The 230,686-nt window shown below is 41.5% G+C and carries 200 protein-coding genes, 3 tRNA genes, 1 other RNA gene, 2 pseudogenes and 1 other annotated feature (2 of these 207 only partly in view); of the genes and pseudogenes, 68 read left to right on the plus strand and 138 right to left on the minus strand.

The genetic code is table 11. The features are described 5' to 3' along the window. From PR709_RS07495 to tkt, 5 genes are all read right to left on the minus strand, one after another. A protein-coding gene (locus PR709_RS07495) for a hypothetical protein (protein ID WP_004927262.1) crosses the window boundary here: on the minus strand, positions 1 to 318 show its 5' portion. Its footprint begins 87 nt before the window's first position; the window shows 318 of its 405 coding nt (coding positions 1-318); it begins with the start codon at positions 316 to 318; its stop codon lies beyond the left edge, outside the window. A gap of 158 nt (positions 319 to 476) precedes the next feature. After that, positions 477 to 1,553: a class II fructose-bisphosphate aldolase gene (gene fbaA / locus PR709_RS07500; RefSeq protein ID WP_004927260.1), complete on the minus strand. Its 1,077-nt coding sequence runs from the start codon at positions 1,551 to 1,553 to the stop codon at positions 477 to 479. Between the two features lie 59 nt (positions 1,554 to 1,612). Further along, complete coding sequence (gene pgk / locus PR709_RS07505; protein WP_004927258.1) at positions 1,613 to 2,776, minus strand: phosphoglycerate kinase; 1,164 nt, start codon at positions 2,774 to 2,776, stop codon at positions 1,613 to 1,615. 85 nt (positions 2,777 to 2,861) lie between these two features. Then, the gene (gene epd, locus PR709_RS07510) at positions 2,862 to 3,881 is read right to left on the minus strand and encodes an erythrose-4-phosphate dehydrogenase (protein ID WP_004927255.1); all 1,020 of its coding nucleotides are present in this window, start codon (positions 3,879 to 3,881) and stop codon (positions 2,862 to 2,864) included. A gap of 308 nt (positions 3,882 to 4,189) precedes the next feature. Next, complete coding sequence (gene tkt / locus PR709_RS07515; RefSeq protein ID WP_004927251.1) at positions 4,190 to 6,184, minus strand: transketolase; 1,995 nt, start codon at positions 6,182 to 6,184, stop codon at positions 4,190 to 4,192. Between the two features lie 550 nt (positions 6,185 to 6,734). Here tkt and PR709_RS07520 point away from each other — a divergent pair. After that, a pseudogene (locus tag PR709_RS07520) lies at positions 6,735 to 7,143 on the plus strand (DUF6122 family protein). 108 nt (positions 7,144 to 7,251) lie between these two features. On the opposite strand, the gene PR709_RS07525 reads toward PR709_RS07520, so the two are convergent. The 14 genes and pseudogenes from PR709_RS07525 to dnaQ form a co-directional block, all read right to left on the minus strand. Further along, positions 7,252 to 7,935 carry a TenA family transcriptional regulator gene (locus tag PR709_RS07525; RefSeq protein WP_004927246.1) on the minus strand — a complete coding sequence of 228 codons (684 nt, stop codon included), beginning with the start codon at positions 7,933 to 7,935 and terminating at the stop codon, positions 7,252 to 7,254. A gap of 363 nt (positions 7,936 to 8,298) precedes the next feature. Beyond that, positions 8,299 to 8,681, minus strand: a pseudogene (locus PR709_RS07530) (transposase); the annotation flags it as partial. Positions 8,682 to 8,964: 283 nt separating this feature from the next. Beyond that, complete coding sequence (locus tag PR709_RS07535) at positions 8,965 to 9,999, minus strand: hypothetical protein (protein WP_004927238.1); 1,035 nt, start codon at positions 9,997 to 9,999, stop codon at positions 8,965 to 8,967. A gap of 226 nt (positions 10,000 to 10,225) precedes the next feature. Next, a complete protein-coding gene (locus PR709_RS07540) occupies positions 10,226 to 10,750 on the minus strand; it encodes a fimbrial protein (protein ID WP_225829620.1) in 525 nt (174 codons plus the stop codon). A 35-nt stretch (positions 10,751 to 10,785) separates the two neighbouring features. Further along, the gene (locus PR709_RS07545; RefSeq protein WP_004927234.1) at positions 10,786 to 11,310 is read right to left on the minus strand and encodes a fimbrial protein; all 525 of its coding nucleotides are present in this window, start codon (positions 11,308 to 11,310) and stop codon (positions 10,786 to 10,788) included. Next, positions 11,310 to 11,834 carry a fimbrial protein gene (locus PR709_RS07550; RefSeq protein WP_223854850.1) on the minus strand — a complete coding sequence of 175 codons (525 nt, stop codon included), beginning with the start codon at positions 11,832 to 11,834 and terminating at the stop codon, positions 11,310 to 11,312. The genes PR709_RS07545 and PR709_RS07550 overlap by 1 nt, the downstream gene beginning before the upstream one ends. Before the next feature lie 14 nt (positions 11,835 to 11,848). Beyond that, positions 11,849 to 12,538, minus strand: coding sequence for a fimbrial protein (locus PR709_RS07555; RefSeq protein ID WP_004927229.1), 690 nt, complete (start codon positions 12,536 to 12,538; stop codon positions 11,849 to 11,851). Further along, the gene (locus PR709_RS07560; RefSeq protein ID WP_042117401.1) at positions 12,522 to 13,271 is read right to left on the minus strand and encodes a fimbria/pilus periplasmic chaperone; all 750 of its coding nucleotides are present in this window, start codon (positions 13,269 to 13,271) and stop codon (positions 12,522 to 12,524) included. Before PR709_RS07560 ends, PR709_RS07555 begins: the two co-directional genes overlap by 17 nt. A 78-nt stretch (positions 13,272 to 13,349) precedes the next feature. Further along, entirely contained in the window at positions 13,350 to 15,884 is a 2,535-nt protein-coding gene (locus PR709_RS07565; RefSeq protein ID WP_272570843.1) for an outer membrane usher protein, read from the minus strand. Between the two features lie 67 nt (positions 15,885 to 15,951). Beyond that, entirely contained in the window at positions 15,952 to 16,476 is a 525-nt protein-coding gene (locus PR709_RS07570; protein WP_004927221.1) for a fimbrial protein, read from the minus strand. 74 nt (positions 16,477 to 16,550) lie between these two features. Beyond that, positions 16,551 to 17,111: a fimbrial protein gene (locus PR709_RS07575; RefSeq protein ID WP_004927218.1), complete on the minus strand. Its 561-nt coding sequence runs from the start codon at positions 17,109 to 17,111 to the stop codon at positions 16,551 to 16,553. A 221-nt stretch (positions 17,112 to 17,332) separates the two neighbouring features. Next, positions 17,333 to 17,641 (minus strand): helix-turn-helix domain-containing protein, encoded by a 309-nt coding sequence (locus PR709_RS07580; protein WP_272570844.1) that lies wholly within the window; start codon positions 17,639 to 17,641, stop codon positions 17,333 to 17,335. A 1,389-nt stretch (positions 17,642 to 19,030) separates the two neighbouring features. Continuing rightward, positions 19,031 to 19,107, minus strand: a tRNA-Asp gene (locus PR709_RS07585). A gap of 114 nt (positions 19,108 to 19,221) precedes the next feature. Beyond that, positions 19,222 to 19,983 (minus strand): DNA polymerase III subunit epsilon, encoded by a 762-nt coding sequence (gene dnaQ / locus PR709_RS07590; protein ID WP_004927092.1) that lies wholly within the window; start codon positions 19,981 to 19,983, stop codon positions 19,222 to 19,224. Between the two features lie 54 nt (positions 19,984 to 20,037). Here dnaQ and rnhA point away from each other — a divergent pair, with 54 nt between their 5' ends. Beyond that, on the plus strand, positions 20,038 to 20,508 hold the full coding sequence (gene rnhA, locus PR709_RS07595) for a ribonuclease HI (RefSeq protein ID WP_004927090.1): 471 nt from the start codon (positions 20,038 to 20,040) through the stop codon (positions 20,506 to 20,508). Between the two features lie 78 nt (positions 20,509 to 20,586). Here rnhA and PR709_RS07600 read toward each other — a convergent pair whose 3' ends face one another. Further along, the gene (locus PR709_RS07600) at positions 20,587 to 21,312 is read right to left on the minus strand and encodes a class I SAM-dependent methyltransferase (protein ID WP_004927087.1); all 726 of its coding nucleotides are present in this window, start codon (positions 21,310 to 21,312) and stop codon (positions 20,587 to 20,589) included. 33 nt (positions 21,313 to 21,345) lie between these two features. On the opposite strand from PR709_RS07600, the gene gloB reads away from it, so the two are divergent. The 4 genes from gloB (at position 21,346) to PR709_RS07620 (ending at position 24,736) form a co-directional block, all read left to right on the plus strand. Then, entirely contained in the window at positions 21,346 to 22,101 is a 756-nt protein-coding gene (gene gloB / locus PR709_RS07605; protein ID WP_004927081.1) for a hydroxyacylglutathione hydrolase, read from the plus strand. Positions 22,102 to 22,179: 78 nt separating this feature from the next. Next, entirely contained in the window at positions 22,180 to 23,517 is a 1,338-nt protein-coding gene (mltD, locus tag PR709_RS07610; RefSeq protein WP_004927077.1) for a murein transglycosylase D, read from the plus strand. 567 nt (positions 23,518 to 24,084) lie between these two features. Beyond that, positions 24,085 to 24,453 carry an Hha toxicity modulator TomB gene (tomB, locus tag PR709_RS07615; RefSeq protein ID WP_004927067.1) on the plus strand — a complete coding sequence of 123 codons (369 nt, stop codon included), beginning with the start codon at positions 24,085 to 24,087 and terminating at the stop codon, positions 24,451 to 24,453. A gap of 79 nt (positions 24,454 to 24,532) precedes the next feature. Continuing rightward, positions 24,533 to 24,736, plus strand: coding sequence for an HHA domain-containing protein (locus PR709_RS07620; RefSeq protein ID WP_004927064.1), 204 nt, complete (start codon positions 24,533 to 24,535; stop codon positions 24,734 to 24,736). 376 nt (positions 24,737 to 25,112) lie between these two features. Here PR709_RS07620 and ffs read toward each other — a convergent pair. Together ffs and PR709_RS07630 are read right to left on the minus strand one after the other, a co-directional pair. Next, positions 25,113 to 25,209: signal recognition particle sRNA small type (ffs, locus tag PR709_RS07625), an RNA gene on the minus strand. A gap of 132 nt (positions 25,210 to 25,341) precedes the next feature. After that, complete coding sequence (locus PR709_RS07630) at positions 25,342 to 25,800, minus strand: YbaY family lipoprotein (protein ID WP_004927062.1); 459 nt, start codon at positions 25,798 to 25,800, stop codon at positions 25,342 to 25,344. A 322-nt stretch (positions 25,801 to 26,122) separates the two neighbouring features. Between PR709_RS07630 and tesB the strand changes: the two genes are divergently transcribed. After that, positions 26,123 to 26,989, plus strand: coding sequence for an acyl-CoA thioesterase II (gene tesB / locus PR709_RS07635; RefSeq protein ID WP_004927058.1), 867 nt, complete (start codon positions 26,123 to 26,125; stop codon positions 26,987 to 26,989). A gap of 236 nt (positions 26,990 to 27,225) precedes the next feature. Here the strand turns inward: tesB and amtB are convergent, their stop codons facing one another. From amtB to PR709_RS07660, 5 genes are all read right to left on the minus strand, one after another. After that, a complete protein-coding gene (amtB, locus tag PR709_RS07640; protein ID WP_014656764.1) occupies positions 27,226 to 28,509 on the minus strand; it encodes an ammonium transporter AmtB in 1,284 nt (427 codons plus the stop codon). A 10-nt stretch (positions 28,510 to 28,519) separates the two neighbouring features. Then, positions 28,520 to 28,858, minus strand: a complete 339-nt coding sequence (locus PR709_RS07645; RefSeq protein ID WP_004927053.1) for a P-II family nitrogen regulator — start codon at positions 28,856 to 28,858, stop codon at positions 28,520 to 28,522. A 193-nt stretch (positions 28,859 to 29,051) separates the two neighbouring features. Next, complete coding sequence (locus tag PR709_RS07650) at positions 29,052 to 30,836, minus strand: SmdB family multidrug efflux ABC transporter permease/ATP-binding protein (protein ID WP_004927051.1); 1,785 nt, start codon at positions 30,834 to 30,836, stop codon at positions 29,052 to 29,054. Continuing rightward, positions 30,833 to 32,578 (minus strand): SmdA family multidrug ABC transporter permease/ATP-binding protein, encoded by a 1,746-nt coding sequence (locus PR709_RS07655; protein WP_272570845.1) that lies wholly within the window; start codon positions 32,576 to 32,578, stop codon positions 30,833 to 30,835. Before PR709_RS07655 ends, PR709_RS07650 begins: the two co-directional genes overlap by 4 nt. An 89-nt stretch (positions 32,579 to 32,667) precedes the next feature. After that, the gene (locus tag PR709_RS07660; protein ID WP_004927047.1) at positions 32,668 to 33,129 is read right to left on the minus strand and encodes an Lrp/AsnC family transcriptional regulator; all 462 of its coding nucleotides are present in this window, start codon (positions 33,127 to 33,129) and stop codon (positions 32,668 to 32,670) included. Between the two features lie 200 nt (positions 33,130 to 33,329). Between PR709_RS07660 and queC the strand changes: the two genes are divergently transcribed. Continuing rightward, positions 33,330 to 34,028 carry a 7-cyano-7-deazaguanine synthase QueC gene (gene queC / locus PR709_RS07665; RefSeq protein ID WP_004927045.1) on the plus strand — a complete coding sequence of 233 codons (699 nt, stop codon included), beginning with the start codon at positions 33,330 to 33,332 and terminating at the stop codon, positions 34,026 to 34,028. Positions 34,029 to 34,080: 52 nt separating this feature from the next. Here queC and PR709_RS07670 read toward each other — a convergent pair whose 3' ends face one another. The 9 genes from PR709_RS07670 to bolA all read right to left on the minus strand — a co-directional run bounded on the left by PR709_RS07670 (position 34,081) and on the right by bolA (position 44,981). Further along, positions 34,081 to 34,512 carry an acyl-CoA thioesterase gene (locus PR709_RS07670; protein WP_004927043.1) on the minus strand — a complete coding sequence of 144 codons (432 nt, stop codon included), beginning with the start codon at positions 34,510 to 34,512 and terminating at the stop codon, positions 34,081 to 34,083. A 208-nt stretch (positions 34,513 to 34,720) separates the two neighbouring features. Next, complete coding sequence (locus tag PR709_RS07675; RefSeq protein WP_004927040.1) at positions 34,721 to 35,089, minus strand: ComEA family DNA-binding protein; 369 nt, start codon at positions 35,087 to 35,089, stop codon at positions 34,721 to 34,723. 145 nt (positions 35,090 to 35,234) lie between these two features. Beyond that, positions 35,235 to 37,091 carry a peptidylprolyl isomerase gene (gene ppiD / locus PR709_RS07680; RefSeq protein ID WP_014656768.1) on the minus strand — a complete coding sequence of 619 codons (1,857 nt, stop codon included), beginning with the start codon at positions 37,089 to 37,091 and terminating at the stop codon, positions 35,235 to 35,237. A 172-nt stretch (positions 37,092 to 37,263) separates the two neighbouring features. Then, complete coding sequence (hupB, locus tag PR709_RS07685) at positions 37,264 to 37,539, minus strand: nucleoid-associated protein HU-beta (RefSeq protein WP_014656769.1); 276 nt, start codon at positions 37,537 to 37,539, stop codon at positions 37,264 to 37,266. Positions 37,540 to 37,752: 213 nt separating this feature from the next. Further along, positions 37,753 to 40,197, minus strand: coding sequence for an endopeptidase La (gene lon, locus PR709_RS07690; protein ID WP_004927032.1), 2,445 nt, complete (start codon positions 40,195 to 40,197; stop codon positions 37,753 to 37,755). 210 nt (positions 40,198 to 40,407) lie between these two features. Then, positions 40,408 to 41,685, minus strand: coding sequence for an ATP-dependent protease ATP-binding subunit ClpX (clpX, locus tag PR709_RS07695; RefSeq protein WP_004927031.1), 1,278 nt, complete (start codon positions 41,683 to 41,685; stop codon positions 40,408 to 40,410). Positions 41,686 to 41,796: 111 nt separating this feature from the next. Beyond that, on the minus strand, positions 41,797 to 42,417 hold the full coding sequence (clpP, locus tag PR709_RS07700; protein WP_004927029.1) for an ATP-dependent Clp endopeptidase proteolytic subunit ClpP: 621 nt from the start codon (positions 42,415 to 42,417) through the stop codon (positions 41,797 to 41,799). A 563-nt stretch (positions 42,418 to 42,980) separates the two neighbouring features. Beyond that, positions 42,981 to 44,285, minus strand: coding sequence for a trigger factor (gene tig, locus PR709_RS07705; RefSeq protein ID WP_004927024.1), 1,305 nt, complete (start codon positions 44,283 to 44,285; stop codon positions 42,981 to 42,983). A gap of 357 nt (positions 44,286 to 44,642) precedes the next feature. Continuing rightward, entirely contained in the window at positions 44,643 to 44,981 is a 339-nt protein-coding gene (gene bolA / locus PR709_RS07710) for a transcriptional regulator BolA (protein WP_004927022.1), read from the minus strand. A 245-nt stretch (positions 44,982 to 45,226) separates the two neighbouring features. Between bolA and PR709_RS07715 the strand changes: the two genes are divergently transcribed. From PR709_RS07715 to PR709_RS07755, 9 genes are all read left to right on the plus strand, one after another. Beyond that, the gene (locus PR709_RS07715; RefSeq protein ID WP_014656771.1) at positions 45,227 to 45,805 is read left to right on the plus strand and encodes a YajG family lipoprotein; all 579 of its coding nucleotides are present in this window, start codon (positions 45,227 to 45,229) and stop codon (positions 45,803 to 45,805) included. 127 nt (positions 45,806 to 45,932) lie between these two features. Continuing rightward, entirely contained in the window at positions 45,933 to 47,444 is a 1,512-nt protein-coding gene (ampG, locus tag PR709_RS07720) for a muropeptide MFS transporter AmpG (RefSeq protein WP_004927019.1), read from the plus strand. A gap of 253 nt (positions 47,445 to 47,697) precedes the next feature. Next, a complete protein-coding gene (locus tag PR709_RS07725; RefSeq protein ID WP_004927017.1) occupies positions 47,698 to 48,480 on the plus strand; it encodes a nucleoside-specific channel-forming Tsx family protein in 783 nt (260 codons plus the stop codon). 441 nt (positions 48,481 to 48,921) lie between these two features. Next, positions 48,922 to 49,869 (plus strand): cytochrome o ubiquinol oxidase subunit II, encoded by a 948-nt coding sequence (gene cyoA / locus PR709_RS07730; protein ID WP_004927013.1) that lies wholly within the window; start codon positions 48,922 to 48,924, stop codon positions 49,867 to 49,869. Positions 49,870 to 49,873: 4 nt separating this feature from the next. Beyond that, entirely contained in the window at positions 49,874 to 51,865 is a 1,992-nt protein-coding gene (gene cyoB, locus PR709_RS07735; protein WP_004927011.1) for a cytochrome o ubiquinol oxidase subunit I, read from the plus strand. Continuing rightward, positions 51,855 to 52,469: a cytochrome o ubiquinol oxidase subunit III gene (locus tag PR709_RS07740; protein ID WP_004927009.1), complete on the plus strand. Its 615-nt coding sequence runs from the start codon at positions 51,855 to 51,857 to the stop codon at positions 52,467 to 52,469. Before cyoB ends, PR709_RS07740 begins: the two co-directional genes overlap by 11 nt. After that, on the plus strand, positions 52,470 to 52,802 hold the full coding sequence (locus PR709_RS07745) for a cytochrome o ubiquinol oxidase subunit IV (protein WP_004927007.1): 333 nt from the start codon (positions 52,470 to 52,472) through the stop codon (positions 52,800 to 52,802). Positions 52,803 to 52,814: 12 nt separating this feature from the next. After that, a complete protein-coding gene (gene cyoE / locus PR709_RS07750) occupies positions 52,815 to 53,702 on the plus strand; it encodes a heme o synthase (protein WP_004927005.1) in 888 nt (295 codons plus the stop codon). Between the two features lie 151 nt (positions 53,703 to 53,853). Next, on the plus strand, positions 53,854 to 55,221 hold the full coding sequence (locus PR709_RS07755; protein ID WP_004927003.1) for an MFS transporter: 1,368 nt from the start codon (positions 53,854 to 53,856) through the stop codon (positions 55,219 to 55,221). 44 nt (positions 55,222 to 55,265) lie between these two features. Here the strand turns inward: PR709_RS07755 and PR709_RS07760 are convergent, their stop codons facing one another. Beyond that, positions 55,266 to 55,757 carry a YajQ family cyclic di-GMP-binding protein gene (locus PR709_RS07760; protein WP_014656773.1) on the minus strand — a complete coding sequence of 164 codons (492 nt, stop codon included), beginning with the start codon at positions 55,755 to 55,757 and terminating at the stop codon, positions 55,266 to 55,268. A gap of 241 nt (positions 55,758 to 55,998) precedes the next feature. On the opposite strand from PR709_RS07760, the gene panE reads away from it, so the two are divergent. Next, positions 55,999 to 56,910 carry a 2-dehydropantoate 2-reductase gene (panE, locus tag PR709_RS07765; protein WP_004926998.1) on the plus strand — a complete coding sequence of 304 codons (912 nt, stop codon included), beginning with the start codon at positions 55,999 to 56,001 and terminating at the stop codon, positions 56,908 to 56,910. Beyond that, the gene (gene yajL, locus PR709_RS07770) at positions 56,873 to 57,466 is read left to right on the plus strand and encodes a protein deglycase YajL (RefSeq protein WP_004926996.1); all 594 of its coding nucleotides are present in this window, start codon (positions 56,873 to 56,875) and stop codon (positions 57,464 to 57,466) included. The genes panE and yajL overlap by 38 nt, the downstream gene beginning before the upstream one ends. Positions 57,467 to 57,525: 59 nt before the next feature. Here yajL and thiI read toward each other — a convergent pair whose 3' ends face one another. Beyond that, the gene (thiI, locus tag PR709_RS07775) at positions 57,526 to 58,977 is read right to left on the minus strand and encodes a tRNA uracil 4-sulfurtransferase ThiI (protein ID WP_004926994.1); all 1,452 of its coding nucleotides are present in this window, start codon (positions 58,975 to 58,977) and stop codon (positions 57,526 to 57,528) included. A gap of 219 nt (positions 58,978 to 59,196) precedes the next feature. Between thiI and xseB the strand changes: the two genes are divergently transcribed. From xseB to dxs, 3 genes are all read left to right on the plus strand, one after another. Continuing rightward, positions 59,197 to 59,448 carry an exodeoxyribonuclease VII small subunit gene (gene xseB, locus PR709_RS07780; RefSeq protein WP_004926992.1) on the plus strand — a complete coding sequence of 84 codons (252 nt, stop codon included), beginning with the start codon at positions 59,197 to 59,199 and terminating at the stop codon, positions 59,446 to 59,448. Positions 59,449 to 59,451: 3 nt separating this feature from the next. Then, positions 59,452 to 60,369: a (2E,6E)-farnesyl diphosphate synthase gene (ispA, locus tag PR709_RS07785; RefSeq protein ID WP_004926990.1), complete on the plus strand. Its 918-nt coding sequence runs from the start codon at positions 59,452 to 59,454 to the stop codon at positions 60,367 to 60,369. A 252-nt stretch (positions 60,370 to 60,621) separates the two neighbouring features. Beyond that, positions 60,622 to 62,490, plus strand: a complete 1,869-nt coding sequence (gene dxs, locus PR709_RS07790; protein ID WP_004926988.1) for a 1-deoxy-D-xylulose-5-phosphate synthase — start codon at positions 60,622 to 60,624, stop codon at positions 62,488 to 62,490. A gap of 588 nt (positions 62,491 to 63,078) precedes the next feature. Here dxs and thiL read toward each other — a convergent pair. The 10 genes from thiL to queA form a co-directional block, all read right to left on the minus strand. After that, positions 63,079 to 64,068: a thiamine-phosphate kinase gene (gene thiL, locus PR709_RS07795; RefSeq protein ID WP_014656776.1), complete on the minus strand. Its 990-nt coding sequence runs from the start codon at positions 64,066 to 64,068 to the stop codon at positions 63,079 to 63,081. Between the two features lie 135 nt (positions 64,069 to 64,203). Next, complete coding sequence (nusB, locus tag PR709_RS07800; protein ID WP_004926984.1) at positions 64,204 to 64,620, minus strand: transcription antitermination factor NusB; 417 nt, start codon at positions 64,618 to 64,620, stop codon at positions 64,204 to 64,206. A gap of 26 nt (positions 64,621 to 64,646) precedes the next feature. Beyond that, positions 64,647 to 65,117 (minus strand): 6,7-dimethyl-8-ribityllumazine synthase, encoded by a 471-nt coding sequence (gene ribH / locus PR709_RS07805; protein ID WP_004926982.1) that lies wholly within the window; start codon positions 65,115 to 65,117, stop codon positions 64,647 to 64,649. A 102-nt stretch (positions 65,118 to 65,219) separates the two neighbouring features. After that, positions 65,220 to 66,335 carry a bifunctional diaminohydroxyphosphoribosylaminopyrimidine deaminase/5-amino-6-(5-phosphoribosylamino)uracil reductase RibD gene (ribD, locus tag PR709_RS07810; protein ID WP_088499025.1) on the minus strand — a complete coding sequence of 372 codons (1,116 nt, stop codon included), beginning with the start codon at positions 66,333 to 66,335 and terminating at the stop codon, positions 65,220 to 65,222. Between the two features lie 4 nt (positions 66,336 to 66,339). Next, the gene (nrdR, locus tag PR709_RS07815) at positions 66,340 to 66,789 is read right to left on the minus strand and encodes a transcriptional regulator NrdR (RefSeq protein ID WP_004926977.1); all 450 of its coding nucleotides are present in this window, start codon (positions 66,787 to 66,789) and stop codon (positions 66,340 to 66,342) included. Positions 66,790 to 66,967: 178 nt separating this feature from the next. Next, positions 66,968 to 67,936 carry a protein translocase subunit SecF gene (gene secF, locus PR709_RS07820; protein ID WP_014656778.1) on the minus strand — a complete coding sequence of 323 codons (969 nt, stop codon included), beginning with the start codon at positions 67,934 to 67,936 and terminating at the stop codon, positions 66,968 to 66,970. Between the two features lie 10 nt (positions 67,937 to 67,946). Then, positions 67,947 to 69,794 (minus strand): protein translocase subunit SecD, encoded by a 1,848-nt coding sequence (gene secD / locus PR709_RS07825; RefSeq protein WP_014656779.1) that lies wholly within the window; start codon positions 69,792 to 69,794, stop codon positions 67,947 to 67,949. Between the two features lie 28 nt (positions 69,795 to 69,822). Beyond that, positions 69,823 to 70,155, minus strand: coding sequence for a preprotein translocase subunit YajC (gene yajC / locus PR709_RS07830; protein WP_004926971.1), 333 nt, complete (start codon positions 70,153 to 70,155; stop codon positions 69,823 to 69,825). A 93-nt stretch (positions 70,156 to 70,248) separates the two neighbouring features. Beyond that, on the minus strand, positions 70,249 to 71,376 hold the full coding sequence (gene tgt, locus PR709_RS07835; RefSeq protein ID WP_004926970.1) for a tRNA guanosine(34) transglycosylase Tgt: 1,128 nt from the start codon (positions 71,374 to 71,376) through the stop codon (positions 70,249 to 70,251). Between the two features lie 89 nt (positions 71,377 to 71,465). Then, positions 71,466 to 72,536, minus strand: coding sequence for a tRNA preQ1(34) S-adenosylmethionine ribosyltransferase-isomerase QueA (gene queA, locus PR709_RS07840; protein ID WP_036941828.1), 1,071 nt, complete (start codon positions 72,534 to 72,536; stop codon positions 71,466 to 71,468). 297 nt (positions 72,537 to 72,833) lie between these two features. Between queA and PR709_RS07845 the strand changes: the two genes are divergently transcribed. From PR709_RS07845 to ggt, 4 genes are all read left to right on the plus strand, one after another. After that, the gene (locus PR709_RS07845) at positions 72,834 to 73,442 is read left to right on the plus strand and encodes an acyl carrier protein phosphodiesterase (protein WP_014656782.1); all 609 of its coding nucleotides are present in this window, start codon (positions 72,834 to 72,836) and stop codon (positions 73,440 to 73,442) included. Between the two features lie 299 nt (positions 73,443 to 73,741). Next, the gene (locus PR709_RS07850) at positions 73,742 to 74,344 is read left to right on the plus strand and encodes a peroxiredoxin C (protein WP_004926964.1); all 603 of its coding nucleotides are present in this window, start codon (positions 73,742 to 73,744) and stop codon (positions 74,342 to 74,344) included. Between the two features lie 290 nt (positions 74,345 to 74,634). Then, positions 74,635 to 75,255 carry a hypothetical protein gene (locus tag PR709_RS07855; protein WP_004926962.1) on the plus strand — a complete coding sequence of 207 codons (621 nt, stop codon included), beginning with the start codon at positions 74,635 to 74,637 and terminating at the stop codon, positions 75,253 to 75,255. A gap of 233 nt (positions 75,256 to 75,488) precedes the next feature. Then, complete coding sequence (gene ggt / locus PR709_RS07860) at positions 75,489 to 77,255, plus strand: gamma-glutamyltransferase (protein WP_004926960.1); 1,767 nt, start codon at positions 75,489 to 75,491, stop codon at positions 77,253 to 77,255. A gap of 181 nt (positions 77,256 to 77,436) precedes the next feature. Here the strand turns inward: ggt and PR709_RS07865 are convergent, their stop codons facing one another. From PR709_RS07865 to phoB, 4 genes are all read right to left on the minus strand, one after another. Beyond that, positions 77,437 to 79,155 (minus strand): thiamine pyrophosphate-dependent enzyme, encoded by a 1,719-nt coding sequence (locus PR709_RS07865; RefSeq protein ID WP_060560965.1) that lies wholly within the window; start codon positions 79,153 to 79,155, stop codon positions 77,437 to 77,439. Positions 79,156 to 79,369: 214 nt separating this feature from the next. Continuing rightward, on the minus strand, positions 79,370 to 80,695 hold the full coding sequence (brnQ, locus tag PR709_RS07870) for a branched-chain amino acid transport system II carrier protein (protein WP_272570846.1): 1,326 nt from the start codon (positions 80,693 to 80,695) through the stop codon (positions 79,370 to 79,372). 540 nt (positions 80,696 to 81,235) lie between these two features. Beyond that, positions 81,236 to 82,552: a phosphate regulon sensor histidine kinase PhoR gene (gene phoR / locus PR709_RS07875; RefSeq protein ID WP_004926950.1), complete on the minus strand. Its 1,317-nt coding sequence runs from the start codon at positions 82,550 to 82,552 to the stop codon at positions 81,236 to 81,238. Between the two features lie 19 nt (positions 82,553 to 82,571). Continuing rightward, positions 82,572 to 83,261 (minus strand): phosphate regulon transcriptional regulator PhoB, encoded by a 690-nt coding sequence (phoB, locus tag PR709_RS07880; RefSeq protein ID WP_014656785.1) that lies wholly within the window; start codon positions 83,259 to 83,261, stop codon positions 82,572 to 82,574. Between the two features lie 283 nt (positions 83,262 to 83,544). Between phoB and sbcD the strand changes: the two genes are divergently transcribed. From sbcD to PR709_RS07900, 4 genes are all read left to right on the plus strand, one after another. Further along, a complete protein-coding gene (gene sbcD, locus PR709_RS07885; RefSeq protein WP_102957334.1) occupies positions 83,545 to 84,762 on the plus strand; it encodes an exonuclease subunit SbcD in 1,218 nt (405 codons plus the stop codon). Then, on the plus strand, positions 84,759 to 88,436 hold the full coding sequence (locus PR709_RS07890) for an AAA family ATPase (protein ID WP_272570847.1): 3,678 nt from the start codon (positions 84,759 to 84,761) through the stop codon (positions 88,434 to 88,436). Before sbcD ends, PR709_RS07890 begins: the two co-directional genes overlap by 4 nt. A gap of 275 nt (positions 88,437 to 88,711) precedes the next feature. Further along, positions 88,712 to 89,311, plus strand: coding sequence for a nitroreductase family protein (locus PR709_RS07895; protein WP_004926931.1), 600 nt, complete (start codon positions 88,712 to 88,714; stop codon positions 89,309 to 89,311). 464 nt (positions 89,312 to 89,775) lie between these two features. After that, positions 89,776 to 90,078: a hypothetical protein gene (locus PR709_RS07900; RefSeq protein ID WP_004926928.1), complete on the plus strand. Its 303-nt coding sequence runs from the start codon at positions 89,776 to 89,778 to the stop codon at positions 90,076 to 90,078. Positions 90,079 to 90,167: 89 nt separating this feature from the next. On the opposite strand, the gene PR709_RS07905 is transcribed toward PR709_RS07900, so the two are convergent. The 7 genes from PR709_RS07905 to mak all read right to left on the minus strand — a co-directional run bounded on the left by PR709_RS07905 (position 90,168) and on the right by mak (position 99,785). Next, positions 90,168 to 91,328, minus strand: coding sequence for a fimbrial protein (locus PR709_RS07905; protein ID WP_076914498.1), 1,161 nt, complete (start codon positions 91,326 to 91,328; stop codon positions 90,168 to 90,170). Between the two features lie 227 nt (positions 91,329 to 91,555). Continuing rightward, complete coding sequence (locus PR709_RS07910) at positions 91,556 to 94,024, minus strand: fimbria/pilus outer membrane usher protein (RefSeq protein ID WP_014656788.1); 2,469 nt, start codon at positions 94,022 to 94,024, stop codon at positions 91,556 to 91,558. 14 nt (positions 94,025 to 94,038) lie between these two features. Beyond that, complete coding sequence (locus tag PR709_RS07915) at positions 94,039 to 94,788, minus strand: fimbrial biogenesis chaperone (RefSeq protein WP_014656789.1); 750 nt, start codon at positions 94,786 to 94,788, stop codon at positions 94,039 to 94,041. Positions 94,789 to 94,874: 86 nt separating this feature from the next. Beyond that, positions 94,875 to 95,387, minus strand: coding sequence for a fimbrial protein (locus PR709_RS07920; RefSeq protein WP_004926913.1), 513 nt, complete (start codon positions 95,385 to 95,387; stop codon positions 94,875 to 94,877). Positions 95,388 to 95,498: 111 nt separating this feature from the next. Beyond that, on the minus strand, positions 95,499 to 95,774 hold the full coding sequence (locus PR709_RS07925) for a helix-turn-helix domain-containing protein (protein WP_004926910.1): 276 nt from the start codon (positions 95,772 to 95,774) through the stop codon (positions 95,499 to 95,501). Between the two features lie 935 nt (positions 95,775 to 96,709). Then, entirely contained in the window at positions 96,710 to 98,659 is a 1,950-nt protein-coding gene (locus PR709_RS07930) for a bifunctional 2',3'-cyclic-nucleotide 2'-phosphodiesterase/3'-nucleotidase (RefSeq protein ID WP_272570848.1), read from the minus strand. Positions 98,660 to 98,879: 220 nt separating this feature from the next. After that, the gene (mak, locus tag PR709_RS07935) at positions 98,880 to 99,785 is read right to left on the minus strand and encodes a fructokinase (RefSeq protein ID WP_014656791.1); all 906 of its coding nucleotides are present in this window, start codon (positions 99,783 to 99,785) and stop codon (positions 98,880 to 98,882) included. Between the two features lie 196 nt (positions 99,786 to 99,981). Between mak and rdgC the strand changes: the two genes are divergently transcribed. Further along, entirely contained in the window at positions 99,982 to 100,887 is a 906-nt protein-coding gene (gene rdgC, locus PR709_RS07940; RefSeq protein ID WP_014656792.1) for a recombination-associated protein RdgC, read from the plus strand. A gap of 227 nt (positions 100,888 to 101,114) precedes the next feature. Further along, on the plus strand, positions 101,115 to 101,627 hold the full coding sequence (locus PR709_RS07945) for a GNAT family N-acetyltransferase (protein WP_004926889.1): 513 nt from the start codon (positions 101,115 to 101,117) through the stop codon (positions 101,625 to 101,627). 241 nt (positions 101,628 to 101,868) lie between these two features. Here the strand turns inward: PR709_RS07945 and yedF are convergent, their stop codons facing one another. The 4 genes from yedF to exbB form a co-directional block, all read right to left on the minus strand. Next, entirely contained in the window at positions 101,869 to 102,108 is a 240-nt protein-coding gene (yedF, locus tag PR709_RS07950) for a sulfurtransferase-like selenium metabolism protein YedF (protein ID WP_004926886.1), read from the minus strand. Continuing rightward, complete coding sequence (yedE, locus tag PR709_RS07955) at positions 102,105 to 103,316, minus strand: selenium metabolism membrane protein YedE/FdhT (RefSeq protein ID WP_014656793.1); 1,212 nt, start codon at positions 103,314 to 103,316, stop codon at positions 102,105 to 102,107. The genes yedF and yedE overlap by 4 nt, the downstream gene beginning before the upstream one ends. Before the next feature lie 1,453 nt (positions 103,317 to 104,769). Continuing rightward, positions 104,770 to 105,195, minus strand: coding sequence for a TonB system transport protein ExbD (gene exbD / locus PR709_RS07960; RefSeq protein WP_004926875.1), 426 nt, complete (start codon positions 105,193 to 105,195; stop codon positions 104,770 to 104,772). A 5-nt stretch (positions 105,196 to 105,200) separates the two neighbouring features. After that, a complete protein-coding gene (exbB, locus tag PR709_RS07965) occupies positions 105,201 to 106,133 on the minus strand; it encodes a tonB-system energizer ExbB (protein ID WP_004926872.1) in 933 nt (310 codons plus the stop codon). A gap of 361 nt (positions 106,134 to 106,494) precedes the next feature. On the opposite strand from exbB, the gene metC reads away from it, so the two are divergent. Together metC and PR709_RS07975 are read left to right on the plus strand one after the other, a co-directional pair. Next, positions 106,495 to 107,682 (plus strand): cystathionine beta-lyase, encoded by a 1,188-nt coding sequence (metC, locus tag PR709_RS07970; RefSeq protein ID WP_014656794.1) that lies wholly within the window; start codon positions 106,495 to 106,497, stop codon positions 107,680 to 107,682. 170 nt (positions 107,683 to 107,852) lie between these two features. Beyond that, positions 107,853 to 108,524, plus strand: a complete 672-nt coding sequence (locus tag PR709_RS07975; protein WP_004926866.1) for a DedA family protein — start codon at positions 107,853 to 107,855, stop codon at positions 108,522 to 108,524. Positions 108,525 to 108,577: 53 nt separating this feature from the next. Here the strand turns inward: PR709_RS07975 and PR709_RS07980 are convergent, their stop codons facing one another. After that, positions 108,578 to 109,594, minus strand: coding sequence for a MerR family transcriptional regulator (locus PR709_RS07980; protein WP_004926864.1), 1,017 nt, complete (start codon positions 109,592 to 109,594; stop codon positions 108,578 to 108,580). 172 nt (positions 109,595 to 109,766) lie between these two features. Here PR709_RS07980 and PR709_RS07985 point away from each other — a divergent pair, with 172 nt between their 5' ends. Next, positions 109,767 to 110,165 (plus strand): hypothetical protein, encoded by a 399-nt coding sequence (locus PR709_RS07985; protein WP_014656796.1) that lies wholly within the window; start codon positions 109,767 to 109,769, stop codon positions 110,163 to 110,165. 69 nt (positions 110,166 to 110,234) lie between these two features. Here the strand turns inward: PR709_RS07985 and carB are convergent, their stop codons facing one another. From carB to PR709_RS08060, 15 genes are all read right to left on the minus strand, one after another. Continuing rightward, a complete protein-coding gene (gene carB / locus PR709_RS07990) occupies positions 110,235 to 113,456 on the minus strand; it encodes a carbamoyl-phosphate synthase large subunit (RefSeq protein WP_272570849.1) in 3,222 nt (1,073 codons plus the stop codon). Positions 113,457 to 113,470: 14 nt separating this feature from the next. Then, on the minus strand, positions 113,471 to 114,634 hold the full coding sequence (gene carA, locus PR709_RS07995; protein WP_014656798.1) for a glutamine-hydrolyzing carbamoyl-phosphate synthase small subunit: 1,164 nt from the start codon (positions 114,632 to 114,634) through the stop codon (positions 113,471 to 113,473). Positions 114,635 to 115,080: 446 nt separating this feature from the next. Continuing rightward, on the minus strand, positions 115,081 to 115,902 hold the full coding sequence (gene dapB / locus PR709_RS08000; protein ID WP_272570850.1) for a 4-hydroxy-tetrahydrodipicolinate reductase: 822 nt from the start codon (positions 115,900 to 115,902) through the stop codon (positions 115,081 to 115,083). Positions 115,903 to 116,148: 246 nt separating this feature from the next. Beyond that, a complete protein-coding gene (locus tag PR709_RS08005; protein WP_272570851.1) occupies positions 116,149 to 117,651 on the minus strand; it encodes a helix-hairpin-helix domain-containing protein in 1,503 nt (500 codons plus the stop codon). A 30-nt stretch (positions 117,652 to 117,681) separates the two neighbouring features. Beyond that, entirely contained in the window at positions 117,682 to 119,220 is a 1,539-nt protein-coding gene (locus PR709_RS08010) for a PP2C family serine/threonine-protein phosphatase (RefSeq protein WP_272570852.1), read from the minus strand. Beyond that, positions 119,220 to 120,260, minus strand: coding sequence for a TerY-C metal binding domain-containing protein (locus tag PR709_RS08015; protein WP_272570853.1), 1,041 nt, complete (start codon positions 120,258 to 120,260; stop codon positions 119,220 to 119,222). The genes PR709_RS08010 and PR709_RS08015 overlap by 1 nt, the downstream gene beginning before the upstream one ends. A 106-nt stretch (positions 120,261 to 120,366) precedes the next feature. Further along, a complete protein-coding gene (locus tag PR709_RS08020; RefSeq protein ID WP_004926837.1) occupies positions 120,367 to 121,005 on the minus strand; it encodes a vWA domain-containing protein in 639 nt (212 codons plus the stop codon). Further along, a complete protein-coding gene (locus tag PR709_RS08025) occupies positions 121,006 to 121,644 on the minus strand; it encodes a TerD family protein (RefSeq protein ID WP_004926835.1) in 639 nt (212 codons plus the stop codon). It abuts the gene before it with no gap. Between the two features lie 13 nt (positions 121,645 to 121,657). Continuing rightward, a complete protein-coding gene (locus PR709_RS08030; protein WP_014656804.1) occupies positions 121,658 to 122,296 on the minus strand; it encodes a vWA domain-containing protein in 639 nt (212 codons plus the stop codon). Between the two features lie 306 nt (positions 122,297 to 122,602). Next, positions 122,603 to 123,076: a hypothetical protein gene (locus PR709_RS08035; RefSeq protein WP_004926830.1), complete on the minus strand. Its 474-nt coding sequence runs from the start codon at positions 123,074 to 123,076 to the stop codon at positions 122,603 to 122,605. 257 nt (positions 123,077 to 123,333) lie between these two features. After that, positions 123,334 to 124,284: an HpcH/HpaI aldolase/citrate lyase family protein gene (locus PR709_RS08040; protein ID WP_004926828.1), complete on the minus strand. Its 951-nt coding sequence runs from the start codon at positions 124,282 to 124,284 to the stop codon at positions 123,334 to 123,336. Further along, positions 124,284 to 125,363 (minus strand): cysteine protease StiP family protein, encoded by a 1,080-nt coding sequence (locus PR709_RS08045; RefSeq protein ID WP_004926823.1) that lies wholly within the window; start codon positions 125,361 to 125,363, stop codon positions 124,284 to 124,286. The genes PR709_RS08040 and PR709_RS08045 overlap by 1 nt, the downstream gene beginning before the upstream one ends. After that, the gene (locus PR709_RS08050; protein ID WP_004926821.1) at positions 125,356 to 126,138 is read right to left on the minus strand and encodes a hypothetical protein; all 783 of its coding nucleotides are present in this window, start codon (positions 126,136 to 126,138) and stop codon (positions 125,356 to 125,358) included. Before PR709_RS08050 ends, PR709_RS08045 begins: the two co-directional genes overlap by 8 nt. Beyond that, positions 126,131 to 127,276 (minus strand): phosphoribosyltransferase domain-containing protein, encoded by a 1,146-nt coding sequence (locus PR709_RS08055; protein WP_004926817.1) that lies wholly within the window; start codon positions 127,274 to 127,276, stop codon positions 126,131 to 126,133. Before PR709_RS08055 ends, PR709_RS08050 begins: the two co-directional genes overlap by 8 nt. A 2-nt stretch (positions 127,277 to 127,278) precedes the next feature. Continuing rightward, a complete protein-coding gene (locus PR709_RS08060) occupies positions 127,279 to 128,346 on the minus strand; it encodes an ATP-grasp domain-containing protein (RefSeq protein ID WP_014656809.1) in 1,068 nt (355 codons plus the stop codon). Positions 128,347 to 128,666: 320 nt separating this feature from the next. Between PR709_RS08060 and PR709_RS08065 the strand changes: the two genes are divergently transcribed. From PR709_RS08065 to PR709_RS08090, 6 genes are all read left to right on the plus strand, one after another. Beyond that, the gene (locus tag PR709_RS08065) at positions 128,667 to 129,260 is read left to right on the plus strand and encodes a TerD family protein (RefSeq protein ID WP_004926810.1); all 594 of its coding nucleotides are present in this window, start codon (positions 128,667 to 128,669) and stop codon (positions 129,258 to 129,260) included. Continuing rightward, positions 129,257 to 130,441 carry a TerD family protein gene (locus tag PR709_RS08070; protein WP_061064686.1) on the plus strand — a complete coding sequence of 395 codons (1,185 nt, stop codon included), beginning with the start codon at positions 129,257 to 129,259 and terminating at the stop codon, positions 130,439 to 130,441. Before PR709_RS08065 ends, PR709_RS08070 begins: the two co-directional genes overlap by 4 nt. Before the next feature lie 25 nt (positions 130,442 to 130,466). Then, on the plus strand, positions 130,467 to 130,922 hold the full coding sequence (locus tag PR709_RS08075; protein ID WP_004926805.1) for a tellurite resistance TerB family protein: 456 nt from the start codon (positions 130,467 to 130,469) through the stop codon (positions 130,920 to 130,922). Positions 130,923 to 130,953: 31 nt separating this feature from the next. Further along, a complete protein-coding gene (locus PR709_RS08080) occupies positions 130,954 to 131,997 on the plus strand; it encodes a TerC/Alx family metal homeostasis membrane protein (protein WP_004926804.1) in 1,044 nt (347 codons plus the stop codon). A 48-nt stretch (positions 131,998 to 132,045) separates the two neighbouring features. Further along, positions 132,046 to 132,624, plus strand: coding sequence for a tellurium resistance membrane protein TerD (gene terD / locus PR709_RS08085; protein WP_004926803.1), 579 nt, complete (start codon positions 132,046 to 132,048; stop codon positions 132,622 to 132,624). Between the two features lie 72 nt (positions 132,625 to 132,696). Continuing rightward, complete coding sequence (locus PR709_RS08090) at positions 132,697 to 133,272, plus strand: TerD family protein (RefSeq protein WP_004926799.1); 576 nt, start codon at positions 132,697 to 132,699, stop codon at positions 133,270 to 133,272. A 110-nt stretch (positions 133,273 to 133,382) separates the two neighbouring features. Here the strand turns inward: PR709_RS08090 and PR709_RS08095 are convergent, their stop codons facing one another. From PR709_RS08095 to ribF, 6 genes are all read right to left on the minus strand, one after another. Next, the gene (locus PR709_RS08095; RefSeq protein ID WP_004926796.1) at positions 133,383 to 134,042 is read right to left on the minus strand and encodes an HAD family hydrolase; all 660 of its coding nucleotides are present in this window, start codon (positions 134,040 to 134,042) and stop codon (positions 133,383 to 133,385) included. Between the two features lie 93 nt (positions 134,043 to 134,135). Beyond that, the gene (ispH, locus tag PR709_RS08100; protein WP_004926791.1) at positions 134,136 to 135,089 is read right to left on the minus strand and encodes a 4-hydroxy-3-methylbut-2-enyl diphosphate reductase; all 954 of its coding nucleotides are present in this window, start codon (positions 135,087 to 135,089) and stop codon (positions 134,136 to 134,138) included. Beyond that, positions 135,070 to 135,540: an FKBP-type peptidyl-prolyl cis-trans isomerase gene (gene fkpB / locus PR709_RS08105; RefSeq protein WP_004926787.1), complete on the minus strand. Its 471-nt coding sequence runs from the start codon at positions 135,538 to 135,540 to the stop codon at positions 135,070 to 135,072. Before fkpB ends, ispH begins: the two co-directional genes overlap by 20 nt. 65 nt (positions 135,541 to 135,605) lie before the next feature. Beyond that, complete coding sequence (gene lspA, locus PR709_RS08110) at positions 135,606 to 136,106, minus strand: signal peptidase II (protein ID WP_004926783.1); 501 nt, start codon at positions 136,104 to 136,106, stop codon at positions 135,606 to 135,608. Then, positions 136,106 to 138,916, minus strand: coding sequence for an isoleucine--tRNA ligase (ileS, locus tag PR709_RS08115; RefSeq protein ID WP_004926779.1), 2,811 nt, complete (start codon positions 138,914 to 138,916; stop codon positions 136,106 to 136,108). The genes lspA and ileS overlap by 1 nt, the downstream gene beginning before the upstream one ends. A 27-nt stretch (positions 138,917 to 138,943) precedes the next feature. After that, positions 138,944 to 139,882: a bifunctional riboflavin kinase/FAD synthetase gene (ribF, locus tag PR709_RS08120; RefSeq protein WP_004926774.1), complete on the minus strand. Its 939-nt coding sequence runs from the start codon at positions 139,880 to 139,882 to the stop codon at positions 138,944 to 138,946. Positions 139,883 to 140,483: 601 nt separating this feature from the next. Between ribF and rpsT the strand changes: the two genes are divergently transcribed. Further along, complete coding sequence (rpsT, locus tag PR709_RS08125; RefSeq protein WP_014656814.1) at positions 140,484 to 140,744, plus strand: 30S ribosomal protein S20; 261 nt, start codon at positions 140,484 to 140,486, stop codon at positions 140,742 to 140,744. 52 nt (positions 140,745 to 140,796) lie between these two features. Here the strand turns inward: rpsT and nhaR are convergent, their stop codons facing one another. Both nhaR and nhaA read right to left on the minus strand, forming a co-directional pair. Then, entirely contained in the window at positions 140,797 to 141,720 is a 924-nt protein-coding gene (gene nhaR / locus PR709_RS08130; protein ID WP_014656815.1) for a transcriptional activator NhaR, read from the minus strand. A 183-nt stretch (positions 141,721 to 141,903) separates the two neighbouring features. After that, entirely contained in the window at positions 141,904 to 143,076 is a 1,173-nt protein-coding gene (nhaA, locus tag PR709_RS08135) for a Na+/H+ antiporter NhaA (protein ID WP_072502531.1), read from the minus strand. 392 nt (positions 143,077 to 143,468) lie between these two features. On the opposite strand from nhaA, the gene PR709_RS08140 reads away from it, so the two are divergent. After that, positions 143,469 to 144,317: an EamA family transporter gene (locus PR709_RS08140; protein WP_104873003.1), complete on the plus strand. Its 849-nt coding sequence runs from the start codon at positions 143,469 to 143,471 to the stop codon at positions 144,315 to 144,317. A 59-nt stretch (positions 144,318 to 144,376) separates the two neighbouring features. On the opposite strand, the gene dnaJ is transcribed toward PR709_RS08140, so the two are convergent. Both dnaJ and dnaK read right to left on the minus strand, forming a co-directional pair. Next, on the minus strand, positions 144,377 to 145,513 hold the full coding sequence (gene dnaJ, locus PR709_RS08145; protein WP_004926754.1) for a molecular chaperone DnaJ: 1,137 nt from the start codon (positions 145,511 to 145,513) through the stop codon (positions 144,377 to 144,379). 110 nt (positions 145,514 to 145,623) lie between these two features. Beyond that, positions 145,624 to 147,543 carry a molecular chaperone DnaK gene (gene dnaK / locus PR709_RS08150; RefSeq protein WP_154625260.1) on the minus strand — a complete coding sequence of 640 codons (1,920 nt, stop codon included), beginning with the start codon at positions 147,541 to 147,543 and terminating at the stop codon, positions 145,624 to 145,626. 335 nt (positions 147,544 to 147,878) lie between these two features. On the opposite strand from dnaK, the gene satP reads away from it, so the two are divergent. Next, positions 147,879 to 148,445, plus strand: a complete 567-nt coding sequence (gene satP / locus PR709_RS08155) for an acetate uptake transporter (protein ID WP_060560957.1) — start codon at positions 147,879 to 147,881, stop codon at positions 148,443 to 148,445. 55 nt (positions 148,446 to 148,500) lie between these two features. On the opposite strand, the gene mog is transcribed toward satP, so the two are convergent. Together mog and tal are read right to left on the minus strand one after the other, a co-directional pair. Continuing rightward, positions 148,501 to 149,079 (minus strand): molybdopterin adenylyltransferase, encoded by a 579-nt coding sequence (mog, locus tag PR709_RS08160; RefSeq protein WP_004926746.1) that lies wholly within the window; start codon positions 149,077 to 149,079, stop codon positions 148,501 to 148,503. Between the two features lie 309 nt (positions 149,080 to 149,388). Next, positions 149,389 to 150,342 (minus strand): transaldolase, encoded by a 954-nt coding sequence (gene tal / locus PR709_RS08165; RefSeq protein ID WP_014656817.1) that lies wholly within the window; start codon positions 150,340 to 150,342, stop codon positions 149,389 to 149,391. A 284-nt stretch (positions 150,343 to 150,626) separates the two neighbouring features. Here tal and yaaA point away from each other — a divergent pair, with 284 nt between their 5' ends. The 4 genes from yaaA to PR709_RS08185 all read left to right on the plus strand — a co-directional run bounded on the left by yaaA (position 150,627) and on the right by PR709_RS08185 (position 153,737). Then, positions 150,627 to 151,403 (plus strand): peroxide stress protein YaaA, encoded by a 777-nt coding sequence (yaaA, locus tag PR709_RS08170; RefSeq protein WP_004926740.1) that lies wholly within the window; start codon positions 150,627 to 150,629, stop codon positions 151,401 to 151,403. A 192-nt stretch (positions 151,404 to 151,595) separates the two neighbouring features. Further along, positions 151,596 to 152,591 (plus strand): aldo/keto reductase, encoded by a 996-nt coding sequence (locus PR709_RS08175; RefSeq protein WP_272570854.1) that lies wholly within the window; start codon positions 151,596 to 151,598, stop codon positions 152,589 to 152,591. A 308-nt stretch (positions 152,592 to 152,899) separates the two neighbouring features. After that, positions 152,900 to 153,118 (plus strand): hypothetical protein, encoded by a 219-nt coding sequence (locus tag PR709_RS08180; RefSeq protein ID WP_150375995.1) that lies wholly within the window; start codon positions 152,900 to 152,902, stop codon positions 153,116 to 153,118. Positions 153,119 to 153,179: 61 nt separating this feature from the next. After that, a complete protein-coding gene (locus PR709_RS08185) occupies positions 153,180 to 153,737 on the plus strand; it encodes a hypothetical protein (RefSeq protein WP_004926724.1) in 558 nt (185 codons plus the stop codon). Positions 153,738 to 153,859: 122 nt separating this feature from the next. Here the strand turns inward: PR709_RS08185 and thrC are convergent, their stop codons facing one another. From thrC to thrL, 4 genes are all read right to left on the minus strand, one after another. Beyond that, a complete protein-coding gene (thrC, locus tag PR709_RS08190) occupies positions 153,860 to 155,152 on the minus strand; it encodes a threonine synthase (RefSeq protein ID WP_004926722.1) in 1,293 nt (430 codons plus the stop codon). Positions 155,153 to 155,155: 3 nt separating this feature from the next. After that, positions 155,156 to 156,085: a homoserine kinase gene (gene thrB, locus PR709_RS08195; RefSeq protein WP_150375997.1), complete on the minus strand. Its 930-nt coding sequence runs from the start codon at positions 156,083 to 156,085 to the stop codon at positions 155,156 to 155,158. Between the two features lie 3 nt (positions 156,086 to 156,088). Next, on the minus strand, positions 156,089 to 158,548 hold the full coding sequence (gene thrA / locus PR709_RS08200; RefSeq protein WP_014656818.1) for a bifunctional aspartate kinase/homoserine dehydrogenase I: 2,460 nt from the start codon (positions 158,546 to 158,548) through the stop codon (positions 156,089 to 156,091). Between the two features lie 24 nt (positions 158,549 to 158,572). Then, positions 158,573 to 158,694, minus strand: a sequence feature (Thr leader region). Beyond that, positions 158,633 to 158,701, minus strand: coding sequence for a thr operon leader peptide (thrL, locus tag PR709_RS19565; protein WP_071599685.1), 69 nt, complete (start codon positions 158,699 to 158,701; stop codon positions 158,633 to 158,635). It overlaps the preceding feature by 62 nt. Positions 158,702 to 159,355: 654 nt before the next feature. Here thrL and arcA point away from each other — a divergent pair. Then, a complete protein-coding gene (arcA, locus tag PR709_RS08205) occupies positions 159,356 to 160,072 on the plus strand; it encodes a two-component system response regulator ArcA (protein ID WP_004926714.1) in 717 nt (238 codons plus the stop codon). Positions 160,073 to 160,176: 104 nt separating this feature from the next. Here arcA and creA read toward each other — a convergent pair whose 3' ends face one another. Then, positions 160,177 to 160,653, minus strand: coding sequence for a protein CreA (gene creA / locus PR709_RS08210; protein WP_014656819.1), 477 nt, complete (start codon positions 160,651 to 160,653; stop codon positions 160,177 to 160,179). 254 nt (positions 160,654 to 160,907) lie between these two features. Here creA and robA point away from each other — a divergent pair, with 254 nt between their 5' ends. Next, positions 160,908 to 161,804, plus strand: a complete 897-nt coding sequence (gene robA, locus PR709_RS08215; protein WP_004926707.1) for an MDR efflux pump AcrAB transcriptional activator RobA — start codon at positions 160,908 to 160,910, stop codon at positions 161,802 to 161,804. Between the two features lie 173 nt (positions 161,805 to 161,977). Here robA and gpmB read toward each other — a convergent pair whose 3' ends face one another. Next, a complete protein-coding gene (gene gpmB, locus PR709_RS08220) occupies positions 161,978 to 162,625 on the minus strand; it encodes a 2,3-diphosphoglycerate-dependent phosphoglycerate mutase GpmB (RefSeq protein ID WP_004926704.1) in 648 nt (215 codons plus the stop codon). Positions 162,626 to 162,677: 52 nt separating this feature from the next. Here gpmB and yjjX point away from each other — a divergent pair, with 52 nt between their 5' ends. Continuing rightward, the gene (gene yjjX, locus PR709_RS08225) at positions 162,678 to 163,214 is read left to right on the plus strand and encodes an inosine/xanthosine triphosphatase (protein ID WP_004926699.1); all 537 of its coding nucleotides are present in this window, start codon (positions 162,678 to 162,680) and stop codon (positions 163,212 to 163,214) included. Between the two features lie 182 nt (positions 163,215 to 163,396). Here yjjX and trpR read toward each other — a convergent pair whose 3' ends face one another. After that, on the minus strand, positions 163,397 to 163,717 hold the full coding sequence (gene trpR / locus PR709_RS08230) for a trp operon repressor (RefSeq protein ID WP_004926695.1): 321 nt from the start codon (positions 163,715 to 163,717) through the stop codon (positions 163,397 to 163,399). A 70-nt stretch (positions 163,718 to 163,787) separates the two neighbouring features. Further along, complete coding sequence (gene sltY / locus PR709_RS08235) at positions 163,788 to 165,704, minus strand: murein transglycosylase (RefSeq protein ID WP_272570855.1); 1,917 nt, start codon at positions 165,702 to 165,704, stop codon at positions 163,788 to 163,790. Positions 165,705 to 166,492: 788 nt separating this feature from the next. Here sltY and PR709_RS08240 point away from each other — a divergent pair. Both PR709_RS08240 and ettA read left to right on the plus strand, forming a co-directional pair. Beyond that, positions 166,493 to 167,020, plus strand: a complete 528-nt coding sequence (locus PR709_RS08240) for a bactofilin family protein (RefSeq protein WP_014656822.1) — start codon at positions 166,493 to 166,495, stop codon at positions 167,018 to 167,020. Between the two features lie 921 nt (positions 167,021 to 167,941). Further along, positions 167,942 to 169,609 carry an energy-dependent translational throttle protein EttA gene (gene ettA / locus PR709_RS08245; RefSeq protein WP_014656823.1) on the plus strand — a complete coding sequence of 556 codons (1,668 nt, stop codon included), beginning with the start codon at positions 167,942 to 167,944 and terminating at the stop codon, positions 169,607 to 169,609. A gap of 81 nt (positions 169,610 to 169,690) precedes the next feature. Here ettA and nadR read toward each other — a convergent pair whose 3' ends face one another. From nadR to serB, 3 genes are all read right to left on the minus strand, one after another. Next, positions 169,691 to 170,923: a multifunctional transcriptional regulator/nicotinamide-nucleotide adenylyltransferase/ribosylnicotinamide kinase NadR gene (nadR, locus tag PR709_RS08250; protein WP_004926682.1), complete on the minus strand. Its 1,233-nt coding sequence runs from the start codon at positions 170,921 to 170,923 to the stop codon at positions 169,691 to 169,693. A gap of 79 nt (positions 170,924 to 171,002) precedes the next feature. Further along, complete coding sequence (radA, locus tag PR709_RS08255; protein WP_004926679.1) at positions 171,003 to 172,391, minus strand: DNA repair protein RadA; 1,389 nt, start codon at positions 172,389 to 172,391, stop codon at positions 171,003 to 171,005. A gap of 134 nt (positions 172,392 to 172,525) precedes the next feature. Continuing rightward, positions 172,526 to 173,503 (minus strand): phosphoserine phosphatase, encoded by a 978-nt coding sequence (gene serB, locus PR709_RS08260; protein ID WP_004926677.1) that lies wholly within the window; start codon positions 173,501 to 173,503, stop codon positions 172,526 to 172,528. Positions 173,504 to 173,599: 96 nt separating this feature from the next. Here serB and PR709_RS08265 point away from each other — a divergent pair, with 96 nt between their 5' ends. Next, a complete protein-coding gene (locus PR709_RS08265) occupies positions 173,600 to 174,379 on the plus strand; it encodes an AhpA/YtjB family protein (protein WP_004926675.1) in 780 nt (259 codons plus the stop codon). 43 nt (positions 174,380 to 174,422) lie between these two features. On the opposite strand, the gene PR709_RS08270 is transcribed toward PR709_RS08265, so the two are convergent. Next, positions 174,423 to 175,205 carry an energy transducer TonB gene (locus PR709_RS08270; protein ID WP_004926672.1) on the minus strand — a complete coding sequence of 261 codons (783 nt, stop codon included), beginning with the start codon at positions 175,203 to 175,205 and terminating at the stop codon, positions 174,423 to 174,425. A 179-nt stretch (positions 175,206 to 175,384) separates the two neighbouring features. Here PR709_RS08270 and PR709_RS08275 point away from each other — a divergent pair, with 179 nt between their 5' ends. From PR709_RS08275 to PR709_RS08300, 6 genes are all read left to right on the plus strand, one after another. After that, on the plus strand, positions 175,385 to 175,921 hold the full coding sequence (locus PR709_RS08275) for an RNA polymerase sigma factor (RefSeq protein WP_014656824.1): 537 nt from the start codon (positions 175,385 to 175,387) through the stop codon (positions 175,919 to 175,921). Continuing rightward, entirely contained in the window at positions 175,921 to 176,907 is a 987-nt protein-coding gene (locus PR709_RS08280; protein WP_272570856.1) for a FecR family protein, read from the plus strand. Before PR709_RS08275 ends, PR709_RS08280 begins: the two co-directional genes overlap by 1 nt. Positions 176,908 to 177,024: 117 nt before the next feature. Beyond that, on the plus strand, positions 177,025 to 179,793 hold the full coding sequence (locus tag PR709_RS08285) for a secretin and TonB N-terminal domain-containing protein (protein WP_036941908.1): 2,769 nt from the start codon (positions 177,025 to 177,027) through the stop codon (positions 179,791 to 179,793). 48 nt (positions 179,794 to 179,841) lie between these two features. Then, positions 179,842 to 181,548: an ABC transporter ATP-binding protein/permease gene (locus PR709_RS08290; protein ID WP_004926661.1), complete on the plus strand. Its 1,707-nt coding sequence runs from the start codon at positions 179,842 to 179,844 to the stop codon at positions 181,546 to 181,548. Beyond that, complete coding sequence (locus PR709_RS08295) at positions 181,538 to 184,327, plus strand: M16 family metallopeptidase (protein WP_272570857.1); 2,790 nt, start codon at positions 181,538 to 181,540, stop codon at positions 184,325 to 184,327. The genes PR709_RS08290 and PR709_RS08295 overlap by 11 nt, the downstream gene beginning before the upstream one ends. A 159-nt stretch (positions 184,328 to 184,486) precedes the next feature. After that, positions 184,487 to 184,990, plus strand: a complete 504-nt coding sequence (locus tag PR709_RS08300; protein WP_169342152.1) for a GNAT family N-acetyltransferase — start codon at positions 184,487 to 184,489, stop codon at positions 184,988 to 184,990. Positions 184,991 to 185,084: 94 nt separating this feature from the next. On the opposite strand, the gene deoD is transcribed toward PR709_RS08300, so the two are convergent. From deoD to PR709_RS08350, 10 genes are all read right to left on the minus strand, one after another. Further along, positions 185,085 to 185,801 (minus strand): purine-nucleoside phosphorylase, encoded by a 717-nt coding sequence (deoD, locus tag PR709_RS08305; RefSeq protein WP_004926652.1) that lies wholly within the window; start codon positions 185,799 to 185,801, stop codon positions 185,085 to 185,087. Between the two features lie 157 nt (positions 185,802 to 185,958). Then, complete coding sequence (gene deoB / locus PR709_RS08310) at positions 185,959 to 187,182, minus strand: phosphopentomutase (protein ID WP_014656829.1); 1,224 nt, start codon at positions 187,180 to 187,182, stop codon at positions 185,959 to 185,961. A gap of 61 nt (positions 187,183 to 187,243) precedes the next feature. After that, the gene (deoA, locus tag PR709_RS08315) at positions 187,244 to 188,566 is read right to left on the minus strand and encodes a thymidine phosphorylase (RefSeq protein WP_004926646.1); all 1,323 of its coding nucleotides are present in this window, start codon (positions 188,564 to 188,566) and stop codon (positions 187,244 to 187,246) included. A 53-nt stretch (positions 188,567 to 188,619) separates the two neighbouring features. Then, a complete protein-coding gene (deoC, locus tag PR709_RS08320; RefSeq protein WP_004926644.1) occupies positions 188,620 to 189,399 on the minus strand; it encodes a deoxyribose-phosphate aldolase in 780 nt (259 codons plus the stop codon). 477 nt (positions 189,400 to 189,876) lie between these two features. Further along, positions 189,877 to 191,151 (minus strand): NupC/NupG family nucleoside CNT transporter, encoded by a 1,275-nt coding sequence (locus PR709_RS08325; RefSeq protein ID WP_169342151.1) that lies wholly within the window; start codon positions 191,149 to 191,151, stop codon positions 189,877 to 189,879. Positions 191,152 to 191,455: 304 nt separating this feature from the next. Further along, on the minus strand, positions 191,456 to 192,238 hold the full coding sequence (locus PR709_RS08330; RefSeq protein ID WP_004926638.1) for a metal-dependent hydrolase: 783 nt from the start codon (positions 192,236 to 192,238) through the stop codon (positions 191,456 to 191,458). After that, positions 192,231 to 193,385 (minus strand): patatin-like phospholipase family protein, encoded by a 1,155-nt coding sequence (locus tag PR709_RS08335; protein ID WP_272570858.1) that lies wholly within the window; start codon positions 193,383 to 193,385, stop codon positions 192,231 to 192,233. Before PR709_RS08335 ends, PR709_RS08330 begins: the two co-directional genes overlap by 8 nt. Positions 193,386 to 193,586: 201 nt before the next feature. Next, a complete protein-coding gene (locus tag PR709_RS08340; protein ID WP_004926633.1) occupies positions 193,587 to 193,997 on the minus strand; it encodes a BON domain-containing protein in 411 nt (136 codons plus the stop codon). A gap of 279 nt (positions 193,998 to 194,276) precedes the next feature. Continuing rightward, a complete protein-coding gene (gene prfC, locus PR709_RS08345; protein WP_004926630.1) occupies positions 194,277 to 195,866 on the minus strand; it encodes a peptide chain release factor 3 in 1,590 nt (529 codons plus the stop codon). Between the two features lie 270 nt (positions 195,867 to 196,136). After that, positions 196,137 to 197,204 (minus strand): tartrate dehydrogenase, encoded by a 1,068-nt coding sequence (locus PR709_RS08350; protein ID WP_004926627.1) that lies wholly within the window; start codon positions 197,202 to 197,204, stop codon positions 196,137 to 196,139. 108 nt (positions 197,205 to 197,312) lie between these two features. Here PR709_RS08350 and PR709_RS08355 point away from each other — a divergent pair, with 108 nt between their 5' ends. After that, complete coding sequence (locus PR709_RS08355) at positions 197,313 to 198,236, plus strand: LysR substrate-binding domain-containing protein (RefSeq protein ID WP_053110835.1); 924 nt, start codon at positions 197,313 to 197,315, stop codon at positions 198,234 to 198,236. 21 nt (positions 198,237 to 198,257) lie between these two features. Further along, positions 198,258 to 199,157, plus strand: a complete 900-nt coding sequence (locus PR709_RS08360; protein ID WP_004926622.1) for a helix-turn-helix domain-containing protein — start codon at positions 198,258 to 198,260, stop codon at positions 199,155 to 199,157. Positions 199,158 to 199,189: 32 nt separating this feature from the next. On the opposite strand, the gene PR709_RS08365 is transcribed toward PR709_RS08360, so the two are convergent. From PR709_RS08365 to PR709_RS08375, 3 genes are read right to left on the minus strand one after another with little or no spacing between them, the layout of a single operon-like run. Then, positions 199,190 to 200,143 carry a PDR/VanB family oxidoreductase gene (locus PR709_RS08365; RefSeq protein WP_004926619.1) on the minus strand — a complete coding sequence of 318 codons (954 nt, stop codon included), beginning with the start codon at positions 200,141 to 200,143 and terminating at the stop codon, positions 199,190 to 199,192. A 28-nt stretch (positions 200,144 to 200,171) separates the two neighbouring features. Beyond that, on the minus strand, positions 200,172 to 201,620 hold the full coding sequence (locus PR709_RS08370; protein ID WP_014656832.1) for an NAD-dependent succinate-semialdehyde dehydrogenase: 1,449 nt from the start codon (positions 201,618 to 201,620) through the stop codon (positions 200,172 to 200,174). A gap of 15 nt (positions 201,621 to 201,635) precedes the next feature. After that, positions 201,636 to 202,763: an aromatic ring-hydroxylating oxygenase subunit alpha gene (locus PR709_RS08375; RefSeq protein WP_014656833.1), complete on the minus strand. Its 1,128-nt coding sequence runs from the start codon at positions 202,761 to 202,763 to the stop codon at positions 201,636 to 201,638. Positions 202,764 to 203,054: 291 nt separating this feature from the next. On the opposite strand from PR709_RS08375, the gene PR709_RS08380 reads away from it, so the two are divergent. Both PR709_RS08380 and PR709_RS08385 read left to right on the plus strand, forming a co-directional pair. Continuing rightward, the gene (locus PR709_RS08380) at positions 203,055 to 204,623 is read left to right on the plus strand and encodes a BCCT family transporter (protein WP_004926609.1); all 1,569 of its coding nucleotides are present in this window, start codon (positions 203,055 to 203,057) and stop codon (positions 204,621 to 204,623) included. Positions 204,624 to 204,834: 211 nt separating this feature from the next. Beyond that, complete coding sequence (locus tag PR709_RS08385) at positions 204,835 to 205,887, plus strand: hypothetical protein (RefSeq protein WP_004926606.1); 1,053 nt, start codon at positions 204,835 to 204,837, stop codon at positions 205,885 to 205,887. Positions 205,888 to 205,966: 79 nt separating this feature from the next. Here PR709_RS08385 and rimI read toward each other — a convergent pair whose 3' ends face one another. After that, positions 205,967 to 206,419 (minus strand): ribosomal protein S18-alanine N-acetyltransferase, encoded by a 453-nt coding sequence (rimI, locus tag PR709_RS08390; RefSeq protein ID WP_004926602.1) that lies wholly within the window; start codon positions 206,417 to 206,419, stop codon positions 205,967 to 205,969. Next, the gene (locus tag PR709_RS08395) at positions 206,388 to 206,798 is read right to left on the minus strand and encodes a DNA polymerase III subunit psi (protein ID WP_004926599.1); all 411 of its coding nucleotides are present in this window, start codon (positions 206,796 to 206,798) and stop codon (positions 206,388 to 206,390) included. The genes rimI and PR709_RS08395 overlap by 32 nt, the downstream gene beginning before the upstream one ends. A gap of 208 nt (positions 206,799 to 207,006) precedes the next feature. On the opposite strand from PR709_RS08395, the gene rsmC reads away from it, so the two are divergent. From rsmC to PR709_RS08410, 3 genes are all read left to right on the plus strand, one after another. Next, on the plus strand, positions 207,007 to 208,020 hold the full coding sequence (rsmC, locus tag PR709_RS08400; RefSeq protein WP_036941928.1) for a 16S rRNA (guanine(1207)-N(2))-methyltransferase RsmC: 1,014 nt from the start codon (positions 207,007 to 207,009) through the stop codon (positions 208,018 to 208,020). A gap of 155 nt (positions 208,021 to 208,175) precedes the next feature. Next, a tRNA-Leu gene (locus PR709_RS08405) sits at positions 208,176 to 208,261 on the plus strand. A gap of 69 nt (positions 208,262 to 208,330) precedes the next feature. Beyond that, positions 208,331 to 208,416: transfer RNA gene (locus PR709_RS08410), tRNA-Leu, on the plus strand. An 80-nt stretch (positions 208,417 to 208,496) separates the two neighbouring features. On the opposite strand, the gene PR709_RS08415 is transcribed toward PR709_RS08410, so the two are convergent. The 7 genes from PR709_RS08415 to PR709_RS08445 all read right to left on the minus strand — a co-directional run bounded on the left by PR709_RS08415 (position 208,497) and on the right by PR709_RS08445 (position 216,816). Next, positions 208,497 to 208,757, minus strand: a complete 261-nt coding sequence (locus PR709_RS08415; protein ID WP_004926595.1) for a DUF1435 family protein — start codon at positions 208,755 to 208,757, stop codon at positions 208,497 to 208,499. A gap of 112 nt (positions 208,758 to 208,869) precedes the next feature. Beyond that, complete coding sequence (locus PR709_RS08420; RefSeq protein WP_004926592.1) at positions 208,870 to 209,403, minus strand: GNAT family N-acetyltransferase; 534 nt, start codon at positions 209,401 to 209,403, stop codon at positions 208,870 to 208,872. Then, positions 209,387 to 211,039 (minus strand): Na/Pi cotransporter family protein, encoded by a 1,653-nt coding sequence (locus PR709_RS08425; RefSeq protein ID WP_004926590.1) that lies wholly within the window; start codon positions 211,037 to 211,039, stop codon positions 209,387 to 209,389. The genes PR709_RS08420 and PR709_RS08425 overlap by 17 nt, the downstream gene beginning before the upstream one ends. A 419-nt stretch (positions 211,040 to 211,458) precedes the next feature. After that, a complete protein-coding gene (gene phoA / locus PR709_RS08430; RefSeq protein ID WP_014656836.1) occupies positions 211,459 to 212,898 on the minus strand; it encodes an alkaline phosphatase in 1,440 nt (479 codons plus the stop codon). A gap of 201 nt (positions 212,899 to 213,099) precedes the next feature. Next, a complete protein-coding gene (locus PR709_RS08435; protein ID WP_223854867.1) occupies positions 213,100 to 214,686 on the minus strand; it encodes an alpha/beta hydrolase-fold protein in 1,587 nt (528 codons plus the stop codon). 56 nt (positions 214,687 to 214,742) lie between these two features. Continuing rightward, positions 214,743 to 215,348 carry a DUF3156 family protein gene (locus PR709_RS08440; protein WP_230084732.1) on the minus strand — a complete coding sequence of 202 codons (606 nt, stop codon included), beginning with the start codon at positions 215,346 to 215,348 and terminating at the stop codon, positions 214,743 to 214,745. Next, on the minus strand, positions 215,323 to 216,816 hold the full coding sequence (locus PR709_RS08445) for an APC family permease (RefSeq protein ID WP_004926576.1): 1,494 nt from the start codon (positions 216,814 to 216,816) through the stop codon (positions 215,323 to 215,325). The genes PR709_RS08440 and PR709_RS08445 overlap by 26 nt, the downstream gene beginning before the upstream one ends. Before the next feature lie 398 nt (positions 216,817 to 217,214). Between PR709_RS08445 and PR709_RS08450 the strand changes: the two genes are divergently transcribed. After that, a complete protein-coding gene (locus PR709_RS08450) occupies positions 217,215 to 217,886 on the plus strand; it encodes a LuxR C-terminal-related transcriptional regulator (RefSeq protein ID WP_014656840.1) in 672 nt (223 codons plus the stop codon). Positions 217,887 to 218,125: 239 nt separating this feature from the next. On the opposite strand, the gene PR709_RS08455 is transcribed toward PR709_RS08450, so the two are convergent. From PR709_RS08455 to PR709_RS08515, 13 genes are all read right to left on the minus strand, one after another. After that, positions 218,126 to 218,896, minus strand: coding sequence for an N-acetylmuramoyl-L-alanine amidase (locus tag PR709_RS08455; RefSeq protein ID WP_014656841.1), 771 nt, complete (start codon positions 218,894 to 218,896; stop codon positions 218,126 to 218,128). A 140-nt stretch (positions 218,897 to 219,036) separates the two neighbouring features. Then, positions 219,037 to 219,834, minus strand: coding sequence for a methylenetetrahydrofolate reductase (locus tag PR709_RS08460; protein WP_036941938.1), 798 nt, complete (start codon positions 219,832 to 219,834; stop codon positions 219,037 to 219,039). A gap of 600 nt (positions 219,835 to 220,434) precedes the next feature. Beyond that, positions 220,435 to 221,457: a PapG chaperone-binding domain-containing protein gene (locus tag PR709_RS08465; RefSeq protein WP_101495259.1), complete on the minus strand. Its 1,023-nt coding sequence runs from the start codon at positions 221,455 to 221,457 to the stop codon at positions 220,435 to 220,437. A gap of 18 nt (positions 221,458 to 221,475) precedes the next feature. Further along, positions 221,476 to 222,009: a fimbrial protein gene (locus PR709_RS08470; protein ID WP_004926558.1), complete on the minus strand. Its 534-nt coding sequence runs from the start codon at positions 222,007 to 222,009 to the stop codon at positions 221,476 to 221,478. 14 nt (positions 222,010 to 222,023) lie between these two features. Further along, entirely contained in the window at positions 222,024 to 222,524 is a 501-nt protein-coding gene (locus PR709_RS08475; RefSeq protein ID WP_004926555.1) for a fimbrial protein, read from the minus strand. Next, positions 222,517 to 222,915, minus strand: coding sequence for a hypothetical protein (locus PR709_RS08480; RefSeq protein ID WP_014656844.1), 399 nt, complete (start codon positions 222,913 to 222,915; stop codon positions 222,517 to 222,519). Before PR709_RS08480 ends, PR709_RS08475 begins: the two co-directional genes overlap by 8 nt. A gap of 28 nt (positions 222,916 to 222,943) precedes the next feature. Continuing rightward, positions 222,944 to 223,651 carry a fimbrial biogenesis chaperone gene (locus PR709_RS08485; protein ID WP_004926549.1) on the minus strand — a complete coding sequence of 236 codons (708 nt, stop codon included), beginning with the start codon at positions 223,649 to 223,651 and terminating at the stop codon, positions 222,944 to 222,946. Positions 223,652 to 223,660: 9 nt separating this feature from the next. Then, on the minus strand, positions 223,661 to 226,135 hold the full coding sequence (locus tag PR709_RS08490; RefSeq protein ID WP_004926546.1) for a fimbria/pilus outer membrane usher protein: 2,475 nt from the start codon (positions 226,133 to 226,135) through the stop codon (positions 223,661 to 223,663). A 14-nt stretch (positions 226,136 to 226,149) separates the two neighbouring features. Beyond that, a complete protein-coding gene (locus PR709_RS08495) occupies positions 226,150 to 226,692 on the minus strand; it encodes a fimbrial protein (RefSeq protein ID WP_004926542.1) in 543 nt (180 codons plus the stop codon). 58 nt (positions 226,693 to 226,750) lie between these two features. Further along, entirely contained in the window at positions 226,751 to 227,293 is a 543-nt protein-coding gene (locus PR709_RS08500; protein ID WP_004926539.1) for a fimbrial protein, read from the minus strand. Positions 227,294 to 227,558: 265 nt separating this feature from the next. After that, a complete protein-coding gene (locus PR709_RS08505) occupies positions 227,559 to 227,846 on the minus strand; it encodes a helix-turn-helix domain-containing protein (protein WP_004926536.1) in 288 nt (95 codons plus the stop codon). A 1,258-nt stretch (positions 227,847 to 229,104) separates the two neighbouring features. After that, entirely contained in the window at positions 229,105 to 230,598 is a 1,494-nt protein-coding gene (locus PR709_RS08510; RefSeq protein WP_004926533.1) for an aldehyde dehydrogenase family protein, read from the minus strand. 27 nt (positions 230,599 to 230,625) lie between these two features. Continuing rightward, on the minus strand, positions 230,626 to 230,686 hold the 3' end of the coding sequence (locus tag PR709_RS08515) for a cupin domain-containing protein (RefSeq protein ID WP_004926531.1). It continues 308 nt past the right edge of the window; only the last 61 of its 369 coding nucleotides appear in the window; its start codon lies off the right edge, out of view; the stop codon is at positions 230,626 to 230,628.

Genomic DNA, 230,686 nt, shown 5'->3' on the forward strand with positions numbered 1-230,686 from the left:
TTGTATTTCCCCTGCGATATACGTTTGAGAAATTTTATTTACACCGAAGTAAAGAGATACCTTTTTACCAATATTTTTACTCAGAAGAGAATTAAATCTTTCCGAACATTTAGGTGTTCTATTGATCTCAATATTCAAAACATAGTCATTTTTTAACTGTGAATGTCCCAATTGAAGTACAGAAACACACTCTTTTTCTAAAATAAACTCATCATTTTCAAATTTATAGACGAGCCTATCGTTGTTACCTGCCACTGAACAACCTATTGATAAGACACCAACAATAGCGATTAAAAAATTCTGGATCCATCGACTCACTCAAATATCTCCTTTATAACAAATAAAAAATAATAACTTCCATCTTAGCTTGTTATACATTTAGTTTCAGTGCTCAAAAATACAAAAATCCCCCTGTAAGATAACCCTACTGAGGGATTGATTTAGCGATTAGCTTGGTTAACCAAGCCTAAGCACAATTATAGAACGTCAACGCAGTTCAGTTCTTTGAACGCTTGCTCTAAACGAACAACCATGGATTCTTGACCTTTACGCAGCCATACGCGTGGGTCATAGTATTTTTTGTTAGGCTTGTCATCACCTTCTGGGTTACCCAACTGACCTTGCAGATAACCTTCGTTCTTTTTGTAGTAGTTCAGGATACCTTCCCAAGTTGCCCACTGAGTATCTGTATCGATGTTCATTTTGATAACACCGTAGCTAACAGCTTCTTTGATTTCAGCAGCGCTTGAACCAGAACCACCGTGGAAAACAAAGTCTAGGCTGTTGTGAGGCAGGTTAAATTTCTCAGAAACATAGTCCTGTGAATTACGTAGAATTTTTGGTGTTAACTGTACGTTACCTGGCTTATAAACACCGTGAACGTTACCGAAAGAAGCAGCGATAGTGAAACGAGGGCTGATTGCGCTCAGTTTCTCATACGCGTAAGCAACGTCTTCTGGTTGAGTGTACAGCGCAGAGCTATCCATACCGGTGTTATCAACTCCGTCTTCTTCACCACCAGTACAACCCAGTTCGATTTCCAGCGTCATATCGATTTTCGCCATACGAGCCAGATACTTAGCACAGATCTCGATATTTTCTTCCAGAGTTTCTTCAGACAAGTCAATCATGTGTGAAGAGAACAGAGGCTTACCGGTTTTCGCATAGTGTTTTTCACCTGCGTCTAGCAAACCATCAATCCATGGCAGCAATTTACGTGCACAGTGGTCAGTATGCAGGATCACAGGAACACCATAATGCTCAGCCATTTGATGGACGTGTTGAGCACCTGAAATGGAACCTAAAATAGCCGCTTGTTGGCCTTCCGCTTTTAAGCCTTTACCTGCGATAAAAGCAGCACCGCCGTTAGAAAACTGTACAATAACTGGAGCACGTACTTTCGCTGCCGCTTCAAGTACGGCATTAATTGAGTCTGTACCGACACAGTTCACCGCTGGCAATGCAAAGTTATTTTCTTTGGCAACTGCGAAAACTTTTTGTACATCATCACCTGTGAGAACACCCGGTTTTACAAAATCAAAAATTTTAGACATTTGAAAAGGTCCTGTGTTAAACAGGCTGCATCGGCAGCCTGTTGTTCATGACAAATTAATTACGCTTTAGCACGTTCTTCCAGCATCACAACCGCTGGCAGCTTTTTACCTTCAACAAACTCAAGGAAAGCACCGCCGCCAGTTGAGATGTATGAAATTTTATCCGCGATACCAAACAGATCGATAGCCGCTAATGTGTCACCACCACCCGCGATAGAGAAAGCTTCACTATCGGCGATAGCACGAGCAACGATTTCTGTTCCTTTACGGAAGTTAGGGAATTCAAAGACACCAACAGGGCCATTCCACAGAATGGTTTTGGCATTTTTCAAAATTTCAGCCAGACGCTCAGCAGACTCATCACCTAAGTCCAAAATCTGCTCGTCATCTTTAATTTTTGAACTGGATTTCAGTGTCGCTTCGGCAGTTTCAGAGAACTCTGTCGCCACACGAACATCGGTCGGAACTGGGATATGGCAGTTTGCCAGTAATTTTTTCGCTTCAGGGATCAGGTCCGCTTCATATAAAGAGCGACCAACGTTGTTGCCTTCTGCCGCGATAAAGGTATTTGCAATACCACCACCAACGATTAATTGATCGGCAATTTTAGATAGAGAATCTAATACCGTTAGTTTTGTTGATACTTTTGAGCCACCTACGATAGCGACCATTGGGCGAGCAGGGTTATCTAATGCTTTACCTAATGCTTCAAGTTCAGCACTTAACAGAGGGCCTGCACATGCAATCGGAGAGAACTTCGCCACGCCATGCGTTGATGCTTGAGCGCGGTGAGCAGTGCCGAAAGCATCCATAACGTAAACATCACATAATGCAGCGTACTGTTTTGATAGCGTTTCGTCGTCTTTTTTCTCGCCTTTGTTAAAGCGTACGTTTTCCAAAACGACAAGTTCACCCTCTGCGATATCCACACCACCAAGGTAGTCTTTTACGAGACGAACAGGATAATCGATTTTGTCGGCTAGATAGTCAACAACAGGCTGCAGTGAAAATTCTTCATTGTACTCGCCTTCAGTCGGACGACCGAGGTGAGATGTGACCATGACTTTAGCACCTTGCTTGAGAGCAGTTTCGATTGTTGGTAATGAAGCACGGATACGTGCGTCAGAAGTAACTTTGCCATCTTTTACAGGAACGTTTAGGTCAGAGCGGATGAAAACGCGTTTACCCGCTAGGTCCAAATCGGTCATCTTAATTACAGACATGGTGAATCCTCTTGTTGATTCTCTATAAAGTTTTCATTAATGGCTGTTTGGGTATCAGTTTACCCTACCGTCTGTCAGCCGTTAATTAGTTGAAACCTGTTGCTGCCATCGCTAATGTTGTATCTAGCATCCGGTTAGCAAACCCCCACTCGTTATCACACCAAACAAGGGTTTTAATTAAATGCTTGCCGCTAACTCGCGTTTGCGTCCCATCAACAATCGCACTGTGTGGATCATGATTGAAATCCATCGAGACTAACGGTAATTCAGTATAGTCTACTATACCACGAAAATGACCATGTGCGGCGCTTCGCAACAGTTCGTTTACTGTAGCCACACTAACATCACTGTGCACGGTAACACTCAAATCGATAGCTGTCACATTGGTTGTCGGCACACGTACTGATATCGCCTCAAAATGGTCTTGGAATTTAGGAAAAATCCGCGTAATTCCTGCTGCCAACTTTGTATCAACAGGAATAATAGATTGGCTAGCTGCTCGCGTTCTTCTTAAATCATGATGATACGCATCGATCACCGGCTGATCATTCATTGATGCGTGGATCGTTGTCACCGTACCCGATTCAATCCCAAAAGCATCATCAAGTAATTTAATAATCGGGATAATGCAATTTGTGGTACAAGATGCGTTTGAAACAATTTTATCTTCAATCGTTAAGTTATCATGATTAACACCATAGACAACTGTCGCATCCAAATCATCCGTACCAGGGTGAGAGAACAGTACTTTCTTCGCGCCTGCTTCAAGGTGTGCTAAGCCATCTGCACGGGAACCAAACACCCCAGAGCAATCAAGTACGACATCAACCCCTAGCTCTTTCCAAGGTAAGGCGCCGATATCAGGCTGATGGAAAAGACGAATGTTATCGTCGCCAACCTGTAACAACGCACCATTAAGACGGACATCCCAAGCAAAGCGCCCATGGCTAGAGTCGTACTTGAGCAAATGAGCAATCCCTTCTGGAGTTGCTAGCTCATTGACCGCGACAACGACTATTTCAGCACGTCGCCCTGACTCGTATAACGCCCTTAGTACACTCCGCCCGATCCGGCCAAAGCCGTTAATCGCCACTTTTATTGGCATCCTACACCTTGAATTTCAACAAAATCACACGGCTGATAAGGATAACTGACTCACACAAACTCTACTGCTGATTTTAACTGTCAAACATCAAAAGTGTGCTTCACTCGACATTTTTGAAATTTTTTATCTCAATCACAGCAAAGACTGAAACGGTTCAGCTAATTAAGAATTAGATTAAGGGATATATTCACAGAACGCAATAGTCAAACCCAATGAAATGCACAAAAAAACAACGCCCCTGCACCAAAATTGATACAGAGGCGTATTTTCACTCGTGATTACTGCCTATCTCTAGGCCGTAACCGCAATTATTTCAGCAATGATTTCGCTGCTTTTACCGCATTTTCAACAGTAATACCGAACTCTTTAAATAGCTCTTCGGCAGGTGCAGACTCACCAAATGAGTGCATACCAACGATAGCACCATTCAAGCCTGTATACTTAAACCAGTAATCTGCAATGCCCGCTTCAATCGCAACACGCTTAGTGACGCTTGAAGGTAGAACAGCTTCACGGTATGCCGCATCTTGCTTATCAAATACTTCAGTTGAAGGCATTGAAACAACACGCACTTTATGACCTTCGCCAGATAGTTGATCCGCAGCTTTCACCGCCAACTCAACTTCTGAACCTGTCGCAATAAAGATAAGCTCAGGCTGACCTTCGCTATCTTTCAGGATATAAGCCCCTTTCTCGATTTCAGCTAATTGTTTCGCTGTACGAGGTTGTTGCTCCAGATTTTGACGGGAGAAAATAAGCGCACTTGGGCCGTCTTTACGTTCAATAGCATATTTCCATGCCACCGCTGATTCAACTTGGTCACATGGACGCCATGTATTCATGTTTGGCGTCACGCGCAGGCTAGCTAATTGCTCAACAGGTTGGTGAGTTGGACCATCTTCCCCCAGACCGATAGAGTCGTGAGTGTAAACAAAGATACTACGCACTTTCATCAGTGCAGCCATACGCACCGCGTTACGCGCATATTCAACGAACATTAGGAATGTTGCACCATAAGGAACAAAACCGCCATGCAGAGCGATACCGTTCATGATTGCTGACATACCAAATTCACGGACACCGTAGTGGATATAGTTACCCGCTTTGTCTTCGTTCAGTGGTTTAGAGCCTGACCACATTGTTAAGTTACTTGGTGCTAGGTCAGCAGAGCCGCCTAAGAACTCAGGTAAGACTTTACCGAAGGCTTCTAATGCATTTTGTGATGCTTTACGGCTTGCGATATTCGCAGGGTTCGCTTGCAGATGTTCAATAAATTTTTTCGCTTCTGCATCGAAATTCGCCGGTAGCTCACCCGCCATACGACGTTTAAATTCTTCAGCTAATTCAGGGAATGCTTTTGCATAAGCGGCAAATTTTTCATTCCAAGCATGTTGTTTTTCTTTACCTGCATCACGCGCATCCCAAGCTTTATAGATTTCTTGTGGGATCTCGAATGGGCCATATTGCCAATCCAGAGCTTTACGAGTCGCCGCAATTTCAGCATCACCTAATGGTGCACCATGGACTGATTCAGTGCCTGCTTTATTGGGTGAACCAAAGCCGATCACGGTTTTGCACATAATCAGTGTTGGCTTGTCTGTTTCGCGCTGTGCTTCAGTAATAGCAGCATGAATTTGGTCAGCATCATGACCGTCGATATCACGAATAACATGCCAGCCGTAAGATTCAAAACGCCCTGCCGTATCGTCTGTAAACCAACCTTGTACATGACCATCGATAGAGATACCGTTATCATCGTAAAACGCGATCAGTTTGTTTAACTTCAGCGTACCAGCCAAAGAACAGGCTTCGTGGGAAATCCCTTCCATCATACAACCATCGCCCATAAACACATAGGTGTGGTGGTCGACGATGTCATGGCCTGGACGGTTAAATTGAGCAGCTAATGTACGCTCTGCAATAGCAAAACCAACTGCGTTTGCGATACCTTGCCCTAATGGACCGGTTGTGGTTTCAACACCTGGAGTATAACCATATTCAGGGTGGCCAGGGGTCTTAGAGTGGAGCTGGCGGAAGTTTTTTAACTCATCCATAGATAAGTCATAACCCGTCAGATGCAGCAAGCTATAGATCAACATTGAACCATGGCCATTTGACAGCACAAAGCGGTCACGGTTAGCCCAGTGTGGATCTGCTGGGTTATGATTCATATAGTCACGCCACAGCACTTCAGCAATATCAGCCATGCCCATAGGCGCACCAGGGTGCCCTGATTTTGCTTTTTGAACCGCATCCATACTTAGAAAGCGGATAGCATTAGCAAGGGTTTTACGAGTCGTCATTAGTATACTCCAGGTCGGATAAAAACGTACTTAAACCAATTTTCACAACGCAATATGGAATTGTTGCACTTTTTCACAGACAAGCTATGAAACTAACGCAATTTGCTCCACACAGCAATTATTCGCTACATTCGTGCCCGCGAATCGTCAATAAATTAAACTATTTCAGAGCTGAATCCTTTCCATTGCGCAAAATATCACTTAAAGATGATTTTTTTGCGCAAATCATTACCCTTATTAAACCTGAGTTTACCATCAGGGATCAAGGTGATTTGTCATTCTTATGCATTTAGGGATAACAATAGTGATTATTAGCAAATTTTGCTATGAAAAATTGGTGGATTAGATAAGAGATAAGCATGGCTCTACACATCGAAACAAAAAATCCCTATTCGTTATACGACTTGGTTATAATCTCGATACAACAGGAGCACGCTAGCCGCCAAAAAATGAGTATATTTAGCTCAAAAGTGCTGAATAATCCAATGCAGATAGGAATGAAGAAGAGATATCTGCTAATAAATAAAAATAATGCATTAGAGGTTTAATTGTGGCATTTGAAATTTTTCGCAATAATATTGTGCACTACGGCTTTCATTTTTTAGTGACAATCTTATTTGGCTATCTATTTTGGCGAAACTAGCTGAAAATTAGCAGCATTATTGATGATAACAACCATGACAGTCGATTTAGATCATTTACTGGCCTATCCGATTTTTGAGCCTAATCAATAGAGTATTAGTTTCCATTCGTTACACACTGGTTGGGCGGCGGCTATCGCATATGTGATGATATTTTTACTACCATCATGGAAATTAAAAGCAATTGCGGTGGGGTATTTATTCCATCTTTTTACCGACTCACTGGATTGTTATATGGGAAATTTAAAACAAAATACCACCTATATCGTTCTCATTGAGAAATATCATATGCACAGCCCCCACTATATTAGTGGTTAGCCATATATAAACCAAAATCGGCTATTTATGATAATAAATATCAATAGTCATAAATAGCCAAATTCTACATTTTATTTATATCACTAAAAACAATAAATATCCTTGGAGCTACTTGCCCATGCTCCGATAAAAACCAACATATGCATTAGCAAATAATTGGCAGCCAAATTTGATACCTTCTTTAATCATAAATTGATATTTTGGTTCATCCCAATATTGATTGACTACTTTCAAAAAATCTTCTGAGTGCTCAATATCCAGTTCTCGATGTAAACCATAATGGGTGATCTTATCTTCTGGCAGCCAACCCTCTTTAGTTATAGCTTCAAATATCATGCACGATACATCAACAAACGTTCTCTCAATACCTGCATACATAGAAGCAGCAAAACGAAAATCACAAAAAGCAGAAACTCCACGTAATGCTTCATTAAAGATCCGAGCATTCGGAGGGGGGTTCTGTAAGTCAATACTGGATATATCACCGCCTAAACGTTCGATCAAAGTTAAGATTGTATTTCCATGTACATTTTCCTTGATACCTTGACCATGTTCTTCCCAAAGATTACCCACCAAGGCAATTCGTGAAATGGGGTCGGATATATTGGCAATAATTTGTGCCATTGGCCTACTGAAAAAATAAACCATCGATGCAAATTCTAATTGGCTATTTAAAAATTGTTCATGGGTCATTTCACCAGAAGTCAGAGATTTAAAGTAGGGATTTTCAGGTAGATTTAAATCAAGTATAGATGATTCCAATTGATTTTTTAATTCTATATTCAATGACATACATCAACCTCCAAGTTTATTTTCAGGGAAGAATACGTTTTTTATCAAGCAAGATAAAAGTAAATTAATCATTTCCTTTAAAATAACCATGGCATATTTCAGTTACATTGACTTATATTTAATTATATTAATCATTAATAATTTATTACCCTATTAATTTACCAATAAAAATAACATCATGAAATATACAAATTTAAATAATTCTAATTATTAACAAAGTAAAATAACCATTCTAATTACCAATATATAAATTATATTTTCATCACTTTGTTTTAATTAAAAGTACATGATGATATTTTGTCGCTTTTATGGAAGCTAAAAATAATTACGATGGGGGTATTTTTACCAATTCACTGGATTGTGATATGGAAAGAGTTTAATACTAAACACGCCACATAATATTTGAATACGATAGCTTTGGCTCAATTTTTTAATTATCGCAAGTTGTTCAGGGAGTCTGACATCACCAGAAAAGTAGCCTTCTTTAAGAGCTCGTCATACTTTTCGAGGTGAGCAATTTTCTTTTTTAGTGCACGAATTTCAACTTGTTCTGGTGTCATTGCCGATGCTTTTGGCGAAATACCTTTACGCTCATTTTTGAGTTGCCGACCCCATTATCCAATGGTTGATTTACCCGCGCCCATGGCATTGGCAGCTTCGGCCGCGGAACAATTTTAATCAATGACAAATTGAGCCGCTTCAAGTTTAAATTCAGCACTTAAAAATCGTTTTATACGTTTTGCAATAAATGTCACCTGTTTTTTATGAGGTAATATATCACCTCTGACTTGGTAACCAAATTAACTATACTACTCCAAATTTTCATAAATCCAGTAAATTTCTGAAAAATGGGAACATATTCACTTTCTGTAGCTATTACTGATAAGATTAGTCTAATATGCACTCATTTTTCTGAATAAAAATACCGTTGATAGCACCTGCACATCCAAAATTAGAGCAAATGGCATCACTCAATTTGTAAATAGCAATGAAATTGATGTCGCTTTATTATTTATTGTAAGATGCATTTCAATTAATTGTACCTATTACTACAACACTTGTTTGATATTCCCCTGCTGTAACACTCCCTGTAGACGATTTTAGCTGTCCATCAATTGTGAATGTCACTTCCCCTATCCCCGTATTAACGATCGATGACCCGCCTAATTTCCCATTTATACCAATAGAAGCATTAAAAGGGCCCAGTTTAACTGAATCTCCACCAACCACAGTAAAGGTAATAGATGCATCCTTTGTACAAGATACTGAGCCTATAGATTGAGCCATGTTTCCAGCCCAGTCATTCATGCCTACAGTTCCAAAGTTCAGATCAGGTAAATTCACATTACATACAGCTGGGATGTCAGGAATTAACCCAGAAGGAATATCAGTGCCACGTACAGTATTATAAAATAAAGACCGGCAAGTAGAACTGTTGACTGTATTTGATGTGCAAGCGATTACATCTGCCAAAGCAGTCATAGACCCATTACGAGGTAAAACCCGAGTATGATTATAACTTCCATTTGAGCAAGACTGATTGGCACATATACCAGATATACCCCGCCAAATATAAAATTTGTTGATGCTTGGTAATGGAATATTAACTGTCGGTAAATCGGATAAAATAGCTTGATTACATGGTTTATCAACCTTTATATACAGATTGGGATCATAAAATACATCACCAAACACATCCCAACGCAGATGCCCGTAACTGTAATCATACCAGCCGTCAGACTCAGAAAAGTATAGAGTTCCATACAAATAACATGATGATCCTCCTGATACGTTAGAAAGTGTATTGTATTTAGCATCAATAGTCACTGCTCCACCGGAGTAGCCATAACTTTCAGCGGACATAACTCCAGTATCATACCCAACAGAATTGGTTATAGGACGCCGATCAATATTATCTTGGATTTTATATACTGTTCCAAATATTGAAAAAGACCCTTCACCATATCCTATTGCTCTTTGCGGAGTATTGTTCTGATTGAAGTAAGATGCCCCAATAGAAGTTAATGGAAAAGTGAATAGCAAAAGAGCTAACTGAATGCGCATTTATGGATTCCTTGTGTCGCTTGATAATGAATACTCATCAACGAAATCTATTTTGAAATTGAATACCAAGAAATTTGCCACCGCTTAAACTGTTATTGTGAGATAAATACTAAGCAATAGATGGCAAATAAATCACTACTAAACCTTAGCGAGCATTGACGTATATAGTCTTGCACTAGCCTGATAGAAAACACCCCGTCTCTACCCCGTAAAATGGAGCATCGCTTCACTGATATATCAACATATACGTCAGCGTCGCCGTAAAAAAACCCGGCTGAATGCTCTCTACCGTTGCGTCTTCCACTGCCTGTATATATGACCGTAACCGTATCGTCATATCCCCTTTTTTTATCGGCATTAAAGGCTCTACCTGAGTGTTATTAATGGGTAACGCTACACCACTCGGGGTTTCAAGACCTATCGCAATCCCACTAGCCTGACTTCCAGCATCCACATTCAGTAATCCATTGTCGGTCGTCGAAACACCGCTAAATTTCACTGCAATACTATTTCCCAAAGAAGTATCACAATCCGTCAAATGAAATTGGATGTCTTCCTTGCTATAACGACGTTGTCCATTCAGCAAATCCTTTGAATTAATATTGCCCCCAAAGTCAACTCCGAAGTTCTCATAATTCGGGTCAACCGTGCACGGCAACGCAATCAACGTTCCACTGTACTGAATATCATTACTGTTCGCCGCCTGAGCCACTGACGGTAGAAAACTGCAACACCACAGTATTGCACTCATCGACATCCAGAAAGTTCTCTTGTGATTGAATATCCTCATGGGTAATTCATCTCCACACTGGCCGTCGCGGTAAAATTCCCTTCATATAACATTGCAGACGGGTCAGTATCCTTCACTGGCACCGCATACAAGGGTAAAGTTGCAACGCCATTATCCGACATCGTTATCGGTGTCCCTGTGTTAGGTGGTATGACGACCCCTTGATGGTATAATCGAACCCCCAACCCGGTCTGACTAGCTTGCAAGGCTTTATTATCAAAACTCTCCGCGCCCATCCCGCGATACTCAAGATATAACGCCACGGCATTCCCAAGCCCTGTTCCGCAACTCAGCGTCAAGGTAAAGTCTTGGCGATAGTTTTCGCCATTAATCTTGGTGATCCCCACCTCGCCAAACGGCACGCGGATCGGCTGGTCAACCCCGTCCGGCCCCGCCACATCACACGGCGGGTTTTGGATTAAGTTGGCGGTAAAGTTCACATCTACCGCATACGTCGTCAGCGGCATCAAGCCGCTTAGCCATAATGCCATTGCAGATATCTTAGCTTGTCGGTTCATCATTATTGATACTCCACACTCAACGTCGCGGATGCAGTCATCTGACCGTCATTAATCCCCCCAGTCCCACTGCCAATCGGTATCACACTAAGGGTTGGCTGAGTGCTATAATTAAAATGACGCCAGACGCCTAAATTCAGATTACTGTTACCCGCCATAAGGCGTAATCCTAAGTTCTGGTCCGAGGTGGACAACACATTCGCCGCTTGGCCACTCATGCGGGGGCCATCAAATTTCAGTTTTAAGGCTGGATTACTTGCTGCATCGTCGCAACTTAGAGTATACGGAATGTCAGTTTTTCCGTAGCTAACCCCATCGATATTTTTTATGATCAGGTCGCCCATCGCCACATTGATGGGCTGTCCAATCCCGTCAGGCCCGTAGATATCACAGGTCTTCTCAACTACCGTGACCTTCACGGTTAAGGTATAGGTTTCTGCAAGGGTCGCCGCTGAACACAGCATCAAACTGCTCATCAACAGACTGGTTGCCAGCACTTTCGGCAGTCGACATCGTCTCATTGTCATAATGATGACCACTCCTACTCGTACAACATTTCAAATGCAATCAGCGCCGAATACGCCCCCGGCACAAGCTGCCCCGTTCTCACCGGCGTCACGTAATAGGTCAACTGACTTTGCCCTGAAGGCAATAACTGTGGCTCACTTTCTAACCCCAAAGGTAGCAGTGAACCATTTGGTGTTGTGATAGCCAGCCCCAATCCTTTTACCCCATTGACACGAGCGATATCCGGCATTGATGGCACACTATCTGCTAAAAAACGAATTTTGACTGCTGGTTGACTGGAGCTCCATGCTGTCATTCCCGTTTGTACATTATCTAAACGAGTCTCTGTTTCTAAACAGTCCTCTAACTCAATCTGAAACGGTACGGGTGCTCCTCTACCATTATGCTGCAAGGTACTGGTATCCAAATTCCCCATCTCGACTGATTGGTAACTAGATGTCATCGCTAGCCGACATGGACTTTCCGTTAATGAACCAGACACGTACAACACACCATGCTGTCCATCGACATTCCAGTTATCTACTGGCCGATAGAGATTGCCATTATTATCCGCCGCCATGCCTGATAAACTGACGGTGCTGCTAAACATCGCTAGAAGTAAGCCGTATCGGAAAACGTTTTTTCTTTGTAAGTCTGTCATGCGCACTCCTTCAATATGGGCACCGTCAGTCGGGTGCTTACTCGAATTATTCGCTTTTACCATTTGGAACAACCTGACAGCTCGACACCTGACAGCGGAAGGTCAAATTAGGGCGTCCACCATAATCATTGATGTAAGTCAGTACGGGATTATTTCCTAATTGATTAGCGCTGATGCCTAAATCATCCTGTCCAAACGGTGGCACCATGACTGGTGTAAAATCTTTACCATCCGATGCTTTGCCATTAGTCGTCGCATTAATAATCGTGACGTAATACGGTGTGGGATTTTTCACGATATAACGTTCACCTTGTTTATCTAAGGTTAATTTGTCTTGCCATGGCGCACCGTTTTTTTCAGGTATTATCGCTTTAGGTCGATAAAACAGCTTCACTCGTGTTTGCAGAGCAATTTGTAATGTGTTTGGTTTATCGCTTTTTGGCGGTATTTCTCGTAAATTAAAATAAAATAAAGACTCACGATCTTGAGGTAACGAATTAATAGCAGGTAATGCTTCAATTTTTACTTGGCTTGATTTACCTGGCTCTATACGCTGTACGGGCGGTAATACAACCAATGGCGATTGGATCTTCTGCCCTTCCGCATTTTCAATCCACCCTTGCGCTAAATATGGTAACTGTTTGTTGTTATTTGAAATATTGAGTGAGATTGACTTTTGTCCACCATCAAAAATAACCCGAGTCCTATCCATCGATACCGCGGAATAAGCTGTGCTGCTAAATAATGCCAAACCAATTAACCCCATGGTTGTACGATAAGAAATCGTTAATTGCATAGTTATTTACCTTTTATTTCTGTGTTCTCTCTTGAGCCATGCTTTTCGTGAATTAGGCTATTCTTGTGCTGAATAAAACTATCTTTTCGCTATCACTGTTGATGCTGGTAACGTTGTCGGAATACACGGCAATAGTAATGCTTCCTGTAAAGAACCTAACTGAATAGGAAAGGTGATCTGACAAGCCTTATCTTCTCCCCAAGTCACAGTCATCACACTCTGAGGGTTAATACCACTGATATAAGCACTTCCAGAATCACCCACAATTCCTGTATTTTGCGCTTTACTGTTTTGTATTTGAGCGCCGAATGGCGGGTGGCTACCATCAGGCAATCGCAGTACAGTCATCGCTTTTTGTCCTGATACCACAGCAAAATGACGATAACCTACAGCGCCTTCTGTGAGCGTAGCTTGTACTACCGACTGCTGTGCTTCTACATTGTCTGGTAATGCATTTAAATCAATTTGAGCCTTACTACGGTAGTAACTACTCACATCACCAACAATGGCTTTACCAAACATATTCGAGGTGATCGGTGCACCTATCCCTTTGATCGGTACATCCGAAACACCATCGGTATCGACTAACATTCGCGTTCCTCCTAATGTATTAACACGATGAAGTCCGCCTCCCTCTGGGGTAAAAGTCATTCCACCGCTCATTGATAGACCAAATGCACTATATTGGTTATGCATATAACTCACATTAGCCGTTAAACGTGCGATATCAGCTTGATGGGTGATAAATGCACTTCCCGTTCCTCCTTTTTTGCTACTCCCGGCACTCAACTGGTATGTCGTTCGATCATTGATTCGGTCGTAATAGGTCGCCCGATTTGTCGTATCGTAGCGACTACTATTCAGCGAATACCCTACGTTGGCGCCGTTACTTAAGGGGAATGAGGTCGATAGATATATACTGTCATCCTTGACACCGTTATAAACACTGCGGTTTGCCGATAAGTTAACACTGATATTTTTGAGTGAACCAATATCCATATATTTCGACAGCATAATGCTGTAATAATCATTATCCGGCTGATCCCAATAAGTTTGGTGGTTATAGTTGAGGTATAACGACATTCCTAACTCGCCGAAATTTTTATTCAGCGATATCGTATATAACTCTTTACTCCCTCCATAACGCTCACCGGTTTTCAGTGCATTTAAGAAATCAGACATCGACATAAAGTCACGCTCGGAAAAGCGATAACCTGCAAATTGAATAGTGCTATCAATCGCCTCAAAACGTTTAGAGTAATTAATACGGTAAGAACCTCCGCTTAAATTCCCCATATTTGGTAATCGAGCAAAAGATTGAGTAACATCGAAAGATAAAGCTCCAAATGCCAATAAATCACGCCCAATACCCAGCGATACGGCATTGTAATTTTTACTATTCAGGCTACCGCCAAATAGTGACCAGCCGTTGTTGACTCCCCACGAAAATTCACCCGTGACAAAAGAATCCCCTTCACTGTGACGCTGATAATTAGTTGGCTGGCCTAATGCTAATTTGTATTGCATTTGCCCCGGACGCGTTAAATAAGGCAAGCTAGCTGTATCTATTTGAAAGTCTTGAGTTGTACCATCTTGTTCTTTAACTGTGATATCGAGTTTGCCACTAACAGCATCACTCAAATCCTGAATACGAAACGGCCCTGGAGCGACTTGTGTTTCGTACAACACTCGCCCTTGCTGGCTAACTATTACCGTCGCATTTGTTTTTGCGATACCTGTCACTTCTGGTGCATAACCACGCAAATTTGGCGGGAGCATATTCAATTCAGAACGCACACTGGCGCCAATAAAACGAAATGAATCAAAGATATTAGAAACGAGGTAATCCTCCCCTAATACCAATTTAGCAGCGAGTGACGGCAATGCGCGATAGGCATAAAACCGATTCCAGTCAAAGTCTTTATTAACCGAATCACCAGAACCAGTAGCATGATTTAAACGACCTTGCCAATCAACGCGAAAGCGCCAAGCCCCTAAGTTCACCCCTACAATACCATTTCCATTTAACGCATAACTATCGTGACCACCGTTATATGAATTATTGGCATTACCATTAATGTTATAGTCCAGCATCAACGCAGCAATTCCCTCATCCCAACGCGATGGTGGATCCCAGTTAGGCGCAGTGAATTCGAGATAAGCTTGTGGGATACTCACGTATAATGACGAGGTAGCTAAATCACCATGGATTTGCATCCCTGGTAAACTACTTGCTGTCAGACACTGTCCGTCATGCCACCATGCCAACTCTTTTTTTGCCGATGAAGTCAATCCAAATTGATCCGCTACCTCTGGCGATATACAAGCTGTGCTACCTTGTGGATCATCTTCAGGGGGATAAAAAGGCACTGACACTTCTGAAAACTGCTCGCCATTTACCTTTAATGTTAAAGAATAGGTCCCCGGCATGATGTAACCCGCACGAGAGAACTGCTCTAGATCAATGTTATTTTTATCTTCCAGATCCAGCACATCTGTATTGAATTCAATTGTCTCAGTTGCCCACAATGGCGTTGATAGACCATAGAATGAAAAAACAATGGCTAGGCCTAAGCAACTAAGGCGAAAAAATACAGGTCGTGAAGAAGACATAAATAACATCCCTAAAAATCAGGTTCAGGAAAAACGTAAGCTAAAAAGAAAAAATGACTTTTTATTATTAGTAATAATCCAGCTTAAAACGCAGTGCGCTTTGATATTGCCCCGGACGTAAAGGCTCTTTATCGGCAACTAGCCTTAACCCATAATTCAGTACAGTATTTCCCGGTGCGATAGTTTGTTTCTCTGTGGACTTCCCTGGATAAATAGGCTTCCCATCTGCATCTTGTAATAACAGAGCAACGCCACGCGCATCTCCCGACACCGTAAACCAATTACCAGAAGCAGGACCGTCAAAAGTCACCGTAAAAGCTTGCCAAGGAGAACCGGTATATGGCACTAAAGTGCAACCAATTAGCGTAATAGAGAAAGGGTGAACAGGACCTTGTCCTTGTTGGCGTATTGTTCCAACGGGTAATATTCCCATGTCGACAACCTGTTCATAAGAACCGGTATCAATAGCACATGCAGAATCGACAATACTGCCATTCATGTTGACACTTCCCCATAGTGTGGAAGCTTGTGCTTGTACACTCGGTAAAGTGGCAAATTGACTAACAAGTAACATGACTAAAATAGCTTTCATAACCGAGTTCCCCCTCTTTTATATTTCCCCTAATCACGAAGTGACTTAGGGGAATACTTCATTGACAATAACGATTAGTTATAGGCCAATGTAAAGTTGGTCACAGCTTGGAAACTACCCGGAACAACAGTCGCATCTGACATACCTTGTAGCGCAGCTTGAAAACTCAAAATGTTATTACCTGAGGTATAAGCACGCTCAACGGTTGAATCATTGATATTGATTTTTGCACCTGATTTATTCATCAATACAATACCTGCACCAGACGCATCACCTGTAATTTGAATTAATCCAGTATTGCTACCATTGTTTACCCACTCTGTACCTTCAAATTTCACTTCAACCATATTGTTATATTTTTGGGTAACGCCATCTTTATCTTTATATTCTGCGTTCAACGTGCAACCTTCGAGATGGATCTCAAAAGGCTGAGCTGCGGACATACCACCTTTCTGTAGGGTAACATTAGAAACCTGACCTAAATCAATGGTTTGGCTTTCATCTCCTGGAGCGATTGAGCATGGTGCTTCAATAATAGACCCTGTGAAAGTTACTGTGCCTTTTCCTGCATCCACAGCAAAAGCGGATGCGCTCATTGCACCAGAAATTAAGGTTGCTAAAATAATTTTTTTCATGATTGCCTCTGCAATATAAATATATTGTATTTGAAAAAAGGAATGTATTGACAATCCTTCAGACGTGCGTATTCCTAATTATTTAGAGATAAATAATTTAAAAACCTTTAAATAAAAAGAAATGATAAAATAACTAACCCCATAAGTTAGTTTGGTCATATCGAGAAAATATTTCGAGCTGTTTCTTCAATTCTTCCGATTGGTCAGTAGAGCTAAATACATTATGATATTGCACACAGATTTTCCTTTTCCTTTTCGAATACCTGTAAAAAGACCTGATTAAAGAAATCTGTTAATGAAACATCTAATGCATTTAAAATAACAATCAATGTATCTATTGTTATATTACAAACTCCACATTCATAACGTGATATTTGTTGTTGGGAAACATTAACTAGCTTAGCTAGATCTTTTCCTGTCATCGAACGTTCTTTGCGTAATTTATGTATTTCTTTCCCGATAGCTTTGGTAAAAACAGTTCTTGAATCATCGAGTTTATTTTTCGGCATTTGTACCGCATCTACTCTCACTATTTTTCTCCATGCATTAAATTAATTACACTTACCTATTTAAATGTCACTTACATAAATATATCGAACGAAGATAACTAATAAAAATCGATATGCATAGAAACCCATTCCATTTAAAATTCCATTTTAAAATTGAATAAAAAATCTATCTTCAACATGTTTTATGCAACTTTAAGTCTATAGGTATAAATAATGTTGTATTATGTATTGTCACTGAATCAATGCCTATTAATTTACTTGAGCATTGGAGTAAAATCAAACTTCCCCCCTACCATCTGGCAGCACAGAGATCTCCTGTTTACACCATTAAAGAGTAACTTGAATATCGTAAAACCTAGCTATTTTGCTGGCTTCTAGGGCGAATCATTTTAAGACGGTCTATATAAAATGGACTTTTCAACCATAAAAACACTAATTATGACGCAAATAAAGATGAAAATTTTAAATTTTATAAATAGTCATAATCATTAATGAAAATATAAATTAATTAATTTATTAAACACCTCTTATAAAATAGCAAGAAAAAAAATAAATATATATTTTTCATATAGATACAAAGCAGCCCACATTATTTTAAATAATAACCAATCTTTAAATATCAGATAAGACTCCTTCAAAAGTTAACGTTATCTTTTGATTTAGGTAATAATACTAACCACGATTTCATAATCACTTTTAAAATAATAATCAGCATAACTAAAAATAAGACGTGTTAATTTTTAGTTAATTTCATAATATTGGAAAACGACTACTAATTTACATAATATAAATATGCAAGAAAAATGAATATACTCTTATTATGTTTATTTTATTTGAAATTAAATATACTTATAATGAGTATCATAAAGGGATAAAACAAAATTTAACTTTTAAAACCAATTTAAATTGAAAACCATTATTATTATCAAAAACACTTAAAAGTAACATTAAAAGCCATCAAGAAATGAATAAGTGATTTATAGATTATGAATTGAACGATAGTGTTTTAATCGCCCACTAAAAGAGGATTAAATCAATATCATTTATTCAGGATGGGAAATACTAAAAGGTAGTGAAGCAAAATGATTCACACAAAAGGATGGGAGTTAAAGTTATCTAACTAATTTTCTCATCGTCATACCTCAATAACGATCATTAATGTCATGTTAGCTTTCATCTGTTTATTTAGATTTATAAATTGCTTACGTGTAATAGTAGTCTTAACTCAAGACTTCGTTCTCTATTTCATAAACTTTATTACTGACTCGCTGCAATAGCCATGAACACAGATTGGGATATCAAGAGCATCCCCTATCATTACATTTATGAAGGATTTTTCTTTTGTGTATTTGAGGGAACAAAGGCATAAATGCAAAAAGCCCTGATTCTAAGAATCAGGGCTTCGATATCTGGCGGAACGGACGGGACTCGAACCCGCGACCCCCTGCGTGACAGGCAGGTATTCTAACCAACTGAACTACCGCTCCGAACATTCCCCTTGGGAACGCGATGCATATTACGAATACTTTCAATAACAGTCAATACTTTTTCTTGAAAAAACGTGCATTTGAACAGTTTTTAGCCTTAAAAGCGAATAACTGCTAATGAACCGTCTCCCCTTCCTCAGGCGATTGACGCCAGAGACAAGGCTTACCGCCTTTTTTATCGACGATATCTAGCCGCTTTTCATGTTCAATCAGCTCTTCATCCGTCGCATAAAGTACCCTTAACCCACTGACAGGACGGTCTATCCGTTGTACTTCTTCAACATAACTTTCGTTTGAAGTATCTGCTTCCATTGAAAAAGCCAAAGACGTCTGTCCACCAGTCATCGCTAAATAGACATCAGCCAGTATCTCGGCATCGAGCAAAGCCCCATGGAGAGTTCGTTTCGTATTATCAATCAAATAGCGATCACACAACGCATCCAAGTTATTCCGTTTACCGGGAAATATTTGCCGAGCCATGACTAAACTATCCGTTATTTGGCAAAAATCGGCCGTTGGCGGTATATCTTTATTCAATTTGCTAAATTCGTAATCCATGAAGCCAATATCAAAGGGGGCGTTATGGATAATCAGCTCTGCTCCACGAATAAACTCAATAAACTCATCGGCAATATCAGCGAACACGGGTTTATCTTGTAAAAACTCATCACTGATACCATGAACCTCAAAAGCTTCAGGGTCCACGAGACGATCAGGTTTTATATAGACGTGAAAATTGCGCCCCGTCAGCCTACGATTGATAACCTCGACGGCTCCAATTTCAATAATGTTATGGCCTTCATAATGAACGCCCAGTTTGTTCATACCTGTAGTTTCAGTATCGAGGACAATTTGTCTGGTTATCGCCGTGCTCATAATGGATTTTTGTGTCAAACTAGAGATTGATGAATAAGGTAGAGTTTAACAGAAATGACAAAGCAGGTAGAAATTTTCACTGATGGTTCCTGTCTGGGTAATCCAGGTCCAGGTGGTTATGGCATTCTTCTTCGTTACCAACAGCATGAAAAGACACTCAATGAAGGTTTTTTTATGACAACCAATAACCGTATGGAGCTACTTGCTGCTATTGTTGCCCTTGAATCGTTAAAACGACCATGTGATATTATTTTAACCACCGATAGCCAATATGTTCGCCAAGGGATCACACAATGGATCCACAATTGGAAGCGTCGTCAGTGGCGTAAAGCAGATAAGTCTCCGGTAGTGAATGTTGACCTCTGGAAACGCTTAGATACGGCTATCGCTCGCCATAAAATTGATTGGCGTTGGGTAAAAGGCCATGCAGGCCATCCGGAAAATGAAAAATGTGATGAACTCGCACGCCAAGCGGCTGAATCACCAACAAAAGAAGATACAGGTTACCAACCTACACAAGATTAAACGGGTTCAATCCCAACTTGCCTACATTTGCCCACACAGTGTAGGCCTTAATTCATATCGCGTGTTTATCGCTGAAATTTATAATTTTTTGGTGCTATCAGAAATACGCTTTGTTGCCCCCAGTGCAGTGCCTATTTTAACTTTCGGTTGTTTAAATTTGAGCAATGTCGGAGTTAGAGGGTAAGTTCGCTTTCTCGCAACAATCACATTTAAAGTACCTACCCCTTTTATGCGCTGATTTAACCAATTTTCAGGGCCATGCCATGGAAACACCTGACAATTGCGATGGTAAAGTACTTCATAATTCAATACACTAAGCCAATCAAATACCCTTAACGTAGGAAAAAGACGGCTACAATAAGGTTGCTGTTTACGAAGGAACGGCACCATTTTACCGATCCCTAATAAGCTAAATGGGTTAAAGCCAGAAATAATTAGCCAGCCATCATCAACGAGCACACGGTCAACTTCACGCAATACCCAATGGGGGTCATGGCTATATGCCAACATGTGTGAGATTAGGCATGCGTCGATTGATTTGGCCGTAAAGGGAAGCGCTTGTGGTTCAGCGATAACTTGAAAACGAGGGTCATCATTCCCCAAACAAAACTGATGCGATACCATACACTCTTCGGTATCGACCTCAGTACTGAGGTGCCCAAGCTTAAGCAAATGAAAGCCAAATATTTTTGGCCACCAAGGGCGAAGCTGATATTGCAACGCTTGGCGATAGTGTTCCCCAAAAGGGATATCAGACCAACTCACAGGCATCTGGAACTTTTTTTCAATACGCGCTGGCTTCATCAAATTCCCCTTAATCAAAATAGAGAGGTCATTATGGAGTTAATACGAGTCCCTGCTTTAAATGATAACTATATTTGGATTCTGTCTGATAATAACCAACAGTGTATCATTGTTGACCCCGCGGAGTCAGAGCCAGTCCTCGAAATATTGACGCAAAAAAAGCTTACCCCAACGGCTATCTTACTGACCCATCATCACAATGACCATACTGGTGGTGTAAAAGGTATTCTGAAAAACTTCAGTAACCTACCTGTTTTTGGGCCTCAAGAGACTCAAGTTAAAGGAGCAACACAAATCGTTGAGCAAGGTGATAGTGTCAAAATTAACGATTTTAATTTTGATGTTATTGGCTTACCTGGACATACCCTTGGTCATATTGCTTTTTATCAAGCCCCTTATCTATTTTGTGGCGATACCCTGTTTTCTGCTGGGTGTGGAAGGATATTTGAGGGTACACCGGAGCAAATGTATCAATCCATTCAGAAAATTGCTGCTCTCCCTGATGACACATTAATTTGTTGTGCCCATGAATATACTCAATCTAATTTGAAATTCGCTCACCATATTTGGCCTGAAAACACGCAAATTAGCCAATATCAAGAAGAGGTTGCCGCTAAGCGAAACAAAAATCAACCAACTGTACCTACCACGCTAAAAACAGAACGAAAAGTGAATATTTTTTTACAGTGTGATAATGCACAATTGCAAAGAAAATTAAATATAAATCAAGCTAACCCACCACTTAGAGCTGTTTTTACCGTTCTACGTCAATTAAAAGATCATTATTAACGTTTAATTATTGTCTTCTTTGTGTCGGATAAGTATTATTGTTCGACTTTTACACATACAACAAAGAACCAAGACACAATGAAGACAATAGCGACTATTATCGCCATTGTTCTGCTGGCCGGATGCCAATCTTCGCCTCAACAAACCAAGCAGAACAGGTCTTCAGCAAACCACACTATAGAAACCGTTGCTCCACATAATCAGGCAGCAAGCAGACAAATCTCGACGGTAGATAACGACCTTTGGGGTTATATCAGTGATGAGCTGAAGATGGATATACCTGATAATGCTATCATCAGGGAACAGGCAAGTAATTACTATACAAAACAAAGTTTTCTCTACGACGTCACATTAAGGGCCGAACCTTATATGTACTGGATCGTGGACGAAATCGATAATCGTAACTTACCCATGGAATTGGCCCTGATTCCAATCATAGAAAGTTCATTCAATCCAAAAGCAACCTCACCTGCACAGGCGGCAGGATTGTGGCAAATTGTTCCTATCACCGCACGCTCTTATGGCTTAAAACAAGATCAATGGGTCGATGAGCGCCGTGACTTAGTCACATCGACTAAGGCTGCTTTTGATTTGCTCGAAAATTTAAATATCATGTTTGGACATGATTGGGAATTAACCTTAGCCGCTTATAACTGCGGTGAAGGCTGTGTACTGAATGCGATTAAGAAGAATGAAGAAGCTGGGTTGCCAACTGATTTCTGGTCGTTATCTTTACCTAAAGAAACAAAACAATATGTGCCTAAAATATTAGCGCTTAGCCAAATATTAAGAGCACCTGAAAAATATCAAATTAAATTACCGCGTAGTAACCGAAATAGAGCGTTAACTCAAGTCGATGTTGGGCAGCAAATTACATTAACCCAAGCTGCCGAGCTAACAGGTATTTCGGAAGAGTCGCTGAAAATTTATAATTCTGGCTATAAGCGTGGTGTAACATCACCTAATGGCCCACATTATATTATGTTACCGACAGCAAAAGCGGAGCAATTAAAAGTATCACTTTCTGACCAAGCTGTTTTAGATAATATCCGTCTCGCTGTGGCTAAAAATCAGCATCAGAGATCAACCCAACCCGCCAATAATTTCACTTATAAAGTGGCTAAAGGGGAATCGGTTGCAAGTATTGCCAAAAAATTCAATACGACAAGTAAAGAGATAAAGCGGCTTAATGGAATGAAAACGGCCACTATCTATCCGGGCCAAACCCTTAAGATAAAAGGTTCAGCCCCTACTGCCAATAGTCGTAAAACCAAAACTTATAGAGTGAAGAAAGGTGACTCTTATTACAGCATAGCCAAAAGGCATGGGATCAAACTCAATGATTTAATGAGTTGGAATTCAGGTGTCAAAATGGCAGATCTAAAACCTGGTGTCACATTGAACCTCTACTTATAAAATAAGTCTCTGTCATGTACCTACCGATTAATCGGTAGGTATTACTTATTTGGTATTAAAAATTAATTATGCTTATCAATATTGGTATCATATTCAATTACCGTTAATCTTTTCTCTATTTTGTTAAAAAAACCTCTTCAAATTATTTTGCATATCGTTTTTAAGTTAAAATCATCGTTATTTTTTGTAAACAAACGAAAAGTATCTCTAATTGGATATAAAACTCCTTTAAAACTGCGCTTAATTGATATAAATAGCACTATAAGTCCTTTATCCTGCTTTATTTTTGAAAAAAAACCGCGGTCAGGTGGTGACTTATGTAATAAAAGTGCTATATTATTAGCACAGCGAAAACTGTTAGCGCTGCTAGCCCGTATTTGAATATTACTGATATAATTATTGATAATTCTAAAAATTACACCTACTTTGTTACAAAGTATATATAACCTAATGCGTTGATTAGTAAATGCTTATGTTAATAACCAAGGTGTTTTATTTAGTTTGTACTAGATTATTTAGATATAGAAATACACATAGCAAAGGTTAGTCTCGCCTGCGGAGGTGATTATGGATGAATATTCACCCAAAAATTATGATATATCTGAGTTAAAATACTTGTGTAACAGTTTGAATCGAGAAGCAATGTTAAGCTTACAGAAAACTAATACACACTGGGTCAATGATTTAAGTTCACCACAAAGTGCTAGACTTAATGAACTCATTGAACATATTGCAGCCTTCGTGTGGCAATTTAAGATAAAATATCCCAAAGAGAATCTCGTTATATCATTAGTTGAAGAGTATCTTGATGAGACTTATGATTTATTCGGAAGCCCTGTAATAACTCTAAGTGAAATTATTGACTGGCAGAGCATGAATCAAAATCTAGTTTCCGTACTTGATGATGATTTAAAGTGCCCTGCAAGCAAAACATAAAGATATTATTCGTCGCTATATAAACTATAACATAGCATGTTATAAAGCTTTTTTAATTATCAATAAAAGAAAGGGTATTATGACCAAAACTGATTATCTGATGCGTTTAAGAAAATGCACAACCATCGATACACTTGAGCGTGTTATTGAGAAAAATAAGTATGAGCTTTCTGAAGATGAGTTAGAATTGTTCTATTCAGCTGCTGACCATCGCCTTGCAGAACTCACTATGAATAAACTTTATGACAAAATCCCTGCATCGGTTTGGAAATTTGTTAGGTAACTACTTATTAATATGCACAGATAATAACTGGTTATAGCCGATAATTCATTTTATCGGCTTAATGTGTATATTGTCTTTCATTCTATTATTATACATTGTAAACAATGTATCCATCGCGCTCGTATTTTATCCAATTAAGCTTTGGATATTCATAATTAGACAGCTTCTCAATAGCGCTACGCTTATTCATAAAGAATTTATAAAACCTTACAAATAATCGTCGCTTTATCTTATAAAAATAGCATTAAAATTAATAATACTCATTTCAAATTTACGATTTTGCTATTTTATCTGCCAATGAATATTAGCTTAAGTTATAAGATGAAAGAGGGGGGAAATAAACAGATAGGTTACTTAACTCATAATTGGGTGGGGGCCCTGCCAGCGACATCCCGGCACACACATCTCCTGCTGTGGCTGCTTCTTTCCAGACCTGACCAAATTAACAAGTTAGTGTTGCGGGAGAACCAACAGAGCCCCCATAGATTGCTTCCTAAAAAGCAGGAGGCATTATGCTTGATGACAACTAAAATAGCAAGAAAACTACTGCCAAGTGCTGATTTCTTGCACAAAATACGTAATTAATGATATTTATTAAAAAATAATCAACTGGTGGGTTCAATAACTAACCTAATTTCTTTGCTCGTATCATCACTAGTAGAGAGATTTTCTACTTTGGAAATCAGCAAGATATTACCATCAACAGATACTGTCGCTCTCATCGCAAGATGGGCATCTGGGCGTACTTCATTCTTTTGATAGCTTAATTCAAAAGGAAAAGGAGACTGTTTGCCTAAAGTCTCATAATATTTTTGTGATAAGATCAACGCAGGTAGTTCCGCGATTGAAATATCCGCTAAGGTTACTGTAATCACGGCATTCTGAGGCAATTTGACCTGCTGCGGAATGACAACTTGCCCTCTAATGACGTCAGTGTCTAAATGCTGCTTTGCATTATGGCTGTGATTGTTAACCTTCGTCTCTTTTACATTATTATTATTACCTTCACAACCGACCAAAAAAGCAGGCAGAACAAAGCCAATTATGCATAGGTGTAGTTTCATAATAAATGTCCAAAAAACAATTTGTTGTTAAGTATTTTTATACTAATCAGAGTGTGATTTTTACTGAAGGCGAATTGATTATAGCTAAAAAATACTCACCAACAAAATATTCTTTCAAAATGTAACAAACAACATCAAAATGTAATCAACTGTTGAACATAGCGGCCTAAACGGTAGTCATCGCCTATTTAAAATCATAGCCAGCCATGCTTTCTGCTATTGATATATAAAAGCGATAAGACAAAAAACGCTCTACCTATTTTTATGTATTAATGGGAAAATACCCGCATCTGATAAATATTAATCAACTTTCAAGGTTGCTATGAGCCCAGAATTGCAAAATTTAATCAGCCTATTGGAGCTGGAAAAAATCGAAGAGGGTATTTATCGAGGTCAAAGTGAAGATCTTGGATTACCTCAAGTATTTGGGGGGCAAGTTGTTGGTCAAGCCATGTACGCAGCGGAACAGACTATCCCCGAAGGTCGCGTAATAAATTCATTCCATAGCTATTTCTTGCGTCCTGGTGATAGCCAACGCCCTATTGTCTATGATGTCGAAATATTAAGAGATGGTGGCAGCTTTAGTACACGACGCATCAGCGCAATACAACATGGCAAGCCCATCTTTTTTATGACGGCCTCTTTCCAAGCACAAGAAGAGGGGTTTAATCACCAGAACCTCATGCCAGATGTTCCTTTACCAGAGACACTGGCATCACAGGATGAAATCATTCAACGTTTGGCAACCCAATTGCCCGAGTCGGTCAAAAAGTATGCTTTGCGCCCAAATCCTTTTGAGTTTCGGCCTATTCAATTTTACAGCCCATTTAATAACCCACCGCAAGAGCCTTTTCGTTATATTTGGTTTAAAGCCAAAGGCCAATTGCCTGATATTCCCTCATTACACAACTACTTATTAGGCTATGCGTCTGACTATAATTTTTTACCTGCAACCCTACAGCCACATGGCCGTGGGTTTATGGAGAGAGATTTGCAAGTCGCAACAATCGATCACTCAATGTGGTATCACCGACCATTTAAAATTGATGATTGGTTACTCTATGCCATTGAAAGCCCTTCCGCTTCTGGAGGACGAGGCTTTGTTAAAGGGCAAATTTATGACCGACAAGGGGTCTTAGTGGCAACAGCGGTTCAAGAAGGGGTGATCCGTAAAAGAAGGCCTCGCTAAGTCAACTATAGCTAATTAGTGCGAGTACTCACTAACTATTTTGTGAGTTAAAAAACGCCCCCAGTAATGGGTTATCCAACTATTGGGGGTCATTCACTATTTTCGCTTTAGTTTGGGATATCGTGACCGCACTCATCTATCATTATGTTTATCAAGATATTGAGATGCAGGTGTTGAACAGCTTTAGTTTGATAAACTTCCTTGTATGTTAGTACCAACTCACTTTTTGGCTTCGATCAATTATAGGCACTCTCTCCATGATAAGTGATATCAAGCCCTTCTCGCTCCTGTTCAACATCAACACGTAAGCCTGTTGTCTTATCTGCGATTAAAAATGCAAGGTAAGCAACAATTGAGGTCCAAACAACACAAATAAGTATGCTAAATGCCTGAATGCCAACTTGTTTTATCATTGTTATACCTTCTGCATACCCCATCCCCCCGAGAGCCGCCGAAGTAAACACCCCCGTGAGTAAGCACCCAACCACCCCGCAAACACCATGAACACCAAAGACATCACAAACATCATCAACTTTTAACCAACGTTTTAAAACCACAACCCCCCATAACCCAGCAATACCTGAAAGTAGGCCGATAATTAATGCTCCTGCAACCCCAACCGTTCCTGCTGCGGGTGTAACACCAACCAACCCCGCTAAGCACCCTGAGCAGGCACCTAACAATGAGGGCTTATCCCTAAATATCCATTCAGCAAGTACCCATGAAAGTATTGCTCCGGATGCCGCTACCACCGTATTAATAAATGCCAAGGCCGCGACGGAATTCGCACTTCCCGCTGACCCCGCATTAAAACCAAACCAACCGATAAATAAGATTGCGGTACCCATAAACACCATCGGCAAGTTGTGAGGCTTTATGACTTCTTTACCCAACCCTGTGCGCTTTCCAAGTAAGTAAGCACCAACAAGCCCAGCAACAGCGGCATTAATATGAACGACAGTGCCTCCAGCAAAGTCCAAAGCACCATCTTGGGCAAGGAGTCCTCCTCCCCACACCATATGAGCAATAGGCAAATAAGCAAAGGTTGTCCAAATGACAGTAAATATCAGTATTGCAGAAAATTTAACTCGTTCGCCTAACGCACCAACCACCAACGCAACCGTCAAACAAGCGAAAGCACCTTGGAATGCGACATGAATAAATTGAGGGATGGTGGCAGATAAGCTGTCAATATTGATACCCTTGAGCATAAATTGGCTTAATCCCCCAAAAAAGCTATTGCCCTCACTAAATGAAATACTGTAACCATAGATAACCCAAATCACTGAAACAAGTGCAAAAATAACCATAGTTTGCGCCATCAGTGCGAGGACATTTTTGCTTCTCAGTAACCCGCCATAAAATAAAGCAATACCCGGAACGATCATGAATAGGACTAATGCAGTGCAAACCATCATAAATGCGTTATCCGCTTTATCGACACCATCATCAGATGCAAACACTCTTGCAGGAAAACTTGCTATAAATAGCCAACACAAACGTTGAAACAGTTTACTCATCGCTACTCTCCTATAGTGCTTCATCTTGTTTCTCGCCAGTACGGATACGTATGGCTTGCTCAAGCTCTAATACAAATATTTTCCCATCACCTACTTGCCCTGTATTTGCTGCTTTTTCTATTGACTCAATAACGAGATCGGCAAATTCATCGGAAACAGCAATTTCTAGACGCACTTTTGGTAAGAAGTCGACGGTATATTCTGCACCACGATATAATTCAGAATGTCCTTTTTGCCGCCCAAAACCACGCACTTCAGTCATCGTAAGGCCTTGTATCCCTATATCTGAAAGAGCCTCTCTGACCTCGTCTAACTTAAAAGGCTTAATAATTGCGATGATATATTTCATTTTCCCTCCGGATAATATGATCCCCTACCTATCCAGCTAAAGACGTACGACAACATCATCATTGGCTGCAACTACACTAACAGCAAATAGCATGCCAAAATTAATTATGCTTATAATTCAAATAGTCATCGCAAAAGAAAAGGCCACTCATCCGAGTGGCCTTTTGACGATGCGTTAAAAATGTGCAAACAGGCTAATTCAATAACGCTTCAGGCTCCATATCATCATGCAAATTCAACGATTCACCGACCTGTTGAAGCTGATACATTTGATAATAACGCCCTTTTTGTTGCAGTAGCTGTGTATGACTACCTTTTTCAACAATTGCACCACGATGAAGCACAACAACCTGATCGGCATCGACAATTGTGGATAATCGGTGTGCAATAACCACAAGTGTAGTCGTTTGGCGGATTATACGCAGTGCTTTTTGAATAGCCTGTTCTGTACCTGAATCGATATTGGCTGTCGCCTCATCCAGAATTAATATTTTGGGTGTTGCAACTAAGACCCGAGCCATCGCGAGTAGTTGCCTTTGCCCGACAGAAAGCGTATTCCCCTGTTCTCCTAGTAGCGAATCTAATCCTTCTGGCAGTGATCGAACATGCTCAGCTAACTGTACAACATCGAGAACCTGCCAAACTTTTTCTTGGGTTATCTCACGCCCTAACGCGACATTATCAAAGAAAGATGCCGCTAGAACGACAGGATCCTGTTGCACCATCGCGATCCCATTACGTAAAACTTGATGTGAAAGTGTGTGTAAGGAACGTCCATCAAGTAGGATCTCCCCTTGCTGCCAAGGGTAATAGCCCATAATCAGGTTTGCGATGGTACTTTTCCCACTTCCCGTGTGACCAACTAAAGCAACAAAGCTATTTTCAGGAATATGAAGATTGATATCCGTTAACACTTTTTTGTCATCACGATACGCAAAAGATAACCCCTGAATATCAATAGCACCACTTTGTAATGGCTGTATATTATTGCCATAAGCTTGTTTCGGACTATCCATTAATTCAAACACTCGCTCACCTGAAACGACCGCTTGTTGCAACATAGATTGTTGAGAGGTCAATTCGATGAGAGGCTCATTTAAACGTCCAAGATAGTTGATAAAAGCATATAAAACCCCAACACCAATTGTGCTCGTACCATCAAATCCAAACAATAACAGTAACCCACAAAGCACCGATGCCGAGATCAAGCTAAGCAGAGGTCGAAGTAATAACCCATCCAGTTTTAATGCCTTCATGCGTGCAAGGTAGTGATCTTGACTAGCCTCTAACATTTTCTCGCCAAACCGAGCTTGTTGGCGGAATTGCTGGATCACTGTCATGCCATTGATCACTTCATTAAAGCCATTATTTATTTCAGCAAGATAAGAACGAACGCGGCGCACAATCGGAGTACTTAGCCGTTGATACACGAGCATCACCACCATCACGGCTGGAAAAATCATGACTGCCACTAAAGCCATGCGCCATTCAAGGGTAAACATCGCGATAAGCATCGCACAAATTAGCGCTAAACTACGGAAGACTGTCGGCACAACCATCACAAATAGGTCTTTAATAACTTCGGTATCATTAGTAACACGGGAAATGATTTGACCTACAGGTTGTTTATCAAACGCACTTAATGGTTGTCTTAATGCTGAGTTCATTACGTCGGTACGTAAAGCCTGAACCACGCCAACAGCCGCTTTGTTAAATAAGATCGTTTGATAATAATGTAAGAGTGCAGCAGCAATCTGTAATAACACAAAACCAACTGCTAAATATAAGGTTAACGGCATGATGATCTGTTTCTTAGCCACCATGTTGTCAATAAAATAACTAATCAGCAAAGGCCCACTAACTTCAGCCGCAGCAGCGACCCATAGCATAACAATGGCAACCGACATTGTACCGCGGTGAACTTTGCCATAGCTAAGTAAGCGTTTTAACGCTGGCCACAATGGTTTTTTCTGACTCATAAATCACCATCCAAAGTGGCTTCGATTTGTTGATAATGGTACATATCTTTATACCATCCAGGTTGGACTGATAACGTTGAGTGAATACCTTCCGCCGCAATGCTTCCTTGGGATAACACGAGAATATTATCAGCGTCGACTAACGCAGATAGGCGGTGTGCACTAATGATTAATGTTTTACCCTCTCGCCAGCGACTTAAATTTTGTAAAATAGTAAATTCAGTCTGCCCATCCACCGCCGATAACGCATCATCTAAAATTAAAATTTCGGCATTTTGCAAAATAGCGCGTGCAATAGAAATTCGCTGTTTTTGCCCACCAGACAACATTACGCCACGCTCACCCACTTGGGTTTGGTAGCCTTCAGGTAACCTCAAAATATCATCATGTACGCAAGCAATACGCGCAGCTTCCTCAATCTGCTCTACTGTGGCTTGTGGGTTGCCTAATGCGATATTCCCTGCAATCGTATCAGAGAATAAAAAAGGTGATTGGTTAACAACGGCTAAACGACCTCGCCACTCATCTAACCGAATCTCAGATAACGGTTTCCCCTGATAAGAAATCGCGCCTTCAGTAACATCGAATTGGCGCTGGATCAGCGTAATAAGTGTTGATTTCCCTGAACCTGTCGGGCCACATAGTCCTAAAAATTGCCCCGGTTTGAGGTCAAATTGAATGTCGTGGAGTGCGACTCTATCTGTTTCAGGGTAGCTAAACGTTTTAATTCTCGCGCTCAATGCCCCTTTTTCAGCACCCAGTGATTGATGCCCATCTTCAATATCGAGCGGCTCATCAAGTAAACTTCGGATACGACTATAAGCAGCACTACCACGCTCTACGATATTAAACATCCATGCCAATGCCAGCATAGGCCAAATCATTAGCCCCAAGTACATCACAAAGCTAGTCAGTTCACCGAGCGTCAATGTTCCTTGTAATACCATCCAACTGCCACCGCCAATAGCAAGCAAGTTAGCCATACCGATAGCAATAAAAATGGTTGGGTCAAAGCGTGCATCAACTCTGGCAACATGCATATTACGCCGCCCTGCTTCTGTCGCAACCTGCTCAAATTGGTTTGATTGGTGATCTTCAAGACCAAAAGCTTTAATCATGCGAATACTGGTTAAACTCTCTTGAGCATGATTATTTAGGGATGAAAATGCGCCTTGGGCATGTTTGAAACGATGATGTAATTGGTCGCCATAGCGTTTAATAACTAGTGCCATAATTGGCATAGGAATTAATGCTAATAACGTTAACTGCCAACTGATCTCCACGCTCATCATGATCAATACCGCACATCCCATGACTAAGGAATCAACAAACGTCAGTACCCCTTCCCCCGCTGCAAAAACAACGCGGTCAACATCATTGGTTGTACGCGCTATTAAATCCCCCGTTCGATAGCGTAGATAGAAAGACTGATTTTGTAGGCTTAATTGGCGATAGAATTTTTGTCGCAATTGTACGGCTAACTTATAGGATGCTCCGAATAACCAAATCCGCCACACATAGCGCAGCCCATACACAACGACAGCGATAAATAACATCAAGGCGACATAAGATACTAGCTGGCTCGTAGCCATCGTCTGGTTGCTAATACCATCAACAACAACGCCCACAAGCCGTGGAGGAACAAGCTGTAAAATAGCAATAATAATGAGAAAGCAAACCGCGCCAACATAGCGCCGCCATTCACTAAGAAAATACCAGCTTAATTGTGAAAATAATCGCACTGAGTTACTGCCTTGAATAAGATTTAATATTTGCCATTATGTGGCATCCTAACGATGCAAAACAATTGAGAAAAGCAGAACTAACAACACTAATCAGGAATAGGTAGCGCTGTCGTATACTTGATTTTTTCCATTGCAAAACTAGAGGTTACATCAATCAGGCCATGAACGCCATTAACCAGTTTCTTATAAAATAGATCGTAGGATTTCATATCTTTGACTTCGACTTGCATCAGATAATCATACTCTCCTGCCATACGGTAAAACATAAGGACTTCAGGGAGTTGGCTAACAAAAGAGACAAATTGTTCATACCACTCGCTGTTATGGTGTTGCGTTTTGATCATAACAATAACCGTTAGACCGAGACCTAATTTTTCCCCATCAAGCAAGGTTACTCGGTGGCGAATGTACCCTTCATCCTCCAAGCGTTTCAACCTTTTCCAACAAGGAGTCGACGTCAAGTTAACGGCCTCTGCAAGTGCATTTAAAGATAGACTACTGTCATTTTGCAACAAGCGAAGCAACTTTTTATCTATCTTATCTAACATAGGTATTCTCTTTTTATTTATAAAAAAATATCACTGTCGACTTTATATAATAGAATGATTTTACCTAAATAGATTTACGACAGCATAAATAATTCATCAATAACCACAAAAAGACAAAAATTTCCCTGTTCATCACACGCTAGCATCATTACCATGACCCATCAGTTAAGTATTTATATTTTTGAGTAGGAGAAGTATTTATGAAACGTGCTGTTGTTGTCTTCAGTGGTGGTCAAGACTCGACGACTTGTCTCATTCAAGCTTTAAAAATGTATGATGAAGTCCATTGTGTCACCTTTGATTATGGACAACGTCATCGGCTTGAAATTGAAGTGGCTCAAAAGCTAAGCCATTCACTGGGTGCAGCCGCGCATAAAATCCTTGATGTAAACCTACTCAATGAGTTAGCCGTAAGCAGTTTGACCCGCGACAATATCCCTGTACCCGACTATAACGAAAGTGCAACTAATGGGCTACCTAGCACTTTTGTTCCGGGTAGAAACATTCTCTTTTTAACGCTTGCAGCCATCTACGCTTACCAAGTCCAAGCAGAGGCGGTTATCACAGGCGTATGTGAAACCGATTTTTCAGGCTACCCTGATTGCCGAGACGAATTTGTTAAAGCACTTAACCATGCCGTAAACCTTGGGCTAGCAAAAGATATCCGCTTTGAAACGCCTTTAATGTGGCTCGATAAAGCACAAACATGGGCACTTGCAGACTATTATGGGCATTTAGAAACCATACGTGAGCAAACGTTGACTTGTTATAATGGTATACAAGGTGACGGTTGTGGGGAGTGTGCTGCATGCCACCTTCGCAGTAAAGGCTTGAACTATTATTTAAGCCATAAAGAGTCGGTGTTAGCTTCTCTAAAAAAACTCGCTAATCTCGCTTAGTACTTTGCTTGCTAACCACACCGGAGAGTTAGCAACTTTCCGGTGTTAATGATTAAGCGGCAATAAAATCTTCAGTACTACTTTTGGATAATAACTCAAGTTTTTCGCGCAGTTCCCCTTCAATCTTAATGGATTTATTCAGCGCTAAATCAATAAAGACAAAAGTCACCTTTGCATCTGACACCACTTCTCTCTTACCTTGCCTTTCGCGTGTTATTTGCTGATAGCACAACGCACTTTTAGTACCAATTTTTTCAATACGCGTTGTCACTGTTAGCTCATCGCCAAGTATGGCACCATGAAAATAGTTCACATTGATATTAACCGCCACCATGGCAAGCTGGCTTTTTAGCGCCCAGCCCAGAAAATTGTGCTCATCCATACAAGCCCATCTATCTGATTCATAAAACTCCAGATAACGTGCGTTGTTCACATGTTGGAAAACATCAATATGATAACCACGTACTTTAATTTGCGTTGCCATAACTACTCCGACCAGTTGCTATTCGTTACAAAAATATAACAAACAATCATGCTATTTGCTGAAATGTTCTATTTTCTTCGATACTGATCGCATTTTTTATGTATCAAGGCAAGTATTACAATAATAGGATCGTCTTAGATCACACTATAATATTGGCATTCACCACAAATAAGATTAAGTGCCCACAACAAGGTGGGCACACAGCTCACTATAGCGCTAGCTTGCCTCTGTTTTTCTCTAAAAATGCAGGCCCTATTCCACGTACTTCCAAAATATTTTCAAGAGTATTAAATGCGCCATATTTCTCCCTATACTCAACAATAGCTTTCGCTTTTTGTATGCCAATTCCATGAAGCTTTTTCGCTAACTCTTCGGCACTCGCTTGATTGATGTTCACTTGATTTGTCTCTTTCAAATTCTCCGATGGTTTTTCCTCCTTAGGCTTTTTACTAACCACCGCCGCCACTGGCTTATCAGCTTCTGCTTTTTTTGCTAGCGCCGATTGTGAGCACATTAATATCGTCAGAATAACGGCAGCGCTGCCTAATGATTGCTTTATAAATTTCATCCATGTCATTGATGTTCTCCTGTTTAAATTGAGATGCCACAATGCCAAATTTATTATGCAAAAGCTTTTTTGTGATGATAGAAATGAGAAAGGCCACCCAAAGGTGGCCTCAACTTATTTTTGTTGCACTTAGAATTACGAGCGGCTTCGCAATTTAGTCTAAATTAATCACTTCAATTTTGGCGTTATTACGTAAGTTCTGAATCAAAGCTTCATTTACCGCCATTCCCATCATACCACGGTAGTTTGCGGTTAACTGCTCAAGCTCTTTATCTGAAGCTTTGCCTGGGATCACTTTATCAAGTTGAATAATGACTAAATTATCTTTTTCGTCACGCACTGTTGTATAAGTTGCTTTGCCGTCAGCAGGTTTCGCCATTGCCATTGCCGCGCCAATAACTGGCGTTTGAGGCATCAAGCGTGAAACCTTTTCAGGTGCAGAAAACTGAATATTTGCAGTATCACCTTTACCTTCTTTCAAGGCTGCGACTAATTTCTCGCCTTCAGCTTTTAATGCTGCATTCGCTTTCTGGCGTTTAACGAGTGTTTCAACTTGAGATTTAACAGCTTCTAATGGTTGAGTTTGCTCCGGTGCATATTGTGATACACGGACAACAAATGCACGGTCACCTTGAACGTCGATAACATCTGAGTTAATCCCCGTAGAACCATTTTGATCCACTAAACGTTCACTGAATATTTCGTTGATCACTTTAGGGTAATTAAGCGCTGCTGGCGGATTATTTTTATCAAACCAATCCGTTGCCACCACTTTTAAACCTGATACTTCTTCAACTGAAGCAAGTGACTCATTATCATTTGTGGCCGCTTCACTGACTTTCTGCTGTAAGTCATAAAACTGCTTACTATTTTTGTCCTGAATCAGTTTATTTTTAATCTCATCCTTCACCGAGTCGAGAGGCTTAATACTTTCAGGTTTGATATCATCCAAACGGAAAATCACAAAATTTGAATCTGACTTAATAGGTGTAGAGATTTGCCCTTTTTCCGTTAAGTTAGCGTTAACGATTTCAGAGGGCGTCGAGGCTTCTTCCATCCAACCAATGATACCTTTATTACCCGCACTAAGCTTATCGGTTGATTTCTCAGTCGCTAACGCCACAAAATCAGCACCGGCTTTTAGCTCATCAATGATAGCGTTAGCTTCTTTCTCTGACGCCACTTGGATCATGCTGTAGTGCTTTTGCTCAGCTTGAGTGTAGTTTTTTAGGTTTTGCTCATAATACGTTTTTACCTCTTCATCAGTGACTGATTGTGGAGGTAAAGCTGCCGCGTCTATTTCTACATAGCTAACTTGCACTTTCTCAGGAGCAATAAAGCTATCCTGATTCGCATTATAGTAAGCTTTAATTTCATCTTCAGTCGCCGTCTGCTTTGCTTGTTCATCGGCTAACGAAAGGGTCGCTACACGAATTTCGCGCTCTTGTAAAACGAGCTCTGCATATGTTTTCACTTCTGAAGGTAGCGCAAAATCGGTTTTAATAAATGAATCAGAAAGCTGAGAGAGAATTAAATTAGCACGGACTTGTTCCGCTAAGTTATCAGCACTGTAGTTATTTGCTGCCAATATCTGACGATACTTATCGCCATCAAATTTTCCATTAGTTTGGAACACTGGCATTTCAAAAATTGCATCCTTTACCTGCTGATCACTGGCAGATAAGTTTAATTCATTAGCATACTCAGCCATTAACGTACTGTTAATCAAGTTATTTAAAACCTGATTACGCAAAAATTTCATGCTCTCTTCATTGCCAGCAATTTCAGAGAACTTATCACCCAAGGAATCTTGTAAAGACTGACGCTCTTGCGAGAAAGCCGTTTGGAATTGCTCCCTGCTAATTGACTGTCCATTAACTTTAGCAGCATCATTACTTGAACCGCCAATCATGTAACCAGCAACCCCTGTCAGCACGAATGACAGGATAATAATAGCCAGTAGCACTTTGATAAAAGGACTGTTCGCTTTCGTGCGTAGATTGTCCATCATAAAAAGGCTTAACTCCGCTTGTTAAATTCAATTTCCTAATAATACGCTAATCTTAACCCAGATTGAAAAAAAAGCGCACCATTTCCATGATGCGCCTCTATATTAGCTGATTAATATTATTCAGTCAGTGTGTGTTTTAGAAAAAATAAAACAAAACCAAAAGAAAACTGAATTAGCTATTAACCGCGTCTTTTAAACCTTTGCCCGGACGGAAAGCAGGTACTTTCGCCGCAGCGATCTTAATCTCTTTACCTGTTTGTGGGTTACGTCCTGTACGAGCGGCACGCTCACGAACAGTGAATGTACCAAAGCCAACTAAAGCAACATCGTCACCTTTGCTTAGTGAAGTCGTTACAGATGCAACAAACGCATCAACAACGCGACCAGCTGCAGCTTTAGAAATGTTCGCTTCAGAAGCGATTTGATCAATCAGTTGAGACTTATTCACTCTTATCATCCCCATATTAGTTTTGACTATGATCTTAATTAGGCTATTTAAGCTAATTAATGATGCAGCCGTTATATCAATCCTGAATGCCAATGGCAAGAGAACAGATTACATCCAAATAATTATCAGAATCATCGTTAAATTAGCGACGAAAAAAAAGACTGACAACCCCTAAATTAGCTGTCAGTCTCATTTTTATGTAAACTTCTTGATTCAGCTCACTCTTTTTGACTTATTTTTTACGATTTCCGCACCAAATGGTGGGTTCGCTAGTGCTAAAGAGAGTACCTCTTCAATTGTTTTAACCGGATGAATTTCCAAATCTGCAATAACGTTTTCTGGAATTTCTTCCAAGTCACGTTTATTCTCAAATGGAATTAATACTGTCTTGATGCCACCGCGGTGTGCCGCAAGTAATTTCTCTTTCAGACCACCAATCGGTAAAACAAGACCTCTTAAAGTAATTTCACCCGTCATTGCTACATCAGCTTTAACAGGATTCCCCGTTAAACAAGACACCAACGCGGTTGACATTGCAATACCCGCACTTGGACCATCTTTTGGCGTCGCACCTTCCGGAACGTGTACATGGATATCGCGTTTTTCATAGAAATCGCTATTGATACCCAGTTTTTCTGCTCGAGCACGTACTACGGTTAATGCCGCTTGGATGGATTCCTGCATAACTTCACCGAGTGAACCGGTATACGTGAGTTTACCTTTGCCCGGAACACAAGCTGTCTCGATGGTTAATAAATCACCACCTACTTCTGTCCATGCAAGACCTGTCACTTGACCAACTCGGTTTTCAGTATCTGCTTGCCCGTAATCGAATTTGCGCACACCTAAAAAGTCTTTTAGGTTGTCAGCGTTAATTTCGATATGTTTAAGCTTTTTATCCATCAATAAGGCTTTCACCGCTTTACGGCACAATTTCGAAATTTCACGTTCGAGGCCACGCACACCAGCTTCACGCGTGTAATAACGAATAATACCGATTAATGCACTGTCATCGATGGTTAGCTCACCTTTTTTCAAGGCATTACGCTGAACTTGTTTTGGCAATAAGTGTTGCTTAGCAATATTCAGCTTTTCATCTTCCGTATAACCGGAAAGACGGATCACTTCCATACGGTCAAGTAACGGCGCTGGGATGTTCATTGAGTTCGACGTAGCAACAAACATCACATCTGACAGATCGTAATCCACTTCCAAATAGTGATCGTTAAAGGCGACGTTTTGCTCAGGATCTAATACCTCTAACAATGCGGATGCTGGATCGCCACGCATATCAGAAGACATTTTATCGATCTCATCTAACAGGAATAGTGGGTTTTTTACCCCAACTTTTGCCATTTTCTGGATCAATTTACCCGGCATAGAACCGATATAGGTACGACGGTGACCACGGATCTCCGCTTCGTCACGCACACCACCTAACGCCATACGGGTATACTGGCGCCCTGTCGCTTTCGCAATAGATTGCCCAAGAGAAGTTTTACCAACCCCCGGAGGCCCTACCAGACATAAAATAGGCCCTTTAATTTTGCTAACACGGCTTTGTACTGCCAGATACTCTAAAATACGCTCTTTAACGCGCTCTAAGCCATAATGGTCTTTATCAAGGACTTCTTGCGCCTTAACAAGATCTTTTTTCACTTTGCTGCGCGCATGCCATGGCACCTGCACCATCCAGTCAATATAGCTACGTACGACGGTGGCTTCAGCCGACATCGGAGACATCATTTTTAGCTTCTGCAACTCAGCTTCCGCTTTTTCATGAGCCTCTTTTGGCATCTTCGCTTCTTCAATTTTACGTTTCAGCGCTTCGTATTCATCTGGCGCGTCATCCATTTCACCAAGCTCTTTTTGAATCGCTTTCATTTGCTCATTCAAATAGTATTCGCGTTGGCTTTTTTCCATCTGTTTTTTAACACGATTACGGATGCGTTTTTCAACTTGCAGCAGCTCAGTTTCTGACTCCATCATGGCCATCAGGAACTCAACACGCTCGGCGACATTCGCCATCTCCAATACGCGCTGTTTATCTGCCAATTTCAATGGCATATGAGAAGCTATTGTGTCCGCTAGTTTATCGAGTTGATCTTGTTCAATCGAGTGTAGCGAGGTCAGCACCTCAGGCGGAATTTTTTTGTTCAGTTTGATGTAGCTTTCGAACTGACTGACTATCGTGCGATAAAGAACCTCTTGTTCTTTTTCATCAAGAAGCTCTGCAACTTGCGTTTTAGCACCCGCTTCATTGTAAAAGTTATCAGTTCCCGCAACGTGTTTCACTGATTCAGGCTGTAACAGTTCAGCTTGTGCTAAGAAATATTCACCATTGTCAGTTAAACTGCTTATGCGTGCTCTTCTTAAACCTTCAACTAATACTTTAACTGTGCCATCGGGCAATTTCAGCATTTGAATAACTGAAGCAACGGTGCCAACAGAAAATAAATCGTTAACCCCAGGCTCATCAGTTGAGGCCTCTTTTTGGGCTACCAGCATTACTTGCTTGTCATGATCCATCGCTGCTTCCAGACTGTGAATGGATTTTTCACGTCCAACAAACAGTGGGATCACCATATGTGGGTACACCACTACATCACGCAGAGGCAATACTGGTATTTCTATGCGTTCGGAACGCTCAGGATTCATAAAGCTCTCTCTTCGTTTAGCTTACGCTAGTTTAAGGGTTTCCAACTATTGTTTAGAAAGTAATTATTTTAAAAACAAAGAAACCACACTCAGAATATAAACTATATGGGGATAAGATTTTAGCATTCAATGGGTACTTGAAGATAAAAAGTGAAATGAGGGGAGGATCCCTCATTTCACTGATAACTTTTTGGTGCTAAATCCTAGGCGCTAATTATCACCAGAGGCTTGGGCATCAGGCTTGCTGTAGATCAGTAATGGCTCTGATTGTTCATTAATCACATTCTCATCAACAACGACTTTTTCAACACCTTCCATAGAAGGCAGATCGTACATTGTATTTAGTAATGCGGCTTCAACAATTGAGCGTAAGCCACGAGCCCCGGTTTTACGAGCCATTGCCTTTTTAGCAATCGCTTTTAAGGCTTCTTCACGGAACTCTAACTCTGTCCCTTCAAGGCTAAATAGCGCTTGATATTGCTTGGTTAATGCGTTCTTCGGTTCCTGCAAAATCTGAATCAATGCTTCTTCACTCAATTCAGTTAATGTCGCAACAACAGGCAAACGACCAATAAACTCAGGGATCAGACCAAATTTGATTAAATCTTCTGGTTCTGTTTGCGTTAACAACTCACCTTCACTGATTTTGTCAGATTCGCCTTTGACTTCCGCAGCGAAACCAATACCTGAACGTGTGTTTAAACGCTGACCGATGACTTTATCAAGCCCTGCAAACGCACCACCACAGATAAATAAGATTTTAGAGGTATCAACCTGTAAAAACTCTTGTTGAGGATGCTTGCGACCACCTTGTGGAGGAACCGCCGCCACTGTTCCTTCAATGAGTTTCAGTAGCGCTTGCTGTACCCCTTCCCCTGAAACATCACGGGTAATGGATGGGTTATCTGATTTACGCGAAATTTTGTCAATTTCATCAATGTAAACAATACCGCGTTGAGCTTTTTCTACATCGTAGTCGCATTTTTGCAGTAATTTTTGGATGATATTTTCGACATCTTCCCCCACGTAACCCGCTTCGGTTAATGTGGTTGCATCAGCCATCGTAAATGGCACATCCAAGTAACGAGCCAACGTCTCAGCCAACAGTGTTTTACCGCTACCTGTTGGGCCGATCAGCAAAATATTACTTTTACCAAGCTCTACCCCTTCAGCAGTGGTATCTCCATTACGTAAACGCTTGTAATGGTTATAAACAGCAACAGAAAGTACTTTCTTCGCTTGTTCTTGACCTATGACGTAATCATCAAGATGCTCTCTAATTTCATGGGGAGTAGGCAGTGCACTACGCTCACGATGAGGAGCTAACTCTTTGATCTCTTCACGGATGATATCGAGGCATAAATCGACACATTCATCACAAATATAGACTGACGGACCGGCAATCAGCTTGCGGACTTCATGCTGACTTTTTCCGCAGAAAGAGCAGTACAACAGCTTACCTGACCCCTCTTTGCGTTTTTCTGTCATCAGTTGACCTCACTTATCGTCAAACTACCCTGTTTATTTGCTGGATAAGCAACCTAAAACAGGATAATAAATTTCTTTAATATTAATTAAGTATGGATAAATCCTAGCTAATTAACGGCTAGTATAAATATGGTCGACCAAACCATACTCTTTGGCTTCATCTGCAGACAAGAAACGATCGCGTTCAGTATCACGATTAATCTCTTCAACTGATTTACCTGTGTGCAATGCCATTAATTCATTCATTCGAGTTTTCACTTTCAGAATTTCCTGAGCGTGAATTTGAATGTCTGTCGCTTGCCCTTGATAACCGCCCAATGGTTGGTGGATCATCACACGAGAGTTCGGCAAGCAGAAGCGTTTGCCTTTAGTCCCCGCAGCCAGCAAGAAAGAGCCCATAGAGCAAGCTTGCCCCATACAGATTGTGCTGACATCCGGCTTAATAAATTGCATTGTGTCATAGATAGACATACCTGCGGTGATCACACCACCAGGGGAGTTGATGTAAAGTTGGATATCTTTTTCTGGGTTTTCCGCTTCCAGAAATAGCATCTGTGCGACAATTAAGTTCGCCATATGATCTTCCACCTGACCTGTCAGGAAGATAATACGTTCTTTTAACAGACGTGAATAAATATCGTATGAACGTTCACCCCGAGAGGTCTGCTCAATGACCATTGGCACTAGAGCCATTTGGGATGCTAGATTTTCCTGACCGCCAAAATATGACATCGAAATCTCCTATTAAAAACTATCTGGTGCTTGCGCCTAAATTTGCTGTTTGTTCGACTTTTAAGCATTCTAAGCAGCAAACAAACAGTTTGTCTTTAAAAATTCTCTATCTTGCCTATTTCCACTATTATCTCATCTCGTTATTTCTTTTAAGTTAACTAAAAAGCTGTTAATAGAGATGAGCATGAACACAGCGAATGACGCCGTAGAAAACAAGACCCACTATAAAATAGTTTAACACAAGTCTGTAAGGATTCACGGATTTGTTCTTTCAGATAACCGAGAACCAAACAGCCTATCTTATGTGAATATACCGCAGCGCTTATAATAAAATTAGGGCGAAAATGTGATTTTCAAGACGATTGGTGCGCCTACCTTAAATAATTCGAGTGGTAATAAAGCGACAAGTAAGCCATCTTAGGCAGCACAAATGGCTAATAAACCCCAAGCTCAGCCTCTATCTAGGCACCCTCACCCTAACTTGAAATGTGATAACTCTAATTGGCAAAAAACCCGCAGCGCAATGCCACGGGTTTATTATTTGCACAACTGAAAAAGCGAAATTAACCCGCTTGAACTTGGTTCATCAGTTCTGTGAAGTTAGTTTCTTTTTCAGTCACTTTCGCAACTTCAAGAACTTTCTCAACCGCTTGCTCTTCTAATGCTAAGTTACGAACACTATTCATCAGCTCATTATTTTTGCTGTAGTATTCGATAACTTCTGCTGGATCTTCATAAGCTGACGCCATTTCTTCGATCAATGCTTTAACACGATCTTCATCAGCTTTCAGCTCATTAGCGCTGATCACTTCACCTAACAGCAGACCGATAACAACGCGACGTTTTGCTTGTTCTTCGAACAGTTCACGTGGCAGTTCCATCGCTTGCTTCTCGTTACCACCAAAGCGTTGAGCAGCTTGACGACGCAGAACGTCAATTTCGCCATCAACCACAGCAGCAGGAACTTCGATTTCGTTTGCGTTAACTAGACCATCTAAAACTTGCGCTTTAATACGGTTACGAACTGCATTTTTCAGTTCACGTTCCATATTTTTACGAACTTCAGCACGCAGACCTTCTAAAGTACCATCAACGATACCGAAACGCTTGATGAACTCTTCAGTGAATTCTGGCAGTTCACGTTGCTCAACTTTCTTCAGAACGATAGCAAACTTAGCTGCTTTACCTTTCAGGTTTTCAGCGTGGTAATCTTCTGGGAAGTTAACTTCGATATCAAACTCTTCGCCTGCTTTGTGACCAACGATGCCATCTTCAAAGCCAGGGATCATACGACCTTCGCCCATAACCAGTGCGAAATCTTCTGCTTTGCCACCTTCGAACTCTTCACCATCGATTGAGCCAGTGAAGTTAATAGTGATACGTGAATCCGCAGTTGCCGCTTCAGAAACTTCTTTCCACTGAGCTTGTTGCTTACGCAGCGTTTCCAGCATGTTTTCCAGATCTTCATCTTTTACAGAAACAACTGGTTTTTCAACTTCGATAGTTTCCAGACCTTTCAGCTCGATTTCTGGATAAACTTCGAATTCAACTGAGTAAACAAAATCTTTACCATCTTCCAGCATTTCAGGTTTGTAGCTAGGCGCACCTGCTGGATTGATTTTTTGTTCGATGATCGCGTTGATGAAGTTACGTTGCATCACATCGCCCAGAACGTCTTGCATAACAGACGCGCCGTAACGCTGTTTAACGATGTTCATTGGTACTTTCCCTTTACGGAAACCATCAACACGTACTTTCTTCGCGACATTAACCAGCTCGCTGTTTACTGCTTTTTCAATATCGGCAGCAGGAACGGTGATTGTTACACGACGCCCAAGGCCTTGAGTCGTTTCAACAGAAACTTGCATCTTCTTACCTCAAAAAAAATCTTAGTGATCGGTCTACTCCAGAGTTTGGTCATTAAATCATAACGACCTTCTCCCTTCCAGAACCGGGGGCGTTGCTTACACAACGGTCATCCCTGATATCAGAAGCGTCCCGAAACCTTACTGAAAATTAGACGCGACATTATACCGATGCAGATGCTCCGAGTCGAGAAAAGCTGATAAAAGAAGCGATCAATCCGCTTTATTTGTGACTTTTCCGACTAAAAAATGTCTTCTCCACGCAAATTGGAGAAAAAATGCTCATCGAAATTAATGTCAACATCGTAAAATGATGTGAATCATTTCATCACAATGACAGTAAAACAGAGAATGAGTCAATCAGCCGTTTGTTTTACCACCACCACGACATGCAGGTGAATTTAATGCCGTATCCGCCAATTCCCCCCATTCTGTCGGGGTATACGTATGGAGCGCTAATGCGTGGATACTTCCTGCTAATTCGTCCGCCAAAATAGCATAAATTTCGCGATGACGGCCAACCATACGTTTATTTTCAAATTTTTCACTGACTAAAACCACCTTAAAGTGGCTTTCTGAACCAGCAGGCACATTGTGTTGATAGCTTTCATTGATCACTTCAAGATGAGCAGGTTCAAAGGCTGTATGCAACTTTTGCTGAATACGTGACTGCATATTCTGCGGTGCATTTATCCCCATAAAAATAACTCCTTTCTTCAACCAACATTTACGTTTTTTTTGTTATCTTTTTTTGTCACGGTAGAGGACAATCACTCTACAATGATATGATAAATACCCGCTTTGGCGAATTTTTTCTAAAATGGTTGTCTAACCCTTTAGAAAATCCGTCACAATGGCACTATACCCTATAAAACATAACAGGGTTCGTTAGATTGCACCATAACGGAACAGACTCAATTAGGAAAGATTAACTGGAAAAAATTATGTTAAGAAAACTTTGTTTTCCACTTTTTGCACTATTTCTTCTAGCAGGTTGTGCAACAAGCAATAACACTTTATCGCTCGAACCCAAAATCACGCTACCTGCGCGCAACCCGACACTCAATGCAACCGCAATTAGTGTGAGTAGCGTTGATAACCGACCATCAAAATCACTTACGGAACTCAACCGTAATGGGAGTTTAGTGGTCTTGTCACCTTCGCGTGATCCTCGCTATTTAATGCAAGAAGCGGTTGAGAAACAAATGGCAGCACGTGGTTTTATGGTGTCGTCACCCGCGAGTGTTAACTTAGTCGTACAATTAAATCAATTAAACGCCCAAGTCACTGAAGGCAGTCTACGTCACAATATCACGGTAAACACCAGTGTGACCGTTAATGCGACAGCGCCTAACGGCTCGACGAAATCACGTACTTTTACGCGTAATTACAACAACCAAGAATTACTTGGTGCAAGTAACGATAAAATAGAAAAAGCGATCAATATCGCGTTAACAGATTTAATTAATGATATGGCAAATGACCAAGAATTGACGCAGTTTATTAGACAAAACGCTCGGTAATCGCCCTTACATTATTATACGGTAAGAGCCTATTTCTATAGGCTCTTAAAAGTGTGGTGCTATTACTACAATAAGCAACCAATAACGGAAGTCCTCTATTTTACAAATAACCAATCATAGGAAGATTATGTCCCGTGCCTTTTTACCTAACTCAGTCATTTTAATCCTATTAGGTTTTGTTTCCGGCCTTCCGTTAGCCCTTACCGCAGGTACATTACAAGCTTGGTTAACAGTTGAAAACATCGATATCAAAACAATCGGTTTCTTTTCGCTTGTTGGTCAAGCTTATGTTTTAAAGTTTCTGTGGTCTCCCATGATGGACAGATATACGCCTCCTTTTTTTGGTCGGCGTCGAGGTTGGTTACTCACCACACAGATCCTACTTATTATTAGCATAGGGGCGATGGGTTTTATGAATCCATCCGAACACCTATGGTGGTTAGCAGCACTTGCCGTCATGGTTGCCTTTTGCTCCGCCTCACAAGATATTGTCTTCGATGCCTATAAAACCGATTTGCTCAGTGCAGAGGAAAGAGGTTTTGGTGCCGCCGTGTCGGTGATGGGGTATCGCATCAGTATGTTAGTTTCAGGTGGATTAGCATTATGGATGGCAGATACTTTTCTCACATGGAAACAGCTCTATCTACTCATGGCGGGGTTAATGCTAATCGGTGTTGTAGCGACGCTGCTTGCCAAAGAGCCTGAAGATAATGGCGCACCACCAACTTCACTAAAAAAAGCTATCTATGAACCATTAGCTGAATTTTTCAGCCGTAACAATGCTTGGTTGATCCTGCTGTTACTGGTGTTTTATAAAATGGGCGATGCTTTTGTTATGGCACTTAACACCAATTTTCTACTGCATGGGCTAGGGTTTAGCTTAAGTGAAGTCGGCACTGTCAATAAAACAGTAGGTATGCTGGCGACCATTATTGGGGCGTTATTTGGCGGTTATTTGATGAAAAAAATGAGCTTATTTAACGCGCTCTTTATTTTCGGAATATTACAAGGCGTATCTAATATCGGCTATTGGTTCCTTGCAGTCACGCCACCTAACATCATGACTATGGGAACAATTATTTTCCTTGAGAACCTTTTCTCAGGAATGGGTACCGCCGCCTTTGTTGCCTTATTGATGACCTTATGTAATAAGTCTCTTTCTGCCACACAATTTGCTTTGCTATCTGCACTTTCCGCAGTAGGACGCGTATATATCGGCCCTGTTGCCAGTATTCTTGTGAGTGCTTATGATTGGCCAATCTTTTATTTACTCTCGATTATCGTTGCTCTACCGGGGATCTTGCTGCTACTTGCCTGCCGCACATCGCTTATCTATACCCAAACAACTGGGCTATTCCAGCGCCGTGAACAATATGCAAAAGCCTACAAAATCGCGGTTTACTTATTCTTGCTAGCTATTAGCATCCTTGCTATTTGGCTAATAACGCTCTTAATCAGCTCATTCTCATCTGTCAAAATCTATCTGTTTACAACTCATCTATCACTTTGGCTTTCCTTGCCTGAATATCAAAATAGCATCTTCAATACCGGCGTTGGGATTGGGGCATTAAGTTTGATTATTGGTGGATGCCTTGATTTCTTTGCGGTCAAGAAAGTAGTTAAAAAAGCTATTAATTAATCAAAAAAATTAATAACTAGAGTAATTATCCCGAAATAAGATAAATCTGTTTCGGGTTTTTCTTGACCTTTTAAATTAGATCTGACTAGCAAATATTGATATCCCTCGCGTCATATCGTGATGTATATCACTTATTCAATGAAATATATTTTTTAATTACAAATGAAAAGCCTAATATCTCACACGTTAAGGGCTAATCAGCCTCACGGCTGAATAATAAATATCGTTAATACTCAAACGAAAATAATATATTATGAAAAAACAACTTCTCTGCGCCGCGGCACTCGTATCTTTAGCTGGAACAGCGAATGCAGACGACGGCTTTCTTGGCTATCAGAATGGTTTCGCGGATATCAATGTCAACTATCTAGACTGGTCTCACCGCACCGAAACTAAGTCAGAATACACTTCTCGTAAAAAAGACTTTGCCTACATTGAGTTAGAAGGCGGTGCTAACTTCAATTGGGGGGAATTATACGGCTTCTTTGATGTGGAAAACCCATTCCATAAACGCCGTACTGAACCAGGTCGTAACCAACGTTATACAATCAAAACCACGGGACGTTTCTATTTAGGTGACAGTGGCTTTAACGTATATGGACACGTCTATGGTACTTGGTCACTGCCAGGAGCTAAATATGGTGGTAATTTCCATGAAGTCAATACATTGTATGGTTTAGGATACAACACTGCATTTGGTGACCTGTGGTTCAAACCATTTATTGCAATGCACTATGTCGATCAATCGTTTTATTCAGGTAATAACGGCTATGTCGTCGGCTGGGTTGCTGGTTATGGATTCAAAATGTTTGAAGAGAATTTCATGATCACTAACTGGCACGAAATGGAGTTTGCACGCCATAAACGTTATGGCAGCGGTAACGGTGGTCGTGATGGTGTCAATGGTGCATTAGCATTTTGGTGGAATGCAACACCAAATTTAGCAGCAGGTGTTCAATATCGCTACGCTGATAACAAGTTAGGTGAAGATTTCTATCAAGATGCGATTATTTATACATTAAAATATACGTTCTAAATAGCTCACTTAAGTCAACATGAATACTTATAGAAAAATTTAAAAACTCTCTTTTCTTTTCAAGAAAGTAACAATTTTTCTTAGCTATTTTGGCCGGTAAGGTGGTGCTAGCCGCCTTATCGGCATTAAAAATCGTAATTTCACCTATCATTTTATTTAACAATCATAGCAGTTTCTTCATTTTTTGCTCACTTTTGTACATATTTTTCTTTGAAAAATGACAAAGATATTTTAGTATTACCTTCGTTTTAGCAAAATATACCTATAATCTGCATGACTTTTAACTTTTTAATCATAAGCTCTTTACATGTGATCATATTAACATAAAGAGCTAACAATCCTGCTTCTTTACCTTACAATTGTTTACACTCACATAACCTTACCGTAGAATGCCCCCACTGATGAAACGACAATTAGAATCTTTGTCATTTGGGGTCGTGGATGAGACTTATGAACTACAAAAAAAGCATTGGGGCAATCTCGCTAGTTGTAGCCGCCTTATTATTAGGTGGTTGCGACATGGTGTTGATGGACCCTAAAGGCGCCGTTGGCGTCAAACAAAAAGAGCTGATTCTTATTGCAATCGGCTTAATGCTCGTTGTTGTGATTCCTGTTATTTTCATGGCATTTATCTTTGCAATGAAATATCGTGAATCCAATAAATCAGCAACTTACCGTCCTAACTGGGCTCACTCAAATAAAATTGAGTTAGTCTGCTGGACCGTTCCTATCATCATTATCATCATTCTAGGTACTATTACTTGGAAGACGACTCATGAGCTTGACCCTTATAAGCCATTAGTCAGTGATCAGGAACCTGTCACTATTGAAGTTATTTCGGCTGACTGGAAATGGATCTTCATCTATCCAGAGCAAGGCATTGCAACAGTTAACGAAATCGCATTCCCTACTGGTGTGCCAATCAACTTCAAAATTACGTCTGATTCGGTGATGAACTCGTTCTTCATTCCATCGTTAGGTGGTCAAATCTACGCGATGGCAGGTATGCAAACTAAGCTTCACTTAATTGCTAATGAACCTGGTACTTATAAAGGCTTCTCTGCAAGCTACAGTGGCCATGGCTTCTCTGATATGAAGTTTAATGCTATCGCAACACCTGATCGCCAAGGTTTTGATGAGTGGGTACAAAAGGTGAAAGCGTCACCTAAGACTATGGATACCATGCAAGCGTTTGATGAAGTCGCCAAACCTAGCATGAACGTTCCTGTAACCTACTTCTCTAGCGTGAAACCAAATCTGTATGAAGACATCATTCTCAAGTTTGGTCATGAGCACCATAAAGGTCACGCTCCTGCAGACAAGAAAGATGAAACTGCAGGTCAATCTATGCATATGAGCCATAACGCTCATACAGGCGCTGAGGAATAAGGGCATGTTCGGAAAATTAACACTAGATGCTATTCCGCTCCATGAGCCAATTGTCGTCGTGACACTGATTTGTATCATTATCGGCGGTATTGCGCTTCTTGGTGCGATCACCTACTTCGGTAAATGGAAGTGGTTGTGGAAAGAGTGGTTGACATCCGTTGACCACAAAAAAATTGGTGTCATGTACATCATTGTCGCAATGGTCATGCTATTCCGTGGTTTCGCGGATGCTATCATGATGCGTGGTCAACAAGTACTCGCTTCTGCTGGTCAAGAAGGTTTCTTAAACCCTCACCACTATGACCAAATTTTTACCGCACACGGCGTTATCATGATTTTCTTCATGGCGACTCCATTTGTTGTCGGTCTGATGAACCTTGTTGTTCCTCTGCAAATTGGTGCGCGTGACGTTGCTTTCCCATTCCTGAACTCACTGAGCTTCTGGTTCTTCGTCGTCGGTGTTGTGCTGATTAACATCTCGTTAGGGGTGGGTGAATTCGCACAAACAGGTTGGTTAGCTTATCCGCCGCTTTCGGGCTTGGAGTACAACCCGGGTGTCGGGGTCGATTATTGGCTCTGGAGTCTCCAGATATCCGGTATTGGTACACTATTAACAGGGGTTAACTTTATCGCGACAATTATCCGCATGCGTGCACCGGGTATGTCGATGATGAAAATGCCAGTATTTAGCTGGGCAGCACTCTGTACGAACGTACTTATCGTAGCAGCGTTCCCAATCCTGACTGTTACACTGACGCTTCTGACATTAGACCGTTACCTAGGTACCCATTTCTTTACTAATGATATGGGCGGTAACATGATGATGTACATCAACCTGATTTGGGCATGGGGTCACCCAGAGGTGTATATCCTTGTACTACCTGTATTCGGTGTTTTCTCAGAAATTGCGGCAACGTTCTCCAAAAAACGTCTGTTTGGCTACACCTCGTTAGTGTGGGCAACTATCGTTATTACCGTTATGTCCTTCATCGTTTGGTTGCACCACTTCTTTACGATGGGCTCGGGAGCAAACGTCAACGCCTTCTTTGGTATCGCCACGATGATTATCGCAATCCCAACAGGGGTTAAGATCTTCAACTGGCTGTTCACCATGTATCAAGGTCGTATTGAGTTTAAATCACCGATGCTGTGGACTGTCGGCTTCATTATCACCTTCTCTGTCGGTGGTATGACAGGTGTTCTACTTGCAGTACCTGGTGCAAACTTCGTTCTGCACAACAGTTTATTCCTGATTGCTCACTTCCATAACGTTATCATTGGTGGTGTGGTATTCGGTTGTTTCGCGGGTATGACTTACTGGTTCCCGAAAGCTTACGGCTTTACGCTAAATGAAAAATGGGGTGTCCGTGCCTTCTGGTTCTGGATCACTGGTTTCTTCTTAGCATTTATGCCGCTATATATCCTTGGCTTTATGGGAATGACTCGTCGTTTAAGCCAAAATATTGATCCGGCTTATCACACGATGCTCGTTGTTGCTGCATGTGGTGCTGGACTGATTGCGCTGGGTATCCTGTGTCAAGTTATCCAAATCATCGTGAGTATCCGTGACCGTCATGCAAACCGTGACCTAACTGGTGACCCATGGGGTGGCCGTACACTGGAGTGGGCAACATCTTCTCCACCGCCATTCTATAACTTTGCCATCGAGCCAAACATCCAAACTCGTGATGCTTGGTGGGATATGAAAGAAAAAGGTACCGCTCATAAGCGTCCTGCTAAATATGAAGAAATTCATATGCCGAAAAATACAGGCGCTGGCGTGATCATCGCTGCATTCAGCTTGGTTTTAGGTTTCGCGATGATCTGGCACATCTGGTGGCTCGCAATCGTTGGTTTCGCTGGCATGATTGTTACTTGGATTGCAAAAAGCTTCGACGAAGATGTTGATTATTACGTACCTGTGGCCGAAATCGAGCAAATCGAGAATAAGCACTTTGAAGACTTACGTAAGGCAGGTGTGAACGATGTCAACTAATACAATGACTAATCAAAACTTGGCCCATGCAGAGCATGGGCACCATGATGCAGGCGGAACTAAGGTATTTGGTTTCTGGCTCTACATAATGAGTGACCTGATTCTGTTCGCCTGTTTATTCGCAACTTATGTTGTCTTGGCTGACGGCACTGCCGGCGGCCCTGAAGGTAAAGACATTTTCAGCCTGTCATTCGTTTTAGGTGAAACCTTCCTACTGTTATTCAGTAGTATCACCTACGGCTTTGCAATGTTAGCCATGCATAAAGGTAAAATTGCATCCGTTAACTTATGGCTGTTTGTCACTTTCCTGTTAGGCCTTGGCTTCGTTATCATGGAAGTTTATGAGTTCCATGAGCTAATTGCAGAAGGCTATGGTCCTGACCGCAGTGGCTTCTTGTCTGGCTTCTTTACGCTGGTTGCAACTCACGGTATCCACGTGACTTGTGGTCTAGTTTGGATCATCATCATGATTATCCAAGTTTCACGCCGTGGCCTAACTGAGGTGAACCAAACGCGTCTGAACTGCCTGAGCCTATTCTGGCACTTCTTAGATGTTGTTTGGATCTGTGTATTTACCGTTGTTTATCTTCTGGGGGCAATTTAAATGAGTCACGCAAAAGATGCTCATACTGGAGCAAGCCACGGTAGCATGAAGACTTACGTGATTGGTTTTGTTCTGTCAGTCATATTGACAGTGATTCCTTTCTGGATGGTGATGGAAGGTACAGCATCACAAGCCACTATCCTTTGGACAGTTGTGGGTATGGCTGTTGTACAGATCCTCGTTCATCTAGTATGCTTCTTGCACATGAACACATCATCAGATGAGCGTTGGAACCTGATTGCATTCCTGTTCACTATGCTAATCATCGGTATCGTTGTCATTGGCTCTCTGTGGATTATGTACAACCTGAACATCAATATGATGCTCGACTAAAGAGTTGCCGATATGTTTAAGCAATACCTGCAAGTGACCAAGCCAGGAATTATTTTCGGAAATCTAATTTCTGTGATCGGCGGTTTTCTTCTCGCCTCAAAAGGCTCGATTGATTACCCGCTGTTTATTGCGACTTTGCTGGGTGTATCACTGGTCGTCGCTTCTGGTTGTGTTTTTAACAACTATATCGACCGTGATATCGACCGTATCATGGAAAGAACGAAGAATCGCCCTTTAGTTAAAGGGCTGATTGACCCGAAAATTAGCCTGATTTACGCCGCTGCATTAGGTATTGCTGGCATGCTGCTACTTCTTGTAGCAGCAAATGCTCTGGCAATGCTCCTTGCGGTAATTGGTTTCGTAGTTTATGTAGGTATTTATAGCCTATATATGAAACGTAAATCAGTCTATGGCACGCTAATTGGTAGTTTATCTGGCGCAGCTCCACCGGTTATCGGTTATTGCGCTGTCACAAATGAGTTCGATACAGGTGCATTGATCCTGTTATTGATTTTCAGCTTGTGGCAAATGCCTCATTCGTATGCCATCGCGATTTTCCGTTTTAAAGACTATAAAGCAGCTAATATTCCTGTTTTGCCTGTAATTAAAGGGATCTCTGTCGCTAAGACACATATCTTCTTATACATCTTGGCATTCATGGTTGCCACACTCATGTTAGCTATCAGCGGATACGCTGGTTATAAATATCTGGTTGTGGGTGCTGCGGTCAGTCTTTGGTGGCTTGGCATGGCAATTTCTGGGTTTAAAACCGAAAATGATGACCGTGTTTGGGCTCGTAAACTGTTTATCTTCTCCATTGTGGCGATCACTTCATTGAGTGTCATGATGTCAGTTGACCCAACAGTTTCAACCGATACTGTTATAGCTTTAGTTAGATAATTTCTGACACAATAACTCCCAACGGCAGGCCAGTCCTGCCGTTTTCATTTATAACATCATTATTGATTATTAATAATGATTAAATATTCATTTACCTACCTCTAGGTTCCCCAATAGAATAACCTTTTTCGTCTATACCCGAGGCTTTACCATGAATGATAACAAGATGACCCGCTCCGAATTACGTGCGACATGGGGGCTAGGCTCTGTTTTTTCCCTAAGAATGCTAGGGATGTTTATGGTATTACCCATATTAACCAGTTATGGTATTCACCTTAAAGATTCATCAGAGCTTTTGGTCGGGGTCGCGATTGGTATTTATGGCCTAAGCCAAGCCATCTTCCAAATCCCTTTCGGCTTGATGTCAGATAAAATTGGCCGTAAACCTTTAATCGTAGTTGGGTTGATGATATTTATCATTGGTAGCGTACTCGCCGCACTTAGTGACTCCATATGGGGGATCATTATTGGTCGTGCCTTACAAGGTGCTGGAGCGATTTCTGCTGCCGTTATGGCATTACTTTCTGACCTTACCCGCGAACAGAATCGTACCAAGGCCATGGCTTTTTTAGGGATTAGCTTTGGCATCACTTTTGCTATCGCATTAGTCCTAGGACCAATCGTCACCCACTGGGTTGGATTAAGTGGGTTATTTTGGGGGATCACCCTACTAGCGGGCGGTGCTATTGTGGTCACCCTGTTTGTGGTGCCTAATAGCCATCAGCATATGACTAACCGCGAATCCGCTTTCGTAAAAGAGAATTTGCGTACAGTCATAACGAACCCCCAGTTGCTAAAACTCAACTTTGGCATTTTAAGCCTACATACTTTGCTTATGTCGAGCTTCGTTGCCTTCCCCTTAATCATGACTCATGCGGGATACTTGGCAAAAGATCACTGGAAGGCTTATCTGATTACCATGCTGATCGCCTTTGTATCAGTGCTTCCCTTTATTATCTATGCTGAAAAACACCGAAAAATGAAACAGGTGTTTTTACTATGTATTTTTATCTTGGCGTTAGCTGAGGTCACTTTATGGTTATCGGGAAACCATCTGTGGGTGATCTTTTTAGGATTACAGCTATTTTTTGTCGCCTTTAATATTATGGAAGCCATTCTCCCTTCATTGATCAGTAAAGAAGCTCCCGCTGGCTATAAAGGAACCGCAATGGGGGTTTATTCCACCAGCCAGTTTTTAGGTGTGGCGATAGGCGGCATACTCGGTGGGTGGCTCTATGATATGGATGGAGCGGCAGCCGTATTTATTGGCGGGCTAGCCTTAACAGCCATTTGGTTTATCGTGAGTCTGACCATGCGGCAGCCTCCTTATGTCAGCAGTATTCGTCTTGTTTTACCTCATCGATTTAAAAATATCGACAAGTTACAAGCTCAACTTTCCACGCTGCCGGGTGTATTAGAAGCCGTCATTATTCCCGATGAAATGGGCGTTTATGTGAAGGTGGATAGGAAACTGACAACGCGAGAACAACTAGAAGCAATAATTAAAGGTGAAGATTAATACAAATAGCCCGCGGCAATACCAGCAGCGGGCTGTTGTGCCTATTAGTCACGGAAGTTAGTAAACTGGAATGGCTGGCCTAAGTTGCCAGAACGGACAAGTGCCATCACTGATTGTAAATCATCACGTGATTTGCCTGTCACTCGCACTTGCTCACCTTGGATCTGAGCTTGAACTTTCAGTTTGCTATCTTTAATTAACTTAACAATTTTTTTAGCCGTTGCCGCATCAATCCCCTGCTTTAACGTCACTTCAACACTGTAAGTTTTGCCACTGTGCACAACATCATCGGGAATATTCAAGACAGCGCCATCAATGCCACGCTTTGCCATTTTTTCACGTAAAATGTCTAACAACTGATGAACTTGAAAGTCCGACTCACTCGTTACTTTGATAGATTCACTCTTCTCATTGAGTTCGAAGCTTGCCGCCACATTTTTAAAGTCCCAACGGGTGGTTAATTCGCGCTCGGAATTTTCAACCGCATTACGCACTTCATTCATTTCTACTTCAGATACAATATCAAATGATGGCATGGTTATGACCTCCTGATAATCAATGTGATGCATGATAGCTTCTTTCTATTAAGAGCAAAAGCACTATACTTGATATATGAATTTACAAGCATCTATACTCGTCGAGCTTCAAGCGCAGCACCATTGGCTATGTGTTTACCCATCAGATGACGATTTTAACACCTAGCTGCAATTTGAAAGGGTTAAAACTGACCATTAAATAACTATTGGCTTGAACCTGACTAATACCCAGAGGGGGAATATGAAAATAACGCTTATCGGTTGTGGTGCTATTGGTAAATTATGGCTCGCCGCGTTAAGTCAGCAAGGGCACGATATACAAGGCTGGCTACGTATAGCGCAATCTGACTTATTTGTTGATGTCAACGAACCCGATGGCCGTATTTTTCGTGAATGGATCCCTTGCAACAACCTCAATCATTTACAAAACAGTGAATTAGTTATTGTGTGTTTGAAGGCATGGCAAGTCTCCGATGCGCTACTGCCTTTACTGCATAATATACCAGACGCCTGCCCGATCCTGTTACTTCATAACGGCATGGGGACACTTGATGAGTTAGGCACTTTACGCCATCCTTTTTTATCCGGCATCACCACCCACGCAGCTTGGCAAGAAAACAACCAAGTTTTTCATGTCGCTAATGGTATAACCCATATCGGAGCCGTTAACTCACTGGCTGAAAATTACTACCCCATTGCCGATATTTTGCATGAGGCCCTTCCAGATGTCGCATGGCATAACCAGATCCTGACGACGTGTTGGAAGAAACTTGCCGTCAACTGTGTGATAAATCCTCTCACTATTCTTCATAATTGTAAAAATGGTGATTTACTCAATCATTCACAGCAAATTAATTTGCTAATTGATGAAATATGCCAAGTGATGGCTATTGAAGGACTGCATACTGATAAAGCCCAGCTTGTTGACTATATTTATGGCATTATTCACAGTACGGCGAGTAACTACTCCTCAATGTTACAAGACATTCGTAATAAGCGACGAACCGAAATCGACTACATTACAGGCTATCTCATTAAACAAGCAAGAGCGCATGGCCTAAGCACACCAGAGAATGATCGTTTGTACCATTTTATTAAACAGCGAGAAGAAAAAAATGACGGCTTCCGTACTGATATGCATCGCCAATGGTAGTGAAGAAATCGAAACCGTAACCACTGCTGATTTATTAGTAAGAGCAGGGATCAAGGTTACATTAGCAAGTGTAACTGACGATGGCTCTATTGAAATAACCGCCTCTAGAGGCGTCAGAATTGTCGCTGATACCCCAATTATCAAGGTGGCTGATGAACCTTTTGATGCGATTGTTCTTCCCGGTGGAGTAAAAGGAGCCGAAACCTTCCGCGACAGCCCATTAGTCGTGGAAAAAGCGAGGAGAATGCACCTTGATGGTAAAATTGTAGCCGCGATTTGTGCCGCTCCTGCTTTGGTATTGGAATACCACCAGTTATTTCCAATCGGGAATATGACAGGTTATCCCACGATGAAAAATCAAATTGCGGCAAATAAATGGGTTGATAAGCGAGTCTATTTTGATGAGCGTGTCAACTTATTAACGAGCCAAGGGCCAGCAACAACCTTTGATTTCGCCTTGAAATTGATTGAGTTGCTGGTTGGCCGCGATATCGCCGGCAAGGTTGCATCTCAATTAATTTTACCTAATGGGATTAATGATTATTTAGAGCAGTAATAGTAAAGGCCGATACGATGATACCGTTCGGCCTTTATCTTAGTTATGACATGACTTGGTTACGGGCGATAGACTTTTACATTATTAAACCCCTGCTCTTGCAAATAAAGAGCTTGTAAACGGCTCATCACCCCGCGCTCGCAATATAACAAGTAGGTTTTATCTTTTGGTAAATCGCCAAATTGAGTACCCAAGCGGTAAAACGGGATATGCTTAACCTCAATCCCTTCAATGGATAATGGCTTCTCTTCGTGTTCGTCCGTAGAGCGAATATCTAAAATCACTTCATGCTCAGGCGCAAGCTCACTCACCATTTCCACTTCCATGACTTGTTCACGGCTTTCTTGGGCTATCTGGCGAATATCAATATTTTGTGACTGCTCAACGACTTGATCTAAGATACTAAAGTCAAAATTGGCTTCTTCCGCTTCAATTTTCGCTTTCACTGCTTTAACAGTAGGGCTTTTCGAAATCACACCACAATATTCAGGCATGGTTTTCGCAAAATCTTCTGTGCCAATTTGACGGGCAATTTTGATGATATGCTCTTTGTCATGAGAGATAAGAGGACGCAACACCAAAGTGTCAGACGCATTATCAATCAAACGCAAATTGGTCAATGTTTGACTTGATACCTGCCCTAATGCTTCCCCTGTCACTATCGCTTGAACGCCATAGCGTTCAGCAACCTTTGAAGCGGCACGGACCATCATGCGTTTCAAGACAACGCCCATTTGTCCGTCATCTACTTTTTCTAAGATTTCTGCCACAACAGGCTCAAAATTAACCGCAATAAAACGGACTTTATGGGAACTACCAAAGCGGTTCCAGAGATAGTGGGCAATTTGTTTAACACCAATTTCATGAGCCGCTCCACCTAGATTAAAGAAGCAGTAATGAACACGGCAACCACGGCGCATCAACATATAACTTGATACCCCAGAGTCAAAGCCCCCAGAGATCAGTGATAATACATCTTCTTGCGTCCCAATAGGGAAACCACCAATACCTTCATAGCGTGCTTTTACGAGGATCAAGTTTTCGTCTTCTATCTCTAAATGCACCGTAACATCGGGGGCTGTCAGCTTCACTTTCGCAGAAGGAATATGTTGATTTAAGCCACCACCGATATAGCGCTCCGCCTCAATAGAAGTAAACTCATGCTTCCCTCTTCGCTTGACGCGCACACAGAAAGTTTTATTTTCTAGCGAAGGCGCATAAGAGTCATGCACCATCTCATAAATATGGTGCAAACTGGTGAACGGCTTTTCTTCAACTTCTAACACATGGTGAATACCGGGAATGCGCGTCAGCATGTCACAAATTTCGTCGTGTTTCGTTTCCCCTTTAACACGCACTTCAATGTTATCCCAATGACGGACAACCGCGATTTCTTCGCCCAACGGCTTCAGGACATTACGGATATTGCTGGTAAGGATCTTAATAAAACGTAGCCTAACGGTCTGGCTTTTAATCGTAATTTCTGGGAATAACTTAATGATAAACTTCATAATAGCAGCATGTTAATGTTATAGGGGCAAGTGAACGTATTTTAAAAGTGACACACGTACAGGTTACCAATTGTCAATAAAGAGGCGTATTATAGCACTATCTTGTGTGTTGAATCTAAAAACACCAATAATAAATTGTATCCAGCGCGAGACTAAGTTAGTCTGCTCAATTAATACAATCCTTTGATTGAATGATTAAATATTTGTGGTTAAAGAAAGATGGCTAAAGAAAAATCTCAGCAAGTACCTGTAGTTAGCTTCGAAAACTCACTCAAAGAACTTGAGGAAATTGTTTCTCGCCTTGAGTCTGGCTCACTACCACTTGAAGATGCGCTCAATGAGTTTGAACGAGGCATCCAAATCGCTAAACAAGGGCAAAAAGTCCTGCAACAGGCTGAGCAACGCGTGCAAATCCTGCTTAGCGATGATGAAAATAAAGCTCTTGATGATTTTTCACCAGATACCGAATAAATTATGTCCGAACAACACCCTAATAGCTTCACAATACAGCAACAACAAGCGTATGAGCGAGTTAACCAGTATTTACTAAATGCCTTAGATGCGCTTCCTTTCTCTGATTTACCCCTTGCCGCTGCCATGAAACATGGTGCACTACTTGGGGGGAAACGCCTACGCCCGTTTTTGACCTATACTGTAGGAAGCATGCTGGGTGTCGATTCTGTTAATCTTGATGCGCCAGCGGCAGCGGTTGAGTGTATTCACGCCTACTCATTAATTCATGATGATCTCCCTGCTATGGATGATGATGACCTACGGCGTGGGCAACCCACTTGCCATATCAAATTTGGTGAAGGGAATGCCATTTTGGCGGGTGATGCGCTACAAACATTAGCCTTCCAGCTACTGTCTTCCGCAGAAATGCCTGATGTTACTGACAAAGACCGAATTGCTATGTTGTCAGAACTCGCTTATGCCAGTGGTCTAGCGGGTATGTGTGGTGGTCAAGCACTCGACCTTGAGGCTGAGGGCAAGCGTGTTGATCTTGCAGCCCTTGAACGTATTCACCAACACAAAACGGGTGCATTAATACGAGCAGCTATTCGTATGGGTGCTTATGCCGCTGGAATAAAAGGACATAAGGCACTACCTGCATTAGATAAGTATGCAGAATCTATTGGCCTCGCATTCCAAGTACAAGATGATATTTTGGATGTGATTGGTGATAGTGAAGTGACAGGCAAACGCCAAGGCGCTGATGCTGAGCATGAGAAAAGCACGTATCCATCTTTGCTTGGACTTGAAGCGGCTCAAGAAAAAGCTCGCGAGCTGTATTATAATGCGTTGGAAGCGTTAAAAGCCATTGAAGCAGAAGGCTATAATACACAAACTTTAGTCGCCCTAGCGAATTTCATTATCGAGCGTAAAAGCTAATCTTACATACTCTCAAACGATTAAAGATGCGGCTAGGCGAGAAGCGAACAAGTTGCTAGGATCATACAAAAATCTATGGTCAGCACGCGTGAACATAGTCAATAACGCTGCCATCGAGATCATAACGAGTATACAATGCTGCTTTCTATTCATACTATTGATAATAAAAGTGGCATAATAGCTAAATTCAAACGCTGGAATTAACCAGCGTTATTACCTTATTAACAATTATAAATAGTCGTGGGCCCCCTAATGAGTATTGATATCGCTAAGTATCCAACACTAGCGCTGGCAGAAACACCGGAAGAGCTACGTCTGCTGCCGAAAGAAAGCCTGCCGAAGCTGTGTGATGAACTCAGGCAATTTTTACTTAGTAGTGTTGGTCGATCTAGCGGTCACTTTGCCTCTGGTTTAGGCGCCGTTGAACTCACCGTTGCATTACATTATGTTTATAAAACTCCTTTCGATAACCTTGTCTGGGATGTGGGCCATCAAGCCTACCCCCATAAGATTTTAACAGGTCGCCGAGATCGCATTGATACCATTCGTCAAAAAAATGGTTTGCATCCCTTTCCTTGGCGTGACGAAAGCGAATATGACGTATTGAGCGTTGGTCACTCATCAACCTCAATTAGTGCCGGTTTAGGTATGGCCATTGCCGCTGAAAAAGAAGATAAAAACCGCAAAACCGTCTGTGTCATTGGGGATGGTGCGATTACTGCGGGTATGGCATTTGAAGCCATGAACCATGCCGGTGATGTTGCTCCTGATATGTTAGTCATCCTCAACGATAACGAAATGTCGATTTCTGAAAATGTTGGGGCGCTGAATAACCATCTTGCTCACCTGCTCTCTGGCAAGCTCTACACCACTTTGCGTGAAGGTGGTAAAAAAGTGTTTTCTAATATGCCGCCGATTAAAGAGCTATTAAAGAAAACAGAAGAACATATCAAAGGCATGGTCGTTCCTGGCACCATGTTTGAAGAGTTAGGTTTTAACTACATCGGCCCTGTTGATGGTCACGATGTCGTTGCGCTTGTGCAAACCTTGAAAAATATGCGTGATCTGAAAGGGCCTCAGTTCTTACATATCATGACCAAAAAAGGTCGTGGCTATGAGCCTGCTGAAAAAGATCCGATCAGTTGGCATGCTGTTCCTAAATTTGATCCAAGCACATTTACCCTGCCTAAGAGTAAAGAGACCCGTCCTACATTTTCTAAGATTTTTGGGGATTGGCTATGCGAAGAAGCCCAAAACGATGATAAGCTCATGGCTATCACACCGGCTATGCGTGAAGGGTCAGGAATGGTGCGTTTTTCCAAAGAGTACCCTAACCAATACTTCGATGTCGCCATCGCCGAGCAACATGCCGTTACCTTTGCCGCTGGCTTAGCTATCGGTGGTTATAATCCGATCGTCGCGATTTACTCCACTTTCTTGCAGCGCGGTTACGATCAAGTGATCCATGATGTTGCGATTCAAAAAACCCCTATCTTATTTGCCATTGATCGTGCGGGGATTGTTGGGGCTGATGGCCAAACTCACCAAGGGGCATTTGATATCTCTTACCTACGGTGCATTCCAACACTCGTTATCATGACGCCAAGTGATGAAAATGAATGCCGCCAAATGCTACATACTGGTTACCATTATAAAGATGGCCCTAGCGCGGTACGCTACCCTCGCGGAACAGGCACTGGAGCAGAATTACAACCTCTTGCACCACTACCAATTGGTAAAGGGGTCATTCGTCGCCAAGGGGAAAAAATTGCCATCCTCTGCTTCGGTACATTACTCAAACATGCGCTCGACGCTGCCGAAGCGCTTAATGCAACCGTTGTTGATATGCGCTTTGTTAAACCATTAGATGAAGCACTGATCCTCGATATGGTAAACAGCCATGACATGTTAGTCACGCTAGAAGAGAATGCCATTATGGGCGGTGCAGGCAGTGGTGTTAACGAATTCCTGATGCGCGAACATAAGATGATACCTGTATTAAATCTTGGTTTACCTGATTTCTTTATACCGCAAGGCAGCCAAGAAGAGCTTATTGCGGACTTAGGTCTCGATAGTCAAGGTATTATTCACGCAATCGAACAATATCAGCAGAAATCATAACCTATAGTAAAAAACAGGTATTGTGATAATAACAATACCTGTTTTTCTCAATATTCTTCCTTAATCGATCTTCCATTACAATCCCCGCTTCCTTATGTGAAATTTCATTTTTCTTATTTAAGATAAAATTATTTTGATCATCGATAAGATCAAACTAAGCTAAAATTCTTTTAAAAGGATCTTGCTTTTATCTCAAATAAAGTTCAGTATGAAGTTAATACCCAATTACCCTCATAATAATTTTTGTCATTATTGACATAAATGTCTCATATTTATATGAGATATACGCCTCATTTTTATTTTAGCTGCCTTTTGGCAGCTTTCTTTTGCAAAAAAGAAAATAAATCAAATAGATTCAATAGATTAAGTAATTCCCTCTAATTTTCTAATCGCTATTTTTAATATCCTCTATCTAGAACCTATTATATTTTTCTATAAAAAATCACGGTAATGACCTCTTTGTAACCTATATAAAATAACAACACGGATTATTACGATAACAAAAAGATCTTTTTTGATCGCTTAAAATAAAAAACCCGCCTCAATCACTGACACGGGTTCACTAAACAGCATGATTATTTTATCAACTTAACTATTAACATCCGTTAATGCAAAATGATCAAACCCTTTAAGGGCAACATCAACCGCCTGATTATCACAATAATAACTGATCCCTTCTGATTGCGGTTTTATTTGACCAATACACGTAAAATTAGCGCCTGTATGAGCCAATGCTACTTCTAAAGCACCACGATTAACTTCAGGGATCGTAAAGCAAAGCTCATAATCTTCACCACCACTTAACGACCAAATGCGTGCTTGCTCTACAGAGCAGTTTTGTTGCAACGCCTCGGAAAGTGGTAAAGCATCAAGATTAATACGAGCGCCACAGCCGCTAGCCTTGAGGATATGATTGAGATCGGAAATTAAACCATCAGAAATATCAATCGCGGAAGAAGCTAAGTGGCGTAACGCCTGCCCTTGTAAAATACGCGGCTGAGGACGCAGATGACGCCCAATTAGCCATGACTTTTGGCTCTCATCAGCAATATCTAATTTCCCCTGTAATATTGCTAAACCCGCAGCGCTGTCACCTAGTGTGCCCGTCACGTATATCCAGTCGCCATTACGGGCTCCTGAGCGTGACAATGCTTTCCCACTCGGTACTAAGCCATGTACGGTATAAGTTAGGCTCATTGGTCCACGCGTTGTATCACCGCCAATTAGCTGCATACCGTAATAGTTAATTTGCTCAAATAAGCTATCGCTAAATTGCTCTAACCAATCTGGATCAACATGAGGTAGTGTGATCGCTAGAGAAACCCATGCCGGATCTGCTCCCATAGCAGCAAGATCACTTAAATTAGACGCTAATGATTTGTAAGCAAGATCGGCTGGAGAAATTTCAGGAAGGAAGTGGATACCAGAAACTAATGTATCGGTGCTCACAGCAAGCTGCTGTTTTTCTGGGATGGTCATCAACGCACAGTCATCACCAATACCAATATTCACATCCCGTCTGTTTGTTGTTTGACGGTTAAAGTAACGCGCGATGAGGTCAAATTCGCCATATGACATGGTAGCTTTTCCATTTTCGCTATGCCCAGTTATCAACTTCATCACTGATAATTAGACATAAAAGACAAAGATAGGCCGGAACCCAGCCTACCTCATTACTACTGTAGTATTACAGGAGGGAACCCTGATCAATTTTTATTTTTTACGACGAACAGAAGGCGCAGCCTTATCGAGAACACCATTCACAAATTTATGGCTATCTTCAGCACCAAAAACTTTGGCTAGTTCAATGCCTTCGTTAATTGCAACTTTATAAGGCACATCTTCACGGTAGCTTAGTTCATACATAGCAACACGTAAAATCGCTTTCTCTACCTGCCCCAACTCTTCAAGCTGGCGAGATAGGAAAGGAGCCATTAGCTGGTCAAGCTTAGCAGCGTTATTGGCGACTCCCGACAACAGTTCACGAAAATAAATAACGTCAACGTCAGACATGTCCTGTTCAGCAATAAATTCATATTCCACATCGGAAACATTATTACCGGATAATTGCCATGAATAAATGGCCTGTACAGCACACTCACGAGCGCGGCGACGAGCAGCAGGTTTCACAAGATTCCCCTTAAATAAAAACTAAATCAGCCTTTTACAGCTTTAAGTACATTAATCATTTCTAATGCCGTCAGAGCAGCTTCAGCGCCTTTATTGCCAGCTTTAGTACCAGCACGTTCAATGGCTTGCTCAATATTTTCAGTCGTCAAAACACCGAAAGTGACTGGCACTTCACTGTTCATTGCGACATGAGAAAGACCTGAACTGCACTCGCCTGCAACATATTCAAAATGCGCAGTTCCACCACGGATCACCGTGCCTAATGCAATAACAGCATCGTATTTTTTCGTTTCGGCCAGTGCTTTAACGGTTAATGGTAGCTCGTAAGCGCCTGGCACCCAGACAACAGTGATGTTATCTTGAGACACTTGGCCGATACGCTCTAAAGCATCAACAGCACCGTCCAGCAGACTATCATTAATAAAGTTGTTAAAACGAGCGATTGCAATGGCGACACGCGCTTGTGGCGCGGCAACAACACCTTTAATTACGTTCATAGCCTTCCTTTAATATTAATTATAACCCGCGGGGCGCGGATTTTATCACATTCTTTCGTTAATCGCGTGGTTGAATTTTAGCAAAATGATAAAAAACTTTTATTACCACACAGGACGTAGCCTGACACGCAGGTCATCACCGACTTTCTGCACATCAGTAAATTCAAATTTTTGTGCATCTGACAAATGTGCAAGTGCTGGAATATTCACCAAACCTCGCGCTGTATCCCCTAATAATTTAGGAGCAATATAGACAATCAGCTCATCCACCAAACCAAGTTTTAGCAATGAGCCAGCGAGTATTGGTCCTGCTTCAACCCAAACGCTATTCACATTTCGTTTAGCCAACTGCATCATCAAGATCACAAGGTCAATACCATTATCATCAGATGGAATAGCAAGCTGTTCAACTTGCCCCTGCCAAACCGCATCAGGCTCGGGTTGAGAGCGAACTAACCAACATTCACCTGCCAATTGGGTGACCTTATGTTCCGCCGTGACGCGATTATGGTTATCTAAAACAATACGAATTGGTTGACGCAATGTGCTTTGCGGATAAACAGCGTGTATCTCGGCAGGTAATTCATTCCAACGTACGGTCAGTGAAGGGTTATCTGCCAGCACAGTACTACTGGTACTCAAAATTGCACTCGCTTGCGCACGCAATACCTGTACGTCCTGCCTTGCTGCTGCTGACGTGATCCATTTACTTTCACCTGATTCTAAGGCCGTTTTGCCGTCAAGGGAGGCTGCAAGTTTCAGTTGAACATAAGGGAATGCTGTACGCATACGCTTTAAAAATCCACGGTTTAATGATTCCGCTTCTTCCATCAATACGCCACTTGCGGTTTCAATCCCCGCTTGAGAAAGCATATATAATCCCCGACCTGCAACTTGAGGATTGGGGTCTTGCATTGCTGCCACAACACGACGAACACCCGCATTAATCAAAGCCTCAGCGCAAGGTGGGGTACGACCGTGATGGCTGCATGGCTCTAATGTTACGTAGGCGGTAGCGCCTTTCGCTTTCTCTCCTGCCATGCGTAAGGCATGAACTTCAGCATGCGGTTCACCCGCTTTTTGGTGATACCCTTCACCAACAATTTCACCATCACGTACGATAACGCAACCCACATTAGGATTTGGTGAAGTGGTAAAACGGCCTTTTTGGGCAAGCTCAAGTGCCCGCGCCATATAGATGCGGTCTTGTTCAATCATGTTCTTAATCCTGTAATTTAGCGATCTCTTCGCCAAACTCCCGTACATCTTCAAAGCTACGGTAGACTGAAGCAAAGCGGATATAAGCCACTTTATCCAGTTTCTTCAGTTCATCCATCACTAAATTACCAATCATTTTAGAAGGGATTTCACGTTCCCCTGTTGCACGTAGTTGTGATTTGATAGAAATAATGGCCTGTTCAACGGCATCAGCACTTACGGGCCGTTTTTCCAAGGCCTTTTGCATACCACGACTTAGCTTTTCTTCATCGAAGGGTTCGCGTACTTCATCACTTTTAATTACCCGTGGCATAACAAGTTCCGCCACTTCAAAGGTGGTGAAGCGTTCATGGCAAAGCAGACATTGACGACGCCTGCGCACTTGAGAGCCTTCTCCAACCAGACGCGAGTCAATTACTTTCGTATCTACAGCAGAGCAAAATGGGCAGTGCATAGTGTTTCCTGATTCTTATTTCGGGTAAACAGTGTAACCCAGAGCTTAATAAAAAACACCCCGCAAGACTGTACATTTGCAGTCTAACGGGGTGTTTTCATGTTTAAGCCATCTTTTTAGAACACACCAGACGGCTTTCATTCAGTCACCTAAGCCACCGACTTTCACCCAATGGGGATTACGGTAGTAAAGACTCTTGGTCAGCACCTTCTTTCTCAACTTTCGGTGGAAGTAAGTGCTCACGTTTCATACCCATTTTCAGTGCTAGTGCAGAAGCCACATAGATAGATGAAATCGTACCGATGGTTACACCGATTAACATGACCAATGAGAAGCCTTCTAACATCGCGCCACCGAAGATATACAGCATCAGCACCACTAACAGTGTTGTTGCAGATGTCATAATGGTACGGCTTAAGGTCTGTGTTAAAGAGACGTTCATAATTTCATACGGTGTACCGCGACGAATTTTACGGAAGTTTTCACGGATACGGTCAGATACAACGATACTGTCGTTCAGTGAATAACCAATAACGGACATCAATGACGCCACGATGGTCATATCTATCTCAATATGGAACAAAGATAGAATACCTAACGTAATCACAACGTCATGGGCAAGTGCTAATACTGCACCTGTCGCTAGACGCCATTCAAAGCGGAAACCAACATAAATCAAGATACAGATAAGCGCCGTTAACAGTGCAAGTGCCCCTGTTTGAGCAAGTTCTGCCCCAACACTAGGCCCCACAAATTCAATACGCTTCACTGTCGCTTGCTCATCAACATTTTTATTGATGATAGTGATGATCTCTTTACCGACTTCTTGACCTGCAACCCCTTCAATAGGTGGTAAACGGATCATGATGTCACGGCTGCTACCAAAATTTTGGATTAAAGGATCTTTGTGAGCCGTATTAGAAAGGCTGTCACGAATTTTATCCAAATCAGCTGGCTGACTCAGGTTGACTTCGATGACTGTACCACCAGTGAAGTCAAGGCCCCAGTTAAAGCCTTTCATCCCAATAATCGCGATAGATGCGATCAGTAATACAATAGAAATCCCAAAGGCAACGTTGTCCCAGCGCATAAAGTCATAGACTTTACGACCATAGTTCAATTGTTCAACAGTATAATCCTGTGCCACAACGTGCTCCTTAAATTGACAGCTTGTTGATACGTTTACCGCCATATAGCAGGTTCACGATAGCACGTGTACCAATAATAGCTGTAAACATAGAGGTGGCGACACCGATAGCTGTCGTAATTGCAAAGCCTTTGATTGACCCTGTACCCACTGCATACAGAATAATTGCAGTGATAAGTGTAGTCAGGTTTGCGTCGATAATACTTGAGAAAGCGCCTTTATAGCCTTCATGAATAGATTGCTGGACTGAACGCCCATTGCGCAACTCTTCTTTAATACGTTCGTTAATCAAAACGTTAGCATCGACGGCGACAGCAAGGGTCAGTACGATACCGGCAATACCTGGCATGGTCAGTGTGGCGCCTGGTAACAAGGACATCACCCCAACAATCATGATCAAGTTTGCAAACAACGCCGTACTCGCAATCAAACCAAACTTACGATAGTAAATAATCATAAATAAGATTGAAGCGAACAAACCAGCTAAACAAGCTTTTAGACCTTGTTCAATGTTTTGTAAACCAAGAGTCGGCCCAATAGTACGCTCTTCAACGATTTGGATTGGCGCAATTAACGCACCAGCACGTAGCAATAGCGACAATTGACGAGCTTCGTTTGGATCAGTGATCCCCGTGATACGGAATTGGCTTCCGAAACGCGCAGAAATATTCGCCGCGTTAATCACTTTCTCATCTTTCATCAAAATTACACGGCCTTCGGCATCTTTTTTCCCGCTGTCTTTATATTCAACAAACAGCGTTGCCATTTGTTTACCCTGATTGTCACGGGTAAAATCAGACATGACAGAGCCACCCGCGCTATCAAGGCCAATACTTACTTGTGGCGCACCATTTTCATCACTACCTGAAGTTGAGTCAGTGATGTGGTCACCAGTCAGGACGACTCGCTTATACAGAACGTAAGGGAAGCCATTACGATCATACTTAACCTCAGAATCGCCCGGCACACGGCCATTTTCTGCCGCTGCTGGGTCAACACTTTGGTTAACTAAACGGAACTCTAAGGTTGCCGTTGCCCCTAAAATTTCTTTGGCACGCGCGGTATCTTGGATACCAGGTAACTCAACAACAATACGCTCCGCACCTTGGCGCTGAACAAGAGGTTCTGCAACACCCAATTGGTTTACACGGTTACGAATAATGGTAATGTTTTGAGATACGGCATAGTTACGAGCCTCACGTAGACGCTCATCCGTCATAACTGCAGTCATGGTATTATTGTTACCATTAGAAAATACAAGATCTTGGAACTTACGAAGGAGTATTTTCTCTGCTTGGCTACGATCATCAGCATTACGGAAACGGATCTCAACGCTGTAATTGTCGCCTTTACGGATAGAAGAGTACGGAACTTTTGCTTGGCGCAAATCGTTACGTATACCGTCCATGTTTTGTTCCTGCAATTTACTTAATGCAGTGTCCATATCGACTTCCATGAGGAAGTGAACCCCACCACGCAGGTCTAGACCGAGTTTCATCGGCTCACCACCAACAGCTTCTAGCCATTTAGGTGTTGCAGGTGCAAGGTTTAATGCAACAACATATTGGTCACCCAGAGCGCTAACCAGTGCTTCACGAGCGCGCAATTGAATATCCGGGTTGTTGAATCGGGCAAGTACAGCCCCATTTTCCAAGGCAATAGATTTGCTCTGGATATTGTCTTTTTCTAACGTTTTTTGGACTTGGATCAGCGTTTGCTCATTGGCGGCGGTTCCCCGCACGCCAGTGATTTGAACAGCCGGATCCTCACCATATAGGTTTGGAAGCGCATAAAGCAGACCGATGAGGATCGCAGCGATCAGCATCAGATACTTCCACAAAGGATAACGGTTTAGCACGGCAGTTCCCTTCGGGAAAAATCAGAAATTAAATACCTTTCATTGTGCCTTTAGGTAAAACAGCAGCAACGAAATCACGTTTGATAGTTACTTCGGTGTTCTCACTCAGTTCAAGAACAACATAACCATTATCAGAAACTTTGGTTACACGACCAATCAAACCACCTGTTGTTAAAACTTCATCGCCCTTAGTGATTGACTCCATCAGTTTACGATGCTCTTTAGCACGTTTTTGCTGTGGACGTAAAATCATAAAATAGAAGATCAAAGCAAACACGGCGAGCATAATAATCATCGTATACGGGTTGCCCTGTGCTGGCGCGCCTGCAGATGCCGCTGCTTCAGAAATAAAAAAACTCATTCAACTTTCCTCATTGTTATTGAACGCTATTTAAAACATAAGTACAGCAAAGCTTAATATGCTACACAGATTAAGCTCATTTCGCACTTAAATTCATTCCATATTTAATGAAGGTTGGCTTTTGCCAATCTTCTGATAGAAATCTTTCGCAAACTCTTCAAAGTTACCATCTTCAATCGCTTGACGAATACCAGCCATTAGACGCTGATAATAACGCAAATTATGAATGGTATTTAGCCTTGCGCCAAGAATTTCATTACAACGATCGAGATGGTGTAAATACGCACGACTATAATGACGGCAAGTATAGCAATCACACTCAGGATCGAGTGTTGAAGTATCCGATTTATACTTCGCATTGCGAATTTTTACCACGCCATTCGTGACAAATAAATGACCATTGCGCGCATTTCGTGTTGGCATCACACAATCAAACATATCGATGCCACGGCGAACACCTTCAACTAAATCTTCCGGTTTACCAACCCCCATTAAATAGCGAGGTTTATCCGCCGGAATTTGTGGGCATACATGTTCTAAGATACGATGCATATCTTCTTTTGGCTCGCCTACCGCGAGGCCGCCTACAGCGTACCCATCAAAGCCAATCTCTACCAGCCCCTTAACTGAAATATCACGTAAATCTTCGTAAACACTACCTTGAATGATGCCAAATAGTGCGTTTTTGTTGTTTAATTCATCAAAGCGTTGACGGCTACGTGCAGCCCAACGTAAGGACATCTCCATGGATGTCTTCGCGTAATCCCAATCGGCAGGATATGGCGTACACTCATCAAAAATCATCACGATATCTGAGCCGAGATCGTATTGAATTTCCATTGACTTTTCAGGGCTTAAGAAGATTTTTTCACCGTTAATAGGGTTACGGAAATGCACACCTTCTTCTTTAATTTTACGCATAGCACCAAGGCTAAAGACTTGGAAACCGCCTGAGTCAGTCAAGATAGGACCTTGCCATTGCATAAAATCGTGTAAGTCACCATGCAATTTCATGATCTCTTGCCCTGGGCGCAACCATAAATGGAAGGTGTTACCAAGCAGAATTTGTGCACCTGTTTCTTTGACCTCTTCTGGGGTCATCCCTTTGACTGTTCCATAAGTACCAACAGGCATAAAAGCGGGGGTTTCCACCACGCCACGCTCAAAAATCAAGCGCCCACGACGCGCATTGCCATCCGTGGTTTGTAATTCATATTTCACGTTTATTTCTCCTAGCAGCAGAAAAACAGTCTGTTGCTGATATTAACTTTCACAGGCGAGCAGCTTATCCACCGCCTATCTAACTCACATTACTGCCCAATCTGCTCAAAACGAGCATCAGGATTACGCGTGATATACATAGCATCACCATAACTAAAGAAACGATATTTTTGTGCTACTGCTTCTTTATAGGCCTGCATAGTATTTTGATATCCAGCAAATGCAGAAACTAACATAATCAGTGTCGATTCTGGCAAATGGAAGTTGGTGATCAAAGCATCAACCACTTGATACTCAAACCCTGGATAAATAAAGATTTGGGTATCATCAAAAAATGGGGCAATGAGCGCATCTTGGCTCGCTTTTGCCGCACTTTCTAATGAGCGTACAGAAGTGGTTCCGACAGCGACCACACGGTTACCTCTCGCTTTACATGCCAATACGGCATCCACAACCTCTTGTGGCACCTCTGCATATTCAGAATGCATGACATGATCTTCGATAGTGTCAACACGCACGGGTTGAAAGGTTCCCGCGCCGACGTGTAAGGTGACGAACGCCATTTCAACGCCTTTTTCACGTAGTGCATCCAATAAAGGCTCATCAAAATGCAAGCCAGCGGTAGGAGCTGCAACCGCGCCAGGACGTTGGCTATAAACGGTTTGATACAGTTCTTTATCCGATTCTTCATCAGGGCGGTCGATATAAGGTGGTAATGGCATATGCCCGATTTCATTGAGGATACTCAATACATCGCGCTGATCATCAAACTGCACTTCAAATAAAGCCCCATGGCGCGCAACCATAGTCGCATTAACGCTTTCATCTTCACCTAAAATCAGCTCTGCACCCTCTTTCGGGGCTTTAGATGCCCGAATATGAGCAAGTACGCGATGCTCATCCAGCATTCGTTCGACCAGCATTTCGATTTTGCCACCGCTCGCCTTACGACCAAATAGCCTTGCTGGAATGACACGCGTGTTGTTAAACACCAGCAGATCACCGGGTGACAGTTTCTCAAGGATATCCGTAAAAATACCATGCGTGAGCTGCCCCGTTGGGCCATCAAGGCTTAGCAGTCTACATGCGCTTCGCTGCGCTTGAGGATAATGGGCAATTAATTCTTCAGGTAACTCAAAAGTAAAATCGGAAACACGCATTGTCTTAACTTCAATCTAAAAAAACAGGCGACTAGTCTAGTGCTGAGCACTCAAAGGCGCAAGAAATAAGCGTATTTTTGCCGAAAAAACCTTCAATATTTAACAAATATTTCTCAAGTCACGAAAATTTTCTTCCTTATGTCATCGCTGCATCGCTGTTTGCTATTCGATTTCGTGCTAAACGGATATCTCTAGGCAATTTCAGATCCGTGTTAAAACAACAGACCATAGACATCTAAAGATGCGTGCACAGTAAACGGGCTATAATTTACCAAGCATCGAGTATATGATATCAACATGAACTTTCTTGCTCACTTGCATCTTGCCTATAAAGCGAATAGCTCCCTATTGGGCAATATCATGGCCGACTTCGTTCGTGGCAACCCAGAAGGCCATTATGCGCCCGATGTTGTCGCGGGGATCACTATGCATCGAGCTGTTGATAAGGCGACAGACTCTCACCCTTTAGTCAAAGAAGCGCGCGCACTGTTCAGGCCGGATTACCGTCGGGTCGCGCCGATCACACTTGACCTTGTATGGGATCATTTCCTCTCATTGCATTGGTCTAAAATCGAACAAACTATCGGATTGGCCGATTTTATCTATTATGCACGTCGCCAAATTGAACCTAATCTGCGTCATACGCCTGAAAAGTTTCAGGAGTTAAATGAGTTTCTCTGGCCCCAAAATTGGTTAATTCGCTATGCAGATAAAACATATATAGGGCAATCATTGAATGGAATGGCACGTCGGCGGCCTAAACTACATGCGCTTAGCGGCTCTTTTGATGACTTTTTATTGCAATATAAGCCACTTGAACAGATTTTTTTCCAGTTTTATCCGCAAATGATACAACAGGCTGAACAAGGAATATTTGTCGGTCACCTCACAACACTGAAGCCTTGATCAATTATCACTTGTACTTTACCGTAATAAAACTATTGTATTGATATCAATTTGTTAAATAAGTATAATTGATAGATAAAAACTATCACAACGATTGGTATTTATACCTTTATTCTTTGTAGGGAATTTCATATTCTCTCTTGATATATTGCCTAAATAATTTGAACGGTTTGTTGGCAACCAGCGAAAGGCTTCCTAGCAGCAAAATAGCGCTATCACTAGGCACCTAACGCGGTCCAATAAGTGGTTTAAACTATTATGGATATAAAACCTTTAATTCAAACTCATAGGAGTAAATTATGGTTCTGGTAACACGTCAAGCCCCTGACTTTACTGCTGCAGCTGTTCTAGGTAACGGTGAAATTGTTGACAACTTTAACCTGAAAAATCACCTAAACGGCCGTCCAGCGGTGATCTTCTTCTGGCCAATGGACTTCACTTTTGTTTGTCCTTCAGAACTTATCGCGTTCGACCACCGTTATGAAGAATTCAAAAAACGTGGTGTGGAAGTAATCGGTGTTTCTTTTGACTCTGAATTCGTTCACAACGCATGGCGTAAAACTCCTGTTGATAACGGCGGTATTGGTGAAGTGAAATACCCAATGGTTGCTGACGTCAAACGTGAAATCATGAAAGCATACGGCATTGAGCACCCAGAAGCTGGCGTTGCTCTGCGTGGCTCTTTCTTGGTCGACAAAAATGGCGTTGTGCGTCACCAAGTCGTTAACGACCTACCACTCGGCCGTAACATCGATGAAATGCTGCGTATGGTTGATGCGCTGCAATTCCACGAAGAGCACGGTGATGTTTGCCCAGCGCAATGGGAAAAAGGTAAAGAAGGCATGAACGCATCACCTAAAGGTGTTGCTGACTACCTGACTAAAAACGCAACTGGCCTATAATTCATAGCGTTTACTGTTTTTATGGATCGGCATAAACTTCGGTTTATGCCGATTTTTTATTTTTGACAATCCCATTTGCCCGCTTTTACTTTATTCTCTGCTTTTTATTCGTCTTTTTTCAAATAATTATTGCTAGAAAGTTCTTAATTGATGCTAAAGAACAATATATCTGAGGATATATAGCGCACCATACTTTTACAGGACTGCTATTTATAATATGGTTACATTTATCCATAAATAGTTACATTTTTAACTCAATATAGCGTCAATCGTAAAGTAGGAAAAAAACGATGAAATTTAAACTGTTAGCATCGGTTGTTATAGCTGGTACTTTGCTTGCAGGCTGTGATAACAACCAAACAGCCTCTGAAAGTAATTTCAAAAAATCCATTCAAGATTATCTCGATACTAAATCGGCTATTTGTATCAATACTGGCCCATTCCCTGCTGAGCTTTTAGCACAAGCAAATACTCGAAAAATAGAACAATTAGATAGTTTGGTTGATGCTGGATTATTAAACAAATCAGAAAAAAAAGTCGTTATCAAAGATATGTGGGGAACAGAACAAACAGGTGAAGGTGTTGAATTTACCTTAACGAGTGAAGGTCAAAAATTCTTTGATGAAGCAAAAGCCGAATTTTCTGGGCGTGGCAGCTTCTGTACAGGTAAGTTAGTGGTCACTGAAGTCACGAATTTCACAGAGCCAGCTGAGCGCGGTGGTCAAAAAATCTCTATCGCTAACTTTAAACAAAAAATTGAAGATGTGGCACCTTGGGCCAAAAATGAAAAAGTCATTGCCGCCTACCCACAAATCAAATCAACCCAAGAGCGTGCTGAAAAATCACAACAAAGCCCATTGGTACTGACCAATAACGGCTGGATCCATATTGCATTGTTCAACCAAAAATAAATTGGTCTCCCTAAGCAGAGCCACGATCAGGCTCTGCTTAACCCATTGTTTTATATTTTTAAGTTAATTTTTTCACTACATTGTTAACATTTCTCGATTGTATCTTTCAGTCTCTCCAGCTATTTTATGCTATACATAAAGAACACAATTAATTAACAAATGAATCACATTAGTTAATTGTGTTACTCAATTTCATAAAAAGCCCATTCCATTTTATTCATCGGGAGATACGAATGATAAAAACATCATGGCGCCCCTCTGTCCTATTACTTTCACTGCTTATCTCACCTCAACTCTTTGCCGCCTCAGAACCTGCTGTCGAGGCCAAAAAAGGAATGGTTGTGTCTTCTCAACACCTAGCCTCTCAAATTGGTGCCGACATCCTTAATGCAGGCGGTAATGCAGTTGATGCGGCTGTTGCTGTGGGATATGCCCAAGCCGTGGTTAATCCATGCTGTGGGAATATTGGTGGCGGCGGATTTATGACCATTCACCTTGCTAATGGCAAAGATCTTTTTATCAACTTTAGAGAAACCGCCCCAGAAGCCGCTAGCGCTAATATGTACTTAGATAAGAATGGTAATTTAATAAAAGATGCCAGCCTCTATGGTTACCTCGCTTCGGGGGTTCCGGGAACGGTAAAAGGGCTTGATTATGCGCTCGAAAAATATGGCACAATGAGCCGCCAGCAAGTCATGGAGCCGGCAATTAAATTAGCCAGAGAAGGTTTTGTTTTAACGCGGGCAGATACCGATGTCCTAGATACCACTGTCGATCGCTTTAAGCAAGACCCAGAAGTCGCACGCATTTTTTTAAAACCTAATGGTAGTGCCTTTCAACCTGGCGATCTGTTAGTACAAACCGACTTAGCCAATACCCTTGAAAAAATTGCGAAAGAAGGCCCTAAAGCTTTCTATGAAGGCGAAATACCGAAGATCGTAGAAGAAGCGTCTAAAAAGAATGGGGGGATCTTAACCGCAAAAGATTTTGCTAATTATACGATCACCGACACCACACCAATTAGCTGTACCTATCGAGGCTATAAATTTATTTCAGCACCGCCACCTAGCTCGGGTGGGGTAACCATCTGCCAAACACTCAATATCTTAGAAGGCTATAACCTTAAAGAGATGGGGTTCAATTCGGCAGAATATATTCATACTCTCACAGAGGCAATGCGCCATGCCTACATGGATAGAAACACTTTCCTAGGCGATCCGGCATTTGTCGATAACCCAACCGACAAGTTATTGAGTAAAGCCTACGCAGAAGAGCTACGTAAAGAGATCAAACCTAACCAAGCAACGCCATCAACACAAGTCCAACCCGGTGTAGGGCCACATGAAAAACCAGAAACCACTCATTACTCTGTTGTCGATGACAAAGGTAATGCGGTTTCAACGACTTATACCATCAATGGCCGTTTCGGCTCCGTGGTGATCCCGCCTGGTACAGGGTTCTTTTTAAATGATGAGATGGATGATTTCACCACCAAAGTCGGTGAGAAAAATATGTATGGTTTAGTTCAAGGTGAAAGAAACGCGATTGCTCCTGGTAAGCGCCCACTATCATCGATGAGCCCAACCATAGTGACCAAAGATGGTAAAGTGTTCTTAGTACTCGGCTCCCCAGGCGGGTCACGGATTATTTCAATCACATTGCAAACCGCCCTGAATATCATTGACCATGGAATGCCTCCTCAAGAAGCCGTGAACGCACCACGTATCCACCATCAATGGTTACCCGATGAAGTTTACTATGAGGAGCGTGGTGTCTCTAAAGATACCTTAGCGTTGCTCGATAAGATGGGCTACAAAATGGTAGAACAAACACCATGGGGCGCAGCAGAGTTAATTATGGTACCCGTACCGGATGCTAAAGGAGATAAAACAGACTCATCAGGCAATGATGCCGCAGTTTCAGGCAAAGTTCGCCAAGGCTATATCTACGGTTCAAATGATGTTCGTCGTCCAGCCGGTAAAGCCGTTGGTGTCGATTAAAATCCACACTTAAAACAAATGGCGGGATAACCCGCCATTTAAATGATTAGCTAAGTGGGGAGACCCGCTTAGTGTTATCTACTAAAAAATCAACAAATTGATATTTTTAATGGTTTTCACAATCTCTTATGGCCGCAGCCAAACACCTTGATGTTGACCCACGACCTGAAATTACCTTGCGTTATTTACGAATAAAATTATCCACAATAAGGCTGATCGCTTCTTCACTACGACCATGTAAAACCGCTTTTGCCGTATAAAGCCCCATACCGACAACACTATTAAGCTCTACATTCGGTGGCATAACCAATTCATTCGGTGAAGTATGCACGTTTAATACCGCTGGGCCATTATAATTTAGGAAGCGGATAACAGCGTCCTCCAATGCTTCTGGGGATTCAACTGATTCACCAAACATCCCTAACGCACTCGCCAGCTTACCAAAATCAGGGTTTTCTAAATCGGTATAGTTATTCAATAACCCTTCAACTTTTTGTTCTAATTCAACAAAGTTAAGCGATTTATTGTTGATGATAACGATTTTTGCCGCCAATTTTTCTTGCGTCATAGTGAGTAGATCGCCTAATAGCATCGCTAACCCACCATCACCTGACATAGAGATCACTTGGCGATTAGGAAACGCTTTTTTCAATCCTAATGCTTGAGGCATTGCGTTAGCCATGGTGCCATGTTTTAAGCTCGTTAATGTTCTTCGCTGCCCATTGGTATTGATATAGCGCAGCATCCAAACCATTGCAGAACCCCCATCTGCCGTAAAAATAGCGTCGCTATCTGCATGCTTATCGAGTAGCTGAGCAAGGTATTGAGGGTGGATGACATGAGCTTTCGCCCCTTTTTCTAGCCAGCTAATTTTTTCGAGTGTCTTTTTGTGCAAATCGACAGATTTACGTAAAAAATCATCATCGGTTTTATTGTCAATTAAAGGCAATAATTGCAATAAGGTTTCATTGACATCACCATTAAGCCCTAAATTGACAGGGTGGCGTTTACCGATATTTTCTAAATTAATATCAACTTGTACGATGGTTGCTTTTTCAGGGAAAAATTGAGGCCATGCGAAATCAGTACCTAACAGCAGCAAAGTATCGCAGTTTTTTAACATGGTAAAACCGGACTCAATACCGATCATTCCCGTCATTCCCACATTATATGGGTTATCATATTCAATAAAATCTTTGGCTCGTGAGGTATGTGCAATTGGCGCTTTTAATTTTTCTGCCAATTGAAGAAGTGCTCCTCTGGCATCTTTACTACCAATTCCCGCATAAATACCTATTTTCTTACCTTTATTTAATACATCTGCCAGCGCTTTAATATCTTCTTGAGCAGGGATAATTCGCGGTTGATGATAATTGACGGCTATTTTATTTGGATAGTCTATTTCAGACTTGCTTATATTTACTGGAAGAATAATAACAGCGACACCTTTTTGACTTAAAGCTGCACTAATGGCATTTTTTGTCACTTCAATCGCTTTATCAGGGCTAATAATTTCTTCGCAGAATACTGAGCATTCACTATAAACGGATTTAAAATCGACGTATTGAGGGAAAGAACTATCGGTTGTATTAGTATCTAATTGGCTTGCAATCAAAATAACAGGCGCGCCATTGCGATGTGATTCATATAATCCATTAATAAAATGTAAGCTTCCAGGTCCACAGGAGCCTGCACATGCGGTGAGTTGGCCTGAAATAAAGGATTCGGCACCGGCGGCAAATCCCCCAACCTCCTCATGCCTTACATGGATCCACTCCATCTTACTTTCATGTATCGCATCCGTGACATAATTTAAAGTATCACCAACGATGCCATAACAATGCTTCACACCTGAATTTTGGAGAATATCAACAATCACGCTAGCAACATTTTTTTTCATGCAAGGCTCCAATAGCAGATTATTTCTTATAAACAAAAGATCACAGATGACTCTTGTCTACATATTTATATTATTAATATCACAATAAGTAATAACTGCAATTAAAAGCACTATTTTTATTTTAAACCTTTCTTTTTATGATATTTTTCCGTCAGAATAAGAAGTAAAAAAGGAGCTAATAAGCTCCTTTTTCTATTATTGAATATTGATATTTTTAGGCTTGTTTATGTTCGGCTGCGGGTGTGATCACTCGGTCACAAATTGCCGCTACAATTAACACCACAAATGATGGTAATAACCATGCCAAATCTTGTTGATATAACGGAATTCCAGTCATCCAATCAGGAATATACGTTTTCAGATGATCTGACGCTTTCGCTGCACCAATTAACCCCACAATAAAACTGGTCAACATGGTTGGGGCAACCACCACACTTGGGTTACGCCACCACTTTAAAGTAAAGCTTAATAAAATAAGCACAATACAAGGTGGGTAAATCGCCACTAATACAGGAACAGAAAACGCAATCAGTTTACTTAATCCAAGATTAGAAACGACCATGGAGAATGCACCAAGTACCAAAACTAGCGTGCGGTAAGAGATTGGCACATAGCGGCTAAAGAACTCCGCGCAAGCACAGGTCAAACCAACAGCCGTCACCATACAGGCAACAAAAATCAATACGGCAAGGAAGAAGCTACCATAGTTACCAAATGTATACTGAACATAGGCATGCAGAATATCAGCACCATCTTGAGGGTTTGGAATAATGGATGCGCTGTTTTCACCTAATTTAAATAGTGAAAGGTAAACCAGTGTCAGTAGCACTCCCGCAATCAGCCCCGCCCACATGGTATAGCGGGTCAGCAGTGAGGAGTTTTCGATACCTCGCGAACGAGCCGCATTAACAATCACGATACCAAAGACCATTGCTCCCAATGTATCCATCGTCAAATAGCCATTGATAAAGCCATTTGAGAAGGCCATATCGCGGTATTCATCTGTTGATAACATAGGTTGACCTGCCGGCCAAAGCACAGCCGCAACACCAAGGATAGCAAGGGCTAACATTTTTACAGGTGCCAGTATGTGACCTACACTATCCAGCAGTTTACCTGGGTATAGAGAAATACCGATGACCAGCACAAAATAGACTGCACTATAAATTAATAATGATATATCTGATTCGCCACCAAGTAGCGGTGCAATCCCCACTTTGTAAGAAACCGTCGCAGTGCGAGGCGTGGCGAATAGCGGGCCAACAGACAGGTAAGCAACAACAGCAAGCAATAGCCCCGCCGTTTTACCAACAGGTGTACTTAGGGCTTCAATACCCCCACCCACTTTGGCTAATGCCACAACGGTTAAAACAGGCAACCCCACACCTGTAACCAAAAAGCCTAGCGCGGCAGTCCACACTTGCTCGCCAGCCTGTAAGCCAACCATTGGTGGAAATATGATATTTCCAGCACCAACGAAGAGCGCAAAGGTCATAAAACCTAAGGCAAGAATATCTCTGGATGTTAAACGATGAGCCATATTTTATGTTAAATCTTTGTAACGGTGTTAGAAAATATAGAGTAACCAATCAGTAACTCTTTGAATTATAAATGGCGGTATAGAATTCTAATTAACAAGTTGATAAACAATACAATGTGTACGATTTATCACATCAGGCAAGATTAAAAATCAAAAAACAGAAAAAATCGCCAATAACTGGCTACAAGTAAAACTTTTATAGGGAAAAAAGGCAATAGCAAACCTAAAAACAAGAATAAATCTCTAAAGTATTTTTTATAACTAGTGATTACTGTCAGTAAAATAAGAATATGCGCTATATGATTTGAACAAAAAACAACCAATTAAACCATTATTTATCTTATCTTTTAAATCGATTATGGTTTTGCAAAGCGAAATATAGGTTTTTTAGAAAACAGAAATTTTTAATAACCCATCACAAATATAGAGAGATTCATTTTTTAAATAAGAAGGAGCGACATATCTGGCGGTGATAATGATATGTTGGATTGGGTCGATAAGAACGGCTGTTTGCCGCTCTCATCGAGGTATGTCACGTCTTTAATGAAGTGTTTTAGCTGTTTTTTTGTCTGATACGATCAATACAGGAGGCAGGGTAAAAGAGAATTCGCTCCCCTTGCCTAACTGACTGGTTATCATTAATTGGCTATTATGATGCTGCAAAGCGTGTTTGACGATCGCTAAACCAAGCCCCGTTCCTCCCCCTGTTTGGCGAGACCTCGCCTTATCAACACGGTAGAAACGTTCAGTTAAACGTGGAATATGCTCTGGGGGGATCCCCAACCCATTATCAGCAACGCCAAAACGTGCCCCATTATGTGTTTTCTGCCAACTGACTTGGATCGTTGTCCCTTCCGGTGTATGCATAATGGCATTATAGACCAAGTTAGCCACCGCACTACGAAGCTGCTCTTCATTACCGTAAACATACAGCTTTTCATCAACCATAAATTTAAACTGTTGCCGCCCTTGGCTTAAACTCATCGCTTCCTGTTCAATCATTTTTAAAATTACAGGAATATTTACCTGCTCATCTAAATTAATATGAGGCGCCACTTCAATGCGAGATAACTGTAACAGTTGTTTAATCAAATTATCCATTCGATGCGCCTGCTCTTGCATTACCGTTAACGCTTTTTTGTTGGCAGCTGAGGCATTTTCTTGATCATCTAATACTTCAAGATAACCTTGGATCACCGTTAGTGGTGTGCGTAGTTCATGGCTGACATTCGCAAAAAAGTCTCTACGTGCTTTTTCTAATCGGCGCTTTTCCGTGACATCCCTCGCAACCATTAATAGCTGACCTTCGGTATAGGGTAAGACACGAAATTCAACAATAGCGCCACTGTTTAGCTCTATCGTTAACGCTTGTTCATAGTTTTGTAATGTAAAATAACGGCTGAAATCTGGATAGCGTAATAAATTAAAAATCGGTTGCCCGCTATCTTCCGGCCAGCGAAAACCTAATAAATGTTGAGCATGGCGATTACACCAAAAAATATTCCCTTCAAGAGTCATCATTACGACGGCATCAGGGAGAGATTCTGCGCCACTGCGAAAGCGTTTGATCAACTGCCCTAATTCACGCCGACGTTTTCGGTTGCGCTGCTGAAGCTGATAGATCCCATAAAAGATTGGCTCCCAGCCGCCTTTACCATCAGGGGGCAGCATGCTCCGATCAAGCCATAACCAATATGACAACTTCATCAAGTTATAACTGTGCCAAATCAGCGCTGCGGTCAATGAGATGACTAAAAGCCATGCAAGATGGCCGATAAAAATCGATAAGATTAATGCAGGTAAGATGAATAAAAACAGCCCCCAAATTAGCTGTTTCCATGATAGGCGTTCAAGCACTGGTATCTCCTGTTATTGATCAGTAACGCACTGAGAAGCGATAACCAGTACCACGCACTGTTTGAACCATTTTATCATGCCCTTCAGCCTCCAAGGCTTTTCTGAGGCGGCGGATATGCACATCAACCGTTCTATCTTCAACATACACATTCGCTCCCCATACATAATTGAGTAACTGCTCGCGGCTATATACTCGTTCAGGGTGAGTCATAAAGAAATGCAGCAGCTTATACTCCGTCGGCCCCATATCAATAGGAGTGTCATTACTGCTGACCCGATGAGACGTTGGGTCTAGTGTTAACCCGTTCATTTCAATAATGTCTTCTGTTGCCATCGGGGAAATACGGCGTAGAATGGCTTTCACACGAGCGACAAGCTCTTTGGGTGAAAACGGCTTTATTAGGTAATCATCCGCCCCTACTTCCAAGCCTTTTACGCGGTCCTCCTCCTCCCCTCTTGCGGTTAACATCATCACAGGAATATCGCGCGTATCACTGTCACGTTTCATGTGTTTAATCACTTGAATGCCTGAACCACCAGGGATCATCCAGTCTAATAAAACAAGGTCGGGTAATGGATCAACTAACTGCGCGATGGCGGAATCATAATCATCAGCTTCAATCGACTGAAAACCATTCTGCTCTAATACAAAACAAACCATTTCTCGGATGGGCGCTTCATCTTCAACCACTAGAATGCGTCTTGCCATGATTAATCCTGTAAATAAGAAGAGATCATTAAAAGTGAAAGCATTATGCGTCACTTTTATGACAGAATTATGAATACCGTCATCAAATAACAATAATCCTTTCTATATTAGCGGTAAATTGTCATTTAAGTGAAACATTCTCGTCATACTTTACATTGTCGCGCCTGCTGCTTCGCCTATCGTTATCACATTGAATTGTCTGCTTGTTCAGAGATCCCCTTAAAGGGTCATGATAGGGTATACTGAGCATAGTATACATATAAAGCCGTAGGAAGGGGCCTTCATGCGTATTATCCATACCTCTGACTGGCACCTTGGCCAGTATTTTTTCACTAAAAGCCGCGCAGCCGAACATCAACAGTTTTTAACTTGGCTTATTGAGCAGGTCAAACTTCATCAAGTTGATGCCATGATTGTTGCGGGAGATATTTTTGATACCGGCTCCCCCCCAAGTTATGCCCGTGAGCTTTATAATCAATTTGTCGTCTCGCTACAGCAAACAGGTTGCCAATTGGTGATCCTAAGTGGTAACCATGACTCTGTTTCCGTCTTAAATGAAACCAGTTCACTGCTTGCCTATTTGAATACGGATGTCGTCACTTCAGGAGCAACGCCCCATGTGATCACATTAAAGAATGCACAAGGGCAACCCGGAGCACTGTTGTGTGCGATCCCTTTTCTACGCCCTAGAGATATTCAATTAAGTGTTGCAGGACAGAGCAGTGAAGAGAAGCAGCTATCATTACAAACAGCCATTCGTGACTATTACCAAGCTAGCTATCAGCTTGCCGAGCAGCAGCGGCAAACTATGGGGTTAGATATCCCAATTATCGCAACGGGGCATTTAACGGTTGTCGGGGCTGAATTGACGGACTCTGTGCGTGATATCTATATTGGTACTTTAGACGCATTTCCCTCTGCCGCTTTCCCTCCGGCTGACTATATCGCCTTGGGGCACATTCATCGTCCGCAAGTTATTGGTCAACAGCAACATATTCGTTACTCTGGTTCACCGATTGCATTAAGCTTTGATGAAGCGAACCAACAAAAAAGTGTTTGCTTAGTGGAGTTTGATGGCCGCGAACTGTCGCAAATCCACCAACTTGCGATCCCAACTTTTCAACCTTTGCAAACACTAAAAGGGTCACTTGCAGACATTCAAAATCAGTTACATGCACTCTCTATCAAGCCAGATACGCCCCCAGTTTGGTTAGATATCGAAGTCGCTTCACAGGACTATCTTGCTGATATCCAACAACGTATCGAAAGTATTATCAAAGGCTTACCCGTTGAAGTTGTATTGTTACGCCGTGCACGTAAACCACAAAACCCCCAACAAGCTCTCGCTAATGAAACCTTAAATGAGCTTACCGCCGAAGAGGTATTTTTGCGTCGTTTAGCGGAAGAGTCGCTAGATGATAAAGAAAAAGAGCAGCGCTTATTAGTACTCTTTAGGCAATCTTATGACGCTTTGCGTGCTGAGTTAGAGGGAAATTCATGAAAATCTTAAGTCTACGCCTAAAAAATATTAACTCTCTAAAAGGCGAATGGAAAATTGACTTCACCCAAGAGCCGTTTGCTAGCCAAGGATTGTTTGCGATCACAGGCCCTACTGGAGCAGGTAAAACCACCTTACTAGATGCTATTTGTCTCGCACTCTATCACCAAACACCTCGTTTAAGTACGCTATCCGTTAAACAGAATGAGCTTATGACACGCCATACTGGCGAGTGTTTGGCTGAGGTGGAATTTGAGGTCAAAGGTATCGCTTACCGCGCATTTTGGAGCCAACGACGAGCCAGCAACAAGCCAGAAGGAAAATTACAACCGCCAAAAGCCGAGCTAGCGACTGTCAGTGACGGCAAAATCATTGCGGAAAAAGTCAGTGACATACGAGAACAAATTGTTCAGATCACAGGGCTAGATTTCGGACGGTTTACAAAGTCTATTTTGCTTTCACAAGGGGATTTTGCCGCCTTTTTAAATGCGAGCGAAAAAGAGCGAGCCGATCTGTTAGAAGAGATCACCGGCACGGAAATTTATAGTCAAATATCCAGCTATATCTATCGCCAGCACAAACAGGTCAAAAATGATTTAGAGATTTTAAAAGCTCGAGCGCAAAGCATTCATTTGCTCACCGAAAGCGAACATCAAGCCCTCATCGAACAACAAACCGTATTAGCAGACCAAGAAAGGCAGCTTAATCAAAAACGAACGCAAAACCAACAAGCGTTATATTGGCAGCAACGCCAACAACAGTTAACTGCCCGCTTACATCAGTTAGAGCTTGATCAACAGCAGGCTGAAAAGGCATATCAAGACGCTGAGCCTCAGTTTAAAAAACTCTCAGACAATCTGCCTGCCGAAAATTTGCGTCCTTTATGGCAGGATGTGGAACGCCAACAACAGGCATTAAATGAATTATTAGAGAAGCAACAGAGCCTTTCGCAACAGTGTGAAAATAACACTCAACAACTTGCGCCTTTACAAGCACAACTTGCTCAAGTCCAACATGAGCATAGCCAGCACCAAAATTATGTTCAGCAGCAAACCGTGTTGATCGATACCCACGTTCGCCCATTAGATAATGCGATTCTTCATCTACACCAACAGATTAAAGAAATTTCAGAACAAAAAGAGCAATATCACACGGAATATCAATCGAAGCACAGCTTAATTACTCGAACCCAACATCAAGCTCATTTGGACCGTGAAGAGTTACAGCAAATTGAACATTACCTACAGCAACATCCCCAAGATGCGGCTATTACCCAACAAATAGGTTTATGGCGGCAACAAGGTCAATTTATTGATGAATTGAGTCAAAAAGTACAAGCCTTAGAGCAAAAACAACAACTACTGCAACAAGAGCAGCCAGCATTAGTTAGCGAGCAACAACAGCAAATTGAGCAAAATGCCCAAACGCAGCACCAACTTGAACAGGATACTGCGGCATATCAACTCGTTGAAAGTCGCTATCTAGAGTGGCAAGAAAAACAAGATATTGAACAACTTAATCAATCAATAGAACAGCTACACACCAGATCACAACATGCCCAACTTTTACCTTTATTGTTATCTCAATGGCAAGAGCAGCAAAACCAATTAAAAATCAAACAACACCAGCAAGAGGAGCTAACCCAATCAATTTCTCAGGCTGAAAAGCAGCTCCAGCTAACTGAAATACAAATTACGCACCTTCAGCCTCATTTAACAGATTTGAATGTGCGGTTACGCTTAGAGCAGAAAATCGTCAGTTTAGAAAAGGAGCGCCAACAACTTATTGCGGGTGAGCCTTGCCCACTTTGTGGCTCTACCGAACACCCTGCAATTGAACAATATCAATCTGTAGAGCCAACGCAAACTGAACAGCGCTTAATCGCATTAACCAAACAGTTAGAAGAGCTTAAGCAAACGCAAGTCACTCAACAGTCGCTACTGCAAAGAGAAATGCAGCGCCAAGCAGAAAATCAACAGGCACAACAGCAGCTTATAGCTCAAGAGCGTCAACTGCGAACACAATGGATGACCGCGTGCCAGAAGGCTCTCGCCCCTGAACTGACCACGACTCATGCTGCCGTAGAGCAGTTGCTCACGGATATCCAAAAACAGTTATCAGAGAAACAGCAGTCATTACAGGCGTTCACCGCCCTCGAACGTGAATATCAACAACTTAAACACCGATTACATGAGCAGCAGTCATTAAATAAACAGCAACAATCCTCGCTCGCCTTGCTTACTGAACGAATTAAGCATCAGCACCAACTTATTGATGAAACACAAAAAGAGCATGTCGTACACCAACAGCGCCATAATCAGCAGCAGCAACAGCTCCACGGGGCTTTGGCTGAATTTAGGTTGCCTGAAAGCAAAAGTTTTGAACAGTGGTTTACGTTACTAGAGCAGCGTGGTCAGCTATATGCTGCGAAAAAACAAAGTGCGCAAGATATTAGCCAAAAAATAGCGGTCGCTGAGGCGACGTTGCAAGTTGAGTTAGCTCAACAAACCCATTTAAGTAAACGGCTAGAAAATACGCAACAGCAATTGCAACAGGTACAACAACAGGTTGAACAAAAACAGGCGGCACGGCAGCTATTACTTGATGGGCAATCTATTTCACAATTTATGGGTCAATTGCAAGATCAGCAAAACAAACTGGCTCATCAGCAACAACAACTTAATGAGCAGGTCACGCATCATGAAAAACACTTAGCTTCTCTAAAAGGCAGCCTTAACGAGGTCATCACAACGATAGAAAAGACACGATATCAGTTAACCACAGCACAGCAGCGCTTCGAGCATGCCCTTTCGACTAGCCCATTTGCAACACAGCAAGCATTCTTAGCCGCACTATTAGCGCCGGATGAAAAGCTGCAACTTGAACAATTGCAACAACGATTACTCCAGTCACGTTTACAAGCGCAAACCCGTTATAAAGAAGGTGAGCGCGCACGACAAGAACATTTGGCCCAAAAGCCCGATGATCATATTGAGGCAAGCTTGGAGGAGTGGCAGCAAGCAATTATTCAGCTTGATGAGGAGATTAAAAATCTCAATAAACAACAGGGGCAGATCTTCAGCCAACTCGAAGCAGACAAACAACAACGTCACCAACAACGTGGCTTATTACAAGAAATCGAGCAGAGCCAATCCCACTATGAAGATTGGGGATATCTCTGCGAACTGATTGGCTCAGCAGAAGGAGATAAATTCCGCCGTTACGCGCAAGGGTTAACCTTTGATTGCCTCATTTCTCTCGCTAACCTGCGCTTGGATAAGCTACATGGTCGCTATTTGCTAAAACGTAATCATAATGCGGATCTGGAATTACAAGTGATTGATGGCTGGCAGGCCGATACTATCAGGGATATTAAAACCCTCTCTGGCGGAGAAAGTTTCTTAGTCAGCCTAGCGCTTGCTCTCGCATTATCGGATATGGTGAGTAACAAAACTCAACTCGAGTCTTTATTTCTCGACGAAGGCTTTGGCACACTCGACCCTGAAACATTAGATATTGCCTTAGATGCGTTAGAAAGCCTGAATGCATCCGGAAAAACGATTGGGGTAATTAGCCATGTTGAAGCGATGAAAGAGCGAATTTCTGTACAGATCCCCGTGAAAAAGACCAACGGCTTTGGCTTTAGTGAATTACCTAGCCGATATCGTATCCGTTAAAATATAAATGGCGCTTTATCATAGGAACAAGACATTCCTAGATAAAAGCGCCTTACCACATCAATCAAAAATTTCTTTCAATTTTCTATCATGAAGGGCTGATAGATGCTCCCCAATGTAATCATAAAAAATAACAATTTGTATTTAATTGATTTTAATAAAAAACAATTAAATTGACTCAGCCGAAAAATTTGAACCTTACCGTTAATTTTTTTTTCTATGATTTTCCCTTCACAGCGCTATAGTAATACTTAACAAATAGCTAGGAGACTCACATGTCAAACGCATTTATTGAAATGATTAAAAATCGTCGCACTATTTATAACCTCGGCGATGCATTACCAGTTTCTGAAGAGCATGTTACAAAATTAATTAAAGAAGCAGTAAAACATTCACCTTCTTCTTTTAACTCACAAACATCACGTGTTGTGATCTTATTTGGCGCAGAGCATAAAAAACTGTGGAACATCACCAAAGAAACATTGCGTGCCATCGTGCCAGAACAGGCATTTGCAGCTACTGAACAAAAAATTGATAGCTTCGCTGCGGGTGCTGGCTCTATCTTATTTTTCGAAGATATGGCGGTCGTGAAAGGCTTACAAGAGCAATTCCCACTTTATGCCGACAATTTCCCAATCTGGTCAGAACAAGCCAGCGGTATCGCACAATTTGCGGTATGGACAGCCTTAGCGCAAGAAAACGTCGGGGCATCACTGCAACACTATAATCCACTCATTGATACTCAGGTACAAAAAGAGTGGGGAACACCTGATAATTGGGTACTACGTGCTCAAATGGTATTTGGGTCAATTAATGCTCCTGCGGGTGATAAAGACTTTATGGATGATGAAATTCGTTTCAAAATCTTTAAATAATCAGAATAAAATTCGAATAAAAAGCCCTTGTTGATTAAAACAAGGGCAAATCACCTGCCAAATAATGTGATATATCACTTTTCAATACCAGCCAACACCAAGGGATCCGATTATTATTGATATGCAATATCAATTAGTTATTCCACAACCCATGATATCAAACGCTAATCCTTTAGAATATAAAATCAATTAATAGCAATCTAATAAAATTTCATATTGATAATCTCTATTAGATACCGACTTATTGTCGGTATCTATCTATTTTTAGCTATCTTTTTAGAATATTACACTAAATAAATTTGTTTAAATTTCATGCTGTTACAAAATAAACTAAATAAAATCGATATTTTATTAGCATAAATCATATTTTTTACTCGTATTTGAACTAAACTAGTCAGTGAGAATTTTGTAACGCGCTACTCGTGTTATTTAACTAGCGCTAGTTCAACTAGGAGGTAGAAGCAATGAAATGTTTATCCTCAATTGTAACAGTGACTGCTTTACTCATTTCCAGTTTTACTTTTACCCATGCTGCAACCAATCGAATCGGAGGTGGAACCATTACTTTTATTGGCTATGTCTATGAGCCACAATGCGCAGTTAAAGTATCCAGTAGCGAACAAATTGATCTTGAATGTTTCCGCAATGGTAAAAATATCACCAAAACCAGTTCACTTAAAAATGCCAAAAAACTCAGTTCTGATTTTGTAAAAGTCGAATATAATCAATTCAACAATAAACCCACTCTAAATGTGACCTACGATTAATGCTCTTTATTTATTAAAAGAGTTAGCGAAATCTTGCTAACTCTTTCAACGATACTAAAATTAACTAAGCTTTTATTTGATAGTTAAATTTAATTAGTATTTAACGTTATGGTCATTTTACTGTTTGCTTTACCTGGTTTAATTGGCTCATTTCCATAACGAACATAGCGTGCTGTAAAGTTTAATAGCAGCTCATGTGTTGCAGCGCCTGTCGTTGGCACAGAAACGCTAGTCCAATTATTTGCTGTAGGAATTGGTGAATCAATTGCTCCTAAACGAAGTAGTTTATTTCTCTGCCCCGATGAATTTAATATTTCTATCGCGACCCCTTTTGCTGTCGAGCCTAAATTAGGATCTAATAATAAATAGTCAACCTCATTCATAGCCCTATTTTCTTCACCAGGTGCAAAACCATAACTAATTTTAGCCCCTTTCTGACATTCTAATGTGAAAGAAAAAGGAGTAGGAGTTGATGGAATATCATTTGATGAATGGCTACCTAAATAAACGGTTGATGTCGACGATTTCAAACCACAAGTTGTAACCTGACGTCCCCCGACTGGACGCTGACGTATTTTAAAAAAAGTGTAGCCTGCGGGTTCATAGTTATTATTTATCGTATTATTGATCCCAGGGCCTTTGAACCCAACAACCCCTCTATTAACGACCCCAACGGTACCTAACGAGTTACCACTGACATTTTGCTGAGAGCGAACCTGTTCAATAGAGAGACCCGAAAAATGTTTCAGCTTAATATTAATTTTTTGTGGGTTATCAGGATCTATGTCATATGCCATAGGCTTCGCATTCACCACATTATCAAATTGATATGAAGCATCTCTATTCATACCTAGAAATAGTTCAAAAGCCATTCCTTGAATATTCGTTCCCCAATATTTTATATTGTCATACGTAAACGCGGGAGCGGCGTTATCGAAAATATAAGTTTTAGGTAAATAGTATATTTCAAAAATAGAGGATGCATCAGCGATATCACATTTAAAAACGACACGATCTGGCGGAGCTCCCATTAATGATGCCATTTGAGTGCTCGTTATAGAATCAAAAGCAATTCTTGTTCCAGCAGGCTGAAATTGTAACCCATATATACTGACGTCAACCTTAGAGCCAATACTCACTTGTGTTCCAGGTATCCCACCATTTTGGATAATACAAGTGGAATTTGCTGTTCCAGCGAAAAATAAAATCATAAAACCAATTGATGTTATGGCTCGTTTAGATATAAACATAACGCCCCCAAAATACTTGTTAACGAATAAGTCTTCTTTAAAAACTTATGGGTAAATTAATAAAAAACATAATGATTAATAAGCCCAACACTGAATAGTTAATCTTTAAAAGATACTAATTTTCATATTTTAGAAAAGTATCGAAACTTATTAACCCTAAAAACCGTAAATTAAATAAGGCACAGTAGCACTTTAAGAAATCATTTCTTCTTAAACAACATACAACCTTAATAAAAATAACAAACAGATTCAGAAATAGAACTATTACTTGAGATGTTATAATCAAACTTACAACGTTGATGACTACCTTCACCCCATTTAACAATAACTGTTCCTTGTTCAGATTGAGAATTAAAATGTACTAAGCCACCTTGCCCAACTAAACCAATCTTATTATTATTTTCATCATAAATATCGGCACCAAACGGCACTGCTTTTTTATCTTGTAAAATAATACGATAAGTAATGTTGTTACCTTTTTGTGTATTAAATTTCACTAATACCGCAGACCCTGCATAAGGTGCTATCTTGGCTAAGTTATTATCTAATTCAACATCTGTATCCATATTTTCTGTATTAAGATACAGTGTATTATATTGATAAGGTACTAATGAAGGTACAACGGCTTTTCCGCTATCATTAATAACAATATTACTCCATGAGGCTACTGATGCACCTTCCGCTTCATTAGCTTCCACAATCGCAAAAGTATCACTTAAATAGCGAGATGGAATAACGCCACCTTGATAAGCCACTAATGCACCACTTGCTCCCACCGATAATGACTTGTAATTATTACCTTGTGAATAACCCGCGTTTACAGAAGCCGAAGAGAAATCTTTCTGAATATTTCCAGAGAAGCTACTGTTTGAATTACCAATATCACTCGCTGTCGCGTTCCAAGAAATAGAATTATCTTCACCGAAAGAGCTACTAATTGTCGTATTATTTGACCAACGATGATCTGAATCAGAACGTGTTATGGAGCTACTTAATAACGTATTCTGTTCTGGATACCAAAGTGAGAATGGTACAGAGACGTTAAACATATAGTTATTATCTCCACCCTGATCGCCATTTCGATACATTTTTATATAGGTAAAGCTATAACCAATACCTTTAAAGTTATTCATATAGCCAGCTTGCAATTGCTTAGTATCTGGCAAATTATCACGCCAAGTTTGCAATGAACCACTGACATACACAGTACCATAATCCGCTAAATTTTGGTTAACCGTTAATACATATTGGGAACGTCTTGGGTTAATGCTTTCGCCATTAAACAAATAACTATCACGATAAGAACTTGCTTCATATAAGCTTAAATAGTTCTGCGATTCATAACGGTAACCAGCTAACGCAATATTTGTACCAGTGGCATTAATGTCTTTATTCCACGTGACTCGCGCACGAGCACCGTTATAAGTACGTTTATTGTCTAATTCAGCTTTTGAACTTGCCATATCAAAGCTAAATGCACCGACTTGTGTATTAACCGCAAAACCTAATAACCCAGATTGGTATTTATTGGAGTACTGCACCCCTGCAAATGGCGTTAGAATATTACTTAAACCATATTTTATTGTTGATTGAGCAAAAATATCGGAAGAAGTATGATCACCCCGTAACTTACCACTCACAATGCTATAATCAATCTGACCCGGCCTTAATAAACCTGGTACCGTTGAGAATGGCACGACAAACGTGGAAACACTGCCATTTGCTTCAGTCACTTCAACAGTTAAATCACCGCCATAACCTGTTGCATAAAGGTCATTGATCGTAAATTCACCGGGAGAGACATTCGTTTCGTATATTACAAAACCATTTTGTATTATTCTTACCCGAGCATTACTATTTGCAACCCCCCTAACTGTTGGCGCAAACCCTTGCATTGATTGTGGACGCATTCGGTTATCAGTCGCTAATTCAGCACCGGTATACGAAAAGCTATCAAATAGGCTTCCATCGGTAAAAGATTGCCCAACCGTTAATTCACTTTTTATTTGTGGAATAGCTCTCTGAACATACGTTCTGATGCTTTCATGATGAAATTTATCATCTTCATTGTATTGCAAATTAGATTGATGGCGAATTCTAAACAAGCCTAAATTAAGCCCAGCCGATATATTTCCGTAAGCAGAATGTTCGTCCTTACCATGACTACGAGTACTATACCCATTAAGGTTATAGTTCATAAAAAAAGCAGGAACCCCTTCATTAAGAGCACTGATTGGTACAGAGCCGCGTGCTGAATACTCCACCATTGCTTGAGGAATTAAAATATCTAATCGTAATATATCTTGCTTTAAATTAACTTGAACATCTTTTGATAATGATTTTAAGTCTTCACATTCACCATTAGACTCTATTAGCCCTAAATATTCTGGTTTTATGTTAAACCCATCAACATCTTCTTTAGTTAAACAAGGAACAACACGTCCCTGTTCATTTTCATAAAATCTAATCTCTTTATTATAAAGAAATTCATTATTTAAATATAAATCGACATACCAATTACCTGGAGTAATTTGGTCTTCTGTTAATTTATCTATTGATATATCTTTAGCATTACCTAATAAGAACCCCTCATTGTAAGAGTATTTCTTTTCATTTTGGTTTTCTTCTACCGCTAATGCAAATCTACCATACCCTAAAGACAAAGAAACAAGAACAAAAAGTAATTTTATTTTCATAGCAATACCATTTATTATAAATTAGACTCGTAGGAATCTAAGCCACCATAATCATTAATGACTGAGTAGCTAACTTTTTTTGCATTAATAAAATCATTGGGTATTGCTACACCTTTTCCTCTATTCAGATAAATATCAGAGAATGGCGCAACCATATTCCCTTCTAAGCTTAACTTTCTATTCCCTTCAGATAATGTAACATCCTGAAAAGTAATAAACCATGGCGAGTTATTTTTAACAAGCAACTCATTTCCTTTTGCCGTTTTCTTTATTGAGAAAGAAAGTTTTTCATTAACCTGTGCAGGCATTTTAATGTCTGTTGGTCGATAAAATAATTTCACTCTTGTTCGAATGGCAATTTGCATTGTATTCTTATTTTGAGAAGCAGTATCTTCATTCTCAGGTGGAATTTCTAACACGTTCAAATAAAAAATAGACTCTTTATCTTTTGGTAAAGAATCACCAAGATAAGTTAACCTTAAATTTTGACCTGCTCCAGCAGACATTTTAAATATCGGTGGTGTAATTGAAAATGGAGTTTTAATATTTTCAGGTAACTCATTAGGATCTCCATTATCTAGCCAAACTTGCACCAAAGCTGGCCATTTATTATCATTAACCAACTGTACTGTTTTACTTTTAGATTTTTCATTATATATAACACGAGTGCCATTAATAATAACGCTGGCATACATGGATGTTGATACAATGAATAATGAAATAAATAAAACGATTTTATTTATGATAGATAGCCTAGTTATCATAATGACCTAACCCTACTCTAAGTTGTAATAATTTAGTCTTTTATTGATCTGCCAGGGGAATGAATTCCCCCGGCAGAATTAACTTATTATGGATAAGTCAATGTATAGTTAACTTGTGCTGTAACAGCACCTGGAGCGGTTACTACATCTTTCGCATAATAGAATGCTTGGTATGCCAATGTAGCTGCACCATTAACGATTGGCTGGCTACCTGCTGGCGCGCCGTTTACTTTCGCAGCGTTACCAGCTTGGTCTGCTAAACCGATCTGTACGTTAGCAGGTGCAGTTGTTGGGATAAGATTACCAGTTACTGCATCACCACTTGTCAAACTTTCGAAGTTTGCTGCTACATCAACACCACTAACGCTACAGTTAGCCAGTTCGATAGTGAATGATGTATTACCTGCTGTTGCACCAGCAGAACTCAATGCAGTAGTCGATACTGTTGGCAGAGTGACTGTGAAGTCACCACCATTACCCGTAGTGACATCACAAGTTGTTGCAGTGATTTCACCGTTGAACGTAATAGTACCATCTGCCGCTAATGCTGATGCCGAAATTGACGATGCAATGAATAAAACTAAAAGTGATTTTTTCATATTTAACCTTTGTTAAGATAAAACAATTCCAATCCTTTATTATTAAAAATAAGGACAACTGACTACACATTTAAGTAAGAGCTAAATCCATTTAAGACAACATTCCAAAAACTAAATAACTAAAGTATTCGCGACAAATATATTTTTATCGTAAATAGTTTTGTCATAATCAGACAATAACACGACGATATCTACATTAAAGGCATTAGCAAATTTTGCTAATGATTCGACATCAATTCTATTAACTCCACGTTCAAATCTAGAAATTTGCTGTTGGCTTATTCCTGTTATTTTACCTAACGCTTCTCCACTCCAACCATTTTGCAATCTCAGTGACTTTATTCTTTGCCCAACAGACAATGAATATTTATATCTTTCATTTTCCATATGCGGGTACCTCTGAATTTATTATTCACACATTGATTCAGATTAGTTCTTGTCAAATATATTACGTATCCATAATTTAAAAACAAATAACACCACTCACGAAAGAGTAAAATATATTATGAAAATAAAAATAGAAACTAGAATTATCGAAAGTCAAACAACGCCAATAAAAACATAATGTTAATCAAATATCCCAAACCAGAATTAACATCTAATTTAGAAATCAACAAGCAATTAAAGAAGATAAAAAATCTACTTAATGTTGAAAAATCGACATTAACACCAAAAAAATCAATTTTATGTATTAATATATATCAACCTATTTGCATTTTTAGATTATCATCATTAATACTCGCGATTGGAGTAACTCATTTATATTAAAATTTAATCATAAATCAATCATCAATAATAGAAACTAAAAATAAAAAAGTGCCCCCTTTCACAATTTAAAATTGTGTAAAGTTACCTATTTAATTACATAACTAATATTTACATTACATTATCTTTGGATTTCATCTTGAAAAAGCGTCCTTTATAGAAAATCATTTTTTGAATGATATTATAAAAAATGAGTTCATCTTCTTTTTTTAGAAAAATTTCATATTAAAAAAATGAATATATTGAACAGCACTTTTTGTAATGAAAAAAAATTAATTAACATTAAAAATATATAAAAAAATTAATATTTCTCTTATTGTTTATTTCATTCTTAGATAGAAACACAAACACAATTAGACTAACCCTTTTGTTATATATCAGAATTGTATCTCCTATTTTCACCGCCTATTAATGATGTTTTTCAGCTTTTATCTTTAATAACGAGGTAGTGATTTTTATACCTTCAATAAAAAAGCCCCATTATTATTAAAATGAAATTAACAATAACGAGGCTTTTAATGATCAAATTTTAATAATGGTACTAAATTCGATACTGCTTATTTCTCAGTTAAGTCTATTTGGTAAATAGCAAAACCAATATCATCAGTGCCTACCTGTTTTAATGGGTATTGGGCATTCTGCTGAATGAATTTCGCAGCTTTATCACTCTGAGAGGTTTCAAAACGAATATCGAGAGCCTTATCTGTTTTAATTGGCAAGAATGACCAATTATTATCAGCTCTACTGGTAACCTCACCGTGTTCTTTAGAAACTTTCGCAATATAAGAGGCCAATACGGCACGGTTTTCATCTGGGGAAGCAAACGCAATATGATTATCGCCCGTTCCGGCAAATTTACCGCCGTATGCTCGATAATTATTGGTTGCAACTAAGAAGGTAGCTTTCGGGTCTATTGGTTTCCCTTGATAAGTGACATGCTTAATTCTATTCGCCTGTTTATTGACTAGCTGGCAATCTACATCATATTTTGCAGGCTCAGTGAGGTCTATTTGATAATTTATCCCACTGATAGTGTCAAAATTATAAGTTCTAAAGCCATCCCAGTTAATTAAGCTTTGCGGTGATGTTGATTGAGGATCAATACGGTTAAACATACCCGCTGAACACTCCAGCCACTCGACCACTTCGGCACCTGTCGCTTTCACAACCACTAGTGTATTTGGATATAAATACAAATCAGCGGCATTGCGGAAGGTTAGATCTCCTTTTTCAACCTCAACAAATTCGTCAGGCGCATTTTTACGTCCACCTACTTTGAATGGAGCAGCTGCAGACAATACAGGCAAGTCAGCAAGGTCAGGGTCACCTTGAATATAATGTTTCGTATAATCAACTTGCGCATCATTCACTATCTGTACCGTTGGATCGCTTTGAACTAATGCCAAATAGCTGTACATATTATCGGAGGCTTTTCCGATCAATTTCCCGACAAACTGACGAGTATCGTTATGAGGTTTATCAATGATCTTCGCTAATTCATCATCACGCTCAACCAGCGCTTTTTTGTTGGCTTTATCATAAACGGGTCGAGCATGCGCATTCGCATCAACAACTTTCCAACTGCCATCGTCATTATTGACGACTAAGTCGACGACACCAAGGTGATCCCCCCATTGGCCTGGCATCACCGCTGGGATCCCGTTAACGGTACCTTTGGTAATATCAACACCTTTAATATTGGCGAAATCTTTACTTGGAAATACCCCATGAGAGTGACCAAACATAATCGCATCTATTCCCGGTACTTCACTCAGATAATAAACAGAGTTTTCAGCCATTGCCTTATAAGGCTCTTGTGAAAAACCGGAGTGAGGGATTGCCACCACTAAATCAGCACCTTCTTTTTTCATTTGAGGCACAAATTTTTTGGCGGTTTCCGTAATATCGTTGACCGTCACTTTGCCACTAAGATTGGGTTTATCCCAAATCATAATTTGTGGGGGAACAAAACCAATATAACCAATTTTTAAGTTATGGGTTTTTCCATCACGATCTTTGACGGAAGTATCAACAATAATATAAGGAGTAAAATAGTTTTTACCCGTTTTAGCATCGATGATATTGGCGTTAACATAAGGGAATTTTGCCCCTGCAATTGCCTTTTGCAGATAATCTAAACCAAAATTAAATTCATGGTTACCAAAGTTACCTACAGTATAGCCCATTGTATTCATTAGACTATGAGCAGGATGTGACTCCCCTTCCTCAAGGCCTTTTGCTGCCATATAATCCGCTAAAGGACTGCCTTGAATTAAATCACCATTATCAACTAAGACGGCATTTGTCACTTCACCTTTAGCCGCCTTAATTAAACTTGCAGTACGCACCAATCCAAATTGATCCGTTGGTTTATCCTTAAAATAATCGAAATCAATCAAGTTGCTGTGTATGTCAGACGTTTCCATAACACGTAAATCAACTGTTGCGGCATTGGCATTGAATGCCACGAATAAAGCTAATGCTGATAATTTAAAAATAGTATTCACCGTAATTCCCCTTACGTTGATTTGTGCAAAATAACCCTTGCTTATATTCTCTGTAAAAATAGTACAAACAGCATTACATATAGTGAATGTGTGCGTTCTATTCGTTGATATTTCGATAAGCGTTGATAAACAGTGCCTCTCTTGTCCATCGAAGTCACTGTTTATCTTAATAAGCACTATTTAATCATATATAAGTCACAAAATTATTGACGGTACATAACTATTTAGGCCAAAGCCATGCAGCCCCACGTACCCCACTTGAGTCACCATGAATGGCCTGCCGAATTGGCGTATCACATTCACGACCGAATACCCAGTTTTTCACCAGTGAAGGTAATGTTTGATATAAGCCTTCGACATTACTCATTCCACCACCGAGCACAATGACATCGGGATCGAGCATATTGATAACTTGAGCTAATGCTCTAGCAAGCCGAGATTGGTAATGTGTCATTGCGGCTATTGCATGTGGATCCCCAGACTTCATCAATTCGATGATTTCTGAACCTATTTTGGTTTCACCAGACAATTTACGATAGTCCGCCATAAAACCTGTTCCAGATACGAATAGTTCAGTGCACCCTGTTAGCCCGCAATAGCATTGCTCTTCTTGAAGAAACAATGCGTCTTGGCTATCTTGCCAAGGCAATGGATTATGGCCCCATTCCCCCGCGACCCCATTACCACCAGAATGAACCTGACCATTGATCGCAATACCAGCACCACATCCCGTACCAATAATCACTGCAAATACCACTTTTGCCCCTTTGCCTGCACCATCAACGGCTTCTGAAACAGCAAGGCAGTTAGCATCGTTGGCGACTTTTACAGGCCGCTCAAGTATTCGCGCTAAATCTACATCAAAAAATTGACCGTTGAGCCATGTGGAATTGGCATTTTTCACTTTACCTGTCACAGGTGATAGTGTCCCGGGGATCCCAACTCCCACACTTCCTTTTCTCGCCGTGGCCACTTCGGCATCATGAACAAGACCTGCAATCGCATTTAACGTTGCGTTATAGTCTCCTCTGGGCGTCGCCACGCGCTTTCTAAATAGAGTTTCGCCATTATCATCTAATGCAATCACTTCTATTTTTGTACCACCAAGGTCAATTCCAATTCTCATCATCACACCCACTACTTAGCTATTTTCTGTATCATTGCCTGTATACCCTATCGATTTCAAGCGATTAGCGACAAAACTGAGGCCTATAAACACAACAAATACGCCAAAAAGGCATTTTTTTTCGCTTAATAACCGACAATTCGTTATCATAGCCACCGGCTAAAACAGGTAATCCATCAACAAAGGTAGGTTTTTCATGTGGTTCAAGAATATATTGGTCTATCGTCTGAATCGTGATCTGGCTCTCAGTGCTGACGATCTGGAAAGACAACTTGCCCCTCTGGCCTATCATCCTTGTGGTAGTCAAGACATGATGAAAACGGGATGGGTGTCACCCATGAAAGGTTCTGATGCTTTGACCCATGCCGCGGGTAACCAAATACTGATCTGTGCCAAAAAAGAAGAAAAAATGCTGCCTTCCCCTGTCATCAAACAGGAGCTACAAGAAAAAATCGAAAAACTTGAAGCAGACCAAGGCCGTAAACTGAAAAAAACAGAAAAAGATTCTCTTAAAGATGAGGTTGTCCATGCCTTATTACCAAGAGCATTCAGCAAATACAATAAAACCTACATTTGGATTGATACCGTCAATCAATTGATTATTGTTGATGCCGCCAGCGCTAAACGTGCAGAGGATAATTTAGCACTATTGCGTAAAAGCCTCGGTTCACTGCCTGTTGTGCCGCTAACTTTTAAAGATCCTATTGAGCTAACGTTAACCGAATGGATCCGCTCAGGCTCTCTGCCTCAAGGTTTTGCCGTAATGGATGAAGCAGAGTTAAAAGCCATTCTAGAGGAAGGTGGCATCATTCGTTGTAAAAAGCAGGAGCTGATTTCTGATGAAATTGCGACCCATATTGAGGCTGGAAAATTAGTGACTAAACTGGCTTTAGACTGGGAAGAACGGATCCAATTTATGCTGTCTGATGATGGTTCACTGAAAAGACTAAAATTCAGTGATACATTAAAAGAACAAAACGATGATATCGGTAAAGAAGATTATGCTCAGCGTTTTGATGCCGATTATGTACTTATGACAGGGGAACTGAGCGCCCTGATTGCACGCCTTATTGATGTTCTCGGCGGTGAAGCTGAACATTAATCGATACCATATCCCCAGATGGCAGCAGACGATCCACCGTGTTGCCATCACTTTTTAGACCTCGCTAGCATTGCCACTATTAATTCATTGACTGCCTACTCAATCTCTGGTGAATTGAATTACATCTTGATAACAAAATTATCGCAACGTTTATTTGTTAAATAAAAATAACTAAACGAATCACGTTAACTATCAAAATAAGGTCAACTTCAATCGCAGGAATTGTTATGAAAGAGCTCATCGAACCCGAAGTGGATGAACATTCAGTTGTCACGCTACAAAAAATTACGGCAGATAATTTTTCGGAAATTTGCCTACTCAGCCATACGCTCAGCGAAGCACAACGCGGTATGGTAGCGGATAATGCCTATTCTATTGTTGAAGCTCAATTTTCCGATTGTGCATGGTATCGCGGTATATATGCTGACGATGTTCCCGTTGGTTTTATTATGCTGCATTCGGGGCTAGATGATGACGAGCTTGAATATGATGGAATTATGCTATGGCGCTTTATGATAGCAGAGCCTTATCAAAAATTAGGCTTTGGTCGCGAAGCCCTTCTTCAAGTGATCCGCTATTTAAAAAAGAAAGGTTATCCACGACTTTATAATAGCTGTGGCGAAGGAGAAGAAAGCCCGTTTGAATTCTATAAAAAGCTTGGTTTTATTCCTACAGGGGCTTATTTAGATGATGAATGTGAACTTGTTCTTGATTTAACTAACTGGCAAGAAGAACCGTGATTTAGCAAATAGGGGGATTGCCACCTATTATTATTTAATGATTAACATGGCAATTCATAAGCCTATAATGCCAATATCTCTCTGAGGCGGGAACCTCGAAGCTCACTTCAGCAGATCATCTAACTCATTCAGGTTGCAGCAAGGCGGCAAACGAGCAGATCCCTAGAAGCATACATAAGTATGTCACTAGGGTCTGTGGAAGCCGCCAACAGCGCTGCAACTTAAAGTATGGCAAGTATCGTTATTTCTGGATCAAATAACGTATAGTTGGTCCATCTTGCTGAATATCCAGCACGGTATAACCATAATTTTTGGCATCCAAAGGGATATTATTAATTGATTGTGGGCAATCACTGACCACCTCTAATATTTCCCCTTTTTTTAAGGATGGCATCGCTTCCAATGTCGCTACGGCCGGATAAGGGCAAGGCTCCCCGACCATATCTAATCGATAGTCAGGAATGATTTCTTTATGACTCATACAACCTCCGCTGATGTTGAAACTGGTGATTGACGTTTACGGAAAAAATAGCGTTCCCACACCAACATCAAGATAAATGCTAAAGCTAACAACAGATAAGTCACCGCTAATCCCCCTTGTGGACCAAAGGTTTCTAGCAAATTCACTTTATCGAAATCTGTTGCTAACCAAGGGCCTAAATCATCCCAATAGTAAGCAAGGATGGTTGCTCCGATAATATTACCGAAACCGACCCACCAATAATGGACTTGCCCTTCTACGGCACGGTACATCCAGCCCGTTTCACAGCCCCCCGCAAGCACAATACCAAACCCAAACAATAACCCGCCAATAATGGCATTCGGGCCAGCCCATAAAATTTTTGGCGTTGCACCTAATTGTACATAACTAAAAATACCAATTGCGCTCACCGCCATACCAATAATAATGGCTTTTGCCATATGTGTTCTTCCGGTGATCCATAAGTCACGGAAAGCGGAGGTGAAACAAATTTGTGCTCGTTCAATAAGCAAACCAAACCCAATACCGCATAGAATGGCGATACCTAATACGGGCGCATCCCATAAGGTATAAAAGCCCCACGCGATCGCGACTAAAAAGATAGTCATCCCTAATTTAAAGCGTTTTTTTGCCACATCTAGGTGTTGTGTTAATGGAGAAGCGGCAGAGACTTTTTTGAGCTTAACAGGGATCCTGAACATCGGCATTAATGTGAATTTAGCACCGAAATAGGAGCCTACTGCGGTTGCGATAGCAAAATACCATGCGTGCAGAGAAAACTGAGGGATCCCAGTAAAAAATGCGGCTAAGTTGCACCCCATCGCTAAACGCGCACCGAAACCAGCGATAATACCGCCAATAATTGCTTGGAAAATACGTATCTTGTGTTGTGGCATACGTAATTTTACGTTATTTGCCCATAACGCAGCCGCAAAACACCCCGCAAACATACCGATGATCATCACACCATCAATTCTATCTAGGGGGCTACCTTCTAAGCCAATGACTTTAAAATATCCCCAGTTTTCGGGTTCAGCACCGAATAACTGCATGATATGCCCACCCCAACGGGTGAATTCACCAGTAACAGCCCAGAATGTACCTGTTAAACCAAAGTAATAGGTGGATAAGATCCCTGCCGCAATAACCGCAGGTAGAGGTTTCCAAAAACGGATGAGATAGTGAGATTTAAACTCAGACCAAGTCATTTTAACGTCCAATTCATTCGCGCCAGAACCTGGCAGAGAACCCCGCCGTTGTATAGCATGCCCGCTTCACAAGCCCCCCAATGGTTGCAAGAAAGCAAATTGGCATATTCCCCACAGCAGATAGGGATAACATCATACTCCGATAATTAGTTTCGGGAAGCTATATGCTATAAATATTTCACGGTCTATCCCTTCAATCGCTGATTTTTACAGCAGATATAATAACCTATCGAAAATAAAAGGATGGCTCGTAATACCCTAGGTTGATTATATTGCATCTCAGGTTTTTCCATTAACATGAAGATTTTTGAAAAATTACATTAACTTTATGTTTTATAAAAGAAATTTAAGCAAAAAAAAAGCGTTATCAGAGATAACGCGGGAATGTGTAGTCTTATTTTATCTATAGTAGAGGAGTATAATATGAAATTGCCGTATAACGGCGTTGCATGCTATGCGTAGTCTGAAGTCAGCCCATTTGACTCCAGTAATAACATTTATCAACTTAAAAACACATTCATCCGTAAGTTAAAAAATAATACGATATAGATCATTTTTACTAACTCAAATTATCAAGATGACTTTATTTTTCCCTAGTTTGGCGAATAAAGAAAATAAAAAAATTTGAAAGATGAAAAGTGTTTAAAAGTATTTCTAAATGTTATTGACCGCATTATAACTCAACATAATTGTTGCGCAAGTGTTTTTTTTATTTAACTAAAATTTCAGCGTAAATTCAATTTTAATGAATAAAATCATATTGTTACACTATTATCGTTAAATATAAAAAACATAATTATATATTTTTAATAATAATTTACATAAATAGCGACATCTTTAAAATGTTACAAAACAAATTATTCAATTAACTCTTCTTATCTAGATAATAATTAACATTTAATTGTTAGATTTATTTATATAGATATCATAATTTGAATAAGCATTAATCTAATTTATTTCATTATCTATTCTACTCAATAACACTTGTAATGGATAAATATAATCTGTATTTATACTCTCAATAATATAATCAGAATTTTATATGTAAAACAAAAGGTTACAAAAGATAAATAAAAAACCCTTTATCTACGCAAAAATAAAAAATACGCGTAATTACTTAAAGACTCACAAAATAAAATAACATCCTAATAGAAAAATAGTTTATTTTTAATAATCACTTATTGAGAAACTAGGCAAAAAAAGATGTGTTAGTGGACAAAAAAAAACCATACAACTCAACGGATAAATCACAAAGAAGTCATAAAATTAATTCAAAAAACTAATCATTACTCGCAATACGTCATACCGAATCAAGAAAAAAATTGTGACTTAGGCACCTCAATGATGCAGTTTGGTGCCTGTAGATTTAAACCCTCAATAAAAAACGCACCTTATCACCCCACTATATGTAAAGGGATAAAGTGCGCTTGCTATAGAAAAAGATACTAGCGAACTACTTAGACGCCGCCGCTTCCATGCCTACTAGGCCAATTTTAAGATACCCTGATTGACGCAATGCATTCATTACATCCATCATTGTTTCATAATCAACACTCTTATCCGCTTGGAAGAAAATTGTGGTATCTTTATTCGCATTTGTTGCCAGATCAAGAGAGGCCGCTAACTGCTCTTTTGTTACAGCTTGGTCTCCTATGAATAATTGGCTATCCGCTTTTACCGTCAGAAAGACCGGTTTTTCTGGACGTGGTTGCGGTTTCGCTGTCGAAGCAGGTAAATCCACTTTGATATCAACCGTTGCCAAAGGAGCGGCAACCATAAAGATAATCAACAGAACTAACATAACATCGATAAACGGTGTTACGTTGATCTCGTGCATTTCACCACTATCGTCTTGTTCGTCACCTAAACGCATTGCCATAATCGTTACCTTGCTTTGCTATTTGCCAGATCCAGATCGCGACCTAATAGTAACGCAGCCTGTGCTGCAACATCACCGACCTGACCACGGTAGTTATTAATCATTCTGGCAAAAATGTTATAAATAACAACGGCAGGGATTGCTGCGATCAAACCAATTGCTGTTGCTAATAATGCTTCCGCGATCCCTGGAGCAACAACGGCTAAGTTAGTGGTTTGTGAGTGAGCAATACCAATGAAGCTATTCATGATCCCCCAAACCGTACCAAACAACCCAACAAACGGAGAAATCGCCCCAATGGTGGCTAAATAACCATTTCCACGCCCCATATGGCGGCTAATTGCAGCGATTGAACGCTCAAGACGGAACCCTGTGCGATCTTTAATACCAGAAAGATCTGTGCTTTGTGCTGACAGTGTTCTTTCCACAACCGCTTGTTTTAACAATAAACGGGTTACACTGTTTGCCTTAAAACCTTCAGCGATGCTCATTGCCTCATCTAACGATTTGACCTTATTAAGCTGTGCTACTTCAGCTTTTAAACGACGGCGCGCTGCCAATAACTCGATGCCTTTAGAGAAGAACAAGGCCCATGTAATCACTGATGCCAAAACCAGACCAATCATGACTGTTTTAACAACGTTATCTGCATTTTGGTACATACCCCAGACCGATAGGTCCTTATCAAAACCACCTTGGTTTTCGGTCGCAATCTCAATACTTTCGCTAACCACTGGTGTTGTTGCACCATTTTCTGCTGCGGCTTGAGTTTGTGCCGGTGCTGCTGCCGATGGGGTATTTGTTTCAGTCGCCGGTGCCGCTGGTGTTGTTTGGGCTGACGCTGTGGATGTCGCTGGGGTTGTTGCTGGTGTGGTTTCAGCATTTGCTGTCCCCAACAGGCCTATCGCCAATAGAATAGAAGCTGTTAGTTTACGCATCAGTTGGCCTTATACTCTCTTTTTCTGTGTTCTATTAATAAATTCGTGCCGATGATTTCACGTTCACCGACTAACCTATAAAAGCGAAATTGACTCGCCCAATTCATCTCTTTTTTCAAAAGATGGTGCAGATAATATCAAACGCTGCGCGAATTGATAGTAATTATCATTACTATTCAATATTTTTTTCATATTTCTTGCGCTTTAACAAATATGCCCTCAACAACAGTGAGACTATTACTGAGTGACATGAAAAAAAATCCGATTGGACGTTTACACTTGTACATCTTCAACAAAATCATTTAACTTCAAGTATTCTCTTTTTGTTTCGTATCGCTCAGGAGCAGCTAAAGGACGCAATATGGCTAAGATCAAACCAGAAACTCAACTCGTGCACCTTGGTAGAAACCCTGCTTTTACTCAAAAAGGCGTGAACCCTATAATCCAGCGCACCTCATCCGTAATATTCAACACCCTTGCTGAGAAGCGCCATGCGACACAAAACAGAGCCAATTCTGTACTTTTTTATGGGCGTCGTGGAACACAAACTCACTTTGCATTTCAAGAGGCGATGACGGAATTAGAGTGTGGTGCAGGTGCGGTACTTTATCCCTCAGGGGCGGCCGCAATCACCAATGCACTATTATCTTTTATCTCTTCGGGAGATCATATTCTTGTCACAGGCTCAGCTTATGATCCCACACAAAACTTTTGCGATAAGATCCTAACAAAACTAAACGTCACAACGGACTATTTTGATCCGATGATTGGAGCTGCTATCGCTGAGCTTATCCGTCCTAATACTCGAATAGTCTTTTTAGAAGCGCCCAGTTCTATCACTATGGAGATTCATGATCTCCCTGCTATTGTGCAAGCGATACGTCAAAAAGCCCCCGAAACTATTATTATGATTGACAACACTTGGGCCGCGGGCGTGTTATTAAAACCTTTATTATTAGGCATCGACATCTCTATCCAGTCTGCGACTAAATATATTAATGGTCACTCGGATGGTATGTTAGGCGTTGCCGTTGCTAATGAGCGCTGCATTGAACCCCTTCGCGAAAACTCTTATTTACTCGGTCAGACTGCCGATCCTGATACGGTATATATGGCCGGTCGCGGCTTACATACGTTAGCAACGAGACTCAAACAGCATGAAACCAATGGCTTAGCTGTTGCTCAGTGGTTAGCGCAGCGCCCTGAAGTTGAACGGGTTTTCCATCCCGCGCTTCCTTCTTGTCCGGGGCACTCATTCTTTGTTCGTGATTTTAGTGGCAGCAACGGGCTATTCTCTTTTCAATTAAAATCACGCTTATCCCAAACACAGTTTGAAAATTTCTTAAATCACTTCAGCCATTTTAAGATGGGGTATTCATGGGGAGGTTATGAATCTTTGATTTTGGGATACCAAAAAGAAGATCTTATCAGCATGCGTCAGTATGATTTTACCCCCAATGAGGGTACTTTTTTCCGTATTCATGTTGGTCTGGAGCATCCCCAAGATTTAATTGATGACCTCACATTGGCATTTGAACGTATCCAATAATGGTGTTTTGTTACACGCTTTCATCATCGACCCAAGATGAAAGCGTGAAAATTCAATCATCTTATTTATCAACTAATCCTCTCATTTAGTAAACAAATCAAACTTGGTATGGTTTTTTCCTGTAATATAAGAAAAGAAATTCGCTTTTTCGTAGATAGACAGGAACAATTATGGAAGTACTACGCGAAATCGTGCTGGCGCTTTGGCATCATGATTTCCTTAAACTCTCCAATCCAGAAGTGCTTTGGGTTATTTACACAGTTCTCTTTGTGGTCATTGTGCTAGAAAATGGGGTACTCCCCGCCGCTTTTTTACCTGGTGATACCTTATTGATCCTTTCGGGAGCCTTAATTGCAAAAGGAGTGCTGCACTTTATTCCGACCATTTTGCTACTAACAACAGCGGCAAGCTTGGGGTGTTGGCTCGGTTTTCTTCAAGGAAGGTGGTTGAGTGAAACAAAAATCGTTAAGCGTTGGCTCTCACAGATCCCGCATGAATATCATGATAAAGCCAACCATATGTTTCATAAACAAGGCCTTTACGCCTTACTCATCGGTCGTTTTTTAGCCTTTGTCCGCACACTATTGCCGGTATTAGCTGGGCTGTCTGAGTTAAGCCATCGACGTTTTCAACTCTTCAATTGGTTAAGTGGCTTACTTTGGGTAGGCATTATCGTGACATTAGGATATGCACTGAACCAAATTCCTTTTGTGAAGCAACATGAACAAATCGTCATTAGCGTATTAATGATCTTACCTGTACTTTTGCTCATCGGTGGGCTTATCGGCTCCATCATGATGTATTGGAAACATCGCAAGTCTATCAATAATAAATCGAAATAATAAAAACCGCCTCATCATTGAGGCGGCATTAGACTTAGTTACGATGGCTGATTTTAATGCGCTGTTAAGGCCGCAAATAAGTATTGACCAATTTCAGGGGTCATCCACGTACCTTGTGAAATAACAGGGTTTTCGCGATAAATTTGACGAATTTTTTCCTGTAATTCAGGGTCTCCCCCAGTAAATTGATTAAACATGTTTAACCATGTTTTAGCCAAGGATTGCACTTCTGGTGATTCAGGTGATACACCTGATTGCTGCGCTCTGTATAAGCCCGCAATCAATTCAGGCCATACTTTACCTGATTCAAAGTAGTGTTCACGCACAAATGCAAACTGTGAATCCGTTAAATAAGACTTAAAAATCGCAAGCTGGTGCTCGCTAAACCCTTTCGCCACATATTCAATCATTTCCTCAGTAATACCTGAAGACAATGCAAATTCATTATCCGACAAATGAATTTTATTCAATCTAGCGAAAAAGTCAGGGTTCCCACCAGTATCACGCTCTAAAGCGATCATCCACTCCGCTGACACTTTGCGCGCTTGTTCAGAGTCAGGTGTAACACCTTCTTGCATAAGGTTTTTAACGGTTTCTACGCGTTGCTGCCACTCTTGGCTTTTTAACGTATTCGCCGTATATAATGGCATTTTTTCTAATTCTTTCGGTGTAAAATACTTGTCGTACATAGACATCATCTCCAATATGGAAAACCAATCAGCCTGAGTGAGAATATCGCCAGCTTGCATTTGTAATTGAAGCTGCTCTAACCGATAGCGTAGTTTGGCTATCTGTTTCATCTGTTCAGAAAGCGCACTAATACGCTCCTGTAACAATTGCGCCATATTCCCACTATGGCCATCTAAGATTTTACCGATGTCTTTGAGTTTAACGCCCACTTGTCTGAGCATTTGAATTTGAGTTAAACGCTCGAGACACTGTACGTTATAGAGTCGATAACCCGCATCGGTTCTCGCAGTTGGAACGAGTAATCCTATCTCTTCATAATGATGAAGTGTGCGAATGGTTAGCCCTGTTTTTTGTGCAATCTCACCCACTTGAAATAGCATATCGAACCTCCTGTGATTGATGTGCAGGTTAGTGCCTCACGTTACGTGAGAGTCAACCGTTTCTGACAAGAATTTTATCTTTTTTTCTCTTTCTAGATCATCTTTATCTTCACAAACACACTGATTATAATTTTCGCGGAATAACCCACACTGAATAATAATGGTGAAATTAATGAGTATGAAAGCAATATGTATAGGATTGCTTTTACTCCCTTCTTTAGGGTTAGCAAATCCCCTAAACACCGGAGAGCCGAGTACGCCTGGGTATGAGAAAGCCGAGGAAGCTAAAGCGTGTATTGACCAATATGCTTTTGATATCGCAAGACAATATGACCAACCTGCCAGCCAAATAGCCGAAGCGGCTCTTGGTTACTGTGATCAAAAGATAGAGTCATTTCGCCAATACAACCGAGAAATGAGTGTTGCCAACATTCCACAAAGTAACCTCCGAGAGCTTTCTTTGCGGGGAGCCGCGCTCTATGCTGCCGACCAGCAATTCCATGATCTCAAACTTTCGTGGATAAAAGATATTGAATACAAAATATTAAAACACAGAGAAGCAACACAATAGCATTTTCTTAAAATAAAAAAGCCCTGCCACTTAAGATTAAGGACAGGGCTTTAAACTTATCTTATTGCATTATTTAATTAGAGCATGCATCTCTTGCACTGAAATCACTTTTTCCGTTGGATCAGCGCTTAATGACATTGTGGTCGCAAAGCCGCCATTCAACGTCGTATCATAGTGTACTTTATATTGTAATGCGCTACGGCGTATTAACTTAGAATCCTCAATCGCTTGACGACCAGCCGTAGTGTTCACAATATAATCGTATTCACCATTTTTGATCCTATCTTGGATATGAGGACGACCTTCATGCACTTTGTTGACCAAACGAGGGTTGATCCCAGCTTCACCTAAGACGATGGCCGTACCATGGGTCGCATCCAATTCAAAACCATGCTTAAGCAATTTAGCCGCCAAATCAACGACACGAGTTTTATCCCCTTCGCGCACAGACAACAATGCACGACCGGATTTTTTCATTGTCGAGTTACTGCCTAACATTGCTTTCGCGAAAGCCTCCGCAAATGTACGGCCAACGCCCATCACTTCCCCTGTTGAGCGCATCTCTGGCCCCAAAATTGGGTCAACACCTTGGAATTTATTAAACGGTAGCACCACTTCTTTTACAGAATAATAAGGAGGAATAATCTCTTTCGTCATCCCTTGTTCTGTCAATGATTGACCAACCATCACTCGCGCAGCAATTTTTGCCAGAGGCAGCCCAGTCGCTTTAGATACAAATGGAACAGTACGCGCTGCACGTGGGTTCACTTCGATAAGATAAACTTCGTTATCTTTTACGGCAAACTGGACGTTCATCAAGCCACGAACACGTAACTCAAATGCCAAGTTACGCACTTGCTCACGCATCACATCTTGAATTTCTTGGCTAAGTGTATAAGCAGGTAATGAGCATGCTGAATCACCTGAGTGCACCCCAGCTTGTTCAATATGCTCCATGATGCCGCCAATCAACACCATTTCACCATCACAGATTGCGTCAACGTCTACTTCAACTGCATCATCTAGGAAACGGTCGAGTAGTACTGGTGCATCGTTAGAAACACTCACGGCAGTTTGGAAATAGCGACGTAGATCAGATTCGTCATAAACGATTTCCATCGCACGTCCTCCTAAAACATAGGATGGACGTACCACCAGCGGATAACCGATGCCTGACGCTTTTTCAACCGCCTGCTCAATCGTCACTACAGTCGCATTTTGTGGCTGCTTCAGGTTCAAGCGATTAACCGCTTGTTGGAAACGTTCACGGTCTTCTGCACGGTCAATGGCATCTGGGCTAGTACCGATGACGGGTACACCAGCCGCTTCTAGGGCACGAGCCAGTTTTAATGGCGTCTGCCCGCCATATTGAACAATAACCCCTTTTGGCTGCTCAATACGTACAATTTCAAGTACATCTTCTAAGGTAACTGGCTCAAAATAGAGGCGGTCTGAGGTGTCATAGTCTGTTGAAACCGTCTCAGGGTTACAGTTAACCATGATGGTTTCATACCCATCTTCACGTAGTGCCAACGAAGCATGAACACAGCAATAGTCAAATTCAATACCTTGACCTATACGGTTTGGACCACCACCTAATACCATAACTTTAGGCTTGTCGAAATTAGGGTTAGACTCACACTCATCTTCATAGGTGGAGTACATATAAGCGGTATCTGTTGCAAACTCAGCCGCACAGGTATCAACACGCTTATAAACAGGGTGTAAGCCATAACCTTGACGCAGTTTACGTAGCTCAGCTTCAGAGACACCAACAAGTTTTGCTAAACGTGCATCAGCAAAACCTTTGCGTTTCAAAACGCTTAAAAACGTTTTGGTTAACCCATTAATGCCTAGCTCTGTAACTTGTTCTTCTAAGCGCACCAGCTCTTCGATTTGCACTAAGAACCAGCGGTCGATGTTAGTTAGGTTGAAAATACCGTCAACGGATAGTCCTGCACGGAAGGCATCGGCAATATACCAAATACGCTCTGCGCCCGCGTCTTTTAACTCGCGACGAATACGTGTTAGTGCTTCAGGATCATCTTGGCTAACTTTTGGATCAAAACCAGTCGCGCCAACTTCAAGGCCACGTAATGCTTTTTGCATTGACTCTTGGAAGGTGCGACCAATTGCCATCACCTCACCAACGGACTTCATTTGCGTTGTCAGGCGGTCATTCGTGCCCGCAAATTTTTCGAAATTGAAACGAGGAATTTTTGTGACGACATAGTCAATGGAAGGTTCGAATGATGCAGGTGTACGACCACCTGTAATATCATTCATTAGCTCATCAAGTGTGTAGCCAACAGCAAGCTTAGCGGCAATTTTGGCAATTGGGAAACCAGTCGCTTTCGAAGCAAGTGCGGAAGAGCGCGATACACGAGGGTTCATCTCAATAACAATCAAACGTCCATTTTTGGGATTGACGGCAAATTGAACGTTAGAGCCTCCAGTTTCAACACCAATCTCACGCAATACCGCCATCGAGGCATCACGCATAATTTGATATTCTTTATCGGTCAGTGTCTGGGCTGGCGCAACGGTGATAGAGTCACCCGTATGGATCCCCATCGCATCAAAGTTTTCAATTGAACAAACAATAATGCAGTTATCATTTTTGTCGCGTACCACTTCCATTTCGTACTCTTTCCAGCCAATGAGCGACTCATCAATCAGTAGCTCATTGGTTGGTGAGAGGTCAAGGCCGCGCGTACAGATTTCTTCAAATTCTTCACGGTTATAAGCAATACCACCGCCAGTTCCCCCCATCGTAAATGAAGGACGGATAATACAAGGGAACCCAACATCTTCAGCTACCGCGTAGGCTTCTTCCATATTGTGTGCGATACCGGAGCGCGCTGTATCCAAGCCAATTTTTTTCATGGCTTTATCAAAACGTTGGCGGTCTTCGGCTTTATCAATCGCATCGGCGGTGGCACCAATCATTGTCACACCGAACTCAGCTAATACGCCTTTACGCTCAAGCTCCAGTACACAGTTCAAAGCAGTTTGCCCACCCATGGTTGGCAGCACCGCATCTGGACGCTCTTTTTCGATGATTTTACGCACCACTTCCCAATGAATTGGCTCAATATACGTTGCATCAGCCATTTCAGGGTCAGTCATGATGGTTGCTGGGTTAGAGTTGACTAAAATAACGCGATAGCCTTCTTCACGCAGTGCTTTACACGCTTGCGCACCTGAATAGTCAAATTCACATGCTTGGCCGATAACAATCGGGCCAGCCCCTAGAATCAGAATACTTTTTATATCTGTACGTTTTGGCATTTTTCTGCTCCCGATTATTTTGCGTTATGACGAGGTTGGTTCTGGCGATATTCATGGATAAGTTCGATGAAGTGATCGAACAATTTCGCCGCATCGTGAGGGCCAGAACTTGCTTCAGGGTGCCCTTGGAAACTAAACGCTGGCTTATCCGTACGGTGAATACCTTGCAGAGTGCCATCAAACAATGACTTATGTGTCACACGTAATGTGTCGGGTAATGTTGACTCATCGACAGCAAAACCATGGTTTTGTGCTGTGATCATGACAACATTTTGATCTAAATCTTTAACTGGATGGTTTGCACCATGGTGACCAAACTTCATTTTCATCGTACTTGCGCCGCTTGCTAACGCCAGTAGCTGGTGCCCTAGGCAGATACCAAAAACAGGAATTTCTGTTTTTAAGAAATCTTGAATTGCTTTGATAGCATAGTCACAAGGGGCAGGGTCGCCAGGCCCGTTAGAAAGGAAAATACCATCTGGATCCATCGCCAATACGGTTTCTGCTGGTGTTGTTGCAGGAACGACAGTCAAACGGCACCCACGATCCACTAGCATACGTAAAATATTACGCTTAGCCCCAAAGTCATAAGCGACTACATGTAACGGTAGCTCATCTTCACTTTTCGCACTCAGTTGACCATCAGCCAAAGTCCAAGAGCCTTGAGTCCAACTGTATGCTTCTTTCGTGCACACTTCTTTCGCCAAATCTAAACCGTTTAGGCCAGAGAATGCGCGAGCTTTTTCCAGCGCCAACGCCGCATCTGGTGCATCACCGGCAATGATACAGCCGTTCTGAGCCCCTTTTTCTCTTAATAAACGCGTTAATTTACGTGTATCAATATCGGCGATAGCAACGACATTATGACGTTTCAGGTATTCTGATAGGCCTTCCTGACCGCGAAAGTTACTATAAACCAGTGGTAGGTCACGAATAATCAAACCTTGAGCATGAACATTTGGGGATTCTTCGTCATCAGCATTAGTGCCGACATTACCAATATGGGGATAGGTGAGAGTAACAATTTGGCGGGAATAGGAAGGGTCGGTAATTATTTCTTGATATCCGGTCATTGACGTATTGAAAACGACTTCTCCAACAGCGGCCCCTTCAGCACCAATGGCGCGCCCGTGGAATTCGGTTCCGTCTTCGAGAACCAGTATAGCTGACTTAATCAAAACACCCTCCAGGGAATAATAAATCACAATTAGTGCATATTAATTCAGATTTGAGGATCTAAATCAATGCCAAAATGCGTTTTTAAGCAAATTTTTGGCAAATTGCGCGCATTCTAATGATGAGATGAGGTCTTGTCTAGGAAAAAACGCATTTTTTTCATTTTTTTGTTACTTTTTTAGTGATCAGCCCGATTTTTAGTGCGATGGCTAGCAAAACTAACATCAATAGTACCTAAGTAAACGGTTGCAAACTGAATTAAGTGAATATCTTATGGTAAAGCAGGAAGAGTATCGAAGAAAGTCTATTTTTTAAGCAAAAAGACTTAGAAAAAACAACTAAACATCAAAAAACAAAGGTAATTTATAAAACATATAACAATAGATGCAAATCACAACAAATATGTAAATAACATCATGATTTGCATCAATAATATTAAAACATAAGTCTATAAATTCTCTAAATCGAGAACATCTTTCATATTATATAAACCTGCATTTTGAGCAACTACCCATGAAGATGCTTTAATTGCCCCATTAGCAAAGGTCATTCGACTGGAAGCCTTGTGAGTTATCTCTACACGCTCACCAATATCGGCAAACATTGCAGTGTGCTCACCAACAATGTCACCCGCTCGTACAGTCGCAAAACCAATTGTGCCAGCTTCGCGCTCTCCGGTATGGCCTTCACGCGCATATACTGCACACTCTTTAAGATCTTTACCTAGTGCATGAGCAATCGACTCACCCATAGCCAGTGCCGTACCTGAAGGGGCATCGACTTTATGGCGATGGTGAGCCTCGATGATCTCAATATCCGTGTAATCTCCCATCACTTTCGCCGCTTTTTCCAGCAATTTCAGCACTAAGTTAACGCCAACACTGAAATTTGCTGCAAACACAATAGGGATCGATTTAGCGGCTTCGGCGATGGCATGTTTGCCTTGATCGTCAAAACCGGTTGTACCAATTACCATCGCCTTATGGTTAGCGCGGCAAAAAGCTAAATAATTCAACGTACCTTCGGGACGCGTGAAATCAATCACGACATCAAAATCATCAACAACTTTATCCAATGTATCAACGACAGCAATACCCAGTTTGCCGACTCCCGCAAGCTCACCCGCGTCCGTTCCAACTAATGATGAACCGACGCGCTCAATTGCTGCCCCTAACCGGATACCCTCTTGATTTTGTGTTGCCTGAATAAGCTGACGCCCCATGCGCCCTCCTGCACCAACAATTGCAACACGTACCATTGAATTTGCCATTTGCTATCCTTTTTGTCCGTTTTGCGGTGAATGTGAGGCCTAATACCACTTCACTCGCCACCACAACATCGTCATGTGAAAAATCATTGTGATATAGCTTAGCGAGCCTCTTGAGACTCTGCTAGCTCTAATCTTGAATTATTAACAAAAGCGTATAATGGCTAGAAATTATCAGAAAAAGTTGTGGGAAAAATAGGAATAGCCACAGAAGGGGGTCCTCTGTGGCTAGCGTGTGAGATAAGTCAGCTAATCATTAGAAATTAATTGAACGACGACTAGTCGGCCGCCTTCTTCTGTCGATAACACAAACTGCAAGCCATCAGTCAATGCAATCTTATCGCCAATAGGTATCTGTCTTTTTTCTGGTAATACCATCAAGCCATTAATACGTTCATTCACTAACCACCATTGGTTATTGTGGAAAATAAAATAACCAACACGTTTCTTTTGCTCATCCGTTGTTCGCTCATTAGGCGCAATAAGTCGATTAACATGCCAAGCATAAAGTGATTGCCCACTCCATACCATCAACCGGTGGTCATCTGGTCGATAATTTCCCGCTTTACGTGAAGAGTATAGGTTTAAGATCGGTAATTTACCTGAGTATGCAGTGCCACAATAAGGGCAAACAGGGTGCATTTTCCCAGAAAAAACATACCATTGCTGCTCACAATCATGGTTTTGACACGGTTGAATGAGATCGACAGTTTTTACTAGTGCCGTTTCCCACTCATCCGCAGTAGGCCTGAGAGAGGGTTCGTGCAGACCAGCAATAAACGCTTTTTCAAATAACGGCGTTAAATAAGGCCCCATCACGGTATAAGGGATTTTTTCAGGATCAGCCCAAGGCAAAGATGAAGGTTTAACCTGATTCAATTTAACGGCATTACTTCTATCGGTAGGGTGTTCAATAAAAAGCGCTTTTTCCCCCATTAATAAGCTTTCATCATTCATCTCATCATCCATATCATGAATTTTACCGCCACGCAGTGGATGTCGATAAAATAAATACATATAGATCAGAACTGATAACGCATGCCTATCTGTAGTAATACTCGGTAAAATACGATTTGGGTCGGATTTGGCTAAATGAGCCGTTTTGACCACTTCCGGTGCAATAAAATCTGGCGTACCGACCACATCGGGGGGATATTTTCCAGGAACCACTAACCCATCAATATCAATCACGCACGCATGCCCCTGTTCAGGGTCGATTAGCACGTTTTTATAGCTTAGATCACTGTGACACAGACCCGCAGCGTGCATTCGGCGAACGGCTCTTGCCAACAAAAGACACACTTTCAAGTAATTCAGCATATTGCCGCGTTCACGCGGATCTAAGAATTTATTTTGATTATTTGCGCTGGCAAACCACTTTCCTTCTTTTTCACGGCCTTTAATCGCTAGGAAGTCATTATTCTTAGAGCCATATTTAAAGAAAAAATGGGATTGATAAGTTGGAACAACAATACCAACCTTACCTTCATGCTTCACAATATCGGTTGGCCAACAAAACAAACCTTTCCAGTATTCACCACCAATTTGCTCAAAAATATTTTTTCTGTATTGCCCTGTGATCATATCAATACGTTCAAGCGCTTGCGCATTTTGGGGCGTTTTATAAAATGCGACGACATAAGATCTGTCTGGCGAAAAATAGACATCCTTCATGGAGCCTGAACCAATAATTTCGTCAACGTATTGAACGGTTTTCCCATCCTGAGTTGTACAGGTAATAATATTTGCCATAAAAACCACCAAATTTATATTTCAGAACGGTTACCAAGCAACAATGATGGTGCGATCATCATGATTACCTGCTGAGAAAAAATTTAACCATTCGGCAAGCTTTTTATCAGCCTCTACAGGGCCTTCTAAACAAGGCGTTATTTGCTCAAGAAGATCATCCCATCGCTGTGGATCTTTCAGGCCGTTATCGGTTTCAAAAATAGGATCAGAAACCCCATCAGTCATCAGGATCAGGTGAGTGATTTCAGGCCATTTACCAATCCCGATCCGCCGATTAAAGTCGTTATCATTGATTTCACTCTCATCGAGGAAACGGGTTTGCCCTGCATACTCCCCACTGTCGGGTACACCAAGAAGACGTACTTTACCTGCTGGACCATAAACCGCAATTGCCCCATCCCCCATCCAAAACGAAGCCGCGAATAACTCATCGCCAACACGCATTGAGGCCGTTGCCAGTAATGTCGTTGAGAATGATTTAATCGGTTGATCAACGTGAATAGCTTCATTTTTAATATTATTGATCGTCAATTGTGCTGCGTTATGGAACAACTTAGCAAAGTAGGCACCGATATATTTGGTTGATTCCGCATCCCATGACGTCAGCGCTCCCATAAATTGTGCTCTTTCTTCATCGCTAGCACTCGATAACCGCCCGTTAAGGTACTCACCGAACGTATTGACCGCAATACGTGAGCCTTCACGTGAGTTTTTTGCACTGCCTGCGCCATCAGCAACAATCATTAAGCTCCAACCACTTTTATCATCATGGTGAATATAAAAATCATCATCACGAAATGATCCAGCGTGTTCATGAGAGCGACCACGGCGGCTTGCTGCTGCAATACGCAATGGGCCTTCTGAAATAATTTGATGGTCAATATGCTTTTTAGGGTAAGGGCTATCTGCTGGTGGCTCATTAATTTGCCATAGACTACGAGGATCAGGATTGATAATAAAAATCCCCTCTGTGGTACAAGGCTCTCGGCCTTCACTTGACCAAACTACCGACATCTTAATGTTGCCACTTTGTGTTGGTACGCCTGATAACATTGATGTTTCAGCATCAAAGGTAACGCCAATCTCATCTGAAAAATCGACACGCTCAACGGTTGCCGTTTCACCATTACTCAATAACACTTGAACTTGAGAATTAAAGGCAAGCCCAACTCGCCCATTTGCGATCACAATGCTCGCAGTAGGAGGCAGAGAAACGGGTTCTTTCGTGATATTCGCATTGCCTGCTGCGGGGATCTGCCCCGGTTTAAGCACGGGCTCTTTTTCCAAAGATACAGGCTCGGTGACCTGCTGTGACTGGCTTTGCAAATAAGGCAATAATAGAGTCAGTTGTGAATCACTGAATTGGCACTCATTTAACCTATCAGCAAACTGTGCCTGCTCTTTAATATCTGCACATTTTTCTTGGATTTGCTCAAGAATGTTAAAAATGGCTTCAGCTATCTGTTTATCTTCATAAATTGCCACCAAAGCGCTTTCAGAAATAGGCATATTACGATTTCTAATTGCGTGCTCTAGCAGCAATTTAATCAATAGTGCATTTTGATCCATTACCCTTTTCCTCTAGTCACATCAAAATCAGACTGGTCATCACTATTGTTAAAAGAGATCCCCCTTTCACACCAAGGACAGATGACAGATTCAGGGCCATTGACACAGAGTAATTTGCCACAGGCACAGACGGCGAAAGCGGTCGCATTACCACAATATGGGCAACCTGGCGTACCATTTAGCTCGCTAGTGTTCACTTGTGACATATTCGCGCTATCATCGCTCCACGCAAAATAACTTTCATCAATTGTGTAACACCCTGTAAGGTTAAAGTGACTGAGGTTCAATTTGAAGTTCAGGTTAGGTAGATGTGTTGGTGGACGTTCATATTTCATCAAATAAGGCCGTTTAGAACGGTTACAACGCCCGACAAAAGTGACGCAAGTATCATCATAACTTGCCGCAATTTCATCTTTAGCTAACCGCACCACTTGCTCTGTCTTATGCAATAGTGGTGGTGCTTCATCGCCCACACTGCGACTTTGGGAAACAACGGATGCCGTAATCCATTTGATAAATTTAGTAAAATCCCCTTCCTGAGCTTCCGTGAACAATAAAACGTTCTCCGTTAATTGCGATAATACGTTTAAGTCAGCAGAGGCGCCTAAGCCAATCGCAATTAAGTTGACTTTAGAGGCATATTTTTCTTTCCAACGCTGAATTTCCGGTGCCACATTATCGGTAGGTCGCCCATCTGTCAGTAAATAGACCACAGGCTTCCAATCCCCTTTTCTTTCATAAGTGGTTTTTTGGACTTGAGTATCTATTTGATAGGATAATTCTTTCAGGGCGCTACCAAGACTGGTTCCACCCCCTATGGGCAATTGAGGTGGATAGAAGGAAACAACTTCCGTTAACGGCACAATTGTTTTAGCAATACCCGCAAAAGCGATAATGGAAATCCAAGCTGTTTCTAATGCATGAGGGTCTTTTCTGAGATCGTTGACGATCATCTGTAGACCCTCATTCATTTTTTTTAGGTTTTCTCCCACCATGGATTCAGAACAGTCAAGCACGAAGAAAATAGGCAGTCTTCTCATCACTAAACCTTATTACAAGTAAATTCCTTTCAAGCTGTCCTGTTGTTCATCAAACAGTGGATAGCCCAATAAAAGCAAAGTTTCATAATGAAACTTTGCTTTATTCCTATAATACAAGTTGTATTTCAGGAGGTGGAGGAGGCAAGGTATCCTGATTACTATTAATACCTGCGCTGGAACTCCCTGAAGAGACACTCGCTGAAACCCATTTAAAGAAACCGGAAAAGGCATTCGAGTCGAGTGTTTCAAGTGCAACGACTTGAGAGGTTAGCTGTTTCAGGTGGTCATGTTTTGCTTTTGGCCCCACGGCACAAGCAATAATGGAACCAAAAGAACGCTTTTTGATTTCTTTAATGGCTTCGGTATAAGCATAGCTGTCTGACGGAGTACCATCTGTCATTAAAAAAACTAAAGGTCGCCAATCCCCTTTTTGCGTATCGTCAGTACGTCTAATATCCCTATCAACACATTGAATTAAGCATTCCAATGCAGCGCCAGTGAAGGTCCCTCCAGAGCTAGGCACGACAATATCGGTAAATTGAAAGTTTTCTAATGCGGTAAGAGGAATAAATTCACGTGCTTCGTTATCATAGGTGATGATCGCGATATGAACACTCTCTAATGCGTAAGGATCTTGCCTTAGTGCATTAAGCATAGCTTGGATCCCAACGTTTACGGCATGTATTGATTCACCTCGCATTGAGCCAGATGTATCAATCAAAAGATAAACGGGTAACCTTCTCATTTAGCAATAATCCTTCAAATAAGAGACGAATGAATCTGAGTCTGAAGGTTGACCTATCGCATTCAATTTCCAGCCAGAGTCTTCTCTGACCAACTCAGCAAAAAGCATAGAGCGCTGGTGATTAAATTCTGCACCACCAGATAAATCGAAACGCGCCATTTCAACATTTTTCGCATCGACTGCACGAATAAACGCATTTTGTACTTTGCCAAAATGTTGTTGTAACTGCTTACCGTTATAAATCTGCACAATGAAGACAATTTTGGCATATTTGTCATCGAGGGTGTTCAGTTTTACGATAATCTGTTCATCGTCACCATCACCAGCGCCTGTACGGTTGTCACCCGTCAACCAAATTTGCCCTGATTTATGTCTTAGGCTATTAAAGAAAATAATGTCGCCATCAACAAGAGATGCTTGACCGCCTTCCATTCTGCCTAAATCTGCAACCTTACCATTAGCGTCACATAAAAAAGCAATGACATCTAAGTCGTACTCTTCTTGTTTACCGAAAAGACTTCCTAGAAAACCTTTTTTTTCTTCTTTAATATCCCAACCCAGCCCAATGGTGACAGAGGAAAGATCATATTCACTTTTCTTTAAACTGACGCCTTGGCCTTTCTTTAAGCTAACTGACATAAATTAATCCTTTTTAAAGTACCACATTAACTTCTGGTGGCGGTGGTGGTAAGTCATTGAGATCAGCAATATCTTTTTTACTCAAATCCACTTTCTGACTACCTACGGAGATACTTGCAGATACCCACTTAAAGAAAGACTTAATCGTCGTTGAATCCGCGGTATCTAACTGAAGAACAACCTCGGTGATCTCTTTTAACACTTTTGTTTGTGCTGATTGCCCCGCTGCACAAGCAATGACGAGCCCCGTTCTTGCTGCTTTAAATTTGTTTAATCCGGCCTTCCAATCATCAGTTGGTGCCCCATCCGTCATAATAAATACCAACGGACGCCAATCACCTTTTGACTCTACGGTTGTTCTTTGCACTTCATTTTCGATACAGTGAGCCACAACGGAGAGAGCGTCTCCCAATGCTGTCGTGCCACTCGCTTGTAAATCAGGTAAGGAAAAATTGATAAGGTCGGTTAATGGAACAATTTGTTGTGCCGTTGAGTTGAAGGTAATAATGGATACATGGGCTGTTTCGAGTGCATAAGGATCTTGTCTTAGTGTCGATAACAGCGTTTGCACACCATTTTTCACCGCTTCAATCGGCTCTCCGTGCATAGAACCAGAGGTATCAAGTAAAAGATAAACGGGCAATCGGCGCATGAATGAGTCCTATTCAAAATTATGTTTTTTATTTATACAATATCTTAATGCATCTCAACATGAATTCAATCAATATTGCACTTAGTACTCGTAGCAAGGCAATCAGAACAATCCCGTTAATAGTTGAAAATTAAGTAAAAAAATAGCCGACTAAAATTAGTCGGCTATTATTCGGATTAATCATAATTCAGTAAATCTCAATGAATGCTAATGATACGCCTCGACTATATTTCTCGCCCACATTAGGGAAAAGCATCATTAACAATGCGATAACTTAAAGCATAACGAATAGATACACTTAATAAGTTAGCTTTTTTTATTTTCTGCGGAGATTTTTTGAATAAGCTGCTCAATAAAATTATCAACCAGTAATTCAACGGCATCACTACGAGTTGATTTATTTAAACGTGATAGTCGGTCAATCTTTCTTAACGTAAGCATTTTTAATGACAATGAAACTGACTTCTTTTTGTCTTTATCTAATCTTACCCGACTAGTAATTTCTTGATGCATTCTTTCTTCATTAGCCACTAATGCTTCGCGCATGCGACGGATCGTTTTATTATCCAATTGCCCTCTTTCGGTCATTTGATAAGCACGATTCGATTTACTGTATTTTATCTCTGCGCCATAAGCTTCACGCAGCTCTTTCAATACGCGTGTCAACGTTGGCTCTGAGCATTCTAGCGAAGAGATTATTTTTGTCGTAGCAACTGGCTTCCCCGGACTTAAAAGCGCGGCTAATGTATAAACTCTGATTTGGCGAGTACTGAGTTGCATGATTGTTGTCACTTACTTGAATAAAATCGAAAATTAAGGATACAAAATAGATTTGATACTTATATATGATAATATCTTTAAATATTAATAACATATATTATATCAAAAGAAAACTCACCTATTGGCGATAACATGCGAAAATCCATGTATGATAACCATTTTCAACCCAACTAACGATTTTACTTAAAATAATGTCGATAACACAAGCCATACTTCCTATACTATCGAATTATTTAAAACGTCAATCATCAACTTCATCATTGTGTTGCATTTAAACGTGGTGAACCTATTTTGCCTTGCTCTTGTGCGATACCGTAGATTTTTGAACGAGCTAAAATACCGATTGCCCAACGCCGATGAGTCGCAGGCTCGCACATAGCGCCCTGAGATTTAAACACCGCTTGAGTTGAGTTCAAAATACGTAAAGCGTCCGAATGTTCTGACTGAGAGACCATCAGTGCTTGTTCTATTTTACTGATCTGCTTAGGATGGATCGCCGTTTTCCCCACTAAGCCATTAGCAATATCAAGCATCAACTCTTTTTCCATGATTTGATGGTCGTCGATATGCTCGCAAACTGGAGCCGTTAAAAAGAAATTACGGGAGCCAAAAACCGCAACGAGCATTTTGATCACATACCCCATCGGTCCATCATATAACGTAAAATGGCGATTACGTCGCAATGAAATCACATTCATTAAATCATTTCCACCAATTCGTAGCGCAATAATTCGCTCATGACAAGGGTGTACTAGTAAATGATTTGCAAGTTCAGTCATTTGTATTACATCAAAGACTTCTTCTGTTTCCAGTGTCGGCATCATGCACAAATGTGTATTTTCGATGATATTCCACCAGACCGGGAGTGATTCTTGGGTAAATTTTGGCAGTACAAAACCGTCAATTGCACTGAGATCAAGATGTTGCACTATCCATTCACCCATTTCCGTCTCTCTTGGGCGAATAAACACTAACGGCCACGCCTGATTACCCGTTTGTTTTTTAACTTCAGATAATTCAAGTAGTAAAGCTTGCAGGTTATTTAGCGCCAGAGGAATATCCGATTCACTCACCGAATCTTCTAAACAGATGATTAATGAACGTAGTCCTGCTATTTTGTGATTCAAAATAACATCAGCAATATCAGTACGTGTTGCTGGCATATAAAGCGTAGCACCTAGTTTCCAAGGTGAGAGTCTCTGCTCCATTACTTTACCTTCTTAATAATCGTTACTGCACGATATTGGCCGATGTCATTGCCAACCTCAGTGATAGTAATATTTTTCTGTTGTGCTAAATAAACCAACAAAGCGACATCAGGATCACTCATTTTGCGCACTAAAACATGATCGGGAACACGACGTAATACCGCACGAGTTGCCTCTGCAATCCCTGGTTTGATACGGTTAATATTGGTAATACTGTATTGCTCTGCCAACGTGTTGATTACCTGCTCGCTACGCTGTTTGAGCGATGCGCATAATGGGGAGTTTGGAGACGGTGTGGCAATTGAAGCCATCTCTAAAGCATCTCGTTGTTTGGCAACGGTATCGACAAGCAGGCGGCTGCACTCAAATTGGCTTAAATGATCACATTTAACACAGCCATGAAAGCCTGATTCAGTCCATATTGAGCGTGAAATTAACCCTGAGACAGGTGCTCCCATGATACCAAATGGGATCAACCAATCATCATGGCTCGCAGACAACCATGCACACCCACAAGGATCTGCTAGTACGACGAGTCTAGGCTGCGCAGGATAGCCCTCACGCCCCGTTAATGAGCGCACTAATTCACCGGTTATGGCCCCTTTTCCCGTCCAGCCATCAACAAACACAATACCTTCGGTGCCATGACGCTGCTCAATCCACTCTAATGCCGTGGTATCGATTCCTCTATCGCGGATAATACTGATACCATAGTGATAAGACTCTTTCCCCATCGCACGTAGTGTTTGTTGCAACATAACACCTAACGGCACACCTGCCCTCACAAGACTCGTCAGCACAATTGGGGTCTTATCGAACTGCTGAATTAGCGCTTTGGCTAGCATCACAACCTCGCTAGCTAAACGTGCCGCGCCTGAATCAAGGGCTTTCGCAAATAAATCAAGGTGCCACGGAGTCGGTTCAGGCTCTTGGCTTAGCATATCTGAATAGTGCTTTGCCCCTGACTGTATAAGTTGCTCTTTTAGCTCAACAGGTGTCATTTCGATGGTGACGGGCTGCAACAAAAAATGGACATCATCAGGCAAATAGCTACCAGAAAAAGGTTCAAAATCATGCATCGTCTAATCCCTCAAAAATCTTTGTATTAATTTGAGCAGCAAACTGACTCTGTTTTGGCATTCCAAACCAACTACACAGCTTCATAAAACGATGATCGCTTAAGCTATCACCTAAACCAATCACAGGAAAAACGCCTCGTTCACTTCTCAATTTATTAAGTAAATAAGTCACCGCATGCCCTTTTTCTATCGACTCAGGCAACCAAGCAATATTGTTACTGTTACGATGAATATAGAAACCTTTGGTTGAAAATAGCTGCTCAATTTCATCGCCAATGGCATACAGCTCATCTAATTTAGTGCTATCGCGGTGCTTCATAACCAAATAAATGGGCGTATTATCATATTCATAATTAATTCGTGCCCAAGCATCGATATTGCGTTCAGCCATTAACGCGGTGATCTTTTGCTGCATCTGGATCAGTTGTTCAGTGTAATTTTGCAGGCTCGCTAATATTTGTGTTCGCCACTGCCTATCTTCTTCACCCTGTGGATTTAAGATCACCGCCCCATGTGTCGTAATGGCCCAAGAACGAAAGGGGATGGTGACACGGCGGATCTCTTCCGTTCCACGCGCGGTAACAGGGATCAGATCAGCATTTTCAATCATCCAATCCACTAGCATGGCTTGCTCTTGGGTCATAAAGCTACGTGGCTCTAGGTCTCTGTCTAAGGCGCCAACCTGAAAAGGCATTAAGTCTAGCTCATCAACCATTTTCCGCCGGGTCTGAAACAAAGTGTCATCTAAATCGGTAAAAATCACCGGCCTACTCATAACTTAATACCTCAACTATTGGGGCCACTTTATTCAGTGCTTCAAGTAGTACGGGGTCCACACTCTCTTTGGGTGTTTCGATGCACAGTATGATGCGTGAGAAATGTTGATGGGCAACGTTATAAACAAAATTAGGGATCCCCAAGCCGTAATTATCCTTAAAGGCAATAGCAGATTGAATTGCATAATTAACAGAAATTGGTGAACGCGTTGTGGAGCTATATTTTACCTCCGCACCTTGTTGCTCTAACCTCTCTGCTAACAAAAAGGGTTCCCAAACAAATTCCCCTGAGCCAAGCACCAATATTTTTTCATCGGAAGAGGCTTGGATATGGCGGCCCAAATCTCCAGCCGGTGCTGCTATCCCCAACCTTCCCCAACTTTGCTTACCTGTAATTGGGAAATGACCTGTTCCTGTAATATTCACATTTGGCATGATGGGGACAGGCGCATCTTTATTTTGCTGCCACTGCCATTGCCCCTGCACTAACGATAGAGTACGTATCGGTAAGGGGCTACGCTCTTGTAAAGCGTCACCACTCCAATCGGTTAAGGTGACGGCTATCACCTGTTTAATCTCAGTCAAACCGCCAGCGTCACGTAAAGCACAAAGTAAATTAATAAAGGTATTTCCCGTGGTTGCCTCATCATCAACAAGGACAACGGTTTGCGCATGCAATACACGGCGTCTTAATTCAGGGTCATGGGGTAAATAAAGCAGATGATCCGTCGCATGGCTGTGATTTTCTTTGAACTCACACAATAACTCACCCCCTTCAACAGGATGACGAGTCGACGTCAAATAGACAGAATCTTTATAATGTTTTCTCGCCTCATCAAACACGCCAGCCCCTAACCCCACGGCGGTTTCTGCCATGCCTATAAATAAAACAGGCCCTTCAAGTGTTGACGGAAATTGTTGGCATAATTGCTGATATGTTTTACGCATCAATTTTGGCTGGACAGGAATATGCCTGCCCAACACTTTACTCACAAATAGAAAGGCACGTTTCGGGTTACGTCTCTCTGCGATTTCAAAGAGTTCATCTAGCGTGTCCAAAGAACAAGTGGGAATAACACTCAAAGTGCCAGTCGTCAGATTGCGGCGGTAAACTACAGGCTCAGTCGTACTCTTCATTATTAGTTTTTATCCGTACTGATTAAATTGGTTGTTATTGAACTATAACTGATTGAATTTGTGATAGGCCGTATAATCGAAGGTGTGAATTTTGCTTTTTCAGCAACGACTTCCTCTTGGCTAATTAGACCAAGCTGCCGCAAAGCAAAAATACCAGGTAGGTTGATACCACTATGTTGTGTGTAACCTATTCCACCAGAAGGACGCATATTGATTTCAAGCAAAACGGCGTTCCCCTGAGCATCATTGCGTGTTTGCACATTAACAATCCCATCGGCTTGCATCACTTGCGCGCAAGCACAGCCTAACTCATAAGCTTCCCCTGAGTTTTCTAAGTGCTGCAAAGAGCCTTCTTTACGGCGAGCAACCGCAGCAATAACACGACCTTGTTCGACAACCATATCTACCGAATATTCAGGCCCCGGCAAATAAGGCATTAAGACTAAAGGTTCAAAGCCGTCTGCTTGTTCCATCGCTTGCAAATAGAGGCGAGGGTTAACTCGACGACTCTCAGGGTGAGTAAATGCCGCCATAGCAGAAACGGAATCATCAAAACGCCAAAATCCCATACCATAAATCCCTTTAATAGGTTTCACACATAATGGCACATTTTTAAAAGGGTTATTCACGATAAATGCTTTTAATTCATCAATTGAGTCAATCTGAATAGAGGGGACAACGGGCAAACCGTGCTTTTCCATTGATTGTGCAAAAGCATATTTATCATCGGCTAACTGAAGTGCACTAACACTCATCGCCCCCGTTGTTAATTTAACGCCAAGAGACTCAATTTGCTGGCGGTGAGATTCAAACCATTCACTATTTCGGCCAGCTTGGATTGCCGATATTTTCTCTTTTTCAACCAGCCGAGTGATAAATGCCAATCGCTCAGTACTATCTTCTGGCTCTAATCGTGCATAGTCGGCCTGAGATAAAATTTCATTTCGGGCATGACGATGAGAAGCAAATATCGTTATGTTTTTCAGTTGTTGTTGAGCAAACTCACGAGCACCTTGAATAAGGTCTCGCTGCGAAGACAAGCCTTCCATAAACCATATTTTACTGTTCATCAATCCCTACATCCATCCGAAGCACCCAATAATAAGATCGGCAATAATGCGATTTAAACCGCAACATGTCAATCATATTGTGATTTATTACCGTTAATAGTTTAGAACTACATATATTTACATTTAGTTCGGAAAAATCTCATTAATCAATATACTAAAAATGAATTAATCATTTATATTCAACACGTTAAAATAAAAAGAAATAATATTGAAAAAAATAGCGTTGCCCAACTACTTCATCATGATATGATTAACTTTATATTTTGGATTTTAGTTATGTAAAAACCACTATTTCATCGTAACTTTGAAGGAATTTTATTATGGTTTCATTAAGCAAAAATCAAACCATCTCCCTGAGCAAGCAAGCACCTGCGTTGAATCATCTGATGTTTGGTTTGGGCTGGGATCCGGTTCAGGTTAAGAAAAAAGGATTTTTAAGTGGGCTTTTTGGTGGCGGTAATTCAATCGATTTGGACGCTAGCTGCATTTTACTTGATGCACAAGGAAAGCAAATTGATGTAGTCTCTTTCCGCAAATTAAAATCAAGCTGCAACTCTGTCATTCATTCAGGCGATAACCTTACCGGTGAAGGTGATGGCGATGATGAAACCATTTTTGTAGAACTCAATAAACTGCCAGCCAATACCGAATACCTCGCATTCACAGTCAATAGCTTCCGTGGTCAAACCTTCAATGAAGTCGAAAACGCATTTTGCCGCGTTGTTGATCACGCTACTAAAAAGGAGCTGGCAAACTATAAATTAACGGAACAAGGCTCGCATACAGGGATCATTATTGCTTCTTTGCGTCGTAATAACGGTCAGTGGGATTTCACCGCTCACGGTTCGCCTTCTACAGGTCGCACTATTCAAGATATGCAATCTGACATCGTTAATGTGGTGGTACGCCCATGAATATGACTCCAGGTGCTAATGCTACCGTTCCTTCTCAAACCCTGACGATCCGTATTCAATCTGGCATGGCTGTTGATGCCTCGGCTTTCCGTTTATACGATACAGGTAAAGTTAAAAACGATGCGGATATGGTTTTTTATGGTCAAACAACGAATGATGATCAAACCATTAGCTTTCGTCCTGAAGGCAACAATAGCCTCTTTACCGTCGATTTAAATCGTTTACATCCTAGCGTGCAAAAAGTTGCATTTACAGCAACTTGTGACGGCAACCAAACCATTGCTGGCTTGCAGCGTCTTGCTATTCAAGTTGATGCTAATAATGAAGTTTTGTTAAACGGCACGGTGGAAACTAATGGACGCCAAGAAGCGGCATTAATTCTCGGTGAACTCTATCGCCGTAATGACAGTTGGAAGTTCCGCTTTATTGCTCAAGGGTTTAATGGTGGACTAAAACCTCTCGCTGAGCATTTTGGTGTTGATGTTGAAGATACACCGACACCCGCGCCGACAGCCACTCCAGCGCCAGCCTCAACACCAACACCGCCCCCTGCTCCGGCCTCCGTGAATCTGAGCAAAGTGTCTCTAACTAAAGAAAAACCTTCAATTAGCCTCGTTAAAAAAGACGATTTTGGGAAGATAAGGATCAACCTTGATTGGCACCGTGGTAGTAATACTGGGTCAACAGGCTTCTTAGGTGGCTTATTTGGTGGTGGAAATAAAGGAATTGACCTTGATTTAGGTGCATTTGTTGAGCTACAGAACCGTGAAAAAGGGGTTATCCAAGCGCTTGGAAACACTTTCGGCTTCTTTAATTCTCCACCGTTCGTCGAGTTACAAGGGGATGACCGCACTGGTGATGTTTCAGGTGGCGAATGGATATATATCAATGGTCGTGAGTGGAAAAATATCAAGCAAATACTGATTTACGCCTTTATTTACGAAGGTGTACCAAGCTGGGATAAAACGGACGGTGTGGTCACTATTCATGTACCAGATCAACCACCAATTGAAACACGTTTAACCGAAGGAAATAATGGTCGCGGCATGTGCGCTATCGCGCGACTCGTGAACGAGCAAGGCGCTATCAAAGTTGAGCGTATCAACCAGTTCTTTAAAGGTCATAAAGATATGGATAACGCCTTTGGCTGGGGGTTTCGCTGGACTGCCGGTTCTAAATAATCAAAAGGAAATTAGGGGATATACCATGAGTTTTTTCAATAAAGTTAAAGATGCATTGAATACAGGCCGAGCAGAGTTAACCAAACAAGTCGGTCGTTTTAAAAACAAAAAATTTATGCAAGGCACCGTGGCTGTTTGTGCTCGTATTGCTATTGCCAGCGATGGCGTTAGCTCTGAAGAGAAGCAGAAAATGCTTGGCTTCTTAAAAGCCTCTGATGAGTTAAAAGTTTTTGATACCACTGAAGTGATTGAGTTTTTTAATAAGCTCATTACAAGCTTTGATTTCGACTCAGAAATTGGCAAGGGTGAAACAATGAAATACATCCTTGCACTAAAAGATCAACCTGAAGCCGCTCAGTTAGCTATCCGCGTTGGTATTGCGGTCGCCAAAAGTGATGGTGATTTTGACAATGATGAGAAAGCCGCGGTACGTGATATTGCAACTGCATTAGGCTTTTCACCAGCAGACTTTGGTCTGTAATTTTAATTAAGGACCCCGTTTAGGAATTATTATGGTATCCACTCATATTGGCTTTCCGACTGAAACCGTAATTGTGTTTGTGGTATTAGCAATCGGAGCTATTTTTATCGATTTATTTATGCACCGTGCTGATAAACCGATCACATTAAAAAATGCAATTTTCTGGTCCATATTCTGGGTTGCCATTGCTATGGCATTTGCTGGATTCCTATATATCCATCATGGCTCGGAAGTTGCCAGCCTATTCGTAACAGGTTATGCGTTGGAAAAAGTCCTCTCGGTCGACAACTTGTTTGTCATGATGGCGATTTTCTCTTGGTTTGCCGTACCGGATCGCTTTCGCCACCGGGTTCTATACTGGGGGATTATCGGTGCCATTATTTTCCGTGGGATCTTCGTCGCCATCGGTACAGGACTTCTCAGCTTAGGACCATACGTTGAAATCATCTTTGCCCTTGTGGTTGCTTGGACAGCGGTAATGATGTTACGTAGCGGCGATGACAGTGATGAAATTGAGGATTATTCTCAGCACTTAGCCTATCGTTTAGTCAAACGTTTCTTCCCAATTTGGCCTAAAATAACGGGGCACGCATTCTTATTAACACAAAAAGAAGTTGATGCAGAGCTAGCCAAACCTGAAAACAAAGATGTGACAATCGGCCGCGGTAAAAAAGCAGCACTTTACGCAACCCCACTTATGTTATGTGTGGCTGTCGTTGAGTTATCTGATGTGATGTTTGCTTTTGACTCTGTACCCGCTATTATCGCGGTAAGCCGTGAGCCACTGATTGTTTACAGCGCAATGATGTTTGCAATATTAGGTTTGCGTACGCTTTATTTCGTTCTGGAAGCATTGAAGCAATATCTTGTCTACTTAGAAAAAGCCGTCATCGTTCTTCTGTTCTTTATTGCCGTTAAACTTGGCTTGAATGCAACAGATCATATTTGGCATCATGGCTTTAGTATCTCTGCTAGCACAAGCTTGTTTGTGGTACTTGGGGTACTTGCATTAGGCATTATCGCAAGCGTACTTTTTCCAGAAAAAGATAAATCTGAGGATGAAAAGCATAGCTAACATTCTTTCACAACATATTTTTGCATAAATTTTCAAGGAGTTATAACAATGAGCGTTTCTCTATCTAAAGGCGGCAATGTTTCGTTAAGCAAAGCAGCACCAACGATGAAAAACGTCCTAGTTGGACTTGGCTGGGATGCTCGTTCAACAGACGGTCAGGACTTTGACTTAGATGCTTCTGCGTTTTTATTAGCCGCTAACGGAAAAGTACGTGGTGATGCAGACTTTATTTTCTATAACAACCTAGCATCTGCCGACGGCTCAGTAACTCATACCGGTGATAACCGTACTGGTGAAGGCGATGGTGACGATGAAGCGCTGAAAATCAAATTAGACCTGATCCCAGCGGACATCGATAAAATCATCTTCGTTGTCACTATTCATGATGCACAAGCTCGTCGCCAAAGTTTCGGCCAAGTTTCTGGTGCATTTATCCGTTTAGTCAATGATGACAACCAAATTGAAGTCGCTCGTTATGACCTGACTGAAGACGCGTCAACGGAAACGGCAATGCTATTCGGTGAATTATACCGTCATAGCAATGAGTGGAAATTCCGTGCCGTCGGTCAAGGCTATGCAGGTGGCCTAGCCTCTGTATGCGCTCAATACGGCATCAATGCATCTTGATATCAGTAAAATCAGTGATAAGTATTGGTAGCGAAAAAACGCTACCAATTTTCAACAGCAAAGGAGCTTTATATGGCAGTTTCCCTCGTTAAAGGTGGTAATGTATCCCTGACTAAAGAAGCACCGACAATGAATGTTGCTATGGTCGGTCTGGGATGGGATGCTCGTGTTACTGACGGCGCAGATTTTGATTTAGATGCTTCTGTATTTATGGTTGGAGAAGACGGTAAAGTTCTCTCTGATGCAAATTTTATCTTCTTCAACAACAAAGTAAGCCCATGTGGTTCTGTTGAACACCAAGGCGATAACCGTACTGGGGAAGGCGACGGTGATGACGAACAAGTCAAAATCGACCTGACTAAAGTTCCTGCTGAAGTGAAAAAACTGGTTTTCTCTGTCACGATTTATGATGCAGAAACACGTAAACAAAACTTTGGCATGGTAAGCAACAGCTTTATGCGTGTTTACAACAACGATACCAATGCTGAAATTGCACGTTTTGACCTATCTGAAGACGCGTCAACTGAAACAGCAATGATTTTTGGTGAGCTATATCGCCATGGTAACGAGTGGAAATTCAAAGCGGTAGGCCAAGGCTTCGCGGGTGGCTTGAGTGCATTAGCAGCTCAACACGGTGTCAATATCTAATTCACCTTAACTAAGATGAGCACTGCCCTCATCTATAAAGATTACTGGCAGTCATCAAGCTCTCATCTCTCTCTTGATGACTTTATTTTCCCAAGAGACTGATAATAAAATCAGTCTCTACTAACCACCTGTTTATGTTTATATCGGTAGTGCTTTTTATGGAAATGGCGCCAGTGTGCGTCTTGCGCGGCTTGCAATAATTCAAAATCCCCACGAGTATCACCCCAAGCGCGTAGGTGATATTGACCCAAGTCACCGTATACCTGCTCTAAACGTTTTACTTTCTGTTCACGGCGGCAGTTTTGGCCAACCAAATTCCCCGTTAATTTACCATTCACCACTTCAAGTTCAGTACTGATCAACTTGATGCCTAACCTTTTTGCAAACGGCTTAAGGACCAGAGATGGTGAGGCGGAACAAATCGTCACTTCAGCACCACTTTCAACTTCAGCGGCAACACCTAACACCCCTTCAGGGCGCATCAATTTCGTCCAATAAATCTTACAAAATTGTTCGGCTTTCTCTTTTAGCCACTTCTCGTCAACCCCCGTGAGAAAGGTCTTAATCAGCACTTCTTTTAATTCGTCACGCGTGAGCTTGCGCCTAGCACATTGCAAAGTAGGCAAAACCAATCTAATAATTTTGCGGGAAAAACGATATTTCCCGAACGCGAATTTTAAAAATGGGATAAAGCTGTCACGATATGTTAATGTGCCATCGAAATCAAAAACAGAAAGTACATTAACGGCATGGGCGGTATTGTTGGGCACGAATGAAAACTCCAAAAACGCTGCGTTGCCTCCAACCTGCCTCTATTAGGCAGATCAGAGGTATTCTATAATAAATAACTAGGCGCCTTGCCATTAGCTAATTTGCTTAACCTCAACACGTAACTCTTTAGGTACTTCAAACACAATATTTTCTTCGCGGCCTTGAAGCTCTACAACCTCATCAGCGCCAAACTCTTTCAGTTTATCGATCACTTGGCGAACTAAAATATCAGGCGCTGAGGCTCCCGCAGTCAAACCGATAATTTTTTTATCGACTAGCCACTCTGTTTTAATGTCTTCAGCACCATCGATGAGATAAGCTGGTTTTTTCATTCGGGAAGCCAATTCCGCCAAACGATTCGAGTTTGACGAATTTTTAGACCCCACAACCAACACAATATCTGCACGCTCAGCAAGTTCACGCGCTGCTTCTTGACGATTGGTCGTCGCATAGCAGATATCATCTTTACGCGGGCCAACAATGCTTGGGAAACGTTGAGTTAATGCATCAATAACGTCAGAGGTATCATCAACCGAGAGCGTTGTTTGGGTCATAAAGCACAAATTATTTTCGTCTTTTACTTGCAGCTTCCAGACATCTTCTGGGCTTTCAACAAGGTACATTCCACCTTCTGGGTTACTGTACTGCCCCATGGTACCTTCTACTTCTGGATGGCCTGCGTGACCAATCAAAATAGCTTCTTTGCCTTTTCGGCTAGCACGCGCCACTTCCATATGCACTTTGGTCACCAATGGACAAGTCGCATCAAATAACATCGTCAGATCACGTGAGCGCGCTTCTTGACGAATAGCTTGAGAGACGCCATGAGCAGAAAAAATCAGGATCGAGCCATCGGGTACTTCAGAGATCTCTTCAATAAAAATAGCACCGCGCTGACGCAGATCATCTACCACATAACGGTTGTGAACAACCTCATGGCGTACATAAATAGGTGCACCATAAAGCTCAAGTGCTCTTTCTACAATGCTGATCGCACGGTCTACCCCTGCACAAAAGCCACGAGGGTTAGCCATTAATATTTGCATTTTGACTCTCCAATTGCGGGTCAATCTCAAGTACTTCAATATCAAAAGTGATTTGTTGCTCTGCTAACGGATGATTAAAATCAATCGTCACAGATTCACCTTCTATTGATTTTACTACTCCAGGCATCTCACTGCCATTCATTGCAGTAAAAAGCATGATTGTGCCAATCTCAGGTATCCCTGTTTCCGTAAAATCACGCAGAGAAAAGTATTGAATTAAATCAGGATTATGTTTACCAAAGACCGTATCACCCGGTAATGAAAAACTTTTCTTTTCACCCACATTCAGCCCAACTAATTGCGCTTCTAATTCAGGTGAAAGTGAACCATCCCCTAAACTAAACAACGCAGGTTTACCCTGACTATGGGAAGAATCGGCTGTCGAACCATCTTCTAGTTTCAACGTAAAATGCAACAATACCGCGCTTTGTGGTTGTACCTGAGTAGACATAAATCGAACCTATTTCTATTATAAAAATCAGCCCGGCAGAACCGGGCTGAGGGTTATTATATCAGTTAATTTGCTTTCTTTTTGTCCTTGTCAGGCAAGAAGCCTTCTAAGATCACTAAAGCGGCACCAATACAAATCGTAACATCTGCAAGGTTAAATGTTGGGTAATGCCAATTGCCTATATAAAAATCAATATAATCAATGACAAAGCCATGTATTAAACGATCACTCAGATTGCCAATTGCTCCACTGATAATCAACGCATAAGCGATATTGCTTAGTCGTTTTTGCGCGCTTTGGCGATACATCATTACCATTAAAATGACAGATATCGTCACCGCGATGCCAGCAAAGAACCAACGTTGCCAGCCTCCCTCATCAGCAAGAAAACTAAATGCGGCACCAAAGTTTTGTGCATACATCAAGTTGAGGTAAGGCATGATTGGATATAATTCATGCAGGTTCATCTCTTTCAAGACTAACTGTTTAATGCCTAAATCCAATGCAATCAGCACAACGGTTAACCACAACCAACGTAACCCAGTAGAACAAATAGGTCTCTTCATTATGCAAACTTACGTATTTCACCGTTTCCGGCTACGTTAGTGACACAGCGACCACACAATTCAGGGTGATCAGCAACGGAACCTACATCATTAGCATAGTGCCAGCAGCGAGGACATTTTTCACCAGCAGCCTTGCTAAAGCCAATTTTCAAGCCACTTAGCTCTGATTGTTGTGCATTCGCTGGTGCCTCAGCAATATCAGCAACTCGTACTTGAGAGGTCAACAACACAAAACGGAGCTCATCCGCTAAGCTATTGAGCTTCTCTGCAAGCGCTTTATCCGCATACAAGGTGACAGAGGCCTCTAATGAGCCACCGATATGTTTATCTGCACGTGCTTGCTCAAGAACTTTGTTAACTTCACCACGAACAGCAAGTAGCTCAGCCCAGAAATCATCATTCATGCTTTCTGTTTCTGCCAAACCAAATAATGCGTCATACCACTCTTCGGTTAATACAAACTTAGCACGCTCACCTGGCAGCTCGTTCCAAATTTCATCCGCAGTGAACGACAGTATTGGTGCAATCCAACGAACCAAGGCTTCCGCAATATGGAATAACGCTGTTTGGCAGCTACGACGAGCAAGGCTATCACTCTTCGCGGTATACTGGCGATCTTTAATGATATCCAGATAGAATGAGCCCATTTCGATAGAGCAGAAATGCATAAGGCGCTGAATGACTGACAAGAAGTCATATTCATCATAGGCTTTAGTGATCTCTTTTTGAGCCTCAAGTGCACGCCCTACTGCCCATCTATCTAACACCACCATCTCTTCAGGTTTAACCATATCAGTTTCAGGGTTAAAGCCGTTCAGGTTAGCCAGTAAGAAACGTGCAGTGTTACGAATACGGCGATAAGAGTCTGCCGCACGTTTTAAGATCTCATCCGATACCGCAATTTCACCAGTGTAATCGGTAGATGCCACCCATAGACGTAAAATATCAGCACCCAGTTTGTTCATCACATCCTGTGGGCTAATTGTGTTACCTAAAGATTTAGACATCTTGCGGCCTTGACCATCGACAGTAAAGCCATGAGTCAGTACTTGACGATAAGGTGCTTTGCCTTTCATTGCCGTTGAGAGCATCAATGAAGACATAAACCAACCACGATGTTGGTCTGAACCTTCAAGGTACATATCTGCTGAATTGCCGTGATACTCAGGACGTGCATCCACAACGGCAAAATGTGTCGACCCTGAATCAAACCATACATCCAGTGTGTCTGGCACTTTACGGTAGATTTCAGCTTCATCACCTAATAGCTCAGCAGCATCCAGATCCCACCATGCTTGAATACCATCAACTTCAACACGTTTAGCGACTTCTTCCATCAACTCCAACGTGCGAGGATGTAACTCTTCGGTCTCTTTATGCACAAACAGTGACATTGGTGTTCCCCACGTACGTTGACGCGAGATACACCAGTCAGGGCGGTTTTCAACCATTGATTCGATACGTGCACGACCCCAACCTGGGATCCACTGAACGATATCAATCTCTTTTAGTGATTGCTCACGCAAGCCGTTCTTATCCATGCCAATAAACCATTGTGGTGTAGCACGGAAAATGACTGGGGTTTTATGACGCCAACAGCATGGATAGCTATGTGAAATAGCTTGCTTATACAGCAATGCGCCTTTTTCTTTCAGTAACTCAACGATGACATCGTTAGCTTTGAAGATGAACACACCATCCAAGGTTGGATAGGTATTCGCAAGGAAGCAACCATCTGGACCTACTGGGTTTGCAGTTTCTAGGCCATATTTTTGACCGACTACATAGTCTTCTGGACCATGACCTGGAGCGGTATGCACTGCCCCTGTACCGGCATCAAGAGTAACGTGATCCCCTAAAATAGCAGGCACATCAAAGCCCATAAATGGATGCTCGAAGCGCAATAATTCAAGGGCACTGCCTTCACATTCGCTCAGCACTTTCCATGACTCAATGCCCACTGTTTTCATGACATCTTCAACGAGATCAGCCGCAAGGATAACGACTTCACCATTGGCTTCAACCAACTGGTATTTAAACTCAGGGTTCAGTGAGATAGCACGGTTAGCTGGTAACGTCCAAGGCGTTGTGGTCCAAATGACTAGCGCTGGCGTTTTATCACCCACTACGCCAAATTTTTCGTACACCGCGTTGCTATCTACGGCAGGGAAACGAACGTAGATAGATGGTGACGTTTTGTCATAGTATTCAACTTCTGCTTCAGCAAGTGAAGACCCACAAGCAGTACACCAGTGAACTGGTTTTGCCCCTTTCACTAGGTGACCATTAGCGATAGTTTTCGCCAATGCTCTGATAATGTTTGCTTCTGTTTTGAAGTCCATCGTCAGATACGGCTTATCCCACTCACCCAAAACACCAAGGCGAATAAAGTCAGCTTTTTGGCCTTCAATTTGCTCTTTAGCATATTGACGGCATTGTGCACGGAATTCAGCGGCGGAAACTTTCTCCCCTGGCTTGCCTACTATTTGCTCAACTTTATGTTCAATAGGTAAACCATGGCAATCCCAACCAGGGATGTATGGGGAGTCAAAGCCCGCCAACCCTTTGGATTTAATAATAATGTCTTTGAGAATTTTGTTGACTGAGTGACCAATATGAATACTGCCGTTAGCATACGGAGGACCATCGTGCAGAATAAATGTTTTTTTGCCCGATTTTGCTTTACGGATAGCATGATACAAACCTTCTTTGTACCAGCGCTCTAACATCTGTGGTTCGCGTTTGGCGAGATCGCCACGCATTGGAAACCCTGTTTCTGGTAGATTCAGGGTATTTTTATAGTCACTCATCGATTCTCAGTTCCATTTTCCGCTAAATTATCTGACATTTATTGCCGCTAAGTAATCCCTAGCCGCAATCACATCTTTAGCGATTTGCTCCTTAAGCGCGTCTAATGAAGCAAACCGCTGTTCGTCGCGTAATTTCTTACGCAACACGACATCAATATGACGTCCGTATAAATCCATATTGGCATCAATCAGATGGACTTCTAATTGCTGCCCTTTACCAGATACTGTTGGCCTAGTACCTATATTTGCTACACCAGGCAAGGGCTTATCCCCTAAACCGTAAACTTCTACAGCATACACACCCGTCACTGGTGTGACTAATCGTTTTAATGGCAGGTTTGCCGTTGGAAAACCGATGGTACGCCCAAGTTGGTTTCCATGCACAACACGCCCACTGATACGATATGGGTGGCCTAATAACGTTTCTGCTAATGCCAGATCGTTATCTTGTATTGCTTTGCGAATCGCAGTGCTACTGATACGCAACCCCGAATCACAAAAACTTTCTGTATCCGCGACTTGAAACCCATACTGGCTACCTGCTTGCTGTAGGAAAGCAAAATCGCCCATACGATTCTTACCAAAACGAAAATCATCGCCTATGGCGAGGTATTTTACGCCCAATTTTTTTACCAGTAGTTCAGCGACAAACTCATCTGGCGTTAAAGAGGCAAAATGTTGGTTAAACTCAACGCACAGTAGGTAATCAATCCCACTGTCTGCCAAGTATTTCACTTTGTCTCGCAGACGCGTCAAACGAGCAGGCGCTTTATCACCAATAAAAAACTCAAGGGGTTGTGGTTCAAAAATCATCACGACAGAGGGTAACCCCAACTGCTCACCCTTTTGCTTCAAATTTTGAAGTAAAACCTGATGCCCACGATGGACACCATCAAAATTACCAATAGTCAGCACGCAACCATGATGGCACGCCCGGATATTTTGTATACCGCGAATTAGCTCCATAACAGGCTCAATACCGAGGAAATTGCTGGATTATACCTTGTACGACGCTTAAGGTTAACCCAAGTTCGTAAAAGGTTTCATTCAATCGCCATTTTTTGATCAATACACAAACTACAGCCCAGTTTTAGCCTGAATAAAACCCCGACTAAGCGGTTTTAACGAAAAAAATTTAGCTGTTGCTGAATATAAAGATCAAAATATAGGGATAACCAATGGATTATCAATACAACAAAATTGCGCTGAGGTCTCGAAAAATCGTAAATTTTTCTGATTTTCGTCCAGACTTATGCAAGCCATTGTTCTCAATGACCAATAAACAAACAATTATTGCGTGATAATTATACTAACTGCTATTATCTTCAACTCAAAAATTTTTTCAGTAAAAAAATTTTTTATTATGTGCCATCAAATACGCTTTTTTTTCGCGTGAAGATCTGTATTCCTCTAGCATTTGCTGGTAGAATCTTGCACCATTCACAAACGCACTTACGTCGATGTACACGACGTTTATTTGCACAAATCCATTGACAAATGAAGGGCGAAAGGGCATATTCCTCGACCTTTGAATTGTCCTCAATAGAATACATTTGGGAGTTGGACCTTGGCTAATATCAAATCAGCTAAGAAACGCGCTATACAATCTGAGAAACGTCGTCAGCACAACGCTAGCCGTCGTTCTATGGTGCGTACTTTTATCAAGAAAGTTTACCTTGCTATCGCTGCTGGCGATAAAGAAGCGGCTCAGAAAGCATTCAATGACATGCAACCTATTGTTGATCGTCACGCCACTAAAGGCCTGATCCACAAAAACAAAGCAGCGCGTCATAAAGCTAACTTAGCAGCTCAAATCAAAGCTATGTAATTTTGCTTCTTGATTAGCTAAAAAAACCGGCTTCTGCCGGTTTTTTTGTCTGTTAAACTTTTTTCTCAAGCTTATCAAATGGCGCTGAGAACAGATTGGAAAAATCTTTGTTACAGACACGCTGAACCGCAGGATGTTGGATCATGCGTTCCGCAAAAATGACAAAATACTCTTCTTTAACGCTATCTAACCGACCGAGTTCGATAACATCCTCCCCTCCCAAAATATCCGCGGCATATAATGAGGGAGCAACAAAGATTGCATTGTGATGCATACCAAAGGCTTTCATTAAAGCAGCATCATCAAATTCACCAAGTACTTCAACTTGCAAATTCTTATTACGGATCCAAGTCAATAAGTGGCGTCCTAACATTGAACGGCGACCTGGGATCAGCAAACGACGCTCTTCTAAACATTCAGGGAATGGCTTTTTAGGTGCAGGGTCGCGGCAAAAGAAACTCACACTGCACTCGCCTAACTTCACAGAAAATAGGCCTTCTTGCTGTGATGAATCGACTGGGCAATCAGATAAAATCATATCAAGTTTGTGTTGGCTCAGTTGCTCAAGCAACATTTCATGAGTCGATTCAAAGCAGCGAAGATGGATCTGCTCATGTTCAACGACTGCCGTTTCTAAAACTCGACTTACTAACTGTTTCGATAAGGCATCAGCAACACCGACATCAAACAACAAATTTGATTCTCGGCTATAATTGACAATATCAAGCATTTCTTGGCTTAACATAAACATTTTGTCAGCGTAGCGAAAAATGAGTTGCCCAAGCTCTGAGGGAACTAAACCGCGCCCTTGGCGCTTAAATAATTTACCGCCTAGCCGCTCTTCTAATGCTTTTATTTGCCCGGTAATGGTTTGAGGGGTTAAATACAACGCTTCAGCCGCCCCAACGACAGACCCTTCTTTACAGACATGCCAAAAATAATAAAGGTGGTTAAAATTAAGGTGTGAAACCCGCATATCGATTCCTTCTGTACCGCCAATAATAATCAATACTGACCATACTATTTTTCACTGCTCCTTTTGCAGGAGTTATATAGATATACCCACAACACAAAAAAGGTGTGTTGCGGGTATATCATAGTCCATTAACTCGGAATTTCTTACTATTTATTTCTGAATTTATTGGAATTCAGACAATCACTATTTTTGTTGAGGTTTCGGTAACACTACCTTTAACAAAAAGTAACCTAAAAAGGCAGCTAATGTTGATCCAAGTAAAATTCCTAGTCTTGAATAGGTACTATAGCTATCATCCAACCCATCAAATGCCAGTCCGGTAATAAAGATAGACATAGTAAAACCGATTCCACATAAAACAGATACTGCGAATACTTGCCTCAAATTAATGGACTCAGGTAATTTTGCAAACCCAAGTTTTACCGAAACCCAACTAAAGAGAAAAATCCCTAAAGGCTTCCCAAAAAGTAAACCTGCCGCAACCCCTAAAGGTAATGTACTCATCAATCCATCAAACGTGACGCCGTTTAATTGAACACCTGAGTTGGCAAAAGCAAATATCGGTAAAATCATATAAGCAACCCAAGGGTGTAGCACATGCTCAAGCTCTTCTGACGGTTTTGTATTATTTGTGCCATGCAGTGGTATCAAGAAACCGACAATGACCCCCGCGAGAGTTGCATGCACGCCTGATTTAAGAATACAAACCCAAAGGATCAGCCCGATAACTAAATAAGCTGCGGTATTTTCAACTCGCCGCCAATTCATGATAACCAGTAGTGTCACACATAAAGCCGCTAAACCAAGCGCGACTAAAGATAACGAACTGGTATAGAAGAATGCGATAATCACAATGACACCAAGGTCATCAATAATCGCTAGCGCCAATAAAAAGACTTTTAACTCTGTTGGCACTCGCTTACCTAAAAGCGCCATAACCCCTAGGGCGAAGGCGATGTCTGTTGCTGCGGGTATTGCCCAACCTTGGCGTGTAATATCATCAGCGCCATTAAACAACAAATAAATGAGTGCAGGTGCTAACATCCCACCTAGCGCTGCAACAGCAGGAAAAATAGCTTTATCTTTCCCTGCAAGCGACCCCTCAAGCAGTTCTCGTTTAACCTCAAGACCGACGACAAGAAAGAAAATCGCCATCAAGAAATCATTAATCCATAGAATTAATGGCTTATCGAGCTCTAGTGATGAGATCTTAACGGAGATAGGTATATCTAAAAACTGCTGGTATAGTCCCTGAGCTGGCGAATTCGCCATAATTAATGCGACTATGGCAGCAATAATTAGGAGTAGCCCTCCCGCTGCTTCTAACCTTAAAAATTTACGGATGATTGCTGTCATATATTTAACCCCAAAATAAACAGAGTGTTAATATTATGCTAATCATTAGTTCGTAAAAAGTCGTTTATTTATCAGTAATGATTCGATATTCTCGAGCAATATGAGAAATTACTCACTCTTTTTGTTTAATTATTGTTAAATTTAAATATAGACAAATTTATTTGAATCCATATTTTTCTTTTTTACGCAATCGCAGTACACATCCCGTTTCTTAAGATAATATGCTTAACAGATCAACCACTAGCCACTTTTTTAGAGTAAACGCTCTTTTACGTACCGACTCACAAAATAAAGCTTCACCATCCAGTGAGTCACAATCAACCTCGTAAGCCCTTCACAAAAAAGCCTCATTACGTAATACTGAATGACAACCTATTTCACCTATTCGTATTATGACAACCTATGTTTTGCTCGCTGTATTATTTGCAGCATTTTGTCACGCCAGTTGGAACGCCATCGTAAAATTCGGTAATGACCGTTTTTTCGGTTTAGTCATGATCTCATTATTTTCTGCGGTGTTAGCAATACCGGCACTGTTTGTGTTGGGGTTGCCTTCCGTTCATGCCATACCTTGGTTAGCCTTATCACTCCTTTTTCATCTTGGCTATGCCTATTTTTTAAGCCAAGCCTATACACATGGTGATTTAGGGCAGATATATCCCATTTCTCGAGGTTCTGCACCGCTTATTACTGCCTTACTCAGTTTGCTAATCTTCCATGAAATGATCTCTTTAATTGGGCTACTTGGGCTCCTATTCATTATGAGTGGGGTGATTATTATTGCGTTTGCCGGAAGAAAGCTGACGCTCAATATCACAGGAAAAGCACTCTGTTACGCACTGTGCACTGCTTTTTTTACCGCCTGCTATACCTTATCCGATGGGCAAGGTTCTCGGGCTAGCGAAGATCCTATCGTGTATACGTTATGGCTATTTTTGCTTAACGGCATAGTACTTACTCTCTCGGGCGCTTTGAAATATCAAAAAACCCTGTTTCAAGGTATCAAACAGTATTGGCGCTCTGGTTTAATTGGTGGATTAATGCAGTTAGTGAGTTATGGCATTGCTATCTGGGCAATGAGCCAAGCCCCCATCGTTTTGGTTGCTGCGGTAAGAGAAACCAGCGTACTTTTCGCGATGTTTTTATCTATCGTTTTCTTAAAAGAGAGGTTCAACTTCATGCGCGTTACTGCTTGTGTGATTATTTTAGCTGGTGTGTTACTCGCGAAGCTGAGCCATTAATACAAAGAAAGGCACTAATCTCAAAAAAAAGCCCGCAACTAAGCGGGCCATTTAATTTATTATTTGTTAGTTAGGTCATCAAAGAATTTCTTCACGCCGTCTAAAAAGCTTTTTGAGCGTGGGCTATTCTTTTCGCCACTCGTACCACCGAGTGATTCTCCAAACTCTTTGAGTAGCTCTTTTTGCTTCTCATTCAATTTAACTGGTGTTTCAACGACAATATGGCACATGAGATCACCCTGCATACCACCACGGACAGATTTCACGCCTTTGCCTTTCATGCGGAAAATTTTACCGGTTTGGGTCTCTGCTGGGATTTTCAGTTTGACGCGACCATCAAGGGTCGGGACTTCTATTTCACCACCTAATGCCGCAACCGCAAAGTTAATCGGAACTTCGCAATGTAAGTTGTTGCCATCACGTTCAAAAATACTGTGTGGTAACACACGAACTTGAACAAACAGATCCCCTGCTGGTGCCCCATTTTCCCCAGCTTCACCTTCACCGGATAAACGAACACGGTCGCCAGTATCTACCCCTGCTGGGATTTTCACTGATAGGGTCTTATAGCGTTCAACGCGGCCATGACCATGACACTTGTTGCATGGATCTTTAATAATTTTGCCTCGGCCATGACACGTTGGACAAGGTTGCTGTACAGAGAAGAAGCCCTGACGCATGTGTACCTGACCCATACCATGACATGTTGGGCAAGTATCTACGCTGGTTCCCGGTTTAGCACCATTACCATGGCAGACATCACAGGTTTCCAAAGCTGGGATACGGATCTCTTTGGTCACTCCACGGACAGCCTCTTCAAGGGTCAGCTCCATGTTGTACTGTAAATCAGAACCACGGCTTGGGCGCTGCTGTCTGCGGCCGCCTCCAAAAATATCACCGAAGACGTCACCAAAGATATCGCTAAAATCAGCACCGCCGCCAAAACCGCCGCCGCCCATGCCACCTTGCTCAAAGGCAGCATGGCCATACTGGTCGTAAGCTGCGCGCTTCTGCTCATCGGACAGGACTTCGTAAGCTTCTTTTATCTCTTTAAATTGAGCTTCTGCTTCATCTTTTTTATCCTGATTACGGTCAGGATGATACTTCATTGCTAAACGCTTATATGCGCGTTTGATGTCTTTATCTGAAGCATTTTTTTCGAGGCCTAAGACCTCATAAAAATCTCTTTTCGCCATTTATTTTACCCTTAACATGCCGACACGGGCGTGGAGTTTCCTCGACGCCCGTGTTCGGTATCAGTAACCATTAATAACCATTAGCAAGGTCACTGCGCCCGCTAAGGGCATTATTTTTTGTCTTTATCGTTAACTTCTTCGAACTCAGCATCAACAACATCGTCATCTTTCTTCGCTTCTGCGCCTGCGCCAGCATTTGCTGAGCCAGCTTGAGCTTGTTGTTGTGCAATTTCCAGAAGTTTAGCTGAAGCAGTTACTAAAGCTTGGATCTTCGCTTCGATATCTGCTTTATCTTCGCCTTTGATTGCTACTTCTAGCTCAGATGTTGCTTTTTCGATATTCGCTTTATCTTCTGCTGGCAGTTTATCGCCTGCTTCTTCAATTTGCTTACGCGTACCGTGGATCAGTTGGTCAGCTTGGTTACGAACCTGAACTAACTCTTCAAATTTACGGTCTGCTTCAGCGTTCGCTTCCGCGTCACGTACCATTTTTTCGATTTCCTCGTCGTTCAGACCGGAAGAAGCCTTAATGGTAATGTTTTGCTCACGACCACTGTTTTTATCTTTCGCTGATACATGCAAGATACCATCAGCATCGATATCAAACGTAACTTCGATTTGTGGCATACCACGCGGTGCTGGTTGAATACCATCTAAGTTAAACTGACCCAGTGATTTGTTATCACCGGAACGTTTACGTTCACCTTGCAGAACATGGATTGTTACTGCAGCTTGGTTGTCTTCTGCTGTTGAGAACACTTGGCTATGTTTCGTTGGGATAGTGGTGTTCTTCGGAATTAACGGAGTCATCACGCCACCCATTGTTTCGATACCTAAAGACAGTGGCGTTACGTCAAGTAACAGCACGTCTTTAACATCACCCGCTAACACACCACCTTGAACTGCTGCACCTATTGCAACGGCTTCATCTGGGTTCACGTCTTTACGTGGTTCTTTCCCAAAGAAATCAGCAACTGCTTTTTGTACCAAAGGCATACGGATTTGACCACCAACCAAAATAACATCGTTGATGTCATTTACGCTTAGGCCAGCGTCTTGTAGCGCAACCTTAACAGGCTCCATGGTACGTTTAACTAAATCTTCTACCAGTGACTCTAATTTCGCACGAGTCACTTTGATGTTCATGTGTTTAGGACCTGTTGCATCTGCTGTAATGTACGGCAGGTTAACATCTGTTTGCTGTGCAGAAGAAAGTTCGATTTTCGCTTTCTCAGCCGCTTCTTTCAGACGTTGCATTGCCAGCGGGTCATTACGTAGGTCAACACCTTGGTCTTTTTTGAATTCTTCAACTAAGTAGTTGATCAAACGGTTATCGAAGTCTTCACCACCTAAGTGAGTATCACCATTGGTTGCCAGCACTTCATATGTTTTTTCACCATCAACTTCATCAATTTCGATGATTGATAGGTCAAATGTACCACCACCTAAGTCATAAACTGCGATAGTACGGTTACCCACTTCTTTATCTAAGCCATAAGCCAATGCTGCGGCTGTTGGTTCGTTGATGATACGCTTAACATCAAGACCAGCAATACGGCCAGCATCTTTTGTCGCTTGACGCTGAGCATCGTTAAAGTATGCAGGAACAGTAATAACAGCTTCTGTTACTGGCTCACCCAAGTAATCTTCTGCTGTTTTTTTCATTTTTTTCAGAACTTCAGCCGAAACTTGTGGTGGAGCCATTTTTTGGCCTTTTACATCTAACCAAGCATCGCCGTTATCTGCCGCAATAATTTTGTATGGCATAATAGCCACGTCGCGCTGAACTTCTTCGTCTTGGAAACGACGGCCGATCAGACGTTTGATCGCAAATAATGTATTTTCAGGGTTAGTCACTGCCTGACGTTTTGCTGGCTGACCGACCAAAATTTCACCGTCTTGTGTGTACGCAATGATGGAAGGAGTAGTACGATCACCCTCGCTGTTCTCAAGAACACGAGCAGCTGTGCCATCCATAATTGCAACGCATGAGTTAGTTGTACCCAAGTCGATACCAATAATTTTACCCATCTAAAACGCCTCCAAAGGAATTCTTTTTTGTTCAATTTCATTACCAATCTATATGAGGCTCAATATTTCATTTTCAAGGGAGTTTTTACTCCGAGGCTCAATTTTTTTGCTTTACACAATTATTCGACTGATAACGAGTGATGCTTTAAAGATGGGGTCGTAAATTCATTCATCAAGGGGATGACTTAAAAAAATTTCATATTTTTTGCAAAAAAACCTGTCTTTCGATCATTGTTTCAGCAAAAAAAACTGCGTATGATTCGCCGCCAACCTAAACAAGCTGGCAAAAAATTTTATATCTTTTTGAATTTTAATCATTTTTCACCAGAGGTTATATGCAATCCAGCTCTATTGCTAATCCGGGTCCACTTGGTTTATTGGGCTTTGGTATGACTACAATTCTGCTCAATCTCCATAATGCAGGTTTTTTCCCTCTCTCATCAGTGATTTTGAGCATGGGGATTTTTTATGGTGGTATTGCTCAGGTGATAGCCGGACTTATTGAATATAAGAAAGGAAATACGTTTGGCGCAACAGCCTTTAGCTCATACGGGATGTTTTGGTTAACGTTAGTTGGCCTATTATTTTTGCCCACGCTGGGCTTAGCAGAGCCAACCGGACCTGCATTTTTAGGGGTTTACTTACTGATTTGGGGAATCTTCACCTTCTTTATGTTCCTTGGAACATTAAAAGCCAATTTTGTTTTGCAATTTGTTTTTGGCAGCTTAACCATACTGTTTGCATTGTTAGCCATCGGTAATTTAACAGGCAATAGCACTATTTTAACGATCGCAGGCTTTGAAGGGATTGTTTGTGGCGCAAGTGCATTCTACTTAGCAATGGCTGAAGTGTTGAATGAGCAATATGGCAAAACTGTTTTACCAATAGGGCAGCGCTGTTAATCGTCGTCGTAAGCAAGTCAGGTGAGTGAACCTCACCTGACTTAATAATCATGATTTAAGAGCGGATCGCCGACTTTGGCCTAAATGCCTTCACAACACTCGGATCCGTTTCGACATAAGGCCCATCGAGCAGTTGAATACAGTAAGGCACACTAGCAAAAATCCCAGAGACGATGACATTCCCTTCCGCATCCTTTAACCCTTCCAGTGTTTCTGCAATGGCTTTAGGTTGACCCGGTAAGTTGAGGATTAATGCTTGATTGCGTATCGCCCCCACTTGGCGAGAAAGAATGGCCGTTGGCACAAATTTTAAACTAATTTGACGCATTTGTTCACCAAAACCAGGCATCTCGCGATCGGCAATCGCTAATGTTGCATCTGGCGTGACATCACGACGTGCGGGGCCTGTACCACCAGTTGTCAGTACTAAATGGCAGGCAAACTCATCCACTAGCTCACATAATGTTTGTTCTATCATGATTTGCTCATCAGGGATCAGGCGAGTTTCAATACGAAAAGGTGTTGTCAGCGCTTTCGCAAGCCATGCTTCTAAGGATGGGAGCCCTTTATCTTCATAAATACCACTTGAAGCACGGTCAGAAACTGAAACCAAACCTATGCGCAATTCATCCATACAAACCTCAATAAATAACCAATAAAAAGTGCTCATTGCGGGCAGCCCCCGCAAATCACGCGCATTAATACGTAGGTTATCATATCATGGGAAATATAAGGTTTCAGTGCTAAGTATCGCGATATTGCTTAGTGAAAATACATGAAGAAATGTAGGCCGTTCAGCATTAGCCGCGTCGTCAATGATTTCATTTAGTTAAATAATATTCAGGTTGCTTATCAGGGGCTCTTTTGTATTTGGTACTTACTGCTCCAAAATGCAAAAAACCCAGTGAAGACACTGGGTTCTCATAAAAAGTGAAGGCAGAAATTACAGTAGCTCTGCGATCATTTTTTCCAGTTTTTCTTGGTCAATAGCAAATTTGCGGATACCTTCAGCCAGTTTATCTACTGCCATCGGATCTTGGTTATGCTGCCAATAGAACTGAGATTCAGTCAGTTTAGCTTCTGGCTCTTTTGTCTTACCAGAGTCAGTTAATTTACGAACAACTTCGCCTTGCGCTTCAGAGAGTTCTTTTAACAGTGCAGGTGAAATCGTTAGGCGATCACAACCCGCCAGTTCCAAAATCTCACCAACGTTGCGGAAACTTGCGCCCATAACGACGGTTTTGTAACCATGGGTTTTGTAGTAGTTATAGATCTCAGTCACAGAAATAACACCTGGATCTTCTTGCGGTGCATACTCTTTTTTATCGGTATTCGCTTTGTACCAGTCAAGAATACGACCAACGAATGGTGAAATCAGATAAACACCTGCTTCCGCACATGCACGAGCTTGCGCAAAAGAGAAAAGTAGGGTTAAGTTACAGTTGATGCCTTCTTTTTCTAATTTCTCAGCTGCACGGATGCCTTGCCAAGTTGAAGCCAACTTAATCAGAATACGGTCATTGCTGATACCCGCTTCGTTGTACAGCTTAATCAGACGACGCGCTTTAGCGATACACGCTTCTTCATCATAAGACAGACGTGCGTCAACTTCCGTTGAAACACGGCCTGGAACCAGTTTTAGAATTTCCAAACCGATGTTGACTGCCAATTTGTCACAAGCATCAACAACCTGCTGTTCACGATGACTGCTTTGTTTACGGGCCCACTCGACCGCTTCGTCAATCAGTTTACGATATTCAGGAATTTGTGCTGCATTTAGAATCAAAGATGGGTTAGTTGTCGCATCTTGTGGTTTATAAAGCTTCATCGCTTCAATATCGCCAGTATCAGCAACAACGGTGGTCAGACTACGTAAGGAGGTTAATTTATCGGTCATTTCTTTAATCTCGTTGTTATAAAGGAATTGAGGCAAACGCCGCACCGTACAATGATAATATCACGCATCCAAGTTGCTGCAAGCGACTAAAACTATTCTATAGCAACTAATTGATATGCAATCGTTTTCGCAATTTAAATTAAAACTGAATCCTTTTAGCTTCGAATAAGCATAATCACAGTACGACAAAATAGAAAAATTGTTTTTACTTATCTCACCGATTAGCTATTTAATGGCAATTTTTGTTAAAGTGGTCGTCATCATTTTATTATAGGGATCTTGCTATGCTCATCACAATCTCACCTGCCAAAACATTAGATTATGAAAGCCCGCTCGCAACACACTCTTTCACACAGCCTGAATTACTGAATGAGTCACAGCAACTGATTGAGGTTTGCCGCAAACTATCTCCAGCAGACATCTCAAGCTTAATGAAAATTAGCGATAAACTGGCTGGCCTCAATGCTGCACGTTTTGGTGAGTGGCATGCGGATTTCACGCCTGAAAATGCACGCCAAGCTATTCTTGCATTTAAAGGGGATGTGTATACAGGTATGCAAGCTGAAACATTTTCTGCACAGGACTTTGAGTTTGCCCAGCAGCATTTGCGTATCTTATCAGGGCTATATGGCTTATTACGCCCTCTCGATTTAATGCAGCCTTACCGCCTTGAAATGGGAACGCGCCTAAAAAACCCTCGAGGCAAAGATTTGTATGAATTTTGGGGCAATATCATCACCGACAAGCTCAACAAAGCGCTTGCGGATCAAGGCGATCATGTATTAGTCAACCTTGCCTCAGATGAATATTTTAAAGCCGTTAATAGCCAAAAATTAGATGGTGTCATCATAAAACCGGTCTTCCTTGACGAAAAAAATGGCAAATATAAAGTGATCAGTTTCTATGCTAAAAAAGCACGTGGTTTGATGAGCCGCTTTATTATTCAAAATAAGCTAACCAAAACAGATCAATTGGCTGATTTTAACCTTGAAGGTTACCAATTCGATGAGAGCCAATCCAAAGGAAATGAGCTGGTCTTTACCCGTCCTGAACAACATTAATCCCTTAAAATAAGGTGGTCGCTAGTGTGATCACCTAACTCACGACTCGGCAATATTGTCTCTTTTTTATCCTCCATCACATATTTACTAAAAATTTGTATTTTGGTTAAAAATTAGCATTGATTCACCATAGCGAAAATGACATTTGTGTCAGTATCGTTTAGGTCTCTGCCAACTATTTGGAGGTGAAGTATGCCTTATATTGCAAATACTGATCGTTACACGGATATGGAATATCGCCTATGTGGTCGCAGCGGGTTAAGGCTCCCACTAATCTCTTTAGGTCTTTGGCACAATTTTGGTTACAACAAATCCCCGGATAACTGCCGAGCCATGTTAAGGTATGCTTTTGACCATGGGATCACCCACTTTGATCTCGCCAATAATTATGGTCCTCCGCCGGGCGCAGCAGAAAACCTATTTGGACGAATACTCCAACAAGATTTTTTACCTTACCGAGATGAAATGATCATTTCATCAAAAGCTGGCTTTACCATGTGGGATGGCCCTTATGGTGATTGGGGCAGTAAAAAATATTTAATTGCCAGCCTTAATCAAAGCCTAAAACGCATGGGTCTAGATTATGTTGATATTTTTTATCACCATCGCCCAGATCCTGATACTCCTCTTGAAGAAACAATGGGCGCCCTTGATCTGATCGTACGCCAAGGTAAATCTCTGTATGTTGGGATCTCTAACTATCCTGCCGAGCTTGCAAAAGAAGCGATTGAGATCCTTAACCAATTAGGTACGCCTTGCCTAATCCATCAACCTAGATATTCCATGTTAGTCCGTGATCCAGAAGATGAATTACTTGATGTGCTTGAAGATGAAGGCGTCGGCTCCATAGCTTATTCGCCGCTTGCAGGTGGCATACTTACCGACCGTTACTTAAACGGTATTCCTGCCGATTCAAGGGCGGCAAGCAACCCTTCTCTTCCCCCAGAAAGGCTAACCTCCGCGGTACTCGCTCGGGTGAAAAAACTGAATGAACTTGCTTTGCAAAGAGGCCAAAAATTGAGCCAAATGTCCCTAGCCTGGGTATTACGCCACGATAGGATCACCTCTGTGCTCATTGGTGCAAGTCGAGTTAGCCAAATTGATGACGCTCTCGGTATGATGGCAAACCGCGAATTTACACCTGAAGAGCTAAAAACCATTGAACTTATCTTAGAAGACGCCATTTAGCGCTTATCCGCTGCTCCTTTGTATTCCGAGTATGAAGTGGCAGCGCCATACCAACTTCCCCCCTCAACACAAAAACAGTGATTAACTGTCTCGTGGCTTCTTTTTTGCTGATCGCAGGTCAATAAATTAATTTAATATTATTTAAAGGAATATATTAAATTAATTCACCGTTTAAATAAATAACCTCTTATAAATCAGGATATTTTAAATACAGCACATTCTAAAAGCTCACTTCTATTGATAAATAAAAATGAACAAATAAGCTGAAATAGCAGTTTGTTTAATTCATTTAACCAAGAGAATATTATATGAAAATAAAACATATCCTTATCGCTTCTCTGTTTACCCCTGCATTATCTTTCGCTTCTCTTACTCAATATCAACTCCTTGATATGCTAATGGATCCGACCTCAGTATCGAGCCAATACTTTGGCAATGGTGGTAACGGTGGTCATGGCGGAAACGGGGGTAACGGCGGCAATGGTGGTAACGGTGGCAATGGCGGCAACGGTGGTAATGGTCGGTAATTAACTCGTAATCTTATATGATTATTCCCCCCTTCTAAATGGAGGGGGGTCGGAGGAAACTATGCAACGAAAATGGCTTCTCACTATCAGCACGCTATTTTTCTTAACTCCCGCAATATCAAGCCATTCACTCAGTTACAACAATCCACTACACAGCACAACGCCACCACATGCGATTTCGAGTGAGCACAATATCTTTTATGTGAATCATGGTGGAAATGGAGGTAATGGTGCCAACGGCGGTAATGGGGGCAATGGACTCAATAATGGTAATGGAGGAGATGGGGGCCATGCACAGCCCGGCAGTAACGGTAATGGTGGTAATGGCGGTAGTGGCGGAATCAATGGCGGGAACGGGGGCCGAGGCGGTAATGGTGACGGCTACGGTAACGGGGGGAATGGCGGTAATGGTACAGGAAATGGTCACGGTGGAAACGGGGGGAATGGGGGTCATGGTGGCAACGGTGGTAACGGCGGTCATGGTTCAGGAAGTGGCAATGGCGGCAACGGTGGAGATGCAGGCCCAGAAGGAGGAAAAGGGGGTAAAGGAGGTCTCGGTGGACCAAATGGTGGCAGAAACGGCCTAGATGGTGCAAGTTCAAATCGCTCTACGCACTAGTCCTCTACTATACCGACTTTCGTGATCTCATCGTGTCATCAATATTTGAATCAATGAACTATTATCATTACGATAAATAGAAACGGAAGCATATCGCTTCCGTTTCATGGATCCAGAAATCGCTATTTAGGTGCACGTTCCATTAAGAAAGCCCTTAGCTTCGCAAAATCCGACGGCAAAAAGTGTGATAGCAGAGGTAGCTCAGCACGCTCAGCTAAAGCTTCTGGTAGAGGAAGTTGTTTATTCAAAATCGCCTCTACACTCTCTTTAAACTTAGCAGGATGCGCCGTTCCTAAGAACAAACCATACTCACCATCTTGTAATTGATCGCGTAAAACACGGTAAGCGACAGCTGCGTGCGGCTCAGATACATACCCTTTTTTATCTAACTCACGCACCGTTTCTTTAGTCACCTCATCGGTCACCGCTCCATAACCAAGCTCTTTCAGAGACCACCCTTTACGACGGAATAGCTCCTCAATACGCGGCCAGTTATTAGGTTGGCTCACATCCATCGCATTCGATAAAGTCGCAACGGTTTGATGTGGTTTCCACTCCCCACCTTCAAGGTAACGAGGAACCGTATCATTGACGTTAGTTGCAGCAATAAAGCGTTTAATCGGTAAGCCCAGTGATTTAGCAAGTAAGCCCGCAGTTAAATCACCAAAATTACCACTTGGAACAGAAATAACGAGTTGCTCACGCTTCTCAGCAGGGATTTGAGCAACCGCTTCAAAGTAGTAACAAATTTGTGCTAACAAACGGCTAATGTTGATTGAGTTCGCTGAGTTTAAATGCAATGCTTTTTTCAGCGCCTCATCATCAAAAGATTGTTTGACCAAGGCTTGGCAGGCATCAAAGTCATCTTTGATTGCAACCGTGTGAATGTTTTCACCTAGGGTACAAAAGAGCTTTTCTTGTAGTGGGCTGATCTTACCTTCTGGATAGAGAATAACCACTTGCACATTATTTAAACGGTAAAATGCATGTGCAACCGCCGCCCCTGTATCCCCAGAGGTTGCAGTTAAAATAGTCACAGGCTGGTCACCAGCAACTTGGGCAAGTGCTTGAGCCATAAAACGGCCACCAAAGTCTTTAAAGGCGAGTGTTGGACCATGGTATAGCTCTAGTGTCGCTACATCTTGCTCAACTTGAGTAACAGGAGCAGGGAATGCAAAAGCTTCTTTGACGCGAGCCGCCAGCTCAGCTTCAGGGATCTCATCACCAATAAATGCCGTTAAAATACGGCTACTACGAGTGACAAAATCCAGTTTTAGTAGCTCATCAATTTCAGCAGCGCTAAACTCTGGCAAATCTTGTGGGAAGAATAGACCTTGTTGTTTGCCCAATCCCTGTTTTACTGCCTGTGCGAAGCTCACTTGCTCGCTATTATCTTTCAAGTTATACAGTTTCATTGTTTACCCTATTGTCCTTGCCCCTGTGAGATCCAAACGGCAGATATGCACAAAGCCTTCATCATTTTGAACATAATGTTGTTGTAGATAATCGGCCATTTTTTCAGCGATTTGTTTATCATCACAAATGGCAAATAGTGTCGGCCCAGAACCAGAAATACCACATGCAAGTGCACCAATTTCATAAGCATTCTTACGCGCCTCGGCAAACCCAGGAAGTAGCTGTGTTCGATAAGGTTCAGCTACGACATCTTGGATCATAGCCGCGGCAAGCTTTGGTTGGCCTGTATGGCAAGCATGGATAAAGCCCGATAAATAACGCCCATGATTAACAATATCATGGCGAGGATAACTATTTGGCAAAATAGCTCGCGCTTCCGCGGTAGAAACCTTGATCCCCGGATACGCCATCACCCAATACCAATTCTCGAAAGCGGGAACAGGTTGAGAAATAATTCCGTTTTGCTCAATAATCAGTTGTAAGCCACCTAGGTAACAAGGAGCCACATTATCGTAATGTACACTGCCTGAAATACGCCCTTCTAGCTCCCCCATCATACTTAATAACGTGGTCTCATCAAAAGGCTGACCGGCAAACTCATTCAGTGCCATCAGTGCCGCAACAACAGAACATGCACTGGAGCCAAGCCCTGAACCAATAGGCATGTTTTTTTCGAGAGTCATCGCAACATTAAGCGGTTTACCAAAGCGTTCGCAAAACAGTTCCCAACATTGGTAAACAATATTATGTTCATTTTTTTTCGGTAATTTTGCGACAAAGCGGCCTTTATTCGTCAAAGAAAAGCTCTCAGCCGCTTCAACAGTGACACAATCCCCTAACAGCGTTCCATCTGCTGGCGATACCGCCGCGCCTAATACATCAAACCCGACACTAACATTACCAATTGAAGCGGGCGCATAAACTTTAATCACTTATTAGACTCCCAATTTCCATGATAGAGTACGCAACATATCTGCAAATACGCCGGCTGCGGTAACATCATTACCTGCTCCATAGCCCCTGAGTACTAAAGGAATTGGCTGGTAATAGCGCGTATAGAAAGCCAATGCGTTTTCGCCATTTTTGACCTTGAAGAGCGGATCATTGCCATCAACCGCAACGATTTTCACTTGGCAGCGTCCTTCTTCTATCAATCCGACATAGCGTAACACTTTTTCTTCTGCTTCTGCTGCTTTTATACGCTCAGCAAACGGCTGATCAAGTTGCGGTAAGCGAGCCATAAATTCAGTCACATCGCCACTGCTATCAAACTCCGCAGGTAATACGGGTTCGATTTCAATATCTTCTAGCTCTAATTCATAACCGGCTTCACGCGCGAGGATCAACAGCTTACGTGCGACATCCATGCCTGACAAATCATCGCGAGGATCTGGCTCGGTAAACCCTTTCTCTTTAGCTAGAGCCGTCGCTTCAGATAAAGACATCCCTTCGTCGAGTTTGCCAAAAATAAAGGAGAGTGATCCAGAAAGAATACCGCTAAAGTGAACTAGCTCATCACCCGCATTCAGGAGATTCTGTAAGTTTTCAATCACAGGCAACCCCGCACCAACGTTAGTGTCATAAAGGAACTTACGTTTTGATACTTCACACGCGGAGCGTAATTGGCGGTAATACTCCATTGATAAGGTGTTAGCTTTTTTGTTAGGTGTCACAACGTTAAAGCCGTCTTTTAAGAAACTGACATACTGCTGGGCAATTTCTTGGTTAGAAGTACAATCGATGATCACTGGATTGAGAAAGTGATATTCACGCTCCAATCTGATCAAGCGGCTCAGGCTAAATGGCTCGGTCGCTTGCGCCAACTCTTCTTTCCAATTATCAAGAGAGATGCCTTGCATATTCGTCAACATTGCTCGTGAGTTGGCGATCCCACAAACGCGTAAATCGATATGCTTTTGTTTCAGCCATTGCTGTTGACGATGGATTTGCTCAATCAGTGCGTTTCCTACCCCACCCACACCGATAATGAAGGCTTCAATGACTTGCTCAGCATTGAATAGCATTTGATGGCATAAACGAACCGCCGTGGTTGCTGCTTCATTGGCAATGACTGCCGAAATTGAACGTTCAGACGAACCTTGGGCAATCGCCACAATATTGATATTACCGCGTGTTAATGCCGAGAAGAAACGCGCTGAAATCCCTTTTAGAGTACGCATGCCGTCGCCAACGACCGAAATAATGGCTAACTGCTCCATGACATCAAGAGGGTCTAAGACGCCATCTTTTAATTCTAAATAGAATTCTTCTTCCAAGGCAGCACGTGCACGTACTAATTCCCCTTGAGGCACACAGAAGCTAATGCTGTATTCCGATGATGACTGCGTAATAAGTACAACCGAGATCCCCTTACGTGACATCACAGAGAAGATACGTGCAGCCATACCAACCATTCCTTTCATGCCGGGGCCTGAAACGTTGATCATCGCCATGTTATTCAGGTTGGTGATCCCTTTAACAGGAGTGCTGTCATCTGTTTGTCCATCCCCGATCAATGTACCCGGAGCACTGAGGTTAGTGGTGTTTTTGATAAGGCAAGGAATTTGGAATTGTGCGATTGGTGCTATGGTGCGCGGGTGCAGTACTTTTGCACCAAAGTAGGATAACTCCATCGCCTCTTGATAGGACATCCCTTTTAATAGGCGTGCATCAGGCACTAAACGTGGGTCACAAGTATATACCCCATCCACATCGGTCCAAATTTCGCAGCATTCAGCACGTAAACAAGCCGCTAATACTGCCGCGGAATAATCGGAGCCGTTACGCCCTAATACGACCAATTCGCCTTTATCATTCCCCGCAGTAAAACCTGCCATTAATACAAAGTGGTCTTTAGGGATGTTTAATTCCTTAATACGTTTAGTTGACTCATTAATATCAACAGTGGACTCAAGATAATGACCGACGGCTAATAAATTTTCGACAGGATTAATCACCGTGACTTTGTGCCCGCGTGCTGTTAGCACAGACTCCATAATGGCAATAGAGAGTTTTTCACCACGGCAAATAATTGAGGCGTTAATGCTATCAGGGCATTGGCCTAGAAGAGTAATACCATGCAGTACTTGTTTGATCTGTGCGAATTCTTGTTCAGTGAGTTTTTTCAGTCTATCGTAATCAAAACCGGGTTGTTTTTCTTTTAATCCTTTTAATAAGTTCGCAAAAATCATTTCTGCATCATTCACATGCGTGATGACATCCTGACCTGCAACCGTTTTATCAATCATTGCGACCAAATGGTTAGTGATTTTTGCTGGTGCAGATAGCACCAACGCCACTTGCCCATCGGCCAATTTACTTTCAGCGATGTCAGCAACATTCAGTACTCGTTCGTCATTTGCAACCGAAGTACCGCCAAATTTAAGCACACGCATGGTATTTCTCTCCTGATTTAACACCAAAAAAAAGCCCACATCTGATTGGATGCGGGCTTTTTCGTTTTTTATTTTTTGGATGCGTCAGCCCGCCCCGTTTCCTGTGGTTACGGTGGTGGTAATAATAATCGTAGTCAGGCTGATGTTACGCATAGATTTCTGTCTGTCTCTTGATTCGTTACTTGCTCCCTATACGGTTAAAGCAATTGCCCAAAAATGTCAAATTTATTTGCAAAAAAAGCCCGTTATTCAAAGCGTGACCTATCAAAAATTATCCTATTTTCTCAACAAAATTTAATCACAAATGAATAGGCCTCACAATTTGCTAATTTAAAAAACCAAAAAATTAACAATTGTCAGATTAAAATATCCATAAACTTTTTTTTAGCGTTAGCTTGAATAGTTGGCCATTTTTCACCCAAACGCATCGTTTGAGTAAACAAAGAATAAAAAACTTTTACTCTTTATCTGATAGTTAAACAGCCATTGAATCGGTAAGATTTTCTTCCTAACAAATTTTGTTAACGTGCTACAATTGATTTTGATATGTATCAACAAAAGTTATTTTTTTAGGTGGTAAATGCAGTATTAGCTGTTATATTGCTGTTAACAGCCCAACGTTGGGAAGGTGCCTAAATTTTGATTCAATTTAGAATCTGATGACGATAGAGGCGACAAAATAACCTTGACTCGAAAACATATTTATAACCCATAGACGCGTCGTTCCAGTAAAATAAAATCAAAACCACCTAATTTGGAAGCGGCTTATGAGTTCACAATTTTATTTTAAAACTTTAGGTAGCAAATATGCAGACCCCACACATTTTAATTGTTGAAGATGAGATTGTCACACGCAATACGCTGAAAAGTATCTTTGAGGCTGAAGGCTATGTAGTTCACGAAGCCACTGATGGCGAAGAGATGCACAATGTTCTGTCCGAGCATGACATCAACCTCGTTATCATGGATATTAACCTACCCGGTAAAAACGGCCTTCTCCTTGCGCGTGAATTACGTGAGCAAGAAAGTATTGCACTGATGTTCCTAACAGGCCGTGATAATGAGGTGGATAAGATCCTTGGCCTAGAAATTGGTGCGGATGATTATATCACCAAGCCATTTAACCCTCGCGAGCTGACTATCCGTGCACGCAACCTGCTATCTCGTACTATGAATTTAGCTGGTGGCACTGAAGAGCGCCGTTTAGTCGAAAGCTATAAATTTAATGGTTGGGAGCTCGACATCAACAGTCGCTCACTGATCAGCCCTGCTGGCGAACACTACAAATTACCTCGTAGCGAATTCCGCGCTATGCTACATTTTTGTGAGAACCCAGGCAAAATTCAAACTCGCGCCGATTTGTTGAAGAAAATGACAGGCCGTGAGCTTAAGCCTCATGATAGAACGGTCGACGTCACTATCCGTCGTATTCGTAAACATTTCGAATCAACGCCTGATACCCCAGAAATCATCGCAACAATCCACGGTGAGGGTTATCGCTTTTGTGGTGATCTCGACGAATAATCCCGCCATCGTTCGATAAAGACCGATGAATAAATAACCCCCAATAATTTCATTATTGGGGGTTATTTTATGCGGGAAGAGCACCTGTAGACCCACTTAAAGACTTACCATGGCATAATAGGTACAGCGCTTAGTGCATTCTTCGGTGAGCCATCAATCATCTTGTCTGAATAAGTCAAATAAACAAGCGCATTGCGTTTGGGATCATAAAAACGTACTACCTGCAACTTTTTGAATACTAATGAAGTCCGTTTTTGGAAAACAACGTGCGGTTTTTTCGGTGAACGTTTGATCCGTTCATTCAGTTCAATCGGACCAACTTGTTGGCAAGATATCGCCGCATCAGAAGTATCTTCTGCTAAACCAAGCCCACCTTTAATCCCCCCCGTCTTCGAACGGCTTAAGTAGCAGGTCACATTTTCAACATCGGGATCATCAAAAGCTTCAACAACAATTTTATGGTCAGGGCCAAATACTTTAAAAACGGTATCTACCGAGCCAATTTCTTCCGCAAACGTCGCAAAGGGTAATGCAGACAACAGTGATGCCAATACGATCTTTTTCAACTTGCAAAAATGCATACAAATTTCCTTTTCAACCAGAAGACTTAGCCTCTTTGTTATATACTTTTTAAACAATTCGAGTGACATTTCAGCCATTATTAACCATAAGGCAGCCTGAAATATGACAAGTATAAAAGAAGTTAATCATTTTCTTTACAACTAAATGGTAAATACAACTCTTTTACTATAAACGAAAAAGGTAACTTGATATAGAATAGGCGTTCCTTGATAACCTATATCTGTTTTTTAAGTCTTATTGACTAGGGATATACATGGATCAAACAAATATTATTCGTGACCTTCTTCGCTGGATCGATGATAACCTAGATAAACCTCTATCACTCGATAATGTTGCGGCAAAAGCTGGCTACTCCAAATGGCATTTACAACGGATGTTCAAAGAGGTGACTGACCAAGCAATTGGCGCCTATATTCGTGCTCGACGGCTATCTCGCGCTGCTGTAGCTTTACGACTGACCAGCCGTCCGATTCTTGATATCGCGTTACAATATCGCTTTGACTCACAGCAAACTTTTACCCGCGCGTTTAAGAAACAATTTAACATCACCCCTGCTTACTATCGTCGTAGCGATGAGTGGTGTGCCACGGGTATTTGTCCACCTATTATTTTAGATGAACATAAACATTTAGATTATGAGTTCGTCGAGATGCAGGAGCAGCCTTTAGTGGGGCTTGAGCAAAGCTGTTCTTATGCGCTAGAAGAGTGGTCAACCGCCTGTTCACAGATGCGCCAAACTTTCTGGCACTACTATTTAGAACATACAACCTCGATTGCCTCTGAGGTCTTCGGCTTACACCACGCGATTCATAACGCCGATAAAGAAGATGAGCAGACGGTGTTCTATACCACCGCAGTAAAACCTGAAGATGCAAGTTTTAACAATGCAGAATATAGCCATCTCACTATTCCCGCTGGAGAATATGTGAAGTTTAGCTTTAGCGGTGAAGCAACGCGCGCAGCAATGCAAGAGTTCTTATATCAGATTTATGGCGTCTATCTGCCTAAGCTCAATATCACGCGCCGACCTGGCTATGATATCGAACACTATAAACTCAAAAATGTTGAGTTACGTCATATAGACCATAAAAATGATGACCCGAAATCGCATGTTGCGGCCTTTGATTACTATGTGCCGATAAAACGTTAATAATTTGGAGTTTCAATGGCTCGTTATCTTTCCAAGCTGTGGCATCATGGACTGTCCTAGCTAGCCGAGTCACATATTATTTATGTTCCCGACTATCTCCGTTAGTCTCCTAGCTGCAACTCGAATAAGTTAGAATCTATCATTGTTGGAACTCCAAATTTACACGGTCTCAACTACGCTTGCTGTTCATCTAACGCAGGCTGAGTAAGGTGGGTAACCTCACCAGTACTTTCAACGATCCAACCATTTGCGAGCCAAGGGCTGTTTTGGTAATCCACGCGTGAAATTGAGCAATTACGTAAGCGCAAGCGGCGTTCTGAATAAGCTGGAACCCCTAAAATACGGCTAACTAGCGTACTCAATGCGATCCCGTGGCTGACTAAAAGTGGTCGACTCCCTTTTGGTAGATCGAGGCAACTGTTGAGAGCGGCATACATACGCTGATACAGCTCTTCCATCGATTCACCGTTTGGAATACGCCCACCTTCTGTGCCATCAATAAGGCTTTTACGCCACTGCTCTTCTTGCTCTGTCAGGCTTTCTATTTCGCGCTGTTCCAGAACCCCCATATTTAATTCACGAAGACGAGGTTCTATGATAATTTCACAACGGCAAACATCCGCAATTATTTGTGCAGTTTCGCGTGTGCGTCCCATATCACTAGTGATAATATGAGTAATGCCTTCTGATTTCATCCTTTCGGCAACTTGCCTTGCTTGCAGACGTCCAGTGGCCGTGAGTGGGCTATCAGATTGGCCCTGTATACGACGTGCCACGTTCCATTCGGTTTCACCGTGGCGAACAAGATAAACCTGTAACATAGATGTGTTCCGTTATTACTTTGCGAAATATGTGTTCAAAGGAAAATAATTAATGTACCAAGTTATAGCTGCAACGACTAATCCTGCCAAAATTAAAGCGATTCATCTTGCTTTCGATGCTGTTTTTGGGCCAGGCACTTATCAAGTAGAAGATATTAACGTTGATAGCAGCGTTCCACAGCAACCTATCGGTAATAATGAAACCCGCACAGGCGCAAGGCAACGTGTAATGGCATCAAGGCAAGTTCGCCCAGAGGCCGATTTTTGGGTCGGGATTGAAGCTGGCATTGATGAAGATATGACCTTTGCATGGATTGTTATTGAACATAAACAGATCCGTGGTGAATCACGTTCAGCGAGTATCATGATCCCAGAAAAAATCCTTGCGGGTATCCGTGAAGGGCGTGAGCTTGGTGACGAAATGGCAGATTTAACTGGCATCGATAACATCAAACAACAAGGCGGTGCCATCGGCTTTTTTACTAACGGGGTACTAACACGCACCAGTGTCTACCAACAAGCACTGATACTGGCGCTGGTTCCCATTAAGCATGAAATTTATAAAGAGCTAAACCAGATAGAAGATTAATTATAACGAAAAAATAACAATAGGGGCAGTCTTTGCCCCTATTTGTCTATATTAATGACACAAATCACACAATTAACACTGACAACTCATCATCTTGAGTCAGTATGGACTGATGCTCAACTCGGCTCCCTGTCATGGAGTAACGTGTATAGAGTGCTCTGTGTTCAACGAATGTGCAGTGGCTATTTTAGCAATTGCGCTTCTAACCACTCTTTTACAGGCTGAGGTGCCGATTTTAAACTATTTGAGCCGCGTGTGATGGTAGCGATACCCACCCCAAGTTCATTTTTTAATTCCCTTTGGCTCATTTCACCACGCATCAACTCTTGCACAATTCTGACTCGAGTCGCAAGCGCCGTTCGTTCATCGGGTGTCAGCAACAATTGTAATATGGGATGTTGTAAGTCTTGCTCAAACGCAAGCTGTAGCAATTTAACAAAGCGTTGCCAATCATCGTTCTCATCGGTAGTGAGTGCTGGGTCATTCAGGTGATTTGCAGTCATGTTATCCAACCATACTATTTAACTAGTACAAATGATAACACACTATTTGGCAAATCACCTGTAAAACCTACTAATACTTCATTAACCACTCGTTATCGGTCAATACAGGCCCATGTTGTCCCATAAAGTAACGGTAGAATACGTCATAAGAGAGCACATTTTTCACATAGCCTCGTGTTTCTGAAAAAGGAATACTCTCGACAAAGGCAACAGCATCAAGACGACCGCTACTATTACCTAACCAACGCGTGACCCTTGATGGCCCAGCGTTATAAGCCGCACTTGATAGGATACGGTTATTAGAGAACTGCTGATAAACATCATCTAAGTAAGCCGTACCGATTTCAATATTCTTAACTGGGTTCACCAATTGGCTTGTATTGACATAACCATCAATTCCTTGCTTCTGTACCGTATGCTTCGCCGTCGCTGGCATGAGCTGCATTAGCCCCGTCGCCCCAACAGGGGATTTGGCTTGTGGGTTCCATGCACTCTCTTGACGAGCAATCGCCATGGCATAACTTTTAGAAATCGTTTTACCTTTTGTGTAGTGTTCAAACTCTTTTTCCCACGCTAATGGGAAACGTTCTTCTAAATGATTCCACAACTTCGCTTGGATAGTTGCTTGCACACTTAAATCCGCCCAATTGTTATCAAACGCATAACGGGCAAGCTGCTCTTGCTGATTTGGTGGTAGTGAAGCGACTAAACTTACCCATTCGGTACGAGCAAGATTGTCCATTTCCCAATACATTAATTCACGTACACGCTGGATTTCTGCTAACTTATCTAGCTGTTGGCTATCCGGTTTTTCAGCCGTTTTAATATACAGAGGGTATTCTGTGTTTAATTTTTGTGCTGCCACCATTGGGTAGAAGCCTCTGCCCTCGATGAGTTTGCGTAGAATGGCTTCACCTTCTGCTTTTTTGCCTTCATTCATTAAGGTGATGGCCTGCCAATATTGCCACTCATCTTTATGCCGTGCATCAGCGGGAAGCTGTTTCAGCCATTTTGCCACTCCTGCTTTATCCCCAGCACCAAGTGCTAAGCGAATACGGCGCTCTTTTAGGGCTGTTGAATCAGTTTCACTGATCACCTCATCGCGCCAGTTTTCTTGCTCAGGTGTGACCGCCCCCATATATTGCCAAGCAACACTATCTTTTAATTTTTGAGTTTCGGCAAAATTCATTTTTTGCGCGTTACTGATCCCCTTTAACGCGGCTCGTGCCTGATCTGGCGATTGGCGCGCATAACGGCTAAATGCAGCTATCGTGGCTTGACGTGAAAAATCGGTCGGTGTCATCGTCTTAGCAAAAGAGGTAACCGATGCAGGATCATTTTGCAGCTTCACTAATGCATCACCAATCGTCCTATAACTTGGTGGCAGACGCTTCGCTAAATAGGTAGCCATTGAGGTATTACCTGCATCAATGGCAAGGTGGATCCGTTCAAGGATCATTTCCGGTGTTAAATGGCCGGCTTTTTCCCACTCATTAAACAATTTATCGCAAGCGGCAGGCATTGAACGCCCATTAAGCCAAGATTTCTCCGCCCCTTGCCAAGCGAGCGTTTTATTGCCTGTAGCCCAATTAGCATAGAAATAGTTACATTTCGCCTCCGCAGGCATAGGCTCTTTAGGGCTGAATGCCAGCAAAGATTGCCACTCTTGGCGACGAGCAAGTTCATTCACAAAGCGATTTTTTAACGTTTTTGCGACTGGTAATGTCGGGTGAGCGTCAATAAATGCTTGTACTTGACTCGGCGAAATAATATCGAGGTCTTGCGTTAACTCTCGATATTCTAAATAAGGGTACAATGGATACGTTTGTAATGTCGGCAATAAACGTTCAACTTCATCCATTTGCTTGGCATCCCAAGCTTGTTTGATGGCTTGATAACGCTCTCGCTGAGCCTGTAAAGAGTCTGCCCATACCGTCGTCGATACCAACATCATGGCAATCGGCACTGCCATCAAGAATTTTTTCATACTGACTATTTCCCTATTCCCGCGCTGCTCTAAATTTTTCGCTTCTATAACTATACTCGAAATTATTCGAGTTGCATGTAGGTGTTCAGTGAAGTTTTCCCAAAAGCCCCCATCAACTCATCGGTTTGAGTCACTAAACACAACTTGTATTGATATGGCCTGAAATATAATGCGTATCAGGTGGATACAACTTTGTTAAACGATTTTTATCAATATAAAATCTTTAGGTTGAAAGCAACAGGAGTGTTCTTGAAATTAACGCCTTGATAGAGAGCAGCCTCTTTCTATACGTCAAAACACCTAGTAAAATAGTGGTTAATCCACCGAATAGACTACGCTGAATCACGTAAAATGATGGATTTGATAATCGTCGGCTTTATGGCACATCGTTGAGTAACATGATGAGTTATCTATAAAAATGGTTGTTAAATAGATAAAAATCAGTGAGCCATGTTTATTAATAGGTATGAATGCTTAAATTACTCAATATTGATGTATTATTTTCAGTAAAAATAGACAAATCTTGATCTTTACTGTTAAATAATATCAGTGGATGTAAAAACTATTTAATTTTGTCAATATGATGAAGCTCATTTGGAATAATCTAAACTCCCTTTAAAATGAGATATGATATGGATTTCAAAAATTTATTTTTTTCTATTCTTGGGTGCGGATGGGCATATCTTTTAATATACACATTAACAGATATTCACTCTTCTCTTGTATCTCTGCCTTTCCTAATCATATTCTTCATTGTTTTTTATATACTCTCTACAAGGAATAAAAGGATGTTTGCGAAAAAAAGTAAAGATAAAGATAACGTTATCGAAGCGGCAAAAACGCATGAGTTAACGCCCGAAAAAGAAACGGTTGAAATTAAAGAAGAAAAAGTGCTTTCAACACCTTCAGCACGCAAGAGCACTTCTATTTCAAGTAGTTGCAACATTTCCGGTGACCTTGTTTTAGATGAAGACATCCAAATATTCGGTCATATAAAAGGGAGTGTTCGTAGCAATGACGGTATTGTCACAATCCAAAAAGAAGGGGTTGTTGAAGGCGAGATTTATGCTCAAACCATTTCAATCAACGGCATTATGAGAGGCTTATGTGTCTCTGAAAACTTGGATATTCTAGAAAATGGTCAGCTCGATGGGATCTGCCAAACTAAAAACCTAACCATTAAGAAAGGTGGGGTATTCACCGGAACCTCTGAAAGAACAGATAAAAAAATACAGGCCAGTGATGTACAAAGAGAGCTTAAACAGAAAAAACCTGATATCGTTAAGTTAGAATCAGCGCCTATTTCTAATCAATAAAATCTATTTATTTTCAGGCTTTAATGATATTAAAAATTAATTCTATAGTGGTCATCGCTCTGCTATAGAATTAATATCATCTACAACATATTTAGATGTCGATTTATTATGCTAATAATTTACTAATAATCTATTTTAATCGCTATGTGATTTTTAATATTAATCGCTATTTAAATATTAATATCAAATAATAAGCTCTCAGTAATCTTCAAAACATAAAAACAGGAAAACCTATTTTATTGAACAGTCGCCGTTTGCTGCATCTTGCAAATGGTTAAGCGTCTGCTTTACACGTTGGTTCTTGGGCTTTGATAGACATCTTTAGCTTATCGTCAAAATCATCTTCACAAAATTTAGGTAACTCGGAAGAAAAAGTAATAGAGGTAAAAGTATTAACCCTAAATAATCTTTTTTATATCAGATTTATTAATGAAATATTAAATGGCATGTCACTCTACCATGATCCAATAAATACCTTCATCAAAGCTAAACGAAAAGAAATTTCCATTAAGCCTTAAACTAAATTCACCCTAACAAGACTAATCGATATGTTTATCTATAAAACAAAACAGCCCCCGTATTAAAAAATAGCCAACAACCCCCGCTCCCTCCTGTTAATGATTATTTTTTGTTTACAATGTAAAAGGTCATTTACCCCATGATGAAACATGCGCGTTTTTACTTAATTTTGATCCCGTCTTAAGTGGGGGTTAATTCACAAGAAAGTATCGGAAACACACGCAACTATTGACTTAGAGTGAGGAACAATTAGAGTGAAGCTCAGAAAAATTTTAAGATAGAAAGTAACGTTTACAGCAGCAAAAGTCGCCTAAGGTATAATCGCGTGATAAGACGGTCATATGTCTGCTAAAAACACTATCAAATATTGAACTTTCGTTTATAAAACAATAGGTAAAAAAATTGGCTCAATATGTTTATTCTATGCTCCGAGTCGGAAAAATTGTTCCACCGAAGCGTCATATTTTGAAAAATATCTCTCTGAGCTTCTTTCCTGGGGCGAAGATTGGTGTTTTAGGTCTTAACGGTGCGGGTAAATCAACCTTATTACGCATCATGGCGGGTATCGATACGGAAATTGAGGGGGAAGCACGCCCTCAACCCGGTATCAAAATTGGCTATCTACCACAGGAGCCTAAGCTCAACCCTGAACACACTGTTCGTGAAGCGGTTGAAGAGGCAGTCTTTGAAGTTAAAAACGCATTAACGCGTTTAGATGAAGTTTATGCCGCTTATGCCGATCCTGATGCGGATTTCGATAAGTTAGCTAAAGAGCAAGGCGAGTTAGAAGCCATTATTGCTGCGCAAGATGGTCATAACTTGGATAACCAGCTAGAGCGTGCTGCCGATGCACTGCGTTTGCCACCTTGGGATGCTAAAATCGAAAACCTATCCGGTGGTGAGCGTCGCCGTGTTGCTATCTGCCGTCTTCTGTTAGAAAAACCGGACATGCTGCTCCTTGATGAGCCAACTAACCACTTGGATGCGGAATCCGTTGCTTGGTTAGAACGTTTCTTACATGACTATGAAGGCACTGTTGTGGCGATCACCCACGACCGTTACTTCCTTGATAACGTTGCAGGTTGGATCCTCGAACTTGACCGTGGTGAAGGTATTCCATGGGAAGGTAACTACTCTTCTTGGCTGGAACAAAAAGATGAGCGTTTAGCGCAAGAGGCTTCAACGGAAGCGGCAAGACGTAAATCGATTGAGAAAGAGTTAGAGTGGATCCGCCAAAATCCAAAAGGCCGTCAGGCGAAAGGTAAAGCACGTCTGGCTCGCTTTGAAGAACTTAACAGCGTTGAATACCAAAAACGTAATGAGACCAGTGAATTATTTATTCCACCAGGTCCACGTTTGGGTGATAAGGTTATTGAAGTTGAAAACCTCAGCAAATCTTACGGTGACCGTGTTCTTATCGACAACCTAAGTTTCTCCATTCCAAAAGGAGCCATTGTCGGTATCATCGGCCCTAACGGCGCGGGTAAATCAACCCTATTCCGTATGATCTCAGGCCAAGAGCAGCCAGATTCAGGCACCATCACCTTAGGTGATACGGTGAAGATTGCCTCTGTAGATCAGTTCCGTGACTCCATGGACGACAGCAAAACGGTTTGGGAAGAGATCTCGAACGGACAAGATATCATGCGTATTGGTAACTTTGAGATCCCAAGCCGCGCTTATGTGGGTCGCTTTAACTTTAAAGGCGTTGACCAAGGTAAACGTGTTGGCGAGTTGTCCGGTGGTGAGCGTGGACGTCTGCATTTAGCTAAGCTGCTACAAGTTGGCGGTAACGTACTGTTACTCGACGAACCCACGAACGACCTCGATGTTGAAACATTGCGTGCCTTAGAAAACGCCTTGTTAGAGTTCCCGGGCTGTGCAATGGTTATCTCGCATGACCGCTGGTTCCTTGACCGTATTGCAACTCATATTATTGATTATCAAGATGAAGGTAATATCACCTTCTTTGAAGGTAACTTCTCTGAGTATGAAGATTACAAAAAACGGACTATGGGTGCCGAAGCTCTACAACCTCATCGCATGAAATATAAGCGCATGAGCAAATAAGCCAAGCCTCCTACAAACACAAATACCTCATGATGAGGTATTTGTGTTATTCCAATCTCTCACTTTCAATAACCCATTATATTATTCGTCTAACATCAGCAATTGCTGTACTAACGAAATACAGGTGAGAAAACGGGTATCATAGTCAGGAGAATCAACATGAACAAATTCCACGTTGTTTTTCTTTAGCATTTCAATTAACAAAGATTGAAACTCTTGCCGGTCTTTTTCACTCCCCAAGCTACGTAAACCATCGGCTACCCATGGGGTATTATTTTCTAATAAGATCACCAGATCAAAACGATACTCATCAATCAAGGCCTGTACGAAAGGATGCTCTTTGCCCTCATAGCGCTTACAAAAAGCCTGAGTGGTAATAAAATCAGTATCAATAAAAGCGACCTTATTGGCATATTTAACCGCGAAATCAATATATTGAGCATGGCCTAATGCAATTTTATCGTAGTCAGAATATTGCAATGCCATTTCATCACCACCAAGATGAGAAAACACATAATCACGCCCAAACTCCCACGCACTGGTGGTATTAAAAATATTGGCCAGTTTGTTGACGAGTGTCGATTTTCCACTCGATTCACCACCGAGTATTGCCACTTTACGTACAAAGAAGGGCTTCACTTCTGTCGGAATATAATCCCAATATCGGAAAGGGGCCTGACGAATTTGATTACCACTGATATTCATGAAGGTCCGTTCAGGATCGATTAAGATAGTTTCTATCCCTAAGTACTTTTTATAGCGCGGTGCATCATTGGCTTCACCCGAATAGATAAAACTTGGGTGAATATTGTGCTTTTTCAAAAAGCCCTTCATTCCCTCACTCCACACTTCCCAACCGTGTGGATAAGGTTCGATACCTTGCTCATCGAATGAATGAATATGAATATTTTTTTGATATTTGAATGTTTGTAATAACCAACGTAGACGGTCACTGACTGTCGGCTGTTGTGACATGGAGCTATTCACGAATAGGTCTTTATCACGCGGCTCATCATGGCAAAGAATGACATGTAACTCATCAACTTGACTACAAGCACGCTGGATCAAGTAGATATGACCTGTATGTAAGGGATAGAATTTCCCGAAAACGACCCCAATGCTTTTTTGTTTATTTGGGTATTCCAGCCCTAAAAAGCGATGAAGTGCCGCGATCTTTTGTGCGCTCGGGCTTTTAATTTTGTTGTTGATAAGCTGGCTGAGATACCCTTTGGTCATATCAGAGGCATCAGCAACTTGCTGTAATGTATAGCCAGCTTGCTTAATTGCATTCTTAAGATAGTCAAATTCAGCCATTTAGTTCCCTTATTTGCTCTCAATAATTCGAAATGTAGCGTTATCGAACGCCACGAAAGTGCGAAATATGACGAGACGATTAATCAAATTCATCCATTACGCTTAAAGCATCTGACAACTTTTTCACACCGTACACTTTCATATCGGGAGGTGATTTTTTGGGCATGTTCGCATGGGGAACAATCGCCCGTTTAAAGCCATGTTTTGCCGCTTCTGAAATACGCTCTTGCCCACTCGGCACAGGGCGAATTTCACCGGCTAAGCCAACTTCACCAAATACCACAAGGTCTCGTGGTAAAGGACGATCCCGAAAACTGGAGACTAAAGAAAGCAATAACGCCAAGTCCGCACTCGTTTCAGTGACCTTAACGCCGCCAACCACATTCACAAAAACGTCTTGGTCTGACATTTGTAAGCCACCATGGCGATGCAAAACAGCCAATAAAATCGCAAGACGGTTTTGCTCAAGCCCTACCGCAACTCGACGAGGATTTGACATCATTGAATGGTCGACCAATGCCTGTATCTCCACCAGCAGTGGGCGTGTGCCTTCCCATACCACCATGACGGAACTACCCGATGTGATTTCATCACCACGACTTAAGAAAATAGCCGAAGGATTATTTACCTCTTTCAAACCCTGTTCCGTCATCGCAAACACACCTAGCTCATTAACCGCACCAAAACGGTTTTTATGGCTACGCAAAGTACGAAAACGGTTATCGGCATCCCCATCCAACATAATCGAACAGTCGATACAGTGCTCTAGCACCTTAGGACCAGCTAAAGAGCCATCTTTCGTCACATGACCGACCATAATGATAGCGACACCGCGCGTCTTGGCGAAACGCGTCAAGTAAGCGGCGGTTTCACGCACCTGAGCCACACTGCCGGGGGAAGATTGGATATCAGCCATATGCATGACTTGGATTGAGTCGATCACCATTAATTTAGGTTGCTCTTGCTCTGCCGTTAAACAAATTTGCTCAATGCTGGTTTCAGATAGCATATTTAGCGAATCCGTCGGCAAACCAAGGCGATGTGCACGCATAGCAACCTGTTGCAGCGACTCTTCCCCTGTGACATACAGTGTTTTCATTTCGCGTGAAAGTAAGCACATGGTCTGTAGTAGCAATGTACTTTTCCCAGCCCCTGGGTTCCCGCCAATCAAAATCGCGCTCCCCGGTACGACGCCACCACCAAGTACGCGGTCAAACTCTTTAAATCCTGTGGTAAAACGCGGCAGCTCTTCAAGGCTAATTTCTGATAGCTTTTGCACACGGCTTACGCCAGCAGCATTTCCGGCATACCCCGTTAAGCGATCATGACGTGGCGATGATTGACTTGAGGCGAGGCGCACTTCTGTAATGGTATTCCATGCATGACAGGCACTGCATTGCCCTTGCCAGCGCGGATAATCCGCACCGCACTCATTACAGACAAACGCTCTTTTTGCACCTTTCGCCACAATATTGCTCCTATTAACCCTTTTTTAACTAACTGCCTTTAATTCAAAGTATATGCTATTCAATAATCCGCATAGTTGCTGCCCGTAATACTTAAAATACCCCGTCGCTTTACGGCTGCCCTGTATGATGAATATTACCGCTCTTCGTGTTTAAGCCCCCCGCTCAACACGCACATAACCCCCATTAAATCAGCATGACGGATAGCCACTTTGGCACGTGCGTAGACTTTTGGCTTCGCGTGATAAGCTATTCCTAACCCCGCCTTACGCAACATTTTCAAGTCATTTGCGCCATCGCCGATTGCCACGGTTTGTTCAATCGGTATTTCTAAACGCTCTGCTAACTTAACCAGCGTTTGTGCTTTAAATTTGGCATCAACAATTGGCCCTTTGACTTTACCGGTGAGCTTGCCGTCTTTGATTTCTAGCTGATTCGCAACAGCGGCGACCAATTTTAATTGTTGACGTAAGTTATCGGCAAAAAATGTAAATCCTCCTGATGCAATCGCCACATGCCAATCCATCGCTTGTAATTTACGAACAAGGCTGGTTAAGCCAGGCATCAATGGCAGCGTATCCATGACTTGCTGCAAAATCATCACATCGGCCCCTTTAAGTAACGCCACACGCGCTCTTAAGCTTTCCGTGAAATCTAACTCACCTTGCATGGCTCGTTCAGTCACTTCCGATACTTGCTCGCCCACGCCATACAAACGTGCAATTTCATCGATACATTCAATTTGAATTGCCGTAGAGTCCATATCCATTAACAGCAGGCCCGGTGAACGTAAACGGGGAATTTGCCCTAATGGAACAACATCTAATAAACTTTCATCGGCTAATTTTTTGATGCGAGGAGTAATGCTTCCCGCAATTCTGACCACTTGATAGTCATCGATTCGCCATGATGAAACGATCACTATCGCTATCCCCAAACGCTGCTGAAAATCGCTGATCCGTGCCTTATCTAACCCTCGTCCATATAATAACCAACCACTGTCGCCAGCGCGATAATCTAAAGGCATGACCTCTTCACCGCTCAATGACAGCGGTAACCCAGGCCACTTTTGAATTTCATCGGGTAAATAGCAATAGGTCAAACTCGTTGACATGAAAATTAGCTCCTGTAATCGACTCAACGTTTTATAATAAAAATATGCCCCAAAACTACCTTATCTGTACAAGCTCTGGCAACATGATGCCAGAGAATGGATAAAGAGCACTTAGTGATTTCTATGAAACTGACCTTTAAGCTTCACAAAACAGTGATAATTATTATCTGTGTCGCATTAATCGCCCTATTAATGCATGGCATAACCTATTTAGGTAACAGCCAAAACCAAAACAGAGTCGAACAATTTAAACAGCTAACTCGAGTTTTGGCCGAACAAGTGGCTTTCAGCTTATCCGATTATATCGTTTCCGGCAGCAAAGATTTTAATCGAGAACGCATTATCGCCAATTTAAACAATGTCACCAAAGACAAATACATTTTGGATGCCAGTATTTATTCGGCGGGAGGAACCTTAATTGCGAGTGCGGGAGAGTCAGTTCCGGTACGTGAACGCCTTGCCATTGATAGCAAACAATCAACACAACCTTTTCAATATCAACTGGTTGTACCTATTCCCGGAAAAGAAGAGCCAAAAGGTTATTTACGGCTTACCATTGATACTGAGCTACTAACCACAGAAATTCAGCAAGCTGATAACAGTACCAATGTATTACGTTTCTTTATTTTATTAGCACTCTGTATTGGGATTGTGCTGGCAAATACCTTATTCCGCACCAAGAAAAAGAAAGGCAAAAATGTACCGCCTCAGCTCGTTGTTGATGAAGACAGCGGCAATGAAGATGATGAAAATATGGCACCAAACATTGCCAAAAAACCTCATTTCGACCGAAAAAGAAGCGAACATCGGCCTTATCGCCCTAAAAGACGTCGTGCTAAAAGCAAGCCGAATAAGCCCAAACCCCCTGAAAATTAAGCCACGAACTCACACTGCTGAGGATCTCCCCTCAGCAGTTCAATTACATGGAATAAGTATCAAAAACAATCGGTGCAACGAATTCGACTTTGCCATCCACTAATAGCGTTTCAGGAGGGGCTGGGAATGGCGCTGCGCGGTTTATGGTCGCAATCGCCTCTTTATCTAACAGTTTGGTTCCAGATGAATTAATCAAACTGGCACTAATCACCTCACCGTGACTGTCCACCATCACTTTGACCTGAGAGACACCGGTTGAACGAAAACGTAGCGCCGCCCTTGGATAACGTTTCGCTTTTGCTAAACGCTGATGAACCTCACTGTGCCAACCTTGATGACCACTCACCGCCACCGAGGCATTACTGGAGAAGTTCGCACTGCTACTTGCTTCACTCCCCGCTGCTGGTGCCGAAGTCACTGCTGACTCTTGCGTACTGAGAGGCGCCTCTTCAACGACTTTTTTGACTTGTGTAGGTTTCTTTTTAGGTGGGTGTTTCTTTTCGCTGACCTTGGTTAAGGTTCCATTATTAACTAACGGTGTTTCGGGTAGTTTTTCTGTTTTTTCAACTAATTCAGGTAAAACTTCCTCATGTGTCGCCATCTGCTGTTTCGCAGCATGATTCACTTCAGGCTCTGAATGCTGTTCAAGCTGATAAACGCCTAGTTGTAATGATATTGCGGGTGGCAATACCCCTGTTGTCGGTATTGACGCCGTAAACCAGCCAATAAATATCACTGCGAGTGTTCCGTGGAAAAGAAGACTTAAAAATAAACCGCCCAGTGGACGGAAAATCGGGCGCTCTAACTTACCCGCGATACTGCTCATATTCTGCCTCACGACTTTATTTTTTGCAGATTATAGGCATAATACAAACAAAAATGATATTCATTATTATTAATAACATTCTAAAGTTAAAATAACTATTTGAAATAAAACAATAAAGCGATTTGAGCAAATCTTTATCACGCCTAAGCGTGTAATTTAACTTTTAACACCAGCGAAAAATGACTATTGATAAATCCCTTGCCCGTAAAATTAGCGGCGCATATCAGTCAACGTATAGCCAACTTGTCCGCTTTTTCCGCAATCGGCTAGGTAATAGTAACGATGCTGATGATTTATCTCAGGATGTGTTTACACTATGGCTTAATCGAAAAGAGCAATCTCCGATTAAAGAGAGCCGTGCTTATTTGTTCAAAATCGCCAATCATGTGTTAATTGACCATTGGCGACGTCATCAACGCCAATCCACGTCTGAAACAAACATTGATGATGCTTTACTTGAACAGCAGCTCGAAGAGACACAAGCTGATCCCAGTGAAATACTGGAGCATCAACAACGTATCCAGTGGCTTAGTGAGGCGATCGAGTCGCTCCCTCCACGGCGTCGCGAAGCTTTTTTGCTCTACCGATTTGATGGTTTGTCACAAAGTGAGATTGCTGAACGAATGGAAATTTCCATTAGTATGGTCGAAAAGCATATAGCAGCAGCTTTGGTACATTGTAAAAAACACCTTGATAATCAGAGCAATAATAATTAATGACACGTACAACATACTCTGAGCCGGATACATTAGATTCTATTGATGAGCAAGCAGCGCTGTGGTTCACCCGCAAGCACAGTCAGCAGATGAGCGCTGAACAAGCAAAGCAATTTGATATCTGGTTACACGCATCTCCTGAGCATGCGAAAGCCTATGAAGCGATTGCAGGGGTTTGGCGCGAGTTCGATTCAATGCCACGGCCAGCGTCTATTGAACTCCCCCCGAAAAAACAGCTCTTTTTCCGGTTATGGCGCCCATTGGGAAATACCTTAGCAGCGCTATTTATTGCCGCTATTTTATTCTTACCCTATAGTCAGCTACCCTCAATGTTGTTCAACAATATGACTCTCGTCGCAACTAATATGCCAAAAGAGGTCACTCTATCAGATGGCTCTGCATTATTTCTCAATCGCCAGACACGCGTGCGGGTAGCCTATGAAACAGAGGTTCGGCGGATATATCTAGATGAAGGTAACGCTTATTTCAAAGTCAAATCCAATCCTTATCGGCCTTTTGTGATTTTAGCCGATGAAAGGCGCATTCAAGTCATTGGCACTGAGTTTGAAGTCGATAGACATCAGCAACAAGTCGCTGTCCGTGTTAGCAAAGGGATAGTGAGTCTGAAAACAGGGCAAGAGCAAGCAACGACTTACCTGTTTGCTGGGGATAGCGCGACTAGCTCTGCCATCAATAGCCCTGTCAAAATGAATAAAATTGCGCCTCTTGATGTGGCAAGGTGGCGTTTTGGTGAGTTGAGCTTTACTGATAAACCATTGGCTGAGGTGCTCTCTGAACTTAACGCTTACTCACCCGTCAACATTGAATTATCACCGCCTTCTTTAGCGCAAAGTAAAATCTCTGGTCGGATCAATTTACGTCAACCTGAGTCATTTTTCCAAGCACTTCCAATGCTTTTACCTGTACAAGTCGTTTATCAAGACAAAAATAACATATTGATTATTCAAAATAAAAAAAATAAATGAAAATTATTTCGATTTACAGGTGAGGATAATTCTCATTTCCCCCTCTACTTAAGCAGTTGTTATTTATTTTGCCATTTTTAGCACACTTTTTGTGCCGCTTAAGAATAAGGGATACTCATGTCTATTCGATTCACCCACAAACGGTTTAAGCCGCTTGCACTGTTCGTTGCCGTTAGTAGCGCAATAGTTTGCCAATCTGCTGCTGCGCAAGAAGTCGCTTTCTCACTTCCAGAACAAGCACTAGCCACTTCTGTGGCACAGATAACCCAGCAAGGAAATATCCAATTACTGTATGACAAGAGCCAACTCAATGGCCTACGCGCGCCTGCATTATCAGGTCACTACACCGCACAAACCGCATTACAAAAAATACTTATCGGTAGCGGATTAGAGTTAGTCAGTGATAATGGCATCTTCGTGATCCGTTCACAGAACCTTAATCAAGGCACATTAGTCCTCCCCGAAACACAGGTTTCTGGGGTCGTACAACAAAATCACCCAGCGACAGATGTTATGTCTGCGCCACAGTATGTGACATCGGAAGAGATCAGCCAACGTAACACGGGCGATGGCAATATTACGGATCTGATGAAAACCAACCCTGCCGTTCAATTTGCTAATAATGACAGCAACTCAATGAACCAAGGGGAAATAAAGCCTTCGCGTATTTCAATTCACGGCTCCAGCAGTTATCAAAATGCTTATCGTCTTGATGGCGTTAGCTTCAACAATGACTTTGACCCTGCAGATAATGGCCTTGGTGAAACAGCAACCCGCTTAAGCAGTAGCGATCAGGGGATCTATATCGATAGTCGTCTTATCGATAGTATGGCGGTCTATGACAATAATATTCCTGTCGAATTTGGTGGCTTTACGGGGGGAACCGTTGAGGTTAATAGCCGCCGCTGGCAAGGTGAAAACAGCGCACACGCCTATTATCGGTTAACCCGCTCCGGTTGGAACAATTTATTTCATGACTCCTCGCTTGGGATCGATACGACCAAGAATGACACCGCTAACCCTGCTCGTTTCCAAAATCGCTACGATAAAGATGATTTTGGTGGTTGGTTCGAATTAGGTGTCAGTGAAAATTCAGGTATCGTATTTTCAGCGTCACGCCGCAGTTCCACGATACCAATGACGGTAACTGGCGGCGATTCCGTTATCTTTGATGAAAATAATCAAGTGGAAATGGTTAATTTCGCTTCAGGTGAAAAGAAGCAGCACCGTACATCGGATAACTACTTCCTGAAATATTCGCTCGACCTATCAGATAAAAGCACATTAGATCTCTCAGCTAACTATGCCTCTTACGATAGTCGTCTATTTTCTGCTTCAGTCATGAATTCAGGTTATGATTCAACCCATGATGGACTGGGTTTTACCGCGGTTTTTAAACATCAATTTGATATTGGCCAATTCGAGTTAACCGCTAACACCCAAACACTCAAAGATGATCGTACTGATGACCAAAAATATTCACTCACAGTCCGTGCTATTGACTATTCCACCTATCAAACCACGGAAAGTAGCAGCGGCGGTTTAGGCGATCTCACCTCAAAACAGAAAAATCATGGGTTAAAGGGGGTGATGCGTTTTAATACCATGGAAGATGGCATAGGCCTCACTCATAAACCCACTTTAGGCGCAGAGCTCAATTACACCAAAGGCACTTATCGACGAGATAAAGACTACTTCCGTTATACATACACAGGTAGCATAGATGACAGTGGCATGTATAACGGTTACCTCAGTAATGTCACTCGATTCCAAGCAGGAAGCCACGCTGCGGACTACACTAATTATGCTGTATTCCTTGATGACAATATTCAATACGGCAAGTTAACCATTCGTCCGGGGATCCGTTTAGATCGCGACGACTTCGTTAATCGTACCAATATAGCACCGCGTTTATCCGGTAACTACGACGTCTTTGGCGATGGCAAAACACAGATTATTGCAGGTGCGAACCGTTATTACGGTCGTTCAATGCTCACCTATGCCTTATATGGCGCACAAAATGATGGGATGCAATTATGCAATAGTTATGATGGCTGCTCCCTAGATCCTAATAAAAACGATTGGGATAACAAAAAAGATTATGAAGGACTTGATTCACTTAAAACCCCTTATAACGATGAGCTAACCCTTGCACTGCAACAGGAGATCTTATCAACCACATGGCGCCTACAATATGTCCACCGTGAAGGTTATGACGAGGTAAGAACGCGTACCAAATACGACACTCGTGATGCAAGTAAACGTAGCATTCGCACCTTTGATAATGGCGGTCGTAGTTCACATGACACCGTGACACTTTCCGTTAATAACAGCCAACCTTGGGAGTGGGCAGAAGCTTCTCATGTGATGACCGCTTCACTGACATGGCAGCAAAGTGAAAGTAATACGCCAAAAGATGCAGGCTATAACTCGTTTGATCCTGCCAATAAAGTGAACCTCAACAAGGTATGGTATGACGGTAAAGTCATTGATGCCTCGAAACTGCCATCCACCAGTTTCAACTCGCCATTCAAATTAAACTTAGAACTGACCAGTGTTTGGGATGATTACGACCTAACTTGGTATAACCGCCTGCAATGGTGGGGCGCACGCGACCAAGCTGTTCGCTATGACAATGCCTACGCATTTGATCCCGAGTATGGGCAAGTTCGTAAATACACCAAACAGCACTTCTCCAGTAAATACACATGGGATACCCGCCTTGGCTGGAAACCTGATTTTGCCTATGGCTTTGGTTTCTCTGTTGAAGTGAACAATATCTTGAATAACAAAAATATCGCAGACCGCTTTGTGTTCGAAGATAGGGTGTTGAAATCTTACGATCCAGGTCGCCAATTCTGGCTACAGGTCAATTACGACCTTTAAATCTTGTTAGCAATGTGAGCAATCTACAACAACAATACGAAGAACGTCATGAAGACACTGAAACAATTTTTCTATTTAGTTAAACCTTTTTGGGGGCAGCGCGCTGCCCTTTTCTGCTGGCTACTGCTTGCCGCCTCACTGGGGCTAACCCTGTCATCGGTCTGGTTCAATGTCAAAATGAACATGTGGAACGGTGATTTCTATAATGCGTTACAGAAACTGGATGGTCAGGCACTCTATGGCCTCTTGCAATATTTTGTGGTGTTAGTAAGCGGATTAATTTTCGTGGTCGTTATGGGGAACTATCTCAAGCAAATGCTGATCATTCGTTGGCGTAAAGGCATGACAGAGTTAGTGCTCAATCGCTGGCTTTCTCCAAACAGTAAACACTACATGCTACGATTAACCTCACAAGAGCCAGATAACCCTGATCAACGTATTGCAGAAGATATTCGATTATTGATTGAATCGACACTGAATCTGCTGGTCACCTTCCTGCACTCAATGTTAACACTGGTCTCCTTTGCCACTATTCTTTGGACACTGTCAGGTAGCCTCTCATTCAACTTGGTGGGTACTGATTGGTCTATCCCCGGTTATATGTTTTGGGCCTGTATTATTTACACCCTTATTGGTATCGCCTTAACGCAATGGATAGGTTTCCCTCTACGTCGCTTAAATATGGATAAGCAGCGCCGTGAAGCCGATTACCGTAGCGCCTTGATCAATTGCCGTCAGCATGGCGATGCAATAGCAGGGCAACGTGGTGAGACGCAAGATAGAAAAGAGCTCATGCAGCGCTTCGGTGAAATTATTCGTAATTGGAACCGTTTAATTCGTTGCGAACGGAACCTCTCTTTTTACACCGTTGGCTACCAACAAGTGACCGCTCTCGCCCCTGTATTATTGGCGCTGCCCAAATTCCTCGCCGGCGAAATTATGTTAGGCGGTTTGATGCAGTTACGCCAAGCCTTTAGCAGTGTTGCCACTTCATTAGGCTGGTTTATTTTCGCCTATAAAGAAATAGCGGCATGGCAGGCTACCGTCTCACGTCTATATAATTTTGTGATTTTATTGGAAAATGATAAAGCGGCTGAGGTAGAAATCACCGAAGAACCACCTTTACTTGATGCCGCTGTTAAAGTGACTACCTCAGATAATCGCACTTTAATTGAGCATGTGCATGTCGTGGCTAAACAAGGGGAAGTCACTTTAATTTCTGGGCGCTCCGGCATTGGTAAATCAACCCTATTACGTACTTTAAGTGGCCATTGGCCATTCTTTGAAGGTGCGATTAAACGTACAAACCACCTAATGTGGATCCCACAACGCCTTTATCTTCCTATCAGCCGTTTAGACAGCTTACTGGCATACCCTCAAGATGCTAAGCAATTTACAGAGGCTGATTTTAAACTCGCACTTAGCAAAGTGGGTCTAGAGAAACTGCACTATCAATTAAGTTTAGAGACAGACTGGCATAACCGATTATCAGGTGGTGAGCAACAACGCATTATGTTTGCTCGACTTCTTCTGAATCGCCCTAAATTATTACTTTTGGATGAAACCACTTCAGCACTTGATGAAAATAGCGCCCTTGAGTTAATTCAACTCATTAAACATGAACTACACGATAGCGCTATTGTGTTGGTTACCCATCAACGTTTCCTATCACAAGTTGCCGAACACACTCTACCGCTTCAAGAAGCGCAAACTCGCGCCAATATAACCACAGGATTGCCTGAATATGCTTCGTAAAATATTACTCGCCGCTTTTATTGGCCTCAGCCTCACAGGCTGCGGGGTGTCTGCTTCATCCAGTACGATGGGGCAGAATTTATTGCCTATCCGTACTGATTTGCAACATTATCAATTAGATAATGGCCTAAACGTTTACCTATTACCGCGTTCTCAACCAGGTGTTGAGCTACGCTTATTAGTGAAAAGTGGCTCGTTGCAAGAAAACGAACTACAGCTAGGATTGGCCCATTTTACTGAACATATGGCCTTTAAAGGTACAAAACATTTTCCAGGCACAACAGGCTTTAAACAGTTAGAACAGCAAGGATTGAAGCTTGGCAGTCATGTCAACGCGATCACTAGCCTCAATTCAACCTTATATAAGCTATCACTCCCGAACGCCACACCAGCACAAGTCTCAACAGCCCTACAAGTGATGGCGGATTGGGCATCCAATATCTCATTTGATCAACAAGCGTTTGAAAAAGAGCGCCCAGTGATTATTGAAGAGTGGCGTTTGCGCCAAGGGATGGGCTATCGTGTTAATGATAGCCTTGAGCATTTACGCTACCACGGTAGCCGCTATGCAGAGCGTAACCCAATAGGGGAACTCGATATTGTTCGCCAAGCACCGATTGAACTAGCAAAAGAGTATTATGCAACATGGTATCAGCCACAACGTATGATCCTGCTGGTGATTGGGGATTTCAATCAATCTACAGTACGTGACGAAATCAATACGCTTTTCGCTATACCAAAGCCAGAAACCTTGTCTCAAGACAATCCTGAATGGAAGCAGTTTGCTCACTCTAATTTGCTGTTAGTTCAACCTGTGTTTGATAAAGAGCAAGGCGCTCGTTATGTTCAATTTGCTTTGCAAAAAGACATTATCGCCCCTCTCAACACACGAGAAGGGCAATACGAAGATTTAATGGATAGCTTATGGCTCGCCATTCTAAATCAACGTTTCTCTGTCTTAGTGGATAATGGCGTATTACCCGCCATTAGTATTAATGAGCAAGGCTCGATGTTAGATAACCAGCGCTTACAACAATTAATGATTATCCACCCTAAAGGAGATGATTATATTGGCGCTACTCAGGTTTTATTTACTGAGCTACAGCGATTAGCGACTGAGCCGGTAACACAAGAAGAGCTTGATAGCGCTCGTCAAAATCTATTGAAAAAACTCAGCCAGCAGGCCGCCGCTGAACAGCGCTATGGCAATGATTATTTGGCAGGTCAATTAACCACCGCGCTTGAATATGAGATGCCAATGTGGAATAAACGCCAACAATTGGATAAGAGCTACCAACTGATTGGAAAAGTTAAACCGCACGATTTACAACAGCACGTTGCTAACTTTTTAAATGAAGCTTCACCACGCTTAGCCCTAATTGGTCCTGATACTGACGCAAATAAAGTCAATCATGCAGACTTTAGTGAGCAGTGGCAAAATACCCGCCTAAGTTCACCGGGGCCATTCACCTTACGCTCTCAAGCGATCACTCTGCAATTGCCTAAAGTGGCTAAAGGCACAATCACTGAGCAGACTGCACTTCCTGTCGCAAAAACCGAACGTTGGCTACTTAGCAATGGTATTCAGGTCATCGTCAAAGCTGATAAAAATCTTAAAGAAGATATTCAGTTTAATTTACAGCTACCCGGCGGCCGTTCACTTGAAACCATGCAAACTGCGGGGCTAACAGATTGGGCATTAAAGCTACCAGAAAGTAGCGGTTATGGTGAATATAGCGCACGTGATTTGGCATTATTAGCGAAACAAAATCAGATTTCGCTTCGCCCTTATAGTGAATTGCTCACTCATGGTTTCCGCGGTAAGGCCCCTGTTGATAACCTCGAAACCGCCCTGCAATTACTGCACTTAAAATTGACAGTTCCGCAATTTAGCGGTGAAAAATTAGAGCAGCAGAAACAGTCATTTGCGTTGAACCTTGCCAAAACACCTGTTGAGCGCACCTTCCTTGATAATATTAATAAGGAAAGCTACCAGCACGGTGAACTGTTAGTCATTAACCCACAAGGTGGCTGGAAAAATTTCACCGCGGGCCAATTACAGCAAGCTAACCGCCAGTTACTCACTTCGACGGCGAATATGACACTGGTAATTAGCGGAGCAGTGAATACCCGTGACTTAAAACCATTATTAGAACAGTGGGTTGCTTCTATCCCTGCCAGTCATCATCAGCTGGCATGGCGTGATCAGGGGATCATGCCTAAAATGGCGAGCTTCAATAAAAATTACCCGATCAGCAGTAGTGATAAAAGTATGGTCAGCATCCAATTTGCTGCCCCTGCACAATGGACACAGCAAGATCAGTTAGCAATGCAACTGCTAGATACCATTGTGAGCCAACGTCTACGCGGCGAACTACGCGAAAAAGCCAGCGGTATCTATGCACTTGGTTTTTCACAAATGCTGGCGAAAAAACCGCAGCCTTACTATTTTGCACGCCTCAACTTTACCACCTCACCAGAACGTACTGAGGAGATGTCACAGATCGCCCAAAAGACAATTAATCAACTACGTCACTCAGGGGTAAATAGTAAAGAATTAACTGAAGCAAAAAATATTTGGCTTACGGAAAATGCACAAATAACCGACAGTTCAGGTTATTGGACCGAGGCGTTAGCTCAGGTCGCTGCCGATGACCAACAATATCAGCGTCTAAACCAAGAGCGTGCCATTATCCAGCAACTTACGGTCAATGATCTCAACCGTATCGCCAATCAATATCTGGGGCAAAACCCGAAAGTATTTACGATGACACCATAACCGTAGCTATTGAAGGGGGTTAATTCCCCCTTTTTATTCGCTTAAAATACGGGCTGATAAAACGCTGCCTCACGAAAATACGATCATTTAATTATTTGACGTTCACTAGGCTTATATGATTAATGATCGTGTTTTCAAATAAAAAAGAGAAATAGCATGATGAACGACATCGTTATCCGTAGAGCAACCTTAGACGATATTCCCGCCGTCACTCAAATGCATATTGATTATTCGGCATACGCTAATACATTACAGCTACCCTACCCATCGACAGAAACTTGGGAGGCGCGTCTAGCTACCAATGATCCTCTCGTCACGCATTTTGTTGCTACTCTTGATAATACTGTCGTTGGGATCCTCACTCTTCATCAACCAAGTCAACAACGGCGTAAACATGCCGCGAGTTTTGGCATTACGGTCAGTCAAATGCACCAAGGAAAAGGTATTGGTTCGAAGCTTATGCAAGTGATGGTCGACTACTGTGATAACTGGTTAAACATCCGCCGTATTGAATTAGAAGTGTATGCCACTAATGACAATGGCTTGGGGCTCTATAAAAAGTTTGGTTTTGAACAAGAAGGTGTGATGCGTGATTACGCTTTCCGTGATGGCCAATATGTCGATGCGATTATGATGAGTAGGATTAATAAAAATCGAGGGTAATCAAACCCACTTGGGTGCCATGAGCTTCATTTTTCCCCAAATAAAAATGCCACGTGATGTACGTGGCATTACTCAATTAAAAATCATTTAATGATTATTTATCGCCTAATAGCACTGAATCCAATGCGATTTCAATCATTTCGTTGAACGTTGTTTGGCGCTCCGCTGAGGTTGTTTGCTCACCTGTTTTAATATGGTCAGAAACAGTACAAATGGTCAGCGCACGAGCACCGAACTCCGCAGCCACACCATAAATACCCGCAGCTTCCATCTCAACACCCAGAATGCCGTATTTTTCCATGACTTTGAACATGTCTGGATCAGGAGAATAGAACAGGTCAGCAGAGAATAAGTTACCGACACGAACATTAACATTTTTTGCCTTCGCAGCTTCTACCGCATTATGAACAAGTTCATAGTCAGCAATTGCCGCGAAATCGTGATCTTTAAAACGTTGACGGTTTACTTTCGAATCAGTACATGCCCCCATGCCGATCACAACATCGCGCAGTTTCACATCATCCATTACCGCACCGCATGAACCCACACGAATAATCACTTTTACACCAAAATCAGTGATCAACTCTTTTGCATAGATAGAGCAAGAAGGGATACCCATACCGTGACCCATCACGGAGATCTTACGACCTTTATAAGTACCAGTGAAACCTAGCATACCGCGAACATTATTCACCTGACGCACGTCTTCGAGGAAAGTTTCAGCGATATATTTTGCACGCAGCGGGTCACCTGGCATCAATACGACGTCAGCAAAATCACCCATTTCTGCATTAATATGAGGAGTTGCCATTATTATTATTCCTTATAAATCATTAAATTAAAGGGTTTAACATCATTACCTGATAATAGTAGCGACTGATAATACTCGCTGTCTACGGCAAATGACCCAATACTATCAACAATAAATAAGGCAGTTTCCTGCCTTATTTAGTTTTTATGTTAACCAATTACAGCATTGGCTTGCCGTATTCCATCGGTGATAGATCGAAATATTTAGCGACTGTCTGACCGATATCCGCGAATGTTTCGCGATGACCTAAAAAGCCTGGTTTGACTTTCGGACCATAAATCAGAACAGGAATGTGCTCACGGGTATGGTCAGTACCATGCCAAGTTGGGTCACAACCATGGTCTGCGGTTAAGATCAAAATATCATCTTCTTTGACCAGTTCCATCAGTTCCGGTAAACGGCGGTCAAAGAGTTCTAACGCTGCTGCATAGCCCGGTACGTCACGGCGGTGACCATAAGCGGAGTCGAAATCAACAAAGTTAGTAAATACAATAGTCTTATCACCAGCCAGTTTCATTTCTTTCACGGTTGCGTCGAACAGCGCATCAATCCCTGTTGCTTTGACTTTCTTAGTGATACCTACATGTGCGTAGATATCCGCAATTTTACCGATAGAAACCACTTCACCTTGTTTTTCTTCAACTAATTTTTGCAGCATCGTTGGTGATGGTGGCTCAACGGCTAAGTCATGACGGTTACCGGTACGCTCAAAGCTACCAGCTTTATCGCCAATAAATGGACGTGCGATAACACGACCAATGTTATAGCCGCCGTTTGTCAACTCTTCACGAGCGATTTCACATAGCTCATACAGTTTGTCTAAGCCATAAGTCTCTTCATGGCAGGCGATTTGGAATACGGAGTCAGCGGAGGTGTAGAAAATCGGTTTACCCGTTTTCATGTGTTCTTCACCCAGTTTATCCAAAATAACCGTACCTGAAGAGTGGCAGTTACCTAAGTAACCCGGCAAATTAGCACGTTTAACAATGATATCTAACAGCTCTTGTGGGAAGCTATTTTCTTCATCCGCGAAATACCCCCAATCAAAGAGCACAGGTACACCCGCAATTTCCCAGTGGCCTGATGGTGTATCTTTACCAGACGAGATTTCGCTCGCGTAAGCATAAGCACCGATAATTTCTGAATTGGGATCAAGGCCAGCAGGGAATTTACCGCAAGATGCTTCAGCCGCTTTACCTAAACCCAATTTGGTTAAGTTAGGTAAATGCAGTGGTCCTTGACGACCTTTGTCTGCATCACCACGTGCACAGGCCTCTGCAATATGACCTAATGTGTTTGAACCTTCATCATTAAATTTGTGCGCATCACCGGCTGCACCAATCCCAAAAGAATCCAACACCATAATAAATGTACGTTTCATAACTTCTCTCCTGCGTCATCTTTCCTAATTAGGAAGTGCCACTGATAAAACTGTTTGTCAATTATTCACTAATTTGGCGATAAACCATTGGCGTCGTTTCTGGTTTTTGATCACCAATAACCATGGCCGCACGCACCTCTTTTGCCGCTTCTTCCCACGATTTCTCGCTATTAGCATGAATAATTGCTAGTGGAGTTTGATTATCAACCGAAGTACCTAACGCGGCGATATCGCTCAAACCAACACTATAATCAATCGGATCCGTTGCCTTACGACGGCCACCACCTAATGTCACAACAGACATGCCGAGCGCACGTGTATCCATCGCGGTAATTATACCCGCTTTCTCTGCATACACCGCTTTGCTCAGTACAGCAGTAGGCAAATATTTGTTGTAGTTTTCAACAAAGTCACTTGGGCCTTTTTGAGCCGCAACCATACGACCAAAGACTTCCGCTGCCTTACCGTTATCTAAGACTGCTTGTAATTTTTGGCGAGCTTCTTCTCTATTTGCCGCCAATGAACCAGACACCAGCATTTCAACACACAGCGCCATCGTCACTTCATACAAACGAGGGTTACGGTATTCGCCCGTTAAGAACTGAACGGCTTCGCGTACTTCAACCGCATTACCGGCACTAGAAGCGAGTACTTCATTCATGTCGGTTAACAGTGCGGTTGTTTTACACCCCGCACCATTAGCGACTTTAACAATGGACTCGGCCAGTTGCTCTGATTTTTCGTAGGTTGGCATAAATGCACCTGAACCCACCTTAACATCCATGACTAGAGCATCAAGGCCCTCTGCCAATTTTTTACCTAAAATAGAGGCAGTAATCAGTGGAATAGAGTCAACCGTTGCAGTGATATCACGTGTTGCGTAAAAGCGTTTATCCGCAGGTGCGAGTGAACTCGTCTGCCCAATAATTGCAACACCAACGTCACGAATAATGTCACGAAAACGCTCATCATTAGGGAAAATATCGAAATTAGGGATCGCTTCAAGCTTATCCAGTGTGCCACCGGTATGGCCTAAACCACGCCCCGAAATCATCGGAACATAGCCGCCACATGCCGCTACCATTGGACCTAACATCAATGAGGTGACATCACCAACGCCACCCGTAGAGTGTTTATCGACGAGTGGGCCATTTAAGTTTAATGATTTCCAATTTAAAACAGTGCCTGAATCACGCATTGCTAACGTCAGGGCAACACGCTCAGCCATGGTCATATCATTAAAATAGATGGTCATTGCCAAAGCGGCTATTTGACCTTCAGAAACTGAATTATCGCGTACACCATTAATGAAGAAACGAATTTCTTCTTCGCTCAGTGGTTTGCCATCACGTTTTTTACGGATAATTTCTTGTGCCAGAAACACGGTATGCTCCTTAATTCAAACAGAATCTAGGTAATCGCTTAAGCGCGGTCTAATTAATAACTACTGCTTGATTTTTTAGTTTCAAAACCAAGCGTATTCAGCAAATTAGCTAACAGGCTTGATGCACCAAAACGGAAATGGCGAGCATCAACCCAATCTTTACCTAAAATTCTATCTGCTAATGCTAAGTATTGAGCAGCTTCTTCAGCGGTACGCACACCACCAGCCGGTTTAAAACCCACTGTTTTTGCTACGCCCATATCATGGATCACTTGCATCATGATCTCAGCACTTTCAAGGGTGGCGTTAACAGGTACTTTACCTGTTGATGTTTTAATGAAATCTGCTCCTGCTTTAATTGAAATTTCAGAAGCCTTACGGATCAGAGCCGGATCTTTTAGCTCCCCCGTTTCAATAATGACTTTCAAAAGTACATTTGCAGCAGCGCAAGCTTCTTTACAGGCTTTCACTAAATCAAAACCAATTTTTTCGTTCCCAGCCATTAATGCACGATACGGGAAAACCACGTCAACCTCATCTGCACCATAAGCGATAGCCGCACGCGTTTCAGCCAGTGCAATATCAATATCGTCATTACCGTGAGGGAAGTTAGTCACTGTTGCAATACGCACTTCTGGCGTACCTTGCTCACGTAGTGCTTTACGGGCAACAGGGATGAAACGAGGGTAGATACAGATGGCAGCCGTTTGCCCCGCAGGACTTTTCGCTTGATGACACAGTGCAATCACTTTCTCATCAGTATCGTCATCATTCAGGGTGGTTAAATCCATTAGATTTAGTGCGCGTTGCGCAGCTACAGTTAAATCAGTCATAAAAACTCTCCAACTTTGTGAATTCTGTCAGAACAACACGTTCTTTGTTGGCGAGCGGGCTTGGTTCCTTAAAGATGCTACTCGAAAACCCGAATGTAGCAGCTGAATTCCTTCTCACCGCACAATGCCCTAGAGTGTATGCACTCTGAGAACTAGCAGTCCATAGCAGCTAATTTATACCTATTTGACCATGGAACTCGGCTATTTTATGTGCCACAAATCACATTAATTGCCTGAAAGTTACATTGTTAAATACATATTTGTGAACAATGTCTCAATTATACGCTAATTAGTCTCAATTTTATTCTCTCAAATGGCTTTTTATGACTTTTTTTGTCACTTCACGCCATAAATACACTTGATTAAGCGTAGTTCAAAAATAGAAGGATGAAATAAAAAGTAAGAAAGAATATAGCTGAAAATAATGAAATAATAATGAAAGAGAAAGGGCATTTGCCCTTTCTCAAAGATTTGAGGTTATATAATTGCGAGTGTTAGGAAGAAACCAGCAATTGTTGCACTCATTAAGTTAGAGAGTGTACCCGCGAGAACCGCTTTCATACCTAAGCGTGCCACATCACCACGACGGTTTGGCGCCATGCCCCCAAGCCCCCCAAGTAAGATAGCCACAGAAGATAGGTTAGCGAACCCACACAGTGCAAATGAAATAATGGCTTTAGTGTGATCAGACAGAACTTGCTTACCGGCTGCAAGTACATCCGCATCGGCTTTCATGTATTCACCAAAGTTCATAAAGGCCACGAATTCGTTGACAACAATTTTCTGTCCAATAAATGAACCTGCAATTGTTGCTTCACTCCATGGCACACCGATCAAATAAGCAATCGGAGCAAACAACCAACCTAGAATTAATTCAAGAGACAGTTCAGGGTAATCGAACCAGCCACCAATACCACCTAAGATACCGTTAATTAGGGCGATTAAAGCGATAAATGCCAGTAACATCGCACCTACGTTCAAGGCCAATTGCATACCGGAAGCAGCACCTGAAGCGGCTGCATCGATAATATTTGCAGGGCGCTCATCTTCAGCAATCAGCTCTGTCGCATTGACATTATCATACGCTTTTTCCGTTTCTGGCACTAAGAGTTTAGCAAACAGTAACCCACCTGGCGCCGCCATGAATGATGCTGCAATCAAGTATTCCATTGGAACACCCATTTGAGCATAGCCTGCCAGTACAGACCCAGCAACAGAGGCCAAACCACCACACATTACTGCGAATAACTCAGAGTTGGTCATGGTAGAGATATAAGGACGTACAACTAATGGTGCTTCCGTTTGCCCAACAAAGATATTCGCTGTTGCAGATAGAGACTCCGTCCTTGATGTGCCAAGTACTTTTTGCAGGCCACCACCAAGAATCTTGATAACCAGCTGCATAATGCCAAGGTAGTAAAGAACGGCAATTAAAGAGGAGAAGAAGACAATAATTGGCAGTACACGTAGTGCGAAAATAAACCCGCCGCCGCCGAATAGTTCAAACATTTTGTCAGAAACAAGGCCGCCAAAAATAAAGTTCATCCCATCTTGGCCATAACTGATGACTTTAGAAACGCCATCAGACATCCCTTGTAAGACGCTACGACCTGCTGGTACATAAAGCACGAATGCACCGATAACGATTTGGATAAGGAAAGCCCCGCCAACGGTACGGAGTTTAATCGCTCGACGATTGCTGGAAAATAGTACGGCAATACCAATCAGTACTGCCATCCCAACCAGACTCATAATGAGTTGCATGGAAGTATCCCTGTTCACTTAATGCTAGATTGATGTAGAAAGAGAACCCATAAGTTCCCTTGACTCTTTGTGCGATGATTATACCTAGTCCCTTCCAAGAACCCGCAACCTACGTCACAAATACGCAGTGTAAAAAGTAACAAAAATTCAGTTCTTGTGACCAAAATCACATTTAATTATCAGTTTAGTCTGGAAAGCATCGTAGAACACAAAAAATAGGTGAAAAATCGAACGAGATATGCCGATGGAGGAATATAAACCAACTGTTCACTTAAGTGAATTTTGATGGCCTTTATTTGAGCAGATTAAATAATGATAGGCTATTTATGTAAAGTTGCTGCGCAATTTCATCTGGACTTTCGTGGCGTAGTTCACATAACGACTGAAAAATCCATTGAATGCGCTCAGGGCGATTGGGTTCGCCTTGAAAACCAGAGACAGGCATATCTGGTGCATCCGTTTCAAACACCAGTGAAGTAAGAGGTAACTGAGCTATCGCTTGGCGAGTTTTATTAGCTCGTTCGTAGGTGATGGTGCCCCCTACTCCAATCGAATAACCTAATTTAATAAAGGCTTGAGCCTGAGATAAGCTCCCCGCAAACCCGTGAATAACCCCACATGCAGGAACAGGATAACGGCGCAATATTGCCGCTAATTGGTCATGGCTTTTTCGCGAATGTAAAATAACAGGTCGATCATATTGCTTCGCCAATTTTAGCTGTGCAATCAAGACACGTTGTTGTAAATCAAACAACGGCTCTTGCATATAGAGATCAAGACCGATTTCCCCTACTGCAACACATTTTGGGCTATGTTGATGGAGATATTCAGCCAATGTTTCCAAGTGGTGTTCTTGAAAAACATTTAAATACAAAGGGTGCAAGCCGATAGCGGCATGCAGTTGTTGATGATCATGTGCTAACCCCCAAACACGCTCAAAATTATCGGCACTGACAGCAGGAATAATAATATCAGTGACCCCTGCCGCTTGAGCAGCCTCTAGGCTTTTATTGATATCACCAATAAAAGGTGGGAAATCAAAATGGCAATGTGTATCAATAAATCGGTTAGTCATTTTTCTCGTTGATCTGTTGCGCCGGCTCCTCATTGGCTGCCACAATTGCGCCCGTCATAATGGCTTGTGCTGTATCGGTCGCTTTTTTCGCTTTACGTTGAGCGACTAATTCACCATCATGCTGCGCATCAGATATCGCCTCTTCATAATCTTGGAGGATCTGCATCTCTTCATGGGCTGCACTTTCAAAACTAAAGCGATTGACGGCATCATTATTCATTGTAAAGCAGTGACCCAATGCGGCAATAAAATAGCGCCCACAACGACGACCGACATGATAATCCTGATTAAGTGCTGATAAGCGGCTTCCTAATGCACTACTTTTTAACGGTGTCGGTGGATAAATTTCAAAAATCTGTAAATCACCCGGTGGATTTTCAATAAACTCTTGAGTACGACGATAACTTTTCAGATGAACTTTTAGCATGGTTGCCATTCGTTGTAGACCATACTTTTCACCTTCTAGCCAGCGAGTCATTCTCTTGACCCATTCAGGGGTAAAGTACATTTGTGAAGGCACCGTACGGATGACGACAATCGTGTCAGCGCCCTGACGATATGCCTCTTCAACTGGTATCGCCGCACTGATCCCACCATCGTGATACAAAGTCCCTTCAAACTCAACCCCCATGCGATAAAAACCGGGGATCGCACTGGATGCCCGAATGATATCGAGCCATGTATCCGCATTAGGCTTTAAAAATTCGGCTTCAAAATCATCGCTACGGCTTGCCCCCATATAAAACTCACGCCCCGCCTCCATTAACTCAATGCCAGAGGAGATTTGCAGAGGAAACTCTTTCGAGGTGCTTTCCACTAACCAATCTAAATCGATTAAATGCCCCCCTCGAATAAAACGCAGTGGGTTGAAAAAGAGTGGGTTTGTCGTATAACGCGTGATCACTCGCCTAGCATAGCCATATTGACCACAGATATAAGCAGAGAGATTTTGTGCTCCCGCCGATGTGCCAATCATGATATCAAAGGGGTTAAAGCCTGTTTTTAAAAACTCATCCAAAACACCGGCCGTAAAAATACCGCGTTGCCCTCCACCTTCACAGATAAGCGCTGTTTTTCCTTTATTTAGCTCATCATAAAAAGCCAAAGGCTCAATACTGCCAAGTGTTACTGATACATGTTTTCCCATCTTCGTCCCCTGACAACCTTCTACACATAGCGATAGGATGCCTATGTATAAACACAGCCCCATAAAGTAAATTGTCACGAATCAACAATGTAAAAACTGAACCTCTCAGTGAGGTTCAGTTTTTAACTTTGAGCAAATTATTTTAGTCGCTCAACTCACCCAATATGTGCTGACTTGAGCTATTGTGCTGGCCGTTATCGATTAATTCGCCACAACTAAACCATTTTGTACTGATTTTACACCTTCAACCATCGAGACAACCTGAACAATTTTATCGACTTGGTTATTCGATTTCACAAACCCAGAGAGGTAAACAACGCCGTTAACTGTCTTCACCGAAATCGAATTACTGTCGATACCACTGGTTGTTAGCAGCTTACTTTTGACCTTAGCAGTGATGGAGGAATCGTCCATATAGTTATCGACACTTTTCGCGCCACTGGATATCGCTTCGCTGGTATCTTTCCCTGCAATATCTGCTGTTTTAACTGCGCTATCCCAAGTTTCAGCAGCTTGCTCTTTCAATGGGGAGTTTGCCGATGAGCTACACGCAAATAAGGTCCCACTTAACCCAATAACAATTAAAGAACGTAAAAGTGCTGAATGTTTCATCGGTACCTTCCTTATCAACTACTGTTTTAAGTATTGAAATACCCACTGTATCGCCATAATCGACGTCATACGCCATATGCCTAAGCGCTGTCGCTATTTCAATTGATAACTATAGACTATGGGAAAAGCCCCTTGAAATAAAGTATTCAAACGCAAAAGACAGAGTAATCTGCAATATTTAGATAAAAAAACAGGAGAGCATTCGAAAATGGATGGTTAATTTGGGAAAACCCACTACAAAAAAGGCCTTTCTGTAGTGGGCTTAGCCTGAAAATAAAATTAGTGTTCGCGGGTTTTACGGAATTTGACTTCCGGATAACGCTCACTGGTCAAGTTTAGGTTAACCATGGTTGGAGCGATATAAGAAAGATTATCGCCGCCATCAAGTGCTAGGTTCTGCTCGTTCTTACGCTTAAATTCTTCGAATTTCTTCGCGTCATCACACTCAACCCAACGTGCCGTTGATACGTTAACCGCTTCATAAATGGCTTCAACGTTATATTCACTCTTCAAACGAGATACAACGACATCAAACTGCAACACCCCCACAGCACCAACAATCAAATCATTATTGGTCAGTGGACGGAAAACCTGTACAGCCCCTTCTTCTGACAACTGAACCAACCCTTTAAGCAATTGTTTTTGCTTTAATGGGTCGCGCAAGCGAATACGACGGAACAGCTCAGGTGCAAAGTTAGGGATCCCCGTAAATTTCAGATCTTCCCCTTGTGTGAAGGTATCACCAATTTGGATCGTACCGTGGTTATGTAAACCAATAATGTCACCCGCATACGCATTTTCGACATGAGAGCGATCACCTGCCATAAAGGTCAGCGCATCAGAGATGACGACATCTTTTTTCGTACGCACCTGACGCAGCTTCATACCTTTTTCATAAGTTCCTGAAACAATACGCATGAAAGCAACACGGTCACGGTGTTTTGGATCCATATTCGCCTGAATTTTGAAGACGAAACCGGTAAATTTCTCTTCTGTAGCTTCAACTTCACGCACATCGGTTTGACGTGGCTGAGGCGATGGCGCCCACTGGACTAAACCATCTAACATATGATCCACACCAAAGTTACCAAGTGCAGTACCAAAGAAAACCGGAGTCAATTCGCCTTCAAGGAAAGCATCATGATCGAACTCATGAGAGGCCCCTTTTACCAACTCCAACTCATCACGTAACTGAGCCGCTAATTCGTCACCGACTTCTTTATCTAAATCAGGGTTATCTAACCCTTTAATAATACGGACTTCTTGGATTGTATGACCTTGGCCTGTTTGATAAAGGATCGTTTCATCACGTAATAAGTGATAAACCCCTTTGAACAACTTACCGCAACCAATGGGCCACGTAATTGGGCAACATGCGATATTCAGCTCATTTTCAACTTCGTCCATTAACTCCATTGGGTCACGAATATCACGGTCAAGTTTATTCATAAAAGTCAAAATCGGCGTATCACGCAAGCGAGTGACTTCCATCAATTTGCGAGTTCTATCCTCAACCCCTTTACCGGAGTCGATGACCATCAAGCAGCAGTCAACCGCCGTTAAAGTACGATAAGTATCTTCAGAGAAGTCTTCGTGCCCCGGGGTATCCAACAAATTAACTAAACAATCATGATAAGGGAATTGCATCACCGATGTGGTAATTGAGATACCACGTTGCTTTTCCATCTCCATCCAGTCTGATTTTGCGTGTTGATTTGAACCGCGGCCTTTTACCGTTCCCGCACGCTGAATCGCTTGCCCAAATAGCAATACTTTTTCAGTAATGGTGGTTTTACCTGCGTCAGGGTGAGAGATGATCGCAAACGTCCTGCGCGCGTTGACTTCATGTAGAAAATTCTGATCTGCCATTTAACCGTTCTTTTTTGTTTGAATACAGATTTGTACATGCATTAGGAGAGGCAATAGGTGGCTCTTAGCTCAGCAAATCCGTCTTGTTAATCGAAATTGGCGGCTATTTTCTCAGATCTTAGGGTCATAAACAATCAAAGGTCACTTAATTGATAGCGATTGTTACCGAGAAAGAGACTCTTTTTGTTACTGCCATTAAACTAATTAAAACAGAACGGACGACACGCCAAAGCCACTAAGGAGCCTCAGTAGGCTCCCCAAGAAGAGTGACTATTTGGCTAAAATCAGATCAGCAATGGCTTGCCCAAGTTGCTGTGTACTTGCATTTCCGCCCATATCGCGAGTCAAGTGATGGCGCTCTTTGATCACCGTTTCAACCGCATCCATAATGGTATCATGCATTGCTGGGCAGCCGAGATGCTGCATCATCATTGCGGCCGCCCAAATAGTGCCGATTGGGTTAGCAATATTTTGCCCCGCAATATCAGGCGCTGAACCATGTACTGGCTCAAACATAGATGGGAACTGTTTTTCAGGATTAATATTCGCAGAAGGTGCAATGGCAATGGTTCCGGTACAGGCAGGGCCTAAATCCGACAAAATATCACCAAACAAATTGGAGCCTACAATCACATCATAAAATTCAGGCATTCTGACCAAGTTGGCGGCGAAAATATCAATATGGAATTGATCCACTTTCACATCAGGGTAGTGTTTTGCCATTGCCGCAAAACGGCTATCCCAATAAGGCATTGAGTGAAAAAGGCCATTTGATTTCGTTGCCGAACTTAAATGTTTTTTCTCCCGTGATTGTGCCAATTCGAACGCATATTTTAATATCCGATCCGTACCTTTACGGGTAAAAATACTTTGCTGAGACACCACTTCATCTTCAGTACCTTCATACTGAATGCCGCCAATAGCCGAATACTCCCCTTCTACGTTTTCACGTACCACATAGAAATCAATATCACCGGGTTTTTTATCGGCTAAAGGGGATTTGATCCCTTCAAATAGGCGTACCGGACGCAAATTAACATATTGGTTGAAAGCACGGCGGATGGGTAACAACAGCCCCCAAAGTGAAATATGGTCAGGCACACCAGGGAACCCGACTGCGCCAAGGAAAATGGCATCAAATTTTTTTAACTGTTCTAAACCATCTTCAGGCATCATGCGTCCTGTACGATGGTAAGTTTCACAGGACCAATCAAAATGGGTAAAGTTAAGCTTTACCTGATGTTGACTTGCTGCGGCCTCTAAGACTTTTAATCCCTCAGGTATAACTTCTGTTCCAATACCATCACCTGGAATGACTGCGATATTAAATTGTGACATGTCACGGCACTCCCACAACAATAAATTTTATGAGTAAGTAAGATCTCCAGTTTATGGGTTGCTGTGATAAAGTATAGCGTCGAAGTGTAATCTTTGGGTTTACAAACTATGAACAAGCTACCCGCATTGGAAGACATTAGAGTATTTGTCACTGTTGCTCGCTTAATGAGTTTTTCACGAGCCGCGGAGCAACTGCTTGTTTCACCCGCCTATGTCTCCAAACGCATAAAATTACTTGAAGAAAATCTCGGACAGACGCTATTTCTGCGAGCATCCCGCTCAATTAATTTAACTAATGAAGGACGCATTGTTCTGAGCAGTGGTGAGCGGCTATTACACGAACTCGACAATATGCACAATGCGTTAAACGCCTGTCGAGAGGAGATCCGTGGTGAGTTAAGGGTCAGTTGCAGCACAGGCTTTGGTAGCGCCTATCTCAACCCCTTTATCCTAGCATTACGTGCTAACTATCCACTCTTAGGGATCGACCTTACTTTAACCGATCGTTCCATTGATATTATCAGCGAAAACATTGATCTCGATATTTATATTGGTGGCACAATCCCCGATCATTACATTGCGAAGCAAATCGCCAAAAATAAACGCATTCTCTGCGCTTCCCCTGCTTATTTAGAGCAGCATGGCAGCCCTAATCATCCTCAAGAGCTAGAAAAACAACATTTTTGCATTACGATTAAAGAGCGCAACCAAGCACCTGCACAATGGAAACTACAACATCAAACAGAAAGTATGACGGTGGCACCAAATAGTAAGCTCATGGTGAACAATGGTGATGTCGCTAAACAGTGGTGTATCGGCGGTGAAGGTATTTTGTTGCGTTCATTATGGAGTGTACTACCGGAGTTAGAGAGCGGAAAATTAATTCGCGTACTTCCACAATGGAGCCAACCTGCTGATGTGTATGCCGTTTATTCACGCACCGCCCGCAATAATGCAAACTTGCGCGTTTTTATTGAAAATTTAACAGAATACTTATCAAAACATTTACCGCATCAATTTCAGGATGAATAAACAAAAGGTGGACATGAGCCGATGAAAGACACGCAAACATTTGGACAACGTTTGCTGGCCTTATTGAAACAACAAAAAATGAGCCAGTTAAAAGCCGCTGAAGCACTTGGTGTTTCTCGGACTGCCGTCAACAAGTGGACAAAAGGCGGTATGATTGATGAAAACAACCTTGAGAAATTAGCACAATTACTGAATGTTGATAAAATATGGCTCAAATATGGTGAATACACCAATCACGCCTCTACCGCTTCACACCCAGCCATTGTTCGTAATATCAATGAAGTGCATCTTCAAGAGTCCACTGAGATCGTTACTTGGGAATGGGATTTACTCACGGGCGAACTGAACTATTCGGATAATGTTGAAGATGTTTACGGCATCAAAATCACCACTAATGATGATTTTTGGGCTTTAATGAACCAAGAATCGAAAGATAAATTAGTGAATGGTTACTCAAAGATCATTCGTGAAGGTGGCGCCCATGAAATGGATTTTAAAATTGCGTGGGATGATGGCTACCGATGGATCACCTCACGAGCAACCGGTGTTAAAGGTCCAAATGGTAAAGTGACTAAATTGGTAGGGATCAGCCTAGATAACACCGAACGTAAAAATACAGAACTACGGCTACGTAAAATTAAGTGCTACTTTGATGTCTTACTCGCTCACTTTAACCATTTAGTTGTGTTTACCGATAAAGCGGGGGAAATACTTGCCAGTAATCTCGAAAGCCAAACTGCGGATATCGATTATTTGGAATTACAGCGCTTACTCTATCAGCTCGCTATCAATCATAAGCCGTGGTTAGAAGGGGTGTATAGTAAAGGTCACGGCCACATTCACTTCCAAGACCGTGAAATTAGTGCCTCTTATCATCTCAATGATGAGCAGCAGCCATTCCTCATGTTTCAGCTTAAATAACACAAAAGCCCCATTATCGGGGCTAGCATACATTACAAATCTAACACTAACCGTTTAGTCTTAGCACGCGAAACACACAACATCATGGTCTTCTGCTCCGCACGCTCATCATCATCAAGGTAGTGATCGCGATGATCTGCCTCGCCTTCTAAAATTGCCGTTTCACAAGTGCCACACACGCCATTGCGGCACAAACATTCAACCTGAATACGTTTATCTGCTTCGATCGCCTGCAAAATGGAGACATCTTCGCTGATATTTAAGCTAAACCCTGAACGTTGGAAATAAACCTCAAAAGCCTCGCCTTCATTTGCTACTTCACCAAAGTTTTCAAAATGAACTTGAGATTCACCTAAATGTGCATTGCCATGTTCGATAACCGCATTAATTAATGATTCAGGGCCACACACATAAACATGGCTATTTTTGGGTTGCGCTTTAACCAACTGCTCGACAGATAGGCGCTGCGCTTTCGCATTATCATAAAGATATAATCGCTCCCCCAATCGCTCTTGAAGCTGTTCAACAAAAGCAGCCGTATTTTGATCGCGAAAACAGTAATGAAGCTCGAATTCCATACCCGTTTGCTCTAATTCATAAAGGTATGAGAGGAACGGAGTAATACCAATCCCTCCCGCAATCAAAATATGCTTACAAGAACTGTCATGTTTCAATGAAAAATAGTTTTGAGCAGGCGATAAATAAACTAAATCCCCTTCCGCTAACTGTTCATGCATATAAGCAGAGCCGCCTTTCGAGTTCTCATCGCGTAGCACAGAAATACGGTAACAATGGCAATCTTTAGGATCGCTAATTAACGAATAAGCCCGCTGTAATCCCAGCTCTTCGTTCATGTGTACCGTAATATGGCTCCCCGCACTAAACGGTTCAAGCAAGGTCTCTTTTGCAACGAACTCGAACATTTTAATGGTTGGGCTAAGTTGCTCTATGCGGCTAACATTTACGGCTATTTTTTGTTGGCTCATCACAATTCCCTCTTTTACTGATTACTGGCTAAGCGATGTCAATACACAGATATTTCACGGTCAGGTAGTCCTCTATGCCATATCGGGAACCTTCTTTGCCTAGGCCCGATTGCTTAACACCACCAAATGGAGCAACTTCATTGGAGATCAGGCCTGTATTAATCCCAACCATGCCGCTTTGCAGTTTCTCTGCCACGCGATAAACACGACCAATATCTTTTGAAAAGAAATAGGCGGCTAAACCATAGATCGTATTATTCGCTCGCTTAATAACCTCATCTTCATCACGAAAACGAATAAGTACCGCGATAGGGCCAAAAATCTCTTCGTGTACGATATCCATTGAATCATCCACATCCACTAACACTTTTGGATTGATAAAATTACCTTGCTCAGTGATTTCATTCCCCAACGTTAGCTGCTTGGCACCTTTAGCAAGTGCATCTTTAACTAATAAATTCATATTATCGATGGCTCGAGATGTAATCATAGGCCCAATATCAGTACCCTCATCCAACCCATTTCCAACACGTAACTGGCTTACTTTTGCGGTGAATTTCTCGATAAATGGCGCATAGATGGACTCATGAATATAAAAACGATTCACACAAACACAGGTTTGCCCACCATTACGAAATTTTGCCTGTATTGCACTGTTTACCGCTTTATCAATATCCGCATCATCAAACACAATAAAAGGGGCATTTCCCCCAAGCTCTAAAGCGCTTTTTTTGATCGTTGAGGCACACTGCTCATACAGTTGACGTCCAACTTGCGTAGAGCCAGTAAAAGAAAATTTACTGATCAATTCATGACGTGTGAGTAATTCCCCTAAAACACGAGATTCCCCTGTCACAATGTTCAGCACCCCAGCAGGTACGCCAGCTTGTTGCGCTAACTCAGCAAGTGCGAGAGCCGTAAACGGTGTTTCACTGGCGGGTTTGATGATCATGCTACAGCCCGCTGCTAATGCGGGAGCGGCTTTGCGCGTGATCATTGCGGCGGGGAAGTTCCACGGCGTAATGGCACTACACACACCAATCGGTTGCTTGATGGTTAAAAGACGGTTGCTAGCTACGGTTTGCGGGATCGTCTCACCATAAACTCGCTTGCCTTCCTCTGCAAACCATTCGATAAACGAGGCGGCATAACGAATTTCCCCTTTAGCCTCATTCAACGGTTTGCCCTGCTCTAATGTCATCAACAAACCTAAGTCATCCATATTGGCTTCAATCAATGTAAACCAGCGATGTAAAATCGTAGCACGTTGTTTTGCCGTGAACTGACGCCAAGCCTCCATCGCATGATGTGCCTTCACAATCGCATCATTCACCTGCTCTGGTGAAAGGCTGGGTACAGTACCCAGCACCGATTGATCCACAGGGTTCAATACTGAAATAGTCTTCGAACTATCCACCCATTGACCATTGATATAGCAAGACTGGCGGAATAGCGCTGGGTTATTTAACCTATTCATGTGCTATTTCTCCCGTCACTCAGTGTGTGCCGTTGCAATCAGCTTATGGAAGTGTGCGACGCCATGCTCACTGATCCCACTACGTTGCCTATCAGCCATGATCCGCCCTTGCCCTCGATAGCCACGGGAACGTAACCCTTTTTGAACACTCTCAACGAGGCGTAGATCTTCTGGGCGAAATACCGTCCGATACCACTCCACTAAGTTCTTTTGGTACTCCGTCAATTCTTCGTTTAAGAAATAGATATCGTAATGCTGCAACGTTTCTCCCGCACTAACCGGAAACTCATAAATGACGGTCATAAAATCGCCACCTGGCGGCATATTAAACATGGTGCTAGGCCAAATCCAAAAGCCGAAGAAACGTGGATTGACTACTGATTCATCAAATTGATATGACGACTCTGAAGGTTTGGCTTGACCAATCTGTACCGTCCAGTTTTCATTCAACTGGTGCTCATACACATTCACATCGACCGAGCTAGCAAAACTGACATGGTTTGTTGGACAGTGATAACATTCGATATAGTTATCAACAATCGTCTTCCAGTTAGCTGGCGTATGGCTGACAAAGCGTGCCGCTAATTTCAGATCACGGATCACTGAGCAAGCTTCTTCCATTTTTGCCGCTAATCCAGGCAGTTGCTCCTCGATAGGTTGAGGCTCCCCTTCTGTCAAATTAATATAAATAAACCCTGCGTGCTCAATCACATGAAAACTGCTCAATGACATGGCATCGGCTTCAAAGTTATTTACGTTTTCGCAGTTTGTCGCATGTGCCAATTGACCATCCAATTTGAATGCCCAAGCATGATAAGGGCAAGTGATGACATTTTTCATTTTACCGCTTTCACCACTGATCAACTGATGGCCTCGATGCGGGCAGACATTATAAAAGCCCCGCAAAACATCATCTCGCCCCCTAACGATAACAAGGCTTTCGCCAATCAACTGGCGAGTGATATAGGCATTTTTCTCTTTCACCTCACTACTGTGAGCAACACAAACCCAAGAGTTAGCAAAGATATTTTCTTTTTCGAACTCAAATACGTCATCTGACGTGTAATAGCGTGCAGGAATGGTCCACGCATTATCAATATCAAGGTGATCATTAATCGAAATGACTTTTTTTGCATTGCTCATCATTATTGCCTCACTTATGTAAACTTATAGTTAACATGTTTTTTGGGAATGTTAATCTAGATCTCAATAATGATCAAACAAAATATTAAACATTATTATAACAATAATAATTTACCTATTTAAAACATATAGATAACAACATACCGTGAAATACATTTGTTAATTGCAGGTTAATTAATTGTTGACCACGCAATATTTTCATGGATATTCTCTGTAAACCAAAAGTAGCATTCCCTGCAAACCAACTCTCATTAAAAGACATAAAAATAAGTGAGCAACTGGAGAAGAGGTATGATGAATAATAAGAAATCTGTATTTTACGTATCACTCGCCTTTAGTCTGGTATTAATCAGCTTAGGCGCCTTTATACCTGACAAACTCGAAGCATTTTCAAATTACTCTCTGGGTTTTATCTATAACAATTTAGGTTGGTTTATACTCGGAGCCGTTTTTATCTTTTTTAGTTTTTGTATGTATCTCGGTTTTTCAAAGTTTGGTCATATTCGGCTTGGAGAGGACAGTGATCGCCCCGAATATCGTACCGCAACATGGGTTGGAATGTTATTTAGTGCATCGATTGGGATTAGCCTCGTGTTTTGGGGAGTTGCCGAGCCTGTTTCTTACTATATCAGCCCTCCAGTTGGTACAGGCTATACCGAACAAGCAGCAAAAACCGCCATGCAATATGTCTATTTACATTGGGGGGTCTCAGCTTGGGCCTGCTATGCCTTAGTCGGTGTATCATTAGCCTTTTTCCAATTTAGAAAGAAATTACCTTCATCGCTGAGCTCTGTGTTTTACCCACTGATCGGTGAACGTATCAAAGGCTCGATAGGGAAATGGGTCGATGTATTAGTGGTATTGTCGATCGTTATTGGTATTGCGACCTCGCTAGGCTTTGGCACACTGCAAGTTAACAGTGGCATGAATTACTTATGGGGGATCCCTGTAAGTATCTGGATCCAAATTGCGATTATTGCAGTGGTCACCATCATTTATATCATGTCGACCATCTCTGGTTTACAAGGTGCGATTAAGCATTTATCTAACTTAAATATGCTATTAGCATTCGCCTTGATGGGTTTTATTCTCTTTGCTGGCCCGACACAAACGATCCTTAAAGTTCTTTTTCAAGGTATTGGTGACTATGTACAAAACTTTGTCAGTATGTCATTCCGTACTGAACCCTATAATGATGGTGCTTGGATTGCGAACTGGACTCTCTTTTACTTCGGCTGGTGGATTGCATGGGCGCCTTTAGTAGGGAGTTTCGTGGCGCGTATTTCCAAAGGGCGTACCATTAAAGAGTTTATGATTGGCGCTGTCTTTATTCCTGTGTTCGGCTCATTCGCTTGGTTTGCCGTGATGGGAGGCTCAGCCATCCATCTTATCCAAAACATGGGACAAAAAGCACTTGCAGAAGCGGTGAAATCAGATGTGACTTCTGCTTTCTTTAAATTCTTAGACTATTTCCCTGCAAGCACCTTCTTATGCGTATTGGCTATGGTTTTAGTGATGGTTTTCTTTATTACTTCAGCAAACTCAGCCGTATTCGTATTGGGAATGGTCAGTGAAAATGGTAACCCAAACCCAACCCATACGACGAAGACCATTTGGGGAGTGGTTATCGCGGCTATTGCTATCGTATTGATCATCACAGGTGGATTATCCGGTTTACAATCTGCTTTAGTTGCCACTGCTATCCCGCTTTCCATATTAATGCTATTGATGTGTTATTCGACATACAAAGGCCTTAATGAAGAGGTCCGCACAGAAAAAGCAGAAAAGAAGTACCGCAAAAAAAGCCAAGTTGTGATCAATCCCCCTATTCTACCTGCATCTGAAAAGCTATCTAAATAACCCTCTAAAAGCCTATTAGAATAAAACCACAGTTTGGATACTGTGGTTTTTCATGCCGTCAAATAAAAAGCATCCGATTATAAGATCAAACACTAATAGATTAAGAAATCGAAAAAAAATAATATTTTTTTATTATTCCTTAATTAATGAATTAGTTTTTATTCATTAAAAATCGTTATCTAACAAATTGAATTATAGGAATAATAAAATTATGCCAGACAATAAAACCATTAATCACATTTTCCTCAGCAGTGAGATCGCCACGCTTTTACAGGAAAAGTCCTATCAATTCGCTTTAAATGGTGGGCCTCAAATATCAGGAAGTCAAAAATTAGCGGAGCAGGTTGCAACTCAGTTATACAACTTATTCAATGATGAAGATAAGAAACTACTGGATGACTATAGGAATGAAAAAATTCCTTATTTAGTTTTTGAAGGGTTTGTGGATACGGACGTTAATGGTGAACCGATTAACCTTCCGAATAAAAGCGCCTTACCGACCCTCCAAGAATTAGAAAGTGATATCGAAATTTTAAAATTGGCCTCACAAGAGCAAATTATTTTAGCATTATTAAATGAAACCACATTTGCTTATGATACTGAAAACCTAGGAAATATTATTAGAATTGTAGCTAACTTTAATGGCGGTGGTGCTGAAAAACGCCAAAATGAAGCCCCAGATGCCAGTTCCCATTCGGGCAAAGCGGTCGTACCACACACTGAAGACCCTTATTACTCCGCAATTAACGTTATCGATGGGCACTCCCCTTCACCGTCATCGCTGATACTCACTGCAAGGTGGAACCCTTTATCAGAAACAACAAAAGTAGCCCCCATTAAGCGCATCATTGACCAATTATCACCTGAAGAAATCGTTGCTTTAACCACAGCCAGCTTTGATTTCCGTAAAGCGAAAACAGCCAGTGAAGGAAAAAGTATCGGTGGAAAATGTATTTCTATCCTTGAACTTGATAAGCATGGAAAATTGAATATGAATTATAATTCAGAGCGTTTTTCACTCAATCCCGCGGCTTCAGAATTCGTCCAAAAAACGTATAATAAATTTAATTCTATTGCCGAAAATATGGAATTTGATGCCGTCGATTTGCAGCCATATAGGATGATAGTGATTAATAATAAATTAAGCTTACATAGTCGGGATATTGTAAAAGATAACCGTCGCACACTGGTTCGGCTTTTTGGTTACCGAAAAGATGCTGAATATAATATGGTTAGCCAAGACCCACTCATTGTAAAAGGCTAATATGGCTTAAGTATTCGTATTAAATAATCGGCAGGCAAATTTACCACGACCCATATTCGGCCGTGGTTTAATAATCACATTATGCGTCATTAAACAGGGTTAATGCCAAAATAAGCGCATCTTCTCGCCCCTGCTTTGCAGGGTAATAATCTTTACGTACCGTCACTTGATGAAACCCTAATTTATCATACAGGTGCAGCGCCGGTGCATTCGATTCACGAACTTCAAGCCATAATGTCAAAATCCCTTTATCAACCAGATCCTTAATCAGTTGCTCCATTAACATACGCCCATACCCTTTTCCTTGATAATCGGGGTGCACGGCAATATTAAAGAGTGTTGCCTCATCAAGAACACACTGTGTTATAGCAAAACCAACGATCTGATTATTAAGAGTAATTTTGATGTTATGATACTTTTCCCCTTGGTTTCCATAAAAAACACGCTCAGTCCAAGGAAAATCATGACTTAACTTTTCGATTAAGAAAGCTGTCGCAAGATCAGACTGCTTTAGTGCTGAAATTTTCGTCATATTGATAAATCTGCTCCCAAAGTGCCCGTTTAGCGCTATTGCTGGCTGCCAGCTCATCTAATACAGGAGAAATAAAGGTTGTATTTAACCCTTCTGGATGAGATTGGCCGCCTAAGACCCAACAATTTATTGTTATTGGTGTTGGAAGCATTGCCAATTGCTCTGAATTAATACAAACCACATCCGTTGGATAAATTTTCATCGCCAGAAAAATATCTTTTAACAGACGGTTGTTTAAATCAAGGTTCTCATCAGTAATAATAATAAGCTTAGTCGAATCTGGAATTCTTACACCACGTTCACCACGTAATACAGCAGGGTTTCTCACTACCCATTGAGTGATACCCATTTGATTTAAAAGTCTGTCACGTCGTGCCATTCATTTCATTCCAGTCGCTATGTTAACAACGACATCTTATCAAAGCGGATCAATAGCGCCAACAGAGCAATGCTATTTCCCCATTTTCTGATAAAGTGTGCACAAAATAATTAGGCTTACATACATACCATAAACAATTTGCATTGTAGCTAGACGCTAAAACGCGATGGCTCGAAAGATTGAGGGTATTTTAGGAGATCAACAAAGTATGTCACTACTGACACCGGCTAGCGAAGTTATCCAACGCCACCTTGAGCATTTTACCGATCGCCATGTCATTTTAGCGGGTGACATCCAAGATGAATTAGCAGCAACCTTAGAAGCTGCGAGCGTACGTGTTCTCACTAATCAATACCATCGTTGGCAAAATTTGCACTCCTTAATGGGCGACAGTGTGAAATTTGCTGCGGTAGCAGATGCTGATTTTGTACGTCCTTGCAATACCCTGATCTATTTCTGGCCTAAAAATAAACAAGAAGCCTGCTTTCAACTGGATGATTTATGCACTCACCTGACCACAGGTAGCCAAATTTTTATTGTTGGCGAAAACCGTAGCGGTGTAAAAAGTGCCGAATCTATCATGGAAGGCATCGCGACATTGCAAAAAATTGACTCTGCAAGACGCTGTGGGCTGTATTATGGTGAGTTAGAACAACCTACGGATTTTGATATAACTCGTTGGTGGCGCCGCTATGAAGTAGAGAACGTACAGATCCAAGCCTTACCTGGCGTGTTTAGTCACAATGAATTAGATATTGGTAGTGAACTCCTACTTTCTACACTGAATGAGCCTATTACAGGTAATCTACTTGATATTGCTTGCGGTAATGGCGTTTTAGCTGCCGTCGTCGGAAGCCAAAACCCTAATGTAACATTGACACTGAGTGATGTGAGCGCGGCTGCTATTGCCTCCTCTATCGCCACATTACAAGCCAATCAGTTAACTGGCAAAGTACTTGCAAGCGATGCCTACTCAGATATCAATGACACCTTTGATTGGATTATCTCTAACCCCCCTTTCCATGATGGGTTAAATACCAGCTACAGTGCAGCTGAAAATATGATTTTCCAAGCCCCGAAATACCTGAAAAAAGGTGGGCGACTCCGTATTGTGGCCAATGCTTTTTTACCTTATCCAGACATGCTTGATAAGGCATTTGGCAGCCATGAAGTATTAGCAAAAACAGGTAAATTTAAGGTTTATCAAGCAATTAAACGCTAATCCATAAACCTCTATGATTTCTATCGCGGCTAACCAAGAAATGGTTGGCCGTTTTTACATCAAATAATAAAAGCATAATAAAAAAATTATTGACGCGCGGCTAAATTAGCCTAAAATCCGCTGCGTACTATCGACACAAAATAGAGTCTGATATTGCGAGGGTGGCGGAATTGGTAGACGCGCTAGCTTCAGGTGTTAGTGTCCTTCGGACGTGGGGGTTCAAGTCCCCCCTTTCGCACCATACAGACTACAATTTTTAATCACCAAGTTAAAAATTAAATCGATAGCTTTCAATGAATTGACAGTACCTGCGAGGGTGGCGGAATTGGTAGACGCGCTAGCTTCAGGTGTTAGTGCCCTTCGGGCGTGGGGGTTCAAGTCCCCCCTTTCGCACCACTGTTAACTTCCTATCTCGATCAACGAACCCTTTCCCTATAACCCGAAGATTCGCTGTAGGCGTGTAAACTACGGTTATCTTATACGCTATGTTGTGAGACTAAAGCCATTAGACTGCATAACAGTGCTATCACGGCGGGGATAATCAATAAGCGCCGAGAGCCGCGGTTGAATAACATTGCGGCGGTGGTTAGCATAGTCACTATCGTGACAGCTTTAAGGCTATTTAGCCCCATATTGCTGAGTAGATAAATCACGCTCAACAAAATAACCGCGAAAACACCCCATAACCCTGCTGTAGAGCGACGTAGATAAGTGCTTTTTGTTACGCTAGTTGGCATAGCGACCTCAACAATCTAAATGATAATGATTATCAATCATATCTTGTTTTTGGCAAAATACAATATTTTTTATTGAGGAAACCATGCCGATTTAAGAAAAAATAAAAGCTATTTATTGATTAAATAAATAAACAAAATGAATATCTTCAGGCTCTAAGGCAAATAGCTCTGGGTCTGGCTTATCCAGCAATTCACACCCCATATACTGATAAAAATGGACTGTATTTTCAGAAGGCGTTGCTGATACATATAAGCCAGCTGCCCCTTTCTCTTTGGCTAATTCACAGCACTGATTAAATAACATGCCCCCTAAGCCCTCACCCCGATAGCGGTGGCTAACATGTAAGAATGACAATTGAAGTAAATTACGCTCTTCACCACGCCATACATTATCTAAACTTGCAGCGGCAATTAGTGTGTCATGATCAAACACGCCAATAAATACCGCTCCGTTATCATAGCTTTCGAGTAAATGTGGCGTATATGCCTCAGGTTCACCTTCCGGCCAACCTTTCATATCAAAGCGTTGCGCGGATAACACTAATTTCCCATTTTGGTGAAGATATAAATTTTCGATTAATTCTGTTCTATCAATTGACCAAACCGAAGGAACTTCATCCCTTGTTAATTCACGTATTTTTCTCATTTTCTAAACTCAATTGTTCTTTACGGCTTTCTGCTACGCCTTCTAGCGCATGATAAGCAACGGCACAAAATAATGAATTCAACCGTTTCATATCGCCTAGCAGGCTAACATGTAAGTTACTAGTATCTAGACTTTGCATATTTTGTTTGTGTAACCTTTCAACGTGCGCATAAGCAAAGCGTTGGTTAATAAGACGAAAACGGTGTTTTGCACGCCGTAGACGTTTCGCATTATCAATATCGGCCGAAACAAAAACAGACATCCCTAGATTCAAATTCGTCTGTAATCGCTCAAGTAAAGAATGTAGCTCTTTATAACCTTCATTAGAGAAGGAACGGCGATTATCAATCGATTTTTTGACTAACTCAGAAGTCATTCGGTGGATGATAGTCGATGATTGCTGCAAATTAAAAGCAGTATCAATAATTTCAGCCCAACGCCTTGAATCTTCCTCACTGAGTTCGCTTTGATGTAACTGCGCTAAATAGAGTTTAATGCTGCTATGCAGCATATCGACCTCTTCATCCAAGCGGTTAATTTCCCTTTTCTGCTCTTTATTACCGTTAAGAACATCTGTAAAACGTTGAAGCATTAATTCAAGTAGATCCCCCATACGTAATGTTTCTCGTACGGCGTTAGCGATTGCCAGTGATGGCGTCTCTAATGCACTTTTATCCAAATAACGCGGGGCAACCTCTTGCTCCATCGAAGGAACAATAGGGATTAATTTATTACATAACCTCGCCATTGGCCCAACAAAAGGCAACATGACAAGACAACGAGCTAGGTTATAAAACACGTGAAAATAGATCACGATTTCGGCTTCATTAAAGCCGTAGCCCCCAATCCATTCTGCCAGTGGTTTCACCCAAGGTAATACGACAACACAGCCGATTAGTTTAAATAGCAAACTCCCCAGAACGACTTGTCGTGAAATTTCATTTTGCCCGCGGCTACTCATCATGGCGAGTAAGCCACTACCAATGTTAGAGCCAATAACGATACTCAAGCTAATATAAAGAGGCACCAAGCCTGTTGCGCTTAATGTGGCAGTCAATAACACCGCTGCTAAGCTTGAATAACTCACCATGGCAAACAGAGCACCCACCAGCAGTGCCAAAACAACATCCCCACTTAACGAGGTAAAAATTGCTTTCACCGCATCAGCATGGGTAATCGGCTCTGCCGATGCCACAATTAACTGTAACGCTAATAAAATAAGCCCAAGCCCGATACCGACACGACCAATTTGCCCTGTTCGATTTTTCTTTTGGCTTAAAAAGGTTGAAACACCCACAAGGATCAGCAGCGGTGATAACCAAGAGAGATCAAACGTTAACACCCTCGCCATCAACGCTGTCCCGACATCGGCACCAAGCATGATAACCATGGCAGGCGTTAATGAAATCAGCCCCTGAGAAACAAAAGAGATAACCAGTAATGCCGTTGCATTACTACTTTGCACGAGCGCAGTTACCCCTACGCCGGAAAGAAATGCGCTTGTTCTCTTATTAACACTCTTTCCTAAAATACGGCGTAGATCTGCACCAAAAACCCGCATAATACCAGTACGGACAATATGTGTGCCCCAAACTAGCAATGCGACAGATGATAAAAGATGTAAAAGTGCCAGCATTGAAACCCTATGACGTTATATTTGTTATATTTAAGACAATGGTGATAAAACTGTACGAGTGATTTCAAACGGAAGGAGACCGCCTTTTTCACTCTTGCTTGATGGATGAATTAATTAGATAACTTAAAACGTTGCCGAATTAAGTGAAATCATACAATCATACATTATTTTTATTATTATTCAAAAAGTTAACAATAAACCTTAATGCGGATGGTATGAATAAGCGATTAAACTCTCCCCACTATGCCACAATACGCATCAAGCAGGCTCAATCGTCTAATCATTTTTTATACCTGAATCGCTGAGTTAACGCAAAAAAGTTAATGTAAGAGAGCGTAAATAGCGGGAGGTTAAAAAGAAGGGGCAATAAAAAATCCTCCGCAATCTCCTATCGCAGAGGATTCCACTTACAGGTTGGTTTATTGTTTCAATCCCATGGCATCGCGCATGGTAAAGAACAAATCGGTTTGGTCAGTTAACCCCATGACGTTAGCGGCATGTGGGCCATACGCTGCAACGCGTAACTGTGCGCCGGTGTGCTCTTGTGAATCTTCTTCTTCAGAGTTACCGTAGTTAACCACCATGACGGAACCATCTTTTGTGATCAATGCTTGTGTTAACCCAGTAGACTTGGTTCCTTCAGGGATAATTTGGCTGGAGTGCGCGTGGTCAGCAGTGACAATCACCAATGTATCACCGTGTTTTTTCGCAAACTCTAAGCCAACTTGTACGGCTTCATCCAAAGCTACCGTCTCACCAATTTGGCCACATGGATTAGCCATATGGTCTTGTTTATCAATCGAAGCACTTTCAACTTGCAAGAAGAAACCATTCGGGTTGACTTGCAACAGATCGATTGCTTTTTGTGTCATTTGAGCCAATGTCGGTGCATTTGGATCTAGCTTAGCGTTCGGTTTGCACTCAAGCGGTGGATTATTGATATTGCCATAATGCGTTGCTTTAGGGCCTTCCCAAGCAACCGCCATATTGCCATCATGGAATAGGCCTAAAACAGGTTTATCTTGGTTTGCAACAGTAACCGCATCTAAGGATTTGGCATCACGCACGATATTGAAACCACGCTCCTTTGCTTGCTCCTCTAGCGTTTTACCTTTGTACTCACCGGCTTTCGCCACTTGTTTAAAGCTTTTCGCACCACCACCTAATGTAACATCAGCACGGGTAACCAGCAGTTGCTCAGTGATTGAACCACGACCGCCATTCTCTAAGGCATTGCTCGCACATTTTGCGGAGGTTTCTTCTGGCCCATAACATTTACGCGCTGTGACATGGGAAAATTGCGCGGCTGGGGTCGCATCTTGAATTTCAGAGGTCGTCACGTTACCTGTCGCTTTACCATGGCGCTTAGCGATTTCAAGTAAGGTTTCATGGTCTTTATCAAACACATCAACACCTAAAGCACCGTTATAGGTTTTCACGCCAGAAGACCAAGCTGTCGCTGAAGCGGCTGAATCTGTTACGTAATCAGGTTTTTTCGTCTTTTTATCTAATGCGTAGTGAGTATATTGACCAGTAATAGGTAATGCGTCGATACCTTTAAAGAAACCGCCTGCCCCTTCTGCATAATTACGTGCCACCGTAATTTCAGAGTCGCCCATACCATCACCAATAAACAGAATGACGTTTTTCGCCTGCCCATTATGGAGCGCCGCTTTCATAATATCGGTTTGCTCTTGTGCTAGGCGACGAGCACCGCCAAATTTAGTGATATCACCTTGTGCTGCGCGATTTTGTGAAACCGCATCTGTCGGCGTTGCCGCATATACAGGGATAGCACTACCAAAAATCATTGTACTTACAGCAACAGCTAAAATCGATTTCATGCAATGACCTGTCATAACCATTTCCTTGCCAATAATAAAAAGAAATTAAATATGTAATTGCTTCAAATAATGACAGGCATGCTAATTGAGTCAGATGACAGTTGCATGACGCTTTTATGTCGAAAAAAAGATCATTGTCATTAAGAATAAAAAAAGCAGCCTAACGACACGGTGGCTGCTTCCATTATTGTTTTTCTTTGGGTCAATTAAATGACACTATTGTTTCGGTGGTTCCGCCATTAAGTAACGAGTTCCTGTATAGAGCGTTTCACACCAAGAGACATAATCATGTCCACTTGGTAGCTCAGTCGCTTCCACCTGATAACCTTTATGCTTCAATACATCCAATAATCGATAATGATTTTGAATGATACCGCCCCAACTACCACGTTGCTCAAATAGCCCCGCTTCAAGGTAAAAACGCAATGGTTTTTTCGACATCTGCTCTATTTCGCGGATCAGCCACTCAGGCTCTTTTCCTTTAGGTGCCCACCAATAAGAGCCTGACATACTAAGTACATTGCCGAATAATTCAGGATGTGAGAGGGCGTTCCAAGTCGCGCCTAATCCTCCATAACTCGATCCGGCAATAATGGTTGACTGTGCAGGAGCTTGGATGCCTTTTGTTGCTAAGACAGGCATCAGCTCTTTTGACAGCATCTTCGGAAAATCAGGATTTGGTGGTAACTCGACGTTGCGGCGCTCGGAGCTAATGCTATCAAGGAACACCACATACATTGGTGGTATTGCGCCCTCCGACATCCACTTATCAAAAAAGTCAGCCATTTTGTAAGTATGCAAGTAGGTTTGCCCATCTAATAATACCAACACCGATGGCTTACTCATTGCGACCGCAGGGCGATACAGATAAATCTGCCTATCATTATTTAACAGGTTACTGTGAAAATTAAATGATTCTAAGCGGCCTTTACGTTGGTGCCCCTCAATCTTGGCAAAGTCGCATTGACGTTTTTCTGGCGCTAATGACAATAATGAAAAGCGATTATAGCGATCCGTCGCAAATGACGGGATCCCATGCGCATTGAATGGATCGGCTTGTGCCGTCGCCAAAATCGCTTTGCGTTGTGCGAACCCACCTTCTGTCACTTTCGGCACATCAGGGGCGATTTTATATTGTGACAAAGTGTCTTTCGGAACGATAAAAGTGCGATACCAGATATCCGTATTCGGGATATGGGCCATGGTTTCATGATTCCCTGAAGGCGCACCTAAAATATAAGCATTAGCGGTTGCACCACGCCATAAAAAAGTGACCTTCTTTTGTCCTTTTTTATACTCTTCAACTAAGGGGGTTCCCTGTGCTTTTACCTCTCGCCAAAAAGCGTCTGTCGTTTTCTCTTGTTTATGTGCATCAAGTAAAGCTTGTAATTTAGGGCTATCAATTTTATGTTCCGCTTCAATCGCTAATGGTTGATAGTCAGTTAAATTAAATTTGAGATGCCAAGGCTGCTCCGGTGCACCTTGTAAATTGAGGTAATATTGCCCCTGCTTGGGCACAATATAAGAGACAGAATGCGGCTCTGTTTGTGGTAAATGTTGTACTAACACGCGAATGGGTTGCTTATCATTCCCTGAAAGCACAGCTTCTGAAATACCATCCCCCTCTTGGCGAATGTACTGTTTATTTGAGATTTCAACCAGCAAACAGCTATGACCTTCGCTATTATGAATCCCCTCAATAGAAGGAGATAATTCATCCAAGCGAATACAATCTGGAACGGCTGCCATAGCTGCCGATGAAAGTAAGATACAGCCTAATAACGGTAACGATTTCACATCCATTTCCATTGAGAAAGAGTTTCAATAGCAAACATTACTATCAAATTAACATTTCAAACTCAATGATTACCATAATGTTTTTCCATAAATTGCTGGAATAATTGCAATGCACTTAATAGGCGGTGCCTTTGTTCTGGTGTTAAACGTAAATAACGGCGGATTGCTGGCATTCGACACACCATCTCGGAAGCGGTAAAAGGCTCTATTTCACAATGCCAAACCCCATCTTTGATCACTAAGTGAAAATAATTAAAGTCTAACTCTTCAAGTGTTTGAGCAATAATGGGGTACTCTTTCAATAAATTAACGACGGCTTGCCCTTCTTCATCCTTCGAGATGAAATGAACATGTTTTTGCTTTAAGCTCCCGCGGGTTTTCACCGTAATTTGTGCATTGATAGCTGAACCACAGCGCCCTGTCACAGAAAAACGGCTAAATACAATAAACGCCATAAATAAGGTTTTAACACGTTCAGTCACTCGAATAGTCAATGACGCCTGCGGGTGTATTAGGAGCTCCCCTGGAGCTCCCCATTCACATTGATACGGTAAAATATCACGCTCTACCCTATTCAAGGTTAACCCTTGTTGATAACCTACTGGCAACCGTTTTTTATTTAAACGCTGCCAAATGTTGCCCTTAGGCAAGGTTGCGTAGTGGCTCAATTTTCACCCCCTTCAACTCTTCCTCAGTAAAGGTGCTTGATAGCACTTGCTCAACTGGAACAGGTTTAAATGGATTTACTTTCTGCACAAAGACAGTCCAAATTAAAGCGTAACTTGCTGTCAGACTTAACATAATAATAAAAGGAATGTAGACATCAGACTTATTCATTCCCGGCGGCGTAATATAAATAATCGCCAAGATAATGCCGACGCTAGAAATAATTTGTGGAAGCGGGAAAAACGGTGAACGATAAGCGCGATGTAAATCAGGACGACGAATACGTAATAGAATAACCGAGATAGTCACCAACAAATACGCCGTTCCCCAAGAACATACTGCCGCTAAAACTAATGGAATGATCCGGTCTAAATCACCTTGGATCGCGAAAGTATGTAGACAAGGGATCATCACCGCCACAAAAATACCAAATACTGGTGTTTTAAAACGTGGATGCAGGTAAGCAAAGATGCGAGGTAATGCGCCATCAAGAGCCATACCATAAAGGATCCGTGGCACCGCCGCCATCAATGTGTTAATCGTTGCACCACCCGCTAATAACAGCGCAATACCAATCCAATATTTACCAATATCCCCAAACACTTGCCCCGCGAAAGCAGGGATCGCCATTGGTGTTTCTAACAAGCTAACATTGTTCGCGGGATCAACAATGATGTTTTCAACTTGGTGTGTCATTGAAGCACCAAATAAGAACATACAAAAAGCCACACCACACAGCCCCGTTGCCATGGCGCGAGGAATAACTTTTGCTGAATTTTTAATTTCAGGGGCCATCGGTGTGACCAATTCACAACCGACAAACATAAACATCGCCATCCCCACAAAGCTTAACACGAGTGTTGGGTCTGAAATATTTAATCCAAGACCAAACCAGCCTTCAGCTGATGCATGGAATGGCATTAATAATCCGGCAATACCAAATATGACTAAAGTACTCCACATCGCAAACGTGAGCACCACTTCCACTTTACTGAAAGCTTCGATACCAAAGGCATTGAGTAGGCCGAATGTGATCACTAAGCCAACCCCAACCATCCAAGAAGTGTTACTGGTTTCCATCACGGTATTGAGACTTTCAAAGTTTACCAATGCCATGATACCCGACAGAATTGTCTCCGCCGTTCCTGCAAACACATGCACAATCAAATAGGCTGATAATGCCCCCGTAATTGCCCAAAAACGCCCCATACCACATGAAATATAATCATAGACAGAACCTGATGTTGGCAAAATCGCCGCTGCTTCAGAGAATGTCGTCAACTGAGCTTGCATCATGATAAAACTCAGCAGTACGGCTAACGCAAAAGTATCACCGCCGATCCCGAAACCGCTTGTCACCGTCAAGATGACAGGGCTTGCCATAATTACACCCACAGAGCTAGCTAGGGTCGTTGGAAACCCTACTTTCCCCTTTTCAATATGTGAGGTTAATTTTGAGGATATATTCATTTTGCTTCCCTCTCTTTCTCAGAACACAGTCATGATTGTGAATTTTTTGTAAAAATAGAGTGACTGCATTGCCACTATAGAAATAAGCATAATCTTGCCGCTATCGTCCTAAAGGACGATACCCATAGGGGGAGGGAATAAAGGGGATAGCCGCGAAAAGTACCGGATAAATTGCAAAAAAAACAAATAACACATTAAAAATCAACAAATAACAGACAACTGGATTATTAATATGTTAATAAAGTAGTAACGAAAGATACAGATTGGCGAATTGAGTGAGTTGGCTTATCACCGATGAAGTTTAAATATTGTAATCAAGCTCACGTTATTAACATGTTTATTTTATGTTAACAAAAATTAGTTGCATGATAATGATTGGACCCACTACGGAAGGTAATATGATGAAGACACCCCCTTTGTGCTACCACCAGCGAACATTAATCAACTGTTGCTTGAACACAATTGCTCATATTATTCCTGTTTCGGCATCCGTTTATTACTTGGTGGATGATTTTTGGCAGCCTGATAACCATGTGCTCTATGGTATTAGCTCACGTATGCATCAAGATTATTTAAAGCATTTTTATCAGTTAGATCCGTTACACCCCGATAAATTCCGAGGTGATGATTTACGATTAGTCAGAATGGCACCTGACATGAAACAACAAAGCCAAGAGTTTTATAACGACTTTATGAGGCCAAATAATATTACAGATATGGCAGAGATTTTTATCCGTCGTAAAAACAAGATCATCGCAGGGATCTCCGTATTGCGGGATGCTCCCTTTCAACAACAAGAAGTTATGCGGCTTAATGCAATTTTACCTATTGCTGAATTAATGACTTTTGACATTTTGCCTGATTCTCTGGTTTCTTATACCCCAAAGGAGCAAGAGATCATTCACTTAGTCCGAGAAGGCGCAAGCAATAAACGTATCGCTTTGCAACTTGGGGTATCACTGTCTACGGTGAAAACCCATTTACGCAATATTTTTACTAAGGCGAATGTCAGCAACCGCACAGAACTGGTTTCATCCGGTTTTATTATTCGCCAAGAAAAGATGCTGTGAGTGCTTAGACACAGCCCTTAATAAATTCATGGAAAAACCAATATATTTGATTCATTAACTATATAATTATTTGTTTATTTAATAATACAACTGGGAGTAAATGCATTGGCAACGCCCCTATTACATTGCTCTCCAAATAGGATTGAACACCAATGCATTTCATTCTTAAATAAATACGTTCACTATCACACTCAATGAAGTATTAGGCAAAGTCCTGTTATTCAACTAACGCAATTACATTAAGGGAAGTACTTTTCAACTAAGGCATAAATGATCGCAACCGTCTCAACATCCGCAATACCATCATAGTTTTCTGGTCTAAAGTGAAGCTGAAAAGCTCGAATTAACATTTTATAGCCATTATCTGTATTCGCTTTTGAAACGTCATACCCATAGCGTTTTAACTTCTCTAAAATTTCTGCTTTTTCTGGTAATCCCCCGTTATATTTCTGCATATAACAAGATTTAGTCGCCTCATCATACCAAGCCCCAATTCCTGCATCATAAAGTTGTTTCCAAGGAAACGCTGCACCGGGATCACTTTTACGCCCATCAGGTGCAATATCCGCATGTCCGACAATATTGGTAGGAATAATATCAGGGTAACGTTCGATAATATTTAATGCTAATTGTTTGATTGCTTCAATTTGCACTTCATTATATGGCGGAAAAAGAAAATTCCCGTTGTTATCTTGAGCTTCATTGACAATTTCAATACCTATCGAAGTATCGTTCAAGTTAGTTCTACCAGCCCATGCACTCACGCCTGCATGCCAAGCTCTTTCATTTTCATCAACTAAATTAAAAACTCTCATCTCCTTAAACCCAGCATCTGTATACATTTTATCTGTTGGATCGGGAACTAAATAATGAGCACTTACAGCGGCATTTCCTGATAATGCATTAACTGAACCTTGAAAATTCAAAGCAGTGTAATGCATGACTAAAAACCTTACTCTACGATTAAAACCTTTTATTGAACGGTACGCATTGTAATCGACTTTTAACATTATCATGCCCTCATTGATACTGAATTAGCCTAACAAGGATAAAATTAAAACTGATTATCATCCCCTATTGTCGTTGGGATAAAACCAATATTAATTTCGCTGGAAAAAATAGTTCAATCTATCAGTGATATTCAGATGATTCATCTCAATTTATCAAATAGCTTTTTGACCATCTCTGCATTATTTAATGTAAAAAAATGCAATCGCTTGTTTTCTTTTATATACTCTCCGATGAGAAATTGAGTAAGCTGAATACCAAATGCCCTATGGTTATTAATATTACTCGGTCTTATGTGTTTCTTTATCCATAATGGATAATCGATCGCATTATTTTTAAAAAACGATTCGATAAAACTAAAGTTAAGCATAGGCATCATTGATATTGTGATAGGAATATCATTCCCCAATTGCTTTTTCATATAAGAAAATGCATTTTTATTCAAACATAATTGACTAATAAGCTCTGTAACGCCTAATTGCAATTTTTTTCTTAGCCAATCAATTTCTATTTCAGGTGTGATACTCTCTTTGTGATAATCAGGATAAATACTGGATTTTATCATCACTTCAGGGTATCTCCTCCGAATAAAATCAATAAGTTCTATGCCATAATTAAATGGGAGTTCCTCATCAAAACGGTGTCTATCCCCCCTAATGACAAACAATTCTGTTATATCATTCTTCAAATACTCTTCAATAATAAAACATAACTCACATTCATCTTTATTATTAATCGCAATATGAGGAACCACATTTACATGAGTAAGGTTCTTTAATTCACAACACGTATTATAGGTATCTCGCCATTCAGTTTTACCTATCTCAGTATTCACTGTATAGAATAAGGGCGTTAGCTCTTCAGTATTTTTTAGCAAATGTTCTAATGTATTATCTATTTTAGACATAGCACTGATTTCAAAGCTCAAGGCTGTTTCCATATACATACCCTCGCTCTCTAACATTTCGCCACTAAAGCTTCACTCATTCATTAATCATAAGTAACAGCATCCCAAAAAACAAAACAATCGAACATTTAAAATAGAGGACATCTTATACCTTTAATCATTTTATTAAACGTTTATAGATGACTTGAAACACGGTTCCTCAACTCACTATTCTATAGAGAAAACACTGAATTATTTTAATTTTATATTCAATAACTTTATCCTTTTATTTAAATTATAGTTCATCATAGGAGAACAACTAAAATACTTCAACAAACAAAATACGCATAAAACGAGTGGTGTTTTTCTATCAACTCAGTCATGGCGCATATTCACGAACTCATCGAACAGACAGAATCAATCAATATTTAATTGATTACGAGGTTGATATAGGAAATCAAACGATTAATTTCATTATTATTGGTGCTTATTATTTTGAAAATTAAAAATGGTGATAGTGAACTCAGAAGATGAAGAGAATCATAAAACAAAGCATATATTAACACGTATAATGACTCATTATACGTGTTAATATCAATAAAAAATGGTAAAAATCAATCCATTGATTTTCACCATCGCCAAACGTAATTCAAATTAAATATACTCAAAAATTAATACACCACCACCACTCATATTACCTACCGATGCATTAGCCCTATTTTTTCCTAATGTCATACCAATATCTAATGTTTTATTTGTAATGCCTTGTAAAGTGGTAATTAACTGTTTTTTATTATCCACGGATAGCTCACCATACCAACCCGATGACGTGTTACCTAAATCTAAACTAGTACGAGTTGGATTAGCACTATCAATTGGTTTTGATGGTCGGTAAGTCACTTTAATATTGCCTGGATGAGTGCAACTAACCGTTATTGTTTTAGTCAAATTTTTACCTTCTGCTAATGACTGAGGTAATGTACCAAAATTAAAATCTAATTGAGTTTTATCGACTCGACACGTATTCACCACCGTGACATAAAAGTTTAACCTTGCTGAGTTTTTAGGCTGGATTAGCGCAACAGAACTTAACCATTTACTAGGTACCTCCGGATTCCTTACCCCAAACAAAGTTGTATCCACTTGAATAATATGCGGTGTACTTCTAATCGGTAAATTTGTATTACTAATTAAAGTTACTGCCGTTTGCCCACTAAAAGCCATCGGTGTATAAGGTACTGAATTGCACGTTGCACGCCCGACATTACCTGCACTTTGACCTATTTTTGCGTATTGAGCATTAGGATATCCCGAAATTGATCCCAAAGATTGAGGTAAAACAATTCTAAAATCAAATGCCTTCCGCGTTACAGGATCAACATATCTCACTGTATTTGGTACGATAACATACTGCACGTTAATTGAATTAGGAGAACCACCATAAGGAGCACAGGCACGAGTCCCCCAAGCATATTCTGTCATTCTCCCGCCAGAGCTACTTAAAATGGCATTCAACGTTAAGTTTACACCATTAAAATTAGCCCCTGTCCAAGTTGTATTTGCGGTAAACTGAGTGCCATTATATCCCATGACAGTCCAATCATCAGGGTCTCCAGCGGAGCTAATATTTGAAAAAGCAAATAATACGACCGGTAGTAAAGAAAAAAATTTTTTCATCATAAGACCTAATTCAGATTATAAATAACTCATCAAAATAGCCACCGTACTGTCAAAGCTACCTTCAGTTAATAGTGATTTATCAGGTGTAATTAAAGATGCACGAAGAATAAATGAGCCTTCTAGCTCATTACTCCCAAAAGGGATCCACTTATTTAAATCAAGATTAGTATTTTCTTTTGTCAACGAAATTCCTAATCCCTCCTTTGATGTGCGTAATACATTATTACCTACCTGTGTATAAATGCCATATTTTGTCGGATATAAATATAAGCTCATCACTTTGTTAGCGGGTACTGAACTACCAGCGCAGTTATATTTAAGTTGAATATCTTGATAAGCAGTTCCACTCTCTACGTCAGAAAAATCAATGTTATCAAAGTTCACAAACAAGGGTGATTGATTATTATTGCCTAAAACGGTACAGACCGGAGCAACAATCGTTGCACTAATATTTATTCTGACATCTGCACGACCGCTATTAAAATCAGCGGCAAGACTCCAATTGGATAGAAACAATAATAATAAGAGTAACTGTCTTGTCTTTATCATATTATTTCCTCTTATTAATTATAATTAACCATAACACTTGCTGTGCCATGAATAGTGCCAGGTTTAGCGAAATCACCTTTAGTTAAAAATGCATTTAAAACTAATTCTGCTTTACTATCATTAGTAACCTGTACTTCTAAAGGTTGATTAAATGATATAGGCTCCCCACTCATGCTTTCTAGGCCGACAATGAGACCGGTTCCACCTTGCGTTTTCAAATAATCAACGCCATTTCGCCTATATACATTAGTAGAGTCTAATGAAATTTTTATAATCTTATTCATCAGTGTCGGCGTACAATTTTGAAATTCAATTGCAAATGATTTTTTATCCGAGATATTGCCACCGATTTCAATATAGCCTAATGAATAAGGTATGAATTGAACTGTTATATCTGATTGTTTAATTTCACACTTTTTATCAACTAAATTACCATTAAAATTAATAACCAATTCACTGGCAAAAGCGGGAGATACCATCAAGCTAAGTAATATGACCAGTATTTTTTTAATCATAATCTAGCTCCATAATCACTGCTCTACCCTTAATTTTTTTAGTCTGTAGATAAACATTATTTCTACCTGAGAATAGCTTCTGAGATGCCATCACTTGCTGATTACCTTCAAACACTTTCGCTTTTGCCTGTAATGGAATTTTTATATTATTATCATTAAACAAGCATTTATCTAACTCAATAAAAAAGAAACTTCCAACATATTCATTAGCTAAAATGACACACGGAGAGTACATTAAACTTATTTTAAAATTCAGTTTTCCACTTAATTCATTCATCTTCATTGCAGATGTCACATCATTCGAAGGAAAATAATTGTTTTCCTCATACTGAGTGGCCATGCTACTAAATGAAATAAATAAAGTGTAAAACACTAAATAAAAATACTTCATTGCACTCTCACTTTGTTAGCTCTGAAATTTATTGTTTATCAGCTTTACAGACGGATGCATCACAGTTAAATGAAACTGTTGGCCTTCCGCCATAGTCGTTAATATAAGTAAGATAAGGCTTTTGAAAATGAGCAGTCTTGACTTGATAAGAACCAAAAGGTTCGATCATAAACGAATCAAAGGCGCCATTTTCTGACTTATTTCTATCACCGGCTAAGCCTATCACGGTCAAATAAAAAGGTGATGTATTTTTAACCACATAACCATTACTGACAGATTGTAATTCTAAATCTAAAGCCCAATTGGTTTTTGCCTTATCTAAAATCGCCTCTGGGCGATAGAATAATTTAATTCTTGACTGTAATGCGACCTGCATAACATTCGGTTTATCACTTTTAGGCGGGATCTCTCTTAAATTAAAGTAATAAACAGACTCTCTATCTTTCGGTAACTGAGATACATCCGTCGTCGAGATTCGAATCATACTTTTTACGTTTGGTTCCAAACGTTGAACCAATGGTGTTGCAATTAACGGCCCTGTTGTTAATTTATTACCATCTTTATCATCAATCCAAGCCTGAGCTAAATAGGGCAAAGTATCACTTTGATTCTCAATATTAATAATGACTGGATTAGAGCTCCCTTCTACTATCGCTCTTGTTCTATCAAGAGAAACCGCGGCCATGCTGTTATGTGCTATAAATAATAGTGGAATTAACAATAATTTATATTTCATAAAAACTCTCTATTTCTCACAAATTAAAATAATTTGATTTACATTATCTAAGGTTGGTAAGGTCGTACTGCATTGTATTTTATTAGACCAGTTGATATTTAACTTTTCTTCTGATTGAACCGCTGTTAACCAAACTAATCCATTATCGCTTACAATCCCGACCTCTCGTCCTTTTTCATTTAATACCTGAGAACCAAATGGTGGTGACCCTGAGTTATCAGACATTTTAATCGTTGCAAATAATTTAAAACCTTTATCTGCACTTATTTTTCTATATCCAATAGCGCCTTCTGTTAAGGCGATATCATAAATTGTATTTGATGATTCAATATTATCTGGTAATTTACTCATATCCACATTGTAACTATTTTTATAATAGTTAGTCATGTTAGGAATAACGCCAATACCTAATCCATTCGTCACGGTTGTACCATTATTTAAAGGAACATCCGCGATATTATTTGTGTCTATCATTAACCTTGAGGCAGAAGAATATGATGAACTGTGTAAAGCTACACCATGTTGCGTCAATGTCACCCCACCATTGAGTCCTAAGCCTAAACTACTATCCCCTTTATCCGAGATAGACATATTACTATTGATAGATGCATAGCGTGTCGGTAAATCATACATTCCAGCAAGTGTACTTTGTTTTTTGGCATCTTTACCGTAGCTTGTCGATGCACTTATATTATAGTAGTCATTATCATCTGTTAAATTAGACACTGAAACACGCGAATTATAAGTATCGTTATATTTCATTGTATCAAAAGTATAAAACTGCTTACCAAATGGCACAGAAAGCATTAAGCTAATTTGGTCATCATATTTATTTTGATAATAACTTCTATTTGCTGATAATGTAATGCTTCCTCCCTGTAGTTTTAAGTAAGGAAGATTGATACTTTTACCTATATTAAGACCATATTGATGAGTTTGACCTCTATCCCAATATTGTTGCAATTGATAATTTAAGTTTATATTAAACTCACCTAAGCGCTTAGAAAGCGTTATTTGATAACGTTCTTTTTCGCTATCAACAACCCTATCATCTCTTAAATCTAAATATTGGGATAATGTATAGTATTTTCTATCAGTAAATCGATATCCTGCAAAAGTTAAGTCCATATCGTAGTCATCGAATGTTTTCGAGTAATTAACACTGTATGAGTTACCTGAAGGACTATCATGATCTAATTGTGCGAACGAACGCGTAATGTTCACAGAAAGTGCACCAAACCGATTCATAAAACGACCAACACCTAATGAAACCTGTTGATAGCCTTGGCTAATATCTGTTGCACCGTTTAACGACCAATTGTTATTTAAACCGTGAGAAGCCTCTGCTCTAAAAAAGAACACACCACGATATACCGAATGATCCACTTTTGTCGGTTGCCCCGCAGATACGTTATATCGTGTGGTGCCCGGACGCGTTAAATACGGAACATTCGAACTACTCACTGTAAATTGTTGTTCAGTACCATCCTGCTCAATAATTTTTACGTTAAGCTCACCACGAGTTCCACTGTTTAATGATTGAATCTTAAATGGTCCAGCAGGTACATTTCCATCGTGCAATACACGTCCAAGTTGTGTAATGACAACTCGTGCATTCGTTTTAGCTATACCTGTTATCTCTGGTGCATATCCACGTAACCTTGGTGGTAACATGGAATCATTAGTGAATAATGATAATCCTGTAAATTTAATTGGCTCTAAAATTTGTGAGGGGGTTGTACTCTCACCAATCACTAATTTAGAATCTAGCGCTTTTATATTTCTATATAAATAAATGGCATTAAATAAAAAATTACGTATTGTCGATGTTTTACCATTGGAATTTTGTCTTTGATAATTACCATAGTATTCACTACGTAGGCGCCATGCTCCCATATTGGCGCCAAGATATCCACTAATGGAAGCAATCTGATTCTTTAAGCTATCCCGATCACTATATTGATAGTTTGCATTATAGTCTAATAACAACCCACTGATACCTTCATCCCACAATGATTTCGGTAACCAGTTATTATCCATATATTCGAGATATAATTGTGGTATATTCAGCGTCACAGTGCCTTCGGATAAATTAGGGACAACACTGACCCCTTTTAATGCCGAAAAATCAATACACGCCCCATCATTCCAATAGGTTAATTGGTCAATATACTTTTCTTTAATACCTAAGCTATTAATGTATGACTTATCAATGCACACATCACTGACAGAGGCATCTGTACTATCACCAATAATTTGAATAGGAACTGTAGACTGCGTCAATTGAGTGCTATTTATAATGATGTTAAAGAAATAAGTTCCCGGTAGAATGAAATTAGGATTTTTAAATCTTGAGACGTCAATGTTAGCTTTATCTTCGCTATCAAGTATATCGGTATTAAACTCTACAGCGTAAGACACTTTAGTCAAACAAAGCATCGATACCATGAATATCGTTATTTTTTCTTTTGTTGATAACATCATAAATACTCATTAGATTAATAGTAATCGATATCAAATGTAATGATACTTGAGAATTCTCCTAATTGAGGCTTTAGCTTATCAACAACAATAACCTCAGATAAAAAGTCTAATTGCTGTTCATTAATCGATTTTGTTTTCCCGGATATTCTTTTTAATTTATAAATTGGGTAGTATTGATTAGGTTTAACAACATCGTTTCCACTTAATATATAAATAGCTAAACCATCGGCATCATTAAATTTAAAGCCATTAAAATTATTTGTTGCTGGACCTGTAAACTTTATTCGTACAGGCGATTTTTCATCATTGAAGTAAGAATTTGATAATTGGCAATTATTTAAAATTATTTTAAATGGTTTCTTTATCTTATTTTCTTCTAACTTGCTTAAGGCATAGGCACCAAAATCAATAATTTGGTCTTTACTCGTCAATTGAATTGAGCAACCAGAAGCGAGTACCTCTCCTTTTACTGTTGCCTGTCCCCAATTCATTGCAGCAAAGACTGGCATACTGAAAATAGGTGAGAATAACAGAGTAATAATCAGCAAGCTTTTCATAGTATTAATTTTTCAAATTATAGGCTCCTTCGCCTAATAGTGAAGGAGCCTGTATAACTTACTGGTATGCGATTTCGAAAGTAGAGATCGTTGAGAAATCACCTGCTGTTACAGCATTAGCACCCACCTTCTTAACGAAAGCAGAATAAGTCAATGTATTATCACCATCACGTAGGTTCAGTGCCGCAGGGGTTCCAAAAGTAATATCTTGGATACCAACTGCAACGTTTGCTGCGCTACCTGATGTTGCTAAAAGATTTTGACCTGCAATTTTGCTAACACCATCAAAAGTAATCGTTGCGGTCTTAGTAACTGTGACTGGGTTTTGTGGATCTGTATCGTCAATAGAAGTCAAAGAACAATTTTTCAGGTTCAATTCAAAATTTTTGTATTTTGAATCGCCCGCATTTAATTGGCTTAGAGATAGCTGGCCAAAATCAACAACCGTTGCCGTACCGCCTTGACCCGCATCTAGGTTACAAGGAGTATCACGAACTTCACCTTTGAAAGTCACGGTGCCTGAGTTAACGTCTGCAAGTGAAGCGAAAGATGTGGTTAACATAGCCGCTGCTAATACAGCCATAGCTTTATTTAATTTCATACTATTTCCTATCAATGTTTTAAGTTTAATTATAAATTGAATAATAAAATTAAGACTATTTAATTACTCAACACAGATAAACATATCTGTATTAGAAAGCATTTTAGATAAAACACTTTCTAATACATAAAAATTCACGAAGTCCATCCCCATTAGCTATAAAGCTAAAAGGTTAATTTAATATATTAGAAAGACAATACAGCTAAAACTAGTTTAACTTTTACCTATACTATAAAGATTCTTTAAACAGAAATAGGTTATCATTTCATAACATGTAATCTTTTGGTGTTATATGGCAATCATCAGACTTAAAGAATGACGAATATGAAATAAAGTCTAAAAATGACACATTCATCACTGATAGTATAAATGTAAAATCTGATAATGAGAGTGTATGATAACCTCTTTCATACCGTGAAATTTGCTGTTGACTTACACCTATTAATTTACCAAGCTCAGCTCCCGTTAACCCTTTTTTTATTCTAATCATTCTTATAAATTCACCAATTTCAGAGTTAATCACATCAAAATGTTCTTTTTCTTGTGAAACCATAAAACAATCTCTCTAGTGCAAGTATTTATCAGAATAAAAAAAATGAAAAACCAAATAGAAATAAATTATTAGATAATTAAATACTCTTTATTTGCATGTAATCTAACTCTTATCTATATTCGATTAAAGAAGTTTATTTCGATCGAACAAACCACTTACGATAGGTGAGACCTATCAAGTGACGTAAATTGTTCGATGAATTAAATAATAATATAAATACAACTACTGGATTTTCACAACTAACCAAATGATTAAAAAGACTTTTTGAATAATACACTTTAAATGATTACTTTATATTTTAATAATCCCATTAAATTAATATACGTATATTTACCCATTATTATTAAAATAAATTTTTACATATGAAAACATTAAAAAATACGTATACCCATTTATCATGTTTTTCGCTAAAATAATTTTTTAGACAAAAACAAACTTAATAACATTATCGTAAATAAAATAACCAAAAGCAAAAACAACTAAAATGAGTTTCATTATTTTTTATAATATTTAAAATTAAAAAATAAACATTTTAATTGTCTTTATGATTATTTACCCCTACCATCAAAGCATTATCTACTAAATTATCTTGTATCTCACTCATCGATTTTTGTAAATTCAAGTAAACTCTCTTTTCGTGTTAATTTTTAATATGTTTCCCAAAAACCAACACAAAACCATATCGAGAATTTGTCGTTTGAGAGTTAATAGTGAATGCCGTTACAAATAACCTTCAAATCGGTTACCTGTACATTGATAACTCGCTCTTGCTAGGTGGCTTTTGAACGTGACACTGAAACTGAAATGAGTTTACGGCGATTTGATATCTATCTTTAGACTAAAAATAATTAATGGATAAGCGGTATCCTGCATCGTCTCACAATCAATATCAGAAAACGTTCTAACCTATCTAAAAGGCATTCTGTGCCCTACCTAACACTGGGTTATGTACGTTGTTAAGGCACTCTCTTCGAAGATTGTGATACCGACGTTACCAAGAGGAAAAAGATAACAAAAGCTCAGGGAGCACGGGTTTTCATGAGTGACCTCCACTGATAATTTTCTCCAGCCGAGTCTCAACGTCCCTTTAAGGCTAATGTTAGAAAAGCTGCGCCTGACTTTTTGGAGATAAAAAAAACCCAGCGTTAGCTGGGCAACCACTATAAAATTGACTCAAAAAATACTCGATACAACACGTCCAAATACAACTACTGGCAACACTGCATTGGAGGCATGCTGAATACAACAACATTAACAATTAATAACGAACCATGACCGACTTCAGTTCTGTGTAATGTTCAATAAACGCACTGCCGAATTCACGACCGATACCCGAGGATTTAATCCCGCCAAAAGGTACGGCAGGGTCAAGGAATGTGTGCATATTGACCCAAACGGTTCCTGCCTCGATACGTGAAATCATACGCATCGCCTTACTCAGATCGTTAGTCCAAAGGCTCGCAGCCAAACCAAATGGCGTACTGTTCATCTGTTCGATCAACTCTTCTTCATCATCGTAACTTAAGAAAGTACCCACTGGACCGAATGTTTCTTCTTTCATTAACGCATCATCTGGGCTGTTCGCACGGATAATGGTTGGCGGTACGAAATAACCCGCACCAGCTATCGGCTGACCACCGTAGACAATTTCATTGCCTTCTTTACGCGCTTTCTCAAATAACCCTAAAATCTTTTCATAATGGGCTTTATTCGCCAATGGCCCCATTTCGGTTGTTTCATCCAACGGAGAACCAATTTTCAAGGTAGATAAACGCTGTTTAAGCTGAGCTAATACTTCATCCATCAAAGAAGATGGGATATAGAAACGCTCCGCTGCCGCACAAATCTGGCCTTGATTGAGGTAACCCGCTTCAATAATGCCATCAACAATTTTTTCAACAGGCAGGTCAGCCAAGAAAGCCGCCCCATTCTTACCGCCTAATTCGAGAGTTACACGGGTGAGTTTCCCTTCCATTGCAGCTCGGCCTACGGCAAGTCCTGTGGGTACTGACCCCGTAAAGGTCACTTTCGAACATAATGGGTGACTAATTAACGCTGGGCCAACTTCACGACCACCGCCGTTAACAATATTAATAACACCATCAGGGATCCCAGCTTCTTTGGCTAATTCAACCACTCTCAGCATAGTTAACGGTGTAAATTCGCTCGGTTTTAAAACAATAGTACAACCACAAGTCAGCGCCGCTGCCAACTTCCAAATGGAAATCATAATTGAGAAGTTCCACGGAATAATGCCGGCAACAACCCCTACTGGTTCACGCTGGGTAAAGGCTGAATACTGTTCACCTTTAAATGATGGTAGAGAGACATTCAGTGTTTCACCGCTAATTTTTGTCGCCCAACCTGCAAAATAACGTAAGAACTGAGCAGCAGAGCCAACTTCAAGAAAACGCGATAATTGGATGGTTTTCCCTGAACATAAGGTTTCTAACTGCGCCAGCTCTTCAAGATGTTTTTCGAGCAAGTCCGCTAAGCGATTGAGGCAGTTACCTCTCTCCATCGGCGTTGTTTTTGCCCAAGCACCACGAAAAGCGGTGTAAGCAGCCTGCATAGCAGCATCCACTTCGGCCTTAGTGCCTTCTTTCACTTTCGCGATAACTTGCTCTGTGGCAGGGTTAACGACTTCAAAGAAGGCATCCCCCTCACCGGAAACTGGCTGGCCGTTGATAAAATGTCCATGTTGACGTTGCAAAAACGCACTAACTTCCGGCAATAGGGCTAATTGATTCATCGTTATCACTCCACTTTTAAAAATAAATTATGCGTTTACACAAGCAAGATAATGCTTAACAAAACGCTCAGCGGTGATCTCCCATAGG

This window comes from Providencia sp. PROV267 (assembly GCF_028477825.1).
Taxonomy (GTDB): domain Bacteria; phylum Pseudomonadota; class Gammaproteobacteria; order Enterobacterales; family Enterobacteriaceae; genus Providencia; species Providencia stuartii.

What these genes read in the sequence shown, in the direction of transcription:
- fbaA (WP_004927260.1), bottom strand. Translation starts at nt 1,553, where the DNA reads ATGTCTAAAATTTTTGATTTTGTAAAACCGGGTGTTCTCACAGGTGAT.
- pgk (WP_004927258.1), bottom strand. Translation starts at nt 2,776, where the DNA reads ATGTCTGTAATTAAGATGACCGATTTGGACCTAGCGGGTAAACGCGTT.
- epd (WP_004927255.1), bottom strand. Translation starts at nt 3,881, where the DNA reads ATGCCAATAAAAGTGGCGATTAACGGCTTTGGCCGGATCGGGCGGAGT.
- tkt (WP_004927251.1), bottom strand. Translation starts at nt 6,184, where the DNA reads ATGACGACTCGTAAAACCCTTGCTAATGCTATCCGCTTTCTAAGTATG.
- PR709_RS07525 (WP_004927246.1), bottom strand. Translation starts at nt 7,935, where the DNA reads ATGTCATTGAATATAGAATTAAAAAATCAATTGGAATCATCTATACTT.
- PR709_RS07535 (WP_004927238.1), bottom strand. Translation starts at nt 9,999, where the DNA reads ATGCGCATTCAGTTAGCTCTTTTGCTATTCACTTTTCCATTAACTTCT.
- PR709_RS07540 (WP_225829620.1), bottom strand. Translation starts at nt 10,750, where the DNA reads ATGAGTGCAATACTGTGGTGTTGCAGTTTTCTACCGTCAGTGGCTCAG.
- PR709_RS07545 (WP_004927234.1), bottom strand. Translation starts at nt 11,310, where the DNA reads ATGATGAACCGACAAGCTAAGATATCTGCAATGGCATTATGGCTAAGC.
- PR709_RS07550 (WP_223854850.1), bottom strand. Translation starts at nt 11,834, where the DNA reads ATGACAATGAGACGATGTCGACTGCCGAAAGTGCTGGCAACCAGTCTG.
- PR709_RS07555 (WP_004927229.1), bottom strand. Translation starts at nt 12,538, where the DNA reads ATGGTAAAAGCGAATAATTCGAGTAAGCACCCGACTGACGGTGCCCAT.
- PR709_RS07560 (WP_042117401.1), bottom strand. Translation starts at nt 13,271, where the DNA reads ATGCAATTAACGATTTCTTATCGTACAACCATGGGGTTAATTGGTTTG.
- PR709_RS07565 (WP_272570843.1), bottom strand. Translation starts at nt 15,884, where the DNA reads ATGTCTTCTTCACGACCTGTATTTTTTCGCCTTAGTTGCTTAGGCCTA.
- PR709_RS07570 (WP_004927221.1), bottom strand. Translation starts at nt 16,476, where the DNA reads ATGAAAGCTATTTTAGTCATGTTACTTGTTAGTCAATTTGCCACTTTA.
- PR709_RS07575 (WP_004927218.1), bottom strand. Translation starts at nt 17,111, where the DNA reads ATGAAAAAAATTATTTTAGCAACCTTAATTTCTGGTGCAATGAGCGCA.
- dnaQ (WP_004927092.1), bottom strand. Translation starts at nt 19,983, where the DNA reads ATGAGCACGGCGATAACCAGACAAATTGTCCTCGATACTGAAACTACA.
- rnhA (WP_004927090.1), top strand. Translation starts at nt 20,038, where the DNA reads ATGACAAAGCAGGTAGAAATTTTCACTGATGGTTCCTGTCTGGGTAAT.
- PR709_RS07600 (WP_004927087.1), bottom strand. Translation starts at nt 21,312, where the DNA reads ATGAAGCCAGCGCGTATTGAAAAAAAGTTCCAGATGCCTGTGAGTTGG.
- gloB (WP_004927081.1), top strand. Translation starts at nt 21,346, where the DNA reads ATGGAGTTAATACGAGTCCCTGCTTTAAATGATAACTATATTTGGATT.
- mltD (WP_004927077.1), top strand. Translation starts at nt 22,180, where the DNA reads ATGAAGACAATAGCGACTATTATCGCCATTGTTCTGCTGGCCGGATGC.
- tomB (WP_004927067.1), top strand. Translation starts at nt 24,085, where the DNA reads ATGGATGAATATTCACCCAAAAATTATGATATATCTGAGTTAAAATAC.
- PR709_RS07620 (WP_004927064.1), top strand. Translation starts at nt 24,533, where the DNA reads ATGACCAAAACTGATTATCTGATGCGTTTAAGAAAATGCACAACCATC.
- PR709_RS07630 (WP_004927062.1), bottom strand. Translation starts at nt 25,800, where the DNA reads ATGAAACTACACCTATGCATAATTGGCTTTGTTCTGCCTGCTTTTTTG.
- tesB (WP_004927058.1), top strand. Translation starts at nt 26,123, where the DNA reads ATGAGCCCAGAATTGCAAAATTTAATCAGCCTATTGGAGCTGGAAAAA.
- amtB (WP_014656764.1), bottom strand. Translation starts at nt 28,509, where the DNA reads ATGAGTAAACTGTTTCAACGTTTGTGTTGGCTATTTATAGCAAGTTTT.
- PR709_RS07645 (WP_004927053.1), bottom strand. Translation starts at nt 28,858, where the DNA reads ATGAAATATATCATCGCAATTATTAAGCCTTTTAAGTTAGACGAGGTC.
- PR709_RS07650 (WP_004927051.1), bottom strand. Translation starts at nt 30,836, where the DNA reads ATGAGTCAGAAAAAACCATTGTGGCCAGCGTTAAAACGCTTACTTAGC.
- PR709_RS07660 (WP_004927047.1), bottom strand. Translation starts at nt 33,129, where the DNA reads ATGTTAGATAAGATAGATAAAAAGTTGCTTCGCTTGTTGCAAAATGAC.
- queC (WP_004927045.1), top strand. Translation starts at nt 33,330, where the DNA reads ATGAAACGTGCTGTTGTTGTCTTCAGTGGTGGTCAAGACTCGACGACT.
- PR709_RS07670 (WP_004927043.1), bottom strand. Translation starts at nt 34,512, where the DNA reads ATGGCAACGCAAATTAAAGTACGTGGTTATCATATTGATGTTTTCCAA.
- PR709_RS07675 (WP_004927040.1), bottom strand. Translation starts at nt 35,089, where the DNA reads ATGACATGGATGAAATTTATAAAGCAATCATTAGGCAGCGCTGCCGTT.
- ppiD (WP_014656768.1), bottom strand. Translation starts at nt 37,091, where the DNA reads ATGATGGACAATCTACGCACGAAAGCGAACAGTCCTTTTATCAAAGTG.
- lon (WP_004927032.1), bottom strand. Translation starts at nt 40,197, where the DNA reads ATGAATCCTGAGCGTTCCGAACGCATAGAAATACCAGTATTGCCTCTG.
- clpX (WP_004927031.1), bottom strand. Translation starts at nt 41,685, where the DNA reads ATGACAGAAAAACGCAAAGAGGGGTCAGGTAAGCTGTTGTACTGCTCT.
- clpP (WP_004927029.1), bottom strand. Translation starts at nt 42,417, where the DNA reads ATGTCATATTTTGGCGGTCAGGAAAATCTAGCATCCCAAATGGCTCTA.
- tig (WP_004927024.1), bottom strand. Translation starts at nt 44,285, where the DNA reads ATGCAAGTTTCTGTTGAAACGACTCAAGGCCTTGGGCGTCGTGTAACA.
- bolA (WP_004927022.1), bottom strand. Translation starts at nt 44,981, where the DNA reads ATGGGGATAAATGCACCGCAGAATATGCAGTCACGTATTCAGCAAAAG.
- PR709_RS07715 (WP_014656771.1), top strand. Translation starts at nt 45,227, where the DNA reads ATGTTAAGAAAACTTTGTTTTCCACTTTTTGCACTATTTCTTCTAGCA.
- ampG (WP_004927019.1), top strand. Translation starts at nt 45,933, where the DNA reads ATGTCCCGTGCCTTTTTACCTAACTCAGTCATTTTAATCCTATTAGGT.
- PR709_RS07725 (WP_004927017.1), top strand. Translation starts at nt 47,698, where the DNA reads ATGAAAAAACAACTTCTCTGCGCCGCGGCACTCGTATCTTTAGCTGGA.
- cyoA (WP_004927013.1), top strand. Translation starts at nt 48,922, where the DNA reads ATGAGACTTATGAACTACAAAAAAAGCATTGGGGCAATCTCGCTAGTT.
- cyoB (WP_004927011.1), top strand. Translation starts at nt 49,874, where the DNA reads ATGTTCGGAAAATTAACACTAGATGCTATTCCGCTCCATGAGCCAATT.
- PR709_RS07740 (WP_004927009.1), top strand. Translation starts at nt 51,855, where the DNA reads ATGTCAACTAATACAATGACTAATCAAAACTTGGCCCATGCAGAGCAT.
- PR709_RS07745 (WP_004927007.1), top strand. Translation starts at nt 52,470, where the DNA reads ATGAGTCACGCAAAAGATGCTCATACTGGAGCAAGCCACGGTAGCATG.
- cyoE (WP_004927005.1), top strand. Translation starts at nt 52,815, where the DNA reads ATGTTTAAGCAATACCTGCAAGTGACCAAGCCAGGAATTATTTTCGGA.
- PR709_RS07755 (WP_004927003.1), top strand. Translation starts at nt 53,854, where the DNA reads ATGAATGATAACAAGATGACCCGCTCCGAATTACGTGCGACATGGGGG.
- PR709_RS07760 (WP_014656773.1), bottom strand. Translation starts at nt 55,757, where the DNA reads ATGCCATCATTTGATATTGTATCTGAAGTAGAAATGAATGAAGTGCGT.
- panE (WP_004926998.1), top strand. Translation starts at nt 55,999, where the DNA reads ATGAAAATAACGCTTATCGGTTGTGGTGCTATTGGTAAATTATGGCTC.
- yajL (WP_004926996.1), top strand. Translation starts at nt 56,873, where the DNA reads ATGACGGCTTCCGTACTGATATGCATCGCCAATGGTAGTGAAGAAATC.
- thiI (WP_004926994.1), bottom strand. Translation starts at nt 58,977, where the DNA reads ATGAAGTTTATCATTAAGTTATTCCCAGAAATTACGATTAAAAGCCAG.
- xseB (WP_004926992.1), top strand. Translation starts at nt 59,197, where the DNA reads ATGGCTAAAGAAAAATCTCAGCAAGTACCTGTAGTTAGCTTCGAAAAC.
- ispA (WP_004926990.1), top strand. Translation starts at nt 59,452, where the DNA reads ATGTCCGAACAACACCCTAATAGCTTCACAATACAGCAACAACAAGCG.
- dxs (WP_004926988.1), top strand. Translation starts at nt 60,622, where the DNA reads ATGAGTATTGATATCGCTAAGTATCCAACACTAGCGCTGGCAGAAACA.
- thiL (WP_014656776.1), bottom strand. Translation starts at nt 64,068, where the DNA reads ATGTCATATGGCGAATTTGACCTCATCGCGCGTTACTTTAACCGTCAA.
- ribH (WP_004926982.1), bottom strand. Translation starts at nt 65,117, where the DNA reads ATGAACGTAATTAAAGGTGTTGTTGCCGCGCCACAAGCGCGTGTCGCC.
- ribD (WP_088499025.1), bottom strand. Translation starts at nt 66,335, where the DNA reads ATGATTGAACAAGACCGCATCTATATGGCGCGGGCACTTGAGCTTGCC.
- nrdR (WP_004926977.1), bottom strand. Translation starts at nt 66,789, where the DNA reads ATGCACTGCCCATTTTGCTCTGCTGTAGATACGAAAGTAATTGACTCG.
- yajC (WP_004926971.1), bottom strand. Translation starts at nt 70,155, where the DNA reads ATGAGTTTTTTTATTTCTGAAGCAGCGGCATCTGCAGGCGCGCCAGCA.
- queA (WP_036941828.1), bottom strand. Translation starts at nt 72,536, where the DNA reads ATGCGTGTTTCCGATTTTACTTTTGAGTTACCTGAAGAATTAATTGCC.
- PR709_RS07845 (WP_014656782.1), top strand. Translation starts at nt 72,834, where the DNA reads ATGAACTTTCTTGCTCACTTGCATCTTGCCTATAAAGCGAATAGCTCC.
- PR709_RS07850 (WP_004926964.1), top strand. Translation starts at nt 73,742, where the DNA reads ATGGTTCTGGTAACACGTCAAGCCCCTGACTTTACTGCTGCAGCTGTT.
- PR709_RS07855 (WP_004926962.1), top strand. Translation starts at nt 74,635, where the DNA reads ATGAAATTTAAACTGTTAGCATCGGTTGTTATAGCTGGTACTTTGCTT.
- ggt (WP_004926960.1), top strand. Translation starts at nt 75,489, where the DNA reads ATGATAAAAACATCATGGCGCCCCTCTGTCCTATTACTTTCACTGCTT.
- PR709_RS07865 (WP_060560965.1), bottom strand. Translation starts at nt 79,155, where the DNA reads ATGAAAAAAAATGTTGCTAGCGTGATTGTTGATATTCTCCAAAATTCA.
- brnQ (WP_272570846.1), bottom strand. Translation starts at nt 80,695, where the DNA reads ATGGCTCATCGTTTAACATCCAGAGATATTCTTGCCTTAGGTTTTATG.
- phoB (WP_014656785.1), bottom strand. Translation starts at nt 83,261, where the DNA reads ATGGCAAGACGCATTCTAGTGGTTGAAGATGAAGCGCCCATCCGAGAA.
- sbcD (WP_102957334.1), top strand. Translation starts at nt 83,545, where the DNA reads ATGCGTATTATCCATACCTCTGACTGGCACCTTGGCCAGTATTTTTTC.
- PR709_RS07890 (WP_272570847.1), top strand. Translation starts at nt 84,759, where the DNA reads ATGAAAATCTTAAGTCTACGCCTAAAAAATATTAACTCTCTAAAAGGC.
- PR709_RS07895 (WP_004926931.1), top strand. Translation starts at nt 88,712, where the DNA reads ATGTCAAACGCATTTATTGAAATGATTAAAAATCGTCGCACTATTTAT.
- PR709_RS07900 (WP_004926928.1), top strand. Translation starts at nt 89,776, where the DNA reads ATGAAATGTTTATCCTCAATTGTAACAGTGACTGCTTTACTCATTTCC.
- PR709_RS07905 (WP_076914498.1), bottom strand. Translation starts at nt 91,328, where the DNA reads ATGTTTATATCTAAACGAGCCATAACATCAATTGGTTTTATGATTTTA.
- PR709_RS07910 (WP_014656788.1), bottom strand. Translation starts at nt 94,024, where the DNA reads ATGAAAATAAAATTACTTTTTGTTCTTGTTTCTTTGTCTTTAGGGTAT.
- PR709_RS07915 (WP_014656789.1), bottom strand. Translation starts at nt 94,788, where the DNA reads ATGATAACTAGGCTATCTATCATAAATAAAATCGTTTTATTTATTTCA.
- PR709_RS07920 (WP_004926913.1), bottom strand. Translation starts at nt 95,387, where the DNA reads ATGAAAAAATCACTTTTAGTTTTATTCATTGCATCGTCAATTTCGGCA.
- PR709_RS07925 (WP_004926910.1), bottom strand. Translation starts at nt 95,774, where the DNA reads ATGGAAAATGAAAGATATAAATATTCATTGTCTGTTGGGCAAAGAATA.
- mak (WP_014656791.1), bottom strand. Translation starts at nt 99,785, where the DNA reads ATGAGAATTGGAATTGACCTTGGTGGTACAAAAATAGAAGTGATTGCA.
- rdgC (WP_014656792.1), top strand. Translation starts at nt 99,982, where the DNA reads ATGTGGTTCAAGAATATATTGGTCTATCGTCTGAATCGTGATCTGGCT.
- PR709_RS07945 (WP_004926889.1), top strand. Translation starts at nt 101,115, where the DNA reads ATGAAAGAGCTCATCGAACCCGAAGTGGATGAACATTCAGTTGTCACG.
- yedF (WP_004926886.1), bottom strand. Translation starts at nt 102,108, where the DNA reads ATGAGTCATAAAGAAATCATTCCTGACTATCGATTAGATATGGTCGGG.
- yedE (WP_014656793.1), bottom strand. Translation starts at nt 103,316, where the DNA reads ATGACTTGGTCTGAGTTTAAATCTCACTATCTCATCCGTTTTTGGAAA.
- exbD (WP_004926875.1), bottom strand. Translation starts at nt 105,195, where the DNA reads ATGGCAATGCGTTTAGGTGACGAACAAGACGATAGTGGTGAAATGCAC.
- exbB (WP_004926872.1), bottom strand. Translation starts at nt 106,133, where the DNA reads ATGCGTAAACTAACAGCTTCTATTCTATTGGCGATAGGCCTGTTGGGG.
- metC (WP_014656794.1), top strand. Translation starts at nt 106,495, where the DNA reads ATGGCTAAGATCAAACCAGAAACTCAACTCGTGCACCTTGGTAGAAAC.
- PR709_RS07975 (WP_004926866.1), top strand. Translation starts at nt 107,853, where the DNA reads ATGGAAGTACTACGCGAAATCGTGCTGGCGCTTTGGCATCATGATTTC.
- PR709_RS07980 (WP_004926864.1), bottom strand. Translation starts at nt 109,594, where the DNA reads ATGCTATTTCAAGTGGGTGAGATTGCACAAAAAACAGGGCTAACCATT.
- PR709_RS07985 (WP_014656796.1), top strand. Translation starts at nt 109,767, where the DNA reads ATGAGTATGAAAGCAATATGTATAGGATTGCTTTTACTCCCTTCTTTA.
- carB (WP_272570849.1), bottom strand. Translation starts at nt 113,456, where the DNA reads ATGCCAAAACGTACAGATATAAAAAGTATTCTGATTCTAGGGGCTGGC.
- dapB (WP_272570850.1), bottom strand. Translation starts at nt 115,902, where the DNA reads ATGGCAAATTCAATGGTACGTGTTGCAATTGTTGGTGCAGGAGGGCGC.
- PR709_RS08005 (WP_272570851.1), bottom strand. Translation starts at nt 117,651, where the DNA reads ATGGCAAATATTATTACCTGTACAACTCAGGATGGGAAAACCGTTCAA.
- PR709_RS08010 (WP_272570852.1), bottom strand. Translation starts at nt 119,220, where the DNA reads ATGGATCAAAATGCACTATTGATTAAATTGCTGCTAGAGCACGCAATT.
- PR709_RS08015 (WP_272570853.1), bottom strand. Translation starts at nt 120,260, where the DNA reads ATGAGAAGACTGCCTATTTTCTTCGTGCTTGACTGTTCTGAATCCATG.
- PR709_RS08020 (WP_004926837.1), bottom strand. Translation starts at nt 121,005, where the DNA reads ATGAGAAGGTTACCCGTTTATCTTTTGATTGATACATCTGGCTCAATG.
- PR709_RS08025 (WP_004926835.1), bottom strand. Translation starts at nt 121,644, where the DNA reads ATGTCAGTTAGCTTAAAGAAAGGCCAAGGCGTCAGTTTAAAGAAAAGT.
- PR709_RS08030 (WP_014656804.1), bottom strand. Translation starts at nt 122,296, where the DNA reads ATGCGCCGATTGCCCGTTTATCTTTTACTTGATACCTCTGGTTCTATG.
- PR709_RS08035 (WP_004926830.1), bottom strand. Translation starts at nt 123,076, where the DNA reads ATGCAACTCAGTACTCGCCAAATCAGAGTTTATACATTAGCCGCGCTT.
- PR709_RS08040 (WP_004926828.1), bottom strand. Translation starts at nt 124,284, where the DNA reads ATGGAGCAGAGACTCTCACCTTGGAAACTAGGTGCTACGCTTTATATG.
- PR709_RS08045 (WP_004926823.1), bottom strand. Translation starts at nt 125,363, where the DNA reads ATGCATGATTTTGAACCTTTTTCTGGTAGCTATTTGCCTGATGATGTC.
- PR709_RS08050 (WP_004926821.1), bottom strand. Translation starts at nt 126,138, where the DNA reads ATGAGTAGGCCGGTGATTTTTACCGATTTAGATGACACTTTGTTTCAG.
- PR709_RS08055 (WP_004926817.1), bottom strand. Translation starts at nt 127,276, where the DNA reads ATGAAGAGTACGACTGAGCCTGTAGTTTACCGCCGCAATCTGACGACT.
- PR709_RS08060 (WP_014656809.1), bottom strand. Translation starts at nt 128,346, where the DNA reads ATGAACAGTAAAATATGGTTTATGGAAGGCTTGTCTTCGCAGCGAGAC.
- PR709_RS08065 (WP_004926810.1), top strand. Translation starts at nt 128,667, where the DNA reads ATGGTTTCATTAAGCAAAAATCAAACCATCTCCCTGAGCAAGCAAGCA.
- PR709_RS08070 (WP_061064686.1), top strand. Translation starts at nt 129,257, where the DNA reads ATGAATATGACTCCAGGTGCTAATGCTACCGTTCCTTCTCAAACCCTG.
- PR709_RS08075 (WP_004926805.1), top strand. Translation starts at nt 130,467, where the DNA reads ATGAGTTTTTTCAATAAAGTTAAAGATGCATTGAATACAGGCCGAGCA.
- PR709_RS08080 (WP_004926804.1), top strand. Translation starts at nt 130,954, where the DNA reads ATGGTATCCACTCATATTGGCTTTCCGACTGAAACCGTAATTGTGTTT.
- terD (WP_004926803.1), top strand. Translation starts at nt 132,046, where the DNA reads ATGAGCGTTTCTCTATCTAAAGGCGGCAATGTTTCGTTAAGCAAAGCA.
- PR709_RS08090 (WP_004926799.1), top strand. Translation starts at nt 132,697, where the DNA reads ATGGCAGTTTCCCTCGTTAAAGGTGGTAATGTATCCCTGACTAAAGAA.
- ispH (WP_004926791.1), bottom strand. Translation starts at nt 135,089, where the DNA reads ATGCAAATATTAATGGCTAACCCTCGTGGCTTTTGTGCAGGGGTAGAC.
- fkpB (WP_004926787.1), bottom strand. Translation starts at nt 135,540, where the DNA reads ATGTCTACTCAGGTACAACCACAAAGCGCGGTATTGTTGCATTTTACG.
- lspA (WP_004926783.1), bottom strand. Translation starts at nt 136,106, where the DNA reads ATGAAGAGACCTATTTGTTCTACTGGGTTACGTTGGTTGTGGTTAACC.
- ileS (WP_004926779.1), bottom strand. Translation starts at nt 138,916, where the DNA reads ATGAGTGACTATAAAAATACCCTGAATCTACCAGAAACAGGGTTTCCA.
- ribF (WP_004926774.1), bottom strand. Translation starts at nt 139,882, where the DNA reads ATGGAGCTAATTCGCGGTATACAAAATATCCGGGCGTGCCATCATGGT.
- nhaR (WP_014656815.1), bottom strand. Translation starts at nt 141,720, where the DNA reads ATGCGGGTTTCACACCTTAATTTTAACCACCTTTATTATTTTTGGCAT.
- nhaA (WP_072502531.1), bottom strand. Translation starts at nt 143,076, where the DNA reads ATGACAGCAATCATCCGTAAATTTTTAAGGTTAGAAGCAGCGGGAGGG.
- PR709_RS08140 (WP_104873003.1), top strand. Translation starts at nt 143,469, where the DNA reads ATGACAACCTATGTTTTGCTCGCTGTATTATTTGCAGCATTTTGTCAC.
- dnaJ (WP_004926754.1), bottom strand. Translation starts at nt 145,513, where the DNA reads ATGGCGAAAAGAGATTTTTATGAGGTCTTAGGCCTCGAAAAAAATGCT.
- dnaK (WP_154625260.1), bottom strand. Translation starts at nt 147,543, where the DNA reads ATGGGTAAAATTATTGGTATCGACTTGGGTACAACTAACTCATGCGTT.
- satP (WP_060560957.1), top strand. Translation starts at nt 147,879, where the DNA reads ATGCAATCCAGCTCTATTGCTAATCCGGGTCCACTTGGTTTATTGGGC.
- mog (WP_004926746.1), bottom strand. Translation starts at nt 149,079, where the DNA reads ATGGATGAATTGCGCATAGGTTTGGTTTCAGTTTCTGACCGTGCTTCA.
- tal (WP_014656817.1), bottom strand. Translation starts at nt 150,342, where the DNA reads ATGACCGATAAATTAACCTCCTTACGTAGTCTGACCACCGTTGTTGCT.
- yaaA (WP_004926740.1), top strand. Translation starts at nt 150,627, where the DNA reads ATGCTCATCACAATCTCACCTGCCAAAACATTAGATTATGAAAGCCCG.
- PR709_RS08175 (WP_272570854.1), top strand. Translation starts at nt 151,596, where the DNA reads ATGCCTTATATTGCAAATACTGATCGTTACACGGATATGGAATATCGC.
- PR709_RS08180 (WP_150375995.1), top strand. Translation starts at nt 152,900, where the DNA reads ATGAAAATAAAACATATCCTTATCGCTTCTCTGTTTACCCCTGCATTA.
- PR709_RS08185 (WP_004926724.1), top strand. Translation starts at nt 153,180, where the DNA reads ATGCAACGAAAATGGCTTCTCACTATCAGCACGCTATTTTTCTTAACT.
- thrC (WP_004926722.1), bottom strand. Translation starts at nt 155,152, where the DNA reads ATGAAACTGTATAACTTGAAAGATAATAGCGAGCAAGTGAGCTTCGCA.
- thrA (WP_014656818.1), bottom strand. Translation starts at nt 158,548, where the DNA reads ATGCGTGTGCTTAAATTTGGCGGTACTTCGGTTGCAAATGACGAACGA.
- arcA (WP_004926714.1), top strand. Translation starts at nt 159,356, where the DNA reads ATGCAGACCCCACACATTTTAATTGTTGAAGATGAGATTGTCACACGC.
- creA (WP_014656819.1), bottom strand. Translation starts at nt 160,653, where the DNA reads ATGCATTTTTGCAAGTTGAAAAAGATCGTATTGGCATCACTGTTGTCT.
- robA (WP_004926707.1), top strand. Translation starts at nt 160,908, where the DNA reads ATGGATCAAACAAATATTATTCGTGACCTTCTTCGCTGGATCGATGAT.
- gpmB (WP_004926704.1), bottom strand. Translation starts at nt 162,625, where the DNA reads ATGTTACAGGTTTATCTTGTTCGCCACGGTGAAACCGAATGGAACGTG.
- yjjX (WP_004926699.1), top strand. Translation starts at nt 162,678, where the DNA reads ATGTACCAAGTTATAGCTGCAACGACTAATCCTGCCAAAATTAAAGCG.
- trpR (WP_004926695.1), bottom strand. Translation starts at nt 163,717, where the DNA reads ATGACTGCAAATCACCTGAATGACCCAGCACTCACTACCGATGAGAAC.
- sltY (WP_272570855.1), bottom strand. Translation starts at nt 165,704, where the DNA reads ATGAAAAAATTCTTGATGGCAGTGCCGATTGCCATGATGTTGGTATCG.
- PR709_RS08240 (WP_014656822.1), top strand. Translation starts at nt 166,493, where the DNA reads ATGTTTGCGAAAAAAAGTAAAGATAAAGATAACGTTATCGAAGCGGCA.
- nadR (WP_004926682.1), bottom strand. Translation starts at nt 170,923, where the DNA reads ATGGCTGAATTTGACTATCTTAAGAATGCAATTAAGCAAGCTGGCTAT.
- serB (WP_004926677.1), bottom strand. Translation starts at nt 173,503, where the DNA reads ATGTCAACGAGTTTGACCTATTGCTATTTACCCGATGAAATTCAAAAG.
- PR709_RS08265 (WP_004926675.1), top strand. Translation starts at nt 173,600, where the DNA reads ATGGATAAAGAGCACTTAGTGATTTCTATGAAACTGACCTTTAAGCTT.
- PR709_RS08270 (WP_004926672.1), bottom strand. Translation starts at nt 175,205, where the DNA reads ATGAGCAGTATCGCGGGTAAGTTAGAGCGCCCGATTTTCCGTCCACTG.
- PR709_RS08275 (WP_014656824.1), top strand. Translation starts at nt 175,385, where the DNA reads ATGACTATTGATAAATCCCTTGCCCGTAAAATTAGCGGCGCATATCAG.
- PR709_RS08280 (WP_272570856.1), top strand. Translation starts at nt 175,921, where the DNA reads ATGACACGTACAACATACTCTGAGCCGGATACATTAGATTCTATTGAT.
- PR709_RS08285 (WP_036941908.1), top strand. Translation starts at nt 177,025, where the DNA reads ATGTCTATTCGATTCACCCACAAACGGTTTAAGCCGCTTGCACTGTTC.
- PR709_RS08290 (WP_004926661.1), top strand. Translation starts at nt 179,842, where the DNA reads ATGAAGACACTGAAACAATTTTTCTATTTAGTTAAACCTTTTTGGGGG.
- PR709_RS08295 (WP_272570857.1), top strand. Translation starts at nt 181,538, where the DNA reads ATGCTTCGTAAAATATTACTCGCCGCTTTTATTGGCCTCAGCCTCACA.
- PR709_RS08300 (WP_169342152.1), top strand. Translation starts at nt 184,487, where the DNA reads ATGAACGACATCGTTATCCGTAGAGCAACCTTAGACGATATTCCCGCC.
- deoD (WP_004926652.1), bottom strand. Translation starts at nt 185,801, where the DNA reads ATGGCAACTCCTCATATTAATGCAGAAATGGGTGATTTTGCTGACGTC.
- deoB (WP_014656829.1), bottom strand. Translation starts at nt 187,182, where the DNA reads ATGAAACGTACATTTATTATGGTGTTGGATTCTTTTGGGATTGGTGCA.
- deoC (WP_004926644.1), bottom strand. Translation starts at nt 189,399, where the DNA reads ATGACTGATTTAACTGTAGCTGCGCAACGCGCACTAAATCTAATGGAT.
- PR709_RS08325 (WP_169342151.1), bottom strand. Translation starts at nt 191,151, where the DNA reads ATGAGTCTGGTTGGGATGGCAGTACTGATTGGTATTGCCGTACTATTT.
- PR709_RS08330 (WP_004926638.1), bottom strand. Translation starts at nt 192,238, where the DNA reads ATGACTAACCGATTTATTGATACACATTGCCATTTTGATTTCCCACCT.
- PR709_RS08335 (WP_272570858.1), bottom strand. Translation starts at nt 193,385, where the DNA reads ATGGGAAAACATGTATCAGTAACACTTGGCAGTATTGAGCCTTTGGCT.
- PR709_RS08340 (WP_004926633.1), bottom strand. Translation starts at nt 193,997, where the DNA reads ATGAAACATTCAGCACTTTTACGTTCTTTAATTGTTATTGGGTTAAGT.
- prfC (WP_004926630.1), bottom strand. Translation starts at nt 195,866, where the DNA reads ATGGCAGATCAGAATTTTCTACATGAAGTCAACGCGCGCAGGACGTTT.
- PR709_RS08350 (WP_004926627.1), bottom strand. Translation starts at nt 197,204, where the DNA reads ATGTCACAATTTAATATCGCAGTCATTCCAGGTGATGGTATTGGAACA.
- PR709_RS08355 (WP_053110835.1), top strand. Translation starts at nt 197,313, where the DNA reads ATGAACAAGCTACCCGCATTGGAAGACATTAGAGTATTTGTCACTGTT.
- PR709_RS08360 (WP_004926622.1), top strand. Translation starts at nt 198,258, where the DNA reads ATGAAAGACACGCAAACATTTGGACAACGTTTGCTGGCCTTATTGAAA.
- PR709_RS08365 (WP_004926619.1), bottom strand. Translation starts at nt 200,143, where the DNA reads ATGAGCCAACAAAAAATAGCCGTAAATGTTAGCCGCATAGAGCAACTT.
- PR709_RS08370 (WP_014656832.1), bottom strand. Translation starts at nt 201,620, where the DNA reads ATGAATAGGTTAAATAACCCAGCGCTATTCCGCCAGTCTTGCTATATC.
- PR709_RS08375 (WP_014656833.1), bottom strand. Translation starts at nt 202,763, where the DNA reads ATGAGCAATGCAAAAAAAGTCATTTCGATTAATGATCACCTTGATATT.
- PR709_RS08380 (WP_004926609.1), top strand. Translation starts at nt 203,055, where the DNA reads ATGATGAATAATAAGAAATCTGTATTTTACGTATCACTCGCCTTTAGT.
- PR709_RS08385 (WP_004926606.1), top strand. Translation starts at nt 204,835, where the DNA reads ATGCCAGACAATAAAACCATTAATCACATTTTCCTCAGCAGTGAGATC.
- rimI (WP_004926602.1), bottom strand. Translation starts at nt 206,419, where the DNA reads ATGACGAAAATTTCAGCACTAAAGCAGTCTGATCTTGCGACAGCTTTC.
- PR709_RS08395 (WP_004926599.1), bottom strand. Translation starts at nt 206,798, where the DNA reads ATGGCACGACGTGACAGACTTTTAAATCAAATGGGTATCACTCAATGG.
- rsmC (WP_036941928.1), top strand. Translation starts at nt 207,007, where the DNA reads ATGTCACTACTGACACCGGCTAGCGAAGTTATCCAACGCCACCTTGAG.
- PR709_RS08415 (WP_004926595.1), bottom strand. Translation starts at nt 208,757, where the DNA reads ATGCCAACTAGCGTAACAAAAAGCACTTATCTACGTCGCTCTACAGCA.
- PR709_RS08420 (WP_004926592.1), bottom strand. Translation starts at nt 209,403, where the DNA reads ATGAGAAAAATACGTGAATTAACAAGGGATGAAGTTCCTTCGGTTTGG.
- PR709_RS08425 (WP_004926590.1), bottom strand. Translation starts at nt 211,039, where the DNA reads ATGCTGGCACTTTTACATCTTTTATCATCTGTCGCATTGCTAGTTTGG.
- phoA (WP_014656836.1), bottom strand. Translation starts at nt 212,898, where the DNA reads ATGACAGGTCATTGCATGAAATCGATTTTAGCTGTTGCTGTAAGTACA.
- PR709_RS08435 (WP_223854867.1), bottom strand. Translation starts at nt 214,686, where the DNA reads ATGGATGTGAAATCGTTACCGTTATTAGGCTGTATCTTACTTTCATCG.
- PR709_RS08445 (WP_004926576.1), bottom strand. Translation starts at nt 216,816, where the DNA reads ATGAATATATCCTCAAAATTAACCTCACATATTGAAAAGGGGAAAGTA.
- PR709_RS08450 (WP_014656840.1), top strand. Translation starts at nt 217,215, where the DNA reads ATGATGAAGACACCCCCTTTGTGCTACCACCAGCGAACATTAATCAAC.
- PR709_RS08455 (WP_014656841.1), bottom strand. Translation starts at nt 218,896, where the DNA reads ATGTTAAAAGTCGATTACAATGCGTACCGTTCAATAAAAGGTTTTAAT.
- PR709_RS08460 (WP_036941938.1), bottom strand. Translation starts at nt 219,834, where the DNA reads ATGGAAACAGCCTTGAGCTTTGAAATCAGTGCTATGTCTAAAATAGAT.
- PR709_RS08465 (WP_101495259.1), bottom strand. Translation starts at nt 221,457, where the DNA reads ATGAAAAAATTTTTTTCTTTACTACCGGTCGTATTATTTGCTTTTTCA.
- PR709_RS08470 (WP_004926558.1), bottom strand. Translation starts at nt 222,009, where the DNA reads ATGATAAAGACAAGACAGTTACTCTTATTATTATTGTTTCTATCCAAT.
- PR709_RS08475 (WP_004926555.1), bottom strand. Translation starts at nt 222,524, where the DNA reads ATGATTAAAAAAATACTGGTCATATTACTTAGCTTGATGGTATCTCCC.
- PR709_RS08480 (WP_014656844.1), bottom strand. Translation starts at nt 222,915, where the DNA reads ATGAAGTATTTTTATTTAGTGTTTTACACTTTATTTATTTCATTTAGT.
- PR709_RS08485 (WP_004926549.1), bottom strand. Translation starts at nt 223,651, where the DNA reads ATGAAATATAAATTATTGTTAATTCCACTATTATTTATAGCACATAAC.
- PR709_RS08490 (WP_004926546.1), bottom strand. Translation starts at nt 226,135, where the DNA reads ATGATGTTATCAACAAAAGAAAAAATAACGATATTCATGGTATCGATG.
- PR709_RS08495 (WP_004926542.1), bottom strand. Translation starts at nt 226,692, where the DNA reads ATGAAAAGCTTGCTGATTATTACTCTGTTATTCTCACCTATTTTCAGT.
- PR709_RS08500 (WP_004926539.1), bottom strand. Translation starts at nt 227,293, where the DNA reads ATGAAATTAAATAAAGCTATGGCTGTATTAGCAGCGGCTATGTTAACC.
- PR709_RS08505 (WP_004926536.1), bottom strand. Translation starts at nt 227,846, where the DNA reads ATGGTTTCACAAGAAAAAGAACATTTTGATGTGATTAACTCTGAAATT.
- PR709_RS08510 (WP_004926533.1), bottom strand. Translation starts at nt 230,598, where the DNA reads ATGAATCAATTAGCCCTATTGCCGGAAGTTAGTGCGTTTTTGCAACGT.